General features: G+C 70.7%; 208 protein-coding genes, 3 tRNA genes and 4 pseudogenes (1 of these 215 only partly in view). 101 read left to right on the forward strand and 114 right to left on the reverse strand.

Features of this window, described 5'->3' with window-relative positions; all coding sequences use genetic code 11:
• From ACZ6SA_RS25615 to ACZ6SA_RS25625, 3 genes are all read right to left on the reverse strand, one after another.
• On the reverse strand, positions 1-987 hold the 5' portion of the coding sequence (locus ACZ6SA_RS25615; protein WP_465830888.1) for an endo-beta-N-acetylglucosaminidase. The gene continues 999 nt to the left of window position 1, outside the view; 987 of the gene's 1,986 nt are visible here — the first part of the coding sequence; its start codon is at positions 985-987; its stop codon lies beyond the left edge, outside the window.
• Between the two features lie 11 nt (positions 988-998).
• Positions 999-2,228 (reverse strand): glycoside hydrolase 5 family protein, encoded by a 1,230-nt coding sequence (locus tag ACZ6SA_RS25620; protein ID WP_465830890.1) that lies wholly within the window; start codon positions 2,226-2,228, stop codon positions 999-1,001.
• Positions 2,229-2,318: 90 nt separating this feature from the next.
• On the reverse strand, positions 2,319-3,359 hold the full coding sequence (locus tag ACZ6SA_RS25625) for a LacI family DNA-binding transcriptional regulator (RefSeq protein ID WP_465830892.1): 1,041 nt from the start codon (positions 3,357-3,359) through the stop codon (positions 2,319-2,321).
• A gap of 115 nt (positions 3,360-3,474) precedes the next feature.
• Between ACZ6SA_RS25625 and ACZ6SA_RS25630 the strand changes: the two genes are divergently transcribed.
• The 4 genes from ACZ6SA_RS25630 (at position 3,475) to ACZ6SA_RS25645 (ending at position 9,501) form a co-directional block, all read left to right on the forward strand.
• A complete protein-coding gene (locus ACZ6SA_RS25630) occupies positions 3,475-4,773 on the forward strand; it encodes an ABC transporter substrate-binding protein (RefSeq protein WP_465830894.1) in 1,299 nt (432 codons plus the stop codon).
• Positions 4,773-5,645: a carbohydrate ABC transporter permease gene (locus tag ACZ6SA_RS25635; RefSeq protein WP_347648882.1), complete on the forward strand. Its 873-nt coding sequence runs from the start codon at positions 4,773-4,775 to the stop codon at positions 5,643-5,645. The genes ACZ6SA_RS25630 and ACZ6SA_RS25635 overlap by 1 nt, the downstream gene beginning before the upstream one ends.
• Before the next feature lie 184 nt (positions 5,646-5,829).
• A complete protein-coding gene (locus ACZ6SA_RS25640) occupies positions 5,830-6,477 on the forward strand; it encodes a carbohydrate ABC transporter permease (protein WP_465830897.1) in 648 nt (215 codons plus the stop codon).
• Between the two features lie 30 nt (positions 6,478-6,507).
• A complete protein-coding gene (locus ACZ6SA_RS25645; RefSeq protein ID WP_465830899.1) occupies positions 6,508-9,501 on the forward strand; it encodes an alpha-mannosidase in 2,994 nt (997 codons plus the stop codon).
• Between the two features lie 64 nt (positions 9,502-9,565).
• Here the strand turns inward: ACZ6SA_RS25645 and ACZ6SA_RS25650 are convergent, their stop codons facing one another.
• Positions 9,566-10,738, reverse strand: coding sequence for an ROK family transcriptional regulator (locus ACZ6SA_RS25650; protein ID WP_347648885.1), 1,173 nt, complete (start codon positions 10,736-10,738; stop codon positions 9,566-9,568).
• 107 nt (positions 10,739-10,845) lie between these two features.
• Between ACZ6SA_RS25650 and ACZ6SA_RS25655 the strand changes: the two genes are divergently transcribed.
• From ACZ6SA_RS25655 to ACZ6SA_RS25675, 5 genes are all read left to right on the forward strand, one after another.
• Positions 10,846-12,201: an extracellular solute-binding protein gene (locus tag ACZ6SA_RS25655; RefSeq protein ID WP_465830901.1), complete on the forward strand. Its 1,356-nt coding sequence runs from the start codon at positions 10,846-10,848 to the stop codon at positions 12,199-12,201.
• Positions 12,198-13,112, forward strand: a complete 915-nt coding sequence (locus ACZ6SA_RS25660) for a carbohydrate ABC transporter permease (protein ID WP_347648887.1) — start codon at positions 12,198-12,200, stop codon at positions 13,110-13,112. The genes ACZ6SA_RS25655 and ACZ6SA_RS25660 overlap by 4 nt, the downstream gene beginning before the upstream one ends.
• Positions 13,109-13,930, forward strand: a complete 822-nt coding sequence (locus tag ACZ6SA_RS25665; protein ID WP_347648888.1) for a carbohydrate ABC transporter permease — start codon at positions 13,109-13,111, stop codon at positions 13,928-13,930. The genes ACZ6SA_RS25660 and ACZ6SA_RS25665 overlap by 4 nt, the downstream gene beginning before the upstream one ends.
• A 106-nt stretch (positions 13,931-14,036) precedes the next feature.
• A complete protein-coding gene (locus ACZ6SA_RS25670; protein ID WP_465830904.1) occupies positions 14,037-14,453 on the forward strand; it encodes a hypothetical protein in 417 nt (138 codons plus the stop codon).
• A 62-nt stretch (positions 14,454-14,515) separates the two neighbouring features.
• Complete coding sequence (locus tag ACZ6SA_RS25675) at positions 14,516-15,121, forward strand: VOC family protein (protein ID WP_347648890.1); 606 nt, start codon at positions 14,516-14,518, stop codon at positions 15,119-15,121.
• Between the two features lie 77 nt (positions 15,122-15,198).
• Here ACZ6SA_RS25675 and ACZ6SA_RS25680 read toward each other — a convergent pair whose 3' ends face one another.
• Positions 15,199-16,818, reverse strand: a complete 1,620-nt coding sequence (locus ACZ6SA_RS25680) for an endo-1,4-beta-xylanase (protein WP_347648891.1) — start codon at positions 16,816-16,818, stop codon at positions 15,199-15,201.
• A 382-nt stretch (positions 16,819-17,200) separates the two neighbouring features.
• On the opposite strand from ACZ6SA_RS25680, the gene ACZ6SA_RS25685 reads away from it, so the two are divergent.
• The 5 genes from ACZ6SA_RS25685 to ACZ6SA_RS25705 all read left to right on the forward strand — a co-directional run bounded on the left by ACZ6SA_RS25685 (position 17,201) and on the right by ACZ6SA_RS25705 (position 22,030).
• Positions 17,201-18,862, forward strand: coding sequence for a class I adenylate-forming enzyme family protein (locus ACZ6SA_RS25685; RefSeq protein WP_443154165.1), 1,662 nt, complete (start codon positions 17,201-17,203; stop codon positions 18,860-18,862).
• Positions 18,863-19,075: 213 nt separating this feature from the next.
• Positions 19,076-19,492, forward strand: coding sequence for a hypothetical protein (locus ACZ6SA_RS25690; RefSeq protein ID WP_347648893.1), 417 nt, complete (start codon positions 19,076-19,078; stop codon positions 19,490-19,492).
• A gap of 13 nt (positions 19,493-19,505) precedes the next feature.
• The gene (locus tag ACZ6SA_RS25695; protein WP_347648894.1) at positions 19,506-19,859 is read left to right on the forward strand and encodes a nuclear transport factor 2 family protein; all 354 of its coding nucleotides are present in this window, start codon (positions 19,506-19,508) and stop codon (positions 19,857-19,859) included.
• A gap of 132 nt (positions 19,860-19,991) precedes the next feature.
• Positions 19,992-21,293 carry an MFS transporter gene (locus ACZ6SA_RS25700; RefSeq protein WP_347648895.1) on the forward strand — a complete coding sequence of 434 codons (1,302 nt, stop codon included), beginning with the start codon at positions 19,992-19,994 and terminating at the stop codon, positions 21,291-21,293.
• Positions 21,294-21,427: 134 nt separating this feature from the next.
• The gene (locus ACZ6SA_RS25705) at positions 21,428-22,030 is read left to right on the forward strand and encodes a Uma2 family endonuclease (RefSeq protein ID WP_347648896.1); all 603 of its coding nucleotides are present in this window, start codon (positions 21,428-21,430) and stop codon (positions 22,028-22,030) included.
• Between the two features lie 3 nt (positions 22,031-22,033).
• Here the strand turns inward: ACZ6SA_RS25705 and ACZ6SA_RS25710 are convergent, their stop codons facing one another.
• The 16 genes from ACZ6SA_RS25710 to ACZ6SA_RS25785 form a co-directional block, all read right to left on the reverse strand.
• The gene (locus ACZ6SA_RS25710; RefSeq protein WP_465830908.1) at positions 22,034-22,267 is read right to left on the reverse strand and encodes a hypothetical protein; all 234 of its coding nucleotides are present in this window, start codon (positions 22,265-22,267) and stop codon (positions 22,034-22,036) included.
• Between the two features lie 130 nt (positions 22,268-22,397).
• A complete protein-coding gene (locus ACZ6SA_RS25715; RefSeq protein WP_465830910.1) occupies positions 22,398-24,950 on the reverse strand; it encodes a phenylalanine--tRNA ligase subunit beta in 2,553 nt (850 codons plus the stop codon).
• Positions 24,950-25,990: a phenylalanine--tRNA ligase subunit alpha gene (pheS, locus tag ACZ6SA_RS25720; RefSeq protein ID WP_465831180.1), complete on the reverse strand. Its 1,041-nt coding sequence runs from the start codon at positions 25,988-25,990 to the stop codon at positions 24,950-24,952. Before pheS ends, ACZ6SA_RS25715 begins: the two co-directional genes overlap by 1 nt.
• 130 nt (positions 25,991-26,120) lie before the next feature.
• A complete protein-coding gene (locus tag ACZ6SA_RS25725) occupies positions 26,121-27,212 on the reverse strand; it encodes a sensor histidine kinase (RefSeq protein WP_347648899.1) in 1,092 nt (363 codons plus the stop codon).
• A gap of 50 nt (positions 27,213-27,262) precedes the next feature.
• Entirely contained in the window at positions 27,263-28,066 is an 804-nt protein-coding gene (locus ACZ6SA_RS25730) for a TrmH family RNA methyltransferase (protein ID WP_347648900.1), read from the reverse strand.
• Between the two features lie 140 nt (positions 28,067-28,206).
• The gene (gene rplT / locus ACZ6SA_RS25735) at positions 28,207-28,590 is read right to left on the reverse strand and encodes a 50S ribosomal protein L20 (RefSeq protein WP_347648901.1); all 384 of its coding nucleotides are present in this window, start codon (positions 28,588-28,590) and stop codon (positions 28,207-28,209) included.
• 24 nt (positions 28,591-28,614) lie between these two features.
• A complete protein-coding gene (gene rpmI / locus ACZ6SA_RS25740) occupies positions 28,615-28,809 on the reverse strand; it encodes a 50S ribosomal protein L35 (protein WP_132503691.1) in 195 nt (64 codons plus the stop codon).
• 126 nt (positions 28,810-28,935) lie between these two features.
• Positions 28,936-29,544 carry a translation initiation factor IF-3 gene (gene infC, locus ACZ6SA_RS25745; protein ID WP_132628210.1) on the reverse strand — a complete coding sequence of 203 codons (609 nt, stop codon included), beginning with the start codon at positions 29,542-29,544 and terminating at the stop codon, positions 28,936-28,938.
• A 411-nt stretch (positions 29,545-29,955) separates the two neighbouring features.
• The gene (locus ACZ6SA_RS25750) at positions 29,956-30,798 is read right to left on the reverse strand and encodes a shikimate dehydrogenase (RefSeq protein ID WP_465830914.1); all 843 of its coding nucleotides are present in this window, start codon (positions 30,796-30,798) and stop codon (positions 29,956-29,958) included.
• A gap of 214 nt (positions 30,799-31,012) precedes the next feature.
• Positions 31,013-32,176 (reverse strand): endolytic transglycosylase MltG, encoded by a 1,164-nt coding sequence (mltG, locus tag ACZ6SA_RS25755; RefSeq protein WP_347648903.1) that lies wholly within the window; start codon positions 32,174-32,176, stop codon positions 31,013-31,015.
• Between the two features lie 211 nt (positions 32,177-32,387).
• On the reverse strand, positions 32,388-33,464 hold the full coding sequence (mltG, locus tag ACZ6SA_RS25760) for an endolytic transglycosylase MltG (protein ID WP_347648904.1): 1,077 nt from the start codon (positions 33,462-33,464) through the stop codon (positions 32,388-32,390).
• 454 nt (positions 33,465-33,918) lie between these two features.
• The gene (ruvX, locus tag ACZ6SA_RS25765; protein ID WP_347648905.1) at positions 33,919-34,398 is read right to left on the reverse strand and encodes a Holliday junction resolvase RuvX; all 480 of its coding nucleotides are present in this window, start codon (positions 34,396-34,398) and stop codon (positions 33,919-33,921) included.
• 10 nt (positions 34,399-34,408) lie between these two features.
• The gene (alaS, locus tag ACZ6SA_RS25770; protein WP_347648906.1) at positions 34,409-37,084 is read right to left on the reverse strand and encodes an alanine--tRNA ligase; all 2,676 of its coding nucleotides are present in this window, start codon (positions 37,082-37,084) and stop codon (positions 34,409-34,411) included.
• Positions 37,085-37,114: 30 nt separating this feature from the next.
• Entirely contained in the window at positions 37,115-37,342 is a 228-nt protein-coding gene (locus ACZ6SA_RS25775) for a hypothetical protein (RefSeq protein ID WP_347648907.1), read from the reverse strand.
• Positions 37,339-37,752 (reverse strand): DUF948 domain-containing protein, encoded by a 414-nt coding sequence (locus ACZ6SA_RS25780; RefSeq protein ID WP_347648908.1) that lies wholly within the window; start codon positions 37,750-37,752, stop codon positions 37,339-37,341. The genes ACZ6SA_RS25775 and ACZ6SA_RS25780 overlap by 4 nt, the downstream gene beginning before the upstream one ends.
• Positions 37,753-38,023: 271 nt before the next feature.
• Positions 38,024-39,325 (reverse strand): replication-associated recombination protein A, encoded by a 1,302-nt coding sequence (locus tag ACZ6SA_RS25785; RefSeq protein WP_347648909.1) that lies wholly within the window; start codon positions 39,323-39,325, stop codon positions 38,024-38,026.
• A 222-nt stretch (positions 39,326-39,547) separates the two neighbouring features.
• Here ACZ6SA_RS25785 and ACZ6SA_RS25790 point away from each other — a divergent pair, with 222 nt between their 5' ends.
• On the forward strand, positions 39,548-40,441 hold the full coding sequence (locus ACZ6SA_RS25790; protein ID WP_465830919.1) for a peptidylprolyl isomerase: 894 nt from the start codon (positions 39,548-39,550) through the stop codon (positions 40,439-40,441).
• A gap of 63 nt (positions 40,442-40,504) precedes the next feature.
• Here the strand turns inward: ACZ6SA_RS25790 and aspS are convergent, their stop codons facing one another.
• The 3 genes from aspS to ACZ6SA_RS25805 form a co-directional block, all read right to left on the reverse strand.
• Positions 40,505-42,250, reverse strand: a complete 1,746-nt coding sequence (gene aspS / locus ACZ6SA_RS25795; RefSeq protein WP_347648911.1) for an aspartate--tRNA ligase — start codon at positions 42,248-42,250, stop codon at positions 40,505-40,507.
• Positions 42,251-42,457: 207 nt separating this feature from the next.
• Positions 42,458-43,717 (reverse strand): histidine--tRNA ligase, encoded by a 1,260-nt coding sequence (gene hisS / locus ACZ6SA_RS25800; protein WP_347648912.1) that lies wholly within the window; start codon positions 43,715-43,717, stop codon positions 42,458-42,460.
• Positions 43,717-44,397, reverse strand: coding sequence for an MBL fold metallo-hydrolase (locus tag ACZ6SA_RS25805; protein ID WP_347648913.1), 681 nt, complete (start codon positions 44,395-44,397; stop codon positions 43,717-43,719). Before ACZ6SA_RS25805 ends, hisS begins: the two co-directional genes overlap by 1 nt.
• A 138-nt stretch (positions 44,398-44,535) precedes the next feature.
• On the opposite strand from ACZ6SA_RS25805, the gene ACZ6SA_RS25810 reads away from it, so the two are divergent.
• The 3 genes from ACZ6SA_RS25810 (at position 44,536) to ACZ6SA_RS25820 (ending at position 47,862) form a co-directional block, all read left to right on the forward strand.
• Entirely contained in the window at positions 44,536-45,405 is an 870-nt protein-coding gene (locus tag ACZ6SA_RS25810) for a peptidylprolyl isomerase (protein WP_347648914.1), read from the forward strand.
• A 62-nt stretch (positions 45,406-45,467) separates the two neighbouring features.
• Complete coding sequence (locus ACZ6SA_RS25815; protein WP_347648915.1) at positions 45,468-46,697, forward strand: DUF349 domain-containing protein; 1,230 nt, start codon at positions 45,468-45,470, stop codon at positions 46,695-46,697.
• 76 nt (positions 46,698-46,773) lie between these two features.
• Entirely contained in the window at positions 46,774-47,862 is a 1,089-nt protein-coding gene (locus ACZ6SA_RS25820) for a cupin domain-containing protein (protein ID WP_465830922.1), read from the forward strand.
• A 36-nt stretch (positions 47,863-47,898) separates the two neighbouring features.
• Here the strand turns inward: ACZ6SA_RS25820 and ACZ6SA_RS25825 are convergent, their stop codons facing one another.
• From ACZ6SA_RS25825 to pgsA, 18 genes are all read right to left on the reverse strand, one after another.
• A complete protein-coding gene (locus ACZ6SA_RS25825; protein ID WP_347621225.1) occupies positions 47,899-50,091 on the reverse strand; it encodes a RelA/SpoT family protein in 2,193 nt (730 codons plus the stop codon).
• Positions 50,092-50,278: 187 nt separating this feature from the next.
• Entirely contained in the window at positions 50,279-50,797 is a 519-nt protein-coding gene (locus ACZ6SA_RS25830) for an adenine phosphoribosyltransferase (protein ID WP_347648917.1), read from the reverse strand.
• A gap of 271 nt (positions 50,798-51,068) precedes the next feature.
• The gene (gene secF, locus ACZ6SA_RS25835) at positions 51,069-52,064 is read right to left on the reverse strand and encodes a protein translocase subunit SecF (protein WP_347648918.1); all 996 of its coding nucleotides are present in this window, start codon (positions 52,062-52,064) and stop codon (positions 51,069-51,071) included.
• Position 52,065: 1 nt separating this feature from the next.
• A complete protein-coding gene (gene secD, locus ACZ6SA_RS25840; RefSeq protein WP_465830925.1) occupies positions 52,066-53,871 on the reverse strand; it encodes a protein translocase subunit SecD in 1,806 nt (601 codons plus the stop codon).
• Between the two features lie 91 nt (positions 53,872-53,962).
• On the reverse strand, positions 53,963-54,337 hold the full coding sequence (yajC, locus tag ACZ6SA_RS25845; protein ID WP_347648920.1) for a preprotein translocase subunit YajC: 375 nt from the start codon (positions 54,335-54,337) through the stop codon (positions 53,963-53,965).
• Positions 54,338-54,548: 211 nt separating this feature from the next.
• Positions 54,549-55,580 carry a Holliday junction branch migration DNA helicase RuvB gene (ruvB, locus tag ACZ6SA_RS25850; protein ID WP_347648921.1) on the reverse strand — a complete coding sequence of 344 codons (1,032 nt, stop codon included), beginning with the start codon at positions 55,578-55,580 and terminating at the stop codon, positions 54,549-54,551.
• Between the two features lie 156 nt (positions 55,581-55,736).
• Complete coding sequence (gene ruvA / locus ACZ6SA_RS25855) at positions 55,737-56,357, reverse strand: Holliday junction branch migration protein RuvA (protein ID WP_347648922.1); 621 nt, start codon at positions 56,355-56,357, stop codon at positions 55,737-55,739.
• 309 nt (positions 56,358-56,666) lie between these two features.
• A complete protein-coding gene (ruvC, locus tag ACZ6SA_RS25860; RefSeq protein ID WP_347648983.1) occupies positions 56,667-57,191 on the reverse strand; it encodes a crossover junction endodeoxyribonuclease RuvC in 525 nt (174 codons plus the stop codon).
• Between the two features lie 85 nt (positions 57,192-57,276).
• Positions 57,277-58,419, reverse strand: a complete 1,143-nt coding sequence (locus ACZ6SA_RS25865; RefSeq protein ID WP_465830929.1) for a GNAT family N-acetyltransferase — start codon at positions 58,417-58,419, stop codon at positions 57,277-57,279.
• 298 nt (positions 58,420-58,717) lie between these two features.
• A complete protein-coding gene (locus tag ACZ6SA_RS25870; RefSeq protein ID WP_132503667.1) occupies positions 58,718-59,467 on the reverse strand; it encodes a YebC/PmpR family DNA-binding transcriptional regulator in 750 nt (249 codons plus the stop codon).
• A 3-nt stretch (positions 59,468-59,470) separates the two neighbouring features.
• Positions 59,471-60,049, reverse strand: coding sequence for a pyridoxal 5'-phosphate synthase glutaminase subunit PdxT (gene pdxT, locus ACZ6SA_RS25875; RefSeq protein WP_347648924.1), 579 nt, complete (start codon positions 60,047-60,049; stop codon positions 59,471-59,473).
• 149 nt (positions 60,050-60,198) lie between these two features.
• Positions 60,199-61,890 (reverse strand): alkaline phosphatase D family protein, encoded by a 1,692-nt coding sequence (locus ACZ6SA_RS25880; RefSeq protein WP_465830931.1) that lies wholly within the window; start codon positions 61,888-61,890, stop codon positions 60,199-60,201.
• 142 nt (positions 61,891-62,032) lie between these two features.
• A complete protein-coding gene (gene pdxS / locus ACZ6SA_RS25885; RefSeq protein WP_181957849.1) occupies positions 62,033-62,953 on the reverse strand; it encodes a pyridoxal 5'-phosphate synthase lyase subunit PdxS in 921 nt (306 codons plus the stop codon).
• A 109-nt stretch (positions 62,954-63,062) separates the two neighbouring features.
• A complete protein-coding gene (locus ACZ6SA_RS25890) occupies positions 63,063-64,079 on the reverse strand; it encodes a DUF3048 domain-containing protein (RefSeq protein WP_347648926.1) in 1,017 nt (338 codons plus the stop codon).
• Between the two features lie 62 nt (positions 64,080-64,141).
• Positions 64,142-64,684, reverse strand: a complete 543-nt coding sequence (locus ACZ6SA_RS25895; protein ID WP_347648927.1) for a hypothetical protein — start codon at positions 64,682-64,684, stop codon at positions 64,142-64,144.
• Positions 64,681-65,811, reverse strand: a complete 1,131-nt coding sequence (locus tag ACZ6SA_RS25900) for a glycosyltransferase family 4 protein (RefSeq protein ID WP_347648928.1) — start codon at positions 65,809-65,811, stop codon at positions 64,681-64,683. The genes ACZ6SA_RS25895 and ACZ6SA_RS25900 overlap by 4 nt, the downstream gene beginning before the upstream one ends.
• A complete protein-coding gene (locus tag ACZ6SA_RS25905; RefSeq protein ID WP_347648929.1) occupies positions 65,808-66,716 on the reverse strand; it encodes a phosphatidylinositol mannoside acyltransferase in 909 nt (302 codons plus the stop codon). The genes ACZ6SA_RS25900 and ACZ6SA_RS25905 overlap by 4 nt, the downstream gene beginning before the upstream one ends.
• Positions 66,713-67,336, reverse strand: coding sequence for a phosphatidylinositol phosphate synthase (pgsA, locus tag ACZ6SA_RS25910; RefSeq protein ID WP_443154143.1), 624 nt, complete (start codon positions 67,334-67,336; stop codon positions 66,713-66,715). Before pgsA ends, ACZ6SA_RS25905 begins: the two co-directional genes overlap by 4 nt.
• 144 nt (positions 67,337-67,480) lie before the next feature.
• Here pgsA and ACZ6SA_RS25915 point away from each other — a divergent pair, with 144 nt between their 5' ends.
• From ACZ6SA_RS25915 to ACZ6SA_RS25925, 3 genes are all read left to right on the forward strand, one after another.
• Positions 67,481-69,619, forward strand: a complete 2,139-nt coding sequence (locus ACZ6SA_RS25915) for an elongation factor G-like protein EF-G2 (RefSeq protein WP_347648931.1) — start codon at positions 67,481-67,483, stop codon at positions 69,617-69,619.
• Between the two features lie 133 nt (positions 69,620-69,752).
• Positions 69,753-71,303 carry a glycoside hydrolase family 10-like protein gene (locus ACZ6SA_RS25920; protein ID WP_443154141.1) on the forward strand — a complete coding sequence of 517 codons (1,551 nt, stop codon included), beginning with the start codon at positions 69,753-69,755 and terminating at the stop codon, positions 71,301-71,303.
• A gap of 310 nt (positions 71,304-71,613) precedes the next feature.
• The gene (locus tag ACZ6SA_RS25925; protein ID WP_465830935.1) at positions 71,614-73,683 is read left to right on the forward strand and encodes a hypothetical protein; all 2,070 of its coding nucleotides are present in this window, start codon (positions 71,614-71,616) and stop codon (positions 73,681-73,683) included.
• A 19-nt stretch (positions 73,684-73,702) separates the two neighbouring features.
• Here the strand turns inward: ACZ6SA_RS25925 and ACZ6SA_RS25930 are convergent, their stop codons facing one another.
• On the reverse strand, positions 73,703-74,233 hold the full coding sequence (locus ACZ6SA_RS25930; protein WP_347648934.1) for an HIT family protein: 531 nt from the start codon (positions 74,231-74,233) through the stop codon (positions 73,703-73,705).
• 120 nt (positions 74,234-74,353) lie between these two features.
• Between ACZ6SA_RS25930 and ACZ6SA_RS25935 the strand changes: the two genes are divergently transcribed.
• Positions 74,354-75,076, forward strand: a complete 723-nt coding sequence (locus ACZ6SA_RS25935; protein WP_465830937.1) for a PIG-L deacetylase family protein — start codon at positions 74,354-74,356, stop codon at positions 75,074-75,076.
• A 259-nt stretch (positions 75,077-75,335) separates the two neighbouring features.
• Here the strand turns inward: ACZ6SA_RS25935 and thrS are convergent, their stop codons facing one another.
• From thrS to ACZ6SA_RS25950, 3 genes are all read right to left on the reverse strand, one after another.
• Positions 75,336-77,300: a threonine--tRNA ligase gene (thrS, locus tag ACZ6SA_RS25940; RefSeq protein WP_347648936.1), complete on the reverse strand. Its 1,965-nt coding sequence runs from the start codon at positions 77,298-77,300 to the stop codon at positions 75,336-75,338.
• 139 nt (positions 77,301-77,439) lie between these two features.
• The gene (locus tag ACZ6SA_RS25945) at positions 77,440-78,054 is read right to left on the reverse strand and encodes a glycoside hydrolase family 25 protein (RefSeq protein WP_347648937.1); all 615 of its coding nucleotides are present in this window, start codon (positions 78,052-78,054) and stop codon (positions 77,440-77,442) included.
• Between the two features lie 30 nt (positions 78,055-78,084).
• A complete protein-coding gene (locus ACZ6SA_RS25950; protein WP_347648938.1) occupies positions 78,085-78,984 on the reverse strand; it encodes a TIGR03564 family F420-dependent LLM class oxidoreductase in 900 nt (299 codons plus the stop codon).
• Positions 78,985-79,081: 97 nt separating this feature from the next.
• Between ACZ6SA_RS25950 and pgm the strand changes: the two genes are divergently transcribed.
• The 8 genes from pgm (at position 79,082) to ACZ6SA_RS25990 (ending at position 88,251) form a co-directional block, all read left to right on the forward strand.
• Positions 79,082-80,710, forward strand: coding sequence for a phosphoglucomutase (alpha-D-glucose-1,6-bisphosphate-dependent) (pgm, locus tag ACZ6SA_RS25955; RefSeq protein WP_347648939.1), 1,629 nt, complete (start codon positions 79,082-79,084; stop codon positions 80,708-80,710).
• A 552-nt stretch (positions 80,711-81,262) separates the two neighbouring features.
• A complete protein-coding gene (locus tag ACZ6SA_RS25960) occupies positions 81,263-82,381 on the forward strand; it encodes a cytochrome P450 (RefSeq protein WP_347648940.1) in 1,119 nt (372 codons plus the stop codon).
• A gap of 26 nt (positions 82,382-82,407) precedes the next feature.
• Entirely contained in the window at positions 82,408-82,788 is a 381-nt protein-coding gene (locus ACZ6SA_RS25965) for a hypothetical protein (RefSeq protein WP_347648941.1), read from the forward strand.
• 2 nt (positions 82,789-82,790) lie between these two features.
• The gene (locus ACZ6SA_RS25970) at positions 82,791-83,780 is read left to right on the forward strand and encodes an MvdC/MvdD family ATP grasp protein (RefSeq protein ID WP_347648942.1); all 990 of its coding nucleotides are present in this window, start codon (positions 82,791-82,793) and stop codon (positions 83,778-83,780) included.
• Between the two features lie 43 nt (positions 83,781-83,823).
• Positions 83,824-85,773 (forward strand): ABC transporter ATP-binding protein, encoded by a 1,950-nt coding sequence (locus ACZ6SA_RS25975; RefSeq protein WP_465830942.1) that lies wholly within the window; start codon positions 83,824-83,826, stop codon positions 85,771-85,773.
• 50 nt (positions 85,774-85,823) lie between these two features.
• Positions 85,824-86,222 carry a PPOX class F420-dependent oxidoreductase gene (locus ACZ6SA_RS25980; RefSeq protein ID WP_443154134.1) on the forward strand — a complete coding sequence of 133 codons (399 nt, stop codon included), beginning with the start codon at positions 85,824-85,826 and terminating at the stop codon, positions 86,220-86,222.
• A gap of 196 nt (positions 86,223-86,418) precedes the next feature.
• Positions 86,419-87,597 (forward strand): sensor histidine kinase, encoded by a 1,179-nt coding sequence (locus tag ACZ6SA_RS25985; RefSeq protein WP_347648945.1) that lies wholly within the window; start codon positions 86,419-86,421, stop codon positions 87,595-87,597.
• A gap of 9 nt (positions 87,598-87,606) precedes the next feature.
• Positions 87,607-88,251 carry a response regulator transcription factor gene (locus ACZ6SA_RS25990; RefSeq protein WP_347648946.1) on the forward strand — a complete coding sequence of 215 codons (645 nt, stop codon included), beginning with the start codon at positions 87,607-87,609 and terminating at the stop codon, positions 88,249-88,251.
• A gap of 116 nt (positions 88,252-88,367) precedes the next feature.
• On the opposite strand, the gene ACZ6SA_RS25995 is transcribed toward ACZ6SA_RS25990, so the two are convergent.
• The 4 genes from ACZ6SA_RS25995 to ACZ6SA_RS26010 form a co-directional block, all read right to left on the reverse strand.
• Positions 88,368-89,681: an MFS transporter gene (locus ACZ6SA_RS25995; protein WP_465830945.1), complete on the reverse strand. Its 1,314-nt coding sequence runs from the start codon at positions 89,679-89,681 to the stop codon at positions 88,368-88,370.
• Positions 89,682-89,720: 39 nt separating this feature from the next.
• Entirely contained in the window at positions 89,721-90,740 is a 1,020-nt protein-coding gene (locus ACZ6SA_RS26000; protein ID WP_465830947.1) for an Ldh family oxidoreductase, read from the reverse strand.
• Between the two features lie 122 nt (positions 90,741-90,862).
• Positions 90,863-91,555: a DUF2786 domain-containing protein gene (locus ACZ6SA_RS26005; RefSeq protein ID WP_465830949.1), complete on the reverse strand. Its 693-nt coding sequence runs from the start codon at positions 91,553-91,555 to the stop codon at positions 90,863-90,865.
• 21 nt (positions 91,556-91,576) lie between these two features.
• Complete coding sequence (locus ACZ6SA_RS26010) at positions 91,577-92,815, reverse strand: hypothetical protein (protein ID WP_347648950.1); 1,239 nt, start codon at positions 92,813-92,815, stop codon at positions 91,577-91,579.
• A 422-nt stretch (positions 92,816-93,237) separates the two neighbouring features.
• Between ACZ6SA_RS26010 and ACZ6SA_RS26015 the strand changes: the two genes are divergently transcribed.
• The 3 genes from ACZ6SA_RS26015 (at position 93,238) to ACZ6SA_RS26025 (ending at position 95,533) form a co-directional block, all read left to right on the forward strand.
• Complete coding sequence (locus ACZ6SA_RS26015; RefSeq protein WP_347648951.1) at positions 93,238-94,416, forward strand: cytochrome P450; 1,179 nt, start codon at positions 93,238-93,240, stop codon at positions 94,414-94,416.
• A gap of 18 nt (positions 94,417-94,434) precedes the next feature.
• Entirely contained in the window at positions 94,435-95,205 is a 771-nt protein-coding gene (locus ACZ6SA_RS26020) for an HAD family hydrolase (RefSeq protein WP_465830952.1), read from the forward strand.
• A gap of 64 nt (positions 95,206-95,269) precedes the next feature.
• On the forward strand, positions 95,270-95,533 hold the full coding sequence (locus tag ACZ6SA_RS26025; protein WP_347648953.1) for a DUF4031 domain-containing protein: 264 nt from the start codon (positions 95,270-95,272) through the stop codon (positions 95,531-95,533).
• On the opposite strand, the gene ACZ6SA_RS26030 is transcribed toward ACZ6SA_RS26025, so the two are convergent.
• Positions 95,486-96,115, reverse strand: a complete 630-nt coding sequence (locus ACZ6SA_RS26030; RefSeq protein ID WP_347648954.1) for an HD domain-containing protein — start codon at positions 96,113-96,115, stop codon at positions 95,486-95,488. The two genes, ACZ6SA_RS26025 and ACZ6SA_RS26030, sit on opposite strands and share 48 nt — an antisense overlap.
• Between ACZ6SA_RS26030 and ACZ6SA_RS26035 the strand changes: the two genes are divergently transcribed.
• The 3 genes from ACZ6SA_RS26035 (at position 96,063) to ACZ6SA_RS26045 (ending at position 99,362) form a co-directional block, all read left to right on the forward strand.
• Positions 96,063-97,385 (forward strand): alpha-hydroxy acid oxidase, encoded by a 1,323-nt coding sequence (locus ACZ6SA_RS26035; RefSeq protein ID WP_465830955.1) that lies wholly within the window; start codon positions 96,063-96,065, stop codon positions 97,383-97,385. The two genes, ACZ6SA_RS26030 and ACZ6SA_RS26035, sit on opposite strands and share 53 nt — an antisense overlap.
• Positions 97,386-97,495: 110 nt before the next feature.
• Complete coding sequence (locus tag ACZ6SA_RS26040; protein ID WP_465830957.1) at positions 97,496-97,915, forward strand: hypothetical protein; 420 nt, start codon at positions 97,496-97,498, stop codon at positions 97,913-97,915.
• Between the two features lie 181 nt (positions 97,916-98,096).
• Complete coding sequence (locus ACZ6SA_RS26045) at positions 98,097-99,362, forward strand: hypothetical protein (protein ID WP_465830959.1); 1,266 nt, start codon at positions 98,097-98,099, stop codon at positions 99,360-99,362.
• Position 99,363: 1 nt separating this feature from the next.
• Here ACZ6SA_RS26045 and ACZ6SA_RS26050 read toward each other — a convergent pair whose 3' ends face one another.
• Entirely contained in the window at positions 99,364-99,942 is a 579-nt protein-coding gene (locus tag ACZ6SA_RS26050) for an RNA polymerase sigma factor (RefSeq protein WP_347648958.1), read from the reverse strand.
• A gap of 182 nt (positions 99,943-100,124) precedes the next feature.
• Between ACZ6SA_RS26050 and ACZ6SA_RS26055 the strand changes: the two genes are divergently transcribed.
• Genes ACZ6SA_RS26055 through ACZ6SA_RS26065 form a run of 3 tightly spaced genes read left to right on the forward strand, consistent with a single transcriptional unit; the run spans position 100,125 to position 105,356 of the window.
• Positions 100,125-100,829 carry a Crp/Fnr family transcriptional regulator gene (locus ACZ6SA_RS26055; RefSeq protein ID WP_347648959.1) on the forward strand — a complete coding sequence of 235 codons (705 nt, stop codon included), beginning with the start codon at positions 100,125-100,127 and terminating at the stop codon, positions 100,827-100,829.
• A gap of 22 nt (positions 100,830-100,851) precedes the next feature.
• Entirely contained in the window at positions 100,852-102,153 is a 1,302-nt protein-coding gene (locus ACZ6SA_RS26060) for an oxygenase MpaB family protein (protein WP_465830961.1), read from the forward strand.
• Complete coding sequence (locus ACZ6SA_RS26065) at positions 102,150-105,356, forward strand: ATP-binding protein (protein WP_465830963.1); 3,207 nt, start codon at positions 102,150-102,152, stop codon at positions 105,354-105,356. The genes ACZ6SA_RS26060 and ACZ6SA_RS26065 overlap by 4 nt, the downstream gene beginning before the upstream one ends.
• Here the strand turns inward: ACZ6SA_RS26065 and ACZ6SA_RS26070 are convergent.
• The 6 genes from ACZ6SA_RS26070 to ACZ6SA_RS26095 all read right to left on the reverse strand — a co-directional run bounded on the left by ACZ6SA_RS26070 (position 105,349) and on the right by ACZ6SA_RS26095 (position 111,251).
• On the reverse strand, positions 105,349-106,215 hold the full coding sequence (locus tag ACZ6SA_RS26070) for a hypothetical protein (protein WP_465830965.1): 867 nt from the start codon (positions 106,213-106,215) through the stop codon (positions 105,349-105,351). The genes ACZ6SA_RS26065 and ACZ6SA_RS26070 overlap by 8 nt on opposite strands.
• 90 nt (positions 106,216-106,305) lie before the next feature.
• Positions 106,306-107,049, reverse strand: coding sequence for an SDR family NAD(P)-dependent oxidoreductase (locus ACZ6SA_RS26075; RefSeq protein ID WP_347648963.1), 744 nt, complete (start codon positions 107,047-107,049; stop codon positions 106,306-106,308).
• 69 nt (positions 107,050-107,118) lie between these two features.
• Positions 107,119-108,159, reverse strand: a complete 1,041-nt coding sequence (locus ACZ6SA_RS26080) for an ABC transporter substrate-binding protein (RefSeq protein ID WP_465830968.1) — start codon at positions 108,157-108,159, stop codon at positions 107,119-107,121.
• A complete protein-coding gene (locus tag ACZ6SA_RS26085; RefSeq protein WP_465830970.1) occupies positions 108,156-109,025 on the reverse strand; it encodes an ABC transporter permease in 870 nt (289 codons plus the stop codon). The genes ACZ6SA_RS26080 and ACZ6SA_RS26085 overlap by 4 nt, the downstream gene beginning before the upstream one ends.
• On the reverse strand, positions 109,003-109,824 hold the full coding sequence (locus tag ACZ6SA_RS26090) for an ABC transporter ATP-binding protein (protein WP_347648966.1): 822 nt from the start codon (positions 109,822-109,824) through the stop codon (positions 109,003-109,005). The genes ACZ6SA_RS26085 and ACZ6SA_RS26090 overlap by 23 nt, the downstream gene beginning before the upstream one ends.
• A 395-nt stretch (positions 109,825-110,219) precedes the next feature.
• Positions 110,220-111,251: a hypothetical protein gene (locus ACZ6SA_RS26095; RefSeq protein WP_465830972.1), complete on the reverse strand. Its 1,032-nt coding sequence runs from the start codon at positions 111,249-111,251 to the stop codon at positions 110,220-110,222.
• A 444-nt stretch (positions 111,252-111,695) separates the two neighbouring features.
• Here ACZ6SA_RS26095 and ACZ6SA_RS26100 point away from each other — a divergent pair, with 444 nt between their 5' ends.
• From ACZ6SA_RS26100 to ACZ6SA_RS26125, 6 genes are all read left to right on the forward strand, one after another.
• Complete coding sequence (locus tag ACZ6SA_RS26100) at positions 111,696-113,036, forward strand: glycosyltransferase (protein WP_465830974.1); 1,341 nt, start codon at positions 111,696-111,698, stop codon at positions 113,034-113,036.
• Positions 113,033-114,208 (forward strand): pyridoxal-dependent decarboxylase, encoded by a 1,176-nt coding sequence (locus ACZ6SA_RS26105; RefSeq protein WP_465830976.1) that lies wholly within the window; start codon positions 113,033-113,035, stop codon positions 114,206-114,208. The genes ACZ6SA_RS26100 and ACZ6SA_RS26105 overlap by 4 nt, the downstream gene beginning before the upstream one ends.
• Positions 114,181-115,086 (forward strand): glycosyltransferase, encoded by a 906-nt coding sequence (locus tag ACZ6SA_RS26110; protein WP_465830978.1) that lies wholly within the window; start codon positions 114,181-114,183, stop codon positions 115,084-115,086. The genes ACZ6SA_RS26105 and ACZ6SA_RS26110 overlap by 28 nt, the downstream gene beginning before the upstream one ends.
• Positions 115,056-116,945, forward strand: coding sequence for an ABC transporter ATP-binding protein (locus tag ACZ6SA_RS26115; RefSeq protein ID WP_465830980.1), 1,890 nt, complete (start codon positions 115,056-115,058; stop codon positions 116,943-116,945). The genes ACZ6SA_RS26110 and ACZ6SA_RS26115 overlap by 31 nt, the downstream gene beginning before the upstream one ends.
• The gene (locus ACZ6SA_RS26120) at positions 116,942-118,837 is read left to right on the forward strand and encodes an ATP-binding cassette domain-containing protein (protein ID WP_465830982.1); all 1,896 of its coding nucleotides are present in this window, start codon (positions 116,942-116,944) and stop codon (positions 118,835-118,837) included. The genes ACZ6SA_RS26115 and ACZ6SA_RS26120 overlap by 4 nt, the downstream gene beginning before the upstream one ends.
• A 79-nt stretch (positions 118,838-118,916) precedes the next feature.
• Positions 118,917-119,258, forward strand: a complete 342-nt coding sequence (locus ACZ6SA_RS26125; protein ID WP_465830984.1) for a hypothetical protein — start codon at positions 118,917-118,919, stop codon at positions 119,256-119,258.
• Here the strand turns inward: ACZ6SA_RS26125 and ACZ6SA_RS26130 are convergent.
• A complete protein-coding gene (locus ACZ6SA_RS26130; RefSeq protein ID WP_465830986.1) occupies positions 119,255-119,407 on the reverse strand; it encodes a hypothetical protein in 153 nt (50 codons plus the stop codon). The genes ACZ6SA_RS26125 and ACZ6SA_RS26130 overlap by 4 nt on opposite strands.
• A 58-nt stretch (positions 119,408-119,465) precedes the next feature.
• Positions 119,466-119,630, reverse strand: coding sequence for a hypothetical protein (locus tag ACZ6SA_RS26135; RefSeq protein WP_465830988.1), 165 nt, complete (start codon positions 119,628-119,630; stop codon positions 119,466-119,468).
• Between the two features lie 275 nt (positions 119,631-119,905).
• Here ACZ6SA_RS26135 and ACZ6SA_RS26140 point away from each other — a divergent pair, with 275 nt between their 5' ends.
• Positions 119,906-120,802, forward strand: coding sequence for a DUF8094 domain-containing protein (locus tag ACZ6SA_RS26140; protein ID WP_465830990.1), 897 nt, complete (start codon positions 119,906-119,908; stop codon positions 120,800-120,802).
• A 308-nt stretch (positions 120,803-121,110) separates the two neighbouring features.
• On the opposite strand, the gene ACZ6SA_RS26145 is transcribed toward ACZ6SA_RS26140, so the two are convergent.
• Genes ACZ6SA_RS26145 through ACZ6SA_RS26160 form a run of 4 tightly spaced genes read right to left on the reverse strand, consistent with a single transcriptional unit; the run spans position 121,111 to position 125,858 of the window.
• Positions 121,111-121,989, reverse strand: a complete 879-nt coding sequence (locus ACZ6SA_RS26145) for a carbohydrate ABC transporter permease (protein ID WP_465830992.1) — start codon at positions 121,987-121,989, stop codon at positions 121,111-121,113.
• Between the two features lie 2 nt (positions 121,990-121,991).
• Entirely contained in the window at positions 121,992-122,942 is a 951-nt protein-coding gene (locus ACZ6SA_RS26150) for a carbohydrate ABC transporter permease (RefSeq protein ID WP_347648976.1), read from the reverse strand.
• Positions 122,943-122,965: 23 nt separating this feature from the next.
• A complete protein-coding gene (locus tag ACZ6SA_RS26155; RefSeq protein ID WP_465830995.1) occupies positions 122,966-124,240 on the reverse strand; it encodes an ABC transporter substrate-binding protein in 1,275 nt (424 codons plus the stop codon).
• Positions 124,241-124,268: 28 nt separating this feature from the next.
• On the reverse strand, positions 124,269-125,858 hold the full coding sequence (locus ACZ6SA_RS26160) for an alpha-amylase family glycosyl hydrolase (protein ID WP_465830997.1): 1,590 nt from the start codon (positions 125,856-125,858) through the stop codon (positions 124,269-124,271).
• Between the two features lie 99 nt (positions 125,859-125,957).
• Between ACZ6SA_RS26160 and ACZ6SA_RS26165 the strand changes: the two genes are divergently transcribed.
• The 7 genes from ACZ6SA_RS26165 to ACZ6SA_RS26195 all read left to right on the forward strand — a co-directional run bounded on the left by ACZ6SA_RS26165 (position 125,958) and on the right by ACZ6SA_RS26195 (position 133,630).
• Positions 125,958-126,644: a TetR/AcrR family transcriptional regulator C-terminal domain-containing protein gene (locus ACZ6SA_RS26165; protein WP_465830999.1), complete on the forward strand. Its 687-nt coding sequence runs from the start codon at positions 125,958-125,960 to the stop codon at positions 126,642-126,644.
• A gap of 466 nt (positions 126,645-127,110) precedes the next feature.
• Positions 127,111-127,410 carry a pentapeptide repeat-containing protein gene (locus ACZ6SA_RS26170; RefSeq protein WP_347643837.1) on the forward strand — a complete coding sequence of 100 codons (300 nt, stop codon included), beginning with the start codon at positions 127,111-127,113 and terminating at the stop codon, positions 127,408-127,410.
• Positions 127,407-127,715 (forward strand): hypothetical protein, encoded by a 309-nt coding sequence (locus ACZ6SA_RS26175; protein ID WP_347643838.1) that lies wholly within the window; start codon positions 127,407-127,409, stop codon positions 127,713-127,715. Before ACZ6SA_RS26170 ends, ACZ6SA_RS26175 begins: the two co-directional genes overlap by 4 nt.
• Positions 127,715-128,569: a hypothetical protein gene (locus ACZ6SA_RS26180; RefSeq protein ID WP_465831001.1), complete on the forward strand. Its 855-nt coding sequence runs from the start codon at positions 127,715-127,717 to the stop codon at positions 128,567-128,569. The genes ACZ6SA_RS26175 and ACZ6SA_RS26180 overlap by 1 nt, the downstream gene beginning before the upstream one ends.
• A complete protein-coding gene (locus ACZ6SA_RS26185; RefSeq protein WP_465831003.1) occupies positions 128,566-129,480 on the forward strand; it encodes an ATP-grasp domain-containing protein in 915 nt (304 codons plus the stop codon). The genes ACZ6SA_RS26180 and ACZ6SA_RS26185 overlap by 4 nt, the downstream gene beginning before the upstream one ends.
• 269 nt (positions 129,481-129,749) lie before the next feature.
• Positions 129,750-130,250: a hypothetical protein gene (locus ACZ6SA_RS26190; protein ID WP_465831005.1), complete on the forward strand. Its 501-nt coding sequence runs from the start codon at positions 129,750-129,752 to the stop codon at positions 130,248-130,250.
• Between the two features lie 158 nt (positions 130,251-130,408).
• Complete coding sequence (locus ACZ6SA_RS26195) at positions 130,409-133,630, forward strand: S8 family peptidase (RefSeq protein WP_465831007.1); 3,222 nt, start codon at positions 130,409-130,411, stop codon at positions 133,628-133,630.
• A 222-nt stretch (positions 133,631-133,852) separates the two neighbouring features.
• On the opposite strand, the gene ACZ6SA_RS26200 is transcribed toward ACZ6SA_RS26195, so the two are convergent.
• The 3 genes from ACZ6SA_RS26200 to ACZ6SA_RS26210 are packed head-to-tail and all read right to left on the reverse strand — an operon-like array spanning position 133,853 to position 135,908.
• On the reverse strand, positions 133,853-134,620 hold the full coding sequence (locus tag ACZ6SA_RS26200; protein WP_347643843.1) for an alpha/beta fold hydrolase: 768 nt from the start codon (positions 134,618-134,620) through the stop codon (positions 133,853-133,855).
• Positions 134,617-135,183 carry a dihydrofolate reductase family protein gene (locus tag ACZ6SA_RS26205; RefSeq protein ID WP_443154099.1) on the reverse strand — a complete coding sequence of 189 codons (567 nt, stop codon included), beginning with the start codon at positions 135,181-135,183 and terminating at the stop codon, positions 134,617-134,619. The genes ACZ6SA_RS26200 and ACZ6SA_RS26205 overlap by 4 nt, the downstream gene beginning before the upstream one ends.
• Positions 135,184-135,239: 56 nt before the next feature.
• Positions 135,240-135,908 carry a helix-turn-helix domain-containing protein gene (locus ACZ6SA_RS26210; RefSeq protein WP_347643845.1) on the reverse strand — a complete coding sequence of 223 codons (669 nt, stop codon included), beginning with the start codon at positions 135,906-135,908 and terminating at the stop codon, positions 135,240-135,242.
• A 569-nt stretch (positions 135,909-136,477) separates the two neighbouring features.
• Here ACZ6SA_RS26210 and ACZ6SA_RS26215 point away from each other — a divergent pair.
• The 4 genes from ACZ6SA_RS26215 to ACZ6SA_RS26230 are packed head-to-tail and all read left to right on the forward strand — an operon-like array spanning position 136,478 to position 138,976.
• Positions 136,478-136,888 carry a DUF6069 family protein gene (locus ACZ6SA_RS26215; RefSeq protein WP_347643846.1) on the forward strand — a complete coding sequence of 137 codons (411 nt, stop codon included), beginning with the start codon at positions 136,478-136,480 and terminating at the stop codon, positions 136,886-136,888.
• A gap of 22 nt (positions 136,889-136,910) precedes the next feature.
• The gene (locus tag ACZ6SA_RS26220) at positions 136,911-137,267 is read left to right on the forward strand and encodes a YciI family protein (RefSeq protein WP_347643847.1); all 357 of its coding nucleotides are present in this window, start codon (positions 136,911-136,913) and stop codon (positions 137,265-137,267) included.
• A 7-nt stretch (positions 137,268-137,274) separates the two neighbouring features.
• Positions 137,275-138,477: an RNA polymerase sigma factor gene (locus ACZ6SA_RS26225; RefSeq protein ID WP_465831011.1), complete on the forward strand. Its 1,203-nt coding sequence runs from the start codon at positions 137,275-137,277 to the stop codon at positions 138,475-138,477.
• Between the two features lies 1 nt (position 138,478).
• Positions 138,479-138,976 carry an SRPBCC domain-containing protein gene (locus ACZ6SA_RS26230; protein WP_465831013.1) on the forward strand — a complete coding sequence of 166 codons (498 nt, stop codon included), beginning with the start codon at positions 138,479-138,481 and terminating at the stop codon, positions 138,974-138,976.
• A gap of 73 nt (positions 138,977-139,049) precedes the next feature.
• Here ACZ6SA_RS26230 and ACZ6SA_RS26235 read toward each other — a convergent pair whose 3' ends face one another.
• Positions 139,050-139,952 (reverse strand): aminoglycoside phosphotransferase family protein, encoded by a 903-nt coding sequence (locus tag ACZ6SA_RS26235; protein ID WP_465831015.1) that lies wholly within the window; start codon positions 139,950-139,952, stop codon positions 139,050-139,052.
• 272 nt (positions 139,953-140,224) lie between these two features.
• On the opposite strand from ACZ6SA_RS26235, the gene ACZ6SA_RS26240 reads away from it, so the two are divergent.
• The 3 genes from ACZ6SA_RS26240 (at position 140,225) to ACZ6SA_RS26250 (ending at position 143,562) form a co-directional block, all read left to right on the forward strand.
• Positions 140,225-141,475, forward strand: a complete 1,251-nt coding sequence (locus ACZ6SA_RS26240) for a serine hydrolase domain-containing protein (protein WP_465831017.1) — start codon at positions 140,225-140,227, stop codon at positions 141,473-141,475.
• A gap of 287 nt (positions 141,476-141,762) precedes the next feature.
• Positions 141,763-142,248 carry a hypothetical protein gene (locus ACZ6SA_RS26245; RefSeq protein WP_347643852.1) on the forward strand — a complete coding sequence of 162 codons (486 nt, stop codon included), beginning with the start codon at positions 141,763-141,765 and terminating at the stop codon, positions 142,246-142,248.
• Between the two features lie 330 nt (positions 142,249-142,578).
• Positions 142,579-143,562: a hypothetical protein gene (locus tag ACZ6SA_RS26250; protein WP_347643853.1), complete on the forward strand. Its 984-nt coding sequence runs from the start codon at positions 142,579-142,581 to the stop codon at positions 143,560-143,562.
• A gap of 179 nt (positions 143,563-143,741) precedes the next feature.
• Here ACZ6SA_RS26250 and ACZ6SA_RS26255 read toward each other — a convergent pair whose 3' ends face one another.
• A complete protein-coding gene (locus ACZ6SA_RS26255) occupies positions 143,742-144,320 on the reverse strand; it encodes a TetR/AcrR family transcriptional regulator (RefSeq protein ID WP_347643854.1) in 579 nt (192 codons plus the stop codon).
• A gap of 93 nt (positions 144,321-144,413) precedes the next feature.
• Here ACZ6SA_RS26255 and ACZ6SA_RS26260 point away from each other — a divergent pair, with 93 nt between their 5' ends.
• Entirely contained in the window at positions 144,414-145,826 is a 1,413-nt protein-coding gene (locus ACZ6SA_RS26260; RefSeq protein ID WP_465831020.1) for an MFS transporter, read from the forward strand.
• Positions 145,827-145,919: 93 nt separating this feature from the next.
• Positions 145,920-146,237 carry a MerR family transcriptional regulator gene (locus tag ACZ6SA_RS26265; protein WP_465831182.1) on the forward strand — a complete coding sequence of 106 codons (318 nt, stop codon included), beginning with the start codon at positions 145,920-145,922 and terminating at the stop codon, positions 146,235-146,237.
• Here the strand turns inward: ACZ6SA_RS26265 and ACZ6SA_RS26270 are convergent.
• Positions 146,234-146,761 carry a carboxymuconolactone decarboxylase family protein gene (locus tag ACZ6SA_RS26270; RefSeq protein ID WP_465831022.1) on the reverse strand — a complete coding sequence of 176 codons (528 nt, stop codon included), beginning with the start codon at positions 146,759-146,761 and terminating at the stop codon, positions 146,234-146,236. The two genes, ACZ6SA_RS26265 and ACZ6SA_RS26270, sit on opposite strands and share 4 nt — an antisense overlap.
• A gap of 531 nt (positions 146,762-147,292) precedes the next feature.
• Here ACZ6SA_RS26270 and ACZ6SA_RS26275 point away from each other — a divergent pair.
• The gene (locus tag ACZ6SA_RS26275; RefSeq protein WP_465831024.1) at positions 147,293-147,820 is read left to right on the forward strand and encodes a DUF4396 domain-containing protein; all 528 of its coding nucleotides are present in this window, start codon (positions 147,293-147,295) and stop codon (positions 147,818-147,820) included.
• Between the two features lie 48 nt (positions 147,821-147,868).
• Here ACZ6SA_RS26275 and ACZ6SA_RS26280 read toward each other — a convergent pair whose 3' ends face one another.
• From ACZ6SA_RS26280 to ACZ6SA_RS26290, 3 genes are all read right to left on the reverse strand, one after another.
• Positions 147,869-148,051, reverse strand: coding sequence for a hypothetical protein (locus tag ACZ6SA_RS26280; RefSeq protein ID WP_465831026.1), 183 nt, complete (start codon positions 148,049-148,051; stop codon positions 147,869-147,871).
• A gap of 88 nt (positions 148,052-148,139) precedes the next feature.
• A complete protein-coding gene (locus ACZ6SA_RS26285; protein ID WP_465831028.1) occupies positions 148,140-148,541 on the reverse strand; it encodes a DUF305 domain-containing protein in 402 nt (133 codons plus the stop codon).
• Positions 148,542-148,601: 60 nt separating this feature from the next.
• Positions 148,602-148,811: a heavy-metal-associated domain-containing protein gene (locus tag ACZ6SA_RS26290; protein ID WP_347643860.1), complete on the reverse strand. Its 210-nt coding sequence runs from the start codon at positions 148,809-148,811 to the stop codon at positions 148,602-148,604.
• Between the two features lie 150 nt (positions 148,812-148,961).
• On the opposite strand from ACZ6SA_RS26290, the gene ACZ6SA_RS26295 reads away from it, so the two are divergent.
• Both ACZ6SA_RS26295 and ACZ6SA_RS26300 read left to right on the forward strand, forming a co-directional pair.
• On the forward strand, positions 148,962-150,140 hold the full coding sequence (locus ACZ6SA_RS26295; RefSeq protein ID WP_465831030.1) for an NAD(P)/FAD-dependent oxidoreductase: 1,179 nt from the start codon (positions 148,962-148,964) through the stop codon (positions 150,138-150,140).
• Positions 150,141-151,013: 873 nt separating this feature from the next.
• A complete protein-coding gene (locus ACZ6SA_RS26300) occupies positions 151,014-153,389 on the forward strand; it encodes a heavy metal translocating P-type ATPase (protein ID WP_465831032.1) in 2,376 nt (791 codons plus the stop codon).
• A 62-nt stretch (positions 153,390-153,451) separates the two neighbouring features.
• On the opposite strand, the pseudogene ACZ6SA_RS26305 reads toward ACZ6SA_RS26300, so the two are convergent.
• The 5 genes and pseudogenes from ACZ6SA_RS26305 to ACZ6SA_RS26325 form a co-directional block, all read right to left on the reverse strand.
• Positions 153,452-153,697, reverse strand: a pseudogene (locus tag ACZ6SA_RS26305) (metal-sensing transcriptional repressor); the annotation flags it as partial.
• A 30-nt stretch (positions 153,698-153,727) separates the two neighbouring features.
• Positions 153,728-155,953 carry a heavy metal translocating P-type ATPase gene (locus ACZ6SA_RS26310; protein ID WP_347643863.1) on the reverse strand — a complete coding sequence of 742 codons (2,226 nt, stop codon included), beginning with the start codon at positions 155,951-155,953 and terminating at the stop codon, positions 153,728-153,730.
• A 21-nt stretch (positions 155,954-155,974) separates the two neighbouring features.
• Positions 155,975-156,955, reverse strand: a complete 981-nt coding sequence (locus tag ACZ6SA_RS26315; protein ID WP_465831035.1) for a hypothetical protein — start codon at positions 156,953-156,955, stop codon at positions 155,975-155,977.
• Positions 156,952-157,164: a heavy-metal-associated domain-containing protein gene (locus ACZ6SA_RS26320; protein WP_465831037.1), complete on the reverse strand. Its 213-nt coding sequence runs from the start codon at positions 157,162-157,164 to the stop codon at positions 156,952-156,954. The genes ACZ6SA_RS26315 and ACZ6SA_RS26320 overlap by 4 nt, the downstream gene beginning before the upstream one ends.
• Positions 157,165-157,191: 27 nt before the next feature.
• Positions 157,192-157,473 (reverse strand): metal-sensitive transcriptional regulator, encoded by a 282-nt coding sequence (locus ACZ6SA_RS26325; protein WP_465831039.1) that lies wholly within the window; start codon positions 157,471-157,473, stop codon positions 157,192-157,194.
• Between the two features lie 678 nt (positions 157,474-158,151).
• Between ACZ6SA_RS26325 and ACZ6SA_RS26330 the strand changes: the two are divergent.
• Positions 158,152-158,367, forward strand: a pseudogene (locus tag ACZ6SA_RS26330) (tyrosine-type recombinase/integrase); the annotation flags it as partial.
• Positions 158,368-158,429: 62 nt separating this feature from the next.
• On the opposite strand, the gene ACZ6SA_RS26335 reads toward ACZ6SA_RS26330, so the two are convergent.
• Positions 158,430-158,501: transfer RNA gene (locus ACZ6SA_RS26335), tRNA-Val, on the reverse strand.
• Between the two features lie 485 nt (positions 158,502-158,986).
• On the opposite strand from ACZ6SA_RS26335, the gene ACZ6SA_RS26340 reads away from it, so the two are divergent.
• Complete coding sequence (locus ACZ6SA_RS26340) at positions 158,987-159,403, forward strand: SsgA family sporulation/cell division regulator (RefSeq protein WP_132341648.1); 417 nt, start codon at positions 158,987-158,989, stop codon at positions 159,401-159,403.
• 76 nt (positions 159,404-159,479) lie between these two features.
• Here ACZ6SA_RS26340 and ACZ6SA_RS26345 read toward each other — a convergent pair whose 3' ends face one another.
• Positions 159,480-160,037, reverse strand: a complete 558-nt coding sequence (locus ACZ6SA_RS26345) for a DUF305 domain-containing protein (protein ID WP_465831041.1) — start codon at positions 160,035-160,037, stop codon at positions 159,480-159,482.
• 135 nt (positions 160,038-160,172) lie between these two features.
• Here ACZ6SA_RS26345 and ACZ6SA_RS26350 point away from each other — a divergent pair, with 135 nt between their 5' ends.
• A complete protein-coding gene (locus ACZ6SA_RS26350; protein ID WP_465831043.1) occupies positions 160,173-161,549 on the forward strand; it encodes an LVIVD repeat-containing protein in 1,377 nt (458 codons plus the stop codon).
• Positions 161,550-161,554: 5 nt separating this feature from the next.
• Here ACZ6SA_RS26350 and ACZ6SA_RS26355 read toward each other — a convergent pair whose 3' ends face one another.
• The 5 genes from ACZ6SA_RS26355 to ACZ6SA_RS26375 are packed head-to-tail and all read right to left on the reverse strand — an operon-like array spanning position 161,555 to position 166,690.
• Entirely contained in the window at positions 161,555-162,079 is a 525-nt protein-coding gene (locus tag ACZ6SA_RS26355) for a hypothetical protein (protein ID WP_347643869.1), read from the reverse strand.
• Positions 162,080-162,136: 57 nt separating this feature from the next.
• The gene (locus ACZ6SA_RS26360; protein WP_465831045.1) at positions 162,137-163,912 is read right to left on the reverse strand and encodes a serine/threonine-protein kinase; all 1,776 of its coding nucleotides are present in this window, start codon (positions 163,910-163,912) and stop codon (positions 162,137-162,139) included.
• A gap of 39 nt (positions 163,913-163,951) precedes the next feature.
• On the reverse strand, positions 163,952-164,794 hold the full coding sequence (locus ACZ6SA_RS26365) for an aminotransferase class IV (protein WP_347643871.1): 843 nt from the start codon (positions 164,792-164,794) through the stop codon (positions 163,952-163,954).
• 1 nt (position 164,795) lies between these two features.
• The gene (locus tag ACZ6SA_RS26370) at positions 164,796-165,806 is read right to left on the reverse strand and encodes a chorismate-binding protein (RefSeq protein WP_347643872.1); all 1,011 of its coding nucleotides are present in this window, start codon (positions 165,804-165,806) and stop codon (positions 164,796-164,798) included.
• Positions 165,773-166,690 carry a LysR family transcriptional regulator gene (locus tag ACZ6SA_RS26375; protein WP_347643873.1) on the reverse strand — a complete coding sequence of 306 codons (918 nt, stop codon included), beginning with the start codon at positions 166,688-166,690 and terminating at the stop codon, positions 165,773-165,775. Before ACZ6SA_RS26375 ends, ACZ6SA_RS26370 begins: the two co-directional genes overlap by 34 nt.
• Positions 166,691-166,747: 57 nt before the next feature.
• On the opposite strand from ACZ6SA_RS26375, the gene ACZ6SA_RS26380 reads away from it, so the two are divergent.
• Positions 166,748-167,920 carry a Rid family hydrolase gene (locus ACZ6SA_RS26380; RefSeq protein WP_465831048.1) on the forward strand — a complete coding sequence of 391 codons (1,173 nt, stop codon included), beginning with the start codon at positions 166,748-166,750 and terminating at the stop codon, positions 167,918-167,920.
• Here the strand turns inward: ACZ6SA_RS26380 and hutH are convergent.
• From hutH to ACZ6SA_RS26395, 3 genes are read right to left on the reverse strand one after another with little or no spacing between them, the layout of a single operon-like run.
• Positions 167,912-169,462 (reverse strand): histidine ammonia-lyase, encoded by a 1,551-nt coding sequence (gene hutH, locus ACZ6SA_RS26385; RefSeq protein WP_465831050.1) that lies wholly within the window; start codon positions 169,460-169,462, stop codon positions 167,912-167,914. The genes ACZ6SA_RS26380 and hutH overlap by 9 nt on opposite strands.
• 16 nt (positions 169,463-169,478) lie before the next feature.
• Positions 169,479-170,186, reverse strand: coding sequence for an ArsR/SmtB family transcription factor (locus ACZ6SA_RS26390; protein WP_347643876.1), 708 nt, complete (start codon positions 170,184-170,186; stop codon positions 169,479-169,481).
• A 49-nt stretch (positions 170,187-170,235) separates the two neighbouring features.
• On the reverse strand, positions 170,236-170,787 hold the full coding sequence (locus ACZ6SA_RS26395; protein ID WP_347643877.1) for a hemerythrin domain-containing protein: 552 nt from the start codon (positions 170,785-170,787) through the stop codon (positions 170,236-170,238).
• Between the two features lie 113 nt (positions 170,788-170,900).
• On the opposite strand from ACZ6SA_RS26395, the gene ACZ6SA_RS26400 reads away from it, so the two are divergent.
• The 4 genes from ACZ6SA_RS26400 (at position 170,901) to ACZ6SA_RS26415 (ending at position 173,142) form a co-directional block, all read left to right on the forward strand.
• On the forward strand, positions 170,901-172,097 hold the full coding sequence (locus tag ACZ6SA_RS26400) for a hypothetical protein (protein ID WP_465831053.1): 1,197 nt from the start codon (positions 170,901-170,903) through the stop codon (positions 172,095-172,097).
• A 29-nt stretch (positions 172,098-172,126) separates the two neighbouring features.
• Entirely contained in the window at positions 172,127-172,849 is a 723-nt protein-coding gene (locus tag ACZ6SA_RS26405; RefSeq protein ID WP_347643879.1) for an SDR family NAD(P)-dependent oxidoreductase, read from the forward strand.
• Between the two features lie 80 nt (positions 172,850-172,929).
• A tRNA-Gly gene (locus ACZ6SA_RS26410) sits at positions 172,930-173,001 on the forward strand.
• A 66-nt stretch (positions 173,002-173,067) separates the two neighbouring features.
• Positions 173,068-173,142, forward strand: a tRNA-Val gene (locus ACZ6SA_RS26415).
• A gap of 79 nt (positions 173,143-173,221) precedes the next feature.
• Here ACZ6SA_RS26415 and ACZ6SA_RS26420 read toward each other — a convergent pair.
• Positions 173,222-174,585 (reverse strand): annotated as a pseudogene (locus tag ACZ6SA_RS26420) (serine hydrolase domain-containing protein).
• A gap of 115 nt (positions 174,586-174,700) precedes the next feature.
• Between ACZ6SA_RS26420 and ACZ6SA_RS26425 the strand changes: the two are divergent.
• The 5 genes from ACZ6SA_RS26425 (at position 174,701) to ACZ6SA_RS26445 (ending at position 180,163) form a co-directional block, all read left to right on the forward strand.
• On the forward strand, positions 174,701-177,073 hold the full coding sequence (locus ACZ6SA_RS26425) for an ATP-binding protein (protein ID WP_465831055.1): 2,373 nt from the start codon (positions 174,701-174,703) through the stop codon (positions 177,071-177,073).
• A 112-nt stretch (positions 177,074-177,185) separates the two neighbouring features.
• Positions 177,186-177,665 carry a hypothetical protein gene (locus ACZ6SA_RS26430; RefSeq protein ID WP_443154064.1) on the forward strand — a complete coding sequence of 160 codons (480 nt, stop codon included), beginning with the start codon at positions 177,186-177,188 and terminating at the stop codon, positions 177,663-177,665.
• Positions 177,666-177,707: 42 nt separating this feature from the next.
• On the forward strand, positions 177,708-178,283 hold the full coding sequence (locus ACZ6SA_RS26435; RefSeq protein WP_465831057.1) for a Rossmann-fold NAD(P)-binding domain-containing protein: 576 nt from the start codon (positions 177,708-177,710) through the stop codon (positions 178,281-178,283).
• Positions 178,284-178,399: 116 nt separating this feature from the next.
• Complete coding sequence (locus ACZ6SA_RS26440; protein ID WP_347644345.1) at positions 178,400-179,494, forward strand: LLM class flavin-dependent oxidoreductase; 1,095 nt, start codon at positions 178,400-178,402, stop codon at positions 179,492-179,494.
• Between the two features lie 39 nt (positions 179,495-179,533).
• Positions 179,534-180,163: an FMN reductase gene (locus ACZ6SA_RS26445; RefSeq protein ID WP_465831059.1), complete on the forward strand. Its 630-nt coding sequence runs from the start codon at positions 179,534-179,536 to the stop codon at positions 180,161-180,163.
• A gap of 43 nt (positions 180,164-180,206) precedes the next feature.
• Here the strand turns inward: ACZ6SA_RS26445 and ACZ6SA_RS26450 are convergent, their stop codons facing one another.
• On the reverse strand, positions 180,207-181,115 hold the full coding sequence (locus ACZ6SA_RS26450; RefSeq protein ID WP_465831061.1) for an NHL repeat-containing protein: 909 nt from the start codon (positions 181,113-181,115) through the stop codon (positions 180,207-180,209).
• A gap of 158 nt (positions 181,116-181,273) precedes the next feature.
• On the opposite strand from ACZ6SA_RS26450, the gene ACZ6SA_RS26455 reads away from it, so the two are divergent.
• The 4 genes from ACZ6SA_RS26455 to ACZ6SA_RS26470 all read left to right on the forward strand — a co-directional run bounded on the left by ACZ6SA_RS26455 (position 181,274) and on the right by ACZ6SA_RS26470 (position 184,101).
• Positions 181,274-181,840: a hypothetical protein gene (locus ACZ6SA_RS26455; protein ID WP_347643886.1), complete on the forward strand. Its 567-nt coding sequence runs from the start codon at positions 181,274-181,276 to the stop codon at positions 181,838-181,840.
• 28 nt (positions 181,841-181,868) lie between these two features.
• Positions 181,869-182,474 carry a cyclodeaminase/cyclohydrolase family protein gene (locus ACZ6SA_RS26460; protein WP_347643887.1) on the forward strand — a complete coding sequence of 202 codons (606 nt, stop codon included), beginning with the start codon at positions 181,869-181,871 and terminating at the stop codon, positions 182,472-182,474.
• Positions 182,471-183,298 (forward strand): bifunctional 5,10-methylenetetrahydrofolate dehydrogenase/5,10-methenyltetrahydrofolate cyclohydrolase, encoded by an 828-nt coding sequence (locus ACZ6SA_RS26465; RefSeq protein ID WP_465831064.1) that lies wholly within the window; start codon positions 182,471-182,473, stop codon positions 183,296-183,298. Before ACZ6SA_RS26460 ends, ACZ6SA_RS26465 begins: the two co-directional genes overlap by 4 nt.
• Before the next feature lie 74 nt (positions 183,299-183,372).
• Positions 183,373-184,101, forward strand: coding sequence for a type 1 glutamine amidotransferase (locus ACZ6SA_RS26470; protein WP_465831066.1), 729 nt, complete (start codon positions 183,373-183,375; stop codon positions 184,099-184,101).
• Here the strand turns inward: ACZ6SA_RS26470 and ACZ6SA_RS26475 are convergent.
• Both ACZ6SA_RS26475 and ACZ6SA_RS26480 read right to left on the reverse strand, forming a co-directional pair.
• A complete protein-coding gene (locus ACZ6SA_RS26475; protein ID WP_465831068.1) occupies positions 184,070-184,810 on the reverse strand; it encodes a sulfite exporter TauE/SafE family protein in 741 nt (246 codons plus the stop codon). The two genes, ACZ6SA_RS26470 and ACZ6SA_RS26475, sit on opposite strands and share 32 nt — an antisense overlap.
• A gap of 62 nt (positions 184,811-184,872) precedes the next feature.
• Complete coding sequence (locus ACZ6SA_RS26480; protein WP_465831070.1) at positions 184,873-185,961, reverse strand: alpha/beta hydrolase; 1,089 nt, start codon at positions 185,959-185,961, stop codon at positions 184,873-184,875.
• 53 nt (positions 185,962-186,014) lie between these two features.
• On the opposite strand from ACZ6SA_RS26480, the gene ACZ6SA_RS26485 reads away from it, so the two are divergent.
• Positions 186,015-186,674 carry an endonuclease V gene (locus tag ACZ6SA_RS26485; protein ID WP_347643892.1) on the forward strand — a complete coding sequence of 220 codons (660 nt, stop codon included), beginning with the start codon at positions 186,015-186,017 and terminating at the stop codon, positions 186,672-186,674.
• Between the two features lie 18 nt (positions 186,675-186,692).
• Here the strand turns inward: ACZ6SA_RS26485 and ACZ6SA_RS26490 are convergent, their stop codons facing one another.
• On the reverse strand, positions 186,693-187,064 hold the full coding sequence (locus ACZ6SA_RS26490) for a hypothetical protein (protein WP_347643893.1): 372 nt from the start codon (positions 187,062-187,064) through the stop codon (positions 186,693-186,695).
• 104 nt (positions 187,065-187,168) lie between these two features.
• A complete protein-coding gene (locus ACZ6SA_RS26495) occupies positions 187,169-187,594 on the reverse strand; it encodes an NADPH-dependent F420 reductase (RefSeq protein WP_347643894.1) in 426 nt (141 codons plus the stop codon).
• Positions 187,595-187,724: 130 nt separating this feature from the next.
• Here ACZ6SA_RS26495 and ACZ6SA_RS26500 point away from each other — a divergent pair, with 130 nt between their 5' ends.
• From ACZ6SA_RS26500 to ACZ6SA_RS26515, 4 genes are read left to right on the forward strand one after another with little or no spacing between them, the layout of a single operon-like run.
• Entirely contained in the window at positions 187,725-187,850 is a 126-nt protein-coding gene (locus ACZ6SA_RS26500) for a hypothetical protein (RefSeq protein ID WP_347643895.1), read from the forward strand.
• 12 nt (positions 187,851-187,862) lie between these two features.
• The gene (locus ACZ6SA_RS26505) at positions 187,863-188,006 is read left to right on the forward strand and encodes a hypothetical protein (protein WP_347643896.1); all 144 of its coding nucleotides are present in this window, start codon (positions 187,863-187,865) and stop codon (positions 188,004-188,006) included.
• 50 nt (positions 188,007-188,056) lie between these two features.
• A complete protein-coding gene (locus ACZ6SA_RS26510) occupies positions 188,057-188,638 on the forward strand; it encodes a TIGR00645 family protein (RefSeq protein WP_347643897.1) in 582 nt (193 codons plus the stop codon).
• A gap of 28 nt (positions 188,639-188,666) precedes the next feature.
• Positions 188,667-188,996: a hypothetical protein gene (locus ACZ6SA_RS26515; protein ID WP_465831074.1), complete on the forward strand. Its 330-nt coding sequence runs from the start codon at positions 188,667-188,669 to the stop codon at positions 188,994-188,996.
• Between the two features lie 33 nt (positions 188,997-189,029).
• Here the strand turns inward: ACZ6SA_RS26515 and ACZ6SA_RS26520 are convergent, their stop codons facing one another.
• Together ACZ6SA_RS26520 and ACZ6SA_RS26525 are read right to left on the reverse strand one after the other, a co-directional pair.
• Complete coding sequence (locus ACZ6SA_RS26520; RefSeq protein ID WP_347643899.1) at positions 189,030-189,845, reverse strand: HAD family hydrolase; 816 nt, start codon at positions 189,843-189,845, stop codon at positions 189,030-189,032.
• A 122-nt stretch (positions 189,846-189,967) separates the two neighbouring features.
• Positions 189,968-190,444: a DUF2283 domain-containing protein gene (locus tag ACZ6SA_RS26525; RefSeq protein ID WP_347643900.1), complete on the reverse strand. Its 477-nt coding sequence runs from the start codon at positions 190,442-190,444 to the stop codon at positions 189,968-189,970.
• A 199-nt stretch (positions 190,445-190,643) separates the two neighbouring features.
• Between ACZ6SA_RS26525 and pyrF the strand changes: the two genes are divergently transcribed.
• A complete protein-coding gene (pyrF, locus tag ACZ6SA_RS26530; RefSeq protein ID WP_347643901.1) occupies positions 190,644-191,468 on the forward strand; it encodes an orotidine-5'-phosphate decarboxylase in 825 nt (274 codons plus the stop codon).
• Here the strand turns inward: pyrF and ACZ6SA_RS26535 are convergent.
• Complete coding sequence (locus ACZ6SA_RS26535) at positions 191,459-191,785, reverse strand: alcohol dehydrogenase catalytic domain-containing protein (RefSeq protein WP_465831077.1); 327 nt, start codon at positions 191,783-191,785, stop codon at positions 191,459-191,461. The two genes, pyrF and ACZ6SA_RS26535, sit on opposite strands and share 10 nt — an antisense overlap.
• A 100-nt stretch (positions 191,786-191,885) precedes the next feature.
• Here ACZ6SA_RS26535 and ACZ6SA_RS26540 point away from each other — a divergent pair, with 100 nt between their 5' ends.
• Positions 191,886-192,158, forward strand: coding sequence for a hypothetical protein (locus ACZ6SA_RS26540; RefSeq protein WP_347643903.1), 273 nt, complete (start codon positions 191,886-191,888; stop codon positions 192,156-192,158).
• A gap of 112 nt (positions 192,159-192,270) precedes the next feature.
• Here ACZ6SA_RS26540 and ACZ6SA_RS26545 read toward each other — a convergent pair whose 3' ends face one another.
• Entirely contained in the window at positions 192,271-192,861 is a 591-nt protein-coding gene (locus ACZ6SA_RS26545; RefSeq protein ID WP_132596267.1) for a TetR/AcrR family transcriptional regulator, read from the reverse strand.
• Between the two features lie 115 nt (positions 192,862-192,976).
• Between ACZ6SA_RS26545 and ACZ6SA_RS26550 the strand changes: the two genes are divergently transcribed.
• The 5 genes and pseudogenes from ACZ6SA_RS26550 to ACZ6SA_RS26570 all read left to right on the forward strand — a co-directional run.
• Positions 192,977-193,642, forward strand: coding sequence for an NADPH-dependent F420 reductase (locus ACZ6SA_RS26550; protein WP_347643904.1), 666 nt, complete (start codon positions 192,977-192,979; stop codon positions 193,640-193,642).
• A 211-nt stretch (positions 193,643-193,853) separates the two neighbouring features.
• Positions 193,854-194,144 (forward strand): hypothetical protein, encoded by a 291-nt coding sequence (locus tag ACZ6SA_RS26555; protein WP_465831080.1) that lies wholly within the window; start codon positions 193,854-193,856, stop codon positions 194,142-194,144.
• 32 nt (positions 194,145-194,176) lie between these two features.
• Positions 194,177-195,010 carry an acyltransferase family protein gene (locus ACZ6SA_RS26560; RefSeq protein ID WP_465831185.1) on the forward strand — a complete coding sequence of 278 codons (834 nt, stop codon included), beginning with the start codon at positions 194,177-194,179 and terminating at the stop codon, positions 195,008-195,010.
• Between the two features lie 341 nt (positions 195,011-195,351).
• Complete coding sequence (locus ACZ6SA_RS26565) at positions 195,352-195,579, forward strand: hypothetical protein (protein ID WP_465831082.1); 228 nt, start codon at positions 195,352-195,354, stop codon at positions 195,577-195,579.
• A pseudogene (locus ACZ6SA_RS26570) lies at positions 195,489-195,917 on the forward strand (FCD domain-containing protein); the annotation flags it as partial. The gene ACZ6SA_RS26565 and the pseudogene ACZ6SA_RS26570, both read left to right, overlap by 91 nt.
• 109 nt (positions 195,918-196,026) lie before the next feature.
• Here the strand turns inward: ACZ6SA_RS26570 and ACZ6SA_RS26575 are convergent.
• The 11 genes from ACZ6SA_RS26575 to ACZ6SA_RS26625 all read right to left on the reverse strand — a co-directional run bounded on the left by ACZ6SA_RS26575 (position 196,027) and on the right by ACZ6SA_RS26625 (position 207,401).
• Positions 196,027-196,239 carry a hypothetical protein gene (locus ACZ6SA_RS26575; RefSeq protein ID WP_465831084.1) on the reverse strand — a complete coding sequence of 71 codons (213 nt, stop codon included), beginning with the start codon at positions 196,237-196,239 and terminating at the stop codon, positions 196,027-196,029.
• A gap of 25 nt (positions 196,240-196,264) precedes the next feature.
• Positions 196,265-197,149, reverse strand: a complete 885-nt coding sequence (gene rbsK, locus ACZ6SA_RS26580) for a ribokinase (protein ID WP_465831086.1) — start codon at positions 197,147-197,149, stop codon at positions 196,265-196,267.
• Positions 197,146-198,480, reverse strand: a complete 1,335-nt coding sequence (locus ACZ6SA_RS26585; RefSeq protein WP_347643907.1) for an ADP-ribosylglycohydrolase family protein — start codon at positions 198,478-198,480, stop codon at positions 197,146-197,148. Before ACZ6SA_RS26585 ends, rbsK begins: the two co-directional genes overlap by 4 nt.
• On the reverse strand, positions 198,477-199,616 hold the full coding sequence (locus ACZ6SA_RS26590; protein WP_347643908.1) for an ADP-ribosylglycohydrolase family protein: 1,140 nt from the start codon (positions 199,614-199,616) through the stop codon (positions 198,477-198,479). The genes ACZ6SA_RS26585 and ACZ6SA_RS26590 overlap by 4 nt, the downstream gene beginning before the upstream one ends.
• Entirely contained in the window at positions 199,613-200,704 is a 1,092-nt protein-coding gene (locus ACZ6SA_RS26595; protein ID WP_347643909.1) for an ADP-ribosylglycohydrolase family protein, read from the reverse strand. The genes ACZ6SA_RS26590 and ACZ6SA_RS26595 overlap by 4 nt, the downstream gene beginning before the upstream one ends.
• Positions 200,705-200,710: 6 nt before the next feature.
• On the reverse strand, positions 200,711-201,712 hold the full coding sequence (locus tag ACZ6SA_RS26600) for an ADP-ribosylglycohydrolase family protein (RefSeq protein ID WP_347643910.1): 1,002 nt from the start codon (positions 201,710-201,712) through the stop codon (positions 200,711-200,713).
• Positions 201,709-203,010: an ABC transporter substrate-binding protein gene (locus tag ACZ6SA_RS26605; RefSeq protein ID WP_347643911.1), complete on the reverse strand. Its 1,302-nt coding sequence runs from the start codon at positions 203,008-203,010 to the stop codon at positions 201,709-201,711. The genes ACZ6SA_RS26600 and ACZ6SA_RS26605 overlap by 4 nt, the downstream gene beginning before the upstream one ends.
• A 9-nt stretch (positions 203,011-203,019) precedes the next feature.
• Positions 203,020-203,838, reverse strand: coding sequence for a carbohydrate ABC transporter permease (locus ACZ6SA_RS26610; protein WP_347643912.1), 819 nt, complete (start codon positions 203,836-203,838; stop codon positions 203,020-203,022).
• Positions 203,835-204,749, reverse strand: a complete 915-nt coding sequence (locus ACZ6SA_RS26615) for a carbohydrate ABC transporter permease (RefSeq protein WP_347643913.1) — start codon at positions 204,747-204,749, stop codon at positions 203,835-203,837. Before ACZ6SA_RS26615 ends, ACZ6SA_RS26610 begins: the two co-directional genes overlap by 4 nt.
• Positions 204,746-205,801: a LacI family DNA-binding transcriptional regulator gene (locus ACZ6SA_RS26620; RefSeq protein WP_465831091.1), complete on the reverse strand. Its 1,056-nt coding sequence runs from the start codon at positions 205,799-205,801 to the stop codon at positions 204,746-204,748. Before ACZ6SA_RS26620 ends, ACZ6SA_RS26615 begins: the two co-directional genes overlap by 4 nt.
• A gap of 238 nt (positions 205,802-206,039) precedes the next feature.
• Positions 206,040-207,401: an MFS transporter gene (locus ACZ6SA_RS26625; protein WP_347643915.1), complete on the reverse strand. Its 1,362-nt coding sequence runs from the start codon at positions 207,399-207,401 to the stop codon at positions 206,040-206,042.
• Here ACZ6SA_RS26625 and ACZ6SA_RS26630 point away from each other — a divergent pair.
• Complete coding sequence (locus ACZ6SA_RS26630) at positions 207,313-208,548, forward strand: ROK family protein (RefSeq protein ID WP_347643916.1); 1,236 nt, start codon at positions 207,313-207,315, stop codon at positions 208,546-208,548. The two genes, ACZ6SA_RS26625 and ACZ6SA_RS26630, sit on opposite strands and share 89 nt — an antisense overlap.
• Positions 208,549-209,189: 641 nt before the next feature.
• Positions 209,190-209,495 carry an integration host factor, actinobacterial type gene (gene mihF, locus ACZ6SA_RS26635; protein WP_043641121.1) on the forward strand — a complete coding sequence of 102 codons (306 nt, stop codon included), beginning with the start codon at positions 209,190-209,192 and terminating at the stop codon, positions 209,493-209,495.
• Between the two features lie 147 nt (positions 209,496-209,642).
• On the opposite strand, the gene ACZ6SA_RS26640 is transcribed toward mihF, so the two are convergent.
• Positions 209,643-210,290: a response regulator transcription factor gene (locus ACZ6SA_RS26640; RefSeq protein ID WP_347621116.1), complete on the reverse strand. Its 648-nt coding sequence runs from the start codon at positions 210,288-210,290 to the stop codon at positions 209,643-209,645.
• Positions 210,281-211,528, reverse strand: coding sequence for a sensor histidine kinase (locus ACZ6SA_RS26645; protein ID WP_347643917.1), 1,248 nt, complete (start codon positions 211,526-211,528; stop codon positions 210,281-210,283). The genes ACZ6SA_RS26640 and ACZ6SA_RS26645 overlap by 10 nt, the downstream gene beginning before the upstream one ends.
• Positions 211,529-211,712: 184 nt before the next feature.
• On the opposite strand from ACZ6SA_RS26645, the gene ACZ6SA_RS26650 reads away from it, so the two are divergent.
• The 4 genes from ACZ6SA_RS26650 to ACZ6SA_RS26665 all read left to right on the forward strand — a co-directional run bounded on the left by ACZ6SA_RS26650 (position 211,713) and on the right by ACZ6SA_RS26665 (position 216,799).
• Positions 211,713-212,993, forward strand: coding sequence for an acyltransferase family protein (locus ACZ6SA_RS26650; protein ID WP_347643918.1), 1,281 nt, complete (start codon positions 211,713-211,715; stop codon positions 212,991-212,993).
• Between the two features lie 46 nt (positions 212,994-213,039).
• Positions 213,040-213,540, forward strand: a complete 501-nt coding sequence (locus tag ACZ6SA_RS26655; protein ID WP_465831096.1) for a GNAT family N-acetyltransferase — start codon at positions 213,040-213,042, stop codon at positions 213,538-213,540.
• A gap of 47 nt (positions 213,541-213,587) precedes the next feature.
• Complete coding sequence (locus ACZ6SA_RS26660) at positions 213,588-216,095, forward strand: DEAD/DEAH box helicase (RefSeq protein WP_465831187.1); 2,508 nt, start codon at positions 213,588-213,590, stop codon at positions 216,093-216,095.
• 188 nt (positions 216,096-216,283) lie between these two features.
• A complete protein-coding gene (locus ACZ6SA_RS26665; protein ID WP_347643920.1) occupies positions 216,284-216,799 on the forward strand; it encodes a DUF2087 domain-containing protein in 516 nt (171 codons plus the stop codon).
• Here the strand turns inward: ACZ6SA_RS26665 and ACZ6SA_RS26670 are convergent.
• Complete coding sequence (locus ACZ6SA_RS26670; protein WP_347643921.1) at positions 216,766-217,692, reverse strand: helix-turn-helix domain-containing protein; 927 nt, start codon at positions 217,690-217,692, stop codon at positions 216,766-216,768. The genes ACZ6SA_RS26665 and ACZ6SA_RS26670 overlap by 34 nt on opposite strands.
• 41 nt (positions 217,693-217,733) lie before the next feature.
• Between ACZ6SA_RS26670 and ACZ6SA_RS26675 the strand changes: the two genes are divergently transcribed.
• Positions 217,734-218,513 carry a phytanoyl-CoA dioxygenase family protein gene (locus ACZ6SA_RS26675; RefSeq protein ID WP_347643922.1) on the forward strand — a complete coding sequence of 260 codons (780 nt, stop codon included), beginning with the start codon at positions 217,734-217,736 and terminating at the stop codon, positions 218,511-218,513.
• Between the two features lie 5 nt (positions 218,514-218,518).
• Here the strand turns inward: ACZ6SA_RS26675 and dusB are convergent, their stop codons facing one another.
• Positions 218,519-219,628, reverse strand: a complete 1,110-nt coding sequence (gene dusB / locus ACZ6SA_RS26680; protein ID WP_347643923.1) for a tRNA dihydrouridine synthase DusB — start codon at positions 219,626-219,628, stop codon at positions 218,519-218,521.
• Between the two features lie 81 nt (positions 219,629-219,709).
• Positions 219,710-219,971: hypothetical protein (locus tag ACZ6SA_RS26685; protein ID WP_465831100.1), on the reverse strand; the 262-nt coding region annotated here is incomplete at its 5' end.

A 219,971-nucleotide genomic window follows, 5' to 3' on the forward strand; every position in this document is an offset into this window, starting at 1 on the left:
GGGGCGGTAGATGCCGAGGGAGGTGACGTGCGGCCGCCCGGCGGGGAACACCGCGTCCCACGGCACGCTCGTGTCGTAGCCGCCCGCCTCGGTGTCGATGCCGGCGTACAGCTCGTGCTCGTCCCTGCCGAGCGATCGGGCCAGCGCGCGCGACGAGCGCAGCTTGCCGGCGTCCCACCCGAAGTCGAGGAACATCGAGTCGGACACGCGCTCGGGATCGTTGAGGAAGGCGTCGTTGGCCGGGGTGAGCGCCTCCTGCCAGTCGACCGGGCCGCTCTCGGTCATGGCGTCGTACCACATGAACTCGACCGGGCCCCTGGCGCGGGCGTACGTGATGAGCGAGCGCAGCTCGGTGGCCAGCGCGGCGTCCCCGCCCTCCGTCTCCTGGTTGATGAACCAGCCGTCGAACCCGTAGTGCCGGGCCACCTGGACCAGCTTGTCGGCGACGGGATAGGAGGAGCCGCGCTTCTGGACGAAGTCGCGCACCCACTGGAGTCGCCCGCCGAAGACCTCGGGCGGGAAGAAGACGGTGCCGTACACCTTCACGCCGTTGCGGTGGGCCGCGTCGACGACGGTGGGGTTCGGCGCCAGGATCAGCCCTTCGGCGGCCGAGCCGCCCCAGAAGACGAGCCTGTCGACGTACTGCCAGTGGCCGAAGGCGTAGTAGCTCTCGTCCAGCGAGCCCTGCGACGGGTTGTCCGAGGTGGGGGCGAACGACACGAGCGAGACGACGCGGCCCTCGCCCGCGCGGGCGTTCGGGTTGGCCTTCAGCGCCGGGTCCTGGGCACGTGGCCGCAGCGGCACGCGGGAGCGGTTGAACCGGGCGTCGGGGTCGGTGGCGGGATCCCAGTCGAGGATCGTGCCGGGGTACCAGTAGGAGGCGTAGGGCTGGTCGCCCGTCGCGGCCAGGGCCGGCCTGGCGGGCGCGGTGAGCAGGGCCGCCACGACCGTGGCCGCGCAGAGCGTGGGTAACAGCCTGCGTCGCATCTGATCTCCTCTCATTGCCGGTCGAGCACGGTGTCGATCCCCCTGGCCGCGAGGTGCGCGGCGTCGCCGGCGCGGGCGGCGGTGACGATGGCCAGCGGCCCGTCCTGGCGCAGCCGCACCCACGCGGCGTGGAAGGCGCTGCCCGGCGCGATCTCCGCGCGGCGCTCGGGCTCGGCTCTGAGGTCCACGTCGCAGGCGAGCGCCCGGCGGCGGCCGGCCCTGTCGTGCCGTTCCTTGACGGCGGCGGCCAGCTCCCTGGCCGCCGGCTTGGGCTGGTGGTCCACGGTGAACAGGCCGAGGTCGTACTCGCGCTCGGGGAAGTCGGCGAGCGAGCGGTCGAGGTCGTGGGAGCACCACCAGGTGACACCCCACAGGGCGGGGTTGGGGGTGACGGCGTCCAGCAGCCCGCGCACGAACGCGGGCGCGTCGGGCCCGGGCACGTCGGGCGCGGGCGCGCCGACCTCCTGGAGCCAGACCGGCCTGGCCGGGTCGGGAGAGGTGGCCGCGGCCAGCTCCACCAGGTAGTCGGCGTGGGTGACGGTGGCGGGACCGAGCGGGCCGTCGACGGCGGACACGCCGTTGAACACCCACGAGTGCACGGTCGTCAGGTCGCCGAGGTCGACGTTGTCGGCCGGGTGGAAGGGGTGTTCCGGGTCGTACCAGGTGGCGTCGTACAGGGAGTGCAGGTGGAGCAGGCGGGGGGCGGCGGCGCGGGCCACGCCGAGCAGCTCGGCGGCCCAGCTTCTGGAGTCGCCGAACGTGGTCGGGTTGGCCGGGTAGAGGTTGTTGACCTCGTTGCCGAGGGTCACCGCGAAGACGTTGTCGCGGGTGGCGGCCTCCCGGGTGAGCGTGTCCACGTACGACACCAGCCCCGCGCGTACGTCGGGGTCGGTGAACAGGCCGCGCCGGTGCCAGGTGAGCACCCACGACGGCAGGAAGTCGAAGCTGGACAGGTGGCCCTGCAGCAGGTCCACCGCCACGGACAGCCCGAACTCGGCGGCGGCGTCGATGACGGCGAGCAGGTCGTCGAGCCCGCGCCGCCTGATGAGCGCGCGGTTGGGCTGGATCCACGGCCAGATCGGGAACACCCGGACGTGGTCGAGCCCGATCCCCGCGAGGTCCTCGAAGTCACGGCGGGCGGCGTCGGCGGGCTGGTCGAGCCAGCCGTAGAACCAGCCGGACGAGGGCACGTAGTTCGCGCCGAAGCGGAGCGGGCCGGGGCTGTGGTGCGGCTGGGGCACGCGGGTCCTCCATGGGGTGAACCGTCCCCGCGAGGACGTTCCCCCGGCGGAGGGGCGTCCCCGGCGGGGGTTGAGCCGATCACCGAGACCCTAAACCGCTTTAGCCCGCTTGCCAAGAGCGGGCGGCGCGGTGCTCTGCCGGACGACCAGCCGCGGCGTGCCGGTCTTGAGGTCGCGCCTGGCCCCCGGGTCGGCGATGACCTCGAGCAGCACCTCGGCCACCTGGCCGCCGAGCGCGAAGGTGTCGCGCGACAGCGAGGTGATGCTCGGGTGGGTGACCCGGGTCAGCACCGAGTCGTCGAAGGCGACGATCGACAGCTCGGCCGGCACGGCCACGCCCATCTCCCCCGCCACGCCCAGCCCGGCCAGCGCCATCACGTCGCTGTCGTAGACGATCGCGGACGGGCGGGAGGCGCGCGACAGCAGCGTCCTGGTCGCCGCCGCCCCTTCGGCGTCGCTGAAGTCGGTCGGCAGGGAGACCGCGTCCACCAGGCCGAGCCGCTTGACCGAGTCGCGCAGCGCGCGCATGCGGCGCTGGGTGTGGCGGAGCCCGGGCAGCCCCGCGACGTGGGCGACGCGGCGGTGCCCGAGCGCCGCCAGATAGTCGACGACCGACACCATCGCCTCGCGGTCGTCGGCCCACACGCTGGCCAGCGCCCCGTGCCTGCCGGGCCCGCCGAGCACGACGGCGGGCACGCCCAGCTCCTCCAGCGCGGCGAAACGGGGATCGCGGACCTTGGGGTCGACGAGGATGAACCCGTCCACGCGGTGCGCGGAGGTCCACTCCCTGTAGACCTCGATCTCGGCCTCGGAGTCCTCCACCACCAGCAGGTGCATCGCCACCTGCTGGCGCGACAACCTCGCCTGCAGGCCGGACAGGAGCTGGGCGAAGAACGGCTCGACGCCCAGCGTGCTCGCGGGCCTCGCGATCACCAGGCCCACCGCCTCGGCCCTGGCGCCGCCGAGGGCCCTGGCGGCGCTGTGCGGCCGCCAGTTCATCTCCCTGGCCACCTCGATGATGCGGGCCCTGGTCGCCTCGCTGACGCCGGGACGCCCGTTCAGCGCGAACGACACCGCGCCCTTGGACACCCCGACCCGCTGCGCGATGTCGGCGATCGTCGGTCGGCCCACGCGGCCGCTCCTTTCCTCACAGTCCGGCCACACCCTATTGACAGCGGAGTCTAGCCCGGTGGATAGTCCCGCGACTAGAGCGGTTTAGTACCCGCCGGCCACGAAGGAGAGCGCCATGCGAAGGCACTGGGCAGGACTGGCCGTGCTGGCCGTCACGATCGCGGGATGCGGGCTGGGTGGCGCCGAACCGGACCAGGCCGCGCCGGTCACGGGCGCCACCGGCGAGGTGAAGGGCAAGGTCAGCCTGCAGACCTGGGCGCTCAAGCCGAAGTTCACCGACTACGTGCAGGGCGTCATCGACGGCTTCGAGAAGGAGTACCCGGGCACCGAGGTCGAGTGGCTGGACCAGCCCGCCGAAGGTTACTCGGAGAAGGTGCTCACCCAGGCGGCCGGCGGCTCGCTGCCCGACGTCGTCAACCTGCCGCCCGACTTCGCCTTCCCGCTGGTCAAGCAGGGCGTGCTGCTGGACGTCGGCCCAGCCGACCAATGGGCCGATCAGCAGGCCGACCAGAAGCTGGCCGACGTCTACGTCCCCGGTGGCCTGGAGGCCTACCGCTACCCCGGCGTCCAGGGCACGTACGGCTTCCCGTGGTACCTCAACACCGACGTCAACTACTGGAACGCGGAGCTGCTCACCGAGAACGGCCTGGACCCGGAGAAGCCGCCGGCGAGCCTCGACGAGCTCATCGCCCAGGCCAGGACGGTGAAGGAGAAGTCGGGCGGCAAGGTCTATCTGATGAGCCGCAAGCCGGAGCTGGGCGACCTGGCCAACGCGGGCGTCCCCATGATGACGCCCGACGGGACCCGCTTCGCCTTCAACACCCCGCAGGCGGTCGCGCTGCTGGACCGGTATCGCGAGGCGTACAAGGAGGGGCTGCTGCCGCGCGACGTGCTCACCGACACCTACGCCGGCAACGCCAAGCTGTTCACCGAGGGCACGGTCGCCTGGACGACCGCCGGCGGCAACTTCATCACGAGCCTGGCCACCGACAATCCGACGCTCGCGCCCAAGGTGGTGCCGTCGCCCGCGATCGGCACTCCGCCGCTCTACGTGCAGGGCCTTTCGATCTCCAAGCGTACGGGGAACGCCCCGGCCGCGCTCGCCCTGGCCCGCTGGGTGACCAACGCCGAGAACCAGGCCGCCTTCGCCCATCTGGTCAACATCTTCCCCAGCACCAAGGCCTCGGCGGACGACCCGTTCTTCAGCAAGAGCGACGGCACCCGCTCGGGCGACGCCAAGGTGATCGCGTTCACCTCGCTCGCCAAGGCCAAGGTGCTCGAGCCGGTCCAGGTCACCGAGGCGATGAAGAAGTTCGTCCGGCAGCAGTTCGCGCTGGCGATCAGCGGTGAGGCCACCTCCGAGGAGGCGCTGGACGCCGCCGTGGCCAAGTGCGACGAGCTGCTCAAGAGCTGATGACCCACCACCGCTGGTTCACGCCGTGGCTGCTGGTGGCGCCCGCCGCGGTCTGGTTGTGCGTCTTCTCCGTCTTCCCGTCGATCAACACGCTGGTCCTGGCGTTCACCGACGCCAAGCCGCTCGGCGGCGGCCACTTCACCGGCCTGGCCAACTTCGGCCGCGCCCTGGACGACGACCAGCTCGCCGACGCGCTGGTCAACAGCATCGTCTACATGCTGGTGTGCCTGCCGCTGCTCACGCTGCTGCCGCTGCTGATCGCGATCCTGGTGGAGAAGAAGCTGCCCGGCATCATGTTCTTCCGCACCGCCTTCTACACCCCGGTGGTCGCCTCGGCCGTGGTGGTCGCGCTGATCTGGGGCTGGCTGCTCGACGACCGCGGGCTGGTGAACGGCTTCGCGCAGTGGCTGGGCGTGATCGCCGCGCCGGTGCCGTTCCTGACCGACCGGTGGCTGCTGCTGTTCAGCGCGATCAGCCTGACCGTCTGGAAGGGGCTGGGCTACTACATGATCATCTACCTGTCGGCGCTCGGCAACGTCCGGCGCGAGCTGCACGAGGCCGCTGCCGTGGACGGCGCGGGCCCGGTGCGACGCTTCTGGAGCGTCACGGTGCCCGGCGTGCGCAACACGATGTTGCTGATCTCCGTGCTGGTGTCGGTCTCGGCGCTGCGCGTGTTCTCCGAGCTGTACGTGCTGTCGAACGGCACCGGCGGCCCCGGCGGCAGGGACATGTCGCTCGTGATGCTCATCCAGCTCTACAGCCGCGGCTTCACCGGCCACCTCGGCTACGCCTCCGCGCTCAGCCTGGTGCTGCTCGTCATCACCATCGGGCCGATGCTCCTGCTGCTGCGGCTCAACAGGAAGGCGGCCTGACATCAACACCGTCTCCGCCCGCGAGAAGGCGCTGCGTTACGTCCTGCTCCTGCTCGCGCTCGCCCTGACCGTCTCGCCGTTCCTGTGGCAGCTGTCCACCTCGCTCAAGAGCGTCCAGGAGGACATCTACACCCGGACGCCGAGCTTCCTGCCCCAGCAGCCGACGCTCGCCAACTACGCCGAGGTGGCCGAGACCGTCCCCGTGTGGTCGTACGCGGCCAACTCGCTGGTCGTGGCCGCCATCGTGGTCGCGGGCAACGCCGTGGGCGCCACGATCGCCGGGTTCGCCCTGGCCAAGCTCCGCTTCAGGGGCGCGAAGCTGCTGCTCGGGCTGTTCCTGGCGACGCTGGTGCTGCCCGGCGAGGTGACGATCGTCTCGCAGTACGTCACCGTCCGCTCGCTCGGTCTGGCCGACACCCTGCTCGGGGTGGCGTTGCCGGGCGCGATCGGGATGCTTAACGTGCTGTTGATGCGTACAGCGTTCCAGGCGATCCCCCGGGAGATGGACGAAGCCGCGATCATCGACGGGGCGACGGCGTGGCAGCGGCTGCGCCACATCGGCCTGCCGAACGTGCGCGGCATACTCAGCGTGGTCACGATCTTCGCGTTCATCGGGGCCTGGGACGACTTCCTGTGGCCGCTCATCGTCCTGACCGACCCCGCCAACTACACTCTCACGGTCGGCCTGCAGTATTTGAACGGCACGTTCAGCGCCAACCCGCGGTTGATCGCGGCAGGCACGATGATCTCCTTCCTGCCGATCGTGATCGTCTTCGCGGCGCTCCAGCGCTTCTTCTTCAGGGGCGTGGAGGAAGGCGCCATCAAAGGCTGACAATCCCCCTTTTTGTGTAAGGAGTCCCTGATGCACGACGACCGCGACCTGGTCGAAGCCCGCCTGAAGCGTGTGCTCAACGAGCGGATCCGCCCCGCCCTTCACCCCGATTCGGTGCCGCTGGAGGTGGCCGTCTGGCATGCGCCGGACGAGCCCGTACCGGTCGCCGAAGGGCTGGCCGCGACGCCTGAGCCGATCGCGGTGGGCGACGCGTGGGGCGCGCCGTGGGGCACCAGCTGGTTCACCGTCACCGGCACGGTGCCGGAGCGGTGGGCGGGCCGGACCGTCGAAGCCCTGCTCGACCTGGGCTTCGACGAGGACATGCCCGGTTTCCAGTGCGAGGGCCTGGTCTACCTCCCCGACGGCACCCCGGTGAAGGGGCTCAACCCGCGCAACCAGTGGGTCCGCGTCGGCGCCCCCGTCAAGGGCGGCGAGCGGGTGCGCCTGCACGTCGAGGCCGCCTCCAACCCCGTCATCCTCGGCCGCCACCCGTTCCAGCCGACCCGGCTCGGCGACAAGGAGACGGCCGGGAACGACCCCCTCTACCGGCTGACCCGCATGGACCTGGCCGTCTTCGACGAGACCGTGTGGCAGCTCGTGATGGACCTGGAGGTGCTCGGCGAGCTGATGCACGAGCTGCCCGTCGACGGCGCCCGCCGCTACGAGGTGCTGCGGGCCGTCAACCGGGCGCTGGACGCCGTGGACCTCCAGGACGTCAACGGCACGGCCGCCGCCGCCAGGGCCGAGCTGACCGGCGTGCTGTCGGCCCCCGCCGTGCCGTCGGCGCACCGCGTCAGCGCCGTCGGCCACGCCCACATCGACTCGGCCTGGTTGTGGCCGCTGCGCGAGACCGTGCGCAAGGTGGCCCGCACCGCGTCCAACATGACGGCGCTCCTGGAGGACGAGCCGGACTTCGTGTTCGCCATGTCGCAGGCGCAGCAGTGGGCGTGGATCAAGGAGCACCGGCCCGAGGTCTGGGCGAAGGTGACCAAGGCGGTGGCCTCCGGCCGCTTCGTCCCGGCGGGCGGCATGTGGGTGGAGTCCGACACGAACATGCCCGGCTCTGAGGCGATGGCCCGGCAGTTCGTGCACGGCAAACGTTTCTTCATCGACGAGTTCGGCGTCGACAACGAGGAGGTGTGGCTGCCCGACACGTTCGGCTTCGCGGCCGGGCTGCCGCAGATCATCAAGGCGGCCGGGTCGAAGCGGCTGCTCACGCAGAAGATCTCGTGGAGCCAGACGAACACGTTCCCGCACCACACGTTCCTGTGGGAGGGCCTCGACGGCACCCGGATCTTCACGCACTTCCCGCCCGTCGACACCTACAACTGCTCGATGACGGGCGGCGAGCTGGCCCACGCGGCCCGCAACTTCAAGGACAAGGGCGTCGCCCGGCACTCGCTCGCGCCGACCGGCTGGGGCGACGGAGGCGGCGGCACGACGCGCGAGATGGTCGCCAAGGCCGCCCGGGTACGCGACCTGGAGGGTTCGCCCGCCGTCACGTGGGAGACGCCGGCCGCCTTCTTCGCCAAGGCGGAGGCGGAATATCCCCACCCGCCGGTCTGGGCCGGCGAGCTCTACCTGGAGCTGCACCGGGCGACCCTGACCAGCCAGGCCAAGACGAAGCAGGGCAACCGCCGCAGCGAGCACCTGCTGCGGGAGGCCGAGCTCTGGGCGGCGACCGCGGCCGTGCGCGCCGGTGCGCCCTACCCGTACGCGCAGCTCGACCGGATCTGGAAGACGGTGCTGCTGCACCAGTTCCACGACATCCTGCCCGGCTCGTCGATCGCGTGGGTGCACCGGGAGGCGCGCAGGACGTACGAACTGGTCGCGAAGGAGCTGAACGCCGTCATCGACACCGCGCAGCGCGCGCTGGCCGGCGACGCCTCCGGCGGCACGCTCGTCTTCAACGGCGCCCCGCACGCCCGCCGCGGCGTCCCCGCAGGCGGCGCGGCACGGCCGGAGGCCGGCGTGCGGACCTCCGCGGGCGAGCGCGACGGCGGCGGTTACGTGCTGGACAACGGCCTGCTGAGGGTGGAGGTCGACGCCTGCGGCCTGATCGTGTCGGTCCACGACGTGGCCGCCGACCGGGAGACGGTCGCCCCGGGCCAGGTGGCCGGGCTGCTGCAGCTGCACCCCGACTTCCCCAACAAGTGGGACGCCTGGGACGTCGACGAGTTCTACCGCAACACGGGCACCGACCTGACCGAGGCCGACGAGGTGAGCCTGGCGGACGGCTCGGTCCGTGTCCGCCGCTCCTTCGGCTCGTCGAGCGTGACGCAGGTCTTCACGCTGTCCGGCCGGCGGCTCGACATCGACACCGAGGTCGACTGGCACGAGACGGAGAAGTTCCTGAAGCTGGCCTTCCCGCTGGACGTGCACGCCGACCGGTACGCCTCCGAGAGCCAGTACGGCCACGTCTTCCGCGCCACGCACACCAACACGAGCTGGGAGGCGGCCAAGTTCGAGGCCTGCAACCACCGCTTCGTGCACGTGGAGGAGCCGGGCTGGGGCGTCGCGCTCGTCAACGACTCGACCTACGGCCACGACGTCACCCGCACCGCCGGTGACGCGGGCACGACGACGACCGTACGCGTCTCGCTGCTGCGCGCCCCCCGCTTCCCCGACCCGGAGACCGACCAGGGGGTGCACCGCTTCCGCCACGCGCTCGTGCCGGGCGCCACGATCGGCGACGCGGTCCGCGAGGGCTATGTCGTCAACCTGCCCGAGCGCCGCGTGCCCGGCGACGCCGAGGTGGCGCCGCTGGTGACGGTGGACGACGACGCGGTGGTGGTGACCGCCGTCAAGCTGGCCGACGACGAGAGCGGCGACGTGATCGTGCGCTTCCACGAGTCGAGGGGCGGCCGGGCGCGGGCCACGCTGACGCCGGGCTTCCCGGTGGCGCAGGTGGTCAAGACGGACCTGCTGGAGCGTCCCACGGCCGAGCCGCGGCGCCACGACGGCCCGGTGCCGCTGACGCTGCGCCCGTTCGAGCTGGTGACCTTGCGGCTCAAGCGCGCGTGATCAGGCCGAGTGATCAGGCCGCGTGATCACGTCAGGGCCGCCCGGCGAGGGCCGGGCGGCCCGCTCAGCCGCTGAGCAGCGCCCCCAGGCGGGGCGCGTAGGTGGCGTGGAAGACCAGCGAGGCCGCGCCGATCGCGGCGGCGTCCGCCGCGATCGGCGAGGTCTCCACCTGGACCGCGTGCAGCCTCCTGGCCAGCGACCTGCTCGACACGGCCGCCGCGACCACCTCGCGGTAGATCCCGCCCACCTCCCTGAGCGCGGGCCCGCCGAGCACGAGCAGGTCGATGTCGAGCATGTTCACGACGCTCACGGCGGCGTCGGCCAGCCGCCCGGCCACGCGTTCGATCACGGCGCGGGCCTCGGGCTCGCCGCGCGCGGCCGCCGCGCAGATGGCGGCGTGGTCGGATCCGTTGCCCAGCGCCGCCTCGATGGCGCTCGGGCAGCAGACGGCCTCGACGCATCCCCGGTTGCCGCAGTAGCACTCGGGGCCGTCCGGTTCGACCGTCATATGGCCGAACTCGGCGGCGTTGAGCGACCGCCCGCGATAGACCTGGTTGTCGAGGAAGATCCCGCCCCCGATGCCCGTTCCCAGGTAGAGGTAGGCGAAGCTGGGCGTGGACCGCGCCGTTCCGGCCCACCGCTCCCCGATCGCCGCGGCGGTCGCGTCGTTGTCGACGGTGACGGGAAAGCGGGTGTGCTCCTCCAGCAGGCTCTTGATCGGCACCTGGTCCCAGCCGGGCAGCCGCGGCGGCGACATCATCACGCCGTCGCCGTCCAGCGGCCCCGGGCAGGCCAGGCCCACCCCCAGCACCTTGCCGTCGGCGACCCCCGCCTCCCTGAGGATGCGCCGCGCGGCCCTGGCCATCTGCCGCACCACGGCGTCCGGCCGGCGTCCCGGCCGCACCGGCTGACGCAGCCGCGCGACCGGCCGCCCGGCCAGGTCGGCGAGCACGCAGGAGATCTCCCCGGGGTCGAAGTGCACGCCGATGGCGTAGCCGGCGCCCGGGTCGACCCGCAGGATCGTGCGCGGCTTGCCCCCGTTGGACGGTGTGGAGCCGTCCTCGATGACCAGCCCCTCCTCCAGCAACCGGCGGACGATCACCGACACGGTCTGCGCCGTCAACCTGGTGCGGGCCGCGATCTGGACGCGGCTGATCCCGTCGGAGGCCTGGATCGCCTCCAGCACCACGGCGCGGTTGTAGCTCCCCACCTTGGGCAGGTTCGTGCCCAGCTGCATGTCGCCAATATCACACAAACTGTTGACTTTGTAAATCAAATAGATTTAGCTTCTCGGCAACCCCAAGGAAACTTCCCTGGCAACCCAAGAACCACCGGGAGCCCGTGATGAGACGTATGCTGGCCGGTTCCCTCCTGCTGCTGACAGCCGTGGCCGCCTGTGGCGCCGACACCGAGCAGAACACCTCCGGCAGCAAGGAACTCGAGGTCCTCTACAAGGTCGAGCCGACGTGGCCGCATCTGGAGAAGATGCTCACGGACGCCAAGAAGCAGTACGAAGCCGCTCACGCCGGCGTCACCATCAAACTCACGCCCGTCCAGGGCAACAACGAGGCCTACTACACCAAGCTGGCCCTGCTCAACCGGTCTCCTGACTCGGCTCCCGACGTCTACCTGCACGACACGTTCCAGGTGAACGCCGACGTCGCGGCGGGCAAGCTGGCCCCCCTGGACGACTACCTGGCCAAGTGGCCCGACTGGAGCGAGCAGTTCCCCGACTCGGTCAAGCAGGCCGCCAAGGGTGGCGACGGCAAGATCTACGGCGTCCCGATCAGCACCGACACGCGCGGCCTCTGGTACCACAAGGACGTCTTCGCCAAGGCCGGCCTGCCCGTCCCGTGGGAGCCGAAGACCTGGAACGACGTCCTGACGGCCGCCCGCACGATCAAGCAGAAGCTGCCCGGCGTCCTGCCCTTCACCATGTACTCGACGAAGATCCACGGTGAGGCGTCGACCATGCAGGGCTTCGAGATGCTCCTGTACGGCACGCCCGGCGGCACCCTCTACGACGAGGCGCAGAAGAAGTGGGTGGCCGGCGGCAAGCAGTTCACCGACGCGCTGACGTTCGTCAACACCATCTACCGCGAGGAGCTCGGGCCCAAGCAGGCCGACGCGCACAACGCCAAGCTGGCCGACAAGGTGAACTACGAGTGGTTCCCCAACGCCAAGCTGGGCATCGCGCTCGACGGCGCGTGGACCGCCTCGGCGTGGAAGCCGACCAGCACCAAGCCGTGGGCGGAGTGGAAGGACAAGATGGGCTGGACGGCCATGCCGACGCAGAACGGCGAGGAGCCGGGCGCGGTCAGCATGTCGGGCGGCTGGGTGATGGCGATGAGCTCCTACGCCAAGAACAAGCAGGAGGCGTGGGACTTCATCGCGGTGGCCACCAACAAGGAGAACTCGCTGACGTACGCGCTGGGCTCGGGTGACCTGGCCCCCCGCAAGGACGTCGCGGCCGACCCGAAGTACACGGGCGACAACCCGAGCGTGAAGTTCTTCACCGAGCTGGCCTCGGTGACCCACTACCGGCCGGCGTTCGAGGAGTACCCGAAGGTGTCGGCGCAGATCCAGGAGGCCCTGGAGTCCGTGACCACGGGCGCGCGGACTCCTGAGGAGGCCACCGCCGCCTACGCGAAGGCGCTGCCCACCGCCGTGGGCGGCCCCGACAAGGTGCTGGCCAAATGACGGTCGCCACGGCGCCGGCCCCGCCCGTGACGAGCACGCCCCCCGGCGGCTCGTCGCGGCGCGGGGTGCTGCGCTGGCTGCTCCCCCTGGGGCCGGCCATCGTCCTGCTGGCGCTCTTCCTCGCCGGCCCCATCCTGTGGAGCGTCTACGTCGCCTTCACCAACGAGACGCTCACCGGCTCGGCCTCGGTCAACTCCGAGTTCGTCGGCGTGGCCAACTTCACCAGGCTCTTCAACGACCCGAACTTCATCAACTCGTTCGTCCTCACGTTCGTCTTCGTGATCGGGTCGGCCGTCATCGGCCAGAACACCCTGGGGCTGATCATCGCCCTGCTCCAGCGCGGGCGCGGCCGGGTGACGCGCAGCGCCGTCAACGGCGTCGTCATCGCCGCCTGGGTGGTGCCCGAGGTGGTGGCGGCGGCCTGCTGGTTCTCGTTCCTGGCCGAGGAGGGCACGCTCAACTCGGTGCTCGGCATCTCCCAGGAGTGGCTCTACACGGCCCCGATGCTGGCGGTGATCCTGGCCAACGTCTGGCGCGGCACCGCGTTCTCCATGCTGGTGTACTCGGCCGCCCTCTCCGAGGTGCCGAAGGACCTGGTGGAGGCCGCCGCCGTGGACGGAGCGGGCCCGGGCCGCCGCCTGCTGCACATCACCCTGCCCCTGATCCGCAGATCCATCATGGCCAACCTCATGCTGATCACCCTGCAGACCCTGGCGAGCTTCGGCCTCATCTACGCCCTCACCGGAGGCGGGCCGGGCACGGCCAGCCAGACCACGCCGCTCTACATGTACGAGCAGGCGTTCCGCTACTTCGAGATCGGCTACGGCTCCGCGATCGCCCTCGTCATGCTGGTGATCGGCGCCCTGTTCTCGCTGATCTACCTGCGCCTGATCAAAGTGGAGGACGCGTGACCAGGCTCGCGGCCCGCGGAGCGGCGGGGTTGTCGCTCCTCATCATCTGCCTGGCCTTCCTCGGCCCGTTCCTGTGGGTGGTGATCTCGTCGGTCCAGCCGGAGGCGACCCTCGCCGCTCAGCCGACCCTGAACTTCTCGCTGGACAATTTCACGGCGGTGCTGACGTGGGAGACGCTGATCCTCCCGCTGATCAACTCCATCGTGATCTCGGGGTCCACGGCGATCCTGACCGTGCTCGTCGCCGGCCTGGCCGCCTACCCGCTCTCCCGCTACCAGCTCCGCTACCGCCGGCACTTCATGCTGACGCTGCTGTTCACCACCGGCCTGCCGATGACGGCGGTCCTGGTGCCGGTCTACGCGATGTTCTTCCGCTTCAACCTGTACGGCTCCGTGCCGGCGATGGTGCTGTTCCTGACGGCCAGCTCGCTGCCGTTCTCGATCTGGATGATGAAGAACTTCATGGACGGGGTGCCGGTGAGCCTGGAGGAGGCGGCATGGGTGGACGGCGCCGGCTGGATGCGGTCGCTGACGACCGTGGTGGGCCCGCTCATGGCGCCGGGCATCGCGGTGGTGGCGATCTTCGTGTTCGTCGGGCAGTGGGGCAACTTCTTCGCCCCGTTCGTGCTGATGGACACGCCGGAGAAGCAGCCGGCCGCGGTGACCATCTACACCTTCTTCTCCCAGTACGGGCAGGTCGCCTACGGCCAGCTGGCCGCGTTCTCCATCCTCTACACGGCCCCGGCGGTGATCCTCTACGTGGCGGTGAACAAGTATCTGGCCGGCTCGTTCAGCTTCGCCGGCTCGGTGAAGGGCTGAGGTCCGCCGGGCGTACGATCCGGCCTGCGGAGGGCCCGACCTCTTGCCGAAAGTCTGACTGAACGTTAGACATAAATGTCACCATTCGGCTGAGAACGGAGCTTTCATGCCCTCGCAGGCCAGTTCGCGTCCGAACCCCCGCCTCCCGCGAGCCCTCGGGGTCACGGCGGTCACGGCGGCCGGGATGCTCGCCCTCGCCGCGACGTTCTCTCCCGCGGCCGCGCTGGCCGCGCCGCCCTCCCCCTCGTCGGTGCTGGTCTGCCTGCCGGACACGCCCGTCTGCCAGGAGGTCCGCGGGGCGCCCGGCGACTTCCGCCTCTGGTTCAAGATCAACAACGCGACGGCTCCCGTGGGCCTGTCCTTCACCGTCAACGGCTCCCCCGCCTCCGGCTCCGTCTCCACGCAGGACCTCGGCGAGGCGATCGAAGGAGAGTTCCGGCCCGTGACGCCGCTCGTCAGCGGCGACGAGGCATGCCTCAGCTACGCCGGCGGCAGCGGCGAACACTGCGCCACCGCCCCGTGACGAGCGCCACCGGAAGGACATTCTGCCCCAACAGGGATGGTTGAAAGGCGTACGGTTGTCGCATGGCTGCGACCCCCGCAACGGTGCACTGGCGCGGCGTGCACCACCTCGCCCTGGTGACCGCGGACATGGACGCCACCGTGCGCTTCTGGCACGGCGTGCTCGATGCCCGGCTGGTCGCCACCCTCGCCGTCCCCGCGTTCAGGCACTACTTCTTCGAAGTGGGGCCCGGCAACACCGTCGCCTTCTTCGAATACACCGACCAGCCCATCGACAGCTTCGCCAAGCCCGCCGGCGTGCCGTACGCCAGGGCGGCGCAGTTCGACCACCTGTCCCTGCACCTGCCGGACGAGGACGCGCTCAACCGGATGCGCGACCGGCTCAAGGCGCACGGCTGCGAGGTCACCGACGTCATCGACCACGGCTTCCTGCGCTCGATCTACTTCAGCGACCCCAACGGCATCGCCCTCGAGGCCTCCTGGTGGACGCTCGACCCGACCGGCCGCCCCGCGGATCACGCCGACGAGCGGCTGTTCGCCGACCCCGACCCCGTACCCGCCGTCCGCGAGCTGCGCGACGGCGGCCGCCTCCACCACACGGCCGCGACGAAGCTCGTCGACGGCATCATCGAGGACCTCCGGCGCGAAGGCGTCACTCTGGAGCCCTGACCGCCCCGGCTCCGGCACGGCGGCGGCACGGCGGCAGGCGATCCCCCGGGGGCCTCCCCGGGGGATCGCCGTGACCGTCAGGCGCAGGTGTAGCCGGACGGCGTCTGCGTGTTCCCGTTCGGACGGGTGACCTGGAAGCCGAAGCTGGTGCTGGCGTTCGGCGCCAGGGTGCCGTTGTAGCCGGCGTTCCTGGCGGTGACGGTCTGCCCGCTGACGGTCACGGCGGCGTTCCACGAGCCGGCCAGCGTGTGCCCGGACGGCAGGGTGAAGGTGACGGTCCAGCCGGAGATGCCCGACGTGCCGGTGTTGGTGACGGTCACCGGCTGCACGACGTACCCGTTGCCCCACTGGGTCTGCACGGTGCCGGCGGCGGTGCAGCCGCCCCCTCCGCTGCCGCCCTCGGCCGTGGTGAACGTGGTCGTGGACGAGTTGCCGGACAGGTTGCCGGCGCCGTCGCGCGCCCGCACGTACACCACGTACTCGGTCTCGGGGCTCAGCCCGGTCAGGGTGATGGAGTTGGTGGTGGTCGTGCCGAGTTGCGTGTCGCTGGCTCCCTGCTCGCGGTAGACGTTGTACCCGGCCAGCCCGCTGCCCCCGCTGTCGGTCGAGGCGGTCCACGTCAGCCTGGCGGAGTTGGCGGTGACGTTGCTCGACGACGGCGTGCCGGGCGTGCTCGGCGCCGTGGTGTCGTCGTTGCTCGAGCCGTCGTCGAGCGCGTCGTGCACGGCGTCGTAGGCGGGCTTCTTCTGGTAGTTCTCGTCGTAGATGAGCGCCGCGCCCTCCCCCTGGAACGTGTCCGGCACCCACGAGTGCTTGTCGGTGAAGCCCCAGATCGTCACGCCCGCGCAGGCGCTGACGGCCAGGCAGGCGTTGACGGCGTTGCGGTAGTAGGTCGCCTGGGTGGCGTCCTTGGAGGAGTTTCTGGGCATCTGCATGCGGATGTCCAGCTCGGTGATGCGCACCTGGACGCCGAGGGCGGCGAAGCGCTCCATGTTCTGCTGCAGGTCGTTCGGGAAGCCGTACTGGATGGCGAGGTGGCCCTGGAAGCCGACGCAGTCGACGGGCACGCCCTGCTGGCGCAGCGACCGGACGAGGTTGTACATCGCGGTGCTCTTGGCGTTGATGCCCTCGACGTTGTAGTCGTTGATGCACAGCCGGGCGTCGGGGTCGGCCTCGCGCGCGGCCCTGAAGGCGTCGGCGACGAAGCTCTCGCCGAGCCTGTTGTACCAGAACGACGAGCGCCAGCTGCCGTTGTCCTCGAAGATCTCGTTCACCACGTCCCACGAGACCACCGCGGGGTTGTCGGCGTAGCGCCCGACGACCTGGGCGATGTGGTTCTCCATCGCGTCACGCATGGCGCCGGCGCCGAGGCCCTGCACCCATCCGGGCGTCTGGTTGTGCCAGACGAGCGTGTGGCCGTGGACCTGCTGGTTGTTCTGCGTGGCGAAGTTGACGATGGCGTCGGCGCCGGAGAAGTTGAACTGGCCCTGGTTGGGCTCGGTGGTGTCCCACTTCATCACGTTCTCAGCGGTGATCTGGTTGAACTCGGTGGCCGCGATGGTGCGGTACGCGGTCTCGTTGGACAGCGGGCTGGTGGCGAGCGCCGCACCGATGAACTTGCCCCGGCTCTGCGCGTGCGTCCGCAGGGGGGCGGACGCTTCGGCCGAGGTGACGGGGAGGAGGAAGGTCAGAAGCATCCCCACCAGGGTGAGGGCTCTGATGAGCGAGGACGAACGCACGGACATCTACCTCCGGAGGCAGGCACTCGGTCCCGAAAGTTTTCGACCCGAACAGGATCGCACCGGAGACGGTATGGAGATGCACCCACGCGGTCAACGCCGAGCCCGAGCCCGACGTATAAGTGCAGCTGGGAGCCAGAAACTATCGGCTTGAATGTGAAACTTTCATCATCCGGAGGCGCCGCACTCCGATGCCCGGCCGCCACGGCATCAGGCAGCCTTCCCCGATCGGGCCGCCGCGGAAACCCCCGATCTGCCTATCTTTCCTGGTCTAGCGTGACGTACCTACCGGTCGGTACTGTGTTTTCCGGAATAATCGTCCACTGCGGGAGTTCTGCGCATGTCTCTTTCGCACGCCCAGGCCCAGGACCAGCTCACCGGCCCCGGCCAGCTGTTCGAGATCGAGGAGATCGGCGACACCGGGATCCGCACCTGGAAACACGCTCCAGGCCACTTCCGCGCACTCCTGCGGACGAGCAGGCTCCACGGCGAGAAGGACTTCCTCGTCTACGAGGACGAGCACATGACGTTCGAGGAGCACTTCCGCCGCGCCGCCACCCTCGCCCACCGCCTCGTCGACGATTACGGCGTGCGCAAGGGCGACCGGGTTGCGGTGGCCATGCGCAACTATCCGGAGTGGGTGGTCTCGTTCTCCGCGGCGCTGGCGGCCGGAGCCGTCGCCGTACCGCTGAACGCCTGGTGGACGGAGGCCGAGCTGGCCTACGGCGTACGCGACTCCGGCGCCAAGGTGCTGATCGCGGACGGCGAGCGCGCCGCCAGGCTGGCCTCGACCGGCGTGCCGATGATCGTCACCAGGGGCGAGGCGCCTGAAGGGGCACGCGCGTTCGCGGAGGTGCTCGGCGAGGTCGCCGCCGGCGTCGAGCTGCCCGACGTCGAGCTGTCCCCCGAGGACCCGGCCACGATCTTCTACACCTCCGGCACCACGGGCAGCCCCAAGGGCGCACTGGGCAGCCACCGCAACCTGGGCCAGTCCCCCATGACGGTCGGGTACGGGCACATGCGCGCGCTCGCCATGGCCGGCAAGGACCCCGCCGCCTCGGCGGGCGTCCGCCGGGTCACCCTGCTGACGGTTCCGCTCTTCCACGTCACCGGCTCCTTCTCGGCCCTGACCACCTCCATGTTCAGCGGCGGCGGCCTCGTGCTCATGTACAAGTGGGACCCCGGCAAGGCCCTGGCCCTGATCGAGCGGGAGAAGATCACCGGGATGATCGGGGTGCCGACGAACGCCTGGCAGCTGATGTCCCACCCCGACTTCGGCGCGTACGACCTGTCGTCCCTGACCAGCCTCGGCTACGGCGGCGCCCCCGCACCGCCCAGGCTGCTGGAGCGCATCGGCGAGAACCTGCCCGACCGCGCGCCCTCCAACGGCTACGGCATGACCGAGACGAGCGCCCTGGCCATCGGCAACGGCGGCGCCGACTACCAGGCCAGGCCCGACAGCATCGGCCGGCCGCTGCCCGTCGTCGACGTGCGGGTGGTCGACCCCGCGGGCGGCGAGCTGCCGCCCGGCGAGGTGGGCGAGCTCTGCGTCCGCGGTCCCAACGTCATCCTGGGCTACTGGAACAAGCCGGAGGCGACGGCGCAGACGTTCATCGACGGCTGGCTGCACACCGGCGACCTGGCCAGGATCGACGAGGAGGGTTTCGTCTACATCGTCGACCGGGCCAAGGACATGGTGATCAGGGGCGGCGAGAACGTCTACTGCGCCGAGGTGGAGGCGGCCATGTTCGAACATCCGGCGGTGGACGATGTGGCCGTGATCGGCGTGCCGCACGACGAGCTGGGCGAGGAGGTCGGCGCGGTCGTCCGCCTGGCGCCGGGCGCCTCGGCCACGGCGGAGGAGCTGCGGGCGTTCCTGACCGGCCGGATCGCCACGTTCAAGATCCCGGTGCACGTGTGGTTCCGTGACGGCGAGCTGCCCCGCAACCCCGGCGGCAAGATCCTCAAGACCCGCCTGCGCAGGGAGATCCTGGGAACCTGACCGGCCCGCCCGGCCGCCCTCCTCCGGGGGCGTCCGGGCGCTTTCCGATCACGTCCGGCGCCGACGTGACGGTCCTCACAGAGACGGAGTCTCCGAGGTCGTACCGCCTCCACGGAGCCCGCTCGCGTGCCCGCTTACCTCGCGCGTAATCGCGGCCCCTATCCCGTGGCTGACATCGTTCAGGTGTCGCACCGACCCACTGGAGGAGCTGAGATGACCGCTCTGACCGTCACCACCGACCGGACGAGGTTCCTGCGTCTCGTCCTGGCCGCCGACGCCGTCGTCACCGGCGGCAACGGGCTGGTCTACCTGGCCGCCGCCGAACCCGCAGGCGCTCTGCTCGGTCCTGACGCGGCCCTGCTGCGCGGCGTCGGCGCCTTCCTCCTCGTGTACGGCGCCGCGGTCGGCCTGCTGGCCGGCCGAGCGCCGCGCCGCACGATCAGCCCGGCCGCCACCAGGGCGGTCATCGCCCTGAACATCGGCTGGACCCTCGCCGGCATCGCCGTCGTCGTCACCGGCGCGCTGGACCTCACCACCGCCGGCGCCGTCTGGGTCATCGCCCAGGCGCTGCTCGTGGCCGTGTTCGCCGAGCTCCAGATCGTCGGCCTGCGCAAGACCCGCACCACCTGACCAAGGAGAAGACATGACCCTCGTGGAACGCTACATCGCCGCCTGGAACGAGACCGACCCGCAGGCCCGCGCCGAGGCCGTGGCCGAGCTGTGGACCGAGGACGCCACGTACACCGACCCGCTCGCCGACGTGGCGGGGCACGCCGGGATCGCCGCCGTGATCGAAGGCGCGCAGGGCATGTTCCCCGGCATGGTGTTCACACCCGGCGAGCTGTACGACGCGCACCGCCACCTCGCCAGGTTCACCTGGCACCTGGGCCCGGCGGACGGCGAGCCGGTGGCGGTCGGCTACGACGTGGTGGAACTGGCGGAGGACGGCCGGATCCGCAAGGTGCTCGGCTTCCTCGACCAGGCACCCGCCGCCTGACCCGGCGCCTCCGAGGCCCTCGGCTCCGCCGGGGGCCTCCCGCCGTGCCCCGGAGAAGGTGCACCCCGGCCGCGTGCGTGCCGCGGAAAACGGTTTGCCCGGCCACGACGTTCGCCCGGACAATTCACTCTCGTGCTCGCCGCAGTGAAACGCCTTCTTCGCCACCTCACCCTCGACGTGAGTCCGCTGCGCGACTCCCGCGACTACCGCCTGCTCTTCGTCTCCGGCGTCATCACGATGTTCGGGACGTTCATCACCATGGTGGCGATCCCGTTTCAGATGAAGGAACTGACCGGCTCCTACCTCGCCGTCGGGCTGGTGAGCCTGGCGGAGTTCGTGCCGATGGTGGTGTGCGGCCTGTGGGGCGGGGCGATGGCCGACGCGCACGACCGCCGCACGATCATCCTGTGGAGCGAGGTCGGCCTGCTGGTCACCTCCGCCGCGCTCATGGCCAACGCGCTGCTGCCCACGCCCCAGGTGTGGGTCCTGTACGTGGTCGGCGCCGTCTCCACCGGCCTCGCCTGCCTGCAACGGCCCAGCATGGAGGCCGTGTTCCAGCAGGTGGTCAGGCACGAGCAGCAGGGCGCGGCCGCGGTGCTGACCAGCCTGCGCTGGAACTTCGGCGCCATCGTCGCCCCGGCGCTCGGCGGCCTGCTCGTGACCACCTACGGCTCGGCGGTCGCGTACGGGCTCGACACGCTGACCTTCGTGCTGTCGCTGCCGCTGCTGTGGCGGATCCGGTCGTTGCCGCCGGCCGAGGACGCCGCGCCCGCGTCGCTGACGTCGCTGGTCGACGGGTTGCGCTACGCGGTGGGGCGCAGCGACCTGATGGGCACGTACCTGGTGGACATCGCCGCGATGGTGTTCGCGATGGCGACGGCGCTGTTCCCGTTCCTCGCCGACGAGCTGGGCGCGCCCCAGGCGCTGGGGCTGCTCTACTCCGCGGGCGCGGTGGGCGCGCTGATCGCCTCGCTCACCGGCGGGTGGGCGGCCAACGTGCGACGCCACGGCCTCGGCGTGATCATCGCCGCCGCGCTGTGGGGCGCCGCGGTGGCCCTGGCCGGCCTGGCCACGAACGTCTGGCTCATCGTCGTCTGCATCGCCCTGGCGGGCGCCGCCGACATGATCAGCGGCATCTTCCGGATGACCATGTGGAACCAGACCATCCCGCGCGAACTGCGCGGCCGCCTCGCGGGCATCGAGCTGCTCTCCTACGCCAGCGGCCCGATGCTGGGCAACGCCAGGGCCGGCCTGATGGCCAACCTCGGCGGCACCCGCTTCTCGCTCGGGGCCGGCGGCGTGTTGTGCGTCGCCGCCGTCCTGGGACTCGCCGCCGCCCTGCCGAAGTTCCGCGGGTACGACGCCCGTACGGACGAGCACGCCCTGGCGGAGAAGGCCCGCAGGGAGGCGGCCACCCCGGAACCCACCCCCTGACCGGCCGCTCCCCCACCCTCGTAGCGAGCCGGACCTCACCGCCGACCAGCTGCCCATCCGTCGGATGGGCAGCCGTACGCGGTGTGTGCGCCCATTCACCTGGCGTGAGCACATTAGATTGGTAGCGTTAAGCCATGACTGCCGAAGCGGTGATCGAGATGACGTCGTCCTCGCTGCCCGACTGGGTTTTCCCCCCTCCTGAGGGGTTCACCGCAGAAGACCTCGATCACATTCCGGATTTGCCTGCGCACACAGAGTTGATTGACGGAAGCTTGGTCTTCGTGAGCCCTCAAGCCTCCTTCCACATGCGTGTCACCTCGCTTCTCGAAAGCGAAGTGCGCCGCGCGACACCGGCAGATCTCAGGGTGCGCCGGGAGATGAGCGTCATCCTCGACAGGGACCAGCGCCCCGAGCCGGACCTCTGTGTCATCTCCGCCGGCGCCGAGGAGCACGCCGAACAGACCTTCTATCACGCGCGGGATGTCCTGCTGGTGGCGGAAGTGGTCTCACCGGAGTCCAGAACGCGCGACCGCCAGCGCAAACCGCAACTCTATGCAGGTGCTGGCATCCCCAACTTCTGGCGTATAGAGAACCATTCAGGCAAGGCGGTCGTCTACGTGTACGAGCTCGACCCCGCCACCCAGTCCTACGCCCTCACCGGGATCCACCACGACAGGCTCAAGCTCACGATCCCCTTCGACCTCGACATCGACCTCGACGACATCGACCGCATCTGAGCCTCAACCCGCCTCCCGCCACCCCTCATACCGCGCGACCAGCTCATTTACCCTGGCCAGCGAGCGGTCGTCCATGCCTTCGACGACGACCAGCCACTGAGCGTCCTCGGCGTCGTCCTCCCCGGCCAGCGTCTCCCGCACCACCCGCGGCACCCCCGACGAGGGGAACCACTCCCCCAGCGTCTCGGCGACCTCTTCGGCGTCATCCCGCTCGCCGAACACCAGAAGCACACTCATAGCCTGATGATCGCATCCCGCACCCTGCGCGCAGGCGGGGATCCCCCACTCGACCTCACCACGCTGGACGCGAGCGGAACCGGGCAGAGGGCCGGCACGGCGCCCCGCCGCACCGGCCCTCTGCCAACGATCACCCGCGGAGCTGGGCACCCACGCGGTCGGCCGCCATCGCCACCGCCGCGTCCCGCGCCGCCGTGGTCTCCTCGACCGTCAGGGTCCGGTTGGCCGCACGGAACCGCATCGAGTAGGCGAGCGACTTGTTGCCCTCGCCCACCTGCGCGCCTTCGTAGACGTCGAACAGCCGGATCGACTCCAGCAGCTCACCGGCGCCGTCGCGCAGGGCCGCCTCGACATCGGCCACCGGCGTGAAGTCGGGAACGATCAGCGCGACGTCCTGGGTGGCCACCGGATAGGCGGAGACGGGAGGCGTCTCGACGGGGCCCGGCATGGCCGCCTCCAGCCGCGACAGCTCCAGCTCCATCGCCGACGTGCGGGCCGGCAGGCCGTAGGCCTCGATGACCCGCGGGTGCAGCTCGCCCGCGTGGCCCACCAGCGTGTCGCCGAGATAGAGCGCCGCGCACCTGCCGGGGTGCCACGGCTCGTGCTGGTCGGCGCTGATGGACAGCTCCGCCCGCGCCTCGGCCGCCACCAGCCGGGCGGCCTGCACCGCGTCGGCCCAGGTGGCCGGCCGGCCGGCGCCCCACCAGCCGGACCGCTCGAACTCGCCGGTCAGCACGACCGCGACGCGCAAGGGCTGGTCGGGCAGCGCCGCCTCGATCGAGGCGAGCTCCTCGGCCGTCGGGCGGCGCTCCACCCCGAGCGCCGGCGCCGCCTCGGGAGCTCCCTCGCGCGGCCGGTAGACCGGCCCGCTCTCGAACAGAGCCACGTCGGCGAACCCGCGCCCGACGTTGCGCACCAGGGTCTTGAGCAGCCCCGGCAGCAGCGTCGTGCGCATCAGCGGCTCGTCCTCCGACAGCGGGTTGGCCAGCCGCATGGCGTTGCGGCGCGCGTCGTCGGCGGGCAGCTGCAGGTGGTCGAAGTCGGCGGCGCTGACGAACGGGTAGCTGAGCACCTCGACGTAGCCGCCCTCGGCCAGTGCCCTGCCCACCCGGCGGCGCAGCCGCTGACCCTCGGTGAGCCCGGCGCCGGCCGGGGCGGCGGGCAGCACCGAGGGCAGGCTCTCGTAGCCCTCCAGCCGGATGACCTCTTCGGCCAGGTCGTTGGGGTCGGTGAGGTCGGGCCGCCACGACGGCGGCGTCACCGTGATCATGTCGTCGCCCGTCACGGCCAGCTTGGCCGCCAGCTCGCCGCCGGTCACGACCCCGGTCGGGTCGACACCGCCCTGGCGCACGGCTGCGTCGTCACCCTCGACGACGACGCAGCCGACCTGCTGCAGCCGCGCGACCACGGTCTCCTTGGAGTAGGTGGTGCCGGCCACGGCCCCGGGGTGGCCCGCCGGGATCGCGATGCGCGCCGGCGACACCTCGACCTCGGCGTGCGTGACGCCGGGCTGCACGGTGGCGCCGCCCAGCTCGGCCAGCAACTGCACGGCCCGCCACGAGGCGACGAGCGGCAGCTCCCGGTCGACGCCGCGCTCGAACCGCTTGGACGCCTCCGACACGAGCCCGTGCCTGCGGGACTCGCGGGAGATGCCGGTCGCGGAGAAGTGAGCGGCCTCGATGACGATGTCGGTCGAGCCGTCGGAGATCTCGGTCTCCAGGCCGCCCATCGTGCCCGCCATCGAGATCGGCCCCGACTGGTCGGTGATCAGGATGTCGTCGGGGTCGAGCTCGCGCACCACGTGGTCGAGCGTCTCCAGCCGCTCACCGGGCCGGGCCCGGCGCACCACGATCTCACCGCTCAGCCTGCCCCGGTCGAACGCGTGCAGCGGCTGGCCGAGCTCCAGCATCAGGTAGTTGGTGATGTCGACGGCCAGCGACACGGGACGCATGCCGGCACGTGCCAGGCGTACCCGCATCGGGAGCGGGGTCTGCGCGGCCGGGTCGAAGCCGCGCACCTCGCGCAGCACGAACCGGTCGCACGCCGTCGGGTCGGCGATGGAGGCCGGCCACGACGGCCCCGTCGCGGCGGGCGGCTCGACGTCCCCGGGGTCGCGGAAGGCCACGCCGAACGCGGTCGCCACCTCGCGCGCCACACCCCTGATCGACAGCGCGTAGCCGATGTCGGGGGTGATCTCCAGCTCGATCACCTCGTCGCGCAGGCCGAGCAGCTCGACCACGTCGCCGCCGATCGGGGTGCCGGCGGGCAGCACCATGATGCCGTTGTGGTCGTCACCGAGCCCGAGCTCGCGCTCGGAGCAGATCATGCCCTCGGACATGCGCCCGTAGGTCTTGCGCGCCCCGACCTCGAACCCGCCCGGCAGCACCCCTCCGGGCAGCACGACGGGCACCCGGTCACCGGCGGCGAAGTTGGTGGCGCCGCAGACGATCTCGCGCGGCGTCGCCTCGCCCGTCTCGACCTTGCAGTGCCTGATCGGCTTCTTGAAACCGGTCAGCTCCTCGATGGCGAGCACCTCGCCGACCACGACGTTCTTGACGTCGTGGCCGTGCGAGGTGATCGACTCGAGCTTCAGCCCGGCGGCCGTGAGCTTGTCGGCCACCTCGTGGGCGGTGACCGCCGGGAGATCGACATACTCCCGCAGCCAGGAAAGCGGGACCTTCATCAGATCTCCATTCCGAACGGGAGCGTGAAGCGCACGTCTCCCTCGACCATGTCACGCATGTCCTCGGCGTTGTGGCGGAACATCAGCGTGCGCTCGATGCCCATGCCGAACGCGAACCCGGAGTATCGCGACGGATCGACCCCGCACGCGATGAGCACGCGCGGGTTGACCATGCCGCAGCCGCCCCACTCGATCCAGCCCTCCGACTTGCAGGTGCGGCAGGGCGGGTTGCCCGGGATCGCCGATGCGCCGCGGCAGACGAAGCACTTGAGGTCCATCTCGGCGGACGGCTCGGTGAACGGGAAGTAGTTGGGGCGGAACCGGGTCGAGATGCCCTTGCCGAACATCACCTCCGCGAACCGGTCGAGCGTGCCCTTGAGGTGGGCCATCGTCAGGCCCTCGTCGACGGCCAGCCCCTCCGTCTGGTGGAAGACGGGGGTGTGGGTGGCGTCGAGCTCGTCGGTGCGGAACGTCTTGCCCGGTGAGATCACGTAGACCGGCAGCTCGCGCTGGAGCAGCGCGCGGATCTGCACCGGCGAGGTCTGCGTGCGCAGCACCATGCCGGACTCCGTTGAGCCCACGAAGAACGTGTCGTGGTCGGAGCGCGCCGGATGGTCCTTGGCGATGTTGAGGGCGTCGAAGTTGAACCACTCGCCTTCGAGCTCGGGCCCTTCGGCCACTTCGTAGCCCATGGCGACGAACGCGTCGGCGATGCGCTCCTGCAGCGTGGTGAGCGGGTGGCGGGCGCCGCGTGGCCGGCGGTCCCACGGCAGGGTGACGTCGACGCTCTCCTCGACGAGCACGCGCGCGTCGCGCTCGGCCTCGAGCTCGGCCTGGCGTGCGGCCAGCGCCTCGTTGATCACCTTTCGGGCGGCGCCGACGCGTTTGCCGGCCTCCGCGCGCGCGGCCGGCGGCAGGGCGCCGATCTCCCGGTTGGCCAGGGCGATGGGCGAGCGGTCACCCGCGTGCGCCAGCCTGGCCTGCTTGAGTGCGTCGAGGTCGTCGGCCGCCTTGATCGCCGCGACGGCGTCGGCCTCCATGCGGGACACCTCGTCGGCATGCAACGGTGTCACCTCGACGGGGTCGTAGTCAGACAAGAGTGAGCTCCGTATCCAGGGCTTGAGCGGAAATGAGTCTAGTGGGACCCGCCCACCGGGCCCGAATCGCTCGCTACGGGGTCGCGAAGTCAGGCGTGCCGGTGGGCACGGTAAATCGGAACTCCGCCCCGCCCTCGGGGGCCCGCTGCACGGCGATCGTGCCGCCGTGCGCTTCGACCAGGCCTTTCACGATGAACAGGCCGAGCCCGGTGCCGCCGCGCCTGCGGCTGTTTCCGCCGCGCCAGAACTGCCTGAAGACGCGCGGAGCCAGCTCGGGCTCGATGCCCTCGCCCTCGTCGCGCACCGACACGGCAACTCCCCATCCAACGGACTCGATCTCTATGGTCACAGTGCCGCGCCCATGGCGCAGCGCGTTTTCCACCAGGTTACCCAGGATCTGGTCGATCTTGTCCTGGTCGAGCCACATCTCCGGCAGGTGGTCGCCGGACACCAGGCGGAACCGGTGTTCGGCCTCGCCGGCCGCCACCCGCCCGGCGATGAGCCTGCGCGCCCTGGCGGGAAGGTCGACGACCTGGCGGCGCACCTCCAGCCGCCCCGACTCGATGCGGGAGACGTCGAGCAGCTCGGTGATGAGCCGTGTGACACGGTCGGCGTCGTTGTTGACGGTCTCGAGCATCACGCGCTTCTGCTCGTCGGTGAAGCGCGTCCACTTGGCCAGCAGGGTCGCGGTGAACCCCTTGACGCTCGTCAGCGGCGAACGCAGCTCGTGGGCCACCGTGGAGACCAGGTCGGCCCGGCTGCGCTCCAGCCGGGCCCGGGCGCCGCCGTCTCTGAGGGTGATCGTGATGCGCTCGACCTCGCCGCCGCGCTCCGGCTCGCGGATGAACCGGGCCGTGACGTAGAGCTCCTGGCCGCCCGGCAGGTGCAGCGGCCGCTCCGGCACCCTGCTCCGCGTACGCAGCCCGCCCTCGAGGTCGAGGGCCTTCCACCAGTCACGCCCGTCATGGTCGCGGAACGGGAACACGTCGGTCATGTGCCGGCCGACCGCGCGCTCCATGGCGATGCCGGTGAGCCGCGCGGCGGCTCGGTTGACGGCGACCACGCAGCCATGCCGGTCGGCCACGATGAGGCCGTCGGGGAGATCGTCGATGGCTATCGTGCACGCGGCGGCCACAACGCGCCCGTCGGTGTCTGCGCCGTGCACGACCTCGCCTCCTCCGCCTACATCGCCGACAATAGCGGGTTTCCCGCCGCCTAGGACACTCGCTGAGCCCTGGCGGAAGAGTAAAGGCACACCGCCGCCGCGGTGGCCAGGTTGAGACTTTCAGCCTGTCCGTAGATGGGCACCCTGACCACGTCGTCCGCCTCGGCGAGGATCTCCTCCGGCAGACCCCAGGCCTCGTTGCCGAAGATCCACGCGGTGGGGCCGGACAGATCGACGTCGTCGAGCGTGCGCTTGCCCGTGCCGTCGGCCGCCAGCACGCGCAGCCCCCGCTCCTTGAGGTGACGCACGGCGGCGCCCACCGGAGCACCGATGACGACGGGAAGATGGAAAAGACTGCCCGCGCTGGCGCGTACGCACTTGCCGTTGTACGGGTCGACGGAGGCGTCGGTGAAGATCACCGTGTCGGCCCCGGCGGCGTCGGCGGCGCGCATGACGGTGCCGGCGTTACCCGGATCGCGCACATGCGCGAGCATCGCCACCAGGCGCGGCGTGCCCTCCAGGGCCCGCTCCAGGGGGACGTGCACGAGCCCGCAGACCGCCACCAGCCCTTGCGGGGTCACGGTCTGGGAGAGCTCGGACATGACCTCGCCGCTGGCCCGGTGCACGGGGACGCCCTTGAGAGTGGCCTCGGTGATCAGCTCGGGGTGGCGCAGCTCGGCCTCGGCCGTGCTGAACAGCTCGAGGACCACGTCGTCGAGCTTGAGCGCCTCGCGCACCGCCTGCGGCCCTTCGGCCAGGAATCTACGGTCCTGCTCCCTGAAGGCCCGCTTGGTGAGCCGCCGGGCCGCCTTGACCCTCGGCGACCGCACGTTGGTCAGCTCGGACCCCGCCATGCTCTCCCCCACGCCCTTGCCCGCGTCCTTGCCCGCGCCCGGCGGGCCACGTCCCGCGGCCCGCGCGCTGGACGCGCTTCGTGTGCGTCCACAGCAAAGGGCCCACCGTCATCGGTGGGCCCTCGTTCAAAGCAACTGCCTCAGCCCGCGGCCGGAGCGTTCACGTCGGCCGGGAGCGCCTTCTTGGCGGCCTCCACGAGCGTGGCGAAGGTCTGGCTGTCGTTGACCGCGAGGTCGGCGAGGATCTTGCGGTCGACCTCGATGTTGGCCAGGCGCAGACCCTGGATGAGGCGGTTGTAGGTCATGCCGTTCTGGCGGGCGGCGGCATTGATCCGCTGGATCCACAGACGGCGGAACGCACCCTTACGGTCCTTGCGGTCCCGGTAGGCGTACGTCATCGAGTGGAGCATCTGCTCCTTGGCCTTGCGGTAGAGACGCGACCGCTGGCCACGGTAACCGCTCGCCCTCTCGAGGACGACCTTGCGCTTCTTCTTGGCGTTGAGCGCCCGCTTCACGCGTGCCATGATTCTTCTCCCCGGGGGTTCGCGCTACTTGGCGAGCAGCTTCTTGATCTTCTTGTGGTCGGCGTCGGAAAGGACGACCTCGTTCTTGAGACGGCGCGTCAACGTGGACGACTTCCACTCGTTGTAGTGCGCGCGATTGGCACGGCGACGCTTGATCTTGCCGGTGCCGGTGAGCCGGAACCGCTTCTTCGCACCGCTGTGCGTCTTCATCTTCGGCATGTCGCCGTCTCTCCTCGTTTCGGTCGTGCCACTGGCCGGGCCGGTGCTGGCCGACCCGGTAGCGGCGTCTTCGTCTGCCGGTGGCTTGGCTGGGGCCGCGCTTGTAAGGCTAACCCCAACTGCGGGTCACGCTTCCTGTGCGGAAGGCTCCTCGCCGCCACGCTGCGCCTTGGCTGCGGCCTTTTCGGCCTTGGCCTCGGCTTTCTTCTTGTGCGGACCGATCACCATGATCATGTTACGGCCGTCCTGCTTGGCGTGGGACTCCACGAAGCCGAGCTCCTGGACGTCGTCCGCCAGCCGCTGCAGCAGCCGGAAGCCGAGCTCCGGCCGGGACTGCTCGCGACCACGGAACATGATCGTGACTTTGACCTTGTCTCCCGCCTTGAGGAACCGCACCACGTGACCCTTCTTGGTCTCGTAGTCGTGCGGGTCGATCTTCGGCCGGAGCTTGATCTCCTTGATGATCGTGTGCGCCTGATTCTTGCGCGCCTCGCGCGCCTTCATCGCGGACTCGTACTTGAACTTGCCGTAGTCCATGAGCTTGCACACGGGCGGTCGAGCCGTTGCCGCGACCTCGACGAGGTCGAGGTCGGCTTCCTGGGCGAGCTTGAGCGCGTCGTGAATGGAGACGATGCCTACCTGCTCGCCGTTCGGGCCCACGAGGCGAACCTCGGGAACTCGGATACGCTCGTTGATGCGGGGCTCAGTGCTGATGGGGCCTCCTAGGTTTGCGATCCCTACGTGCTCGTCGTGCCGAGAGCCCCTCGCGCTGCGAACGCGAAAAGCCCCGCACGTCGCGCATGCGGGGCCACTGAGCTCTGTGGCTTCGTGGCCTCGAGCTCCCCGGAGTAGTCCGGCGTGATCCTGGACCCGGCCGCCTTTCGGCGACTCAGGTGGGAGGGAGACCTCCGCTTGCGCGTCCAGCAAGGCATGCCGGACCGATCAGAGAGCTACATTACCACAACCACGACGCCTCCCCGAATCATCCCGGCCGGCCATCGCCTGCCGGTAAACATCTACCCAGAAATGGCCATACGGCCACGGCTGCCGCCGTCGTGAACCGGGCGCCCCCACCGGTGCGGGCCGTCTCCGTGCCCCGATTCCCGGACAGCGCCGCGCCTCTTCGTCAACCGGTGCCGGTGGTGGCTACGACCGCCGCAGGAGTTCGGCTTCCCCGGCCGCGCGCATCGCCTCCACCGGCACATCCGTCCGGCCGGTCATCAACTCCACCTGCCGCACCGCCTGGTGCAGCAGCATCGCGAACCCGCCGACCACGGTGCCACCCGCCTCCTTGACGGCGGTCGCGGCCCGGGTCGGCCAGGGCGAGTAGACCACGTCGAACAGCGCGGGCACCCGCGCCAGCCGATCGGCGAAGGCGTCGGCGGCACCGCCGGGCAGCGTGGACACCGCCAGGTCCACCCGCGTCGCCACCTCGAGCTTGTCGAACGTCTCCACCGCCAAGGACACGCCCAGCCGTTCGGCGACCTGCGCCGTCTCCCCCGCGCGCGCGGGGTCGCGTACCAGCAGCGTCGCCTGGAACAGCCCGAGATCGCGCAGCGCCGCCAGCGCGGAGGCCGCCGTGGCTCCTCCGCCGAGCACGGTCGCCGAACCCGGCGCGGCCACCCCGGCCTCGGCCAGCGCCTGCTTGATGCCATGGACGTCGGTGTTGTCGCCGTGCCGGAGACCGTCACGGAACACCACGGTGTTGGCGCCGCCGACCTCGACGGCCACCTCGGACACCATGTCGAGCAGCGGCAGCACGGCACGCTTGAGCGGCATGGTCAGAGACAACCCCGCCCAGGCGTCATCGCCGCCGCGCTCCCGGCCCCGCACCGGCACCAACCCGGCCAGCAGCCCGGGCAACCGCGCCTCGTCGCACTCGAACGCCTCATAACTCCACCCGTCGAGCCCCATCGCCTGGTAGGCGGCCCGGTGCAGGTAGGGCGAGAGCGAATGACCGATGGGAGACCCCAGCACCGCAGCCCGCATCCACACTCCTTCACCCACGAACACGACGACCCTATCGCCCGCGCGTGGCGGCACCGTACGGCACGGGCCAGAGCCGAAGCTCCCGTCGACGAACCTTGCCCTACGGCCGTCCGCCCCGGCTCAGGGCCCGGGCTTCGTACGGCCGCCCGCCCTCGGCGCGGTGCGGGCGGACGGCGCCGAACCCAGGTGCCGAACCCAGGTGCAGCCGCAGAGGTCAGCCGCCGCAGCCGCCGTTGCTGCGGCACTCCGCGAGCAAAGCCTGACGCTCGGCCTCCGTGGTGGCGAACTTGGTCACGTTGCTCTTGAGGTCGGTGGCCACGAAGAACAGCCATGGCCCCTTGGCCGGGTTGAGCGCCGCCTCGATGGCGTGGTCACCCGGGTTGGAGATCGGGCCCGGCGGCAGCCCTTCGTACTTGTAGGTGTTGTAGCGGGACTTGGTCTGCAGCTCGGCGTGGGTGGCGTAGGTGCGGAACTTGCCGAGGGCGTACATCACCGTGCTGTCCATCCCCAGCTTCATCGGTGGCTTGCGGTCCAGCCGGTTGTAGATGACGCGGGCGATCTTCGGCATGTCCTCCGCGCGCCCGGCCTCGGCCTGGATGATGCTGGCGATGGTGATGATTTCGTGCGGTGTGTGCCCGAGATCCCTGGCACCGCTCTCGAGGTCGACCGACTCGGCCGTCTTCTTGTAGCGGTCGACCATGGCCGCGAGGATCTGCCGGGGCGTGGTCTTCGGCTGCACCTCGAACGTGGCGGGGAAGGCGTAGCCCTCCAGCTTGCCCTTGGCATAGGACGGCAGGTCCAGGGCGTCGACGTCCTTGGCCGCGGCCTTGAACTCCTTGAGCGGCATTCCGGTCTCCTTGGCGAGCGTGGCCAGGGTTTGGGACAGCCGCAGACCTTCCTTGATCGTCACTGGCACGCGCAGCCGGTTGTCCGGGTCGAGCAGCGCCACGGCGTTCTTGGCCGACATGCGCTTGCGCAGTTTGTACGAACCCGGTTGCAGCGAGGCGCTCGTCCCGGCGTTGCCGATCGCGTTGGTGAAGGCCCTGACACTGGCCACCACGCCTTGGCGCTCCAGCTCCACCGCCACATCGGAGGCGCTCTGGCCGCTCTTGATCTCGATGACGACCTCGCCGGCGCCCTGGCCGGTGTAGTCGTCGGGCACGAGCGCGTCGTTGAGCCACATGTAGCCGTAGTAGCCGCCACCGCCGATGATGCCGGCCAGCACCACGAAGGCGAGCAGTGGTGCGATGAACCGGCCGCGGTTACGGCGCCTGCGCCGCCTGCGGCTGTTGCCGCGCCTGCCGCCACGGCTGCGGCGCCGCGCGGGACCTTCGTCGTCCTCGGCGCCGAGCAAGGAGTTGAGATCGAGATCGCTCATGGGTTCGCTGGCCAATCTCCCGGCACGCCCGGCCAGGCGTCAAGCGGAACTGCCCAACCGGCTGGGGTCACCGAGCGGAACTGGGGGGTCCGCCGGACGTGCTGCCACGGCCAGCGGAGATCACACTGGGTAGCCATGCTAAGGGACGGGAAGAGGACGCATGCCCCGTTTTGGGGCTTTTGCGCGGTGATAGCGGGGGGTCCACCGAACATCAGCTCGTCCCGAGGTTCTTGTTCAACTCTTCCCGGTATCTCACGAACTCGCTCTCTTTGTTGGTGAATTTGGTGATTCTATGGGCTGGATCAGTGGTGACAAACCAGTGCCAATCACCCTCCGCCGGGTGCAGCGCCGCCATCAGCGCCTTCTCTCCGGGGTTGGCGATGGGGCCGGGCGGCAACCCTTTGTGGCGATAGGTGTTGTAGGGCGAATCGACCTTGGTGTCGCTCTCCGTGATCCTCAGCGTCCGGCGTTTCTGGGCGTACAGAACGGTGCTGTCGATCTCCAGCGGCGTGTCCTTCGCGAGGCGGTTGTAGATCACTCTGGCGATCTTGGGGTAGTCGGCGTCGGTGCCGCCCTCGGCCTGGATCAGGCTCGCCACCGTGACGGCCTCCAGCGGCGTCAGATGCACTTTCGCGGCCTCGGCCGCCAGACCCACCTGCCGGGCGGCGGCGCGGAACCGCTCCACCATCGCCGCCAGCACGTCGACCGCCGTGTCGCCCGGCTCCACCTCGTACGTCGCGGGGAACAGGAAACCCTCGATCCCCGGCGCGTAGTCGGGCAGCCCGACCAGCGCGCTGTCGACGCCCCGCAACTCCTCGAGCGGCAGCCCGGTCTGCTGGGCCACCCGGGCCAGCACCTCGGCCGCGCGCAGGCCCTCGGGCACGGTGACCCGCTTCACGATCCTGGACGAGGGCGCGAGCAGCAGGTCGAGGGCCGCCCCTGCCGCCATGCCCTTGCGCATGCGGTAGTGGCCGGGACGCAGCCGCCCGGTCACCGCGCGGTCCTCCGACACCTTCACGAACGACCGCGCGCTGGCCACCACCCCGGCGTCGGCCAGCGTCGAGCCGATGGACTCCGCGCTCGACCCGGGCGCGATGCGCACGGTCACCGAACCGCTGCCCGGCCCTTCGAAGTCGTCAGGACTGATGTACGGCTTGAGCACCGCGATCGCTCCGGCGCCCACGGCGACCAGCGAGACGAGCAGCCCGGTCGAGAGCAGCCCTGCCCGGCGCAGAGCGCGGCGCCGCTGGGACGGCGACCCGGCGGCCCCCGCCCCGGTGCCCAGCACGGAACCCGGCTCTGAGCCCGGCTGAGAACGTGACCCAGAACCCGGCCCGGCATCCGGTCCGGAGCCCGCCTGGGAGCCAGGCGCGGAAGCCGCTTCTGAGCCCGGCCCGGACTTCGCCGCGGAAGCCGCCTCGGAGCCCGGCCGGTCTGCCGTGGAAGCCGGGTCAGGGTCCGGCCCGAACGCCTCCTCGGGCCTCGCTCCGCAAGCCGCTCGCGTCCCCGGTTCCGGAGCCTGGTGCGGCCGGGCGTCGCTCCCCCCGCCGATCACCGGGTCAGCGTCGTCGTCCGCGTCGCGGAACGGGATCACGTCGTCGTCCTCGGGCGTACCGTTCACGAGGCCACCTCGCCACGCGCGCCCGTGACGGGAGCACACCTTCGCTCCGCCGCAGCGGACCCCGCGCACGGGGCGGCCACGCATGCGCGCCGGTCACGGCAGGGGCCCGTCGATCGGCCGCTCATGAGGCAGGTCCGCCGGCCGCCGGTGGCGGTTCGGCGGGCCTGCCTGGTGGTCTTTCCGTGGCGCGTTCGGAGTCGAGGGCATCCTGGAGCAGCACGACCGCGGCCGCCTGGTCGACGACGCCGCGCTGCTTCTTCGCCCGCACGCCGCTGGCTCTGAGCCCTTGCTGGGCGGTCACCGTGGTCAGCCGCTCGTCGAACAGCCGCACCGGTGTCGGCGCCACCCGGGCAGCCAGGGCGGAGGCGAACTCGCGTGCCAGCGCGGCCGCCTGCCCCTCACGCCCCGACAGCGAGGTGGGCAGCCCGACCACGACCTCGATCGCCTCATGCTCGGCGACGATCGCGGCGATGCGGTCGAGGGTGCCCTTGCCTCGTCTGACGGTCTCGACCGGCGTGGCCAGCATGCCCGAGGGGTCGCTGCGGGCCACGCCCACGCGTACGGAGCCGACGTCCACGCCGATCCGCGCACCGAATCTCATGCCGGCCGGGCTATCGGCTGACCTGGTCAGCAACGGCCTGCTCGACCAGGCGCAGCGCGTCGCCGATCGCCTCCGGTCGCGTGCCGCCGCCTTGCGCGACATCGTCCTTGCCGCCACCGCCACCCCCAAGAGCCTTGGCGGCGACGCCGACCAGTTGCCCGGCCTTGAGCCCTCGCTCGCGCCCCGCCTCGTTGACCGCGGCAACCACCACGGGCCTGTCGGTGGGGGCGCCGGCGATCACGATGACCGCCGGTCTGTCGGCCGGGAACCTGCCACGCACATCAAGCGCGAGCTTACGCAGATCATCCGCGCCGGTGCCATCAGGCGCGCGGTGTGTCACCACGGAGACTCCGTGCAGGTCACGAGCCTGAGCGGCCAGGTCGCCCGCCACCTGGAGCACCTGGGCGGAGCGGAGCTTGTCGAGCTCCTTCTCGGCCGTGCGCAACCGGGTGACGATGCCGTCGATGCGCTCGGGGAGCTCTTCGCGGCGCGCCTTGAGCTGCTCGGTGAGCTGCGCGACCAGCACGCTCTCGCGCGCCAGGAAGCGGAAGGCGTCGATGCCGACGAGGGCCTCGACACGGCGCACCCCGGCGCCGACCGACTGCTCGCCCAGCACCTTGACCAGGCCGAGCTGTCCGGAGCTGTGCACGTGGGTGCCACCGCACAGCTCTCGGGAGTAGTCGCCGATCTCGACCACGCGGACCTCGTCGCCGTACTTCTCGCCGAACATCGCCAGCGCGCCCATCGCCCTGGCCTCCGCCTGGGAGGTGTAGAAGGCGTTGACCTGGAGGTCGTTGACGAGCACGGCGTTGACTTCGTCCTCGACGTCGCGCAGCACGCTCTGCGGCACGGCGCCCGAGGCGGTGAAGTCGAAGCGGAAGCGGCCGGGCGAGTTCTCCGAGCCGGCCTGCGCCGCCGTCTCGCCGAGCGCGTTCTTGAAGCCGCGGTGGACGAGGTGGGTGGCGCTGTGGCTGCGCGAGATCGCGCGGCGGCGCTCGACGTCGATCTCCGCCTGCGCCTCGTCGCCGACCCTGATCTCGCCCTTGCGGACCTTGCCCCGGTGCACGACGAGCCCCGTGAGCGGCGTCTGCACGTCGACGACCTCGACTTCCGCGCCGCTGGTGCGGATCACGCCCTGGTCGGCGAGCTGGCCGCCGCCCTCGGCGTAGAACGGGGTGCGCGCGAGCACGATCTCGACGCTCGAACCCGCGCCCGCCGCCGGCACGGACACCCCGTCGGCGAGGATGCCGACCACGCTGGTGTCGGCCTCGGTCTGGTCGTAGCCGAGGAAGTCGACCTTGCCCGACGCCTCGAGCAACTGCCCGAAGACGGAGATGTCGGCGTTGCCGGTCTTCTTCGCCGCCGCGTCGGCCTTGGCCGCCTGCCGCTGCTCCTTCATGAGGCGGCGGAAGCCCTCCTCGTCGACCTTGAGCCCGTGCTCGGCCGCCATCTCCAGCGTCAGGTCGATGGGGAAGCCGTAGGTGTCGTGGAGCTTGAACGCCTGCTCGCCGGGGAGCGTGGTGGCCGACCTGCGCTTGGTCTCCTCGACCGCCACGTCGAAGATGGCCGTGCCGGTGCGCAGCGTGCCGAGGAAGGACGCCTCCTCGGCGTCGATGATGCCGTGGATCTGCGGCGCGTCCGCCTTCAGCTCGGGGTATTGCTCGCCCATGACGTTGATCGCGACGTCGGTCAGCTCGTGCATGTAGCGGTCGTCGCCGGAGCCGAGCAGGCGCAGGTTGCGCACCGTGCGGCGCAGGATGCGGCGCAGGACGTAGCCGCGGCCCTCGTTGCCGGGCAGGACGCCGTCGGCGACCAGCATGGTGCCGGTGCGCACGTGGTCGGCGATCACCCGCAGGCTGACGTCGGAACGGTGGTCGCGCCCGTAGCGGGTCTTGGTGAGCTCGGCCGCGCGGTCGAGGATCTTGTAGGTGGTGTCGATCTCGTAGAGGTTGTCGACGCCCTGCAGGATCGTCGCCATGCGCTCGAGGCCCATGCCGGTGTCGATGTTCTTCGAGGGCAGCTCGCCGGCCACGTCGAAGTCGACCTTGGAACGGACCTGGCTGAGCTGGTACTGCATGAACACGAGGTTCCACACCTCGAGGTAGCGGTCCTCGTCGGCGACGGGACCGCCCTCCTTGCCGTATTCGGGGCCGCGGTCGTAGTAGATCTCCGAGCACGGGCCGCCGGGCCCGGCCACGCCCATGTGCCAGTAGTTGTCCTCCAGGCCGCGGCGCTGGATGCGCTCCTCGGGCAGGCCGACGCTGTTGCGCCAGATGTCGTACGCCTCGTCGTCGTCGAGGTAGACGGTCGCCCAGAGCCGGTCTTCGGGGAAGCCGAAACCGCCCTCGGACTCGGACCTGGTGAGCAGCTCCCACGCGAACGGGATCACTTCGGCCTTGAAGTAGTCGCCGAAGGAGAAGTTGCCCAGCATCTGGAAGAAGGTGGCGTGCCGCGTGGTCTTGCCGACCTCTTCGATGTCGGGGGTGCGCACACACTTCTGCGCGGTGGCCAGCCGGGACGCCGGAGGCTTGCGCTGCCCCAGGAAGTACGGCTTGAACGGCACCATACCGGCAGGAACCAGGAGTAGCGTGGGGTCCTCAGCGATCAGGCTGGCCGAGGGCACTATCTTGTGCCCACGCTCCTCGAAGAAGCGCAGGAAGCGGCGGGCGATCTCTGCCGACTCCATGGTGGCCATCCTTTGCGTTGGTTGTGGAAATCACTTGTCTTCAGCGTCGTCGAGCCCGAAGCGCGCCCGCAACTCTGTTTCGCGGCCGGCCGCCTCGCCGAGCGCGTCGGAAGTAAAGTCTCTCACCTGCCGGAGCATGCCCGCCGCGCCGTCGGCGGTGCGGCGGGCGACGTGGTCGGGGTGGAGCGCCTGCAGCCTGCGCATCACCCAGAAGGCGAGGAACGCGCCGAGCGAGAGGTAGAACAGCCGCCTGATCATCTCGGCCGCCTCCGCACCGTATCCCGGACCGTCCCCCGCGACCCCTGCCTCGGCCTGGCCGGCGTGCGGGCCTCGATGGCGCGCCGCACGCCGTAGCCGAGCGACGAGACCTTGATCAGCGGCCCGGTGAAGATGGTCTGCGTCACCGCGCTGAGCTTGGCCGCGTGGCCGCTGACCTGCTTGACGTCTCTGGCGATGGCCTCGACGGCGACCAGCTGCCTGTTGGTCTCGTTGACCGTGACGCTCATGTCGTCGAGCAGCGGCGTCAGCCGGTTGTTGAGATCGGAGACCGCCTTGGTGGTCTCGGTGAGCAGCCTGGCGACCTTGACGAGCACCATGGCCAGCACGCAGACCAGGACTATCCAGCCCGTGGCCGCGATCAGCCCGGCGACCTCTCCAGCGGTAAGCATCCGCGCATCTCCCTCGTACGCTGGGCCGGAACGGCAAGACCCTATCGCGTTCGAGCGACCACATTAGTGGGGAAAGCGACCTTGATCAGGCCGCCACGTCGGCCCCCGGCACTTCCGTGACCCCCCGCGTGAGACCGCGTGCCGCCACGATCCCGGCCCGATCCCGGGCACGAGCCGCCGCTCCGGCGTCAGCGGGAACGCGCCGACGCGCTCGCGGCGTGTCCCGCCGTCACTGCTGTAACCGTACATCCGCCGGGCACGCTCGCGGACCTCAGGCGCCGCGCAGGAAGGCGCGGATCCTGGCCCAGCGCTCGGCCACGGGCCCCTCGGCGCCGTGCCTGGTCGGCTCGTAGTAGCGCTTGTCGCGCACCTGCTCGGGCGCGTAGTCCTGGCGCACCAGCCCGTGGTCGAAGTCGTGGGGGTATTTGTAGCCGTCGCCGTGGCCCAGCTTGGCGGCGCCGGCGTAGTGGGCGTCGCGCAGGTGGCCGGGCACCTGGCCGATCAGGCCCTTGCGCACGTCCCCGACGGCCGCCCCGATGGCCTTGACCACGGCGTTGGACTTGGGCGCCGTCGCGCAGTGGATGACGGCCTGGGCGAGGTTGATCTGCCCCTCGGGCAGCCCGATGAGCTGCACCGCCTGCGCGGCGGCCACGGCGGTCTGCAGGCAGGTGGGGTCTGCCATGCCGACGTCCTCGGAGGCGAAGATGACGATGCGCCGGGCGATGAACCGAGGGTCCTCGCCGGCCTCGATCATGCGGGCGAGGTAGTGGAGCGCCGCGTCGGCGTCGGAGCCGCGCATCGACTTGATGAAGGCGCTGATCACGTCGTAGTGCTGGTCGCCCTGCCGGTCGTAGCGCACGGCGGCCTTGTCGACGGCCTTCTCCACCACCTCGACGGTGATGTCGTCGCCCAGCAGCGCCGCCGCTTCCAGGTAGGTCAGCGACCGGCGCGCGTCGCCGCCCGCGAGGCGTACGAGATGCTCCAGGGCCTCCGGGGCCAGCGTCGCGCGCCCGCCCAGGCCGCGCGGGTCGGACACCGCCCGCTCCAGCACCACGCGGACGTCGTCGTCGGTCAGGGACTCCAGCGTGAGGAGCAGCGAGCGCGACAGCAGCGGCGAGATGACCGAGAAGAACGGGTTTTCCGTGGTTGCGCCGATGAACGTGACCCAGCGGTTCTCCACGGCGGGCAGAAGGGCATCCTGCTGGGCCTTGTTGAAGCGGTGCACCTCGTCGACGAACAGCACTGTCTGCCGGCCGGTCATGCCCAGCTCGCGCCGGGCGTTGTCGATGGCCGCCCGCACGTCCTTGACGCCCGCCGACACGGCGGAGATCTCGACGAAGCGGCGCTTGGTGACGTTGGAGACCACGTAGGCGAGGGTCGTCTTGCCGGTGCCCGGCGGCCCCCACAAGAACAGCGACATGGGCGCCTCGCTCTCGACCAGGCGCCGCAGGGGGGTGCCGGAGCCGAGCAGGTGCCGCTGGCCGATCACCTCGTCGAGGGTGCGCGGGCGCATGCGCACCGCGAGCGGCTGCGGCGTGGCCTCCTCGGCCGCCGAGTCGAACAGGCTGTCCACAACGCGAGGCTACAGGGTCCGCCGGGTCTCGAAGCCCGCGCGGCGACGGTCTGCGCCCTCTGCGCGCGGGCCATGGGGAACGCGGGCGAGGCGGCGGCGGTGTGCAGCGATCACACCCGTAGCATCAGCGGCTTTCGCCACTTACGTCCGGCACATATCGGAGGCCGGTAGCATGCGCGGAGTTGTTTGGTCATGCGTGGGCAAAAGCGAGAGGACATAGCGGTGAGCGGCGACGACCGCCAGAACGAAGAAGACCGCCAGAGGAAGCTGGCGCGGGAGCACAAGGAACGGCAGGTCAAGCGCGCCGCCGACCAGACCTCCAAGGGGAGGCGGAACACCTTCCTCGGCGCCGGCGTGGCAGTGGTCGTGGTGGCGGGCGGGATCTTCGCCGCGACCACGATGGTCAACAAGGAGCCCGGCGAGGCCACGGCGCAGAGCACCCCCTCCGCCAGCGCGTCCATCACCCCGCCGGCGACGCCGAGCCCGACCAAGACAGGGCCGGTGACCTGCACGTACAAGCGGGACAAGTCGCTCCCGCACAAGTTCGTCGGGCTGCCGGGCAAGAAGCCCGACATGAAGCTGAAGAAGATGACGGTCGCCACCAACCGCGGCAGCTTCACCGTCGACCTCATGACCGACGCGGCGCCGTGCGCGGTCAACTCGATGCGCTTCCTCGCGAAGAAGAAGTTCTACGACGACATGAAGTGCCACCGGCTGGTCACACCCGACGTCGCCGGCGTGCACATGCTGCAGTGCGGCGACCCGCAGGCCAAGGCCGACGGCAAGAACCCGACCGACGGCCAGGGCACCGCGGGCTACGTCTACGGCGACGAGAACGCCGAGATCCCGCTGGGCAAGGGCGTGGTGTTCATGACCCAGCCCAGTGAGGCGGCCGGCCGCAACAACAGCCAGTTCGCCGTCTCGCTGTCGGACGAGAACCTTCAGGTCGGCGCGGGTTACTCGGTCATCGGCACGGTCGGCGAGGGCATGGACATGCTGCTCGGGCTGGCCACGAGCGGGCAGGACCTGCTCCTCAACAACGCCGACATCACTGGCGACGGCGGCACCACCGCGCCCAAGAAGCCGGTGATCATCAAGGAGATCACCTTCTCCTGACCGCTCGTGAACGGGTGACGGCAGGCGCCGCACGGCGCCTGCCGTCACCCGTTCTCCGGCCTGTTACGGCTTGGGCGGCGCGTCGACGCCCGCCTCCTTGCGCTGGCCGGCCGTGATCGGCGTGGGCGCGCCCGTGAGCGGGTCGAAGCCGGAGGCCGTCTTCGGGAACGCGATCACGTCACGGATCGACTCGCCGCCGGACAGCAGCATGCAGATGCGGTCCCAGCCGTAGGCGATGCCGCCGTGCGGCGGCGGGCCGTACTTGAACGCCTCCAGCAGGAAGCCGAACTTGCTCTCCGCCTCCTCCTTGGAGATGCCGAGCACGTCGAACACGCGCTGCTGCATCTCGGCCCGGTGGATACGGATCGACCCGCCGCCGATCTCCATGCCGTTGCAGACCATGTCGTACGCGTAGGCCAGTGCCTCACCCGGGTGGTCCTGGAAGTTGTCGGCCCACTCCGGCTTCGGCCCGGTGAACGGGTGGTGCACGGCCGTCCAGCCGCCCTCGCCGCCGGACTCATCGGACACAGGCTCGAACATGGGCGCGTCGACGACCCACAGGAAGGACCACTGCGACTCGTCGATGAGGTCGCAGCGGCGCCCGATCTCCAGCCGGGCCGCGCCCAGCAGGTCGCGCGCGGCGTTCCTGGCGCCCGCCGCGAAGAACACCGCGTCGCCGGGCTTGGCCCCGACCTTGCCGGCCAGCCCGGAGATCTCCGCCTCCGACAGGTTCTTCGCGACGGGGCCGCCGAGCGTGCCGTCCTCCTGGACGAGCACGTAGGCCAGGCCCTTGGCGCCACGCGAGCGGGCCCACTCCTGCCAGCCGTCGAGCTCCTTACGGGTCTGCGAGGCGCCGCCGGGCATGACGACCGCGCCGACGTAGTCGGCCTGGAAGACGCGGAAGGAGGTGCCGGAGAAGTAGGCGGTCATCTCGACGAGTTCCTGGCCGAAGCGCAGGTCCGGCTTGTCGGAGCCGTAGCGGTCCATCGCCTCCGCGTACGTCATGCGCGGCAGCGGCGTCGGCAGTTCGTAGCCGGCGATCTCCTTCCAGAGCCGGCCGATCAGCGTCTCGCCGACCTGGATCACGTCCTCCTGGTCGACGAAGGACATCTCGACGTCGATCTGGGTGAACTCCGGCTGCCGGTCGGCCCGCAGGTCCTCGTCGCGGTAGCACTTCGCCAGCTGGTAGTAGCGCTCCAGCCCGGCCACCTGCAGCAGCTGCTTGAACAGCTGGGGCGACTGCGGCAGCGCGTACCAGTTGCCGGGCTGCAGGCGCACCGGGACCAGGAAGTCACGCGCGCCCTCAGGCGTGGAACGGGTCAGCGTCGGCGTCTCGACGTAGACGAATCCGAGCTCGTGCATCACCTCGTTGGCGAGGTAGGTGGCCTTGGACCGGGTGCGCATCGCCGTGGCGACCTGCTGGCGGCGGATGTCGAGATAGCGGTATTTGAGCCGCGCCTCCTCCGACACCCCCACGCTGCCCTCGATGGGGAACGGCAGCGGCGCCGACTCGCTGAGCACCTCGACCCGGTCGGCCACCACCTCGATCGCGCCGGTCGGCAGGTCGGGGTTCTCGTTGCCTTCCGGGCGCACCCTGACCTGGCCGACGACCTGCACGCAGTATTCGGCGCGCAGGTCGTGGGCGTGGTCTTCCTCGCGGAAGACCACCTGCGCCGAGCCGGAGGCGTCACGCAGGTCGATGAAGACGACGCCGCCGTGGTCACGGCGGCGGGCCACCCATCCTGCGAGCGTCACCTGCTGCCCGGCGTGCTCCTCACGGAGCGACCCGGCGGTATGCGTGCGGATCACTGCACTTTCCCTTCGTACGGATAGGAGGGGCGAAGGGACGGCGGCGACCCGGCATGAACCGGCCGGAGGATCACCGCGCCTTCCCTTCACACGGATGGAAGAGGCGAACGGACGGAGGCGACCCGGCACGTGCCGGCCGGCGGATCACCGCGCCTTGCCTTCGCACGGGCAGGAGAGACGACGATGCGACGGCGACGACCCGGCCGGTCACTGCACCTTCCCCTTCAGAACGTCGACGACCTGGGCCAGCGGCACCTCGGTCTGCTCGGCGTCGGTCAGGTTCTTCACCTGCACGACCTCGGCCGCGAGGTCACGCTCGCCCAGGATCAGCGCGAACCCGGCACCCGAGCGGTCGGCACCCTTCATCGCGCCCTTGAGCCCCTTGCCGCCGAAGGCCATGTCGGCGCTGACGCCCGCCGCGCGCAACTCGCTGACGATCAGGAACATCCGGCGGCGGGCCTCCTCGCCCAGCGGGACACCGTACACCTGGACGCGCGACTGCGCGTGGTCGTCCAGCAGCCCTTCGGCCTCCATGGCCAGGAAGGTGCGGTCGACCCCGAGCGCCCACCCGACGCCGGGCAGCGGCGGGCCGTCGAGCATCTCGCTCAGCCCGTCGTAACGCCCGCCGCCCCCGACGGCCGACTGGGAGCCGAGCCCGCCGTGGACGAACTCGAACGTGGTGCGCGTGTAGTAGTCGAGCCCCCGCACCAGCCGCGGGTCGTCGTCGAACGCGACCCCGGACGCGGCCAGCAGGGAACGGACCTCCTCGTGGTAGGCCTTGCAGGCCGCGCACAGGTGGTCGACCACCAGGGGCGCGCCGGTGAGCTGGGCCTGGACCTCGGGGCGCTTGTCGTCGAGCACCCGCAGCGGGTTGATCTCGATGCGGGCCCTGGTGTCGGCGTCGAGGTCGAGGCCGCGCAGGAACTCCTGCAGCGCCGCCCGGTAGGCGGGCCTGCAGACCTTGTCGCCGAGCGAGTTGAGCAGCAGCGTGACGTTCTTGAGGCCGAGCGAGGCGAACCCGCGGGCGCCGAGCAGGATGAGCTCGGCGTCGAGCGCCGGGTCCTCCGACCCGAGGGCCTCGGCGCCCACCTGCCAGAAGTGGCGGTAGCGGCCCTTCTGGGCGCGCTCGTAGCGGAACTGGCTGCCGGAATACCACACCTTCACGGGGAGCTGGCCGGTGTGCAGGTTGTGCTGCAGCACCGCGCGCACGACGGAGGCCGTGCCCTCGGGGCGCAGCGTCAGGGAACGGCCCGCCTTGTCGGGGAAGGTGTACATCTCCTTGGAGACGATGTCGGTCGACTCGCCTACGCCCCTGGCGAACAGCTGGGTGTCCTCGAAGACAGGCGTCTCGATGTAGCCGTAGCCCGCCCCGCGCAGCGGCGCGGCGAGGGCCTCGCGCACGGCGAGAACCCGCTCGGAGCGGGGAGGCAGCCAGTCGAAGGTGCCTTTCGGTGCTTGGAAGCTCATTAGATCCCTCGTGTGGGACCGGCGTGCGGCGCCGCCTCTTTCAGGTACGGATTGACGGCGCGCTCGCGGCCCATCGTTGTCTGTGGTCCGTGGCCCGGCAGGACGACCGTATCGTCCGGCAGCGGCAGACACTTGGTAGCCAGGCTGCGCAGAATGGTGGCGTAGTCGCCGCCGGGAAGGTCAGAGCGGCCGACGGAGCCGGCGAACAGCAGGTCGCCCGAGAACATGACCTCGTCGCCGGGCGACCGGAAGCTCACCGACCCCCTGGTATGGCCCGGGGTGTGGTCGACCACGAGCTCGAGGCCGGCGAGCCGGAGCACGGCGCCGTCGGACAGCTCGCGCACGTCGTCGGGCTCGCTCAGCGTCAGGCCCCCGAACAGCTGGGCGCTCGTGTCGGACCAGCCGGCGGCGGGGTCGCTGAGCAGGTGGCGGTCGTCGGGGTGGATCCACGCGGGGACGTCACGCGCGCCGCAGACCGGGGCCACCGACCACACGTGGTCGAGGTGGCCGTGGGTGAGCAGGACCGCGACGGGCTTGAGCCGGTGCTCGCGCAGCAGCTCGTCGACGCCCTCGGTCGCGTCCTGGCCTGGATCGACGATCACGCACTCCTCGCCGGCGGCAGGCGCGACGACGTAACAATTGGTCTGGAAGGCCCCTGCGGGGAAGCCGGCGATGAGCATCTGCCTCAGGTGATCTCGTCGAAAAGCCAATGGGAATGTAACCGAAGGGTACCGGTGCGGGTCGCCGGGCTGCGAATCATTACCCGTTGGCCGATACGATTCGCCCACCTCAGTTGATTCACTATGGGAGGCAAAGCGGTGGCCACGGGGAAGGACCGGCAGAAGCAGCTGGCGCGTGAGCACTACGAGCGGCAGATGCAGCGCCGTCTCGAGCGCGAGCAGAAGGCCAGGCGCACGGCGATCATCGGCTCCACCGTGGGCGTGGTGGTCGTGGTCGGCGGCATCGTGGCCGCGATCGCGTTCATGGGCGGCGGTGACACGCCGACGGACGCGGCCGCGTCCCCCACGGCGGCGCCCCAGGACACCGCCTCGGCGGCGGAGTCCACGGGGCCCAAGCCCTACGACGCGGCGGCGGGCACGTGCGACTACGCCGCCGACAAGACCGGCGGTCAGGTCAAGGACGTCGGCATGCCGCCGAAGAAGGTGAAGACCAAACCGGCGACGAAGACGATGACGTTCGAGACCAACCGCGGCGACATCGTGATCGAACTCGACAACGCCAAGGCGCCGTGCACGACCAACTCGCTCGAGCACCTGGCCAAGAAGAACTACTACGACGGCAGCAAGTGCCACCGGCTGGGCAGCGACCAGTTCCCGATGCTGCAGTGCGGCGACCCGTTCGCCAAGGCCGACGGCAAGAGCCAGGACGGCTCGGGCGGCCCCGGCTACGTCATGGCCGAGGAGAACCTGGAGGGTGCCGCGTACAAGCGGGGTGTGATGGCGATGGCCAAGACCCAGGCGCCCGGCACCACGGGCAGCCAGTTCTTCCTGGTTTTCGGAGACATCAACCTCCCCCCGCAATACACGCCGGTGGGTACGATCACCAAGGGGCTGGACATCCTGGACAAGGTGAACAAAGCAGGCGTCGTCGCAGACGCGGGAGACGGGACCGGAGCGCCGAAGCAAAGCGTCGAAATCAAAGACGTGACATTCGCCGGCAAGAGCTGACGTAATACAAACTAGGGACGAAGTAGTCCCGAAGGGTCTGATGGATAGTGCGGGAGGACACGGTGAGCACCGACCCGTGGGGCCGGGTAGACGACGACGGCACCGTCTACGTGCGTACGGCTGAGGGAGAGCGAGCCGTCGGGTCCTGGCAGGCCGGTGAACCCGAAGAGGCACTGGCCTACTTCCATCGCAAGTACGACGAGCTGGCCGGCCAGGTCCAGCTGCTCGAACAGCGCGTCAGGAGCACCGACCTGGCTCCGGCACAGGCCGAGGCGAGCATCGTCAAGCTGCGCGAGGCCGTCGCCGACGCCCACGCGATCGGCGACCTCGCCGCGCTGACGGCCAGGCTCGACGGCCTGACGGAGCTGGTCGCCCAGCGCCGCGAGGAGGTCAAGGCCGCTCGCGAGCAGGCGCGGGCCGAGGCCAGGGCGGTCAAGGAACGCATCGTCGCCGAGGCCGAGCGCATCGCCGACGAGACCACCCACTGGAAGTCCGGCGGTGAGCGGCTGCGCCAGCTCATCGAGGAGTGGAAGGCCGCCGACCGCATCGACCGGGTCACGGAGGCCGCGCTGTGGAAGCGGCTGTCGGCCGCGCGCACGGCGTTCGCCAAGCGCCGCAAGCAGTACTTCGCGGGGCTCGACGAGCAGCGCGAGGAGGTGCGCGCGGCCAAGGAGCGCATCGTCGCCGAGGCCGAGGCGCTGTCCGACTCGACCGACTGGGGCGGCACCGCGGCGATCTACCGCGACCTGATGCAACAGTGGAAGAGCGCCGGCCGGGCCTCGCGCGAAGCGGAGGACGAGCTCTGGGCCCGCTTCAAGGGCGCCCAGGACCAGTTCTTCCAGGCCCGTTCCGCCGTGTTCGCCGAGCGTGACGCCTCGCTCGCGGCCAACGCCACGGTCAAGGAGCAGCTGCTCACCGAGGCGGAGAAGATCCTCCCCGTCACCGACGCACGCACGGCCAGGGCGGCGCTGCGGCACATCCTGGAGCGCTGGGAGGCCGCCGGCCCCGTGCCGCGCGACCAGCGCGACCGGCTCGAAGGCGGGCTGCGCAAGGTCGACGACGCGGTGCGCAAGGCCGAGGACGCCGAGTGGAAGCGCTCCAACCCCGAGGCGAGGGCCCGCGCCCAGAGCACGGTCGACCAGTTGCGCACCTCCATCGACCAGCTGGAGAAGCGGCTGTCCAAGGCGCAGGCCGCCGGTCGCGCCAAGGACGTCAAGGAGGCCGAGGAGGCGCTGACCGCCCGCCGGTCGTGGCTGGAGGAGGCCGAACGCACGCTGGCCGAGTTCAGCTGAGCTGAGCCGCGGCCCCCGCGGAGCAGGAGTCCGAATCGGGCGGCGCGCGCCGGCACCTGGGATCTAGGCTGACGCCATGGATCCCGTCACCGACGCGCGCGCCCTGGTCGAGGAGATGTTCCCGGGGGCGCTGTACGCCTTCGTCGGCGGCAGCGTGCTCACCGAGCGCCGCACCAGCACCTCCGATCTCGACGTCGTGGTGGTGCTCGACGGCCTGGCCGCCCCCTACCGCGAGTCGCTGCGCTGGCGCGGGTGGCCGGTGGAGATGTTCGTGCACAGCGAGACCAGCCTGCACGCCTACTTCGACAAGGACTTCGGCAGGCGCAGGCCGAGCCTGGCGCGCATGTGCGCGGAGGGCGCGGTGCTGGCCGACAGGACGGGCGGGCGGGCCAGCGACCTGCAGAGCGCGCTCGGCGAGCGCCTGGCCGCGGGCCCCGGCGGGCTGACGCCCGACCAGGCCGAGCGGGCCCGCTACGTGCTGTCCGACCTGCTCGACGACCTGGCGGGCGTCACCGACGCCGGCGAGCAGGCGTTCATCCGCTGGGAGGTGGTCCAGGAGGCCGCCAGGACCGCGCTGGGCGTGGGGCGCAGGTGGCAGGGAAGCGGCAAGTGGCTGCTGCGCGAGCTGCGCGCGCACGACCCCGAGCTGGCCGGCGAGCTGCTCGCCGCGCACGACGACCCCGTACGCCTGGCCGCCGTCGCCTCAGGCGTGCTGGAACGGGCCGGAGGGCGGCTCTGGGAGGGCTACCGGGCCGAGGGCGACCCGTTCCACCAGCCGCTGCGTCACGTGCCCGCCGGCGGGCTCTCGGGCGACACGGCGCAGAGCTCCGGCATGCGACGGCTGGCCGCCATCAGCGGCGCCACGGCCGGCTCCACGCGGTTGTGGATGGGCCAGACGCACGTCGCGCCCGCCACCCGCTCGTCCGACCACCACCACGGGGCGTCCGAGACGGCCATCTACGTGGTCAGCGGCACGCCGGCGTTCGTCTTCCTGGAGGACGCCGAGGAGGTGCGCATCGAGGCGGGGCCCGGCGACTACATCTACGTTCCGCCGTACGTGCCCCACCGGGAGGAGAATCCGGACCCGTCGCAGGAGGCGGTGGTGGTGATCGCCCGCAGCACCCAGGAGGCGATCGTGGTCAACCTGCCCGGCCTGGCGGGCTGACCGCCCCATCCGACGGTGCCGTCCGACGGTGCCGGCTCAGCCGCCCGCGCCGCTCACCCGGTAGACGTCGAAGACGCCCTGGATGCCGCGTACGGCCTTCAGCACGTGCCCCAGGTGCTTGGGGTCGCCCATCTCGAACGTGAACTTGCTGACCGCCACCCGGTCGCGCGAGGTCGTCACCGAGGCGCTGAGGATGTTGACGTGCTGGTCGGAGAGCGTCCGCGTGACGTCGGACAGCAGGCGCGGCCGGTCGAGCGCCTCGACCTGGATGGCCACCAGGAAGACGCTGTCGTCGCTCGGCGACCAGCTGACCTCCACCAGCCGGTCGGGCTGCGCCTTGAGCTGCTGCACGTTGGTGCAGTCGCCGCGGTGCACCGACACGCCGTGGCCGCGGGTGACGAAGCCGACGATCTCGTCGCCGGGCACCGGGGTGCAGCACTTCGACAGGCGTACCCACACGTCGGCGTCGCCCGCGACGACCACGCCCGCGCCGCCACCGCCCCGGGGACGGCCGCGCAGCCGGGTCGGCAGCGAGGTCTCGGCGATGTCCTCCTCCGCGCTGTCGACGCCGCCGATCGAGGCCACGAGCTTCTGCACGACGTTCTGGGCCGCGACGTGGCCCTCGCCCACGGCCGCGTAGAGGGCGGACACGTCGGGATAGCGCAGGTCGCGGGCCAGGGCCAGCAGCGCCTCACCCGACATCAGCCGCTGCAGCGGCAGGCCCTGCTTGCGCATGGCCCGCCCGATGGCCTCCTTGCCGGCCTCGATCGCGGTCTCGCGGCGCTCCTTGGAGAACCACTGCCTGATCTTGTTGCGGGCCCGGCCGGACTTGACGAACTTCAGCCAGTCACGCGAGGGGCCGGCGTCGGGCGACTTCGAGGTGAAGATCTCCACCGTGTCGCCGTTGCCGAGCCGCGACTCCAGCGGCACCAGGCGCCCGTTGACCCGCGCGCCGATGCAGCGATGACCCACCTCGGTGTGCACGGCGTAGGCGAAGTCGACCGGCGTCGCCCCCTCCGGCAGCGCGATGACCTGCCCCTTCGGGGTGAAGACGTAGACCTCCGACACCGACAGGTCGAACCGCAGCGACTCGAGGAACTCGCCCGGGTCGGAGGTCTCCTTCTGCCAGTCGAGAAGCTGGCGCAACCAGGCCATGTCGCTGCCCGGCTTGACCTTGCCGGGAGGGCCGGGGCTGCCGACCTCCTCCTTGTACTTCCAGTGGGCGGCCACGCCGTATTCGGCCCTGTGGTGCATCGCGTGGGTGCGGATCTGCAGCTCCACCGGCTTGCCCTCGGGACCGATCACCGTCGTGTGCAGCGATTGGTACATGTTGAACTTGGGCATCGCGATGTAGTCCTTGAACCGCCCCGGCACCGGGTTCCACCGGGCGTGGATCGTGCCGAGGGCGGCGTAGCAGTCGCGCACGCTGTCGACCAGCACGCGGATGCCCACCAGGTCATAGATGTCGTCGAACGCCACGTCCCTGGCGATCATCTTCTGGTAGACCGAGTAATAGTGCTTCGGCCGGCCCTTGACCACGGCGCGGATCTTCGCCTCGCGCAGGTCGCCGGAGACCTTCTCGATGACCTCCTGCAGAAAGAGGTCTCTGCGCGGCGCCCGCTCCGACACCATGCGCGCGATCTCGTCGTAGCGCTTGGGATAGAGCATGGCGAAGGCCAGGTCTTCGAGCTCCCACTTGATGGTGTTCATGCCCAGGCGGTGGGCCAGCGGGGCGAAGATCTCCAGCGTCTCGCGCGACTTCTGGTGGCGCTTGTGCTCGGGCAGGTAGCGCATGGTGCGCATGTTGTGCAGCCGGTCGGCCAGCTTGATGATCAGCACGCGGATGTCGCGCGACATGGCGACGACCATCTTGCGCACGGTCTCGGCCTGCGCCGCGTCGCCGAACTTGACCTTGTCGAGCTTGGTGACGCCGTCGACCAGGGAGGCTATCGTCTCGCCGAAGTCGCCGCGGAGCTCGTCGAGGCTGTAGGCGGTGTCCTCCACCGTGTCGTGCAGCAGCGCCGCGCACAGGGTCTCGTCGTCGGTGCCGAGCTCGGCCAGGATCGTCGCCACCGCCAGCGGGTGGGTGATGTAGGGGTCGCCCGACTTCCGCTTCTGGTCACGGTGGTGGTAGGCCGCGACGTCGTAGGCACGCTCGATCAGACGCAGGTCGGCCTTGGGGTGGGTGGCGCGGACCGTACGGAACAACGGCTCCAGCACCGGGTTCATGGCCCCACCCCCAAACCGCCTTCGGCGCACCGCCGGAACGCCGGGCGCTTCGGCGTTGCCGGATTCGGTTACGTCAGGCGCGACCACATCACGGGGCACACAGACTCCTCACGCAATGACTCCTCACGTTCGAGTCCAGATCCCCCAAGTGTATCCAGGCAGCCAACTTGAGCAGTCGCGGGGCGGTTCACACGATCACGAGCGAATGCAACGGCACCCCCGTCAGCCGCTCACGTCCGTGCAGGAACGCCAGCTCCATCAGCACCGCCACACCGGCCACCTCGGCTCCCGTCCGCCTGACCAGCTCCACGGCCGCCGCGGCGGTGCCGCCCGTGGCCAGCACGTCGTCGACGATGAGAACCCGCTCGCCGGACGCGAGGGCGTCACGGTGGACCTCGATGCTCGCGGAGCCGTACTCCAGATCGTAGGACTCCTCGAGGGTTTCGGCGGGCAGTTTCCCCTTCTTGCGCACCGGCACGAACCCGGCGCCCGCGCGGTACGCCACCGGAGCGGCGAGGATGAACCCGCGTGCCTCGATCCCCACGATCTTGTCGACCTGGTGCAACCCGGCCAGCTCGTCCACCACGGCGGCCATCGCCACGGGATCGGCCAGGAGCGGGGTGATGTCCTTGAACAGGACGCCCTGCTTCGGGTAGTCGGGAACGTCCCTGATCCGCTCCAGGATCAATGTGTCCAGCTCGCTCATGGTGTTTCCTCGCATTCCTCACCGGCCGTCTGCCGCGCTCCATGATGGTGCATAGCGGACCCTGGCCGGACCTCCTCACACCGGCCCTCCGTACGCACCCCTGCGCGCCTCAGAGCGTTCCTGGCGGCATGACGACGGCCGTGGTGCCCTTCCGCGCAACGCCCTCGCCAGGAGCGCTCTCAAGGCCGCGCCGGGTCGCTCACGAGGCCCGGGGACACGACCGCGCCCTCGCCCGATGCCGGGCGAGGGCGTCACGAAAGGCGGTGGGCAGCTATCCCTTCGCCGCCGCGGCCTTCTTGGAGTTCTTCGTTCCCCTGGCGCCGCCCGTGGAGGCCAGCCGCTTGGCGATGGCCTGGTATTTCGGCTCGCGCTCCTTCAGCGTCACCAGCAGCGGCGTGGCCACGCACAACGAGGAGTAGGTGCCGACGACCATGCCGACGAACAGCGACAGCGACAGGTCCTTCAGCGTGCCGGCGCCGAGCACCGTGGTGCCGATGAACAGGATCGCCGCCACCGGCAGGATCGCGACCAGCGAGGTGTTCAGCGATCGGATCAGCGTGTGGTTGAGCGCGTCGTTGGCGGCCATCGAGTAGGTCTGCTTGGACGTGTGCCCCAGCTTGGCCGTGACCTCCTTGATCATGTCGAACACCACGACGGCGTCGTAGAGCGAGTAACCGAGGATGGTCAGGAAGCCCAGCAGCGTCGCCGGCGTGACCTCGAAGCCCGACCAGGCGTAGATGCCGGCCGTGATGACGAGGTCGTGGATGAGCGCGACGATCGCGGCCAGCGCCATCTTCGGCTCGAACGCCATCGACAGGTAGAGGATGATCGCCAGCATGAACACGCCCAGGCCGATCCAGGCCTTCTGGGAGACCTCACCGCCCCAGGACGGACCGATGGCCTGGATGCTCACCTGGTCGAGCGGGACCCCGAAGTCCTTGGCGATCTCGCTCTGCACCTGGGCCCGGGTGTCCTCCGGCAGGCTCTCGGTGGTGGCCCGCCAGCCGTCCGTGCCCGCCTGCTGGACGATCACCTGGTGCACGCCCTGGTCGAGCACGGACTCACGCACCTGCTCGACCGTGGTCTGCGAGGACTTGAACGAGAAGATCGTGCCGCCCTTGAACTCCACGCCCAGGTTGAGCCCGTTGACGAGCAGCCCGGCCAGCGAGACGGCGAGCAGCAGGCCGGACAGGCTGTACCACAGCCGCCATTTGCCGACGAAGTCAACGTCGATCTCGCCGCGGTAGAGGCGACGCCCCAGTCCCATCTCAGGCCTCCTGCGGAGTGGTCGTGCGGCCGGTCGAGCCGACCTCGCTCATACGCTCGGCGTCGAGGCCGGACAGCGGGTGCCCCTTGGCGAAGAACTTCACCCTCGCCAGCGAAGCGATGAACGGCTTGGTGAACAGGAACACCACCACGACGTCGATCAGCGTGGTCAGGCCCATCGCGAACGCGAATCCGGCGACACCGCCAACCGCGAGGAAATACAGCACGATGGCGGCGATGAACATGACGGCGTCGGCGATCAGGATCGTCCGCCTGGCACGGACCCAGGCCACCTCGACGGCCGAGCGGAGCGTGCGCCGTCCTTCCTTCATCTCGTCACGGATGCGTTCGAAGTAGACGATGAAGGAGTCGGCGGTGATGCCGATGGAGACCACCAGGCCGATGATGTGCGGCAGGGAGAGGCGGAAGCCGGCGTTGTGCCCGAGCACCACCACGGACGTGTACGTGATGACCGTGGCCACCACGAGGCTCAGCACCGCCACGATGCCGAGGCCGCGGTAGTAGAGCAGGCAGTAGACGACGACGAGGGCCAGGCCGATCAGGCCGGCGATCAGGCCGCCCTCGAGCTGGTCCTGGCCCAGGGTCGAGGAGACGGTGTCGACGGAGCTGCGGTTGAACTTCAGCGGCAGCGCGCCGTATTTGAGCTGGTCGGCCAGCGTGGTGGCGCTGGCCTGGTCGAAGCCGCCGGTGATCTCCGCCCGGCCGCCCGGGATCGGGCTGATGATGTTGGGGGCGGTGATGACGACGCCGTCGAGCACGACGGCGACCTTGTTGCGCGGTTCCTGGGAGTTGTAGGCGGCGGTGGTGAGCTTGCTCCACTCACCGGCGCCCTTGCTCTTGAAGTCGAGTTGGACGACCCACTCGGTGGTGCCCTGGCGGACGCCCGCGGAGGCGGTGTCGATGTCGGTGCCGACGACCTTGGCGACGTCGAGGACGTACTTGAAGCTGCCGTCGCTCTCGCAGCCGGCGTACTGCTTGTTGGGGTCGTCCTGGACGCCCTGCCCGCGGTTGGCGGGGTCGGCGCAGTTGAGCTTCTTGAACTGGGCCAGCACCGCGGGGTCGATGCCCTCGGTGTTGACGCCCGTGGCGTTGGGGTCCGCCGCCGGGGGTTGGCTGGGGTCGTCGCTCGGCGCGGGCGTGGATTTCCCGTCCTTGGTGCCCCGCTTGTCCTGGCCCTTGGGGCTCTGCGTGGCCGTGGGCTCGGCCGAGGCGCCGGGCGTCGGCGCGGTCAGCGCCGACGACAGCGCCTTGCCCGTGGGCGACGTGCTCGGCTGCGGCGCTCCGGCCGGCTGAGACGCCGGCGGCCTGACCGGCTCTGAGGCCTTCGGCTTGGCCGGGTCGGAGGCCGCGGGCTCGCCCGACTTGCTCGCGGGGTCCGAGGGCTCGGCGGACTTGCCGCCCGAGGGCGAGGCGCTCGGCGTCGGCGCGTTGGTCGCCAGGTCTGCCGGGGCCTGCGTGGCCTCCATGGCGAGCACCTGGCGGAAGCGCAGCTCCGCGGTGGTCGCGACCAGCTTGATGGCCTCGTTCTGCCCGACACCCGGAATGGAGATGATGATGTTGTCGCCGGACTTGGCGACCTCCGCGTCCGAGATGCCGGTGCCGTTGACCCGGTCGCGGATGATGTTGACCGCCCGGTCAAGGATCTCCTCTGGAGGAGCCGCGTTGTTCTGGGTCACGGGCGACAGAGTCACCGTCGTGCCGCCGGCTAGGTCGAGCCCCAGCTTGGGCGTGTACGCCTGCTGCAGGAACATCGTCCCGCCCAGGGCGAGGAAGAGCGCCAGGAGCACCAGGAGCGTACGCCCCGGTCGGCTGTGGCGGCTGGTCGGTCGGGCCACTGGTCGTCAGTTCTTTCAGATAGAGGTTTGTCGCAGAGCTTAGTCAGGACTGCTTGGTGCTGGAGTCCTGGTCTCCGTTGCGATCCACGGCGGCCTCGGACTCGTTCTTGCCCTCCTCGTCGGACGCGGCCTCGTCACCTGCGGAAGCGTCTCCGGGCGTGACGACGCGGCCGATGGCGGCCTTCACCCAGCGGGTCTCGACACCGGGGGCGACCTCGAGGACGACGTCCTCATTGTCCACCGCGACGACGGTGCCGAACAGGCCCGTCGTGGTCATGACGCGCGCACCCGGGGTCAGAGAGTTCTGCATCCGGATCGCCTCTTGCTGGCGCTTGCGCTGAGGGCGGATCAGCAGGAAGTAAAACACCACCACCAAGAGAATGAGCGGCAGGATGCTTCCGAGTTGTCCCATGTCCATAAGGGGCGACCTTCCATTGTCGTACAAGGAGTTGACACCGGCCTCGCGCCGGAAATTCCGTGCGTCGCGTCGGACCGCGCCACTCGGGCCGTCAGCCTACACAGCCAGCCAAGCCACGGAGTGTAGGCGCTTGTCGCGAAACGCGGCAACGAAGCAGCGTTTCGGCGCGCGGGGAAGTTCCCATATTGAAACGGTTGCAACCGTTCTGTGATCAGTCGAAAAGCGGGGCTCCGAATGCGTCCGGTGGTGGAGTCATGCCGAGATGGGTCCACGCGGCCGCGGTCGCCACCCGGCCGCGCGGCGTCCTGGCCAGCAGACCTTGGCGTACGAGGAACGGCTCGGCCACCACTTCGACCGTCTCCGGCTCCTCGCCCACGGCGACCGCGAGGGTCGACAACCCCACGGGACCGCCCCCGAACTTCTTCAGCAGCGCGCCCAGCACCGCTCTGTCGAGCCGGTCGAGCCCTTCTGCGTCAACTTCATAAAGGTTGAGCGCCGCCGCCGCGACGGAGCGGTCGATCACCCCGTCGGCGCGCACGTCGGCGAAGTCGCGCACCCGCCGCAGCAGCCGGTTGGCGATGCGGGGCGTGCCCCTCGACCGCCTGGCGATCTCGTGGGCGCCGTCGTCGGGCAGGCCGACGCCGAGCAGCCTCGCCGACCGGTAGAGCACCTGCTCCAGCTCGCCGACCTCGTAGAAGTCCATGTGGGCGGTGAACCCGAACCTGTCGCGCAGCGGCGCGGGCAGCAGCCCGGCCCTGGTCGTGGCGCCGACCAGGGTGAACGGCGCGATGTCGAGCGGGATGGCGGTGGCCCCCGGGCCCTTGCCGACGACGATGTCGACCCGGAAGTCCTCCATCGCGAGGTAGAGCATCTCCTCGGCGGGCCTGGCCATCCGGTGGATCTCGTCGATGAACAGCACCTCGCCCTCGGCCAGCGTCGACAGGATCGCCGCGAGGTCGCCCGCGCGTTCGAGAGCCGGACCCGAGGTGATCCGGAGCGGCGCGTTCAGCTCGGCCGCGATGATCATCGCCAGGGTCGTCTTGCCGAGCCCAGGAGACCCGCTCATCAGCACGTGGTCGGGTGGCCGCTGCCGGCGCAGAGCACTTTCGAGCACGAGGGAGAGCTGCTCGCGCACCCGGCCCTGGCCGATGAACTCGCCGAGCCGCTTGGGCCTGAGCGCCGCCTCGATCTGCAGCTCCTCGCCCTCGGCGTCGGGTGAGACGAGCTCCCGATCAGAGCTCACCGTGGCACCTCCTCACGCCGTCGACGACCCTGCGCACCGCATCCAGCCCGCGGGACCCGGCATGGCACCGCCCGTCGCGACCCGGAGGGGCCAACCTATCGAAAGTGCGGCAGGCCACGTCGGCGCGTGCGGTGACGCCGGCTCCGCCGTCATGACTCATCGCACGCTCAGCGATCGCAGCGCGGCCTTCAGCAGCGTGGCCACCCGCGGCTGGCGCCCGGCGGCGAGGTCGGCGTCGGCCTCGGGCTCCACGGCGGCGATCGCCTCGTCGGCGTCCTTGCTGGAGTAGCCGAGCCCCACCAGCCCCGAGTGCACCTGCTCGCGCCAGGCCGCGGCCTTCCGCTCGCCGTTGAGCGCGGCGTCGACCGCCGTCTCCGGCGTGCCGAGCCGGTCCTTCAGCTCCAACACGATGCGCTGGGCCCCCTTCTGCCCGATGCCCGGCACCTGGGTGAGCGCCTTCAGATCGGCGCCGGCCACGGCCACCCGCAGCGCGTTGGGCGTGTGCACGGCCAGCATCGCCAGCGCCAGCTTCGGCCCGACGCCGCTGGCCGTCTGCAGCAACTCGAACACCGCCCGCTCGTCGTCGGTGGCGAAGCCGAAGAGGGTGAGGGACTCCTCGCGCACGACGAGCGACGTGGCCAGGCGCGCCTCCTCGCCGAGGCGCAGCGTGGCGAGCGTGCCGGGGGTGCAGTGGGTGAGAACCCCGACGCCGCCGACCTCGATCACGGCTCCGTCGGGCGCGATCGCCGCCACCTTCCCCGCCACCGACGCGATCACAACCCGCCTCCTGTCTTGGATCCGATCACAACCCTGCCCTCCGCCTCGGGACCCAGCCTGCCGGAGGCCGGCCCCGCACGTGGCGCGAACGCCCCCAGGAACCGCCCAGGAAGCGGCCGGAGCCGCCGCGCCAGGACCACCTGGCCCTCCGGGTGGAAACGGCCGCCCCGGCGCCCTCACGAGGCGGCGGGAGACGGCCCGGCGCCCGAGAAGCCGGCTCCCCCGCCGGACCGTCCGGCCCGGGGGCGACGCGTGGACGAGGCGCACGGCGCTCCGGGGCGCCGTGGGCCGTGCTGCTCCACTGCGCCGTCACGGCCCGGCCTTCCTGGCCTTGGCGAGGGCCGCGGCGAGGCGGTGCTGGGCGCCGCCGCGCCAGACGTGGCAGATGGCCAGTGCGAGCGCGTCGGCGGCGTCGGCGGGCCTGGGCATCTCGGCGAGCCGCAGCAGCCGCGTGACCATGGCGCCGATCTGCTTCTTGTCGGCCGTGCCGCTGCCGGTGATGGCGGCCTTCACCTCGGACGGCGTGTGCAGCGCCACGGGCAGCCCGCGCCGGGCCGCGCACAGCACCGCGATCCCGGCGGCCTGCGCCGTGCCCATGACGGTGCGTACGTTGTGCTGGCTGAAGACCCGCTCGACCGCGACCGCGTCGGGACGCACGTCGTCGAGCCACTTCTCGATGCCGGCCTCGATGCCCACGAGCCGGGCCCCGAGCTCCTCGTCGGCGCCGGTGCGCACGACTCCGACGGCCACGAGCGTCAGCGGCGCGCCCGGACGCCCTTCGACGGCGCCCAGACCGCACCGGGTCAGCCCCGGATCGACGCCCATCACCCGCACCGGCATGCCCTCCCGCGTACGCCGAACATCTGTTCGGCACGAGACTCTACTCCGCCCGCGGTGGCCGCGCACCGGGAAACGCCCGTCAGAAGTCCTCGAGCATGTACGGCCTGGCGGCGAAGGCGGCGTCGAGTGTCTCGTCGTATCGGTCATCTCCGGACATGAGCCCGCTGAGGCGGAGGGTGGCCGCCGGGATCCCGGCGTACAGGGCGGAAAGGCCGTTCACGCTGAGCCTCACCCCGGGCTGCTCGGCCGGGATGACCGCGGCGGAGCCGCCGGCGAACTCCAGCCGCCACGTGCCGCCCCCTCCGAGAGGGTCGTCCACGGTGACGACGGCGTCGCCGGCAAGGCGCGCCGGGTAGCCCCTGCGCTCGGCCGCCGCGGCGACGTCGAGCACCCTGAACATCCACCGCCGCTGCGTGACCTGCTCGACCGTCCGCTCGCGCAGCAGCCACAACACCGGGTCGTCGGGAGCCACGTGCGCGACGACCTCGTGCGCGATCGAGGACGCGCTGCCCACCAGGGACCACAGTGCCCTGAGCGTCTCCCCCGATCCGGCGACGAGGCTGTCGACCAGCATGTCCTCGCCGTGCCACCGGTAGACCACGAAACCGTCGTCGGCGACGTAGAGGAAGTCGTCCTCACTCTCGAGCCACAGGCTCCAGGTCTGCTCGTCCCAGGAGACGGGCCCGCTGGCGCGGGCGGCGCCGTGGACGCGGTGCAGGATGGAGACGACCTCTCCGGCGTCGCCAGGGCCCATCCTGCGCAGCTTGACCTGGCCGGACTGCCGGATCTGGCGCAGCAGCTCGGCGGGGAGCCTGACGCTGTGCTGGGCTCCTGCGTGCTCATAGCCGAGCGAGCGGTAGATGCCGGTGGTGGCCGGATAGAGCACGGAGACCGCGTCGCCGAGCGCCCTGCCGCGTTCGACGACGGCCCGCATGATCGTGCTGCCGCAGCCGCGGCCGCGGTCCTCCGGCGCCACGGTGACCCCGGCGATCCCGGCCATCGGCTGCGGCCTGCCGTGCCACCACTGCGTGAACTGACGCAGCCGCGCCGCGGCGGCCAGCCTGGTGCCGTCGAAGGCACCCAGATAGCGGCCCTCACCGAGGGATGGGAGCACCGCCCTGCGCCACCTGTCCCGGTCGGAGGCGGACAGCGGGCCGAAGGCGCGTCTGCGAAGGTCAAGGACGTCGTCGAGGTCTTCAGGGGTGAGGTCGCGTATTTCCACAGTCAGCCAACTTATGCGGCGGGAGTACGCGCTCGCGAACCGGTTAGCGTGAGATCGAGCCTGCCGGGACAGGGCAGCTGCGCGGCGGCCGTGGCCACGGCCGGCCGCCGGCGCCACGGCGACGACGGTCGCGGCATCCGATCACGCCCGGGATCGCCCCTGTGACGGTCGCGACGGCCGCTCGGCGCCTGCTCCGCATTCCCTGAAGGCATAGGCTCGCGAGCGTCTCTGTGGAGCGCTCAGGGCCCGCCACACCCGAGGTGCCCGGACGCACCCCGGCCTTCGCCGGGCAGGAACGCTAGTCCAGCGCCGCCAGCACGTCGTCGGAGACGTCGAAGTTGGCGTAGACGTTCTGGACGTCGTCGCTGTCCTCCAGCGCGTCGATGAGGCGGAAGACCTTCTTGGCCCCCTCCTCGTCGAGCGGCACGCTCATCGTCGGCAGGAAGCTCGACTCCGCCGAGTCGTAGTCGATGCCGGCGTCCTGGAGGGCCTTGCGCACCGGCACCAGGTCACCGGCCTCGGACACGACCTCGAACGAGTCACCGAGGTCGTTGACCTCCTCGGCGCCCGCGTCGAGCACGGCCATCAGCACGGTGTCCTCGTCGAGGCCGTTCTTCGGCACGATGACGACGCCTTTGCGGTTGAACATGTAGGAGACGGACCCGGGGTCGGCCAGCGAGCCGCCGTTGCGGGTCAGCGCCACGCGCACCTCGGAGGCGGCGCGGTTGCGGTTGTCGGTGAGGCACTCGATGAGCACCGCGACGCCGCCCGGCGCGTAGCCTTCGTAGGTGATGGTCTGCCAGTCGGCGCCACCGGCCTCGAGGCCGCCGCCGCGCTTGCGGGCCCGCTCGATGTTGTCGTTGGGCACGGAGTTCTTCTTCGCCTTGAAGATGGCGTCGAAGAGGGTGGGGTTGGCATCAGGGTCAGGGCCACCTGTCCGGGCCGCCACCTCGATGTTCTTGATGAGCTTCGCGAACAGCTTGCCGCGTTTGGCGTCGAGCGCGGCCTTCTTGTGCTTCGTCGTCGCCCATTTGGAGTGGCCGGACATTGGCTAGAGCTCCCTCAGCATGTCTACGAAGTAACGGTGCACGCGAGCGTCTCCGGTCAGCTCGGGATGGAACGACGTCGCGAGCAGCGGCCCTTGTCGGACCGCGACGATCCTATCCCCAGGCTCGCACTTGCCCAGCACGTCGACGCCCGCGCCGACGGATTCGACCCAGGGCGCGCGGATGAAGACCGCGTGCACCCGCTGCCCGGCGAAGTCGATGTCCTCCTCGAACGAGTCGACCTGGCGGCCGAACGCGTTGCGCCTGACGACCATGTCGATGCCGCCGACGGTCTGCTGGCCGGAAACGCCGTCCTCGATCCGGTCGGCCAGCATGATCATGCCGGCGCAGGAACCGTAGGCGGGCATGCCCTCCTTGATCCGCATGCGCAGGGGCTCGAACATGTCGAAGGCCTCGGCCAGCTTCCACATCGTCGTCGACTCGCCGCCGGGAATGACCAGGCCGTCGACCGCCTCCAGCTCGGCGGGCCTGCGCACGGCCGTGGCCCGCGCTCCCGCCTCCTGGAGCATGCGCACATGCTCGCGCACGTCGCCCTGCAGGGCGAGTACACCGATCGTGGGCACGGCAGATCCTTCCGTCCGGGTGCGGGTTCAGACAATTCAACACCACGACCGGCCGGGATCTTCCTGGCAGGGTCCGCGCCTCGGGGCCGGGGAGCCGCGGAGCGCGCCGGCCGGGACACGGCGGGGTGTCCCGGCCGGCGCGCGAGAGTTCACGGACGCTCGGTCTCCAGGCGGACCGTCTCCTCCACGGTCATGGGCTGGCTGCGCAGGGCCGGGTCGACCGGGCGCAGGTACGTCTGCTGCACCCCGGGCGTCCGGTCCTCGATCACGAACGTGGCCCGCGTGTACACCTCGCCTCCAGGTGTCTGCACCTGCGGCACCACCTTGAAGTCGGCCGTCATCTGATCGCGCTCGACCTTCGTCAGCACGTAGCCGCGCTGGTTGTTGTAGAACTTCAGATGCGGGTTGATCTTGAGGAACGGGTGCGTCGCCGGGTCGGAGTCGGCCCCGTTCCCGCCGGTCGAGATCGAGGTGGCCACCAGTTCCGACCCGACGGACGGACCCGTCGGGTCGTCGTAGTCGAGCTTGAGGTCGCTGGCCCAGTGGGCGTGCACGTCGCCGGTCAGCACGACCGGGTTGCGCACCTTCGCGTCGAGCCAGCCCTGCGTGATGCGCTTGCGGGAGGCGACGTAGCCGTCCCACGCGTCCTGGCTGGTGATCTTGGCCGGGCCGTCGTTGTTGTCGCGCTGGGCGAAGAACACCTGCTGGCCGAGGATGTCCCACTGCGCCCGCGAGTGCCGGAAGCCGTCCAGCAGCCACGCCTCCTGCTCGGCGCCCGTGATGGAGCGGGCCGGGTCGATCGAGGCGGGGCAGTCGCGGTAGCCGTCGCCGCAACCCTGGTCGTCGCGGTACTGGCGGGTGTCGAGCATGTGGAAGGTGGCCATCCTGCCCCACCGGACGCGGCGGTAGAGCTGCATGTCGATGCCGCGCGGGATGGAGGTGCGGCGCAACGGCATGTTCTCGTAGTAGGCGCGGAAGGCGGCCTCGCGCCTGCTCAGGAAGTTCGGCTGGGGGTTCTCGGGCTTCTCGGGCACCTCGTCGGCCCAGTTGTTGTCCACCTCGTGGTCGTCCCACACCACCAGCCACGGCGCGGCGGCGTGCGCGGCCTGCAGGTCGGGGTCGGTCTTGTACTGGGCGTGGCGCTGGCGGTAGTTGGCGAGGGTCTCGGTCTCGGAGCCCTCGTGGTCGCGGACGTTGCCGCCGGGGATGGTGTAGGTGTCCTTGGTGTACTCGTACTGGTAGTCGCCCAGGTGCAGGATCACGTCGGGGCGCTCCTCGGCCAGCCGGCGGTACGCCGTGAAGAAGCCGTGCTCGTACTGTGAGCAGGAGACGAACGCCATGGCCAGGGCGCCGCCGTACGACAGGGGGTGCGGGGCGGTGCGGGCGCGGCCGAGCGGCGAGACGTACGGGCCGACGCGGAAGCGGTACCAGTAGTCGCGGTCGGAGCCCAGGTTCGCAAGCTCCACGTGGACGCTGTGCCCCCATTCCGGCGCGGCCACCGTCACGCCGCTGCGCACGACGCGGCGGGCGCGCTCGTCGGAGTACACCTGCCACAGCACGGGGAACGGCCGCTGCGGCATGCCTGCGAGCCCGTCCTCGGCCATCGGCTGCTGGGCGAGCCTGGTCCAGATGACGAAGCCCTCGTGGTCGGGGTCGCCCGACGCGACGCCGAGGGTGAAGGGGTCGGTGCGCAGCCCGCGCGAGGCGAGGCTCCGGGCGGTTTCCTTACTGGGGTCCGCGGCGGGGTCTGGGGCGGCGTGCGCGCCGGTCGCGGGGATCGCGGCGGCGGCGCCCGCCGCTAAACCGGTGACGAGGAAGTGCCGGCGGTTCAGCTTGGACACGTGAGGCTCCCGGACGATCAAGGGTGAGGGACGTCCGTAGCTTGACTCAGGATCATGACCAGAGGGTGAACAGCAGGACAGAAAAAGGCGACATCCTTCACGGATGCCGCCTTTCTGACGATTTTCGTCGTACGGAGTGTGACTACCAGCCGCGCTCGGCCAGCCGGTGCGGCTGCGGGATGTCGTCGACGTTGATGCCGACCATGGCCTCCCCCAGGCCGCGCGAGACCTTGGCGATGACGTCGGGGTCGTCGTAGAAGGTGGTGGCCTTGACGATGGCCGCCGCGCGCTTGGCCGGATCGCCCGACTTGAAGATGCCGGAGCCCACGAAGACGCCCTCGGCGCCCAGCTGCATCATCATGGCGGCGTCGGCCGGGGTGGCGATGCCGCCAGCGGTGAACAGCACGACCGGCAGCTTGCCGAGCTTCGCGACCTCCGCGACCAGCTCGTACGGCGCCTGCAGCTCCTTGGCGGCGACGTACAGCTCGTCCTCGGGCAGCGACGTGAGCCGCTTGATCTCGGCGCGGATCGTCCGCATGTGGGTGACGGCGTTGGAGACGTCACCGGTGCCCGCCTCGCCCTTGGAGCGGATCATCGCCGCGCCCTCGGTGATGCGGCGCAGGGCCTCTCCCAGGTTGGTCGCCCCGCACACGAACGGCACGGTGAACTGCCACTTGTCGATGTGGTTGGCGTAGTCGGCCGGGGTGAGCACCTCTGACTCGTCGACGTAGTCGACGCCGAGCGCCTGCAGCACCTTCGCCTCGACGAAGTGGCCGATGCGGGCCTTGGCCATGACGGGGATCGACACGGCCTCGATGATGCCGTCGATCATGTCGGGGTCGCTCATCCTCGACACGCCGCCCTGGGCGCGGATGTCGGCGGGGACGCGCTCGAGGGCCATGACGGCGACCGCCCCGGCGTCCTCAGCGATCTTGGCCTGCTCGGGCGTGACGACGTCCATGATGACACCGCCCTTGAGCATCTCGGCCATGCCGCGCTTGACGCGGGCCGTTCCGGTGACGGGGCTGCTTTCTGGCGTGCTGCTGGACACGGTCTTCCTCACGGGCTCTCACGACGAATCGGTATGTTCTCAAGCCCATCGTAGGTCCTGACGGACCCCTCCCCCGACATGCCAATATGTCAGGGTTTATCGCCTTACTTATACAGAAGGACTAGGGGATGACGGGCTTGCGGCTGGCGAGGGCGACCCAGACCTGGCCGGGTGCGAAGTTCATCGGCTCGCCGCTCTCCGTGGTGAACGTCGTGCCGTCCTTCTCCGATTCCCGCTCCCAGTTCGCCTTGAACGCCTTGCCGTCACGCAGCACGATCGCCTTGCCCTTGCCCGTGGTGTGCACGAGCGGCGTGTAGCTGTCGTTCTTGTCGTGGAACTGCGAGCGCTCGGTCTTGGTGTACTGGATGACGACCGTCGGCGCGCCGAGCTGCCCGCCCTCCGCGGCCACGTCCTTCTTGCCGTCCTGCCAGATCATCCACTTCTTCCTCGCCTCGGACCAGGCGAAGGTGAAGCGGGCCGCGGGCCACTTGACCGTGTACGACTTGCGCTCCACGCCGCCCTCGGCCGGAGCGTCGCCGAAGGTGAAGCCGATGTCCTTGGCCTTGCTCGCCTTCGGCGCCGCGGCCAGCAGCCGCTTGGTGTTGGCGAACAGGTTGTAGGGGGCGAAGCGGCCCGGCTGGCGGAAGTACGCGTTGGGGTTGCGCGTGTCGCCGACGTCGAACAGGGACGCCTCGGCGATGAACGGCAACATCTTGCTCTGCGCCCCCGAGTAGGAGAAGGCGGGCTTGCCGAACTGCGGCGCGATGTGCAGGTCGGAGATGCGGGCGCTGCGCACCGGCCCCACCTTGGACGGCAGCTTGGACGAGAAGATCGCCATGAGCCGGGTCAGACCGGCCTCGACCTGCTCGACGTAGACGATGTCGGCGCTCTTCAGGCCCTGCTGCGGCTTGCCCGCCGCGGTGTTCTCGATCTTCACGGCGAGCACGGGCTTGAGGCTGTCGTACGGCCTGCCGGTGAAGGGGTGGGTCTTGACCTCGACGGGCTCCTCGCTCGGCGCGACGGAGGCGGCCGCCTGCGGCACCTTGCCCGGCGCCGGCTCCTCGGAGGAACAGGCCGAGACGGGCAGGAGCACGGCCGCTCCGGCCAGCCAGATCGTGATCGTCCGGGATAGCCGCACCAGTAACACTCCTCGCTTCAGCCGTGAAACGGGATGAAGCTTACTGGCTTCACCAAATTAGGTCATTCAGTTGCCATAGCCGCTGGTGGATTGTCATCGATCTCGAAGAATCGGGGGTACTCGGTGTGGCCGGCCAGGCGGAGGGTCCTGGCGAGCCAGCGGCGCTGCGCCGTACGCGTGACCGCGACCGCGTTGTTGTAGAAGCGGCGGGAGTAGACCACCTTGGCCACGGCGGCGTCGAGCTCTTCGAGCAGGTCACGCCCCCCGGGCGCCTCCGACAGCTTCTCCCTGAACCGCTCCTGGTCGACGACCGCCCGCAGCGCCCGCGACAGGTCGCTCTCGGCGTGCTCGCGCTCGTCGGGGCCCGCCGTCCTCGCCTCGTGGGCGGCGGCGGCCAGCACCAGGGACGTGGCGGGATCGAGCAGGCGTGACCCGGCCAGCTCCAGCACCACGGCCCTGCGCCGCATCAGCGCGGCGTCCAGCGACTCCTGAGCCAGCTCCAGCCGGATGTGCAGGCGGTCGAGCCGGCCCGCGCGCCAGGAGATGTAGACGGCCACGAGCACCACGACGATGCCCACGATCAACACGATCATGGTGGATGTCACAGGTCTTCCTCCACACGCCCCGCGCCGCTCGTGGTGACCGTCTCGTAGACGCGCACGACGTCGCGCGCGACCGTGGACCAGTCGTATTTCCTGACCGCGACCAGCGCCTCGGCGGCCAGCTTGGCCCGGCGTTCCGGAGCGTCGAGCAGCGCGCCCGCCTCGCGTGCCAGCGCGCCCGGGTCGCCGTTGGAGAACAGCGCGCCCGCCTGCCCGTCGCCGAGCACCCTGCGGAAGGCGGGGATGTCGCTGGCCAGCACCGTGGCCCCGGACGCCATGGCCTCGGCCAGCACGATGCCGAAGCTCTCGCCGCGCGTGTTGGGCGCGCAGAACACGTCGACCGAGTGGTAGGCGCGGATCTTGTCGGCCTCGCTCACCATGCCGAGCACGGTCACCCGGTCGTGGAAGCGTTTGGGCACCCGCTCGTAGACGTCCTTCTCGTCGCCTGGGCCGGCGATGAGCAGCTTCACCTCCGCCCGCTCGGCCGCGAGCTTCGAGAACGCGTCGAGCAGGATGGGCAGCCCCTTGCGCTCTTCGTCCATCCGGCCGAGGAAGCCGAGCGTGGCACCGTCGGGCCCCCAGCCGTCGAGCGGCTCGGCCTCGGTGTAGCGGGAGACGGTCACGCCGTTGGGGATCAGCACGGTGTCGCCGCCGAACTGCTCCACCAGGCTCTTACGGGCCGCGTCGGAGACCGCGATGCGCCCGCTGAGCTTCTCCAGCGCGCTCTGCAGCACCGGCTCGGCCACCGCGATCGCCCGCGAGCGCACCCACGAGGCGTGGAACGTCGCCACGATCGGGCCCTTGGCGGCCCAGCAGGCCAGGATGCCCAGGCTCGGGATCAGCGGCTCGTGGATGTGCAGCACGTCGAACTCGCCCGTGCGCACCCATCGCCGCACCCGCGCGGCCGACAGGAAACCGAACGACATCCTCGCCACCGACCCGTTGTACGGCACGGGGACGGCCCGGCCCGCGCCCGTCACGTAGGGGGGCAGCTCGTCGTCGTCGGCCGCCGGCGCGATCACCGACACCTCGTGGTCCTGCGCCATGAGCGCCTGGGCCAGGTCGTCGATGTGCTGCTTGACCCCGCCCGGCATGTCCCACGAGTAGGGGCAGACGATGCCGACCTTCATGACCGCAGGTCCTCCAGCCAGAGCCGCTGCAGCATGTGCCAGTCCTCCGGGTGCTCGGTGATCCCTTTCTCGAACACCTCGGCCATGCGCTGCGCCACCGCGGCGACCTTCTCCTGCCGGGTGCCCTCCTCAGGGACCGGGACCTCCTCGTGGATGTGGATGCCCCAGTCGTCGCCCACGAAGTAGACGGTCGCGGGCAGCAGCGCGGCCCCGGTCTGCACGGCCAGCAGCGGCGGTCCCGCGGGCACCTTGGTGGTCGCGCCGAAGAAGCGCACCTCGACGCCGCTCCTGGTCAGGTCGCGCTCGGCGGGCAGGCACACGACCCCGCCCCTGCGCACCCGCGTGGCCAGGGTGCCGAAGTTGTGCCCGTCGCCTCCGGTGAGCGGCAGCACCTCCATGCCGAGCCCTTCGCGGAAGGCGACGTAGCGGCGGAACAGCGACTCCGGCCTCAGCCGCTCGGCCACGGTGGTGAACGGATGCCCCACGCCCACCAGCCACGCGCCCGCCTGGTCCCAGTTGCCCATGTGGGGCAGGGCCAGCACCACGCCCCGCCCGGCCGCCACGGTGTCGTGCACGTGCTCGGCGCCGATGACGTGGGTGCGGCGCACGATCTCCTCGGTGCGCATCGACGGCAGCCGGAAGATCTCGTGGAAGTAGCGGAAGTAGGAGCGCATGCCGGCCCTGGTGAGCTCGCTCAGCTCGAGGCTGCCCGCCTCGAGGCCGGTCACCCTGGCCAGGTTGGACTCCAGCCGGCGGACGGACCTGCCTCCCCTGCGCCAGACGCGGTCGGCCATGAAGCGGAAGACCGCCGCCGTCGGGCCCTGGGGCAACAGTGGGACGAGCTTCCAGCCGGCCGCGAAGCCCGCGGCCACGATGCGATCGCTGACGGACGCCTTCTCGCTCATGTCTCCCTCGTCTGATGGTAGACCGCCACCACACGCTGCCCCACGGTGATCAGGCTGGCCACCGCGAGCAGCCACATGCCCGCCGGCAGGACGTACGGTACGCCGAGGCCCGAGAAGAAGGCCGCGACCAGCGCCACGACCAGCCGCTCAGGACGCTCGGCCAGCCCCACGTCGGCCGTGAGCCCGAGCCCCTCCGCCCTCGCCTTGGCGTAGGAGACCACGGCGCCCGCGACCAGGCACACCAACGTCACCGCGGCCATCAGCGTGTCGCCTCCGGCGACGAAATACAAGATCAGGCCGGCGAAGATGGCGGCGTCGGCGACCCGGTCGAGCGTCGAGTCGAGGAACGCCCCCCAGGCGCTGCCGCCCTTGCCGCCGAGCCTGGCCACCACGCCGTCGAGGAGGTCGAACAGCACGAAGACGGTGATGACGAGGGCGCCCACGGTCAGCAGCCCCAGCGGGAAGAAGAGCAGGGCGGACACGACGGTGCCGAGGGTGCCGATCGCCGTGACGGCGTCGGGGCCGATCCCGCGGCCGGCGAGAGCCCTGCCCAGCGGGGTGAGTATCCGGGTCATGGCCGGGCGCAGGAGTTTGAGCATCGCCGTCCGATCGTAGGCCATCACGGACCTGACAACTTTCTTTGCCCTGCCCCTCTTGTGATATCCGCCACAGGGGTATTTGGTGAACACACCGCGTCCATGCGGTTTCTGTCACCTTCCGCGCGGGCGCGGCGTTGGGAAACATCCGACGACGCGGGAGGCGATGTGGCGGAAAGACACTCAGGCGGCGCCGTGGGAGCCGCGGGCAGGGCACCCGCGGCCGACCGGGCGGACGCGATACGCAATGTCGTGCTGGTCGGCCACTCGGGAGCGGGCAAGACGACCCTCGTCGAGCAGCTGCTGGCCGCCACGGGCACCATCCAGCGCCCGGGCCGCGTGGAGGACGGCAACACGGTCAGCGACTTCGACGAGGTCGAGGTCCGGCAGCAGCGCTCCGTCAACCTCGCGTCGGCACCGCTCATGTTCAACGGAATCAAGATCAACCTTCTCGACACGCCCGGTTACGCCGATTTCGTGGGGGATCTGCGCGCGGGGCTGCGCGCGGCCGACGCCGCGCTCTTCGTGGTGTCGGCCTCCGAGGGGATCGACGGCCTCACCCGCATCCTCTGGGAGGAGTGCTCCCAGGTCGGCATGCCGCGCGCGGTCGTGATCACGAAGATCGACCACCAGCGGGCCGATTTCGACGAGGTGCTCACCACCTGCCAGGACGTGTTCGGCGACGGCGTCGCGCCTCTCTATCTCCCGGTGATCACCAACGGCCACGTCAACGGCCTCATCGGGCTCCTGTCGCAGAAGTTCTTCAACTACGCCACCGGCACGCGCACGGAGAAGGACCCTGGAGCCGAGTACGCGTCCCAGATCGAGGACCACCGCGGCGTCCTGATCGAGGGGATCATCCAGGAGAGCGAGGACGAGTCGCTCATGGAGCGCTACCTCGAGGGTGAGCCCATCGAGACCAAGGTCCTCATCGACGACCTGGAGAAGGCGGTCGCGCGCGGCAGTTTCTACCCGGTGCTCTGCAGCGGGCTCGGCGTCGGTGCGACGGAGGTGCTCGAGCTCATCACGCAGGGCTTCCCGTCCCCCCTCGAACATCCCATGCCGGAGATCACCGATCTGTCCGGCAAACCGGTCAAGGACATCACCTGCGACCCGGACGGCCCGCTCGTGGCCGAGGTCGTCAAGACCACCAGCGACCCGTACGTGGGCCGCATCAGCCTCGTACGCGTCTTCTCCGGCACGCTGCGCCCCGACATGACCGTGCACGTGTCCGGGCACGGCCTGGCCGAGCGCGGCCACGAGGACCACGACGTCGACGAGCGCATCGGCACCCTGACCTGCCCGCTGGGCAAGCAGCAGCGCGGCGCGGCCAAGGGCCTCGCCGGCGACATCGTGGCCGTGGCCAAGCTGTCGCGCGCCGAGACCGGCGACACGCTCTCGGACGTCGAGCGGCCGCTGCTGATGACGGCCTGGCAGATGCCCGACCCGCTGCTCCCCGTGGCCATCAGGGCCAAGTCGAAGGCCGACGAGGACAAGCTGTCACAGGCCCTCGGCAGGCTGGTGGCCGAGGACCCGACGCTGCGCCTGGAGAACAACGCCGAGACCAGGCAGCTCGTCCTGTGGTGCATGGGCGAGGCGCACACCGACGTGCTGCTCGACCGCCTGTCCAAACGGCACGGCGTCGAGGTCGAGCGGGTGGACCTGCGGGTGCCGCTGCGCGAGACGTTCGGCGGCAGGTGCCAGGCGATGGGCCGCAACGTCAAGCAGACCGGCGGCCACGGCCAGTACGCCATCTGCCACCTGGAGGTCGAGCCGCTGCCGTCGGGAGGCGGCTTCGAGTTCGTCGACAAGATCGTGGGCGGCGTGGTGCCGCGCCAGTTCATCCCGTCGGTCGAGAAGGGCGTGCGGGCCCAGATGGAGCGGGGCGTCGTCGCCGGCTACCCGATGGTGGACGTCCGTGTCACCCTGTACGACGGCAAGGCCCACTCCGTCGACTCCTCCGACATGGCCTTCCAGATCGCGGGCCAGCTCGCGCTGAAGGAGGCCGCGTCCAAGGTGCCGACCCTGCTGCTGGAGCCGGTGGACGAGATCTCCGTGCTGGTGGCCGACGACTATGTGGGCTCGGTGATGTCCGACCTGTCGTCGCGGCGCGGGCGGGTGCTCGGCACCGAGCCCGTGGGCACGGGCCGCACTCTGGTGAAGGCGGAGGTGCCGGAGCTGGAGATAACGCGGTACGCCATCGACCTGAGATCCATGTCACACGGTACCGGCAGCTTCCAGCGCACGTTCCTGCGCTACGAGCCGCTGCCGTCCAACCTCGCGAGCAAGGTGGCGGCAACCGGCTGAGGAACAGGCGGGCCGGCCGGAAGGGCTTTGTCCCTTCCGGACCGGCCCTACCCTTTAATCACAGAAGCATCACGAGTACATTTCTTTTTTTGGTCCCGAGCATGTCAGGGCAACTGCCACACTGGGTGGCACTATGCGAACTGGACGCCCACTCCTAGCCGCTGCCACGCTCGCCGTCGCCACCACGGCCGCCGCCTACGTGTTCGGCCCCGGAGCCGGAGAGAGCCCCGCAGCGAGCCAGAAGAAGACGGCCATGGCCGCCCCCGCCGCGGCATGCAAGGCCGACGCCCGCTTTCCCAAGCGCGAGCTGCGCGGGGTGTGGATCGCCACGACCCAGAACATCGACTGGCCGTCCAAGGCCGGGCTGAGCCCCGCCAAACAGCGGGCCGAATACGTGAAGATTCTGGACAGCGCCGCCCAGCGCCACCTCAACGCCGTCTTCGTCCAGGTCAGGCCCGCCTCCGACGCGCTCTACAAGTCGTCGCTCGAGCCGTGGTCGCAATATCTCACGGGCACGGCGGGCAAGGACCCCGGCTGGGACCCGCTGCCGTTCCTCATCGACGAGGCGCACAAACGCGGCATGGAGTTCCACGCCTGGTTCAACCCCTACCGCGCCTCCTACGGCGACAGCACCGCCAAGCTGCCCGCCGGTCACCCCGCGCGCAAGCACCCGGGCTGGACCGTGAAATACGGCGGCCGCCTCTACTACAACCCCGGCCTGCCCGCCGTGCGCCACCACGTGACCAAGGTCATCACCGACGTGGTCAGCCGCTACGACCTGGACGGCGTGCACTTCGACGACTACTTCTACCCCTATCCCGTGGCGGGCGCGACGTTCGACGACAGCGCGGCCTTCAAGAAGCACGGCAAGGGCAAGAAGCTCGCCGACTGGCGGCGCGACAACGTCAACACCCTGGTCGCCGAGGTCGACAAGGCCGTCCACGACGCGAAGAACCACGTGAAGTTCGGCATCAGCCCGTTCGGCATCTGGCGCAACACCTCCAACGACCCGAGCGGCTCCAAGACGTCGGGCATGTCGGCGTACGACTCGATCTACGCCGACGCGCGCGCCTGGATCAAGTCCGGCACGGTCGACTACGTGCTTCCGCAGCTCTACTGGCCCCGCGGGCACCGGCTGGCCGACTACAACACGCTCGCGCGCTGGTGGGCCCGCGAGGTCAAGGGCACCGACGTGCAGCTCTACATCGGTCACGGCCTCTACCGCGTCGGCGCCAACGACGACAAGGCCTGGAGGAAGCCGGGCGAGCTGGCCGCGCAGGTCGGCGTCAACCGCAAGCTCAAGCAGGTCGACGGCTCGGTCTACTTCAGCGCCAAGCAGGTGCTGAGCGACCCGCTGGGCTCGGTCGACCGCCTGGCCAGGTCCCGCTACGCCCGCCCGGCGCTGCCGCCCCTGATGAAGGAGCGCGGCGGCGAGGCTCCCGCGCCGCCCGCCGGCGCCCAGTCCTCCGACGGCACGCTGACGTGGACTCCTTCCGAGGGCGCCCGCGCGTACGCCGTCTACCGGGTGCCGAAGTCGGGCAAGGACTGCCGCACCACCGACGCCCGCGACCTCGTCGCCGTCGTCTCGCAACCGTCGTACGCGGCGAAGGAGGGCACCTACCTGGTCACCTCGCTCGACCGGCTCTACCACGAGAGCGAGGCCGTCAAGGTGAAGGCCGGCTGACGCCCGCTCCCGTACGCGTCGCAGGAGGACCCGCCGCAGGGCATCGCGGCGGGTCCTCCCGCATGACGTGGGAGCACGCGCCCGAACGGGGAAGGAGAAGAGGTGCATCACACCCGGTGGAGGGAGGGCCGGGCGCGGGACGAGACAGCGGCACGAGACAGCGGCGCGAGACAGGGGCGCGACGCCCGCGCCGGGCGGCCCGGAATCGCACCGAGCACATCCGCCGCGTGAGAGGGTAGTCGGGTCCGGTGGCGCCGGGACGTGAGCTGATGCGTCGTGCCACGGAACATCGACCGCGGGAGGTTCTCGGGTGAGGCGCGCGCTAGTGGTGCTGGCCGTGCTGGCCGTTCAGATGCTGGCGGGGCCGGGGTTGTTCACCGGGGCGGCGCGGGCCGACGACAGCGCAGGCCGGGTGGCCCTCATCGGCGTGTCGGGCCTCCACTGGAACGACCTCACCCAGGCCGACACCCCCAACCTGTGGGAGCTGGCCAGGGCGAGCGCGATCGGCTCCATGTCGATCCGCACGGTCGGCACCGTGACCTGCCCCTACGACGCGTGGCTGACCGTGTCGGCGGGCACCAGATCGGCCGTCGGCTACCGCTGCGGCGCGCCTCCCACGCCCGAGCCGCAGGGCGCGGGCGCCGTCATCCCCCACTACCGCTACCTCATCGACGTGGCCGGCCAGCGCAACGCGGGCGTCCTGGGCGAGTCGCTGAAGGCCGCAGGCCAGTGCTCGATCGCCATCGGCCCGGGCGCCGCCCTGGGGCTGGCCGACCGGCAGGGCGCGGTGCGCCACTACCACTCCTCCCCGCTCCAGGTGAAGACCGCCGACCTGGAGAAGTGCCGGGTGATCGCCATGGACGTGGACGACCTCGTTCTCCCCTACCTCACGAGCGGCCAGCTGCCCAGGGTGCCCGACCAGCTCAGCGCCACCGAGCGCCGCGACGCGCTGCGCCTGGCCGACGCCAAGGCGGGCGCGCTGCTGTCGGTCCTGCCCGTGGACACCACTGTGGTGCTCGCGGGCCTGTCCGACCACGGCTCCGTGCCGCACCTGCGGGTGACCGCGCTGCGCGAGCCCGGGGCGGCGGGCCACCTGCTCGGCGCGACCTCCACGCGCCGCGAAGACCTCTCGATCACGCCCGACCTGACCGCCACCGTGCTGACCAAGCTGGGCGTGCCGGTGCCCGCCACGGTCGTGGGCGGTCCGCTGCAGGTCGGCGGCCAGGGTGCGACGGTCGACCGGCTGCGTGACGCCGACGCCGACGCGCAGGCCGTGCGCTCGGTGAAGGGCGTCTACTTCACGGTCATGGCGGTGCTGCAGGTGCTGTTCTACCTGGTCGCGTTCCTGCTGCTGCGCCGCCGCAAGGGCCTCGTGCCCGTACGCGTCGCGGGCGCCGCCCTGGCCGCCGTGCCCGCCGCCAGCTTCCTGGTGAACCTGCTGCCGTGGTCGAGTGTGCCGCAGATGGTCGCCGGGGTGCTCGCATGGACGGCGGCCATCACCGCTCTGGCGTTCGCGGGGCCGTGGCGGCGCGCGCCGCTCGGCCCGCTCGCCGTTGTGGCCGGCGCCACGGCCCTGACGCTCGTCGGCGACCTGCTGACCGGCACGACCCTGCAGGTCAACAGCGTCATGGGCTACAGCGCCGACGTCGGCGCCCGCTACTACGGGCTCGGCAACATCCCGTTCGCGCTGCTGGCGACCGGCACGCTGCTGACCGCCACGGTCATCGCGCACCGCTGGCCCGGCAGGGCGGGCGTGGCCGCGATCGTGCTGCTCGGCACGTTCGCGATGGTGCTCGGCGGGTCGGGCATGGGCAGCGACTTCGGCGGCGTGATCGCGTTCGTGCCCGGCATCGCGGTGACCACCCTCGTCCTGGCGGGCAAGCGCGTCTCGCTGGTGAAGCTGGGCATGTTCTGCGTGGCGGGCGGGGTGATCGTGATGACGTTCGCCTGGCTCAACTACCTGCGGCCGCCGGATCAGCAGACGCATCTGGGCAGGTTCGTGGGCCAGGTGCTGACCGGAGAGGCGTTCGACGTCATCTTCCGCAAGCTGCAGGCCATGCTCGGCACCCTGCTCAGCCCCAACCTCATGCCGATCGTGCTCGCGGCCGTCGCCTTCCTCGTCTACGCGATCCTGCGGCCCGAGCAGGCCTCGGCCGGCGTGGTGCCGGCCGCGTTCGAGCACTCCCCCGCCCTGCGCGCCGGGCTGATCGGCACGCTCGTCAGCGGCGTGCTCGGCATGCTCGTCAACGACTCCGGCGCGGCCGTGTTGTCCATGGCGCTGGCGCTGGCCGTGCCGCTGCTGCTGGCCACCGGCATCGGCGTGCTACGCGCGTCCGCGTCCGCCGGCGCTCTGGGAGACCTGGCGAGCGCGCGAAGGTGAGCCGTGGGCAGCGATCGGGTCAGTCCCAGGCGTCGGCGAGCAACCGCCGCGTGTCGCGCAACAACTGCGGCAGGACCTTGGTCCGGCCGACGACCGGCATGAAGTTCGTGTCGCCGCCCCACCGGGGCACCACGTGCTGGTGCAGGTGCGCGGCGATGCCCGCGCCGGCGACCTGGCCGAGGTTCATGCCGACGTTGAAGCCCTGAGCGCCGCTGGCCTTGCGCAGCGCCCCCAGCGACTTCTGGGTGAACTGCCCCAGCTCCACCAGCTCGGCGGGCCGCAGCTCCGCGTAGTCGGCCACGTGGCGGTAGGGCACCACCATCAGGTGCCCCGAGTTGTACGGATAGAGGTTGAGCACCGCGTAGACGGTGTCGCCCCTGGCGACGATCAGGCCTTCCTCGTCGCTCATCTTGGGGATCGCGTCGAACGGGCACCCGTCGCCGGGGCCGGTGCCCGTGGGTTTGTTCTCGCCCTTGATGTAGGCCATGCGATGCGGGGTCCACAGACGTTCGAAATTGTCCGGATCCCCTGCCCCTGCCTGATCGTGCATACCTAGCAGCATAGGACCAGGAACAATCGGGGTGCTCCCCCCGGTACGAACCCCGGGCGCCGCCCGGCGGCGGGCCTGGAGCCCGCGCGGCCCGCCGTCTGGTTTGCCAGGATGTCACCCATGACCTCTCAGCTCGAACCCATGCCCGAAGACTGGCAGCGGGCCCTGGCGATCGTGGCCCATCCCGACGACCTGGAGTACGGCTGCGCGTCGGCCGTGGCGACCTGGACCGACGCCGGCCGCGAAGTCTCCTACCTGCTCGCCACGAAGGGAGAGGCGGGCATCGACACGCTCGAACCCGTCAAGTCCGCCGCCGTGCGCGAGCGCGAGCAGCGGGCCAGCGCGGCCGTCGTCGGCGTGACGAACGTGGAGTTCCTCGGCCACGCCGACGGGGTGATCGAGTACGGCACCGCGCTCAGGAAGGATCTGGCCGCCGCCATCCGCAGGCACCGTCCGGAGCTCGTGATCACGCTGAATCCGGACGACACCTGGAGCGGCACGTACTGGAACACGCCCGATCATCGTGCGGTGGGCCGGGCCGTGCTCGACGCGGCCGGTGACGCCGGAAATCGGTGGATTTTTCCTGACACGGAGGCGGAGCCGTGGGACGGCGTCCGCTGGGTCGCCGTGGCCGGATCCGACTCCCCCACCCACGCCGTGGACGTCACCTCCGGCCTGGAACGCGGCGTGCGCTCGCTCGTCGAGCACCGCGCCTACATCGAGGCCCTCACCACCGAAGACCCGCAAACCTACGCCCGCAACCTCATCGAGGGCTTCGCCACGGAGACGGCCGAACGCTTCGGCGGCCGCCCCGCCGTCTCCTTCCGCCTCTTCCCCCGCTGACCCCGCTGGCCCTCGCCGTCTCCGTGCCCCCGTCACCGCGGTGGCCCGCCGGCTCCGTACGCCTGGCCCCTGCCGGCTCGGTGACCGCGCCGGTCACTGACCTGGCCGGCAGCGTCCGTCCGGCAGGGCCCGTCCGGCAGCGCCCGTCCGGCAGGGCGCGGTCAGTACGGGCTGGCCACGGCGCGGCAGCGAGCCGGTGCGGGGAAGAGCGGTGAGGCGGCGGCCCGATGCGGGGGTCGCCTCACCGCGGCGTACGGGGTCAGACCTGGACCCGGCGCTCCACGGCGTTGACGATCTCGGCGATCGCCTCGTCGATGGGGACGCCGTTCTTCTGCTCGCCGCTGCGGTAGCGGAACGACACCGCGCCGCCCGAGATGTCGTCGTCGCCGGCCAGCAGCATGAAGGGCACCTTGGCCTTCTGCGCGTTGCGGATCTTCTTCTGCATGCGGTCGTCGGAGGCGTCGACCTCGACCCTGATGCCGCGCTCCTTCAGCCGCTTGGCGACGTCCTGGAGGTAGGGCACGTGGGCGTCGGCGATGGGGATGCCGGCCACCTGCACCGGGGCCAGCCAGGGCGGGAACGCGCCGGCGTAGTGCTCGGTGAGGACGCCGAGGAACCGTTCGATCGAGCCGAACAGCGCCCGGTGGATCATGACGGGCGTCTGGCGGCTGCCGTCGGCGGCCTGGTATTCGAGCTCGAAGCGCTTGGGCTGGTTGAGGTCGAGCTGGATGGTGGACAGCTGCCAGGTGCGGCCGATCGCGTCCTTGGCCTGCACCGAGATCTTCGGGCCGTAGAAGGCCGCGCCGCCCGGGTCGTCGACCAGCTCGAGGCCCGACTCCTCGGCCGTCTGGCGCAGCGCCTCGGTCGCTTCGTCCCAGTCGGCGGGGTCGCCGATGAACTTGTCGGAGTCGTCGCGGGTGGACAGCTCCAGGTAGAACTCCGACAGGCCGAAGTCGCGCAGCACGCTGAGCACGAAGGTGAGCAGGCTCTTGATCTCGCCGGCCATCTGCTCGCGGGTGCAGTAGATGTGGGAGTCGTCCTGCGTCATGCCGCGCACCCGGGTCAGGCCGTGGACCACGCCCGACTTCTCGTAGCGGTAGACCGAGCCGAACTCGCACAGCCGCAGCGGCAGCTCGCGGTAGGAGCGCCCGCGCGCCCGGAAGATCAGGTTGTGCATCGGGCAGTTCATCGGCTTGACGCGGTATTCGATGCCCTCCAGCTCGAAGGGCGGGAACATGTCCTCGGCATACCACGGCAGGTGGCCGGAGGTCTCGAACAGCGTCGACTTGGTGATGTGCGGGGTGTTGACGAACTCGTAGCCCGCCTCGCCCTGCCGCCGGCGCATGTAGTCTTCCATCTCCTTGCGGATGATCCCGCCCTTGGGATGGAAGACCGGCAGGCCGCTGCCCAGCTCGGGCGGGAAGCTGAACAGGTCGAGCTCGGCGCCGAGCTTGCGGTGGTCGCGCTTCTCGGCCTCCTCCAGCAGCTTGAGGTAGTCGTCCTGCTTGTCGCGCGACTCCCACGCGGTGCCGTAGATGCGCTGGAGCTGCGGGTTCTTCTCGCTGCCCCGCCAGTAGGCGCCACCGGAGCGCATGAGCTTGAACGCGGGGATCGACCGGGTGGACGGCACGTGGGGGCCGCGGCACAGGTCTTTCCACGCCCGCTCGCCGGTCTTGGGGTCGAGGTTGTCGTAGATGGTGAGCTGACCCGCTCCCACCTCGACCGACTCTTCGTCCCCGGCCCCGCCTTTGAGCCCGATAAGCTCCAGTTTGTACGGCTCGCCCGCGAGCTCTTCGCGCGCCTCGTCGTCGGAGACGGCCCGGCGGGAGAACAGCTGCCCCTGCTTGACGATCTCGCGCATGCGCTTCTCGATGCGCTTGAGGTCGTCGGGGTGGAACGCCTGCTCGACGTCGAAGTCGTAGTAGAAGCCGTTGTCGACGGGCGGGCCGATGCCCAGCTTGGCCTCGGGGAAGAGCTCCTGCACGGCCTGGGCCATGACGTGGGCGGTGGAGTGGCGGACGATCGCCCGGCCCTCCTCGCTGGAGATCTCGATCGGCTCGACCGAGTCGCCCTGCTCCAGGGGGTGGGCCAGGTCGCGCGCCTCCCCGTTGACCCTGGCCGCGACGACCGTGCGGCCGTCGGCCTCGAGGGCCTGCCCCGCCGTCGTGCCGGCCGCGACCACACGCTCGGCTCCGGCGAGGGTGATGCGTAGCTCGGCTGACACGGTGACTCCTCAGGGATCGCGCTCGATGCCCGGCACCGAGGCTGCTTCGATGGTGTTCACCGATGCTATCGCGGGCGATGGGCGTCCCCGGCCACCGTGCCCGCGCCCCGCACGGTCCTCGGGGCGGAGCGGCTGCGGGTCAGCGCCGCCGGCGCGGGCGATACCCCAGCTTCGTCAGCTCCTTGCGGGTGCCGTGGAAGATGTTGCGGTCGATCGGGCTGTTGGAGTACTGGTGGATGGTCCAGTCGGCCCAGGGACGCGGCACGTCGGGCCGGCCGCGCGGCTTCGCCGGGCTCGCGATCCACAGCGGATATTCGGCCAGGCCCGCGCAGTGTCCTCCGTTGGCGAAGGCGTGGAAGGTGTAGATGAACGGCCGCACGCCGCCGTGCCGCTCGACGTGGTGGCACCAGCGGCGCGCGAAGCGGGCGACCCGCTCGGGGCGCGCGCCGTCGTTGGTCTCCAGGTCGAGCGCGACCAGGTCGCCGCGGCGCAGCCCGCCCGCCTGACCGATGGTGCGCAGGAAGTGCCGCGCCTGCTCGATGGGGTCGCCCTTGGGCCGGGCGAAGTGGTACGCGCCGCAGACGATCCAGCTCTCCCGCATGCCGTTCCAGTTGCGCGCGAACCACTTGTCGACGTAGTCGCCACCCTCGGTGGCCTTGGCGAAGGCGAAGGACACGCCGGTTTCCGCGTGGTCGGCCCAGTCGACGGTGCCCTGCCAGTTCGACACATCTATGCCCAGGAGCAAGCGCTTCACCTTGTCGGAGTTTATTGAGATGTCTCCTGATCAGCCCTTCGCCGCGCCGATCAGCAGGTTCAGGGTACGTTCCCTGCCGGAGTACGCGGAGCCCACGAAATCGGTCACTCCGGCCTGCCTGAGCTCGTCGAGCTTGGCCAGCACCGTGTCCTCGTCGCCGACGACCGCCACCTCGCCAGGGGTGGCCGCGCCCTCCCTGTCGAGCATCGCACGGTAGGACGGGAGCCGCCCGTACGTCTCGAAGATCTCGTTGGCGCGCGCGACCGCGGCCGCGGGGTCGTCGGTCACGCAGACGGGCAGCGCGCACACGATCCTGGGCGGCTCGCGGCCCGCCTCGGCGGCGGCCGCCTTGATGGTGGGCGCGATGTGCTCGGCGATCGTCCTGGGGCCGGTCATCCAGAGCACGGTGCCGTCGGCCACGGTGCCGGCGAGCCTGAGCATCCGGGGGCCGAGCGCGGCGACCAGCACGGGGAATCCGGCGCCGGGGGTGCTGAGCCGGATGTCGGCCTTGAGCGTCTCGCCCTCGTACCTGACCTGCTCTCCCCTGCTCGCCGGGATGAGGATGTCGAGGTATTCCTTCATGTGGCGGCCTGGCCGGTCGAAGCTGTAGCCGTACATGTCCTCGATGACGACCTTGTGCGACAGGCCGATGCCGAGGGCGAGGCGCCCGCCGAGCGCGGCGTTGACGGTCATGGCCTGCTGGGCGAGCGCGGCCGGGTGGCGCGGGTAGGTCGGCACGACGGCGGTGCCGAGCTCGATGCCGGGCACCTGGCCGCCGGCCGCCGCCAGGGCGGTGAGGGCGTCGAGGCCGAAGATGTTGGACAACCAGGCCGAGGTGAAGCCGTCCCGGGCCGCCCCGGCGATCTGGTCGCGCAGGTCGCCGATGGGGTCGTCCGCGTTCCGCTCGGACAGGAAGAAGCCGTATCGCATAAGAACAGAACTCCGTTCTGGTGACTGACGCGAATCTATCTCCCGACCCCGGCGGGGGGCATCAGCCGTGCCGGACAAGATTTGTAAAGTGGCGAACATGACGCACGAACGCGCGGGAAAGCCCGCCCGACCAGCCGACCTCGTCGACGTCGCCCGGCTGGTGACGTCCTACTACGCGCTCCGCCCCGACCCTGACGAGGTGGAGCAGCGGGTGGCGTTCGGCACCTCGGGGCACCGGGGGTCGGCGTTCGACGCTGCGTTCAACGAGGGCCACATCCTCGCCACGAGCCAGGCCATCTGCGAATATCGGCGCGCGCAGGGCACGGACGGGCCGTTGTTCCTCGGCATCGACACGCACGCGCTGTCGGAGCCCGCGCGGGTGTCGGCGCTGGAGGTGCTGGCGGCCAACGACGTCACGGTCATGATCGACACGCGCGACGGCTACACGCCGACCCCCGCCGTGTCGCACGCCGTCCTGCGGCACAACCGGGGGCGCACGTCGGGGTTCGCCGACGGCGTGGTGGTCACGCCGTCGCACAACCCGCCCGGCGACGGCGGCTTCAAGTACAACCCGCCGCACGGCGGCCCCGCCGGCACCGACGCCACCAAGTGGATCCAGGACCGCGCCAACCGGCTGCTGGCCTCGGGGATGGAGGGCGTGGCGCGGATCCCCTACTCCAGGGCGCTGGACATGGCGGAGCGTTACGACTTCCTCGGGACGTACGTCGATGACCTGCCGTCCGTGCTCGACCTCGACGCGATCAGGGCGGCCGGGGTGCGGGTCGGGGCCGACCCGCTGGGCGGGGCGAGCGTGGCCTACTGGGGGGAGATCGCCGAGCGGCACCGCCTCGACCTGACGGTGGTCAACCCGGTGGTCGATCCGACGTGGCGGTTCATGACGCTCGACTGGGACGGCAGGATCCGCATGGACTGCTCGTCGCCGTACGCGATGGCGTCGCTGATCGCCAATCGCGAGAAGTACGACATCTCCACCGGCAACGACGCCGACGCGGACCGCCACGGCATCGTCACCTCCGACGGCCTCATGAACCCCAACCACTACCTCGCCGTCGCCATCTCCTACCTCTACACGCACCGCGACGGCTGGCCGGCCGGCGCCGGGGTCGGCAAGACCATGGTCAGCAGCGGCGTCATCGACCGCGTCGCGCAGTCGCTCGGCCGGCGGCTCTACGAGGTCCCGGTGGGTTTCAAGTGGTTCGTGCCCGGGCTGCTCGACGGGTCGCTGGGGTTCGGCGGCGAGGAGAGCGCGGGGGCGTCCTTCCTGCGGCGCGACGGATCCGTCTGGTCCACCGACAAGGACGGCCTCATCCTGGCGCTGCTGGCCTCCGAGATCCTCGCCGTCACCGGCCGGTCGCCGAGCGACCACTACAGGGAGCTGGTGGAGCGGTTCGGCGAGCCCGCGTACGCCCGCGTGGACGCTCCCGCGACGCGCGAGGAGAAGGCCGTGCTCGGAAGGCTCTCCGCCGAGCAGGTGACGGCCTCGTCGCTGGCGGGCGAGCCGATCACGGCGGTGCAGACGTCGGCGCCCGGCAACGGCGCGGCGCTCGGCGGGGTGAAGGTGGCGACCGAGAGCGCCTGGTTCGCGGCCCGCCCTTCCGGGACCGAGGACGTCTACAAGATCTACGCCGAGTCCTTCCGCGGGGCCGACCATCTGGCCAAGGTCCAGGAGGAGGCCCGCTCCCTGGTCTCGTCGGCCCTCGCCTGAACAGCGGAGCGTGGTGTCGCAGGCGCCGTGACTCCCGGGGCAGGAGCTCCCGGCCCGGCCCACGAGCGGCGGCCGGCGCGTCACGAATTCATCGGCGCACCGGGACTGCTGCCGTCAGCGAACGCATCACAGTTGCCCGGCGACTGACACCGTCTATACCGCCGGTCGGAGACGGCTCAGTGACTGCTGCAAAAGTTTACCGCCGAATTCAGCCCTCCGATTGACTACGGCATCAGGCCACCGTGGTTTCATCGTCACGAACGTAGCAGTTCGCAAGCAAGCCAACGTGAATGAGCTGGGCCGGTCTGATCCGACGGCCGATGGCGACGAACCCGTTCGGTGCCGGCGACCGCGAGGAGCCGGATTCGCGTCGAGGCTTGCCGGCACCATGCCTGGTCGCGCTTGCCTGCCGTATCGCCCGCAGAGCCGTCCAGCCGAGCGAGGAGACGAGCTCACATGAGTCGAACCAGGAATTTTCCCTTCGAGCCTGGCCCTTTCGGCGCTCCTCCGCCAGAGCACAGGAGACGTCAGGCGGACGACCCCCTGGGGCGCGTGATCTTTCCCACGACGGACGAGGTGGTCCTGGCCGTCCGCTATGACGATGTCCGCGCCATGCTGGGCAGTGCCTCCTTCAGCGTCGAGGCGTTGCAGCTCGGGCATGCGGACGCGCCATTGGCGCTCGCCCGCAGCGCACCTCTGCGCATGGTGGGTTCCTTGATGAATACGGATCCCCCGGACCATACGCGCTTGCGGCGCATCGTCATCGGATTGTTCACGCCCGCCCGAATAGAAGAGCTTCGTCCTCGCGCCCTCCGGCTCGCGAACGACCTCATCGACGATATGGCAGCGCCTCCGGCCGACTTCATCGAGGAATTCGCGGCACCGTTCTCCGCCCACCTTCTTCTGGACATCCTCGGTACGCCCGACCACGGCCGCGAAGAGGTCATCAGGCACTTCGGCAGCTTCATGTTCACCAGTTCACTCACTCTGGCCGAACGCATGAAGCAGGCCGGCGAGTTCAACAAACATGTGATCGCGTTGCTCATGAAGGCACGGTCGGCCAGATCCGGGCGAGGCCTTGTCGGCGTCCTGGCGAACGCGCGCGAGGAGGAAGGCAGGCTCACCGAAGAGGAACTGCACGGCCTGATCTACGCGATCGTCACAGTGGGGCACGGGACCGCGGTCGCCATGATGGCCAGAGCGGCATGCACGCTCCTGCGCCACCCGGACCAGTTCAGCCTGCTCAGCGACCCCTCCCGGGTGCCGTCCGCCGTGGAAGAACTACTCCGGCTGGATATTCCAGGTGAGGGCGGACAGCCTCGTGTCGCCACCGAGGACGTCGCGCTGCCTTCGGGCACCATCCCCAAGGGGGCGACGGTCGTCCCGTCCATCGCCTCCGCCAATCGCGACGAGAGCCGCTTTCTCGATCCGGACGCATTCGACATTCACCGCTCACCCAACCCACACATGGCCTTCGGCTACGGCCACCACCATTGCCTGGGCGCGAGTCTGGCCAGAATGCAACTGCAGGTCATGGTCCAGCAGTTCGCCGGGCGCGTACCGACATTGCGCCTGGCCGTTCCCGCCGAGGAACTCGTCTACGCGAACAACGGCGCCACCAGAGGGCTGACCTCGCTCCCTGTCACCTTCGACGCTCCCCGCCCACAGTGAGCGGGGCAACAGAGAGGAAATACACCATGTCAGCGACCACGACCATCGGCGACTTCTTCGACCGCGAGCTGATCAAGGAGAATTTCGGGGCGTCCCGCTCATTCCTCGATCTGGAGGAGGAGCTCAAGGACACCCGAGAGGCCGACGAGCTGAAAGCCGGAGTGTCCGACGACTCGAAGCCCTTCGGCTACGCCTTCGAACTCGACGGAACCCTCGACGTGAACATGATCACGCAGTTCCACTCGATGGAGGACGAGATCGCGGGGCACAGCTACGACCCCGAGGCCCAGATCTGGACGAGCTCGCACGACTCCACGCAGATCCGTTCCGCCTTGACGTTCTGCTTCAGGGGAACGTGTGGCTACTTCTGGGGATTCGACAACAACGTCGACGATGGGTGGCAATAGTAATGCCCGACCCGATCGTGCTTGTGCTGACCCAAGAATTCGATGTCACCGCCGACAGTGTGGTCAAAATTCTCAGCGAGCGCGACGTGGCGGTTTTCCGCTACGACACCAGCTACTTCCCGCAGAATTCGACGCTGACCTACCAGTCCACCGACGCCGGCTGGCACTCGACGCTTGTGGACACGACGCATGGTCATCGATCGCTCCGCCTCGAAGAGGTCACCTCTGTCTGGTATCGCCGTCCGACGCCCTTCACCGCCGACCCTTCCTTGGGGAAGGCGCACCAGGAATTCGCGGTAAAAGAAAGCGCCCATGCCATGGGCGGGGTGTTCACCGCGCTTCCCGCACGATGGATGAATCTTCCGGCCTTCGAGCTGCGGGCGCACTACAAGCCGCTCCAGCTGAAGGTCGCGCGCGAGGCAGGGCTGCGAATCCCGAGGACACTCATCACCAACGACCCGGAAGAGGTCCCTCCTTTTCACCGCGAATGTGGCGGGGCCATCGTCTACAAGGCGCTCAACAGCGGTCTTCTCCATCAGCCCGGCGGCTGGCCACGAGGGCTGCTCACCACTGCCCTGCCCGACATTCCGCCGGACATCCTGCCACGGGTGCGCTATTCTCCGTGCATTTTCCAGGAGCTGATCGACAAGGCGTACGAACTGCGGATCACCGTCATAGGCAAGAAGATCTTCGCCGTCCGCGTCGACAACAGGAACGACGACGGCGAGCCGCACGTCGACTCCCGGAACTTCCGGGGCACCAGCCGATACACGCAGGTCACGCTCCCCGACGAGATCGAGGAGCGGATCAGACGGCTGATGGACACCTTCGAGCTCGTCTACGGTGCGATCGACGTCGCGGTCGACCGCGCCGGCGAGCACTACTTCCTGGAGGTGAACCCCGCCGGCCAGTTCGCCTGGCTCGACGACGAGACACCCGGCCTGAACCTGGCCTCGGCCATGGCCGACTACCTGTCCGGCGTGTCGGACTAGCACTGCGGGCGGCTTGTGCGGAGGAGAGAGGAAGGCAGCGAACGTGCCACATGAACCCTCGCAGGCTGCGACCACGCCACAGCAAGAAGACGTCGACGGCGCGCCGGGGCAGGAAGCACCGAAGGACGTCGGCGCCGTCGAACTCGCACCCCACTCTCTCTGGTACCACGAGGAGGCCCTGCCCCGGACAAGGCTCAGCACGATCGTCAGGCGACTGCCCGCCCTCGTGGGGACGGCCCTCAAGCTGGCGTGGAAGGCCTCCCCGGCCGACACCGCCGCGACCATCGGGCTCAATGTGATCGTGGGCCTCCTCGGCGCGGTTGGGCTGCTCGCCACCACAGGTGCCCTTGACGCCCTTCTCACCGGCGGCCCCGCACCGGACAGGCTCCGCGCGGCCATGCCCGCATTGATCGGAGTGGCCGCGGCACTGACCGCGCGTTCGCTCCTGCAATCGGCTGCCGCGTGGACGCAGTCCAGGCTCAAGCCGAGAGTGGACCGGCTGGCCGAGCGCCGCCTGTTCGAACTCACCACGGCCGTCGCCCTCCGAGCGATGGACGACGCCGACTTCTACGACGCCATGCAACGAGCCCGCAGCCGCGGCGCACGGGGAGCTGCGTTGGTGGTGGACGCAGGCGTCGGGCTGATCACGTCAGCCGCAGGCATCGCCGCGGCAGCGGGCACGCTGGCCGTCCTTCACCCGGTTCTCCTCCCTCTGCTCCTGGTCAGCGTGCTGCCGGCCGGCTGGGCGACAGCCCACTCAGCTCGCATGCAGTACCAGGTCATCTACAAGCTGTCGACCAGCATGCGACGGCAATGGATCCTCTCGGATCTCATGGCCGACCGCCGTCCGGCTCCGGAGATCCGCGCTTTCGGCATGCGGGACTTCCTGCTCAAGCAGTACGACGACGTCGCCCGTCTGTCCGAGAACGCGCATGTCGATCTGGCCCGTCGCCAGGCACTCGCCCGGTTCGCTGGAGAGGCGGCGAACGGCGTCGTGGCCGTGCTCGTCTATGCCGCCCTGGGTGTGCTGCTCATGGCAGGAGCCGTTCCCCTGGCGATCGCAGGGGGGACGATCCTGGCCATCCGCATGGGCAGGTCGTCGTTGTCCGCGCTGGTCGGCGCGGCGAACGACGTCTACGACGAGGGCCTCTACTTCTCCGACTACCTGGATTTCTGCAAGGAAGCCGAACACCGTACGTCGCAACACCGCCTCGACCTGCCGGCACCGGAATTCGCCGGTGTCGAACTGCACGAGGTCTCCTTCACCTACCCCGGTGCGGAGAGGGCCGCGCTGAGGGACATCTCGCTCAAGATCGGAAAGGGCGAGGTCATAGCCTTGGTCGGCGAGAACGGCTCGGGCAAGACCACGCTGGCGAAGATCATCGCTGGTCTGTACGAACCCGGCTCCGGCACCGTCCTATGGGATGGGGCCCCGATGACCCTGCTCGACCGCGATGCCGTACGGGAGAAGATCGCGATGATCCCTCAAGATCACACCCCGTGGCCGCTCACCGCCCGGCAGAACATCACCGCCGGGGTGGACATTGACGACGACGCAGTCATCGGCGCAGCCGAACTCGCCGGGATCCACCGCACCATCGAGGAACTGCCTGAAGGGTACGACACCCTGCTCGATCCACGGTTCAAGACGGGCCACGAGCTCAGCGGGGGGCAGTGGCAACGAGTGGCCGCAGCCCGCGGGTTCTGTCGCCGCGCTCCCCTCCTCCTCTGCGACGAGCCCACCGCCGCCCTCGACCCGCGAGCCGAGCACGCGTTCTTCGAGTCCATCCGCCACTTCGCCGAGACGGATCCCGCCGCCCCACAGACCACCGTCCTGATCACTCACCGGCTCACCAGCGTCCTCATGGCGGACAGGATCTACGTCTTGGCCGGCGGACGCCTCGCCGAGAGCGGGACGCACCCGGAGCTCATGGATCTCGGCGGCCTCTACGCGTCGCTGTTCAAGCTCCAGGCCGAGGCGTACACACCGTGACGTGGACGCCCTTCGCCCGCGCCGACACCAGTGAAAGGTCTTCCTCGCTCATGCCTCGCACGGATCTGCCCGAGCACCTCGTCTCAGCCCTGACACGGCCGAACCCCTGCGTGATCAGCACGATCCGCCCGGACGGCGCGCCCGTCTCCGTGGCCACCTGGTACCTGTGGGAGAGCGGTAACCTCCTGGTCAGTATGGATGCCCAGCGCAAGCGGCTGGACTATCTGCGTGCCGACCCCCGGGTCTCACTGACCGTCCTGGACGCCGACAGCTGGTACCGGCACATCAGTCTTCGAGGGCGCATGGTGTCCCTGACGGATGATCAAGGGCTGGAGGACATCGACCGTATCTCACGTCATTACATGGGCGTGCCGTACGGCGACCGCGAGCGACCGCGGGTGAGCGCCCGGGTCGAGATCGACGCCTGGCACGTGTGGAACCTGTCCTGACCCCCCGTGGCGCGGCGAACGACCAGGCCGATCTCCCGTCGGCCACGCCCCTGCGCGCCCCGGGGCCACGAGCGGAACCCCCTGTGTACGCGACTGTTGCAACGGTTGCCCCAACAGTGCATCGTGGCGTCACGAGGATCTCTTCGCCGGAGACCAGACCCATGACCCTTGCTCGCTCGCGGCACCGGTGTGAGCCTTGCGCATAAGCCTCGTGCTCCTCGCCCGGCAGTTGTCCGCGCTGGACTCCCGGCTGCTCGACGGCACGCTCGCGACCGCGCTCGTCGTCGGCAGCTGGGCATGGGAAACCCTCGAGCAGGGCAAGGGACACCCGCCCACGCCCCTGTCCATGACACTGACCGTGCTGGTGAACGCCCCGCTGACATGGCGCAGGCGAGCCCCGTTCACGGTCCTGATCGTCTCGGTGGGAGCGTCGCTGACGTATCACTTCCTGGGCTACCACCTGGGGCTCAACAGCATCGGCCCGCTGGTGGCGCTTTACTCCGTGGCCGCGCATGCCTCCCGGAAGGCCACCGGGGTGGGGGCGGTGCTGGTGATCGCCGAGTGGACGCACAGCTCGGCCGGCCAGCCCGGTGTGGCGCTGTGGTCGGCGCTGGGCCAGTCGATCATCGTGGCAGTCTGGGCGGTCAGCACAGGAATCGTCGTGCACCTGCTGGTCGAGCGCGGCAGGCAACTTGCCGAGGAACGCGACGCCGCCGCTCGACGAGCAGTCGTCTACGAGCGCGTACGCATAGCCCGCGAGTTACACGACGTCGTCGCCCACCACATGTCAGTCATCTCCGTGCAGGCCGGGCTCGGCCGTTACGTCGCCCTGTCGGACCCGGCCACCGCGCACACCACGCTGGGCGTCATCGCCGACGCCAGCCACGAAGCGCTGGCCGAAGTACGGCGTCTGCTCTCGATCCTGCGCCCGGAGGCCCCCGACCATGATGACGAAACGCCGTACACGACGATGCCCGGGCTGCGCAGCCTGGACGCTCTGGTCGAGCGTATGCGCGCAGCCGGGCTCACCATACGCTTGACCGTCGACGGGGAGCCGAGGGCGCTCCCTCCTGGACTGGACCTGTGCGCCTACCGCATCGTCCAGGAGTCACTGACCAATGTCCTCAAACACGCCGGGCCCGCGCACGTGGACATCCGCCTGACGTACGAGACCGACGCGCTGAACCTGCGTGTCACCGACGACGGCCCGGGGGCGATGCCCGGCGCTCGACCTGATGGACATGGGTTGATCGGTATGACAGAACGTGTCACCCTCTACGGGGGAGTGATCCACGCGGGATCGCCTCCGGGGGGAGGGTTCGATGTGCTTGCGACTTTCCCGCTCTTCCCTTCTGAGGAGGGCCCACTGACCTGAGGCGGGGCGATGGTCGACGTCATGGTGGTGGACGATCAGGTGCTGATCCGAGCCGGCCTCGCCTCACTGCTGCGGGCCGCAGGGCTGAACGTGGTGGGCGAGGCAGCCGACGGTGAACAAGCCGTACGCATGGCCGCCGAGCTCAGGCCCGAGGTGATCCTCATGGACATCCGTATGCCCGGCATGGACGGCATCACCGCCCTGGAACACATCCTGGCGGGTGAAGGACCGCCGCCCAAGGTACTCATCCTGACCACGTTCAACCTGGACGAGTACATCTACAACGCGTTGCGCCTGGGCGCCAGCGGCTTCCTCCTGAAGGACACCGCTCCAGAGCGGATCATCTCCGCCATCCACGTCGTCGCCGCGGGCGACGTGCTCCTGGCTCCCAACGTCACCAGACGTCTGATCGAGGCGTTCATCGTCCCGTCCGCACCCGCCGCGCCGCTCCACGCCCTGACCGCCCGCGAGACAGAGGTGCTGCGCCTGGTGGGGCACGCCCTGTCCAACAAGGAGATCGCCGAACGGCTGTCGGTGAGCGAGGGCACGATCAAGACCCATCTCAACCGCGTGATGGCCAAACTGGGCCTGACCAGCCGGGCCCAGGCGGTCGTGCTGACCTACGACAGCGGCCTGGTCAGACCCACCCGCTGAAGCGGCCGAGGGCAGGTCACCTCTGACGCCATACGCGCGGCGAGCATGCCATGAACCGCCGCCGTCGGCAGGCCCGCACGGCCGGCGACACCGCCGTCGGTGTCCGTGCCGGTCCCTCACTCCCCGACCGGTCGCCGGCGCAGGGGGTCGAAGGCGGTGATGTCCATGTCCTTGCTCTCGACCGAGGCGTGGAAGGCCGCGAACGAGATCGCCGCGGTTCCGACGAGAAACGCCGCGACCAGCCACGGCGCCCCGCCCAGCTGAGCCGCGAGCGCCGCGCCGATCAGCGGCGAGAACCCGGCCACCGCCGCGCCCAGCTCGCGCGAGGCCGCGAACCCGGTGTAGCGCACCCGCGCCCCGAACAGCTCGGCGTAGAACACCGGCTGCACCGCGACCTGCGGGGCGAACCCGAACGCCCCCATGATCATCATCGCCAGCCACACGAGCCAGGGCACGCCGGTGTCGACCATGAGAAAGTACGGGAAGGCGAACACCGCGACGAACACCACGCTGAACAGGTTGAGCGGGCGCCGCCCCACCCGGTCCGACAGATGGCCGTAGATCGGCTGCAGCACGATGACGGTCAGCCCGAAGAAGATCACCCCCAGCAGCGCCGTGTGGCTGTCCAGGCCGAGCCGGCCGGTGGCGTACGCGACGCTGAACGTGGCCAGCGTGTAGACCACGGCCGTGTCGCAGATGTGCGCCCCGACGCCGACGAGGAAGTTGCGCGGGTGGCGGGCCACGGCGTCCTTGATCGGCAGCCTGACGATCTCGCGGTTCCGTTCCATCTCGCGGAACACCGGCGACTCGGCCACCCGCAGCCGCACGTACAGCGCCACCCCGATCAGCGCGAAGCTCACGAGGAACGGCACCCGCCAGCCCCACGAGAGGATGTCCTGCTGCGGCAGGAGCTGCACGAGCAGGAACGCCGAGGTGCCGAGCACCAGCCCGATCTGCACGCCGGTCTGCGCGTAGGAGGCGTAGTAGCCGCGCCTGCCCTGCGGGGCGTGCTCGGCGAGCAGCGTCGCCGCGCCGCCGAACTCGGCGCCCGCGCCCAGCCCTTGGCAGACCCGCAGCAGGGTGAGCAGGATGGGCGCCCACACGCCGATCGACGGGTAGGTGGGCAGCAGGCCGATGAGCCCGGTCGACACGCCCATGATCAGGGTGGTGATGATCAGGGTCGAGCGGCGGCCGATCTTGTCGCCGAGGTGGCCGAACAGGATGCCGCCGAAGGGCCTGACCACGAATCCCACGCCGAACGTGGCGAACGCGGCGATCGTGCCCGCCGCTGGATCGGCCTCGGTGAAGAACAGCTGGTTGAAGACGAGCGCGGCGGCGGTGCCGTAGATGAAGAAGTCGTACCACTCCAGTGCGGTGCCCACGAGGGCGCCCGCGACGACGCGCTTCAGCTCGGGTGTGGGGGCGGACATCTGACCTCCAGGGGCTCAGGGTGTGGCGGGCCGCGGAGCTCACGGCTGCGGAACGCCGAGCCGTGCGGCGAGGGCGCCCAGCTCGGCCCAGACGGGCGCGGGCACGGGGATCCCCTCCTTCAGCCGCGTCGCGCGCGCCTCGGCCTCCGGCTCCCCCGGAACGACCACGCCGGGGCCCGATGCGCGCAGGGCTTCGCAGAAGGATTCGACCTGGGCGACGTAGTCGTCCAGGGGGACGAACGCGGACAGGTCCACCGCGGTGATCACCGTGCCGAACGTGCCGTCGTACCCGGGTGAGCAGGCGGTGCCGGTGCCGGTGAGCAGGCCGCCGACCAGCTCGATGAGGACGCTCAGGCCGTACCCCTTGTGGCCGCCGAACGGCAGCAGCGCCCCGCCCCGGTAGAAGTCGGCCGGGTCGGTGGAAGGGCGGCCCTCGGGATCGACGACCACCCCCTCGGGTGCCTTCGAGCCGCCGGCGAGCAGCAGGCCCAGCTTCCCTTCGGCCATGGCGGCCGTCGCCCAGTCCATGACCACGGCCGCGCCCCCTGCCCGGGGCACGGCCCAGGCCATGGGGTTGGTGCCGAGCATCCTGCGGCGCCCGCCGTACGGGGCGACGGTCGGGTCGGCGTTGCCGACCACCTGGGCGACGAGTCCCCGGGCGGCCAGCGTCCCGGCGTACTCGCCGAGCCTGCCGACGTGGTTGCACTCCCTGATGGCGACCACGCCGGCGCCGTGCTCGGCGGCGAGCCGCGCGGCCTCGGCGGTGGCCAGCCGGGCGGCGGCCTGCCCGAAGCCGCGCCGCCCCGACACGACGGCGGTCGCGCCACGGCGCGAGACGACGCCGGGGCGGGCGTCCGGCACGATCACACCGGCCTCGATGCTGTCGACGTACGGCACGAGCCGGCGCACGCCATGCGAGCCGTGCCCGGCGAGGTCGGCCTCGACCAGGGAGGCGGAGACCGTCGCCGCCGTGTCGGCGGGGACCCGTGCGGCGGTCAGGAGGTCGCGGGCGAGATCGCGTAGCTGGTCGGCGGTGATGAGACGGGAGGATGCGTTCACGGTGACCTGTCTCGCTTCCGCGGATCCTGCGTTCCGTGCGCGCTTATGCCCGCGGTGAGCCCGCCCAAACGGATCTGCGGAAAGGGCTTACCCCAAGCGCTTGCTCCGAGTGGTGGGTGGGGTCAGCGGACGAGCTCGGGGGCGGTGGCGGTGCTCATGCCGGTGCGGCCGATGTCCGCGTGGCGGCCCGCGGCGACCCCGTCGCGGTAGCCGGTGCCGCTCGTCCTGGGCACGCTCATCCGGATGTCCGGGTAGCGGGCCGCCACCACCCGCTCCACCTCGGCCCTCCGGTCGGCCAGCACCACCGCCGTCCCGGTGCCGGCGGACTCGGCCTCGGCGCGGGACTCGGCCTCGCACAGCAGCCGGTACACCTCGTCGGTGAACCCGAGCAACCACGACCGCCGGTAGGCCCGCACGGCCGTGACCCCCTCGGGAAGCCGTACGCGTGCGAGCCCCGAGGCCATCTGGAGCAGCAGCGAGGTGGCCAGCAGGTCGGCGCGTTCGAGGTCGGCGGCGAACCCGAACACGTGCACCCGCTGCCCGCCCTCACCCCGCCCGATGAGCAGGGGCCGGCACCGCACCGCCTGGGCGACCAGGCTCACGAGGCGGGCCTTCTCCCTGGCCCACGGGTGGGGCAGGGAGACGATGCGGTCGCCGGGCGTCTGGCGGGTGCCCGCGGGAGGAAGCGCGTCGATGCCGTGCCTGGCCATGAGCGCCGACGCGGCCGCCATGAACGTCGCCCGCTCGTGCTCGTTGTCGGTGCGTTCGGCCTTGGCCAGGAGTTTCCTGACGCGCTCCAGCGTGCGCTCCCGCAACGGTGCTCCTCCAACGACGCCTCAGGACTTCGTCAGCACCCTCCCGTCGGCCCCCAGGGCGGGGAAGGCGCCTGTGTCGACGATGCCGTGCTGGTGGTACAGAGCCTCGATGAGGGCGTGCGCCTGCGGCTCCAGCTTCCAGAGAGCACGATACTCGCGCGCCGTGGCCAGCGAGATGCCGATCTCCTGGGCGATGTCGACGGTGCGCGGCACGATGCCCTTGGCGATCTGCCGGTCCCAGTAGTCGCGCGCGGCCCGCATCAGGGCGGCCCGCTCGGCCGTGCTGACCACCTGCGGGGTGGCGTCGAGCACCTCGACGTCCTCGTCCTCGTCCTCGACGAGCTCGGCCAGCGCGGGCGGCAGGGCGGGGCGGGCGGGCACCGGCCGGTGGTCGGCCTCCGGCTCCCAGGGGACGCGGGGGTCGGCGTCGATGAGGGCGGAGGTGTTGTACAGGGCGGCGATCTGCGCCAGCAGGGCCTCCTGGCGGCCCTGGTCCACGGCCAGCCCGGTGTGCTCGACGGCCTGGTCCATGGCCTTGTCGAGCTTGCTCAGCGCGCCGCGCATCTTCCGCTCGGACGCCCCTCCCTCGCGCAGCGCCTTGGCCCGCTTGGCGGCCAGCGCGACGCGGGTCAGCCTGCGGTGGGCGTCGACCTCGCTGGCCGTACGGTCGCTGACCTCGGCCAGGCCCATCCTGACCATCAGCCGCTCGGGCGTCAGCCGCCAGTTGATGCGGCCGGTGCCGCGGATGCGGTGGCGTTCGATGGCCATGCCGCGCTCCCACAGCCAGGCGGCCACCAGCGGGGCGGCCAGCCTGAACAGCGCCTCGGGCACGCTGCGCGCGTCCATGCTGGACAGGACGGCGGTGAGGCAGGTCAGCGCCCACACGGCGATGCCGTCGATCCCGGCGGAGAAGTTCTCGCGCATGTTGCGGCGGGCGCGCACGGCGGAGGTGATGATCGCGACTTCGATGAACGCGAACAGCAGCAGCCGCAGCGGCCCGTCGAGCCCCAGCACGTCGCCGGAGAAGCGCCACATGCCCTGCGCCGACACGCCTGTGGCGATGGACGCGGCCACGATGGTCAGCACGTCCTCGACGGGACGCTGGGCCACGTATCGGGCGAACAACCAGGCGGCCGCGCGCCAGACGACCCTGATGACCAGGAACGCCAGCGCGAGCCCGGCAAGGCTGAGCAGCGCGATGACAGCGGTGGCGAGCGGCTTCTCTGTGACGAAGGCTGCTATTTCCTCGAATGTCGGCATCAGTCACTATCCGTGGGGGCTCTGGCTCCGGCTCTATGCGACGAGATCATCGCAGAATGTCGCCATCTTGTACGCCAAACGGCATCTGCGGCCCCATTTTGCCCAGCTTTCCCCCCAGTTCCGACGCTTGATCGACTCCGGAAAACCGGTTCGAGGCGATCGGTGACACTCCCGGCAGCCCTCTCCCCGCCACCGTCCGTACGGTCCGTCCAGCCCACGATCGGGTGACCCGGCGGTCACAAAAGGTGAGCGCCGGGAGCAGCGGTCCCGCCCGCGAGCGGGACCGTAGGGTGAGGACGACCTCCACCGGGTCGAGGACAAATTCCTCCTTTGGGAGGGCAACAGTCCCCTTTGCGGGTGAGACCATCTATGGAGGGGTTTATCCCGACATGGTGTGATGCATCCCAGCAGGACGGATATCGATGGCAGACAACGAGTTCCCTCTCGTCCAGTTCATGCGTGACGGGTTCGATCCCGTGGGTGAGCTCGGCCGCATCCGGGCCGAGCACCCCGTCTTCCCGATGGAGATCCCCGGCGGTCAGACCGTTTACCTGGTCACCCGCTGGGAGGACGTGCGCGGCGTCCTCGGCGACCACGAACGCTTCAGCAACGACTTCGCCGGAGTCGTCGGGCTCGGGTCCAACCAGGAGGACCCGGGCGGCCTCGGCTTCCGTGACCCGCCCGAGCACACCCGGCTGCGCAAGTTCCTGACGCCCGAGTTCACCATGCGGCGGCTGCGCAGGCTGGAGCCGCGGATCGAGGCCATGGTCGAGGAGGCCCTCGACCGCATCGAGGCCAAGGGCGCCGAGAGCATGCCGGTCGACCTGGTCGAGGAGTTCGCGCTGCCGATCCCGTCCCTCGTCGTGTGCGAGCTGCTCGGCGTCCCGTACGACGAGCGCGCCGACTTCGTGAAGCTCAGCAAGGACCGCTTCGACTTCACCGCCGGACCCGAGGCGTCCCTGCAGGCGATCAACGACGCGATGGCGTACCTCACCGACCTCGTGGCCAGGGAGCGCCGGCAGCCGGGCGAAGGGCTGCTCGGGCAGTTGCTGCGCGACCACGGAGACGAGCTCGACGACCGCACTCTCGCCAGCATGGCCGACGGCCTGCTGACCGGCGGCCACGACACCAGTACGAGCATGCTCGCGCTCGGCACCCTCTGGCTGCTGCGCAACCCCGAGCAGGCCGCCAAGGTGCGCGAGGTCGACGGCTACGTCAACGACGTCGTCGAGGAACTGCTGCGCTACATGACGGTCGTGCAGGTCGCCTTCCCGCGGTTCGCCCGCGACGACATGGAGCTGCACGGCGTGCCGATCAAGAAGGGCGAGATGGTGCTCTGCTCGCTGACCGGCGCCAACCGCGACCCCAGCCTGGGCGACGACATCGACGTCGTCCGGCCCGGGCGCGACGTCGCGGGCTCGCACATGGCGTTCGGCCACGGCATCCACCGCTGCATCGGCGCGCCGCTGGCGCAGATGGAGATGCGCATCGCCTTCCCCGCGCTGCTGCGCCGCTTCCCCGGCCTGCGCGTGGCGGGCGAGGTGCCGTTCAGGGAACTCGCCATCGTCTACGGCGTGAAGGAGCTACCCGTCGCCTGGTAGAGCGGTTACGTTCGCACTGTGAACGAACGCAGCGCGAACGAGCCCGTCATCGACCTGGGCGTGATCAGCGCCGTCGTGTTCGACACCGACGGCGTGGTGACCGACACCGCCCGGGGGCACGCGGCCGCCTGGAAGCACGTCTTCGACGCCTTCCTGCGCGGCCGCTCGGCGCCCTTCGACATCCGCGACGACTACCTCCGCCACGTCGACGGGCGTCCCCGGCTCGACGGCATCCGCACCTTCCTGGCCGCGCGCGGCATCACGCTGCCCGAGGGCGCGCCCGACGACGAGCCAGACGCGCCGACCGTGCACGGGCTCGGCCTGGCCAAGGACCAGATCTTCATGGCCCAGGTGGACAAGTACGGCGTGGCCGCCTTCCCCTCCACGGTCGCGCTGCTGCACGAGCTGCGCCGGCGAGGAGCGCGTACGGCGGCCGTGTCGGCCAGCCTGCACGGCCGCAGGCTGGTGACCGCGGCGGGCGTCACGCACCTGTTCGACCTGCTGGTCGACGGCAACGACGCGGCCCTGATGAACCTGCCGGGCAAGCCCGATCCCGCCCTGTTCCTCGAGGCCGTACGCCGCCTCGACCTGCCCGCCGCCAGGGCCGCGGTGGTCGAGTCCGCGCTGCCCGGCGTCGAGGCGGGCAGGAAAGGCGGCTTCGGGCTGGTGATCGCGGTCACCAGGGACGGCGGCGGCGCGGCCGAGCTGCACGTGCACGGCGCCGAGATCGTGCTGCCCGACCTGGGCGAGCTGGCCGTGCGCGGCCGGGTCCTGCCCGTCCGGCGCTGAGGCGGCGGGCCCGGCCCGGCCGCCCATGGTGGCCCGGCCGCGGCGCCCTTCTATTCTTGGGGTCGTGACCGTCCTCATCGACCCGCCCAACTGGCCGGGGCCGCGCGGCCTCATGTGGTCGCACCTGGTCAGCGACAGCTCGCTGCGGGAGCTGCACGACTTCGCGCTGCGGCTCGGGGTGCCGGAGCGGGCGTTCGACCGTGATCACTACGACGTGCCGGAGACCGTGCACGCCCGCGCGGTGTCGCTGGGCGCCCAGGCGGTCAGCTCCCGCGAGCTGCTACAGCGGCTCGTCGCCGCCGGCCTGCGCCGCCGCAAGCGCCGCTAGCTCGGCGGCCAGGTTGGCGCGGGCGGCCTCCTCCCACCACTCGCGCGCCCGCGCCGTCCGGTAGAGGGACGGCCCGGCCAGCAGCCGGCGCAGCACCTCGGAGCGCCCCTTGGCGAACAAATCGTCGGGCACGTGGGCGTACTCCTCGCGGACGGCCGCGGCGTAGCCGGCGTAGTCCGGGCCGCCGAGGACGGCGAGGTCGGCGTCGCACAGGACGGCGCCGTCGCGGTCCCCGTCGGCCGGCGCGTGGGCGGCCGTCAGGCGTACCAGCCTGGCCACCTCGGCGACGCGGCCGGCGGGCACGCCGCACCTGGGCAGCCTCGACTGCGCGAGCTGGGCGCTGCGCTCCTCGTCCCAGCCCGGCCTGCCGTCGTAGACGGCGTCGTGGAACCAGGCAGCCAGCAGCACCGCCGCGGGATCGTCCGCGTCTCCTGCCAGCCGGCCGGCGGCCGCGAGCACGGCGGCCAGGTGGCCGAGGGTGTGGTAGCGGCGGTGCGGCTCCGACCAGCGGGCGACCAGTTCCGCCCCGGTGGCGAGGCTCGCGGGCGAGCCGCCCGCGAGCGCGGTCCAGTCGTCGATCACCATCCCACCGTACGCGGTTCGTCCAGGATCGTTTGGTAACGTCCTGGTCATCGACGCCACACCGAAGCAGCCGCGGCGCCTGCCCCGCTGGCGGGAGCTGCGGGCCGTGATGCCCGGCCGGCCCCGCTGGTCCGCGGCCCAGCGCATCGCGGGCGCCGCCGACGTGGCCGGCCTGCGGCTGCTGGCCAGGCGGCGGGCTCCGCGGATGGTGTTCGACTACGTCGACGGCGCGGCCGAGGGCGAGCGGTCGATGGCCAGGGCGCTGGAGGCGTTCGAGCGGGTGGAGTTCAGTCCCCGCGTGCTGCGGGACGTCGCCGAGGCCCCGACCGCGGTCGAGATCCTGGGGCGGCGGATCGCGATGCCGGTCGTGCTCGGCCCCACCGGCTTCACCCGCATGATGCACCGCGAGGGCGAACCGGCGGTGGCGCGGGCCGCCGCACGCGCGGGCGTCCCGTACACGCTGTCCACCATGGGCACCACCAGCGCCGGCGACGTGACCGCCGCGGCCCCCGGCGGGTGGAACTGGTTCCAGCTGTACGTCGTCCGTGACCGCGCCCGCAACCTGGACGTCCTGTCCCTGGCGCGGGAGGCGGGCATGGACGTGCTGGTGGTGACCGTGGACGTGCCCGTGGCGGGGGCCCGGCTGCGCGACGTGCGGCACGGCCTGACCGTCCCGCCGTCCCTGCGCTGGCGCAGCGCGCTCCAGGCGGTGCGGCACCCGGCGTGGTGGTTCGACTTCCTGACCAGCGAGCCGCTCAGGTTCGCCACCGTGGACGGCGCGCCCGACGACCTGGCGGGGATCACGAACCTGATGTTCGACCCCTCGGTGACGATCAGGGACCTCGGCTGGATCCGGTCGGCGTGGCGGGGCAAGCTGCTGGTCAAGGGTGTGCAGCGGGTCGACGACGCCAAGGAGCTGGCCGCGGTGGGAGTGGACGGCATCGTCGTGTCCAACCACGGCGGGCGGCAGCTCGACCGCGCCCCCACGCCGCTGGAACTGCTGCCCGCGGTGGTGGCCGCCGTCGGCGACCGCACCGAGGTCTTCCTCGACGGGGGCGTCCGCACGGGCGCCGACGTGGCCGCCGCGGTCGGGCTGGGCGCGAAGGCCTGCTTCATCGGCCGCGCCTACCTCTACGGGCTGATGGCGGGCGGCGAACCGGGCGTGCGCCGGGTGCTCGACCTGCTGCACGCCGAGCTCGTACGCACCCTGCAGCTGCTGGGCGTCGGCGACGTCACCGAGCTGGGCCCCGACGCGGTCCGCCTGCGCTAGACGGACGGCCAGAAGTCCGTCATCCATCACCAGAAGGGTGCGTATTTCCCCGCCATCGGCGGCGCTCTGCACCTTCGCACGGGGCACCGCCCCGCGGAGAGGAGAGCGACATGGCGACCGGGGAATTCCACGTGATGAAGGTGCCGGCCGAGCAGCTGACCGGGACTCTGCACGGTCAGGTGGTCGATCCCGGTGCTCAGCCCACGAAGGTCGTGCGGCGGGGCGAGGGCTGGACCGTGGACGTGAGCTGGGAGGTCACCGGTGAGCTGGTCGACTGGCTGGCGGGCTGCTGGAAGCTGGAGATCATCACCGACCGGCCGGGAGGCGGTGAGTCACGGCATCCCTCTCCGCCCATGGAGTTGACCTTCACCCCTGGCTCGGGCCGGTACACCGCTTCGGTCCCGATGCGCGGCCGGCTCAGCGCCGGCACCTATGACCTCGTGGTCAACCTCACCACGGCGACCGCCGCCGGCAGCGCGGGGGCGCTCGGCGGGTACGTCGTGCTCAGCAGGATCGTGGTGCTGGACTGAGGGCGCCGCCCCGGGAATGCCGCCCGGGGCGGCGGATCGACGATTCGTCTGCAAGCCCGTCGCAAGCGGCGGCTCCTACGCTCCTGGCTGGCGGCCACGGGGCAGAGCCGGCCGCCGACCGTATCCGACGCCGCCGGAGCACGCTCTTCGAGGCGACGGGACCAGCAACACGGGAGACCCCATGTCCGACACTCCGATGACCGCGGACGACGTGCTGCGCATCGCGGCCTACAAGGACCGGAGCCCGGCGCTCGAAGCGATGGTCATCGCCCACAGCTACCACCGCGTCGCCGGTGACCTGGCCGCGCACCTCGGCAGGGACGCGACCAACTGGTACTGCTACGCCACCTGGACGTCCAAGGCGGTCGGGGAGAGCCTGGACCTCAGCCCCGGCTCGCCGTTCATCGAGGACGTCGGGCGCCGGCTCGGAGTGCCGCAGCGGTTCATGCGGGTGTTCAGGGCCGCGCTGCTCACCCTGCTCGGCCCCAGCTACCGGCTCGGGCTGGCGCTGGCCAACCGGGCCATCTTCCTGGAGACAGCCAGCCTCGCGGTCAACCTGTGGAACGACACGCCCGACCGCTACCTCAGGGTGAGCCCCGAGTCGGGCCTGACGCCGACGCCGCCGCGGTTCCTGACCGACCTGCTGGCCGACGCCGACGAGCGTTACCTGAAGGACGCCGCGCAGCTGCTGGTGGAGGCCCGGGAGGCCACCGACCCGGCGGACCGGGCCGAGCTGATGCTGGGCGCCAACATCGCGCTGTCCGCCTACGAGCAGGCACGCGCGCAGAAGGCCCTGGAACTCGTGCTCTACCGGCCCGTCAGGTGGCTGACGCGGGTGTCGTGGCGGTCGTTGCGCTCGCTGGTGACCCGGCGGCCCTTTCCCAGGTTCCGGCTCTACAGCGCGCGGCACGAGGACCAGCCGTGGCTGACGCGCCTGCTGGAGTCGGCGTGGTCCTCACTCTACACGCGCCACATGTTCGCGGTGCGCACGCCGCTCAGCGACGTCAGGGTCGGCAGGCCGCTCACCGCGCCCGCCGGCGTCGACCTGGCCGAGGTGTGGGCGCCGATCAGGAACGAGAAGGTGCGCAAGCTGGCCGAGGAGTTCATCACCGAGGACCAGGAGGCGTCCATGGCGGGCGTCACCGACTGGGTGTCCTACCGCGACCGGATGCGCTTCATCGTCAGCTATTTCCGCGTCTACCAGACCGTCTCCGCGCTCTACGACGCCCCGTTCGCGAAGGAGATCTCCGAGGGCCTGGCGGAGGAGATGAAGCGCGGCCTGGTCCCCCAGGCGGTCGGCGACATGTTCGCCGGCAACCCGGGGCTCGGCCGTCCGCGCGGGGTCTACCGCTATCCGTCGGAGACCGATCCCGACGCGTACGAGATGGAGCACTTCGACTTCGAGCCGTTCCTGGAGGCGATCCCGCTCGGCCCGGACACGAAGTGAGTCAGTCAAGGAAGTCGCGGGTGATCTCCCGAGCCTGGAGCAGCCCGCGCAGCTTCGCGAAACAGCGGGCTCGGGTGGGCCCGATGCTCCCGACCGGCCTGCCCAGCCTGCGTGCCACGTCCACGTAGTGGGGCTCGGAGGTTTCCGTGAGCGCTCTGAACAGGACCCGCTGCGCCGCCGGCAGCTCCTCGACCAGCTCGGCCAGCGTGCCCGCCAGCCAGATCCTGGCCAGTTCCCTGTCGACGTCGTCCGTGCTGCCCAATGAATCGAGGTCGGGCGTGCAGATCTCCTTCGTCCGCCTGGTGAGCTTGAGACACTCGCGGAAGGCGATGGTCGCCAGCCAGCCCGCCATCCGCTGGCCGTCGCTCACGCTCTTCAGGTTCTGCCAGGCCAGCAGCCAGGTGGTCTGGAGCACGTCCTGGGCGTCCTCGTGGCTGAGCCTGAACCTGCGGATGCGCGCCCTGAGCATGGGGCTGAACTCCTCGACCAGCCGCTCCCACGCCGCCGCGTCGCCGTCCTGCGCGGCCGACACCAGCGCGGCCGTGGCCGTGCCGGGACGCTCGATGGTCTCCACGTGCATGTCTGTCTTCTCCCTGCCGGTCCGGGTACTCGGGGGGCCAATCCCGTCCGGCAGGTCCACCGTGCGTCGAGTGATCTGTCCGGTCTGTTCCGGACGACACAGTACGGCTGTGTTCCTCGTCACATTCCAGGCATCGGCGGCGGCTCCCTGTCCAGGCGCGGAATGCGGCCTAAAGTTCTTGCATGAAAGGGCATCTCCCTCACGACGCCGAGGCGATCGCCACCGTGCTGGCGGAGATCCCCTTGTTCCGCGTGCTCGGAGAGAGCGGCATCCGGAGCACGGCTCAGGCGGGGCTGGCGCGGAGATACCGCTCGGGGCAGATCATCTTCCACCAGGGCGACCCGGGAGAGTCCCTCTACGTCCTGCTGGACGGCCTGGTGAAGGTGGTGTTCACCACCGAGCACGGCGACGAGATCGTGCTCAACATGCTGGGCAGGGGCGACACCTTCGGCGAGATGGCGCTGCTGGACGGCTCGCCGCGCTCGGCGTCGATCGTGACGGCGCGGGCGGCGTGGGTGTTCGCGCTGCCCAGGGCGCGGCTGCTGGAGCTCATGCGGGAGCACCCGGGGCTGGCCGACGAGTTCCTGCGCATGCTCGGCCACATGGTGCGCAGGCTCACCGACCAGGCGGCCGACCTGGCCTTCCTCGACCTCGGCGGGCGGCTGGCGAAGCTGCTGCTGCAACTGGCCGACAAGCACGGCCACGCCGACGGCGTGGTGGAGATGCCGGGGCTGACGCAGTCCGACCTGGCGGCGCTGATCGGCGCGTCGCGACCGGCGGTCAACCGGGCGCTGCAGTCGCTCGTGTCGCGCAATCTCATCGCCGTCAAAGGCCGGACCATCACGCTGCTGGATGTCGCCGCTCTGCGCAAACGGGGCGGCCTCTGACCGAATCTGGAGTACGGGGCACATGACGGAACAGGACGAGCGCTGGCCGGAAGAACGGTTCCGGCAGCTGAGGCAGCAGGCGGATCCCGACATCGACAAGGTGGTCGCCGACTATCTCGAGGCCCAGCCCGAGGGGAGCGGCCCGCTGGAGCTGCTCAAGGCCGTGGTCGCCGAGCTGGGGCAGGCCAAGCGGGAGGCGAGGGCGCCCTCGGGCGAGCCGCCCGCCTCCGAGATCTTCGACGCCATCGACTTCGCCAGGGACCTGCCCGGCTGGGGCGACGACGAGGAGTTGCTGGCCAGGGGGCAGGCCGTGTTCGCCGACTACGGGCTCTACCAGTCGGCCGCGCTGTTCTGCAAGTGCCTGCCGATGGCGTACGTGGAGGTGTCCAGCGCCAAGGTGCTGGCCGGCGTCTCCAACCTGGCCACGCACAGCCTCACCCGGAGGGTGGCCGAGACGGGGCAGATGCTGATCGACGTGATGGGGCTGCGGGCGACCGGCAGCCTGCGGCCCGGTGGCCCCGGGCACACCACGGCGATCGGGCTGCGCATCCTGCACTCGTTCGTGCGCGCCGTGGTCGACGAGCGCTACGCCGACCGCTGGGACACCGCGAGATACGGGCCCCCGGTCAACCAGGAACTGCTGCTGGCCACCATCTTCGACTTCTCGGTGGTGACGTGGGAGGCTCTGGAGCGCATGGGCGTCGTGCTGACCGAGGAGGAGCGCGCCGCCCACCTCTACACGTGGAGCGTCTTCGGCCATCTGATGGGCGTCGACGCCTGCCGTGACAGGCCTCTCACGCTCGCCGACGTCGAGCCGGTCAGCGAGCGTCTCGGCCGCCTCTACGAATCCAGCGAGGAGGGCCGCCGGCTGATGGCCACGCTGCTGGCGGAGATGGAGGAGTTCATGCCCCTCGGGTGGCGCAAGCTGCCGCGCAGCCTGGTGCACTGGGTCTTCCGCGACGCCGCCCACCGTGCCGACCAGGTGCCCGAGCTGCTCCAGGTGCCGAAGCCCGCATGGTGGTTCACCGCCCTGTTCGCGGCGGCACGTTCGGCGCACCGGCACTCCTGGCTGGCGGGCCCCGTCGACGGCGTGGCCCGCCGGCTGACGCGCAAAGCCGGCAGGCACATCGTCATCGCGCTGATCGACCGCCACTCCGACGGCACCGCGGCGTTCCGGATCCCCGAAGAGCTGGCCCGCGCCTGGCGGATCAGGCAGTCGCGCCCCGCGGTGGCGACCCGGGCGGTCCGCCGGGAGGTCCGCGGCAGATTGCGGGCGCCCGTGCGGGCCATGAAAGGGCGGACGCCGCAAGGGCCGGGCACGTGACTCCCCCGCACGCGCCCGGCGCGCTCACCACGGCGACTATCCTGTTCACCGACGTGGTGAGCTCCACCGCCCTGCGCGTCAGGCTGGGCGAGGAGCGGGCCAACGTCGTCTTCCGCCGGCTCTACCAGCTGCTGCAGTCCGTCGTGACCGCCAACGGCTCGACGTTCACCAAGAGCCTGGGCGACGGGCTGATGGCGGTGTTCGACTCGGCCACGGCCGGGCTCGACGCGATCATCGCGGTCGAGCAGGCGGTCGCCGACGAGAACGAGCGCGCCCCGGAGAAGATCTCCATCCGGGCTGCGCTCGCCGCCGGCGACGTGTGCTGGGGGCGCGACGACGTCAGCGGACTGCCCACGGTGGAGGCGGCACGCCTGGTCGCGCTGGCCGAGGGCGGCCAGGTGCTCTGCACCGACCTGGTGCGCCGGCTGGCGCAGGGGCGGGGCAGGCACGAGTTCAAGGACCTGGGGCGGCTGCCCGGCAAAGGGCTGCGGGAGCCGCTGCACACGTACGAGCTGCACTGGCAGAGCGCCGAGCACCACCAGAGCGGCGGGCCGGCGCCGTGGCTGGACGAGAACCACGTGCTGCCCTTCGTCGGCAGGGAGGAGGAGCTGCGGGCGCTGGACGGCGAGCTGGCGGCGGCCGAGTTCGGCAGCGGGCTGGTGATCCTGCAGGGCGAGCCGGGCGTGGGCAAGACCCGGCTGGCCTCCGAGGTCGCCAGGCGGGCGCTCAAGCGGCAGTTCACGGTGCTCGCGGGGCGGTGCACGGATCCGGCGCGGCAGGCGTACGAGCCGATCGCGGGCGCGGTCGAACGGCTGGCCCGCACCTCACCCGCGCTGCTGCTGCGGGCCGGGGTCGACCAGCAGTGCGGCCAGCTCGTCCGGCTCGCTCCGTCGCTGGCCGCGCCGCCGCTGTCGCTGGAGGTGCCGCCCGCCACCGAGCCCGTCTCGGAGCGCTACCACCTGATGGCCGCGGCCCGCACGCTGATCGAACGCCTGGCCACCGTACGACCGGTGCTGCTGGTGATCGACGACCTGCAGTGGGCGACGCTGGAGTCGCTGCAGATGCTCAACGCCCTCATGTGGGACGCCGACGCCCTGCCCATGCTCGTCCTCGCCATGTCGCGGCCGTTGCCGGTCGAGTCGGCGATGCCGGAGCTGCACAAGGTGACCGCGGAAAGCCGGGTCATCCCGGTCCCCGCCTTCGGCCTCGACGAGGTCGGTCACGCGCTGGCGCAGCTGCGCACCGGCGGCGACGCCGAGCGGCTGCACCGGATCACGGGCGGCAACGCGTTCCTGGTCAGCGAGGTGGTGAGGGAGCTGGCCGCGGGCAAGGACCTCGACGCGCTGGCCGTGCCCGACTCGGTGTCCAGGATGGCCGTGGCCCGCATGGCGCAGCTCCCTCCGGACGCGCGTGACCTGGTCAACCTGCTGGCCGTCGGCGAGCGCATGGAGCCGGCCGAGTTGCGGGCCGGGCTCGACCTCGACGAGGCGCGGTTCGTGGCCGCCGTCGAGGAGGCGATGGGCGCGGGCCTGGTGAGCATGTCCGACGGCGGCTCCTGCCACTTCACGCACGAGCTGACCAGGAACGCCCTCTACGCCAACCTGTCCGTGCCGCGCGCCGGGCTGCTGCACGGCCGGGTGGCCGACGCGCTGTCGCGGACCGACCCGGGCGCCATGGAGGCCCGGCCGTACGTCGTGGCCGCTCACCTGCTGGCCGCCGCCGAACACGGCCGCGACCCCGCCCGGGTGCGCGCGGCGGCGGAGGCGGCGGTGCGCGCGGCGCAACACGCGCTGGCCGGGCTGGCCCACCGCGAGGCCGTCACGTGGTACCAGCGGGTGCTCGACCTGCTCGGCGACTTCCCCGGCACGACGCGGGAGCGGCGCGCGGAGCTGCTCATGGAGTGCGGCAGGGCGATGTGGCTGGCGGGCGACCCGGAGGCCAGGCAGACCCTGGTGCGGGCGGCCGACCTGGCCAGGGAGTGCGAGCGCCACGACCTGATCGTCATGGCCGCGCTCGGCGGCGACCGCGGCTTCTCCACCATCTCGGCGGCGCCCGACACGCAGCGCATCGCCCTGCTGACCGAGGCGCGCCGGCTGGTCGACTCCACCGACGTCAGCACCAGGGCGCTGCTGGCGGCCCAGCTCGCCTCGGAGCTGATCTGGGCGCCCGACGGCGAGCGGCGCTTCGCGCTGAGCGACGAGGCGGTGGCGCTGGCCCGCAAGTCCGGCGACCCGCGCACGCTGGCCGGCGTGCTGGGGTTGCGCAGCCTGACGATCATCCCCGCCGACCCGCTGCACCAGCGGCACCGCGACGGCGACGAGATGCTGGAGGCCGCCCGCATGACGGGCGACGACCTCGCGCTGTTCCACGCGTACGTGCAGCGCACGCCCCCGGTGCTCGACAGCGGCGACGCGGCCAGGGCGGCGACGCTGCTCGACCAGGCCGACGAGCTGGCGCGCCGGCTGGCGCAACCCCAGCTCAACTGGGTGATCGGCTATTCCAGAGCCGGGCTGACCCTCATGCAGGGCGACCTGGCGCAGGCGGAGGCCGAGGCGGAGGCCGCCATGCGGCTCGGTTCGGAGATCGGCCGCCGCCTGGAGGCCGTGGCCATCTACGCCGAGCAGATCGGCGAGATCCGGCGGTTGCAGGGGCGGCTGTGGGAGCTGGGCGACCGGCTGCGGCGGGCCGCCCAGGCGCCGCGCGTCGACCCGGTGCACGCGGTGCTGCGCTTCCTGTGCGAGCTGGGCGACGAGGGGGCCGCTCCCCTGCTCGACCGCATCCTGGCCGACCAGGGCGCCGAGCCGCCACGGAACATGGCCTACCGGCCCGCTCTCGACAACCTGGCCGTGGCCGCGTCCAGGCTGGGGCGGCCCGAGCTGGCCGGGCAGCTGTACGACGCGCTGGCCGCCGACGGCGAGACGTTCGGGCACGGCACGGTGGCGCACCACTGCGGGCACCACTATCTGGCGCACCTGCGCGTCGCCATGGGGGATCCGCGGCGGGCCGCCGAACATTTCGAGGCGGCGGCCGAGGTGCACGAGCGGCGTGGGGTGCCGCTCATGCTGGCCGAGTCCCTGCTCGACTGGGCCGGCCTGCTGGCCGGGGGCGAGGCGCGCGGGCCCGACCCGGCGGATCTGCGCGAGTGGTGCGGCTCGCTGCTGGCGGGCCGGGGAGCGCACCTGCTGGAACGCCGGCTCACGTGATCTCGAGGGTCTGGCCCGCTTCGATGGCGTCGCGGACGCTCCTGGTCAGGGTCTCCTGCAGCGTGTCTCCCTGGGCTTCGAGCTCGCGCAGCCCTTCGGTGTCGTCGGTGTGGGCCAGCAGGGCCCGGTACTTGTGGTTGTTGCCCAGGGCGTCCATGGCCCGCAGGGCGGCGTCGGCCTCCTGGACCCGACCGGCGTACCGCTCCAGGCTCTCCACTCTGGCCGTCACCGACGCGACGGAGCGGCGCAGGGCCTCCTGCTGGGGTTCGAGCACGGCCAGCAGTTCGGGGGTGACGCGTCCCTGGCGGGCCTCGTCCTGCTCCTCCTGCAGGTGCGTCTGCACCCGCAGGAGCATGGCGATCTCCCAGAGCTGCCTCGGTAACAGGGTCTCGTTGGCCAGGTCGTCCAGCAGCCGCCGCCGCATGACCTGGGAGGTGTAGACGGACATGACGGCCGCTCTGGCCCGTTCCAGCAGGGCGCGTGACGGCGTGGACAGCTCGTCCACCGCCACGAACCTGTCACGGTACGGCGACCGCGCCGGGTTCCGTCCCAGCCTCGGAACGAAGCAGTCGATCACGGCCAGGCGCTCGACGTCGGTGAGGGAGGGGTCGGTGACGAGGTCGACGGTACGCCGGACCCGGTCACGCTCGCGGGCGAGCCGCTGCCGCTCGCCGGCGTTGACGGCCCGGTGGTTCATGACGTCGTGCGCGACGACCAGTCCGCACAGGCCGATGGGCGCCATCAGCAGGGCGAGGAGCAGGACGCCTGATCCGAGGTGGACGTAGGCGACGAAGCCGATCACGACGAGCGCCGCGCATCCCGCGCCGGATGCCAGCGCGTACAAGCACCCCTTGGCCACGCCGTCCCCCTCGAAACGAGTTTCCGAAGTGTCCCTAGAAATTCACAATAACCGCCTGATTAACGGAGATTATGAGATTTGGGTGGCTTGTCAGCGAAGGTATGAGGCGCCGTTCAGATCGAGCACCGTGCCGCTGGCCCACTCGGCGGACGGCGACGCGAGGTACAGCACGGCCGTCGCGATCTCCTCCGGCCGCGCCACCCGCCCGAACGGGCTCTGCGACCTGATCGCGTCGCCGCGCGGCGCCTTGAGGTGCTCGTTCGTCATGTCCGTCTCGACGAATCCGGGCGCCACCGAGGCCACCGCGATGCCCCGCGGGGCGAGCGCGATGGCCAGTGACTGGCCGAAGGCGTTCAGCCCCGCCTTGCTCGCGCCGTAGGCCGGGCTGTCGGGCTCGCCGCGGAAGGCGCCGCGCGAGGAGACGTTGACGATCCTGCCGCCGGCGGGCATGTGCTGGACCGCGCACCAGGTGGCGTTGGCCGCGCCCGTCAGGTTGACGTCGAGCGTCCGCCGCCAGGCGTCCTGCCACTGCTCGTAGGACATCTCGGTGACGGGGTGGTGGAGGAAGACCCCGGCGTTGTTGACCAGGACGTCGATGCCGCCGAAGGCGCGCGCCGCCTCGTCGGTCATGCGCCGCACGCCGTCGGGGTCGGCCAGGTCGGCCTGGACGACCACATGGCCCCGGCCCGGCAGCTCGCCGAGCAGGCTCCGGGCCTCCTTCGCGGAGTCGCGGTGGTGGATCGCGACCCGATCTCCCTGGGCGGCGAAGGCCGCCGCGATCGCGCGTCCGATGCCTCGCGACGCTCCGGTGACAAGAACTCCACGTCCGCTCATCCGCCGCACCCTAGCAGCACGCCACCGGTACGCCCCGCCTGCGGTCCTGTCCGCGGCGCCTGGTGACGTTCAGGAGCCGTCCTCCTGCCTGACCGTGTCGAAGACCACGTCACGCCAGTCGGCGGGCGTCTTCTTGACGACGCCGACCTCCTTCATGAAGGCGCCGAGCTTCAGCAGGGCGTGCGGCGTCGTGGTGAACTCGATGCCGTCGAACGTCAGGTACTCCTCGTACCGGGCCGGGGAGACCTTCCCCCCTTCGGCCTCGGAGAGGATCTGCGCGGCCTCGCCGGGAGAGTTCCTGATGAGGTCGCTGGCCCGGGCGATGTTCCTGTGCACCGCCTCGATCACGTCGCCGTTCTGCTCCGCGTACTCCTGGGTGGCGACCATCATGTTGAACCCGTGCGGGCCGAACAGCTCGTAGCTGTCGACCAGCTTGCGCGCGCCCTGCTCCACCGCCTGGAACTGGAACGGCGGCGAGGTGTAGGCGGCCGCGATCTGCCCGCCGACCAGGGCCTGCAACGCGTCGGGGTGGGCCATCGCGACGATGTTCCCGTCGAGCGCGTGGGCGTCGCCGAGCTGCTGCCGCGCGGCCTTCTGCAACATGACGGACTGGATGGAGCCCGGCGAGACGGCGGCGATCTTGTCGGTGGGCTCGAAGTCCCGCAGCCCGCGCAGGCGCGGGTCCTTGGCCACCAGCCACAGGGGCATGTCGTTGAGGGAGCTGACGATCTTCCAGGGGATGCCGGCGTCCCAGCCGATGAGGTAGGGGCCGACGCCGCTGGAGCCGACGTGCAGCTGGCCGGCCAGCAGCCCGTCGCGGGTGGCCGCGCCGCCGCTGACGAGCTTCCAGTTGATCGTACGTCCCGGGAGATCCTTCTCCAGCCAGCCGTTGGCCTGCATGATGGTGAGCGCGGCGTAGCTGATCCCGGAGCCCTGCGAGATGTTGATCTCCTCGCCGGAGCCACCCGAGCCGCCCCCTTCGCCGCACGCGGCGGCCAGCGCCGCCAGCCCGGCGCCGGCCGCGCCGACGCGCAGGGCGTCGCGGCGGCTGTAGCGTCGCGGTGCGAGCCGGTTCGCCGGCGTACGCGAGCCTTGCGGAGTCCAGATCACGCCGTGCCCTCCCTCATGCCCCAGCGGGTCACCGTGTACCGCTCGACCAGGTTGAACACCAGGTCGAGCGCGATGCCGATCAACGCGATCGTCACCAGCCCGGCGAACACGTCCGGGATCCGGGCGTAGTACCGGGAGTTGTTGATGAAGAAGCCGAGCCCGCCGTCGGCGCCGGCGGCCCCGAACACCAGCTCCGCCGCGATGATCGTGCGCCAGCCGAACGCCCAGCCGGTCTTCAGGCCGGCGATGGCGTGCGGCAGCGCGGCCGGCATCATCACGTCGCGGGCCAGCCGCCAGCCGCTCAGGCCCAGGTTGCGGCCGACCATGACGAGCGTGGCGGGCGTGGTCCGCAGGCCCATGCTGACGTTGACGGTCATCGGCCACAGCACGGCGTTGGCCGTGACGAAGATCAACGCAGTGTCGGTCAGCCCGAACCAGAGCATCGCGAGGGGCAGGATCGCCACCGACGGCAGCGGGTTGACCATGGACGACACCAGCGTCAGGACGTCGTTCCCGATCGTCGTGGTGACGGCGAGCACGGTGAGGACGACGGTCAGCACGACCCCGATGCCCACGCCGGCGCCGAGCAGCCTCATGGTGGTCAGGGTGGAACCGGTGATCTCCCCGCCGGCCCAGCCGTCGGCGAACGCCGTGGCCACGTCCCAGGGGCCGGAGAACACGAACGGGCTCACCCCGGACAGCGAGGTGTAGAGCTGCCAGGCTCCGACCAGCGCGACGAACACGATCGTCCGGCGGGCCCAGCTCGGCAGGCGTGACCAGAGGCGCGGCGACCGGCGATGGGCGACCGGCTCCGGCCGCTCCCTCCTGGCGGGCTCCAGCACGTCACTCGAAGACGGCGCCGTCAAGGTCCTCCCCTTCCTCCGCGAGCAGGGCACGCAGCCGGCGCCGGGCCTCGGCGAACCCCGGCGAGTCCGGCTGCAGGCCGGAGACGTCGACGATGTCCTCGACGCGCGAGGGACGGCCGCCGAGCACGACCACGCGGTCGCCGAGCAGCACGGCCTCGTCGATGCTGTGGGTGACGAACAGCAGGGTCACGTCGGTGCGCGCGGCGATCCCGGCGAGCTCGCGCTGCAGCCGTCCCCTGGTCTGCGCGTCGAGCGCGCCGAAGGGTTCGTCCATGAGCAGCATCAGGGGGTCCATGGCCAGCGCCCGCGCGATCGCGACGCGCTGTTTCATGCCGCCCGACAGCTGGTGGGGATGGCTGTCGAGGGCGTCCCCCAGCCCCATGAGCTCCAGGTGCTCGACGGCCCGCCGCCGGGCCTGCCGCCGGTCGGCGCCTGTCACCCGCAGCGCGTGGACGACATTGCCGAGCACCGTGCGCCACGGGAAGAGCTGGTCGAACTCCTGGAAGACGAAGGCGCGGTCCGGGCCTGGCTCCGGGGTGTCGCGCCCGTCGACGAGGATGCGGCCGGCCGTCGGGCGGAGATATCCCCCGACGGCCTTGAGCAGGGTGGACTTGCCCGAGCCCGAAGGGCCGAGCAACATGATCTTCTCGCCGCGCCGCACCTCGAAGCCGGCCTCCGCCACCGCCGGCACGTGGCGGCCCTGCCGCTGGTAGCCGATCGCGACCCGGTCGACGAGCAGCAGCGGCGGCTCACCCCTCGTTCCGTCGCGTGGGGTGGCGTCCGTCGTCGCGGATGTCACGGAAGTCTCCTTCGGTCCTTCTGCCCTAAGGAGATTAAAGCTACCAATAAAGAGGGGAATATGTCAGACCAGGTGCGCGTCCACCGCCAGGGCCGCGAGCTCCCTTGGCTCGGCCAGCAGCTCGGCGTCGGCGACCGTGACCGCGGTGCCCGTCGCCGGAGGGCTTGGGCACGCTGATGCCGGACGCCACCGCGACCAGCTCGCCGGCCATCCGCCCCGCGTCGCTGATCAGACCATCCACCAGGTGCAGGTCCGTGCCCGACGCCACGCACTCGCGCCGGGTGATCTCCAGCCGCAGCCCGGGAGACGCCGACCGCGGTCCCTGACCGGCGACAGCTCGTGGTAGCGCCACAGGTCGGGCCCGCGCCCCGGGAGCTCAGCGAGGTGCGGACCGGTCAGCGGAAGTCGGAGACGCGCAGCACCGCCAGCATGTCCGTGGCCCGGGAGCCGGTCGAGAAGGAGGCCTCCGCGCCGACCCAGCCGCGAAAGGCTCCCCTGTCGTCGATGATCTGCATGAGCGGTTTGACGTGGGAGTTGCCGGTGTAGCAGAACTCACGGCGCTCCATCGCCAGGCAGGTGCACCAGTGCCACAGGGTGTCACGGCGGTCGGACTTGGAGATCATCGTCAGGTAGTACTGGATGGAGCTGATGTTGGAGCGCGTCCCGCCTCCGTACTTGGGGCAGCCGCCGGACTTCTGGCACGCGCCGCGCGAGGACGGCTGCAGGTAGGTCAGGCACGAGGTGGTGCCGGTGCAGGCGCGGAAGGCGGAGTAGCCGAACGGCTGATCGGCGGAGTTCACGAGCTTGCCGCTCGCCCAGCTCGTCAGGTCCTGCCTGAGCGAGCCGCGGAACGCCTTGACCGAGCTCATCGCGCGACGGGTCCCGAGCGCGGCGTTGCTGCCGTAGGCGTACCCGTGGGTGGCCAGCGTGCTCCGCTTGAGGTCCAGGCGGGCCAGCCTGCCGTCGGGCGAGCGCCGCACGTACCACTGCTCCGTCCACGTCTGGGCGATCTTCCACCGGATCGTGAGCACGTCGCCCGCCACGGTGTACGTCCCCGTGCGCTTCTCGCTCGGGCCGCCGGTGAAGCCCCCGGCGGTGAGCACCTCGCAGGCGCGGGGCCGCGACGCGGCACCGCCCGCCTTGGTGGTGCAGCTGGGGTCGGGGACGGTGCCGGTGCGCTGCCTGGCCTTGGGATGACGTTGCCACCACAGGTACAGGGCGGCGCTCACCGTGCCGTTGGCGGCGAAGCGGTAGCTGCCCAGGCGGACCCAGTTCTGCCGGGAGGCGGCCTTCAGATGACCTTGTGAGACGACATAGGAGGTCTTGCCGCCCGGCAGCGGCGAGGCGGAAACCGCGGCGGTGGCGGGCCGGACGGGCAGGATGGTGATGGCGAGCACGAAGGAGAGGACTGCGGCTGCGGTGCGCATGAAGTGACCCCCGAAGGCTTACGGGCTTGGCCGAATGTCAACGAGTCACCGTATTCGGACCGGACCGGATGTGTCCCGCGAAACCGCGGTCTCGACGCACCTGGCGCACCGGGCGCCTGTCGGCGCATCTCGGATCCGTCCGCGGCGAACCGGCATCCGCCGCCAACTCATCACCCCCGGCTCTCTATTCCGCCTGACGGAATCCGGTCTTGCGGGAGCGCTCCCACGACATTATATTGCGCTCGAAACGCGACTAACAATCATTGTTATGCATCTCAACCAGCTTGAGTCGGGGCGCAATGGCGTGCGTCCGGCCCGCATGGCCGGCGCCCCTTCTCGGGCACCGGGCCGGGGCTCGCGGCGCGAACGCCCCTGGCCGACGGAGAGAACCGCTGCCCCGATGCACCGACCAGTGCCGCAAGTCCCCGCACTCCTGGAGCCCCGATGGCGAAAGTCCTGTTCGCGGCGACACCCTTCCACGGTCACGTAACCCCCTTGCTCACGGTCGCGAAAAACCTCCAAACCCGCGGCCACGACGTGCTCTTCGTCACGGGTTCACGTTTCGAGGAGGCCGTGATGTCCGGCGGGACGCGTTTTGAAGCGCTCCCCGAGGAAGCGGACTTCGACGACCGGCACATGTCCGCCGCATTTCCAGAATTCGCCGACGCGGGCACGGGATACGAGCACCACACCTTCTTCTGGAAGCGGGTGTTCGCGGACGCGGCGGCCGCGCAATACCGTCAGATCCAGGCCCTGCTCGAACATTTCCCCGCCAGCGTGCTCGTGCACGACACCGTCTTCCTCGGCGCCCTGCCGGTGTCCCTGCGACCGCCGAGCGCCATCCGGCCGACGACGATCTGCCTCGGCGTCCTTCCCCCCATGCTGCTGAGCGACGACGTTCCCCCGTTCGGGCCCGGGATTCCGTATCTCGGCGGCCCCGAGGGACGTGCGCGGAACCGCCGGCTCAACGCCGAGACGCTCGACGCGTACGCGGGCCTGCAGAAGGACGTCGCGAGCGTCTTCGGGGCCATCGGCTGTGACCTGCCCGGGTTCATCTTCGACTGTGCGGTCACCGGGCCCGATCACTATCTCCAGCTGACCGTGCCCGGCTTCGAGTACCCGCGTTCGGACGCGCCCGATTCGTTCCGGTGCGTCGGGGCGCTGCCGCAACCGTCGAGCGACTCCTACGTGACGCCGGAGTGGTGGCCCGAGTCCGCCGCGGCGGGCCGCCCGGTCGTGGCGGTGACCCAGGGCACGCTGGCCAACGAGGACCTTTCGGAGTTGATCCTGCCGACGGTGCGAGGGCTCGCCGCCACCGACGTCACGGTCGTCGCGGCGACGGCCCGCCCTGACGGCCCGGAGGACTTCGCTCGCCTGCTCCCCGAGATCCCCGGCAACGCCGTCATCGCCGGCTACGTGCCGTTCGACCGGCTGCTGCCGCCGGCGAGCGTCCTGGTCACCAACGGCGGCTACGGCGGCGTGCATGCCGCGTTGCGGAACGGGGTGCCGCTGGTCGTCGCCGGCGACACGGAGGACAAGCCCGAGGTGGCGGCCCGGGTGCAGTGGAGCGGCGCGGGACTCGACCTGCGTACCGGGCGCCCCCGGCCGGAGCAGGTCCGTCGGGCGGTCACCACCGTGCTCGGCGACGCCCGCTACCGCGCGGCGGCCGGGCGGCTGCGCGCGGAGATCGCCGAGTTCGACCCGTTCGGTGCGGTGGCCGGCCTCGTGGCCGCGTCGAGCCCCGTGCGCGAGCAGGCCGCGCTCCGCCCGAAGGGCCCCCGGTGACCACCCTGAGCAGCAGCGACCCGCTCGCGGACACGGTCGCCGACCGGTTGCGCCGGCTCGCCGCCGCCGAACGCCACAAGGTCGGCTTCCCGGGCTGGTCGGCCGCCTTTCCCCAGTCGCTCGTGCCCTTCCTGTCGCATGAGCTCAACAACTACGGCGACCCCGAGGTCGACCCGGTCTTTCCCTGGCACACCAAGGACCTCGAACGCGAGCTCGTCGAGGACCTGGCCGACCTGTTCGGCGCCGGCCCGGCCCGGCGGTGGGGCCACGTGACCTCTGGGGGCAGCGAAGGCGTCCTGCACGGCCTGTGGCTCGCGCGGGCGGCGCATCCAGGGGCGAAGGTCTACCACTCCAGGGCGGCGCACCCCTGCGTGGCCCGCAGCGCCGGCATGCTGCGCATGGAGAACGTCGCCGTGCCGACCGACATCCAGGGCGAGATGAACTACACCGCCCTCATGCGGCGGCTCGTGGCCGACCCGCACCCGTCGGCGATCGTGGTGGTCACGATCGGCACCACGCTGACCGAGGCCGTGGACGACGTGCGAAGCATCCGGGTCACGCTGTCGGCCGCCGGCAAGCAGTCCCATCTCCACGCCGACGCCGCCATGTCGGGCATCCCGCTGGCGCTGCACGCCGAGGGCCGTCCCGTGTTCGGGCTGCACGCCCAGGGGGCCGACAGCCTGTCGATCAGCGGCCACAAGTTCCTCGGCGCGCCGTTCCCCTGCGGAGTCGTCCTGACCAGGATCGACCCCGGGCGGAGCCCGAGCGCCTCGGACCTGCTGTGCGGCGCCTCCGACTCGCTGACCAGCTCCCGCAACGGGCATGCCGCCCTGATCCTCTGGTACCTCCTCAAGGAACGTGGGATCAGCGGCCTGCGGGAGCTGGCACAGGCCGGGCAGGCCACCGCCGAGTACGCCCAGCGCCGGCTCGCCGCCGCCGGGTGGCCGGCGTGGCGCGCGCACCGCCGTGCCCGCACGGTGGTGTTCCCGACGCCCCATCACACCGTCCTCGAGACGTGGGCGCTTCCGGTGGTCCGCGGGATCAGCCACATCGTCTGCACCCCGGGCGTGACCCGTACCCGCGTCGACCGCTTCGTCACGGCGATCAGCGCCGCGATCCCCGAACCGATCAAGGACGGACAGCCATGGACCACTCCCTCACGTGTTCTGTGATCATCCCCACGTACAACCGCGCCCGCCTGCTCGACTGGACCCTGCACGCGCTGACCCGCCAGGACCTGCCGGCCGACCGGTTCGAGGTGGTGGTCGTGGACGACGGATCCAGCGACGGCACGGCCGCGGTCGTCGAGCGGTACCGCGACCGGCTCGCGGTGACCTACCACTACCAGGAGGACCAGGGCTACCGGCTCGCCGCCGCCCGCAACGTAGGGATAGCACACGCGACCGCCGACATCTGCGTCTTCATCGACTCAGGGGTACTGGCCCACTCCCGCTGTCTCAGCGCCCATCTCGACAGCCACGCCTCCGCTCCAGGCCCGACGGCCGTCGTGGGGTACGTCTACGGCTTCAACCTGGACAACGAGGACGCCGAGCGCATCGAGCGGAGGGTCGACGTCACCGACCCCGACGCCAGCATCGTCCGGCTCGCCGAGGACGGGCGGCTGGATCTCCGGGAGGAGTTCTACGTCCGGCACGACGACAGGATCGGCGACCTGCCCGCGCCCTGGACGGTGTACTGGAACTGCAACGCCTCGGCCCGGACGGCCCAGTTGCGCTCGGTCGGGGCGTTCGACGAGGCCTTCCGCACCTGGGGCGGGGAGGACATCGACCTCGCCTACCGGCTGCACCGCGACGGAGCCCGGTTCGTCCTGAACCGGCAGGCGAGCTCCATCCACTACCCGCACGAGAAGAAGGCGGACGACAACATCGCGAGCTGCGCCCTCAACTACCGCTACATCGCCGACAAGTACGGCACGCCACTCACCCGGCTCCTCCTGCCGCTGCCGACCATCAACCCGTTCAACCTCAACGACGTCGCCCGCTTCCTCGACGTGCCGTCATGCGCGGACTACCTGGCCGGGAAGGCGTGAGCGGGGCGCCGCACCCGGGTTCGCAGTGGCGGGTCGTCCGGCTGGTGCCGCGCGTGGGGCCGGCGCTGCTGTCGGTGATGGTGCCGGTGAACCTGGCGCTCGGCGCGCTGCCCGTCGTCTTCGTCGTCGCCGCCGGCCACCTGCTGGCGGAGGTGCCCGCAGCAGTGTCCGGCCCTATGTCCGGCGGCACCGGGTCACCCGCGTTCGACCGGTTGCCGGCCGCGTTCGCGGTCGCCACGGCTGCGTTCCTGCTGCGCGAGGTCCTCTCTCCGCTGCAGGAATCGCTGGGTGAGCTCGCGGCGCGCCGGGTGGACGGCCTCATGTACGACCGGCTGATGGCGGCCGCCCTTCGCCCCCGGGGCATCGCGGCCCTGGAGGATCAGCGGGTTCTCGACGCGCTGCGGCTGGCGTCGCGGGAACTGGAGTACGGGGTCCAGAGCCCGGGGCAGGCCTGCGCCGGAGCGCTCGCCCTGCTCGCTCGCGCAACCGAGTTGTGCTGCTGCCTCGTGGCCATCGGCACGGTGTTCTCCTGGTGGGCCGCGCTCGGGCTGGCCGGGGTGGTGCTTCTGTTCCGCCACGGGCAGCGGGGCGGGCTGCGCCGCTACGCGCAGGCGCGGGTCGCGCTGGCGGACGAGGAACGGCGGATCGACTACCTTCGCCGGCTCGTGATCGAGCCCGCCGCCGGCAAGGAGATCCGGGTGTTCGGGCTCATCGGGTGGTTGTCCGGCCTGCTGGAGGACGCCTACCGCGCGTGGCTGCGGCCCCTGTGGGCGGCCCGGCGGCGCGCGTACGTGTGGCCCTTCGTCTGGTTCACGGCCGCGGGCGTCGCCGTCACCGTCGCCGTGTTCTGGGCGGTCGGGACGACGGCGGCGGACCGGCTCACCCTGGTCGGTTTCCTGATCGTCGTGCAGGCGGCCCTGGGCGCGGTGCGGCTCGGCGAGCACTACTCCGAGGCGGACCTGCAGACCGAGGTCGGCCTGCGGGCGCACGACGCCGTCGAGCGCCTCGTCGCCCGGCTCGACGCGTACCCGGCCGGCCCGGGGACGGTGACCGCGGCCGGGGCGGTGCCGGATCCGGTGCAGGCCATCCGGTTCGACCAGGTCCGCTTCGGCTATCCGGGAGGGCCGGGGCTCGTGTTCGACGGCCTGGACCTGACGATCCCGGCCGGCCGGTGCACCGCCATCGTCGGCATGAACGGCGCGGGGAAGTCCACGCTGGTGAAGTTGTTGTGCCGGCTGTACGACCCCGACAGCGGCACGATCCGCGCCGACGGCACCGACATCGCGTCCTATCCGGTGGCGGCCTGGCGCCGGAAACTGAGCGTGGTCTTCCAGGACTTCGCCCGGTACGAGGTGTCCGCGGCGGAGAACATCGGCTTCGGCGCGGTCGACGCGCTGGGCGACCGGGCCGGGATCGAGGCCGCCGCGCGAACCGCAGGCGTGTCCGCCATGCTGGACGCGGTGCCCGGCGGCCTGGACGTGCCGCTGGCCCGGCACCTGTCGGGCGGCGGGGACCTGTCGGGCGGGCAGTGGCAGCGGATCGCCCTGGCCCGCACGCTGTTCGCGCTGCGGCACGGCTCACCGGTCATCGTCCTGGACGAGCCCACCGCGAGCCTGGACGTCCGCGCCGAGGCCCGGTTCTTCGACGAGTTCGCCGAGCTCACCCAGGGTGCGACCACTGTGCTGATCTCGCACCGGTTCGCCACCGTACGCCGGGCCGACCTCATCGTCGTTCTCGCCGACGGCCGCCGCGTCGAGCAGGGCAGCCATGACGAGCTGATGGCGCTCGACGGCCGGTACGCGTACCTGTTCCGCCTGCAGGCCCACCGCTTCGCCGAGTGCACCGGGGACCCGACGTGAGAGAGGTCTTCCGGACGGTGCGGCACCTGGTCTGCGGCGCCTGGCGGGCGGACCGCGGCAAGACCGCGACCGCGTTCGCCCTGGTGCTCGCCGGCGCGGCGGCCGCTCCGCTCCTGGCCGCCTGCCTGGGCCGGATGACCGACGACGTGCTCGCCGGCCGGTCCGGTGCCGCGGCGCTCGCCGGAGCCGGCGTCGCCGTTCTCGCCATCGTGTCGCTGACCTTCGGCCACTTCGCGCACATCGCGTACTTCGAGCTGTCCGAACTCGCCGAGATCGACTTCGACCTGCGGCTGGCGGCGCTGTCCAACGGGACGCCCGGGACCGCCCACCACGACCGGCCCGAACACGCGGACACGTTCACCGTGCTGCAGCGGGAGAGCCGCCGCTTCCACACCGGTCTCGGCGCGATCGTCAACGCCGCCGGCCTCGCGATCGCCATGGCCTGCACCGGGATCCTGCTGGCCCGGGTGAGCGCGCTGCTCCTGCTGCTCCCGCTCGCCGTGGTGCCGCCGCTGGTCGCCGGACGCGTCGCCGACCGGGCCCTGGACCGCGCCCGGCAGGATTCGGCCGAGCCGACCCGCATCGCGCTCAATCTGTTCCGCCTGACGGCCACGGCCCGCCACGGTGGCGAGCTGCGGGTCTCGGCGCTGGGAGAGGAGTTGCGCGACCGCCACGCCCGGCTGTGGGCGACCGCCACCCGGCGCCTGTGGCGAGGGCAGCTCACCGCCACGGTGGTCCGTGCCGCCGGACTGGTGACGTTCGCGGCGGGGTACACGGGCGCGGTGCTCGTCGCCGTCAGGAGCGCGGTTTCCGGGGGCGCCTCGGCGGGTGGCGTCGTCCTGGTCGTGGTGCTGGCCGTACAGGTCAACCAGCAGGTCACCACCGCCGTCCGGCTGATGCAGGACCTGCACAGGATGGCCACCGCGCACCGGCGGCTGGCCGACCTGGCAGCCGCCCTCGCAGAGCAGGCAACGGTCGGAGGACAGCCGGCGGCGGCCGGCGGTCACGGCCCACCGGACCGGCTCGATCGGGGGATCACCCTGGAGGACGTGAGCTTCGCCTATCCCGGCACGACCAGGCCGGTGCTGACGGACGTCCGGCTGGTCCTCCCGGCCGGCGCCACCGTGGCCGTGGTGGGCGAGAACGGCGCCGGCAAGTCCACCCTGGTCAAGCTCCTGTGCGGGCTCTACCAGCCCACCCGCGGCCGGATCCTGCTCGACGGCGTCGACCAGCGGCAGGTGGCGCCCGATCCGTGGCGGCTGCGCGTCTCGGCCGGCTTCCAGGACTTCGTCCGGTACGAGCTGACGGCCCGGCAGGCGGTCGGCCTGGGCGACCTGCCGAGGATCGCCGATGATGCCGTGGTGGCCGCGGCTCTGGAACGCGCCGCCGCGTCCGACGTCGTCGCCCTCCTCCCGCACGGCCTGAGCAGCCAGATGGGAAGGTCGTACGCCGACGGCGTCGAACTCTCCGGCGGTCAATGGCAGAAGCTCGCCCTGGGCCGCGCGTTCATGCGGGAGACCCCCCTGCTGCTCGTCCTGGACGAGCCCGGCTCGGCCCTCGACCCGGAGGCCGAGGACGCCGTGTTCGAACGGTACGCCGCGCAGGCCAGGCGCGTCGGCCGGTCGGTGGGCGCGATCACCGTGTTCGTCTCGCACCGCCTGTCCACCGTCCGCATGGCCGACCTCATCGTGGTCCTCGACGAGGGCCGGGTGGCCGAGGTCGGCGATCACGCCACCTTGATGGCGGCCGGCCGGACCTACGCCGGCCTGTTCACGATGCAGTCCTCCGCGTACGCTCCCGGCCGGCATCCGGTGCACAAGGCGGGGCCGGAGAGCTCACCTCAGCCGGCCGCCGGCACCTGCCCGCGACGGGACAGGCCGGGCACGGGATAGCGAGCTCATAGGTTTTTCATAGAGCTCTGGGATTCGATGGTGTCTGTCCCGATCCGGTCCATCACCGTCTGGAGATCAGATGACCCGCCTTCGCGCCCTTGGACTCCTCGCCGTATCCGTCGCCCTGGCCGCCGGCGTGACCGCCGCGCCGGCCGGCGCCACCGCACGGAGCGGCAGCGCCGCGTCCTGCTCTGCCACCAGCAACAAGACCGGCAAGTACGGCCTGGTCACTCTCAAGTGCACGACGACCTGGAAGTTCCAGGTCAGTACCTGGTGCTACAAGAAGAACAACACCGACTCCGACCGCACACGCATCTATGGAGGTCTGGCGCAGGGCCCGCGCCAGCTGTCCTCGGCCGTCTGCCGCGGCTCCTACCCCTACCGCCTCAGCACCGGATACACGTACGACGTCGTGGGCTAGCTACCGTGGCCGAAGGCCGGATGCCCGGCGGCTGAGCGGCGCAGATCGAGCACGTGGGGGTCGGAGAACCTGGCCGGATCCCTGTTGGCGGCGTTGATCGCGATGACGACCGTGTCGCCCGCCTTGAGTTGCCTGCCGCCGAGCTCCACGTCCTCAGCACGCCGCGCATACCGGTGGCGGCGACCACCCCGCCGAGCTCCTCGTCGGTCAGGTCGCCGCTGCTGACCAGGTCGCTGCGCAGGTCGCGGTCGGCTTGGCCCGCTTCGCGAGCGCGAGCTCCCGCAGGTACGGCACGCCGGGCAGCTCACAGATCGTCAGCGCTGGAACCGGCTGGGCGAAGACCTCGACGAGGTCGGCGGGCGGCCCCGTCATGGCGGAGCCGGCGTTCGGCCCGCGTGAGTGCCCCGGGGCCGGCCGCCACCCAGGTCAGCACCCTGATAGTGTGTTCCGCTGGCCAGGACGGAGGCGCGGTGACGGCATGGTGGCGACATCGCCGGACACGACGTGGGAACACTAGGTGATCTCTGATCAGCGCCTCGGCCGGGTCGATTCCCCCCTTCGAGGTCGCCGGCGCCCCCGCGTCGCCCTCCGCCGATCCCGGTCAAAGCTGACCCGCGGCATCGCTCTACCCGAAAGCATCAGCAACCGTGCGCACAACGTCCCTCATCGCCCTTGCCCTCCTGGCGGTGACCACTGCGGGCTGCGGGCTGCCGCCTCTCACGCCGCCCACCGAGCAGGCTCGGCCGACCGCCTTCGCCCGCGGGTCGTCCCCGGTCACGCCATCGACGTCACCGGTCGCCACCGGCCTCACGATCGCAGACGCCAAGCGGGGCGCCGCGAACTGGCTGGCTGACCACAACCGGACGGTCAAGGACCGCGACTGGTGGGACGATTCATCCGCGATCGACAGACTGTTCTGGGACGGCACCAGGCATGAAGCGGTGATCGACCGGTGGGCCGTGAAGGACGGCGACAGGAGGAAGAAGCGCGAAGCGATCCGCCTGACCGGGCATGTCTACTACGTCCCCCGCGAGCAGACGATTCCTGACGGACAGTGGTTCCTCCTCCAGGCCACGTACGCGGGCCAGGACCGCCCGCACATTCTGGCGTTCTGGCGCCCCGAGGGCGGAGCGTTCAAGCTCGCGGCCAAGAGCCCGTTGCACCAGGGTCAGCGGGTGCCCGAGCCGCGGCGGGACGCCGAGGGCTACGTCACCGCCATGCCGGCCCGCATCGGCAAGCAGGTCGCCCAGGAGTACATGGTGTTCTGGGATTACGACAGGCACGACCAGGAGGGCCGGAACGGCTACCGGCTGGCCGAGGACAACTACAGCAGGCGCGCCTACCGCACGGTCTCCGAGGGCGCGTACATGGGTTACCAGTCCTACAGCCGCCCGTACGGGTTCCGCACCGCGGACGGCGGTTCATTCCACGTCTTCTGCCTGCTCAACGACCCGCAGAGCATCTCGGCCGTCCTCACCTTGGGCGTGTCCACCCGCGGGAAGGGCAACGCACTCCACGAGATCGCCGCGGACTGGTACGCCTGAGGCCCCTCCCCCGGGCTCCAGCCAGGAGAGCAGGAGCTTGATCAGGGGCACCGGCGTGAACCAGACGACGGTCCGCGGGACGGTGACGAGCGCGAGGCTGGGCACGGCGATCGCGGACGGCCGACGGGCGACGCACGTTCGGTGGCACGACCTGATGGAGTCGTTCTGGTCACGCCTGCAGGCCGCGCTCCTGAGCCGCCGACGCTTGTCCATCGAACCGGGGCACCTTCACGATCTCGCCTGCGGGCGGACCCGGCCAAGCCCTTCCGGGCTGTTCGCCCTCCGCTCGCCTGACCGGCTCGTGTGTCCTACTTGAAGGCGCCCGCGGTGAGGCCGGTGACGATGCGCCGCTGGAACACGAGGACGGCGGCGATGAGGGGGAGCGTCACGATGGCCCCGGCCGCCATGATCGCCGTATAGGGGATCTGGTGCGGCTGGGAACCGGCGAAGTTGGCGATCGCCACGGTCACCGGCGCGACGTCGGGGTTCCCGTTCGACAGCAGGCTGGACAGCAGATACTCATCCCAGGCGGAGAAGAACACGATGATCGCAGTGGTGAACAGACCGGCCGCCGCGAGCGGGAGCAGGACCTTGCGGAACGCCTGGGCCGGGGTCGCGCCGTCCGCGAGCGCCGCCTTCTCCAACTCCCAGGGCATCGCGGCGAAGAAGCTGGTGAGAATCCAGAGGGCCAGGGGCAGGGCGAAGGAGATGTTGGGGACGATGAGCGCCTGGTACGTCCCCAGCCATCGGATGTCGGTGAACAGCTGGAACATCGGGGTCAGGATGGCGACGCCGGGGAACATCGACGCGCACAGCACGGCCGCCAAGATCTTCGGTTTGCCGCGCATCGGCAGCCGTACCAGCGCGTACGCCGCCGGGCCCCCGATGAGCAGAGCCAGCGCGGTCGACGCGCACGCGACAACCATGCTATTGAGCAGCGCCCGTCCGAAGTGGTCGCCTCCGCTCGTGTCGAACGCCGCCCGGAAGTTGTCCAGCGTCGGGTGCGCCGGCCACGGGGTGGCGTCGAAGGTGTGGCCGACGTCCCGGAACGCGGTGACCACCATCCAGTAGAAGGGGCCCAGGCACCAGAGCACGATGACGGCCGCGCCGGCGTACAGCCACAGTGGCCGCCGCGTCCGCCGAAGGCGCGTCTTCCACGTGTGTTTCGAGAATTCGGCTGTCGTCATCACTAGGACATCCCATGCTGTTCGGACTGGACGAGGTTGACCCGGAACACCCGGACAAGCGCCAGAGCGACACCGAAGATGAGCACGAAAGTCAGCGTGGAGAGGGCTGACGCGCCGCCGTAGCCTTGCTGGATCTGCCGGACCGTGAGAATCGACAGCGTCGTGGTCGCGTGCCCATCACCGCCACCGCCTTGAGTGAGGATCGCCGGCAGGTCGTAGATGCGCAGGACGTCCAGCACGCGGAACACGATGGCGACCAGCAGCGCCGGCCGTATCAGCGGCAGGGTGATCCGCAGGAAGCGCTGGAACGTGGAGGCGCCGTCGATGCGGGCGGCCTCGTAGAGCGCACCGGGAATGCCCGACATACCGGCGAGCAACAGCAGCGCGACGAACGGCGTCGTCTTCCACACGTCGCTGATGATGACAGCCACCCGTGCTGACCAGGCACCGTCCGTCCACAGGATATGGGTGCCGAGGGCTCGGTTGACGATGCCGTCGTAGGCGAACATGAAGAACCAGAGCTTCGCGGTGACGGCCGTCGGGATCGCCCAGGGCACCAGGACGACGGCGCGGAGGAAACCGCGTCCGGCGAACGCCTGGTTCATGACGACGGCCATCAGGAGACCGAGGACGACCTCAAGAGACACCGTGACCACCGTGAAGAACAGCGTGACCAGGACCGAGGTCCAGAACTGGTCACCGAGCGTCCCCGGCGGACAGGACGTGTCGCCGCACTGCTGCCCCAGCCAGTGCAGGTAGTTGGAGAATCCCGCGAACTCCCCGCCGGTGGTGAAGAACCCGTCCCGCAGGGTCGGATCGGTGCGGAACGAGGTGACCAGCGCGGCGACGATCGGGTAACCGATGACGGCGGCGAGCAAGACGAGTGCCGGTGAGACCAGTAGCGCGCCGAGCCTGCTGCGGCTCTGCGCTGTCGTTTCGGACGGTTTGGACATGGAACGTTCCCGTCTGGCGTGCGTCACTGCTCGCTGGTCGCGGCGAGGATCGCCGCCTGGATGTCTTCGACGGCCTTGTCGACCGGCTTCTCGCCCTTGATGGCCGCGTAGGCGTTCTCGCTGATGGCCTGGGTCACAGCCGGATAGAACGGCGTGACAGGCCGCTCGGCCGCGGTGGCGATGCTCCGTTCGAGCGCGCCCAGGTAGCCGAGCGCGGGATCGTCGAGCAGCGACCTGTCGCGGTAGAGGCTCTTGACGACGGGAGGCTGGCCCTGCTCGATGAGCAGTTTCCGCTGCACGTCCGGAGACTGCAGGTAAATGAGGAAGTCTCGGGCGGTCGCCTTGCGCTTGGAGTAGACGTTCACCGCGTTGTCCTGACCGCCGAGCACCGCCCGCCCGGGCCCGTCGACCCCCGGAAGCATGGCCACCCCGAACTTGCCCTTCACCACGGAGCCGCCGTCGCTCTCGGCCAGCGGATACACGTAGGACCAGTTGCGCAGGAACAGTAGTTTGCCGGCTTCGAACGCCTGGCGGCTGTCTTCCTCCTGGTAGGTGATCGCTTCTTGCGGGATGTCGCCGGCGCGATAGGCGTCGACGAGTAGGGACAGGCCCTTGCGGACGGCCGGGGTGTCGGCCGACGGGGTCGTGCCGTCGGCTTTGACGAAGCTGCCGCCCGCGGCGGCGACGGCCTCCGCTACGTTGACGGTGAGGCCCTCGTACTTGGCGAACTGCCCGGCGTAGCAGCCCATGCGCCGTTCCCGGGCGATCTCGCAGTACTTCAGCAGCTCCTTCCACGTCCGAGGCGGACGCGGTACCAGGTCCTTGCGGTAGTAGAGCAGGCCGGCGTCCGTCATGAACGGCGCGGCGTAGAGAGTGCCCTGATACCGCGCGGTCGTGACCGTCTGCTCCAGCAGCGGCGACGTGTCGAAGGTGTAGTCGCCCTCGAAGGGCTGCAGCCAGCGGTGCGCCGCGTACTCCGCGATCGTCACGATATCGGCGCCGAGGACGTCGTAGTTCGCGTCCTCGGCCTTGAAGTGACGCACAAGATTGTCGTGCAGTTCGTCGACGTCACTGAACTGCCTGAGCGTGACCCGCTGGTCCGGATGACGCAGGTTCCACGTCTCGATGACCTGTTTGGTCGCGGCCCCGGCCACGTCCGACGCCTGGACGTACGTGATCGGCCCGCGGCCCGACAAGTGCTGCCGCGCCGCATCGAGCCTGCTGTCCGGCGTCGCACAGCCGGTGACCGCAAGGATAAGCGCGCCCGCTGCGGCGGACAGCCCACGCCGCGCCCTCACGTCCATCTCCTCCTCGTTCCTCGCCGGGTCATCCCGCGGTCCGCAGGACGACCGCTTCCCAGGGGCGCAGCGTCGGGTTCGTGCCGGTCTCGGGCAGGCTCTCGCGCACCGTGGCACTCGACAGCAGCGGCTCACCGGTCAGCGTCAGCCGCTGCGGCTCGGCGGAGAAGTTGGCCGCCACCGTCAGCGGGCCGCAGGTGTAGATCCATCGCGAAGCGCTCACCTCTACCTCGCGGTAGCCGGCGATGCCGCCGGCGAAGGCTTCCCGGCGGAGCAGCACGAGCGCGCGGACGAGAGCGAGAGTCGATGCAGAGTCGGCCCGCTGCTCAGCCACGTTGACGCTCTCGTCGTCGGGCAGCGGAAGCCAAGGTGTGCCGGTCGTGAACCCCGCGCCGACAGTGCGGTCCCAGCGCATGGGGGCACGCGCGTTGTCCCGCGGCCACTGCCCGTTCCGGCCGCCGGCCGTGAGCGGATCACGGTGCAACCGGGCCGGAATGTCGCTGTCCACCATTCCCAGCTCGTCGCCGTAGTAGAGCGCGTAGGTCCCGGGAAGGGTCGCCATGAGGGTGTGCGCCAGGCGGGTCTTGCGGTTGTCTCCGGCCGCCCATCGCGTCGCCATGCGCGGCAGGTCATGGTTCGAGCCGGCCCAGATCGGACACGTCCCCTCGGGGAAGGAGGCCAGAGACTCCGCCACCACCCGCGAAAGGGCCGGCGCCTCGAACGGCGCGAAGATGAACGGAAAGTTGAACCCCAGATGCAGCTCGTCGTCGTCCCCGAAATACGGCACGAGCTCGTCGACCCGCGCCACCCACGTCTCACCGAGGAGCAACGGCGTCTCCACCCGGCTCTCCGCACGCCGGCGCCATTCCCGGTAGACGTCGTGCACTTCCGGCTGGTTGAAGTTGTACAGGTGCTGTATCCCGTATCGTCCCTGGACCTCGGTGCCGTAGATGTGGGCGCCGTCGTGCGTGGGGTTGTCCCGGAGCAGCGCGTCCTTGTACAGCCCATTCGCCACGTCGATCCGGAATCCGGCGATCCCGCGGTCGAACCAGAAGTCCATGATGGCGGCGAATTCGGCATGCACCGCCGGATTCCACCAATTGAGGTCCGGCTGTTCGGGGAGGAAATTGTGGAAGTAGTATTCGCCGCTCTTCTCGTCCCATGTCCACGCCGGTTCGCCGGTGTCGTCGACCCAGTTGTTCGGCAGCGACCCGTCGCTCTTGGGCGGCGCCCACACGTAGTAGTCGCGGTACGGCGAGCCCGGGTCGGAACGGGCTTCGACGAACCACGGATGCTCGCTGCTGGTGTGGTTCGGGATGAGGTCGAGTATGACGCGCATCCCGCGCTCCCACGCCTGGGCGATGAGAACGTCCAAGTCGTCCAGCGTACCCAGCTCTGGATGGACGCCACGGTAGTCGGAGACGTCATAGCCCCAGTCGTGGTTGGGAGACGGCATCGTGGGAGAGAGCCAGAGGGCGTCGACTCCGAGCCACTGGAGGTAGTCGAGACGTCCGATGAGACCTTGGAGATCTCCATAGCCGTCCCCTTCGCCGTCCTGGAACGAGCGGACGTAGACGTGGTAAAGCGTGGCACCGTGCCACCAAGGGGAATGGTCCACCGGAGTCCTCTCGTGGAAGCCGAACACGGCAAACGAATCCGGATTCGTTTCTCCGGTATGGTGTCTACCAGGATTTACAGCTGTCAAGGCGCCAACCGAATGACGTTCGTTTATCGCGTCGGCCGCCACCATGGAAAGCAATCCGGAAGGGACCACGGGATGCCGCGCCCGCGCAAGGCACTTCTTTCACGGGAGATCATTGCGACCGCCGCATTGGAGATGACCAGCGAGACCGGCGGCTTCACCGTGCCCGATCTGGCGAGGCGGCTCAATGTCCGCCAGTCCTCGCTCTACAACCACGTGAGCGGGCGGGCCGAGATCATCGAGCTGATCCGGCAGCGGCTGCACGAGGCACTGGCGGTCCGCGTCGACGTCACCGCCGACTGGGCGGATGTGATCCGGCACGTCGCCTCCGCCCAGCGGGCCTCGATGGCCAAGCACCCGTGGGTCATCCCCCTGCTGGCAACGTCCCCCGCCGACCTTGACGCCACGATCACCACGCTGGAGAACGTGGCCATCGTCCTGTCCCGCGCGGGCTTCACCGATCGCGACGTCATGCTCGCGATAGCCATGCTTGACATAGTGACGATCGGCGCAAGCCTGGACCTGGTCTCCCCGGAAGACCTCTACCCAGCCGAAGCGCTCGCCCAGGCAGCGACACTTGCCCGCGTAGTCCGTACTGCGCCGCCAGGCGTCCCCCGCGCCGACGTCGCCTTCAACTTCACCCTCGACCTGATCATCGAGGCCCTGCGCATCCGCCTCTCCCACAACACGAATCCCCTATAGACCCTTCCCCAGGACCGACTGCGGCGGCGTCGTACGACATCGCCTCCGAGCTCCGGCAGGGCGCACACCTTCGACACCGCCGGACCGTTGGACGGCGGAAGAGCGCCTCACTCCGGGCCCATTCCTGAGGGCCTCAACGGCTAGGATCACCCGGTGGATGCCTGCGGAGTCCGCCATTGTTTGACCTGCGGTCAGAATATCTTGTAGCAAAAACATCCAGTCGCGCGAACAAGGCACTGAAGGTGCCGCTGATGAGCATCATTGTGCAAGCACAATCCATGGCGGACGCCTCCTCCCTGCCGGCCTTAAGACGCGCGAGATCCAGATCCGTTCGGCTGTAGATCTTTACTCGCATCCTCTCCGATCTTCCCAATCGTGCGCGGATGCAGTTCATGAAAGCGCCTCTTGTGGAGGCCCGGCATCCGGGTTATCGTCCTGTGTAGCGTCGACTGCCGGGAGGGGAATTATGGCAGAGGCTGACTCGCCAAGATCAAACGTGCTCTATCAAGGCGCCAATTCGCAGCAGACGGCGTGGGTGGGTTCAATTCTGGACGGCAGTCGCTTCGTACGGTCGAGTTTCAGCGACTGCGAGTTCATCGACACCTCCCTCCGAAGCGACACGTTCGCACAGGTTTCGTTCGATGACAGTCGGATGTTGAAGTGCAGCTTCAACAATGTCGTGATAGAGGCGAGTGACGTTTCCGGCCTCGTCATCAATGGCGTCAACATCGGCGATCTGCTGGCCGAGCGCAAGGCGGAGGGGTGATTCGTGTGGCGAGGGAAAAGTTCTTCATCGTTGAGAATGCCCGCCCGGACGTCCTTGGCGACTTCAGGTTGTCAGCGCTCACGATCGATGACGCCATCGCCAACGCCCTGTCCCTTGCCGCGGACGGCTGTCATTCCGATGGAAAGGAAGGCGGCTCCGACGGGAACGAGACGGGTAAGGAATCGAGCGAGAAGGACAGCGAGGGCAAGGAGGCCAGCGACCCTGAGATTCTCAGCCCGATCGACGCAGTCGTGCTTCCGGGTGAGATAAGCGCCGTGGAGCAATTCATGCGCCCAATGATGTGATGCGGTCGATCCTGGTTTTTGCTCCTCCGCATGACGACGGCGCCCAGGCCTTCAAGGAGCATTGTTCGAAAAGCAATGTCTCTTGCGCGCTCGTGAGCGATCTTCGAGACATGTCCTTGGCTCTTGCGTACGAGCACGCCCGTGATCCCCGATGGGTCTGCTTCGTGGATGGCCAGCGTTTGACGTCCACCGACACCTGTGTGTGGGTGAGGCACGCCGGAGCCCTTCGACCGATCATCGATGTCGAAGAAGAGCGATTCGCATCCCAGGAGTACTTCGCCGCCCTGTGGTCCTTGGCAGGCATGGCGTCCCACACGGTGAACCGTCCGGGTCGTTGGGCTTGGGACTACGTCCAGGGCCTACGATCGCTGATCGGGGATTCGTTCGTCGCCACCTACACGGGTTCCCGCACCGCTGAGCTCCAGGAAGTGGTGCATCTTGCCCACGAGAAGTCGGCCGGCGAGATTCATTGGCAGAACGCGATTTCCTTGGTCACCTGGTGTGGTGACACGGATCCGACGGAGCGGGAGATGCCACCGTTCGTGCGGGCACAGGTGTGTGACACTGCGTCCTATGATCTGTATCTGATGGTGGGCGATCACGTGTTCCCCTTGAGGTCGGGGAGCGGCCTCGATCGCTCGTCGGAAGGGTACAAGACCTGGTTGACTCGTTTCAGGAACCAGGCCGCGAGAGAGGGCCTGTGCTTCTATACGGTTGCGGTGGTCGGCCGTCGAGGCCATCCTCTGGTCTCCGCAATCAGGACGGATCCGCCACTCGCCTGGTACCGGCAGTGGGCCGGTAAGGTACACGATGCTTTGCTTGACGTCTGCTGCGGGAGCGGTAAGGACTCGTGATCGTCCTCTTGGGTGCCACGCGTGACAAGACCATGGCTCATACTGCGGCGATGGCGAGGGGCCACGATGTTCCGTTTCTGTTCTTCGATGTGCAGCGTTATCTCGGCGATGGAGGGTGGATCTGGGACGGCGAAGCTCGTGAAGGACGACTGTGGTACGGCGAGATCGTCCTTGAGCTCTCGAAATCATCGGTCAGCGGCATATATTCCCGTCTGATCGATACCACCGAGCTGCTGCCCGCGGAAGCGAGAGGCGCGGCCCGTGCGCGGTTACGCGCCCTGGTCGAAATGCTCGGCGCATGCGAGATCACTGTGGTGAATCGTCCGCGCTCCGAGCCCAGCAACGGCTCCAAGCTCTATCATCTGTGGGTGCTCGCAGGTTTCCGGTTCACGACCCCTCCATCTCTGCTGACGAACTTCGGGGAGCCGCTCAGCGACTTCCTCGAACAGAACGGCCGCGTGCTGTACAAGGGTGCGAGCTCGGAGAAGACCATCGTTTCCCCATTCACCGATGCGGAAGCGGCGAGGGTGAATTCACTGCGAAACAGCCCGGTCCTGTTCCAGGCGTATGTGCCGGGCGTGGATGTTCGATTGCACCTGGTGCGCGGTGAACCCATCGCTGTCAGTGTGACCCCCGAGCGGTCGGAGGACTCTCTCGTCGTCGATTACCGCTTTGATCCTTCGCCGAAGCGTTACGCGGTTGTTCCGGTGCCGGACGACGTGCTGGCGTCGTGTCACGCATACCAGGCATGGTCGGGGCTCGACTTCATCGGTTTCGACTTCCGGGTGAGCCAGAAGGGGTGGACCGTCCTGGAAGCGAACCCGATGCCTGGATACGAGAGTTACGACCGCAGAGCCGACAACCGGATATCCGAAGCGCTGCTGAGCGTGTTGGGCGTCCGCATGACCTAGTACTCCGGTGACACTTGGCGATCTTGAGGAATCGGGGTCACATGGCGACGGCCAGCACCACAGACGACGGCATCCCCCTGACCCTGCCCGAGATCCCCCGGCTGCTCGCCGCCCTGGTCGCGACATGTCACTGGAGTACTAGGCGCCTCAGGGGCACCTTCGGACTTCCTGGAAGTTTCGTGATGAAAATGACCTTTTGTGATGTCGAACCTCCGTACGGCCTACGATGATCACCGTTAAGGATCATGGTGTACCAGAGGGAGTGTTCGGTGGTCGTAGCCAGACGAATCGCCAGGGCCGTCACGGCGGTCGTGATCTCAGGAGTGGTGTCCGTCGCATCTGCGGTCACGGTCAGCCAGCCCGCCCTCGCCGCGGACGGCTGTTCGGGAAAGCTGCTCCAGACCCGGAACATGAAGGACAACGGGGGAAGGGTCATCGCCAAGCTTCACCTCTACTGGGACGGCACCCGCAACTGCGCCGTCCTACGGGCCACGTCGGCGTCCGTCGCGACGAAGAAGACCATGTCGGTCACCCTCCTCACGTGCGCGCGCTCCGCCAAGGGCAAGCGGACGTGCGACCCGCGCATCGGACGCGCCTACGACGGCGGCCAGTTCACGTACTACGCGGGTCCGGTCAGGCTCAACGGCGTCAACAAGTGCGTCGCGGCCTCCGGCACGTTCAGGAAGGTCCGCAACCCCGCCATCCGGCCGCCGGAGGCGCACCCGCAGTACACCGTCGCCACGAGTCCGTACGTGGGGCACTGCGGGTGACTCCCTCGCGCCGCGGCGCCCGACCGCCCGGTCACCCGGCTGCGGACGCTCGGGCGCCGTGTCGTACATGCGTCATGACCGATGGCGCCACCCAGGTTGCTTGATCGTGCGAATCCTCCCCTGCTTGACTCCTCATGCCCTATGAGGAGGAAACGACGATGTTAGCCAGAACGCTCGTCGCGGTGGTCGCGCTCGCGATCCCCTTGGCCGCCGTCCCCCCTGCCGTCGCGGACACCCCACCGCCCGACTCGGCCGCCGCCAGGAGCGTGACGCTGATCACCGGAGACCGCGTGACCGTGGACGGTGATCGTGTCGCCTTCGAGGCGGGTCCCGGCAGGAAGAACGTCCGGTACGTCACGGAGGGCACCAAGGACGACTGGGCGCTCATCCCGCTGGACGTCGCCGGCGACGTGGCCAGAGGCGTGCTGGATCGCTGCCTGTTCCAGGTTCCCCGGCTGATCGCGGCCGGGCTGGATGACGCCTCGGTCAAGGGGCTGCCGCTGATCGTGCAGTATCGGGACGGGGCCGCGCCCAAGGCCTCCTTGGCCGGGGCCCGTACGCTGGCCTCGATCAACGCCGTGGCGGCCACCGCTCCGCGCGAGCGGGCCGTGTGGACGCAGCTCGACCAGGACAGCTCGGTGGCGAAGGTGTGGCTCGACGCGCCCGTCAAGGCCTCGCTCGACCGCAGCGTTCCGCAGATCGGCGCGCCCGAGGCCTGGCAGGCCGGGTTCAGCGGCGAGGGTGTCAAGGTGGCCGTTCTGGACACCGGCGTCGACGACGAACACCCCGACCTCGCCGGCCGGGTGGAGGCCGCCCAGAACTTCACCGACAGCCAGGACGCCGTGGACCGGCACGGCCACGGCACCCATGTCGCCGCCACGATCGCCGGTCAGGGCGCCGCGGGGACGCCCGCGCGCAAGGGCGTCGCGCCCGGAGCCCGGCTGCTCAGCGGCAAGGTGCTGAACGACAGCGGCAGCGGCTACGCCTCCGGCATCATCGCCGGCATGGAGTGGGCCGCCCAGCAGGGCGCCAAGATCGTCAACCTGAGCCTCGGCCACCGAGACGAGCCCGGTCTCGACCCGCTGGAGCAGGCCGTCGAGCACATCTCCGCCGACAGCGGCGTGCTCTTCGTGATCGCCGCGGGCAACGACGGGCCGGGCGCGAGCACGCTCGGCAGCCCGGGCAGCGCCGACTCGGCGCTCACGGTGGGCGCGGTGGACTCCGAGGACGAGCTCGCGAGCTTCTCCAGCCGAGGCCCCCGCGTGGCGGACTTCGCGATCAAACCCGACCTGACCGCCCCAGGCGTGGACATCACCGCCGCCCGGGCCGGCACGACCGGCCACATCGCGTACTCCGGCACGTCGATGGCCGCCCCGCACGTCGCCGGCGCCGCCGCAATCCTGGCCCAGCAGCACCCCGACTGGACGTGGCAGCAGCTCAAGGCGAGCCTGGTCGGCTCGGTCAAGCCAGGTGGGCCGCTCACCGACAACGGCGCCGGCCGGGTGGACGTCGCCAAGGCCGTCAAGCAGAGCGTCGCCGCCGACGCGGGCACGCTGTCCTTCGGGCACCTGCGCTGGCCGTACGAGGACGACCCCATCGAGCGGACCCTCACCTACCGCAACTCCGGCACCGCGCCGGTCACGCTCGACCTCGCCCTTGACGCGCCCGAGGACGTGTACACGCTGGGCGCCACGCAGGTGACCGTCCCCGCGAACGACACCGCGGCGGTCACCGTCACCGCGCAGGTGAAGTCGTCCCGCCCCGGCGCCTTCCCCGGTCGCATCACCGCGACGGGCGGCGGCGTCACCATCTCCACCCTGGTCAACCTCTCCACCGAGGCGGAGAGCTACGACCTGCACGTGAAGATGATCGACCAGCTCGGTACGGTCCCCGACCGCCCGGACGACTACATGCCGATGACGCTCATGCCGGAGAGCGGCGGCGACCCCATCAGCATCGGCGTCAACCACGGCGACAGCGAGGGGCCCGTCCGCGTGCCCGCGGGCCGCTACCTGGCCTATGCCGTGCTGCGGACCGCGTTCCCCGACGGTCACGACGAGCTGAGCGTGGTGCCGGTCCCCGGTCTGGAGGTCAAGGAGGACCGGGAGCTCGTCTTCGACGCCCGCGACGCGCGGCTGCTGAACGTGGCGACCGACCACGCCGACGCCAGGACGGCGGGAGAGACCTTCACCTTCATCCAGGACCGCCAGGACGGCCGGCAGTGGGGGGCGCGGTTCTCCCTCGACCGCTTCTCGCTGCCGCGGAACGTCTCGCCCGATCCGCTGCGTTTCCGCGTGTCGCCCACCGAGGGGAAGGCGCGCGGGTTCCGCTTCGAGACGTTCACCCAGCTGGCGGCCCTGCGCGCGGACGGCACGTTCACCGACACGCCCTACCAGTACAACCTGCTGCTGCGCAGGGAGGGATCCGTGCCGAGCACGTTGCGGGTGCGTGACCGCGAGCTGGGCACCGTACGAGCGCACCTGGCCACCCTCCGGGCCGACGCCACGGGCGCGTTCGGCGCGGGACCCGTCACCGACGGCCCCGCCGGGTCCTACACCTCGTGGAGCCAGGCGGTCGTGTCGTTGCCGGCCACGCCGACCTGGTACTTCACGCCGGGCGTGCCGTGGGCGCGCTCCATCGAGACCATGCCGACCGGGCGTCTCCACCAGACCGACGAGCACGCCGAGGCCGACTCCTACCGGGCCGGCCGTACCGAGAAGGAGTGGTGGAACACGGGCGTCGTGGGCCCTGCCCTGCCGGGCAACGCCGCCGTGACCAGGAACGACAAGGCCTTCACGATCACGCGCATACCGCTGTGGCACCCGCCCCGTCCCGGCCGCTCCGCCGTGAGCAGCGACTACGGCGGCGGCACCACGACGCTCCTGCGTGACGGCCAGGTCGTGGGAACGGCCGACAAACTGCCCGGTACGGTGACCTTCCCCGTCGAGTCCGGTCCCGGGCGTTTCCAGCTCGTCCTGGACGGCACGGTCAACCCCAAGGCCAGCGAGCTGTCCACCAAGGTCAGGACGGAGTGGTCGTTCACCTCGTCGGGTGCCGGTCCCGTGCCGCTGTTCGTGCTGCGTGCCTATCCCCAGCTCGACCTGGACAACGCGACCAGGCCGGGGGCCCTCGTGCTGCCCCTGCGGCTGGAGCGCATGACCGGGGCGACCCGGCCGCTGTCCCGCGTCGGTGTCGAGGTGTCGCGCGACGGCTCCTCGTGGATCAAGGCCGTGGTCGTGCCTGCCGGCAAGGACACCTGGAAGGCGATCGTCCCGGTCCTTCCGCGACAGGGAGGGTTCGCGTCGCTCCGCCTCACGGCGCGCGACACGGCGGGTAACACGGTCCAGCAGACCGTGGAGCGCGCCTTCCGCGTGCGCTGACGCCCCGTGGCGACGAACGTGGTCTCTCCGGCCGCTTCGTCCTGGCCGAACCGGTGCGCCTCGGCTGCCTGACCAGGCGTTGGGGACGACGTCGTCACACGGGCATGCTCGCGGGCGTCACCGGGATCCCGTACAGGGCGGTCAGCCGAGTCGCCCGTACCGGTACGAGTCGCCTGTACCGGTACGGGCGGGACCTGGCCGCGCCGCACCCGCCGGCTCTGATCACTGGCGCAGGAACTCCGTGACCATCGGCAGCACCAGGTCGGGCCGGATGACCTGCAGGTGCTTCGTGCCCGGCAGGATCGCGAGTCGCGCGTCCGGCAGCAGCTGCTTCATCTCGACGGCGTGCTCGAGCCGGACGAAGTCGGTGTCGCCGATGATGATCAGGACCGGCATCGTCAGCCGGGCCAGCTGTTCATCCGTCCACCCTTCGAAATCGTGCACCGCCGGCTGGAGCTTCACCACGAACGGGAAGAAGTCCTCCGGCTTCGGCGCCACCTCGTCGTAGGCACGCTTCATCGCCGCGGAGTCCTCCTCGGTCGGCATCCGAGGCGAGTCCAGCTTCAGCTCCGTGATCTCGGGGTAATACGCCTCGGATCGTGTCGACCGGACATGCGAGGCCGCCAGCACGACCCGGCCGACCCTGTGCGGAGCCGAGACAGCGACCTCGGTGGAGACCAGCCCGCCCAGGCTGTAGCCGAACAGGTCGGCCCGCTCGACGCCGAGATGATCGAGCAGCGCGATCACGTCCTCGGCGCACTGCCGGATGGAGAACGGCCGGTCACTGTCGGCGGTGTGCCCGTGCCCCTGCAGCTCGACACCGATCACCTTCCGCTCAGCGGTCAACGCCGGCAGCAACGAGTCGAAGCTCAGACGGAACGTGTACGCGCCGCCGTGCAGCATGATCAGCGGCGGACCGGGCCGATCGGCGCCCAGAACCTCGTAGTAGAGGTCGATGCCGTTCACCGAGGCGTACGCACCCTGAGTCATGTCGATTCCCCCGTCCCTGTCCACCGACTCGGCACATAGGTCAGCACCACTGTGCCGTTACCGAGCTCGGTCACCTTCGTCAGATCCATTGCGGTGGCACGCATGCCGGACAGCAGCGACTCACCGGATCCAGCGACGAACGGGGAGATGCTCAGATGCAGCTCGTCGAGCAGACCCGCCTCGACCAGCGCCCGGCTGAACGGGCCGTTGCCATACTTGATCAATGTGCCGTCGCCGGCCTCCTTGAGCCGGGCGACTGCCTCGACCGCATCGCCGGCCAGCACCTCCGCGTTCCACGTGGTGCCGGTCAGCGTGGTGGAGGCGACGTACTTGGGCAAGGAGTTGATCTTGTCTGCGACATCGCCGGTCATGGTCGGCCAGGTTTGGGCGAAGCCCTCATAGGTCGCCCGGCCGAGCACGAGACCGGCCGCCGAGGACAGCAGCCCGAGCTGATAGGCGAAGTGGTCGTCGTTGGGGACGATCTTCGCCTGCCCGGCCCACCAGGCGTCGCCGGACATCCTCCCATCGATCGAGAGGTGGTCGTATTCGATCAGTTTTCGCACGGCCGGGAGTCAACCATCCGGCTTGTCGGTCTGTCTTGTATCGAACCGAACCCGTGTCACAACGCCAGGAACGGCGTACCGGACCTCAACTCGCCCGGAGTCTGACCGGTCGCCCACCGCATCGCCCGCGCGAGCTGTGACTGATCGTAATAGCCGCCGGCGGTGACCACGTCGGCGATCGAGCTCCCCGCCATGAGGAGCTGCGCGGCGTGCCGTGCCTGCTCGATGCTGGCGAGCTTGCGGTGCGAGATCCCGACGGCCCGGCGGAACCGGATCTGCGCGCTCCGTTCGGACATGCCGCGTGGCCGTTCGCCGTGCCGGATCTCGTCGATGAGCGGGTCGAAGGACAGCAGACCTGCGCGCACCAGCCGGTCGACGAAGACGTCGATGTTCTGCACGGTCGGCATCTCCCAGTCCCGGTTGCCCAGCAGGATCCGGCCGCCCGGGAGGGTCGGCACCAACGCATCCCTGAGGTCGGTCAGACCGGAGGGCGGGTGAAGCGGCAGACAGGCACCGAGCCGCAATTCCACACCGAAAAACTCCCAGCCGGCCGGGAAAGTCAGCGATGAGCCCTTCGTCTCCGGTCCGCGCACGTGCACCGTCATTCCACGGTCACCTCGCGCAAACGCGATCATGGATGAGGCTTTGACCACCGAGCTGAAGACAGTCGTGGTGTCACAGCTCGCCGACCACACTCGTTGCACCAGCGGGAGTTCGCCGATCACAGCGTCGAAAATTATCCCCACCCGGCGTGATTCTAGACCTCACACGACACCCGGCCACAACCGGGACCTGGCAGGGCCGGAGCCCGCGTCTACACTCAGTCCAAGGACGTGACCAGCCAGAAGACGATCGGCAGCGCCCGGCCGGCGCTGGCAATCGGATGAAAGTGTCCGGCAGAAGTCCGGATATCGCCCTGTCAGATGTCCGACCGACATCACATGATGCGAGTGGAAATCCGGAGCTGCGCTCTTGAAGGCGCTCATTTGGATATCGCAACGAACACGTAGGCTCGCCTCCCGCAAAAAGATCGTCGCACTACGGGAGCACGACGGTGAATGTGGAAACGAACATCAGCCCGCAGGTGCGAAAGCTCGGATCGGCCAGGCCCTCCCTGTCCACCGTGGATCCGGCCACCCGCGAGCATGGAAGGGGCAGGTCCTGTCGCCTCGGAGGCGGTCGGGTGAAGACTTCTTCCGAATTTCTCTGCGGACGTGTCGAGTGGCGTCGAGCCCGTTCGTAGCCAGGGTGAGAGGCCGGCGACGGGCCGGTCACCACTCACCGGAGGTCCGCAATGTCCATCATCACCGCTACCGCCGCCACCACCGCTACCGCCAAGCGGCTGATCATCGGCGGTCTGACCGCCTCCCTCGTGGCCGGCGCGGCGACCGCGGCCGTCGCCGCGGCGGGCGAGGCCGCCGGGATCAGCCTCGTCGTCAACGGCGCGCCGATCCCCGCATCCGGCTTCGCGGTGCTGACCGTCGTCTTCTCCCTGGCAGGCCTGGTGCTGGCCGTGGCGCTGGCCCGCTGGGCCCGGCGGGCGCGTACGGCGTTCGTCCGTGCCACGCTGGTGCTGACCGCGCTGTCCCTGGTACCGGATGTGCTCGTCGGCGCGTCGGTGGCCACGAAGGTGCTGCTGATGGTGACGCACGTGGTCGCCGCCGCGATCGTGATCCCCGCCATCGCCCGCCGCATGTCCGCCTGATCCTGGTTCAAGGAGTTCGACCGTGAAGAAGTACCTGCTGGCCGTCCAGTTCGACGAGAGCACGTCATGGCCGTCCGATGCGGAGCTGCAGGAGCAGCAGGCCCGGACGGCCAAGGTCACCGCTGACATGCAGGCGGCTGGTTGCTGGGTGTTCGCGGGTGGCCTGGTGGGCTCGCACGCCACCACCGTCGTACGCCCTGGCAACGGCACGACCACCATGACCGACGGCCCGTTCGCCGAGACCAAGGAACAGCTCGGCGGGTTCTGGGTGATCCAGTGCGACGACCTGGACCAGGCGCTGGCCTGGGGCGAGAGGTGCGCGCTGGCTTGCGGGGCCCCGATCGAGGTGCGCCCGTTCGAAGACGCGCAGTGGAAGTGAGCAGGCGATGGACGCGGTGGATCTGGACGGCGTCTACCGGGCCGAGTACGGCCGGTGCGTGGCCACGCTGACGCGCCAACTGGGGGACATCGGCCTGGCCGAGGAGTTCGTGCAGGACGCCTTCGCGGTGGCCGTCCAGAAGTGGGGCGAGGCGCCGCCGCCCAATCCCGGCGCATGGATCGTGACCACCGCCCGCAACCGGGCGATCGACCGCCTGCGCCGTGAATCCACCCGCGAAGCGCGCCACGCCCAGGCACTGCTGCTGCACCAGCCCGGCGAACCCCAGGAGGTGGGACCGGTGCGCGACGACCAGCTCCGCATGATCTTCACCTGCTGCCACCCGGCGCTGTCGCCGCTCGCGCAGACCACGCTCACCCTGCGCCTGCTCGGCGGCCTGGAGGTGGCCGAGATCGCGCGCGCCTACCTTGTTCCGGAGGCGACCGTCTTCCAGCGGATCGTCCGGGCCAAGAAGAAGATCCGCGACGCCGGCATCCCCTACCGGGTGCCCGGCGCCGCCGAGCTCCCCGACCGGCTGGCGCCGGTTCTCACCGTGCTCTACCTGGTCTTCAACGAGGGATACACCGCCACGGCGGGGGAGCTCCTGCGCACCGACCTGAGCCTGGAGGCGATCCGCCTGGCCAGGGAACTGGCCGAGCTGATGCCCGACGAGCCGGAGGTGATCGGCCTGCTGGCGCTGCTGCTGCTCACCGAAGCCCGCCGGCCCGCCCGGCTGGGGCCGGCCGGTGAGCTGGTGGTGCTGGCCGAGCAGGACCGCTCGCTGTGGAACCGGGAGCTGATCGCCGAAGGACACGAGCTGGTACGCCGCTGCCTGCGCCGCGACCAGCCGGGACCGTACCAGCTGCAGGCCGCGATCAACGCCGTGCACACCGACGGGCCGGCCACCGACTGGGCGCAGGTGCTGGCCCTGTACGACCAGCTGCTGCGGCAGTCCCCGACCCCGATCGTGGCACTCAACCGAGCGGTCGCCGTCGCCGAGGTGCACGGACCGGCGCAGGCGCTGGCCGCCATCGACGAGCTGGACCTGCCGGGCTACCACCTGCTGCCCGCCACCCGCGCCGACCTGCTGGCCCGCCTGGGCCGCACCGCCGAGGCCGTCGCCGCCTACGACCAGGCGATCACCTGGGCTGCCAACGACACCGAACGAACCTTCCTGCGGACCCGGCGGGCACGCATGGAGCAGGAGGCCTGAGATGACACGGAGCGTGCACACCATGAACGAGGAGAACGTGAACGCCACCCTGACCGTCGCCGTGCCCGCCGCGAGGGTGTTCGCGGTGCTGGCGGACCCGGCGAGCCACGCCGCGATCGACGGCACCGGCTGGGTGCAGGAAGCCGTCAACCAGGCGCCGCTGACCGAGGTGGGGCAGATCTTCCGGATGGACATGCATCACGCCGACCATCCGGACGGTGACTACCAGGTGGTCAACAAGGTCCAGGTGCTCGACCCGCCGCGCGCCATCGGCTGGCTGACGGGCTATGACAAGGGCGACGGTCAGCTGGAGTTCGGCGGCTGGATCTGGCGGTACGACCTCACGCCGCTCGGTCCGTCCAAGACCGAGGTCACGCTCAGCTACGACTGGTCGGCGGTGCCCGACTCCGTCCGGGCATACCTCCGGTTCCCGCCGTTCGGCCCCGACCATCTCATCAACTCGCTGCGCCACCTGGCCGAGCTCGTCCCGGGCAGGTGACGTCGTCCGTCTCTTCGCAGCACATCAACTGGATTCGAGGCGAACATCATGACCGCCACCCTGGCAGACGGCCTCAAACGCCCGCCAGAACACGATCAAGTGCCGCCCGGCCCGCAGGCCCCCAGTGCGGCTTGCCGCCGGGAAGGCCCCGATCCCCGTTCTGTCCCATGAGCATCAGGAAGAGGCTCTTCATAGCGGCCAGCCCGCGGGCGCGCCGGATCGTCGCCTCGTCCGCGTGCCCGTACGCGTCGAAGAACCGGGCAGCCGCGCCCGCGGGGAGCAGCACCCACGCGGCGCCGAGGTCCCACGCGGGATCGCCGGCGAACAAGGCACCGAAATCGATCACACCCGAGAGCGTTCCGTCCGAGACGACGACATTCGCGGGATGGAGGTCGCCGTGCACCCACACCGGCGGGCCCTCCCACTCGGCGGCCGCGACGGCATCGGCCCAGACGGCCCGGACGGCGCGGACATCGCCGACGGCGTCGGGGTCAAGGGCCTGCAAGAACTGCTCGAAGCCGCCCGTACACCTCTTGGGGTGAGCGCCGAAGTCCGAACTGGCCGGGGCCTCGGCGGGCGCCTCCACATGGAGCGCTCCGAGGAAGCCCGCCAGCGTGTCGGCCGCGTGGGCGCCGCGGCTGATCAAGCCGTGGTCCAGCGGCTCGCCGGGAACCCATGTCATCACGGTCCAGTGCTTGGGGAAGCGCCCGGACGGTTCGCCGAACCGCACCGGGGTCGGCACCGGGAGCGGCAGGCGCGGGGCCAGCACGGGCAGCCACCGCCGCTCCTTGAGCTGGAGCTCCGGGGTGGGGTCCATGCGCTGCATGCGCACGGCCAACTCGTCCCCGAGGCGCCATATCTGGTTGCCCCAGCCACCCTCCACCTCACGGATGGCCAGCCCTGCGAGATCTGGATGTTGCTCCCGAAGCAGGTCGCGGACCAGGTCTGCGGTGATCTCGATCTCGGTGTCGGTCATGCGAAGTCACAGTACTGCGCTGCTCTGCCCGAACCGGCAGTGCAAGGTGGTCCAGCCCGCAGCACCGCCTGGACCGCGAGCGACCCACCCCCTGATGGCCGAGGCCGGGTCCGTCAAGCCTTCTTCCTGATCAGGCCCAGGAGGCGCCGGCCCAGCGCCCGGCCTGACCGCCGACGGCCACACCGACTTGGTGTGAGAACTGACTTCTGTCATGCGGGACCAGTGATACAGAACACTGACCTTTGCCGAGCGGAAGGCTCATGCTGAGCGCCATGACCACTCGTCGATTCGGCACACTCGCCTCGCGGCTGGGAGCCGCGACCCTGGCCGCCGCGTTGCTCGCGGCGGCACCCGCGGCCGTCGCCGAGGACGGCGGCCTCGACCGGCAGCGGCTGCGCCAGACGCTGGACGCCGTGCACGAGGCCGGCATGTACGGCACCTCTTCGAACGTCGTGGACGGCCGGCGGAGCTGGAAGGGCGCCGCGGGCGTCGCCGACGTCGAGACCCGCCGCCCGATGCGTCCCGAGATGGTGCACCGGGCCGGGAGCATCACCAAGTCGTTCGTCACCGTGGCGGTGCTACAGCAGGTCAGCAAGGGCACGATCGAGCTCGACGCCCCCATCGGCCGCTATCTGCCGGATCTGCTCCCGGGTGAGCGCGGGCAGCAGATCACCGTACGCATGCTGCTCAACCACACCAGCCACATCGCCAACCACACCGAGGTGCTCTTCCCGACGATCGAGAGCCTGGACGCCAACCGCTTCCGCGCCTTCCCGCCGGAGGAGCTGGCGCGGGCGGGGCTCGGCGCCCCAGCGACCGGGCAGCCGGGGGTGACACCCGGGTCGTACTCGAACACGAACTTCGTCATCGCCGGCCTGCTGCTGGAGAAGGTGACGGGCACGAGTGCCGAGCGGTACATCACCGACCAGGTCTTCCGGAAGGCCGGGCTGCGGCACACGTCGTTCCCGCGTACGCCGTACCTGCCTGGGCCGAGCTCCAAGGCGTACGAGGCGCTGTTCGGCTACTTCGACCCGCCCAAGGACTACAGCGTCTACAACATGTCCTGGGCCTGGACGTCGGGTGCGGTCGCCTCGACGATGGAGGACCTCAACCGCTTCTTCCGGCTGCTGCTGCGCGGAGAGCTGCTCGACGCGACTCTGCTCGCCGAGATGCAGAAGACCGTGCCCATCCGGTCGTTGTCGGGCGCCGCGGTCGACTACGGTCTCGGGATCTTCCCTCTCGACCTGCCGTGCGGCAGGTTCTGGGGGCACGACGGGAGCGTCCCCGGCATGCAGACCTTCGCGTTCTCCGACGCCGACGGCGGCCACCAGTTCGCCTTCGGCATCAACCTGAGGAACTACCAGCAGCTCGACGAGAACGGTAGTCCTGTCACGCACGCCATCGACTTCGCGATCGGGAACCACTTGCTGGAGGCGGCGTGCGGGCCTGACGCGCGGGCGGCGACCAGGGCGGCACGGCCGCTCCCGGCGATCGGCGTGGACGGGGGCACGGCCACACCGTGACCGGCGGCGCGGGCGGGTCACCGATCGGCGGCCCGCCACAGCACCGCCGCCCTACCCCGGACGTTGAGCTCTCTCGCCGGCGAGGTAGGCGACACCCGGCTGGCCATCGGCGAGCCGGCACAGCGGTTCGGCCCGGCCACGCACGTTCTGCGGCACCGGGGTGGCATCAAGGTAGCTTTACCGGCCGCCTGTGCGTACTTATGCATGGCTACGGACGCGTGGACGCTCTTACAGTCCGGTCACGACTTGCCGACAGGCAAGCTGCCATCCAGGACCGGGAGATCATCATGGCACGTTCCAAGTGCGCAGTTGTCATCGGGCTCAGCTCGGCCCTCCTCATCCCCCTGTTCCTCACAACCGCGCTGGCGACGCCGGCGCAGGCAGCCGTCTGTGACGGCAGCCGGAGGATGTCCGAGCGGATCGCCGCCAGCGGGAACTTCTTCGAGGCCGACACTGCCTTCGGCATCCCTGGCGGGAAGGTCGTCCTCCGAGTCGGCGGGCCTTGCGCATGGGGGCTCATCGAAAGCCCCTTGCCGTGGATGCGTACGGGCTGGGTATGGCTGGAGCGCAAACAGCCCGGATCGTCGACCGTCGACAGGCTCGGCGAGCGCAAGCTGGGAGGTACGAAGTCTCGCACGCACACCGGCGCCTACACCCGGGCCGGCTACTACGTTCGTGCCTGCGGCGCGGTGCTGGACAACCGCCCGTCCAAGAACCTCGGCTACGTACCGGAACGCTTCGCCGACTGCACCAAGTGGTCGTTGTACATCTAGAGGCGCCCCGCCACGGGCAGCGAGGCGTCCAGACCACACATCTGCAGCACGCCAGGGCCCATCTCGTACGGACGGTCCAGCGGGCCGAAGGCACGCAGTACGGCGCTCAGCCCGAGGGGTTTCCCAGAAAGATCTTCTCCCCACCGCCGCACCAGGCGTGCCACGGCGACGCACCGGCTCGCCCAGTGATCATGTAGCGGCGACGGTCGTGAGCGGGCAGCCGAAGACCGCCATCGAGACGAACCGGAACCTGATCCGGCTGTCGCCGTATCACAACCACCCGCACCGAACTCTTGTCTCTACTGAGTCCCGACGACAGTGGGAGAGGGCATGTTCTCGGCGTCCAACTACGCGGCACAGCGGTACGAGAGCGAAGCGGGTCAGGAGCACCTCGAGACACTTCAGGTGCTGGTCCACCTCGCCGGACTGGAGGAGGAGGACGAGTTCGTCACCGCCGTGCTGAACGGCGTCACCTACAACGGGCCGGAGGGAAACCTCGCCTCCGACATGGAGAGCATTCGCACGGCGCTGGCGGAGGCCTCGGCCATCTACAGGCTGGGTGACCCGTGGCGGGCCCAGCTCAAGGAGTTCGCCGTGCACCTGGGCGAGGACGACTACTTCAGCGCGCAGAAGTTCTACGAAGCCCGCTCGTTCTCCCCCGACCACACGGAGGTCGTCGGCGGGCGCTCTCTGCAATTCGCCACTCCGATGGTGCTTGCCCATCCGCCGATCGTCGAGGTGAATCAGCACCTCAGGGGCGCTCTCGCCGGATACGCCTTCCAGCCCCCGACGATCTGGATACGTTTCGGTCTGTTCAAGGTTCTCACGGCGCTCAAGGCCGACGGGGACAATACGGACGCGACGAAGGCCGGCGTCCTGCAGTTCGTCACAAGCAGCCGGGTCGCCGAGTATGACGGGCTAAAAGTCGACTACTCGTTCGAGCGGTCCTTGGACACCAGCCAGCCGCCCTGGTACAAGGGCCAGACCGACGATATCCCGCCCGGTGAGCCGGTGGTCCTCATCCGCGACGACTCCCCGACATGGGCAGTGCCGACCAAGTGGCAGAAGGGCCAGGATCTTCGTAGCGTCACGATCACCGACACCTTCGAGACGTACTTAGCCGTACAAGTAGGTCCCCAGGCCTTCACAACGCTTTTCACCTGCGAATGGACGTTCCACGCCAAGTACGACATGCAAAAGCCCGGTGAGGGCAGCGCGGAGTACAGCATCACGGCTCAGAAGATCGAGACCCGCGACATCAAGGTGACCGGGCTGCCGCTGGCGCACAACGTCGAGGCGAAGGTCGTGAGCTGAGGCGACCCGCACCTCACTGTTAAGCGGGGGGTGAACGGGCGCGGTCCGGGATGACGGACCGCGCCCGAGCCTCAGGAGTCCACTGCGGCGTGGAAATCCTGGACTCGGTCACGACGACGGCGAAGCCGCAGCCGCGGGCCAGCCCCAAGAAGGCGGCTCTGCATTTCCGGACAGTGCTTCTAGCCGGTCAGCACCGATTGAACGGACTTCGTCACCATGTCACCGGCGTCGTGTGAGGGCAGGCGTCCCACGCGTACCTCGCTCGCCGCCCCGTGCAGGATGTAGTGGACGAGGCTCACCAGCCAGGTGGTGGGAAGATCGGCGCGGAAGACGCCTTGTTCCTGGCCGCGGCGGATGAGCTCGGCCATGCGTCGAGCGGGTTCGGCGTGCAGTTCGCGGACCCGGCCTGCGGGGAGGACTGTCTCGGCGGCGGTAAGCAGCGCCGCGGACTCGGCCACGATCTCCCAGCTCGACGCCAGTAGGCGGGTCATGGCTTCGTGGGCGTCCCCCGTCAGGTCGAGGGACGACAGGGTTTCGTCGCCGGCTCGCAGGGCGTCCATGAGTGCGGCTTCGACCAGGTCTGCCCGAGTGCGAAAGTGCCCGTACAGGGTCATCCGCCCGACACCTGCGGCCTGCGCGATGTCGTCCGTGGTCGTGTTCGGATCCGAACTCAGCAATGCGCGCGCTGTGGACACGATGCGGGCGATGTTGCGCTCGGCATCGGCGCGGCGCCTGGAGCGCGCGGAGGGTGCAGCCATTCCACCAGTTTAACTCGTATGTGCATATACAGGTTATAGTGTCGACTAGATCTCGTACACGAGAGTACGAGTTATGTGCATGGAGGAGAACTGATGGCCCAACCAGAAGTACGGCAGGTCTCACCCCAGGAGCCGCATCCGGCCCGGTGGCACATCCTTGGTTTCCTCGGGGTGGCCCAGCTCATGCTGATCCTCGACGTCACCGTCGTGGCCATAGCACTGCCCCACATCGGGACGGACCTCGAACTCGGCCGCGAGGCGCTGACCTGGACGGTCAGCGCCTACACGCTCACCTTCGGCGGACTGATGCTGCTCGGCGGACGGATCACGGACCTCGTAGGAGCCAAGCCGGTCGTGCTCGCCGGACTGCTTCTGTTCGCCGTCGCATCGCTGGTCACCGGGCTGGCCGGGTCCGCGGGCATGCTGGTGGGCGGTCGCGTGGCGCAGGGCGTCGGGGCGGCGCTCCTGTCGCCCTCCGCCTTGTCGCTGGTGGTGGCGCTGTTCGACGGAGAGGAGCGGAACAAGGCTCTGGGCGTCTGGTCCGCGCTGGGCGGTGGTGGCGCCGCCCTCGGTGTCCTCCTCGGCGGCCTGCTCACCGCAGGCCCAGGATGGTCATGGGTCTTCTATGTCAACGTGCCCATCGGGCTCGTGATCGCCGCAGTGCTCGCCGCTCTGCTGCCGGCCCGGCCGGCCACGTCCGCCGACCGGCCAAGGCTCGACGCCCTCGGCGCGATTCTGGTGACGTCCTCCTCCGCGTCGTTGATCTACGCCCTCATCGCCGCAGGCGAGCGGGGCTGGCTCAGCGCGCTCACCGGATGGCTCGTCCTGGCGGCCGCCGTGGGCTATGTGCTGTTCGTGCTCTGGCAGCGGCGGGCCCGGTCACCCCTGATGGACGTCCGGATGCTGGCCAGGCGGCCTGTGGCGACCGGCGCTTTCCTCATCCTGATGGCAACGGCGCTGATGATCGCCGTGTTCTTCCTGGGCACCTTCTACTTCCAGCACGCTGTCGGATACGGCGCCTTGCAGGCAGGGCTGCTGTTCCTGCCGGTGGCGCTGGCGACGATGCTCGGCGCCCATCTGACCGGACGCATGCTCGGCCGATGGGGTGGACGCCGGCTGGCCGTCGCGGGCCTGACGGTCGCGGCGATCGGCCTGGCCGTACCGGCGGTGTCGATGAACACGGTCAGCGTCGTGCTCGGCGTGGCCGTCGCGGCGGCGGGCACCGGCGCGATGTTCGTCATCGCCTCAGCGACCGCGCTCGGGCAGGTGGCGCCCCATGAAGCCGGGATCGCCTCCGGCATCGTGAGCACCTTCCACGAGTTCGGCGCCTCCATCGGAGCCGCGGTCGTGTCGAGCGTCGCAGCCGCGAGCCTGGTCGGGACCACGCTGAGCGGCTTCACCAACGGGTTCATCGTGGCGGCCGTCGCAGCGGCGGTCGGCGCCGTCGCCGCCGCGCTATTGACACCCGGCCGCACGAACCGGCAGAACCAACCTCATCCGTCCTGAGCCATCCGTGGTGCGGGGGATGACGAAGGGCATTGCACGCATCACGGCACCACCACAGAGCCCGGTCAAGACTGGTGATCCCATCCGGGATCGCTGCGCGCCCCCGCCCGCGCCGAGGGTGGCCGGCGCCGCTACAGCCGCATCGATCTGTACCGAATCGCGGTGGTCCTCCGCGCCAGGGAAGCGGGCATCGCTTGGGAGGACCTCCGCGAGATGTTCACCGCCCCGGAGCCCACCGCCCGCCGCGAGATCCTCCATCGCCACCGCCGGAGCCTGGTTCGGGCGCGTCGCCCGGGCCCAAGCGTCGCCAGAACGCATCGACTGCGCGTTGACCTGCGACCACGAGGACTTCGCCACTTACGCGGACTTCCAGGCGATGCTGACCGCCCGCGTCGCGCAGGCCGCCCCTAGGCTTCCGGCGCCGCGGGTTCGAGCCCGGCGAGGAGGTTGAACGTGCCGGTGAGCTGGTTCAGGGCGACCACTCCCGGGATCTCGGCGATGATCCTGTCACTCCAGCCATGTGCGCGCAGCTCCGCCACATCGTCGTCGCCGACGGAGGACGGCTCGGCCAGAATACGGACCGCCATCGCGATGAGGGCCGCCTCGCGCGTGTCCGTGGCCGATCCCTGACGAGCGAGTGCGATGTCGCTCTCGCTCAGCCCTGCCGCACGTGCCGCCTCCGTGTGTGCTTCCAGGCAGTAGGCGCAGCCGATCCACTCCTGCACGGCGAGCGAGATCTTCTCGCCGAGAGCACGAGGCAGCTTGACGCGCTTCATGGCACGGGACAGCTCCAGGTAGCCCTGCAACAGGGCCGGCGAATGAGCCATGGTGGCGACCATGGCTCCCACACCGCCCCTCCTGGCGACGATGTCCTCCAGGAGCTCACGGGATTTCCCGGGTGCTTCGGCGGGCTCCAGCGCGGTAAGGCGTCGCATACGATCTCCTTAGCTCCATTTATACCCCCTAAGGGTATATGGGCGGGAGGCATTCCCGCCACCTCACCGGGCCCTCCCCCGTCCTGCCCCTGTTCCGCGACGCCTCGAAGCCCGCCCGACCTCCCCGCACGCTTCCACACTCACTACCGCGGCCAGGCACACGGTCCACTCCCGCGCCGCCCGCTTCTGTGCGCAGCGTCGAGATGACGGAGACCGTGCGGCGCCACTGCGCCCACCATGGTGCAGGCCACCGGCATCAGCCGAGCCACCTGCCCCGGCCAGCGTTTCGCCTGCTCCACATACTCCTATGCGGTAGCCCCTCGGACCCGCACCACTTCACGACACCCTGCCGCCTCGCCGCAGCCAGTCACACGCCGGCCCAGCCGCAACTCTCCCAGTCCAGGTTTCGCCGCGGAGATGCCGTGCCACGCCAGCATGCAGCCCTCGCCGCCAGCCTCACTTGCCACATACCCAAGGGGGGTATAGCTTCGGGATGAATGACCTCTAACCCATACCGTTGAGGAGGGGCCGATGGCTGAGCACAACCCGCCCACGCAGGACCAGCGCGCCGTGCATGCCCAACACCACCCCACCCAGGGAACGCACCAGGGGCACACGGGCAAGGCGTCATGGTCGATGGCCGCCTCAGCCACGTTGCACTGCCTGACCGGGTGCGCCATCGGCGAGGTGCTGGGGCTGGTCATCGCAACCTGGCTAGGCTGGAGCACCGCTCCCTCCATCGCCCTGGCCGTGGTGCTGGCCTTCTTCTTCGGCTACCTGCTCACCTTGCTGCCGCTGCGCCGGGCCGGCGTGAGCTGGCGCGCTGCGATCAAGCTAGCGCTGGCCGCCGACACCGCGTCGATCCTCGTGATGGAGATCGTGGACAACGGCGTGATGCTCGCCGTCCCCGGCGCCATGGACGCCACGTTGACCTCCGGCCTGTTCTGGGGAGCCCTCGCCTTCGCGTTGCTGGTGGCCTTCCTGGTCACCACCCCGATCAACAAGTGGATCATCGGCCGGGGCAAGGGCCACGCAGTCGTACACGCCTATCACCACTGATCTCGGTCCGCGGCGGGCCGCGCAGGCCACTGCGGCCGGAGCGCCCCGTCAGGTGGGCGGCCGGTCTGCTGAGCGCTCGCGCTGCGCACGCCAGTCGCCCGTGCCGCCCCGTTCGAGCAGGCGATGGCCTTTGAAGGCGCGCACGTCCCTCATGCGAGAGGCGCTCGCGGCCAGCGGCAACCAGGCGGTCACGCTGGTCCGCTTCCCGGACGTCCCAATGCGGACGGACATCACGCCATCAGGCGCTGCCATCGGCGTCACCCGACCTCGCGGGACATGACCCGTCCGGGCGTCCATCGCGCTCGGACGGGTCATGAAATCAGAGCCGGTCGAGGATCTTCTGCAGTTCCTCCACCTCGGCCTGCTGCGTGGTCTCTATGGTTGCGGCCAACTCTTTGGCCTGCGGGTTCGACCCACCGGCCTGCTGGGTGCGGGCCATCTCGATCGCGCCCTTGTGGTGGGCGATCATCCGCTGCGCGAACAGCTTGTCGAACTCCGTGCCCTTGGCCGCCTTGAGCTTGGTCATCTCCTTCTCGGACATGACGCCGGGCATGTCGTGTCCCATGCCGCCCTCCGGCGCGGCCTTGCCCCACCCCGTCAGCCAGCCCTTCATGGTGCGAATCTCCCGGGAACGAAGGCATGTCACGGCACCTGCCGGTGTACTAGTGCGGCTCGTAGCACCTGCCAGGAGCCGGCCGGGTGCCGGCACACACAGATGCACGGCACCCGGCCGTCAACCGTTCACCGCGGCTCTCCCGCCAGGGCCCTCTTCGAGGCCCGGTCAGGCGGAGACCAGCTCGTAGCCCGCTTCTTCTACGGCATCGCGCACAAGAGCTTCCTCGATCGGCTCGTTCCCCGTCACGGTTACCTGGCCGGTGGCCAGGTCGACATCGACCGCCGTGACACCGGCGATCTTGCCGACTTCGGCCTTCACGGTGCCCACGCAGTGGCCACAGGTCATCCCACTTACGGTGTAGGTCGCATTGCTCATCATGACTCCCCTCGACAAATACCCCTATCAGGTATACGGGCGAGTTGACCATACGGCAGCGCAGCATCTCTGACAACCGTAACCCCCTATGGGTATATGAGATCTAAATCACGTTCACACATATACCCCTTAGGGGTATGGTCGTCCCTCATGAGAGAACTCAACTCCATCGCCATCGTCGGAGCTTCGCTGGCTGGCTTTCGTGCGTTTCAGGCTCTGCGACGTGAGGGCTTCGACGGCACGATCACCCTGGTAGGGGCTGAGAAGCACCTTCCCTACAATCGCCCCCCGCTGTCCAAGAGCATGCTCAGGGGCGATGACGAGGTCACTCTCCCAGGCGCCGAGGAGCTCGGCAACCGCTGGCTACAGGGCCGCCATGCCGTACGGCTGGCCCCGTCTCAGCGCCGGCTCATCCTGGACGATGCCTCGGAAATTCGCTACGACGGCCTGGTCATCGCCACCGGCGCCCGCCCACGCCACCTGCCGGACACCCCCGACGGCGTGTACACCCTGCGCACCGTCGAGGATTCCCTGGCGCTGCGCGCCGAACTGGCCGCAGGACCCGGCGACGTCGTCGTGATCGGCGGTGGCTTCATCGGAGGAGAGGTCGCCTCGACCGCTCGAGCCCTCGGGCTCGGCGTCACCCTCGTGGACACGTCGCCGCACCCGATGGAGAAGGTCGTCGGCGCCGAGACCGCACGCTGGCTGGCCGCCCATCACCGGGACAACGGCGTCGAACTCGTCACCGGGACCCGCGTGACCGGCTTCGATCAGAACGGCAGGGTAACGGGCGTGCGATTGAGCGACGGCCGGACGCTGCCCGCCGACCTGGTCATCGCGGGCATGGGCGTCGTCCCGAACACCGACTGGCTGGAAGGCAGCGGGCTGACGCTGAGCGACGGGGTGGTCTGCGACGAGCGCCTGTTCGCGTCGGGAGCGGAGGACGTGGTCGCCGCGGGTGACGTGGCACGCTGGCCGCACAGCCTGTACGGCGGCGCCATGGTACGCGTCGAACACTGGTCGAACGCCAACGACCAGGGCGCCGCCGCGGCGCTCAACCTGCTGGCCGGTCCGGACAACGCCAAGCCCTTCGCCGACCTGCCGTCCTTCGCCACCCACGTGCACGGCGCCCGCATCCAGACGGCCGGCCTGCCGCACCTGGCGGACGAGACCCGCGTCGTGACCGGCGACCCGCGCGAGGGGCGGTTCGCCGTCGCCTTCGCCAAGCACGGCGCTCTGGTAGGCGCCGTCGCGGTGAACGCGCCCAAGGACCTGATCCGCGTCAAACGCGCCATCCTGGCGGGCGATCGCCTGGCTTCCCTGGTGTGACGAGAAGACACGCTGAGGCCACGCTTCTACGATCGCCGGTAGCATGTGAACAGACCCGGGTGGAGGGACTGTCACATGGTGCGTGGCCCAGGAGAGCTCGAGTCCACGACCAAGACCACATGGGCTTTGCCATCACCGGCCCGAAGACGTTCCTGGCCAGCGGACACCCCTCGCCCGAGGACGTCTCGCCGGAACACCCGCCCCACCTCGGCCTTGTCAAGTCGACGGACTCCGGACGCACCTGGAAGACGCCGTCGGAGGACGGCTCCGCCGACTTCCACTCCATCCAGCCCGCCGGCGCCGAGCAGCCGTCACGCGTCTACGCCACCACACCCGACGGGCTGAAGGTCAGCACCAACGGCAGGCTGCACCACAGCAAGGTCACGAAAGCCCCCCTCCTCAGCCACATCGACGTCCTCGCAGGCGACGTGCTCGTAGAGCGGGAGCCGAGGGCCGAATCCACATCAGCCAGGACTCCGGGAAGACCTGGTCCGCCTCCGGCAAGCTGCCTGGTCAGGCAGCCGCGTTCACAGCCGTGGACCGCCGGCGTCTGCTCGCTGCCACGGGTGCTCTCCCTCTCGCACTGTCACGTTCAGCCGAGAGCGGCGGTCAGCTCGCGCTGCTTCTCCTGGTCGACGTGGCCGAGGTCCTGTGGATACGCGGAAAGCATCTCCGCAACCTGTGAAGTCATGTTCCCTCCCGTCGCGAGTGACGGCCCTACCCAGCAATCGAGGCGCCCCAAGCACATCTACGATCAGCCGCAGTAGTACAGCCCAATGCCGTATGCAGCACCTCCGGACTGACCAAAGCCTTAGCGGGTACCGGTTCTACGATGAGCCATCGTGAAGTAGAGCTCTGTGGGAGGTGACAACCATGAGCGACTACGTCCCTGATCGACCTGGCGAAGACAAGGAACCCAGCACTGCGATCCTTGACGTCAGCGGGCTGCACTGGGCTTCCGAACAGAACGTCGTCGTGGCCACCCTGGGCCGGCGCCCAGGCGTGCTGCAGGTCGAGGCCAACGCTGCCGCCCAGACGGCGACGGTGCGTTTCGATCCGCGCGTCACGTCCCTCGCCGAGCTGCGTACGTGGATCACCGAATGTGGCTATCACTGCGCCGGGCAGTCGGTGCCCTCTCACATCTGCGATCCCATGGCTGAGCCTGACCCGCCAGGCGCGAGCGCCGTGGCTGCGCCCGCTGGTCACGCAACGCATGCCGAAGAAACGGCGTCACCTCACGACATGATGGGACACGGCGGCCATGCCGGGATGTCGATGGCCTCGATGGTCACCGACATGCGCAACCGCTTCCTGGTGGCCGCGATCTTCTCCATCCCGATCGTGTTGTGGTCTCCGATCGGCACGGAGGTGTTCGGGCTGGACCTGCCTGTCCCGTTCGGATGGCGTCAAGACGTCTGGGCGCTGCTGCTCAGCCTGCCGGTGATCTTCTACTCGTGCTGGATCTTCTTCGACGGAGCCGTCCGCGCACTTCGCGCCCGCACCCTCGACATGATGGTTCTCGTCGCGGTCGCGGTCGGCGCCGGCTGGTTGTACTCCCTGGTCGTCACGCTCACCGGCGGCGGCGAGGTGTTCTACGAGGCCGCCACCGTCCTGGCCGCCTTCGTACTGCTCGGCCACTGGTTCGAAATGCGGGCGAGGGGCGGCGCCAACGACGCCATCCGTGCCCTGCTCGACCTGGCCCCGCCCAAGGCGACGGTTGTTCGTGATGGTCAGCCGGTCGAGGTCCCGACCGCCGAGGTGATGGTCGGCGACCTCCTGCTGGTCCGTCCTGGCTCCAAGATTCCGGTCGACGGCACCGTCGAAGAGGGTCAGAGCGAGGTCGACGAGTCGATGGTCACCGGCGAGAGCCTGCCGGTGCACAAGGAGCCGCGTTCTGCCGTCATCGGTGCCACCGTCAACCGCAACGGCACGCTCAGGGTGCGCGCGACCAAGGTGGGAGCCGACACCGCCCTGGCACAGATCGTCCACCTCGTCCAGCAGGCGCAGAACTCCAAGGCGCCGGGGCAGCGGCTGGCCGACCGGGCGGCGTTCTGGCTCGTCCTCGTGGCATTGATCGGAGGGGTCCTCACCTTCGCGGTCTGGCTGCTGGCCGCAGGGCAGCCGTTCAGCGTCGCGATCCTGTTCGCCATCACGGTCGTCGTCATCACCTGTCCCGACGCGCTCGGCCTGGCGACCCCCACCGCCATCATGGTGGGCACCGGGCTGGGGGCCAAGCGTGGGGTGTTGTTCAAGAATGCGATGGCGCTCGAGTCCTCGGCCCGCATTCAGGTCGTGGTGATGGACAAGACCGGCACCTTGACCAAGGGCGAGCCGGAGGTCACCGATGTGGTGGCAGGTGACACGCTGCCGGACGACGAGTTCCTGCGCCTGGTCGCTGCCGTCGAGCGGGAGTCAGAGCATCCGCTGGCCGAGGCGATCGTCCGGCACGCGGATGGCCTGGGCTTGGCGCCGATGAGGGCCGAGCACTTCGAGAACGTCCCCGGACACGGCGCTGTCGCGCAGGTCAACCGGCGCAAGGTCGTGGTCGGCAACCGGCGGCTGCTGGAGCGGGAAGGGGTGGAGCTCGGGAAACTGGCGGGCAGGCGGCGGGAACTGGCCGAGGGCGGCCGCACCGCCGTCGTGGTCGCCGTGGACAACACGGTGGCCGGCATCATCGGCATCGCGGACGCGGCGCGGGACACGTCCTCTGCTGCCGTTGCCACGCTGCATGAGCTCGGCGTCGAGGTGGTGATGCTCACGGGAGACAATGCCGCGACCGCGGAGCGGATCGCGCGGCAGCTCGGCATCGACACCGTGATCGCCGAAGTGCTCCCGCGAGACAAGGCGGCCAAGATCGCTGAGCTCCGGGCAGGCAGCCGCAAGGTGGCCATGGTCGGGGACGGCGTCAACGACGCCCCGGCACTCGCCCAGGCCGACCTGGGCATCGCCATCGGCGCCGGCACGGACGTGGCCATCGAAACCGCCGATGTGGTGCTGATGCGCTCCGACCCGCTGGACGTGCCCACGGCCCTGCGCATCGGCCGGGGTACGTTGCGCAAGATGCGGCAGAACCTGGGCTGGGCCATCGGCTACAACGCGCTCGCCCTGCCTGTCGCCGCCGGGGTGTTCGAGCCGGCGTTCGGGCTCGTGCTTCGGCCTGAGATCGCCGCGCTGTCGATGTCGGGATCGAGCGTGATCGTGGCCGTCAACGCCCTCGCGCTCAAACGGCTGCGCCTGCCCTCTACGTGAGGAAAGGCGGGTCGAGAACGCACCAGCCTGGCGACGGCGTCGCCGGGCTCCTTGACTTCCGCCTCGGCATCCGGGCCGCCCTGGCGGGTGGCTTCGGAGACGCAGTGGGCAAGGTGCTCCTCAGGCAGGGCCAGGGAGAATGACTTCAGTGCGCTGGTGGCCGCGGAGACCTGGGTCAGGATGTCGATGCGTGCTGCGTCTGGCAGCACAGCCGGCCGTAGAAGCCGCGCGGTCGGACCGGTACGGGTCGAGGTCGCTCCCGATCGCACCCGATCCGCGGCACCTGAGCAAGAGGAGGATGGCTCCACGCCGTACGGCGTGGAGCCATCCCGGCACTGCTACTTGAAGCGCCGCAGGCGCAGGCTGTTGCTGACCACGAAGACGCTGGAGAACGCCATCGCCGCTCCTGCGATCATCGGGTTGAGCAAGCCGAGCGCCGCCAGCGGCAGGGCGGCCACGTTGTAGGCGAAGGCCCAGAACAGATTGCCCTTGATCGTGCTGAGCGTCTTACGGGACAGCCGGATGGCGTCGGCGGCTACCCGCAGGTCGCCCCGTACCAGTGTGAGGTCGCTCGCCTCTATGGCGGCGTCGGTGCCGGTGCCCATGGCCAGCCCCAGGTCGGCCTGGGCCAGCGCGGCAGCGTCGTTGACCCCGTCACCGACCATGGCCACGACCTTGCCCTCGGACTGCAGGCGCTTGACCACGTCGACCTTGTCTGCGGGCAGCACCTCGGCGATCACCTCGTCGATGCCCACCTCGGCCGCGACGGTCTTGGCCACGGCCTCGTTGTCGCCGGTCAGCAGCACCGGTGTGAGACCGAGGGCACGGAGCTGGGCGATGGCCTCCTTGCTGGTCGGCTTGACCGCGTCGGCCACCACGAGCACCGCCCGTGCCTGGCCGTCCCAGCCGACCGCGACCGCGGTGCGGCCGCCGGCTTGGGCCTCGTGAAAGTCCCGTTCCAGGTCGGCCGGAAGGTGCTGGGACCACTCCTCCAGCAGCCGGGGGCGGCCGACCAGGACCGCGTGGCCGTCGACGATGCCTTGAACGCCGAGCCCTTCGACGTTGGCGAAATCCTCCGGCGCGGGCAGTTCGCCGACGCGGGCAGCGGCACCCTTGGCTATGGCCTGGGCGATCGGGTGCTCGGAGGCGTATTCCAGCGCACCTGCCAGGCGCAGCACCTCGTCCTCGCTCGTCCCCTCGGCCACGTGGACGGCCGTGAGGGTCATCCTGCCCTCGGTGACCGTGCCGGTCTTGTCCAGCACCACAGTATTGATCTTGCGGGTGGACTCCAGCACCTCCGGCCCCTTGATCAGGATGCCGAGCTGCGCGCCTCGGCCGGTCCCGACCAGCAGCGCAGTCGGCGTGGCCAGACCGAGTGCGCACGGGCAGGCGATGATCAGCACCGCGACCGCCGCCGTGAAGGCCGCCCCGACACCGTCGCCGGTGCCGAGCCAGAAGCCCAGCGTACCGAGGGCGAGTGCGATCACGATCGGCACGAAGACGCCGGAGATGCGGTCGGCCAGCCGCTGCACCTGCGCCTTGCCGGTCTGCGCCTCCTCGACCAGCTTGGCCATCTGGGCCAGCTGGGTGTCGGCGCCGACCCGGGTTGCCCGGACGATGAGCCTGCCGCCCGCGTTCACGGTGGCGCCGGTGACCGCATCGCCCACGCCGACCTCGACCGGGACGGATTCGCCGGTGAGCATCGAGGCGTCCACGGCCGAGGAACCTTCCTCGACCACGCCGTCAGTAGCGATCTTCTCGCCCGGCCGGACCACGAACCGGTCGCCCGCCGTGAGCTGCTCGACCGGCACGCGCCGGCCGTCGGCCAGCTCCACGTCCTTGGCGCCCAGCTCCAGCAAGGCCCTCAGCGCAGAGCCGGCGCGCCGCTTGGAGCGGGCCTCGAAGTAGCGCCCGGCCAGGATGAACGCCGTCACCGCGGCGGCCGTCTCCAGATAGATGTTGCCGGAGCCGTCGGTGCGCTCGATGGTGAACGTGAACGGGTGCGTCATGCCGGGCGTGCCGGCGGTGCCGACGAACAGCGCCCACAGCGACCAGCCCAGCGCGGCCAGGGTGCCGACCGAGATCAGCGTGTCCATGGTGGCCGCGCCGTGGCGCAGGTTGGTCCAGGCTGCCTTGTGGAAGGGCCAGCCCGCATACGCCACCACGGGAGCGGCCAGTACCAGCGACAACCACTGCCAGTTCGTGAACTGCAGGGGCGGGATCATCGCCATGGCCACCACCGGGACCGACAGCACCACGGAAGTGATGAGGCGGTGGCGCAGCGGCTGGAGCTCGTCCTCCGGCTCCTGCTCGGCCGCCTCCGTTGTGGGCGGGGCGGGCAGCGCGGCCGTGTATCCGGCCTTCTCCACCTCCGCGATGAGCTGCTGCGGGTTGACGTCCTCGGGGAAGGTGACCTTCGCCTTTTCCGTCGCGTAATTGACCGTCGCGGTCACGCCGTCCATCTTGTTCAGCTTGCGCTCGATGCGGTTGGCGCACGAGGCGCAGGTCATGCCGCCGATCGAGAGCTCGACCGCGTTCTGCCGGTCATCGGTGACCTGGGTCATCACCGTTCTCCTTTCTCTCGCTCAGTGGCTGTGGCCGTCGTCGGCGTGCCCGGTGGATGTGGGCGTCGGCGTGGAGGTCGGGATCGCCGGCCGCTCCCCAGCGCCGAGGGTGAAGTCCGCGGTGCGGACCTCGCCCTTGTGCTGGAAGTCGAGGAACAGCCGGTAGTCGCCGGTGCTGGGCGCTTCGGCATAGAAGACGATCTCCGGCCCGGGCTCGGTCTCACCGTCGCCGGGCTCTCCGTCGGGATGGACGTGCAAGTAGGCAAGGTCCCTGGCGCGCAGCGCCACGACGTGGCCGTAGGCGCCGAGGTAGGGCTGCAGGTCAGTGACCGGCTTGCCGTCCTTGCTGACCTTGAGGGTGAGCTTGCTCGACTGGCCGGGCGTCAGCTCGCCGTCGAGGGTGACCTCGTATCCGTCGACGCTCGCCGTACGGCTGGCCTGCGGCAGCGCCTTCGGCTCGAAATCGCCGGCGACGAGCAGGTCTGTGCCCAACGTCAAAGCCTTGCCACCCGTGGGGACGAAGTCGGCGAAGGCCCGGTACGCTCCCGCGCCGGGCAGGGTCAGCTTGACCGACCAGACGCCGTCACCTGCTTCGGTGGGGTGGAGATGCAGGAAGGTGCTCAGGTCGCGGGACACGACGATGAAGTGAAGCTTCTTGTCGTGCTCAACCTGGTAGTCGGTGACCGGCTCACCGTCAGGCCCGGTCACCGAGAAGCGGAAGTCGGTCGGCTCATCCGGCTTGATCGTCGCGGTGAGCGGGTGAAGGGTGTAACCGCTCTCGGACACTTGGAGCCCTCCGGGGGTATCGTCCTCCACCTGCTCGGTGGCGTGCTCCCCGTGGCCCGCACTCGCGCTCGCGCTCGCGGTGGGCGCTGTCATGGCGGCGTGGTCCTCGGCCGGGGGCGTCCCCACCGGTCCCACCACCTTGCCCGCGCCCAGAGCACCGCCGAAAACGACGGCCAGTCCCAGGACGTATGAGCCGAGCTTGACTGGGGTGTTCACCGGTTCGCCACCTCGTAACCGGCCTCTTCAACGGCAGCGATGATCTTGGCTGAGTCAATAAGGCCGTCGCTGTCCACGGTCAGCAGCCCGGTCGCCAAGTCCACCTCGACGTTGGCGACCCCGGTCACTTCGCTGACCTCCTCCCTGACCGAACTGACGCAGTGGCCGCAGGTCATGCCCTTGACGGTGTAGGTGGATGTGGTGCTCATATCGGTCTCTCCTTCAGGTCGGCAGGGTCAGGAACGCACGAGTCTGGCGATCGCCTCGGAGGCCTCCTTGACCTTGGCGTCAGCCTCCGGCCCGCCCTTCAGCGTGGCCTCAGTGACGCAGTGGGCCAGGTGCTCTTCGAGCATCGACAGGGAGAACGACTTCAGCGCGCTGGTCGCCGCCGACACCTGAGTCAGGATGTCGATGCAGTATTTGTCGTTTTCGACCATCCGCTGCAGCCCGCGGACCTGCCCCTCGATACGGCGCAACCGCATGGCGTGGTCCTGCTTGCTACCGCTGTATCCGGCCATGTCCACCCCTCCCCTTGTCGATCGCCCAGAACAACACCATACCCCCCTACCGTATTCCTGGCAAAGCAGGGCGGCGCCGCCGTTCACTTCGCCAACGACTCCTTGGATGACTCCAGGAACTGGCTCGACATCGGAATGACTGTCGGCGCCGCTCTGGCCGGCACCGTCGCGACGGCATCACTACCTACCCTACCGGGGTACCGCTCCGTTCCTGATTCTGCGCGAGGTGGCTCGGGTTGAGCGGCTCGCCAGTCGGTCGGTGCCCCGCCGGCGCAAGGCGTGGCGCGAAGGCGGGACGCAAGCGCTGCTGTCCAGAGCCGTCCTCTTCGGCTACCACCGCGTGGCGCCCTCCGAGCGGCTGTGGATCTGGGCCATCGACCTGGATCAAGCCCGGAAGGACCCGCCACTCTCTTGACCTGCGTCAGGCGAGCCTTCCCGTCAGCGTTCGCAGCGCAGGCTCATACCTACTTCTCTACGATGTAGATCCATAAGACCCTTGCGCGACTTCACCTTGCGGATGGCAACGTCGCGTGGAGTGGACCCGGCACACCAGTTGGACATCCCAGACCACCTGGACCGCAGCGAGCGCGCCGAGACCTGCCGCGCCGTACGCTCCAGTTCCCTCATCGGTGTGTCCGTGCCCAGGTCGTACTCTGGGAGCACCTGGACGCCCGTGGAATGCCCCCGGGCGAGGACGATCAGGCACGTCTGGTGTTCGCCACCCGAAACGGCACCGCGATGAGTGCGGGCAACGTCCGTCGCGAGTTCCGGCGGGTCATCACCAGGGCCGGCCTGGTCGGTTCCGAGTGGACCCCTCGGGAGATGAGGCACAGCTTCGTGTCGCTGTTGTCGGCGGACGGCGTCCCCATCGAGAACATCCCCCGGATGATCGGACATGCCGCCCTAGAAGATCAAAAAGGCCACGTCCCGCGTTGGGAGGTGGCCTTTGACCTCGGTGGGCGATACTGGGATCGAACCAGTGACCTCTTCGGTGTGAACGAAGCGCTCTCCCGCTGAGCTAATCGCCCGCCCTGCCGGCTCCGCTTGGTGCCGACGGGGAAAACCATACCGCACTCTGGCGCCTGCTGGCGAAGCGATGTGATCAGAAGGGGGTGGGCCGGGCGGCGGGAGGGGGTCGGCGAGGGTCGGATCGGCGCAGCCGTAGGGATTCGGGTGAAACGCGGCGGTTGCCCATCGGCATGGCGGGTCGGTGGCATACCATCAGTCGTGTTCCGGAAGACGCCGGTCGCGATCATTTCGCAAGAAACGTTCATGACCGACGCCTCCGGAACACGGTCCACCGCACGCAAAACCCTTGCAAATACGACCCGATTGATGCCGTTTAGCCTGGTAGATGCCCAAATGTCCAGCTGTGATGTGCGTTACAGAAGGCCCTAGGAGCGGAATCTTTCCTACGGGTTTCTTCGTTCCCTGCGTCATGGCTCAGGACGAAGTCCATCAGAGCAGTGAAAGCCCCGTAGAGGGGACCTACGACGAAAAGGTTTGGCTGACGATGAACAGCACCACCGTCTCCGCCGAGCTTGGCCTTCGGCTTGTGGTCCCCGACCGTACAACCGTCCCCCTGCTCGCCGGGTTGAGTTACACAGCTGACGACCCATACGCCATCCGCATGGCCTTCCACGTAGGGAACGACGAGCCGGTCGAGTGGATCTTTGCTCGCGAACTGTTGACCGTGGGCATCGTGCGACGTGTCGGCGACGGCGACGTGCAGGTGTGGCCCGCCCGTGCCGACGGCGAGCGCACGCTGCACATCAGTCTCACGTCACCGTTCGGGCAGGCGCTCTTCGAAGTGCCGCTGGCCCCGCTCACGGAGTTCCTCCACCGCACGTACGAGAAGGTGCCCGCGGGCCGCGAGACCGACTTCATGGATCTCGACAGCGAGCTGACCAACATGCTCTGGCCCTCGTGACCGGAAGCGACCTCGTGACCGGAAGCGACCCCGTGCCCCCGGTGTCCCCCGGCCGGAGCACCCTCCGGCCCCGGCGCTAGGCCGGCAGCGATTCCAGCACCCGCTTCATGCGGGTGATCTCAATGCTCTGACCCGAGTACACATCCTTGGCGAGCAGCCGCATGCGTCGGTCCCGGCCGGTCGCGAGCTGCTCTCCCGCCATCTTCACCGCACCCTGGTGATGTCTGATCATCAGCTGGAGGAACAACCGGTCGAAGGCGGTCCCCTTGGCCGCGCCCAGCGCGTTCAGCTGCTGCTCGGTCGCCATCCCGTAGCCCTCGGCCTCCCCGTGGTCGTGTCCCGACGGGGCGGAGCGGCCCAGCTCGGCGAGCCAGTTGGTCATGCCCTTGATCTCCGGCAGCTGGGCGGCGTCGATCGCGCGGGCGATCGAACGGATGGTGGACGTGGTCGTGCGGTCTTCCACGAGCGCCGTCATTTCCAGAGCCTGGCGATGATGCGGGATCATGGCCTCGGCGAAACGTACGTCGGAGGCCACGGTCGGGGCGGGCGTCTGCCCGAGCCGCTCCCCCGGTGTCGCCGTGCGCCCCTGGCCTCCTGGGCTGCCGGGCACGATGACCGGCGCCTCCGTACCCACGGCAGAGGGTTGGGCAGACGGCTGCGAGCAGGCGCTTAGGCCCAATATGGTCAGAACCGTGATAAAGACCGTGCGCGGCGTCGAACCTGCTGACATAGCTTCCATACTGAGCCACAACATGAAGGGGAATGCGCGTTGATCTCTGCCAAGCTGCGCGGAGCGTTGCTGTGTACGGTCATGCTGCTGGCCTCCGCGTGCGCCGGAGTCCCGCTGGGGGGCATGCCCGAAACGCCCGCAGGGTCGTCGCAGGAGACCGGCGCTCCAGCAAGAACCACCGCGGACGGCGTGATGAAGAGCGACAATGTGGAACACGTCGCCAACATTCCGAGAACTGCCCCGTTAAACGGTTCGGAAGACCTCAATACGGACCTCGCCTTCCAGGGCGACTACGCGTACATGGGCAACTTCGGCGGGTTCACGATCTACGACATCAGCGACCCGACGAAGCCGCAGATCGTCAGCCAGGTGTCCTGCCCGGCGCAGCAGAACGACGTCACCGTCTACGGCGACCTGCTCATCCTGTCGATCGACGAGCCGCGCAGCGGCCCGGAGTGCGACTCCCGCGATGACCGCCGCAGCTGGGAAGGTCTGCGCATCTTCGACATCAGCGACAAGAAGAGCCCCAGATACGTCAGCGCGGTCCAGACCGACTGCGGCTCCCACACGCACACGATGGTCCCCGCCGGGGAGACCTTGTACGTGTACGTCTCCTCGCCGGGCCCGGAGCCCGAGTCGGAGACCTGCCAGCCGCCCCACGAGCTCATCCAGATCGTGGAGATCCCGGTGCAGGACCCGCGGTCGGCGAAGATGGCGGCGAAGCCGGACCTCTTCCCTGAGCGCTCCAACAGCGAGGGCGGCTCCGGCTGCCACGACATCACCGCCTACCCGGAGAAGAACGTGGCCGCGGCCGCCTGCTTCGGCGACGGTGTGATCATGGACATCACCGACCCGGTCGAGCCGAAGGTCGTCCAGCGGCTGAACGACCCTGAGAACTTCCAGATCTGGCACTCGGCGACGTTCAACAACGACGGCACCAAGATCGTGTTCGGTGACGAGCTCGGCGGCGGCGCCATGGCCACCTGCGACAGGAACACCCCTCCCACGAAGGGCGCGGACGCCGTCTACGACCTGATCAACGGCCAGTTGGAGCGGCGCAGCTACTTCAAGATCCCGAGGGAGCAGCAGCCGGACGAGAACTGCGTCGCCCACAACGGCTCCCTGATCCCGGTGCCGGGCAAGGACGTCATGGTCCAGTCGTGGTACCAGGGCGGGGTGTCGATCTGGGACTTCACCGACTCCGCCAACCCGAAGGAGATCGGCTTCTTCGAGCGCGGGCCCGACGAGACCGGCGGCACCGTGGGCTCCTGGTCCGCGTACTACTACAACGGCTACATCTACTCCAGCGACATGCGCCAGGGCCTCGACGTGCTGCGGATCGACCATCCGCTCACCGACCCGGCCAAGCAGGTCAGGATGGACGACTTCAACGTACAGACGCAGAAGTCTTACTGAAGGGTTCAGTGCGCCTCGGTGGCCCCCCAGGACGGCCAGCAGTGCTTCGACCGCGCCGCCGCGCCCGCGATGGCGGCGCCGTCGAGCCGCACGATCTCGAGGCCGATGCCGGCCCACGGCCACTCCATGGTGAGGACGAAGTCCTCCGGCGGCGGCAGCGGATGCAGCCACAGGGGCGTCTGGTAGAGGGTGAACGTCGCGTCGCCGCGCACGCCGCCGGGAAACCAGGAAAGGCTCGGCGGCGCGCAGTGGTGGTCGGCGTCGGAGGCGACTTCGGCGCCGTCCGGATAGCGCAGCGTGATGTGCAGCGACGTGCTCTCCTCGCCGGAGAACGCGGAGTCGAGCTGCAGCGCCAGGCCGCGCGGCGCCGCGGCGTTGCGGGCCACGACGTCGATGTTCAGCAGGCAGCCGGTGTCGAAGGCCTGGATCATCGGCAGCAGGACGGCTAGGGCGGGGGTTCGGGCGAGCACACGCTCCACCGTGACAATGGCACCCATGGTGGAGATCGGCGGCACCGGGGCTGTCTCCATGTCCCTCATCATCGCCGCAGGACGCGCCTGAGGCGATCCCGTGGCGCGTCCGGATCGCTAGCCGGGTGCGGCGATCTCCCCCTGCCGCCAGCCCCCGAACGTCGTGGAGTAGGTGGAGGCGAGCTCGGTGCCGCGCACCTCGGTCACCCAGGAGAGCACGAAGAGCCGGGGACGGTTCTGCCGGTCCAGTTCCAGCTGCCAGTTGATCCTGGTGCCTTTGAGCTCGCTCGTCTTCCAGGCGGCCATGCCCGCGAGCCGCTCCTGGATCGCGCCGGGCGCCTTCTCCGCGGGCAGGCTGCCGGAGTAGCGCAGGCCGGCCGCGTCCACCCGCTCCGTGCGCCCCACCAGGTCGAGGATGACGCCGATTCCCGACATGGTGACGACCATGTCGAGGTAGTCCTGGCCACGCGGCTCGCGCTCCCCTTGCGGTTTCCCGTCGACGAACAGCTCGGTGGAGCCCTCGGACAGCACCATGGTCACGTCCATCGCGGGCTCGCCGGCGGGGGTGACGGTCATGGCGTAGGCGCAGTTCTGCGGGCTGAAGCTCACCTCGGGATGGAACCGGATCCGGCCGTGCGCCTTCGCGGCGAACTCGCTCTGCGTCAGGGCGCCGTCGAAGGTCAGGTCCGCCATCGGCTTCACCGTGATCGCGCTCTGCATCGCGATCACGATGTCCTGCCCTTCCGGCCGCGGCGGGACGACCGTGCGCTCGGGTGGCGCGGTGGCGCTCGGCGAGCGGTCCTGCGCGGCCGGGGTCGCCGAGCCCGCGGGGGTGGTGGACGTCACGGAGCCGCTCGCGTCCGGGCTCCCCGCGGCATCGGGGCCGGCGACCCGCCCGCCGGATGCCGGGCCCCGGGCCGAGCGCCACCACAGCACGCCTCCCGACACGGCCCCCGCACCCGCGACCGCGCCCGCCCCGAGCAGCAGCGCCCGCCGCGACACCCGGCCTCGCCCTCCGCCCGCAGCCGCCCGCGCTCCCCTGCTGAGCTCCGCCTCGGCGGCCCGGTCGTCCGGGGTGCGGCTCTCCGGCGCGGGTGCGGCGCTCGCGCCGGGCGGGTCCGAGGGCTCGCCGAGAAGTTCCAGCAGGACCGTACGGGCGCCGGGCCGGGCGGAAGGGTCCTTGGCCAGGCAGCGCGCCACGATCCCGCGCAGCGGCTCGGGCAGCCCGCCGAGGGCGGGCTCGCCGTGCAGGATCCGGTACGCCACCGCCGCGAACGTGTCGCGCCCGAACGGCGGCTCACCCGTCGCCGCGAACGTCATGGTAGAGCCCCACGCGAACAGGTCGGCCGCGGGCCCGACGGTGTCACCGGACAGTTGCTCGGGCGACATGTACGGGGGCGTCCCCGAGGGCGAACCCGCCGTCGTGGTGGCGTCCACCAGCCGGGCGATGCCGAAGTCGATCACCCGTGGCCCGTCGGGGCCCAGCAGCACGTTGCCGGGTTTGAAGTCCCTGTGCACCACGCCGGCCCGGTGGATGGCGGCCAGGGCGGTGACGGTGCCGATGGCCAGCCGGGTCAGCGCGGCGCCACGCACCGGCCCGGCCGTCGCGAGGGCGGGGCCGTCGATGTACTCGGCGGCGACGTAGGGAGGATCGTGGTCGAGGTCGGCCACGATCACGCGCGCGGTGCAGAACTCGTCGACCATCCGCGCGGCGGCGAGCTCGCGGGCGAAGGCCCGGTCGATCCCGCCGGTCATCACCTTGACGGCCGCCTGGCCGGAGCCGGGCGACTCGCCCAGGTAGACGATGCCCTGCCCGCCCTGGCCGAGACGGCCCACGATGCGGAACTCTCCCACCGCCTCGGGATCTCCCGGGCGGAGCGGATCGACTGCCACGTATGCCTCACACGATCAGTTGTGAGGCATGACCTTAGCTCATGGGTCGAGGTCGGCGGCAGAGCGTTCTGCGAAGATCCGCATGGCCTTGGTGGTGATCGGACCGGGCGCGACGGGCAGCTCGGTGTCGTCGACCCGCCTGATCGGCTGCACGTCGCGGGTGGTGGAGGTGAGGAAGGCCTCCTCGGCTTCGTAGAGGGCCGTCAGCGGGATGTCGGCCTCTTCCGCTCCGCACCATTCGAGGACCAGCGCCCTGGTGACGCCCGCCAGGCAGCCGGACCCCAGGGTGGGGGTGAGCAGGCGGCCGTCGCGCACGACGAAGACGTTGGAGCCGGTGCCCTCGCACAGGTGGCCCGCGAGGTTGCCGAAGACGGCCTCGCCGCCGCCGCGCTGCTTGGCGTACAGCAGGGCCTTGGCGTTGTCGCCGTAGGACGTGCTCTTGACGCCGGCCAGGGCGCCGCGCTCGTTGCGCGGCCACGGGACGACGGTGACGTCGGCGGCGGCCGGGAACGGCTTCTGCTCGCCGACGATGACGACGGACGTGGTGCCCTGGTCGCCGCGGTCGGAGCCGAGCGGGCCGGGGCCGCTGGTGTAGGTGACGCGGATGCGGCCGAGCGGCCAGGCGGGCCCGTTGGCCGTCGCGGCGGCCAGGAGCTTGCCGATGCCGTCGGCGATGGCCTCGACGTCGGGCTCGGGCAGGTCCATGCGCTGTGCTGAGAGCCTGAGCCGGTCGAGGTGCCGGGTGAGCGCGAACGACTCGCCCTTGACGATCTTGATGGTCTCGAAGACGCCGTCGCCCACCATCAGCCCGTGGTCGAACACCGACACGGTGGCCTGAGCGGGGTCGATCAGCTCCCCGTTGACCCAGACAGGGATGTTCACTTCAGTCTCCTCCTGTGGATGCCAGTGCGATGAGCCTGGCTGCCTTGAGCTCGGTCTCGTGCCATTCGCGCCCGGGGTCGCTGCCCCAGGTGATGCCCGCGCCCGTGCCGAACCGGATCTCGCCGCCCGCGAGCCAGAACGTCCTGATGCCCACGGCCAGCGCCGCCGTGCGCCGGTCGGCGTCGACCCAGCCCACGGCCCCACAGTACGGGCCCCGGGGGGCTGGTTCGAGCTCATTGATGATGCGGACCGCCGACGACTTCGGCGCGCCCGTGACGGACCCCGGCGGGAACGTCGCGGCGAACAGCTCGGGCCATCCCGCACCCGGGGCCAGCCTGGCCCTGACGGTGGAGACGAGGTGGACGAGGCCGGGGTGCTCCTCGACCGCGCACAGCGCGGGCACCTCGACGGATCCGACGTCGGCGACCCTGCCGAGGTCGTTGCGGACGAGGTCGACGATCATGACGTTCTCGGCGTAGTCCTTCTCCAGCAGGTCGGCCGCGGTGACGCCGGTGCCCTTGATGGGCCGGGACTCCACGACGTCGCCGTCGCGCGACAGGTAGAGCTCGGGCGAGGCCGACACCACGCTCAGCCCGGGCACCTGGATCACCGCGGAGTGCGGCGCGGGGTTGCCGGACGCCAGGCGGGCGGCCAGCGCGAGCGGGTCGGCGTCGGGCGGGGCGGGCGCCGACAGGATCCGGCAGAGATTGGCCTGGTAGACCTCGCCCTGCTCGATGAAGGCGCGGATCGCCCGCACGCCGCTCTCGTAGGCGGCGCGGTCGAGCGAGCTGCGCCACTCGCCTCGGCGGGGCCCGTGCCAGGGGCGGGCCGGCGCGGGCAGGGGCGCCCGGCGCACCCGGTCGAACCGGGCGCACGTCACCTTGCCCTCGTAGTCGACGACGACGGCCCACCAGCCCTGGCCGTCGAGGGCGGCGAGGTCGGTGGTCACGTCGCGCAACTCCGTCGCGAGCACGCCGCCTAAGCAGGCGTATCCGTCGTGCACATCTGCCATTCTCCCAGCATCCCGGCCAGCTCGAGCGCGGCGGGCAGCGGGGTGCCGGGCAGGGCCGCGTACACCTTGCGTGCGGGCGCCGTGCCCCGCAGCGGCCGCAGCACCAGGTCGCGCGGCACGGCCCTGGCCGCCAGCTCGGGCACCAGCGTCACGCCCAGCCCGGCGGCGACGAAGCCGAACTTGCCCGACCATTCGGCCACCCGCAGCCCGGTGCGCGGCGTGAACCCGGCCGCCGCGCACGCCGTCACGAGGAGGGTGGGCTGCCCGCGCGGGGCCGCCTCGATCCAGCTCTCCCCGGCCAGGTCGCGCAGGTCGACGTCATGCTCGGCGGCCAGCCGGTGGTCTCCGGGCAGCGCGACGAGCAGCCGGTCGTCCAGCAGCGGCACCGTGCCGGCGACGCCGGCGGGCAGCCCGGAGGGGTAGTCGCTGATCACGGCCACGTCCAGCGTCCCGGCGTTCAGCCCGTCGACCAGCCGCGCGCTGAGCCCTTCTGTCAGCCGCAGGTCGACGCCCGGGTGCCGGTCGGCGAACCGCCTGAGCGTGGCGGGCACGAGGCCGACGTTGGCCGTGGCGAACGCGCCCACCCGCAGGACGCCGCCTCGCCCGGCGTGGATGGCGGTCAGTTCCTCGCCCGCCCGCTGGAGCCGGTCGAGCACGGCGACGGCGTGGCGGTGCAGCGCCTCGCCGGCGGGCGTCAGGCGTACGCCCCTGGCCAGGCGCTCGAAGAGCGGCCCTCCTGCGGCGCGTTCCAGCGCGGCGACGCGGCGGGAGACCGCGGACTGGGTGTAGCCGAACAGCTCGGCGGCGGCGGTGAACGAGCCGCTCCTCGCGACCTCGTCGAAGAGCCGCAGCGTGGCGGCGTCAAAGGCATTCGTGTCAAGCATGGCTGATATGCAATCTAGTCGGTGGTGGAATGCCTCGCTCCCCGCTTCACTGAGCGCATGATTGCTTTTCTCGGACAGGGGCGCATGGGAGCGCCGATGGCCCGGCGGCTCGTGGAGGCCGGGCACGAGGTACGGACGTGGCGGCGCGGCAACGGTGTCACGGCCGCCGCGGCGGTGGACGGCGCCGGCCTGGTCATCACGATGCTGAGCGACCCGGCCGCGGTGCGCGAGGTGGTGACCGCGGCCCTGCCGGGGCTGCGGCCCGGCACGACCCTGGTGGAGATGTCGACGATCGGCCCGGAGGCGGTGCGCGAGCTGCGCGCGCTGCTGCCGGCGGAGGTGGGACTGGTGGACGCGCCCGTGCTGGGCAGCGTGGGCCCCGCCGCGTCCGGGACCCTCACGGTGCTGGCCGGCGGCGACGTGGCAGGGTGCCGAGAGGTGCTGTCGGCGTTCGGGCGGGTCAGGGAGCTCGGCCCGCTGGGGACGGGCGCGGCCATGAAGATCGCCGTCATGAGCGCGCTCGTGCCCGTCCAGGTGCTGCTGGCCGAGACGTTCGCGTACGGCGGCGCGCACGGCGTGGACCGCGACGCGCTCGTCGACGTGCTGGCGGACACCCCGCTGGGCGTGGCGGCCGAGCGGCTGAGGGCTCCTTCCTGGGAGACCCGTTACTCCCTGGCCCACGCCGCCAAGGACCTGGAGCTGGCCGCGTGGCACGGGGCCTGGATGAGCGCCGCCGCCAGGACGCGGCTGCAGGATGCTCGGGCGGCCGGGCTCGGCGAGCGGGACGTCACCGCCATCGCGGAGCACGTCGCGGGCCCCGCGGCCGGATCCGGCGCGCGGCGGGCGGTGCCGCTCAACCTGGCGACCGTCCCGGCCACGAACGGCATGTACTCGCACGCCGTCCGCGCCGGCGACACGCTCTACGTCTCCGGCCAGGCCGCGTTCGACGAGCGGGGGAACATCGTCGGCGCGGGCTCCATGACGGCCCAGGCCGAGCACGTGTTCCAGGTCGTGGCCCGCATCCTCGCCGATCAGGGCGCGACGTTCGACGACGTCGTGTTCATCAGGACGTACCTGACGGACATGGACGACCGCGTGGCGTACGGGCGGGTGCGCAGGAAGTACATCACCGGTACGCCCCCGGCCAGCACGACCGTCGAGGTGTCGAAGCTGTTCATGCCGGGGTTGCTGCTGGAGGTGGACCTGATCGTCGCCCTGCCGTCACGCTAGGGGGCCGGTCACCGACTCGGCGGCGGCCACCACTCCCCCGTCGGCGACCAGGCGCACGGCGGAATCGATCTCCGGCGCGAGGAACCGGTCGGGGCCGGGGGCGGGGACGGTCTCGCGCAGCGCGCCGAGCACGGCCGCCGTCGCGGGCGCGGGCTCCAGCGGGGCGCGCAGGTCGATCGCGCGGGCGGCGGTGAGCACCTCGACGGCCAGCACGCGGGTCAGCCCGTCCACGGACCTGCGCAGCTTGCGCGCGGCCGACCAGCCCATGGAGACGTGATCCTCCTGCATGGCCGAGCTGGGGATGGAGTCGACGCTGGCCGGCACGGCCAGCCGCTTGAGCTCGGAGACGATGGCGGCCTGGGTGTACTGGGCGATCATGTGACCGGAGTCGACGCCGGGGTCGTCGGCCAGGAACGCGGGCAGCCCGTGGTTGCGGGCCACGTCGAGGAACCGGTCGGTACGCCGTTCGGACATGGAGGCCAGGTCGGCGGCCGCGACGGCCAGGAAGTCCAGCACGTAGGCGATCGGGGCGCCGTGGAAGTTGCCGTTGGACTCGACGCGGCCGTCGGCCAGGACGGCGGGGTTGTCGACGGCGCTGGCCAGCTCGCGCCCCGCCACGGTGGCGGCGTGCGCGATGGTGTCGCGGGCGGCGCCGGCGACCTGGGGTGCGCAGCGCAGGGAGTAGGCGTCCTGGACGCGGGTGCAGGCCTCCGGGTCGCGATGGCTCGCCATGATGCCGGAGTCATGCAAAATTTTCGTCATGTTGGCTGCGGACAGGGCCTGGCCCGGGTGCGGTCGCAACGCCTGCAACTCGGGCGCGAACACCCGGTCGGTGCCCAGCAGCGCCTCCACGCTCATCGCGGCGCTCACGTCGGCGGTCCTGACCAGCCTGGTGAGGTCGTCGATGGCCAGGATCAGCATGCCCAGCATGCCGTCGGTGCCGTTGATGAGCGCCAGGCCCTCCTTGGCGGCCAGCTCGACGGGGTCGATCCTGGCCTGCTTGAGCGCCTCGGCGGCCGGCAGCAGCGCGCCGGAGGCGTCACGCACGACGCCCTCGCCCGTCAGCGTGAGCGCGACGTGCGCCAGCGGCGCCAGGTCACCGGAGCAGCCGAGGCTGCCGTATTCGTGCACGACCGGCGTGATGCCCGCGCTGATGAGCGCGGCCAGGGTCTTCGCCGTGACCGGCCTGATGCCGGTGTGGCCGGTGGCCAGCGTGTGCAGGCGCAGCAGCATGAGCGCGCGCACGACCTCGGTCTCGACCTCGGGCCCGCTGCCGGCCGCGTGCGAGCGCACCAGGGAGCGCTGGAGCTGGGCACGCAGCGCCGGGTCGATGTGCCGCGTGGCCAGCGCCCCGAACCCCGTCGAGATGCCGTACGCGGGGGTCGGGCTCTCGGCGAGCTCGTCGACCCGCTGGCGGGCGGCGGCCATGGCGGCGACCGCGTCGTCGGTGAGGCGCACCGGGGCGCCGTGGCGGGCCACCTGGATGACGTCGCGGAAGGTCAGGGGCTCAGGGCCGACGTTCACGACTCCGTTGTCGCGCATGGTGTCTCTCTCGCTGCTAGGTAACCGGCGTACCCGATGTTAGCTCCTTACCAGCGAACAACGCCGACAGCCCCTCCCTGCCCTCCTCGGTGAGGACGACGGCCCTGGGCACGGCGCCCCGGCGGAACCAGCCACGCTCCAGCAGCACTCCCGTGATCGCCGCCCCGAGCGCACCGCCCAGATGCGCCCTGCGCTCGGTCCAGTCGAGACATTCAGGGGCGAAACGCCTCCTGGACCCGCGGGCGCCGGCCACGTCCACGCCGATCCCCGACAGCAGCCGCTCCCCCGCGTCCGTGAGGTCGTACGCGGCGTAGTAGCCGCCTTCCCGCAGCCGGTCCAGCAGGGCCACGCCCGCCCGCCCCGCCAGGTGGTCGTAGCAGGTGCGGGCCTCCTCCAGCAGGCGGGCCTGCCGGGACTGGCGCAGCGAGCGCACGGGCGGGCGCCCGCTGATCCTGGCCAGCGTCTCCAGCACCTCGGCCACCTCGTGCCCGGCCAGCCGGTAGTAGCGGTGGCGGCCCTGGCGCACGACGTCCACCAGCCCGCCGTCGAGCAGCCTGGCCAGGTGGGCGCTCGCGGTGGCGGCGCTCACCCCGGAGGTCCTGGCCAGTTCCCCCGCCGCAAGCGCGCGCCCGCCGAGCAGCGCCGTGAGCATGGCGGCCCTCGTCGGATCGGCGATGAGCGAGGCGACGGGCGCGACGTCGGCGTCACGTGCGACGAACTCCATGCCTGCGACGTTAGTACGACGACATTTCGCCCGTCGTCGAAAGGTGCCGTCAACGCCTGCCGAGAGCCTTGCCGATCATGTCCCGGGCCCGGTCCATCAACGCCAGGGGCGTCCCCACCAGCATGTTCCTGGCGACGGTCTCCGTGCCGGGGTGCGGGCGCACGGGCGCCAGGGCCTCCGCCGCCCGTACCGCCGCCGCCATGGCCCGCCGCTCGACCATGGAGGTGTGCGCCCGCAGCTTGACGAACTCGTACCGCTCCTCGCTGCGCGCGTGCGCGGTCACGGCCGTGCGCAGCTCGGCCAGCCGGTCCCAGAACTCCGGATGATCCACCCCGTCCTTGTGCAGCTCGACGAGGAGCCGCTTGGCGCGGTTCTCCTCCTGCAGCCGGTCGGCCACCACGCCCTGGCCGTTGTCGAGCTTCCTGCGCGCGTACGGGTGCACGATCTCCTCCTCGGCGGTCTCGTGCACGCACAACATGCGCGTCAGCCGGTCGAACGCCTCCTCGACCTTGTCCGGAGGCGCCTTCTCCACCTCGTCGAACAGGTCTCTGATGCGGCCGTGCTGGGCCGTCAGGAGATCGATGACATCGTGTTCACCCACGGGTGCGCCCCTACCCCCGCTCCCGTGCGGCCACGCGCCCCCTTACCGAACACGGGCGGTTCGGGGACCGAACGCGGAGGTTGCCAGGTCAGGCCACGGGTACGCGCTGCGGCATGGCCTTCGACCCACTGCAGGAGCGGGGCGTCCCGCTGGACGAGCAGGTGCGTGACTGGCGCGAGCTGGACGTCACGCCCATCGACGCCGACCGCTGCGATCCGTACACGCGGTGCCGGATCATCACGATGAACGGCATCGAGGTGGAGGCGATGATGTTCAGCCACCACCTCGCCCGCCACTGTCCCGACGTGGAGCTGAAACAGCAGCTGGCCCGCGTGCGTTACATCGAGGCGCAGCAGCAGAAGGCGGTCAACTGGCTGCTGCCCGGATCGGCCTCGGTGCTGGAGACGACGATCGCGTACGAGCAGGTGGCCGTCGACCTGACCGCGTGGGTGGCCCGGATGGAGCCGGACGCGTATCTGAGGCAGGCCTACGAGTTCGGCGTGCTGGAGGACTTCGACCACCTCTACCGCTACGCCAACCTCTACGAGATGATCGAGCACCGCAAGGCCGAGAAGATCGTCGACCAGCTCACCGAGGTGATGCCCGGGCGGCCGACCTACCTGCACCACCGCGACCCCGTCGACAACGTACGCGAGCCCTACGACCGGCGCAGGACCGAGCCGCTGTCGCGGCTGCACGCGCTGACCGTCATGTCGGCCGAGCAGCAGACCATGAACTTCTACATGAACGTCGGCCCGATGTACATGGAGCCCATCGCCCGGCAGCTCTACCAGGAGATCGGCCTCGTCGAGGAGGAACACGTCACCCACTACGAGTCGCTGGTCGACCCCGGCGAGAGCTGGTGGGAGATGCTGCTCAACCACGAGTACAACGAGTGCTACCTCTACTACTCCTTCATGGAGACCGAGTCCGACCCCAAGGTGAAGAACATCTGGGAGCTCCACCTCAACATGGAGCTGGAGCACCTGCGGCTGGCGGCCGAGCTGTTCAAGCGGCACGACGGCCGCGACCCCGACCAGGTGCTCGCGCCCGCGCTGCCGCCGCCGGTGACGTTCGAGCCGAACAAGCAGTACGTCCGCGATCTCCTCGCCACCCGGATCGACCACACCACCCTGGGCACCGGCTACGTGCGGGAGGCCCACGAACGCTTCCAGAAGATGCAGGAGGCGATCATGGGCGGCGAGAAGGCGCCTTCCGAGCGGGTCGTCGACGACAACCGTGCCATCACCGGCATGGAGTACCGCCTGGAGACCGAAGGGCCGCATCCCGCGGGCCTCCGGCTCAGGTGACGACGAGCCCGGCCACTAGAGTCGGGCCCATGTCAGTCGCCCTCGTCACCGGCGCGTCGCGCGGCCTCGGAGCCGTCATCGCGCGCAGGCTCGCCGCCGACGGCCTGGCCGTCGCCGTCAACTACCGCTCCAACGGCGCAGGCGCCCAGGAGGTCGTCTCCGCCGTACGGGAGGCGGGCGGCACCGCGGCGGCGTTCGCCGCCGACGTCACCGACGAGGCCGGGGTCACGGACCTGGTGGCCGCCGTCGCCGAACGGCTGGGCCCGGTGGACGTGCTGGTGGCCAACGCGACCGGCCCGCAGCCCTCCGTCGCCGTCGAGGACCTCACCTGGCAGTCGCAGCTCGACCAGCTGACGTTCTTCGTCAAGAGCCCCACCTTGCTCGTACGGGCGGTGCTGCCCGGGATGAAGGAACGCGGCGGCGGCCGCGTCATCCAGATCGGCTCCGACATCGTCGACCGCAAGCTGCCCGGCATGTCCGCCTACATCGCCGCCAAGAGCGCCCAGCACGCGATGACCCTGGCGTGGGCCCGCGAGCTCGGCCCGTACGGCGTCACGGTCAACATCGTCGCCCCCGGCTGGATCCCGGTCGAGCGGCACGCGGGCCTCGACGAGAGCGGCTACCGCGCCGAGGTGCCGCTGGGCCGGATGGGCACGCCCGGCGACGTGGCGGCGGCGGTGTCCTACCTCGCTTCCGACGGCGCCGCCTTCGTCACCGGGCAGTGCCTCACCGTCAACGGCGGCCACACCTGACCTGGGCGGATCTCCTCAGTTTGGGGACCAGGCCGGGATTCGCTAGAGTTCTCTCGTCGCCCGGCGCGAGCGGGGCACACGCGGAAGTGGCTCAGTGGTAGAGCATCACCTTGCCAAGGTGAGGGTCGCGGGTTCGAATCCCGTCTTCCGCTCGGAGCTTGTAGCTCGGTGGCGTGCTCGAGAGGTGGGGCGGTGACCTGCGTCTCCTCGCCACGCAAGGACGATTAGCTCAGCGGGAGAGCGCTTCCCTGACACGGAAGAGGTCACTGGTTCAATCCCAGTATCGTCCACCAGACATCATGGGGCGGCGTTGCGCCGTCCGCGCGTTACCGAGGCCTCGCCTGGGCAGGGCGTGCCGCCGCCAGGACGTTCTCACGCCTGCCGTCCGCAGAGGGCGGCGGTCGCGGCCTGCTGCAGGGCGGCGATCACCCGTTGGTAGTCCACACCGAAGAAGTCGCGGTGCGTGACCGACAGGGACACATGCCTCCGCCCGTCCTCGGAGTGCAGCGACTGGGTGGAGAAGCCCTGGATGCCGCCGTCCTTGCCCCACACCGTCATCCCGCACCGCAGGGTCAGCCGCATCAGGCCCAGACCGTCCCTGCCGCCGTCGGGGCTCCCGGTCGCGACGGTGGTCTTCATGGCCGCCAGTTGCTGAGGCGGGAGCAGCTCTCCACCGAGCAGGGCGGCGAAGAAGCGGTTGAGGTCACCGGTGGTCGAGATGATCTCACCGGCGGCTCCGGCCCAGGACGGGTTGAGGCGCGTGACGTCGGCGGATCGTACGCCCCCGCCGGGTTCGGCGACCTTGAGGTAGCCATGGGCGTGGGGTCCGGGGATCGCCGTCCGCGTGCCGGGGACGGACGTGTGCCTGAGCCGCAGCGGCCGGAGGACGCGCCGCTCGACCTCCTCCGCGTAGGTGTGCCCGGTGACCTTCTCGATGATGAGGCCGGCCAGGACATAGTTGGTGTTGGAGTAGTGCCAGCCGGTCCGGGCGGGAAATACGGCGGGCGGCCGGTGGCCATGCGTACGAGGCGCTCCGGCGTGTACGTGGCGAAGCGCACCTTGGTGAGAAATCGCTCGCCCTTCATGGGCAGCGCCTCGGTGTCCTCCAGGTATTCGCGCAGCCCGGAGGTGTGGTTGAGCAGCTGGCGGACGGTGATGTCGCGGCCGCCGGGCACCAGGCGGGGCAGGTGCCGTTCGATCGGGTCGTCCAGGCCGACGCGCCGCTCCGCCACGAGCTGGAGCAGGACGGTGGCGGTGAACGTCTTGGTGGTGCTGCCGATGCGGAAGCGGCCGCGCGCGGGCACGGGCCGCCGCCCGCCCAGCTCGGCGGTGCCGCTGACGCCGCGCCACCGCCCCCGCGCGTCGACCACCTCCGCCTGCGCGCCGACCGCCCCCGCCTCGACGATGGCGTCAAGTGAGCGCTGCAGATCAGCGCGCGTGCCCGTCGCGGCGCCGCTCTGCGCCGCCGGCACGAGTGCCAGGGCCAGCGCGGCCACGGGGACGAGGCGCCACACACGGCGCGTCCTGTACGTGCTCGATCTCATGGAAGACCCCCTGAACGTGTCACGTGTGGTGTCGTGGGTGAGCCGCATCGGGTGCGTCACGGACGCGGTGGCCCGGTCCGGAGAGCTCTCATCACGCCGCACCACGCTAGGAAAGGCGCCGCCGCGCCGCCTCCCCCGGCTGGGGGAGGGAGCGCCGCGCCCCTGGACGAGCCGGCGGGCGGCAACGGCCATCTCACCGTGCCGGACACAGCCTTTGAATCGGCCGGCACATAACGTGGTTATGTCTGGTCCTTATGGGGCAGCCTGATCCGCTGGCGCAACCCGTTTCGAGGCAATGGTGACTGTGGTGACGACCCTCAACAAGCGGCGCCCGGTGTCACGGCTGCCGGTCGAGGTGACGAGTTTCGTGGGGCGCCGGCACGAAGTGGCCGAGGTCCGGCGAGTCCTCGGCGCGGCCAGGGTGGTGACGCTGACGGGCGTCGGGGGCGTCGGCAAGTCCCGGCTGGCCCTGCGGGTCGCCGCGGAGGTCCGGCCGGCCTTCCGCGACGGTGTCTTCCTGGTCGAGCTGGCCGGGCTGGAGAGCCCGGCGCTCCTGCCCAGGGCGCTGATCAGCGCCCTGGAGATCCGGGACCAGTCCTCGCGCCCGCCGATGGACACGCTCATCGACCGGCTGCAGGACCATCAGATTCTCGTGGTCCTCGACAACTGCGAGCACCTCCTGGACGAATGCGCCCTGATCGCCCAGACGATGGTTCGCTCCATCGCCGGCCTGCGGATCCTCGCCACCAGCCGGCAGGCGCTGGGCATCGAGGGAGAGCAGGTGCTGGCCGTGCCGACGTTGTCGCTGCCCGAGCCGGACCTCCCGGGACCGCGCGGGGGCTCCTTCACCACCCACCCGGACGCGGTGCGGCTGTTCGCCGACCGCGCCACGGCCGTGCTGCCCGGCTTCGCCGTCACCGAGTCCAACCGTGAGGTCATCGAGCGGATCTGCCGCCACCTGGACGGCATCCCGCTCGGGATCGAGCTGGCGGCCGCGCGCCTGCGGTCGCTCTCCATCGAGCAGCTGATGGCCCGCCTGGACAACCGGTTCCAGCTGCTCACCGCGGGAAGGCGGGCGGTGCTGCCGCGGCAGCAGACGCTGCGGGCGCTGATCGACTGGAGCCACGGCCTGTGCACCGAGAAGGAACAGCTGCTGTGGGCCCGCGCCTCCGTGTTCGCCGGCGGTCTCGACCTGGAGGCGGCCGAGACGGTGTGCTCCGGCGACGGCATCGACCGCGACGAGGTCATCGATCTCGTGACGGGGCTGATCGACAAGTCGGTGCTGGTCCGCGACGACCGCTCCCCCGCGGCGCCGGCCGTCCGCTACCGGCTGCTGGAGACGATCAGGCAGTACGGCCGCGAGCGGCTCGTCGCCCTGGGCCAGGAGGCGGCGCTGCGTCGGCGGCACCGCGACTACTTCCGCGGCCTCGCGGCCGGATACCGCGCCAACGTCTTCGGGCCCTCGCTGGTGACCTGGTCCGCCAGGCTGCGAGCCCACCACGCCAACCTGCGCCGGGCTCTCGAGTACTGCTTCGCCGACCCCCAGGAGGCCCCGGCCGGCCTGGCCATGGCCGCCGACCTGTTCCACCAGTGGGCGGCCGGAGCCTACCTGGGCGAGGGTTGCGACTGGCTGGACCGAGGGCTGGCCGCGGCCGGCGAACAGGACGAGGTGTACGCCAGGGCCCTGTGGTCCCGCGCGTGGCTGTCCATCATCCAGGCCGACGTCGACTCCGCCGAGACGATGTTGCGCGAGGCCGGGGCGATCGGCGCGAGGCTCGGCGACGAGTCGGCGCAGGCGTACGCGACGCTCTGCTCCGGAATGATCAAGATGTACCGGGGCGACCCCGGGTCAGCCGTCACCTGCTACGAAAGGGCCGGGGCCCTGCACCGGGCGGTGGGCGACCTCATGGGGCTAGCGCTCTCCCTCGTCTGGACCTGCCTGGCCCGCTCCTTGCGGGGCGACTCGGCAGGCGCCCTCTCCGCGGGCGAGCAGTGCGTCGTCCTCTGCGACACCCACGGCGAACGCTGGGTCAGGTCCTACGCGCACTTGGCGCTCGGCGTGGAGACCTGCCGGCACGGCGACACCCGGCGGGCGGCGGCGTACGCGAAGGAGAGCCTGCGGTTCCAGCGGACCATCGACGACCTGCTGGGCGTCAGGTTCAACATGGAGGTGCTGGCGTGGATCGCCGCCACCGAGGGGCGGCACGAGCGGGCGGCCGTGCTGCTGGGCACGCTCAGGACCGTCCGCCGGATGATCGACGTCATGCCGCTCGAATACGTCTACGTCCTGCGCCACTACGACGACTCCGAGGCGCGCACCCGCGAGGCGCTCGACGAGGCGGACTTCGAGGAGGCCGTCAGGCGGGGGTCCCGGCTCTCCTACGACGAGGCGCTCGCGTACGTCCTGGAAGAACATCCGCCCCGGGAAGGCGCGCCCCGCGCCGGTGCGTCCCGGCCCGGCGCGTCCCAACCACACAGGGCCGCGTCGGCGCAGCCGCTGACGCGTCGCGAGATGGAGATCGCCCGCCTCGTGGCCCAGGGCATGAGCAACAAGGAGATCGCCGCCACCCTGGTGATCGCGCAGCGCACCGCCGAGGGGCACGTCGAGCACATCCTGACCAAGCTCGGGTTCACCTCCCGCACCCAGATCGCCATCTGGGTCACCGACCAGGAACGGTGATCCTCGGGCGCGCCTTCGCCCCGTAACGGGCCCTTTGTCACATATGCGCGGCGTAGTGCGTCTTATGGATAGACCCGTTCTCAGCCGACCTTCCTGTACGAGGTGATTCCCCTTGCCGCCCACTCCGGACGCCTCCTACGCCGACCCGGAATCCCTGCGGATCGACGTCGGCGCCAGCGAAGGGCTGATCTCGACGGGCCCGCGACTCCTGCGCACGCTCCCGTCGTTCCACGGCTCGATCTACCTGCGGCCGGCCGGTTCGCTGGCCGGCTTCGCGCTGAGATTCCCGCTGCCGCTGCCCGACCGCGAAGAGCTGGTGTGGGAGGCGGTGGAACTCGGTGCGGGCCGGCTGCCGCAGGAGGTCAGCGGGCAGGGCACCCTGCGGCTGGGGCGGCGGCAGGCCTTCGGGCGCGTGTCGGGCGTGTGCGCGGAGGTGCCCGGAGGGCGCTCCGGCCGCCCGTACCTGAAGATCGTGCTGGAAACGCGGCTGCCGTCACTGGCGCTGCGCTGGCCGCCCGAAGCCCGGCACCGGCTGCGGCAGGCCAGGCTCAGGCTCTTCACCGAGATCCGCCCGGACCCGATGAGAAACTAGGGAGCCACCGGGGTCGAGGCCGGAGCGGGGGGCGAACCAGGCGTGAAGGTGATCCTGTTCGGGGCGGCCGGGACGGTCGGGCGCGGGGTGCTCCGCCAGTGCCTGCTCGACGACCGGGTGACCGCGGTGCTCGCGGTCGGCCCCGCCCCGACGGGGGTCGTCCATGACAGGCTGCGCGAGATCGTGCGCGCCGACCTGCTCGACCTGGCGCCGGTCGAGGCCGGGCTCCGCGGCCACGACGCGTGCTTCTTCTGCCCGGGCGGCCCGGGACGCCCGCGCGCCGCGGGCGAGACGCTCGCGCGGCTCAACCCCGGTTCGGCCTTCGTGTACGTGTCGGGGGCCAGGGTCGACCGCGCGGCCGAGGAGGCGCTGCTCGCGCTGCCGTTGCGGTCCTACGTGTTCCGGCCGGGCCCGGTCCGGCAGGAAGGCGGCGGCACGGCGAGGACCGGGCTCCACCGGCTGGCGTACATCGTCGTCCGGCCGCTCTATCCCGTCCTGCGGAGGGTCCTCCCCGCGACGGCGACCACGCCCGGGCAGATCGGCCGGGCGATGATCACGGTCGCCGAGCGCGGCGCGCCCCGGCGGGTGCTCGGGCCCGCCGACATCAACGCGCTCTGACCCGGCCTCCCGTGCCCACGGCTCGTCCGCGGCCGATGGCGGATGATGGAATATCGGGACGGGCTTCGGCGCTACCCTTATCGTCAAATGTTCAACAGTCATGGACGGTGACTAAAGTGCAGTTCGGGATCTTCAGCGTGGGCGACGTGACCACCGACCCCACCACGGGCCGGACGCCGACCGAGCGCGAGCGCATCAAGGCGATGGTGACGATCGCGCTCAAGGCCGAGGAGGCCGGCCTCGACGTGTTCGCGACGGGTGAGCACCACAACCCGCCCTTCGTGCCGTCCTCGCCGACCACCATGCTCGGCTACATCGCCGCCAGGACGGAACGGCTGATCCTGTCCACGGCCACGACGCTGATCACCACCAACGACCCGGTGAAGATCGCCGAGGACTACGCCATGCTGCAGCACCTGGCCGACGGCCGGGTGGACCTCATGATGGGCCGGGGCAACACCGGCCCGGTCTACCCGTGGTTCGGCCAGGACATCCGGCAGGGCATCCCGCTGGCCATCGAGAACTACGCGCTGCTGCACCGGCTGTGGCGCGAGGACGTCGTCGACTGGGAGGGCCGCTTCCGCACTCCGCTGCAGGGCTTCACCTCGACGCCGCGCCCGCTCGACGGGGTGCCGCCGTTCGTGTGGCACGGCTCGATCCGCACCCCCGAGATCGCCGAGCAGGCCGCCTACTACGGCGACGGCTTCTTCGCCAACAACATCTTCTGGCCGAAGGAGCACTTCATCCGCCTGATCAACCTCTACCGGCAGCGCTACGCCCACTACGGCCACGGCACGCCCGAGCAGGCCATCGTCGGGCTGGGCGGCCAGGTGTTCATGCGCAGGAACTCGCAGGACGCGGTGCGGGAGTTCCGCCCGTACTTCGACAACGCCCCCGTGTACGGCCACGGGCCGTCGCTGGAGGAGTTCACCGCGGAGACGCCGCTCACGGTGGGCAGCCCGCAGCAGGTCATCGACAGGACGCTCGAGTTCAGGGAGCACTTCGGCGACTACCAGCGGCAGCTGTTCCTCATGGACCACGCGGGTCTGCCGCTGAAGACGGTGCTGGAGCAGATCGACCTCCTCGGCGAGGAGGTCGTGCCGGTGCTGCGCGAGGAGTTCGCCAAGGGCCGCCCCGCCGAGGTGCCCGGCGCCCCGACCCACGCCTCCCTGCTCGCGGCGAAGGACTCCGGCGCCCCCGTCACCGCCTGACCCCGATTCCCCGAAGGACTTCTGGAAGGACCGACGTACATGAAGCTCGCCATCGTCACGGCCGGACTGACCCAGCCCTCCTCCACCCGCCTGCTCGCCGACCGCCTCGCCGAGGCGGCGCGCCGGCGGCTGGAGGAGCGGGCGGAGCCGGTGGACGTACGCGTGATCGAGCTGCGCGAGCTGGCCGTGGACGTCGCCGGCGCGTTCGTGGCCGGCTTCCCCAACGCCCGGCTCCGGGGGGCGATCGAGGAGGTGACGGAGGCCGACGGGCTCATCGCGGTCACGCCGATCTTCAGCGGCTCGTACAGCGGCCTGTTCAAGAGCTTCTTCGACGTGATCGACAACACCGCGCTGGAGGGCAAGCCCGTGCTCATCGCCGCCACCGGCGGCACCGCCCGCCACTCGCTGGCGCTGGAGCACGCGCTGCGGCCGCTGTTCGCCTACCTGCGCGCGATCGTCGTCCCGACGGCCGTCTACGCGGCGTCGGAGGACTGGGGCGGCGGTGGCGACGCCTTCACCGACGGCCTCGGCGAGCGCGTCGCCCGCGCGGCGGACGAGCTGGCCGGGCTCATGGAGAGCCGCGCGCCCCGGCGGGACGACGCCGAGGAGGTCGTCCCGTTCGAGCAGCAGCTCGCGGCCCTGCGCCCGGCGAACGGCCAGGTCCGCTGACCACCTCGGGAGCGCGGACCGGCCGCGTCCCCCGAGGTCCTTCTCAGCGCTTGACGGCGACCACCGTGTACGGCGTCTCCGGCGTCGGCGTCGTGGTGAAGCGGGCGTTGGGCAGGTAGAGCCGGTGGCCGTGGGCGGCGACCGTCGTGGGCACGTCGAAGCGGGGGTCGGTCAGCCGCTTGACGATCTTGCCGGACGAGCCGTCGCGCGCCAGTTCCACGGCGGCGACCGTGTTGAGCCGGTTGAGCACGGCGTACAGGGTGCGGCCTGACAGGAGCAGGCCGTCGCCGTTGGCGAGCGCCTCGCCGCCCAGGTCCACCTCCGTGGTGGCGCCGGAGGACGGGTCGGCCTCGAACAGCTTGCCGGTGTTCGACTGGACGATCAGCAGTGACCTGCGGTCGGGGCTGGGGGCGATGCCGTTCGCGTTGATGCCGGTGCCGTACTCGATGTCGCCCTTGAGCGGGATCTTGACGGCCTTGGCGGGGAGCGCGCCGCCGCGCCCGAGCTCCAGCTTGTAGAGCACCGGGTTGGTGGAGTCGGTGAAGTAGGCGGCGCCGCGGGTGAGGATGACGTCGTTGACGAACGACTCGCCGGTGGCCAGCGTGTACGACCTGATCACTTTGCCCGTGCGCAGGTCGACCACCCGGGCGTCGCCGCCCGTCCCTCCGGCCACGAACAGCCGCCGCCCGTCCGTCTCGAGACCGAGCGACGGCGTGCCCGGCCCCTTGCTGACGACGGACCCCTTCCCGGTGCGCAGGTCGGCCCGGTAGATGTCACCGGTCGCGCGGGAGCCGAAGTAGGCGTACGGTCCCGGCCCGATCGCGATGCCCTCGGGCTGGAACCCGTCGGGCAGGTCGAACGTGCCGGGCTTGCCCGTGGCCTGCGCGGGGACACCGCCCGCGAGGAGGACGGCCAGGGCGCTGAGTGCGGTCTTCAGGATCGCGGATCTCATGCGGCCCACGATGCCCGCGCATGCCGAGGCGGGCAACGGCCGCCGGCGGGCTTCACAGCGATTTCGCAGGAACGTCCACGGGAGAAGCCGAGGGGCCCCTCACGCGGACGGATGCCGCACGGTAGCTTGGGACAGAGCCGAACAAACGGGGTTTTAACATGTCAAACGGTGCCCGTCATGCTCTCGGAGTGGTCGCCGGGCTGCTCCTGCCTCCGCTGATCGCCGTCGGACTGTCATTCGGAGTAGGCGATTTCGCGACGCGTCTGAGGGTCGCGTACGAGCTCTCCTGGCTCGGGCTGGCCGTCATCGCCGTGTCCGCGATCGCGCTCGCCTTCCTGGTCGGCTCCCGCCTGTCGCCGGTGGCGTCGCTGCTCGGGGGCCTCATGTTCACCGCGCTGGGTGTCCTGCCCCTCCTGGAGATGTTCACCCGCCAGCGGCTCCTGCCGAGCCAGTGGCTGCCCGACACCGTCGGGATCGGCTACCAGACCCTGGCCTACTCCTGCCTGCTGCTCTTCCTCGGCATCACGACGCTGGTGGTCTCCATGTTCCCGTCGAGGTGGCGGGCCGCCCACCGGCCACCACCTCCCGACCACCACCTCGAGCACGGCCTCGATTACGGTCACGCGTACGGCCCCGCCCACGACCCGTACCCGCCGCAGAGCGGCCCCGCCTACCCGCCGCAGAGCGGCCCCGGCGACACCACGCGGCCGATGTTCCGCGAATGAGCCGGGCACGGCCTGGCAGAATGCCGCCATGCGCGACTCTAGGATCGTCGACTTCCTGGCCGAGCTGGCCGACAGGGTGCCCGCACCCGGCGGCGGCGCGACCGCGGCCCTGCACGCGGCGCAGGCCGCCGCGCTGCTCGGCATGGTGGCCCGCTACACCACCGGCGAGAAGTACGCCGATCACGCCGGCACCGTCGCCGGCGTGATCGCCGAGACCGACGCCCTGCGGGGGCAGGCGCTGAAGCTGGCCGAGGAGGACGCCGCGGCCTTCACCGCGGTCACCGACGCCTACCGCCTGCCCAAGGGAGAGGAGCGCAGCGCGGCCATCGCCAGGGCGCTGGCCGCCGCCGCCGAGCCGCCCGCCCGCGTGGCCGAGACGGCCACGCGCGTCGTCGAGCTGTGCGAGGTGCTGCTGCCCGTCGCCAACCGCAACCTCGTCACCGACGTGGCCGCCGCCGCGGACGCCGCGCGCGCCGCGCTCTCCACCGCCAGGGTGAACGTCGAGGTCAACCTGGGCGGCATCGAGGACGAGCGGGCACGCCATGAGCTGACCGGCCGCCTGTCCGGCGTCGACGCGACCATCGCCAGAGCCGGCGCCGTGACCGCCTCCGTACGCGAGGAGATCAACCCGTGAAGGCGCTGCCGGGCAAGGACCTGGCCGCCGCCATCCGCGCCCGGACGCAGGCCGAGGCGGCCGCCGGCCCGCAGCCGCGCCTGGCCGTGGTGGTGGCCACGGCCGACGAGGCGAGCCTGTGGTACGTCCGCTCGATCGCCAAGGCGGCGGTCGGCGTGGGCATCGCCTGCGACCTGGTCGACCTGGGCCCCGGCGCGACCCCCGACCAGATCGGCCAGACGCTGACCCGGCTCAGCACGGACGCCGGCGTACACGCCGTGATGATGCAGACACCCCTGCCGGAGGGCGCTTCGGCGCAGGAGCTGGCCGGCGCGATCGACCCGCGCAAGGACGTCGACGGCGCCAACCCGCTCTCGCTCGGCCGGCTGGCGGCGGGACTGCCCGCGTTCCCGCCCGCCACGGCGGCCGCCGTGATGGCGCTGCTCGACCACCACGAGGTGGAACTGGAGGGGCGGCACGCCGTGGTGGTGGGCCGTTCCACCGTGGTGGGCAAGCCGCTGGCGCACCTGCTGCTCGACCGGAACGCCACCGTCACCGTCTGCCACTCGCGCACCCGCGACCTGGCCTCCGTCACCTCCACGGCCGAGGTGCTGGTCGCCGCGGCAGGCCGGGCCGGGTTGATCGGCGCCGCGCACGTCGCCCCCGGCGCGGTGGTGATCGACGTCGGCACCAACCCCACCGAGGACGGCGGGCTGACCGGCGACGTCGCCTCCGACGAGGTCGCCGCCGTGGCCGGCGCGCTCACCCCGGTGCCCGGCGGCGTGGGGCCGGTGACGACCGCCCTCCTGCTCCGCCACACCGCCAGGGCCGCTAACCTGCCGTGACCCCGGTCCCTTCCACGCCGTGCTTCCACGCCGTGCTTCCACGCCATGTTCGCGAACCCCAGCGGAGGCCCACGATGGGTGATGTCCTGATCGTCCAGAACAGCCGCAGCGGCGGCCCCGGCCGCGTGGGCGGATGGCTTGAGGACGCCGGACTGAAGCTGGACGTCGTGCACGCCCACGACGGCGCTCCCCTGCCCGGCCGCCTGGAGCACGACGCCATGATCGTGCTGGGCGGGGGCTACCTGCCCAGCGAGGACGACAGGGCGCCGTGGCTGGCCGGCACCCGGCGGCTGGCGGCCCAGGCGCTGGCGGACGGCGTGCCGTTCTTCGGGATCTGCCTGGGCGGCCAGCTCATCGCCGAGGTGGCGGGAGGCGTGGTGACGGGCGACACCGGAGCGCCCGAGAACGGCAGCGTCCCGGTCACGATCCGGCCCGAGGCCGCCACCGACCCGCTCTTCCACGACCTGCCCCCGGTGGTTCCCGCCGTCGAGCACCACAAGGACGCCGTCACCGGGCTGCCCGAGGGGGCCGTGCACCTGGCCGAGACGGCGGCGTGCCCGTACCAGGCGTTCCGGGTGGGCGAGCGGGCGTGGGGCGTGCAGTTCCACCCGGAGGTGACGCCCGCGCGCATCCGTGAGTGGCGAGCCGAGGGGTTCGACCCCGGAGAGGTCTACGAGCGGGCGGTGGCGGACGAGCCGGTGTCCACGCCCGTCTGGCGCCGGGTCACCGGCAGGTTCGCCGCGCTCGCGAAGGAACGGGCGGGCGTCCCGATCAGGTCACGTACGAATCCCAGCCCAGCTTGATCGCCACGGCCAGCCCGCAGGCCGCCGCCAGGTACCGCAGCCCCGAGCCCGGCATCCTGCGGGCGATCTTGGGGCCGGTCCATCCGCCGAGCAGGAACCCGGCCGCCAGCGGCGCCGCCGCACCCCAGTCCACCGGGCCGAACAGCGCGAACCCGAGCGCCGCCACCGCGTTCGCCAGCCCGGACAGCACGTTCTTCATCGCGTTGAGCTTGGCCGCGGGCTGGGCGAACGTGGCGGCCAGCACGGCGAACACCATCAGGCCTCCGGCCGCGCCGAAATAGCCGACGTAGATCGTCACGGCGAACAGCCCCACCCGCGCCGCCAGCCCGTGCTCGCCGTCCGCCCGGCCGGACGGCGGGCGGGCCAGCAGCAGCGAGGCCATCGCGATCAGCCACGGCGCGATCAGCTCGAACGTCTCGGCAGGGGTCATCAGCAGCAGGAACGCGCCCGTCGCGCCGCCGATCGCGGCCACCGGGCCGAGGCGGAGCATCCGGCCGCCCTCACCGGCCAGTTCGGGCCGCGAGCCCGCCGCGGCGCCGATGCCGGTGAAGACCAGGGCGACGGTGTTGGTGACGTTCGCGGTCAGCGGGGGCAGGCCGAACGCCAGCAGCGCCGGGTAGGAGACGACCGACGCGAGGCTCGCGACCGTGCTCACCACGCCGGCCACCACACCGACGCCGAGCAGTCCGAGCACCTCTCCGACGATCACCTGGACATGGTAGGCGGTGACCGGTTCGTCCCCTTCGGCGGGTGGCGGGCTTCTTGCCACGCTCAGGTGAGCGCCGCGGTGATGGCCTCCGCCGCTGCCCGCCAGATCGAGGTGGTGGGGGTGATGACGTCGAAGTGGTCGCCGGGCTGTTCCAGGTACGTCACGTCGTCGCCGGCCCGTCCGGCGGCCTCGGCGTAGCGGCGGCCGAAGTCGATCAGGTCCAGGTCGTCGGCGGCGCCCTGGACGACGAGCTGCGGCACGCCGATCGGCACTCTGAGCAGTGGCGACCCGGCCCCGTGGACGTCTGCTCCCCCGGACGACCGTTCCTCGCGACCGCCCATGGCGGCGGCGACGGCGCCGGAACCGAGCCACCGCCGCTCGGCCTCGACCAGGTCGAGCACGCCCGCGAGCGACACCGCCAGCGCGGCCCGCGCCCCGTCGGCCACCGCCCGCAACGCCAGCTGGGCGCCGGCAGAGTGTCCTCCTACCGCGATCCGATCGAGGTCCAGCGGGGTGCGGGGACGAAGGGCGTGGAGGGTGGCCAGGCCGGTGGCGACGTCGGCGGTGGTGGCGTGCCAGCCGTGCGTGTCGGGACGGCGGTATTCGAGGTTCCACACCGCGAACCCGCGCCCCGCCAGGTCGGCGCAGAGTGCCTCCATGAGGTCCGCGGCCCAGATCGAGCGCCAGTATCCGCCGTGGACCAGCGCCACGACCGGCGGCCTGGGAACGCCCTCCGGCACGTACAGATCACCCCATTGATCGCGGGACGGTCCGTAAGGGATCCTCAGGGGACTGTGGCGTACCCGGTGGAGGGCGTGCCGGATGCCCCAGCTCAGGCCGCTGAGCCCGCGCCCGTGCAGGTGGGAGGCGCCCTCCCCCGGCTCGACGCCGTCGGCCCGGTGCGTGTCCACCCAGACCACGGCTCCGAGCGGCCGTCCGATGAGGGCGCGCACCTCGGCCTCGGGCCCGGGGATCACGACCGCCCCGTCCCGCACGAGCGACAGCAGGTGAGAGGCGTCGCGGGCGTGGACGAGGGTGCCTCGCACGCCCAGGGCGGCGAATTCGCGGCCGGCGACCCGCGCCAGCAGCGCCGGGTCGGCGACGACCCCCGGACCGACGATCACCGGTACGTCCACCGGAACTTCGTTCATGACGACCGACCCTACGCAACGATCTCCGGCCGCGACCGCGTACCTTGATCGGGGTGCGGGTACGACGACTTCATCCATGGCCCTCCAGCGTCGCGGAGGCGGAGTCCATCCAGGACCGGCTGCGCGGGCACGTCGAGCTGACAGGACCCACCGGGTTCGCGCTGGTGGCGGGCCTGGACGTGCACTACCACGGCGACGACGCGGTGACGGCGGCCGTGGTCGTCCTCGACGGGAGCACGCTCACGCCGGTGGAGCAGGTGGTCGCCGAGGCGCGGGCGTCGTTCCCGTACGTGCCGGGACTGTTCGCCTTCCGCGAGCTGCCCGCGTTGATCGACGCCCTCGAACAGCTCACCGTGACCCCTGACCTGCTGGTCTGCGACGGGTACGGGCTGGCCCATCCGCGCGGGTTCGGGCTGGCCTGCCACCTGGGGGTGCTCACCGGTTTGCCGGCGCTGGGGGTGGGCAAGACGCCGTTCATCGGCACGCACGAGCCTCCCGGGCCGGAGCGCGGGGCGTGGACGCCGATCGTGTACGAGGGCGCCACGGTCGGGCGGGCGCTGCGCACGCGACGAGGGGTCAGACCGGTGTACGTCTCCCAGGGCCATCGCATCTCCCTGGACACGGCCACCGACGAGGTCCTCCGGCTCGCTGCCCGCTTCCGCCTCCCCGAGCCCGTCCGCCACGCCGACCACCTGGCCCGCCACCCCTCCTGACCCGCGCCCGCCGCAGGCTCAGCGGCGCCAGGACCAGACCACGAGCCACACGCTGAGCCCGAAGAGCCCCACCCCGAGCGGCACGTGCGCCGTCACCGCCCCGGAGCCGCCCAGCATCGACTGGACGAACCCGAGCAGCAGGATCGCCAGGCTGACCAGCGCGGGCCAGCCGGCCGCGCGGCCCGGACGCCACATCAGCACGGCCACGATGAGCTGCACCAGCCCCAGCACGTGCACGGCTAACGACCCCTGACCGTGCAGGGCGGCGCCGGCGCCGCTCATCAGCTGCCCGGCCGTCACGGCCTGAGCGAGCACGGATGCCGTGTTGAGGATGGCGACGACCTTGAACGCGGTCATGTACCCGCTGCCCTTGGCGACCTCGGTTACCACTGGACTTCTCCTTAGGCCTCGTAGGAAGGCCTCCAGGATTCTCCCTGGCGGTGCGCGCGGCATCCGCCGACCGTCGTCATCCCCGCTACGCCTCTCGTCGTACGTCAGCCCTGTCCGTGTGCGCCCGACGAGTCCAGCGGCGGCAGGATGGCCTGGGCGTCGGCGCCCCCGAACCACAGTCCGATCACGAACGCGGCGGTCGCCTCCAGTTGCGTCGCCCGGTCGAGCCCTCCTCCGTTCAGCGGCTCGCAGCCGAGGTCGGCGACCAGCGCGCGGGCGGAGTCCATGGCGGCCGGGTCGTCGCCGCACAGCGGCACGGCCAGTGGCCTCGCGCCGAACACCGGCGGCGTCATCCGCCACACGTCCACGTGGCACAGGTTGAACGCTTTCACGACGTGGCCTCCAGTGAGGTCGCTGATCAGGCGTGCGATCGGTCGCGTGGGGTCATAGCGGTCAGGGGCGGCAGCGTTGGTCACGTCGATGACGGGTTTGCCGCGCATCGACGCACCGGCGGCCTGAAGCACGTCCACGAGGCCCGCTTCCCTCCAGGACCGCCGATCCGCCGATCACTTCCCGCAGGAAAATCTTTAACTCAGAGTAATCATTCCATTACCCTGGGTAGTGTCATGGGTCGTTCGACACCCCTACCCAGGAGGTTCGATGTTGTCCATCTCCCGGCGGATCACGCCCGCCGTGCTCGCCGCGGGCGGCCTGGCCCTGTCCGCCGCCGTCCCGGTCCATGACCCGTCGTCCGGCAGCGCCGTGCGCGCGGGCGAAGAGCAGTGACAAGGAGTTCCGTTGAAGTTCGGTGTCCTGACCGCCGTCGCCGCCGCCGCGCTGGTGGCCGGCGCGTCCCCGATCCCGCTGGAACTGCTCGGCAACGGCTCCCCGCTCATTGACGTGGAGACCGTGGTCCAGCACGTCAACGTCCTGACGTCCTAGTGCGACTCGCTCAGGTGCCCGTGACCGCGTCGCGTACGAGGTCGCAGAAGATGCCGGAACGGGTCGGCTACGTCATGTTCCTGAGCCGGTGGATCCAGGCCCCGCTCTACGTGGGGTTGATCGCGGCCCAGGTCGTCTACGTGTGGCGGTTCATGGCGGAGCTGATCCATCTGATCCACCTCGGGTTCGGCGGCACGCCGCCCGAGACCACGGTCATGCTGATCGTCCTCGGTCTCGTGGACGTCGTCATGATCTCCAACCTGCTGATCATGGTCATCATCGGCGGCTACGAGACGTTCGTCTCGCGGTTGCGCATCGAGGGCCATCCTGACCAGCCCCAGTGGCTCTCGCACGTCAACGCCAACGTGCTCAAGGTCAAGCTGGCCATGGCCATCATCGGCATCTCGTCCATCCACCTCCTCCAGATCTTCATCAACGCGGCCAGACCGGCCATCACCGACAGGGAGTTGCTATGGAAAACCCTGATCCACCTGACCTTCGTGGTCTCGGCGCTGGCACTGGCGCTGATCGACCGGATGATGGAGGGCGGGCACCCTCAGCACGACACCGGCGACGGCGTCAGCCCCGCCGGCATGAAGGCCGCCTGGGCAGGCCGGCACACCTCGCCGTGACGCGGTGGTGCCGGGGATGGGGGTTCTGATGGGAACGAGGCGCTTCGTCGCCGCGGGGCTCGGGGCCGCGGTGGCGAGCGTGCTGTTCCCGTACGCCGCGCACGCCGTGGTCACGCCCCCGCCCACCGCGGCGGGCGCCCAGCCCGCGACGGCCGCCGAACCCGCCGAACCGGCCGAACCCGCCGAACCGGCCGCGGCCTCAAGCCGGCCGCTCATCGGTGACGTGATCGTCTTCAATGACGAGATCGTCGAACCCGTGTCGGCTCCGGTGAGCACGTGCGGCGGGCTGATGCCCGTGCTCAGCACCTCACCCGGCTCCTGCGACGGTGCCTCACGCGTGTCCGACGACGACGCCTGAGGCCGTACGTGCCCGCCCGCGTGGGCGGGCACGTCACCCGCGGGACCGTCCGTAGAGACCCTCCAGCACCGCGGCCACGCCGTCCTCGTCGTTGGAGAGCGTGCGCCGCTCGACCGCCGCCAGCACCAGATGGTGCGCGTTCGCCATGGCGTAGCCGGCGCCCGCGTACGCGAGCACCGCCAGATCGTTGGGCATGTCGCCGAACGCCACCACCTCACCGGCCTCGACGCCTCGCTCCCCGCAGAGCCGGTCGAGCGCGCCCGCCTTCGTCACGCCCGGCGCGCTGATCTCCAGCAGCCCCTCGTCGCTGGAGTACGTCACCTCGGCCTGGCCCTCGACGGCCGCCACCACGGCGGTGAACATCTCGTCGGCGGTGTGCGCGGCGGACATGGCGAGCAGCTTGACGATGGGCTCGTTCCCGTCGAAGACCGACGTCACCTCGCGGTAGTGCGCGAGGTCGTGGCTGACCCGCCGCGTGTAGGCCACTTCGGTCAGCACGTTCCTGCCGGTCTCGACGGCGAGGCCGACGCCGGGGATGGCCTCGGCCAGGGTGGCGGCGACCTTTCTGGCCGCCTCGGGCTGGAGCGGACGGCTGTCGATGATCTCGTCGGCGGCCACGTCGTAGGTGACGGCTCCGTTGCTGCAGATCGCGATGCCGGTGACGCCGGTCTGCTCGGCGATCTCGCGGACGCCGCGCGGCGCCCTGGCGGTGACGAAGACGATCTCGGCTCCGGCCGCCCGTGCGGACCGCAGGGCCTTCTTGGTGCGCGGGGTGATGGTGCCGGTGGAGGTGAGGAGGGTTCCGTCGAGGTCGGTGGCCACGATGCGCGGCGAGATCACGGTGCTCACCCGGGCGATTATCCCCGGCCGTGCCCGCCCGCAGGGTAGGCGGGTGTGCTCCCTCCCCCGCCCTGGTGACCGGCGGTGGTTGCCGGCCCGCCGGCGAGCGCTCGTGGAGGACGCCTCTCCGATCAGAGCCGCAGCTCGGGCGGGAGCGCCGCCGCCGCGTTCATGATCTCCAGGCCGAGGATCTGCCCGGATTCGCCGTAGTCGACGATGACGTCGTCAGCCTCGACCTGACGTATCGCCTCACCTGGTGCCATTTCGTGCTTCATGGAGACGTAGGCGATGTCGTGTTCCTGGTCCACGCTCACGTACACCGTCCGCGCCCGCCGGCCCTGCGGCGCGTCGTCCCAGCTCAGCAGGCCCCCCTTGGCCTCGTGGGACCCGGCGAGCGCCGCCCGCACCGTGACCATCGCCAGCCCGATCGCCTCCAGCGAGTCGAACGCGGTGACCTTCCGCTCGTGCTCCCACCCGGCGAGCCCGTCGATGCGGTACGGGCACGACCACTCGCCCGCCGGCTCCTCGTATGGCAGGCCGAGCGTGACGACGACGTCACGGGGCGGATCGGTACGCAGCACCAGCACACGATGGGCGATCTCGTACATGTCTGCTGATCTACCCCTCAGGCCAAGCGAGGAAGACTCGGATCGCACACCCTGTTCAGCATCGGGAGTCCTGTCCCGTATCGTCGCCGGAGAACCGTTCCGCCGGGGCCGGCGCCGAGGGTCGTGGCGGTGGTCGTGAGAGAGGCCGGGCGAGCACCATGTCGGGGGCAGCCAGGGGTCTCCGGCGAAGGAGGAGCCGATGAATGACACGTTCGGGGCGCGCCTGCGAGCCAGGCTCGACGCGTGCGGACCGCTCTGCGTGGGCCTCGACCCGAGCCCGGCGCTGCTGCACGCCTGGGGGCTCGACGACTCCCCCGCCGGTCTGGAGCGTTTCAGCCGTACGGTGGTCGACGAGGTGGGCGACGTGGCCGCGGTGGTCAAGCCGCAGTCGGCCTTCTTCGAGCGCTGGGGCAGCCGCGGCATCGCCGTGCTCGAACGCACCATGGCCGACCTGCGCGAGGCCGGCACGCTGGTGCTGCTCGACGTCAAGCGGGGCGACATCGGCAGCACGATGGCCGCCTACGCGGAGGCGTACCTCGACCGGGGCGGCCCGCTGGCCGCCGACGCGGTGACGCTCAGCCCCTACCTGGGGTTCGGGTCGCTCGAGGGCGCGATCACGTCGGCCATGCTCAACGACGCGGGCGTGTTCGTGCTGGCCCGCACCTCCAACCCCGAGGCGGCCGCGTTGCAGCGGCACGTGGCCGGCCAGGTGATCGCCGCCGCGGCGGCGGCGAACGCGGGGCACACGCCGTTCGGGCCGGTCGGGCTGGTCATGGGGGCCACGCTGCCCGCACTCGACGACGCGCTGGACGACCTCAACGGCCCCATTCTCGCGCCGGGGCTGGGCGCCCAGGGCGCCACCCCCGCCGACGTGGCCCGGGTGTTCGCGTCCGTCCGCCATGCCGTCGTGCCCTCGGTCTCCAGGGCCGTGCTCGCCGACCCCAAGCAGCTGCGCTCGCGCACGCTCGACTACCGGGACGAGTGCGCCGCCCGCCTGGGGACGAAGGTCGCCGCTCAGAAGTGAGCGTCAACGTACCGGCCAGACCTAGCGCGCCCGCCTGCGGCGGCCAGCCCTTCGGGGAGGGGAGCGATGCCGTAGGTGGCGGGCACGGTCAGGTACTCGGCCATCGCGCCGGGCCCCAGGAACGGCTTCATCACCACGCCGAACACCGGCTGCCCGACCGCGAAGCCCCCGACGCCCTCGCCGAGCGCCTCGACGGTGCCGGCGAAGTCCTTGCCCACCACCAGCGGGAAGCGGTGCTCCATCATCTGCTGCACGTAGCCGGCGGCGACCGACAGGTCGAAGCCGTCGACCGAGGAGCCGGCGACCTTCACCAGCACCTCCCCCGGTTCGGGCTGCGGGGTGGGGAGGTCGGCCAGAGCCGGGGTCTCCCATCGACCAAACCTCAGCGGCGTTGGCCAGCTTGCGGACGGTTGCGGGGTGCAGGCCGGGTTCCCGGCCGATAGCCGCCTTGCTGAGACCCTGTTTCAGCAGGTCATGCACGGCGGCGTGGTGTCGACGCAGCCGGGTGACGACTTTGAACTCGCGGTGATGCACCACGGGTGGTGGTTCGGCGGTGTGGGTGGCTGCGGCCTCGGCGGCCAGCGTTGCCGCGAGGTCTTGGCGGGCGGCGTACTGGGCCAGCACGGCGACGGCCCGATCGGCGAGCGGGCCTCGGACGCCTCGGCGAGATCGGCCATGGTGGACAGGTGAGCGGGGATGAGCGGCAGTAAGGGCCGGCTGCCGATGGTGTCTTCGACGCGGCTGTGAAGATCGCCGGGCTGAGACTACTCGTCTGATCGTCAGCGGCTCGCGCTCGCTGCGCTCACTTCTGGGCTTTGATGCCGTCCAAGGCCATGGCGAGCACCCGGTCGCGCTGCGCCTCCTGGACGAAGTTCGCTCCGCTGACACCGTTGACCAGGAATAGAATGTCGTCGAAGCTCACGTCGTCCCGGGCTTTGCCCGCGCCCTGGGCGCGCTCGAGAAGCGGCCGACCGGCCGCATGGATCATGTCGCGGCCGGTTACAAACATCTCCTCGCGGTGCGCGACGGCGTCGTAGATCGCCTTCTTGGTGGTCGCATAGCTGACGAACTGACGCAGCCAGCCCTCCAGGGCATCCCACGGTTCGAGGCCGCTCAACTCGGCTGCCATGCGGGCCAGGGCCTCCACCTCGTCCAGGTAGACGGCTTCGAACAGGTGCTGGCGGGTGGGGAAGTTGCGGTAGAGCGTCGCGATGTTGACCCCTGCCCGCCGGGCGATCCCCTCGAGCGAGGCGCCGGCGCCCTCGGCGCCGAACGCCTCACGGGCGGCGTCGAGCAGGGCGTCGAAGTTGCGGCGTGCGTCGGCGCGCGCAGGCCGACGCACGGTGAAACGGGGTTCGGCTCGCGTGCCGGGCTCGGTGGCACCCAATGACATACCTCTTTCTGCGACACCGACCTTGCTAAGTGAAGGGCTGCCTGCGTTAAAGTCAAGGCATGCCTTCGCTTATGCGGAAAACCCCTCTTACATTATCCCGGCCCGGCAGGAGACCATGACCACCATCGGCTTCATCGGCAGCGGAAACATCGGCAGCACTCTCGCCCGCCTCGGGGTCGACGCCGGCCACGACGTCGTCCTCAGCAACAGCCGCGGCCCGGAGACCTTGCAGAACCTGGTCGCACGGCTCGGCCCGCGCGCCCGCGCGACGACCCCTTCCGAGGCCGCGACCGCCGGCGACATCGTCGTGGTGACCATCCCGATCAAGGCCTACCGGCAGGTCCCCGCGGAACCCCTCCGGGGCCGGGTCGTCATCGACACACTCAACTACGACCCCGCCCGACAGGGCAGCGTCCCCGAGATCGACGCCGGCGACACCCCGGCCCACGTCCTGCTCCAGACCCACCTGACCGGCTCAAGCGTCGTCAAGGCGTTCAGCAACATCTTCTTCAAGCACCTGGCCACCCTGGGACGCCCGGCCGGCGCCCCGGACCGCAGCACCCTGCCCATCGCCGGCGACGACGCCGCCGCCAAGAAAGCGGTCGCCATCCTGATCGATTCGCTCGGCTATGACACGTACGACGTGGGCCCGCTCGCCGAGAGCCGCCGATTCGCGCCGGGCACACCCGCCCAGCACGCCTATCTCGACCCGGCCGGAATGTTCGCCGCCCCCGGCCGTCCCGCATCCGCGGACGATCTCGCCAAACTCCTCAACACGTGAGGAACGTCGTGACCGACCGACGCATCGTGATTCTATCTGCTATACAACAAGTAACACACATCGCTTCAGAGGGACATCTCATGCTGCCGGCAGAGATCCACCAGAAAACACCGACCCTCCCCATCGTCGCGTGGACTCGGTTATCCACGCGGGAGGTCGGCCCGCTCGAGCACAGCACACGGGCCGCACGGCCCGAAGGGACGGCGAACCGATGACGCAGCCCGCCAACCAGCAGGCCGCGTCGTCCACCACCGCCCCGCGGCTTCTTCATGTCGACAACCTACGCACCGCCCTGATGGCACTCGTGGTGATCCACCACTCCGTGATCGCTTACAGCAACATCCCGGACTGGTACTACACGGAACCACCGGCCGACTCCTCAGGAATGCTGCTGGACCTCCTGCTCCTGTTCAACCAGGCGTTTTTCATGGGCGCCTTCTTCCTCGTCTCAGGACTTTTCGTGCCACGGTCCTACGACCGCAAGGGGGCCGGCAGTTCCTGAGGGAGCGGCTGCTGCGTCTGGGAGTCCCGCTGCTGCTGTGGCTGCTGCTGATCCGTCCCCTGGTGACCATCGGCAGGTACGCCACAGCCAGCGAAGCCGCCGCCCGGCAGGGAACCGACCTGCCCTACTGGAAGTTCTACCTGCTCCACTACACACCGGGTCCGTTGTGGTTCGTCGAGGTGCTGCTCGTGTTCAGCGCGCTCTACGTCGTGTGGCGGCGCCTGGCCGGCCAGGGCCGGAGCGCGCCCGGGACGACCCCGGCCACCGGCCGGGCGCCCGGTACCGCCGCGATCGTCGGGTTCGTCATGGGGCTGTCACTGGTGACGTACGTGTGGCGCATGGTGGTGCCGATGGGCGTTACGGTGCTGGGGCTGCCGTCCCCCGGCTACCTGCCGCAGTACGCGGCGCTGTTCGTCGTCGGGCTGATCGCGGCCCGGCGCGGCTGGCTGGAGAGCCTGCCCAGAACAGCCGGCCGGGCCGGGTTCGCCACCGCAGCCGTCGCCACGGTGGTGCTCGTCCTCGTCGTGAGCTCCTACAGAGAGGTGAGCTTTGGCCACGGAACCCTGCCGTCCCTGCTGACGGCCATGTCGGAGTCGGCACTCGCCGTCGGTATCATCCTCGGCCTTCTGGTGCTGTTCAGGGAACGCCTCGGCCGCCAGGGCCGCCTCCGCCGGTTCCTGTCGGCGCACGCCTTCACCGTCTACGTCATCCACCCGGCCGTCCTGGTCGCCCTGGGCTACGCCCTGAGCGGCGTACAGGCGCCCGCGATCGCGAAGGCCGCGCTGCTCACCGCCATCGGGCTGCCGCTGTGCTGGGCGACGGCGTACCTGGTGCGCGCCCTGCCGGGCGCCCGGAAGGTGCTGTAGATCCGTAGGGAGGGGGCGACGGCACGTGGCCAAGACGGCCAGTGACAGGCCATCGCCCCCACCACATCAATCCCCCGGCCACGTCGCCCGGCCGCAACGGCGAGGGACCCGTCACGGCCGGTTCCGGTTCGCTACCGGTTACCGGTCCACTCCACTGCGGAACCGGTAACCTTTGCATATTTCTTCCCCGCCATGCTTTCTTCCTCCAGACCAGTAGAACTCGGCGCGGTCGTACGCACTGGATGCTGTTGGTGATCTTCACGAGGGTGGCAGGTCGTGGATGAGGCGTTCGAACGGTCGAAGAGAGCAAGTCGGCCGTCGGGGGAGACACCCGCTGTGTCGTGATCGGCAAGCCGGAGAAGGCTCGTGTCCGCGGCGACGAGGACGTGCTGGCCGCGGCCTCCTCGCCGAGGACGAGCCCGGGGGCGTGGCCGGCCGCGATCAGCAGGCGGTTGCGTTCCCGCAACGGGACGCTCAGATGCTCGGCCAGACGCGACACCATCGCGTTGCTGGGAATGGTCCGGCCCGTCTCCACGAAGCTGACGTGCCGGGCGGACACCTCTGCCTAAATCGCCAAATCAAGCTGGCTTCGCGTACGGGTGGCGCTCAGGGACGGGCAGGCGATTGCAGTGCTCGACGACCCGCCGGATCTCGTCGATGTCGGACAGGTACCGACGAGGACCTCGCGGCGCTGGAGGCGCGGGAGCGTGCGGCGGAGGGCGACGACGCCGCGTTCGTGGACGCCGACATCGCCCTGCACGCGGCGCTGGTGGCGGCGGCGGGCAACCCGGTGCTGGCTGACCTGTTCGCGGAGTTCGCGCCGGCGCTGCACGAAGGGCTGATCGGCCCGGTGGAGATGCTGGGACTGCGGGCGCGTCACCGCGCCCCTGGGCAGGAGACACACGCGGCGCTGGTGGCCGCTGTCCGGCGCGGGGACGCCGGCGCGGCCGACGGCATCCTGCGGGCGGAGCTTGGAGGAGACGCTCGCCCACCTGCACGGGGGACGCGCCTGACGGTCAGCCGGTGGGGCCGGCGTCCGGGCGGACGACGTCGTTCCCGTTCTCCTCCTCTCCGGCTTCCTCCTCCCGCGTGTCCTCGTCGTCAGGAGGGTCAGCGGAGACGGGGCGGCGACTCCTCGCCGTGCCGGCACCCGACCGTTCGGCGACGACGTCGCTCTCGCCCTCCACCCCGCCGACCGCGTCCGGCTTTTCCTCTGATGTGTCGCTCATGGTCACCACCTGCCCAGGCAGAACGTCATGAGACCTCGCGTTCGATCTCCTGGCGGGCCGGCATCGACGTGCTGGCCCCCTCGCGCTGCACCGACAGCGCCGCCGCCGCCGAGGCGAACCGCAGGGCGCCGGCCATGGCACGCCCCTCCGAGCGGGCCACCGCCAGCGCGCCCACGAACGTGTCGCCGGCCGCCGTCGTGTCCACCGCCTTCACCGGCGCCGCGGGCACGCGCAGCCGCTCCCCCGACCGGGACCCGAAGAGCGCGCCCTCAGAGCCCAGCGTGATCACGGCCTCCTCGACCAGCTCGAGCAGCGCGTCGAGCGCCGCGTCCGCGCCGGAGACGCCGGTGATGGCAGCCGCCTCGTGCTCGTTCGGGACGATGGTCGTGACCGCGTCGAGCAGCTCAGCCGGCAGGGGCTGCGCGGGCGCCGGCGTGAGGAACACGGGCACGCCCGCCGCCCTCGCCCCCCGCGCCGCCTCGACGACCGCGCCCATGGGCAGCTCCAGCTGGAGCAGCAGCGCTTGAGAGGCCGCGATCACGGCCAGGTCGTCGGGGGACGGTCCGGTCACCGTGCCGTTCGCCCCTGGCACGACGACGATCGAGTTGCCGCCGTCGTCGTCGACCACGATGTGCGCGATGCCGCTGGGCCCCGGCACCTGGCGCAGGCCGCTTACGTCGACGCCGGCCTCCGCCAGCGTGGCCCGCATCTCCGCGCCGAAACCGTCGTCGCCGACCGCCCCGAGGAACGCCACCCGCGCGCCCGCGCGGGCCGCGGCGATCGCCTGGTTGGCGCCCTTGCCGCCAGGAACGGTACGGAAGTGGCGCCCGGTGACCGTCTCGCCGCGTTTAGGGGCTTTTGAGACGTACGCGACGAGGTCCATGTTGGCGCTGCCGAAAACCGAGATCATATGGTCATCATCTCCTGGGTACGGGCGGCCAGCTCTTCCAGACCCACCCCGTCGAACCCGCTGAGGCTGCTGGCCAGGCGGTCGCGCATGCGCCAACGACCGGGCACGCCGCCGTTCAGCGCCCCCGCGAGGGATCCGGCCGTGGCCCCCGCCGAGTCGGTGTCCCAGCCGCCGGCGACCGCTCCCGCGATCGTGGCGGTGAAGTCGCCCCGGCCATGGATCAGCGTGGCGGCGACGAGGGCGGCGTTGTTGACCGTGTGCACCCAGTGCAGGGCGCCGTGGCGTTCGTGGAGGCGGTCGACGACCCGCTCGAAGTCGTCCTCGCGGGCGGCGTCCGCGACGGCCAGGCGGACGGCCTCGTGCAGCCGCGACCCCTCGGGCACCACGGACAGGCCCGCCCGCACCACCTCCTCCGCCGACGTGGCCACCAGCGAGGCGGCGCACATCGCGGCCACGAACATCGCCCCGTAGATCCCGTTCGCGGTGTGGGTGAGCCGGGCGTCGCGCCAGGCGTACTCGGCGGCCGTGGCCGGATCGCCCGGGTTGACCCAGCCGTACACGTCCGCCCTGATCAGCGCTCCGATCCACTCGCGGAACGGGTTGCGACGGGTGGCCGTGCGGGGCGGCTCGACGCCGTCCAGCAGGTTGCGGTACGCGACCCGCTCGGCGGTGAACGTACGGCCCGCGGGCAACTCGTCCAGCCACAGCCTGGCCACGTCGTCGGTGGTGAAGCCGCGGCCGTGACGTTCCAGGACGGTCAGGGCCAGCAGCGGGTAGTTGAGGTCGTCGTCCTCGGGGATGCCGTCGATGTTCTCGGCCAGGGAGTTGACGGCGCTGCGGCGGTTCCACGGCCAGCGGCGCGCGACGTCATCGGGCAGGCCCTTCGCGGTGAACCAGCCCCTGATGGGCCAGTTGCCGGTGGTCTCGGCGATCCGCCTGATGCCCTCGCGCGGGATCTTCTCGACGGGTTTGCCCAGGACGCACCCGGCCGCCCGCCCGAGCCAGGCGCCCAGCACCCGGGCGGGATCGGCCGCGCCGGGGCGGGGGGCGGGCCAGCCGGGGCAGGCGGCGATGATCGCGGCCAGGTCGGACGGCTCGTCGAGCGGCGACGGGATGGCCGCCAGCTCGTCCAGCAGCTCCTCTGCCAGCCCTCGCAGTCGCGCGGCGCCGGGGCCGGAGGCGCCCGCGCGTGGCGGGGCGTCGTGCCCTCCTGCCGCGTGCCACCGGGCCGCGATCTCCCGGACCCGGTCGCCGGCGCGGCCGTCCTCGGCCGCCTGGCGGAGCTCGTGGCCGAGCAGGTCCTCCGGCTGGACCCAGGTGAGCCGGATCACCGGCGGTCCAGGGCGGCGAAGGCGGCCTCGTGGTCGCGCCGCCGCGCGAGGTCGCCGGCGTGCACCCGGCGGGCGACCCCGGCGATGGCGAGCCCGGGAGCCACCAGGTCCGTACGGCTGGCGGCGCCGACCTGCTCCACCCACTCCGCCGGCACGGAGGACAGCCCTCCGAGCGCCCCCGCGATGGCCCCGCCCATGGAGGCGATCGAGTCGGCGTCGCGCCCGTAGTTGACGCCGCCGAGCACGGTGTCGCGGTAGCCGCCCTTGGCGATCACCAGGAACCCGAGCGCGAGCGGCAGCTCCTCGATGCTGTGCGTACGGCTCGGCCGCCGCGCCCCCAGCCCCTGGTCGCGGTAGGTGTCGGCGACGGTGTCGTACGGCCGCATGGCGGCGCGCAGCGCCTCGAACGATCCGTCCCAGTGCCCGAGCCCGGCGGCGGCCTCGCAGACGGCCTCGATGGCGGCCCTGGTGCCGTCCTTGGCCAGGCGCAGGCAGGTGGCGACCACGGAGTCGGCCGTGGCGCCCGGCCGCATGGCCTCGGCGACGGCGGCGGCCATCACCCCGGCGGCCTCGCGGCCGTAGCTGGACTGGTGGGCTCCGGCCAGGTCGATGGCCTCGGCGTAGGCGCCGTCGGGGTCGGCGGCGTTGACGATGCCGACGGGGGCGACGTACATGGCGGCGCCGCAGTTCACGATATTTCCGACACCGGCCTCACGCGGGTCCACGTGCCCGTAGTGCAGCCTGGCCACGATCCACTTCTCGGCCAGGAAGATCCGCTGCAGCGGCAGCGCCTCGGCCTCCAGCTCGGGGATCCACCGCCGCTCGCCCATCAGCTCCGGCACCATGTGCTCGGCCATCGCATACGCACCGAGGTGCCCGCCGGCCTTCTCGTAGACCCGGATCAGGGCGTGCGTCATCAACGTGTCGTCGGTGATGTGGCCGTCACCCTTGTGGTACGGCGCGATCGGCCGGGCGTTGCGCCAGTCCTCGTTGAACGGCGGCACGATGCCCTCGACCCGGCCCGCGTACCGGTCGACGATCTGTTCGGGGGTCCAGCCCTCGGTGGCGCCGCCCAGCGCGTCACCGACCGCCGCCCCCACCACGCAGCCGGTCGCCCTGTCCTCAAGCGGCGTCATGCGATTCCCTCCGTGACATCGTTGGCTAGTTCGATCAGATCCAGGCCCGCCAGGTCAGGCAGGCAGCAGCCGGCCAGCGTGCGCACCGGCGTGATCCACCCCTCCGGGACCGCGCCGAGCCCGCCGCAGGCTCCCGTGAGCGCTCCGGTCAGCGCGGGCGCCGAGTCGGCGAGCGCGGCCAGGCACGCCGCCGCGGGCACCGCCCGGCCCAGTTCCCCGCCCGACACCGCGGCCAGCGCCAGGGCGACGGGCACCGTCTGCGCCGCGCCGACACCGTAGCTGTAGACGTGGTCGAGCAGCGCACCGTCCAGCGCGGGGACGGCGGCGAACGGGTCACCCGCCGCCCGCGCGGCCTTGACCGCCAGCCGGGCGTTGTGGCCGATGGCGGTGCCGTCGGGCAGTGCGGCGAGCGCGGCCTCCACGGCGTTGACCGCCGAGCCCGACGCCACGGCCTCGGCCACGGCGGCGGCCATGGCTCTGGCGCCCAGGACGCCGTCGCCGGCGTTCGTCACCTCGGCGTCCCGCGTGGGGTCCCTCCCGAGGGCCCCGAACGCGACGGCCCTGACCGCGGCGGCGTCGTCGAAGAAGTGCGGGTTGTCGTGCCCGGACGCGGGCGGCTCCACCCCCTTGGCGAGGTTGTCGAGCGCGGTCGCCACCGAGATCCGCGCCCTGACCGCCCCGCCGCCGGCCCGCGCCCCGGACGATCCGGACGCCGCGTCACCGACCGCCCGCACCCCGGACGGCCCGGACGCCGGGTCACTGGCGGCGCGCGTCCCGGGGGTTCCCGGGGCCGGGTCGATGAGGTCCCTGAAGGCCTCGGCCCGCGGCCGGTCGATGGTGAGCGCCGTCCACGCCAGCCATTCGGCGTCGTCGGACGGGCCGACGCGCAGCGGCGCCACCGGCTGGTTCAGCGCGAACGGCACCGGCAGGGTGGTCACGCGATGTTCTTCCGCGAACGCGTCCAGCTCCCTGTACAGGCGCCGGCTCCAGGGCGCGTGCAGCGCCGCGCGGTGCCTGGCGGCGGGCCATCCGGCCGCGTCGCCCACGGCGAGCCCGGCGAAGGCGCCCCTGATCCTGTCCCCCGACATCGTGATCTACAGCCTTTCCGCCAGTTCGTCGGCGACGTCCAGCACGTGTCTCCCCGCCACGACGGGCAGGCATTTGCCCGTCACCGGCCCGATTCTTCCGGCCCACCGCCGGGGCACGCCGCTCTCTCCGCGACCGGCTCCCGCCACGGCCCCGGCGATGGCGCCGATCGTGTCGGCGTCCCTGCCCAGGCTCACCCCGAACGTCACCGACGTCTCCACGTCACCGCCTCCCGCGAGGAAGGCCGCGAACGCCAGCGCCACGGCTTCCGGCGCCACGTCGGTCCAGGGGTAATGCCGCACGACCACGGCCTCGTGCAACGCCTCGCCGACGGCCGCCCCGCCGGCGCCCGCATCCGGGCCGGCCGCGCCGGCGCCCGCGGCCGAGAGCCGGCCGAGCACGTCGCGTACCCGGACGATGTTCCTGGCGGTCCAGGAGTCGGGCGGGATGACCGCCAGCGCCGCCGCCACGACCTCGTCGGGGGCGGCGCCGCCCATCGCGGCGGCCACCGCGCCGGCGACCGCGCGGCCGCCGAGGATGCCCTCGCCGGCCGCGCTGACCAGACCGTCCTGCTCCACCAGCCGGGCCGCCTCCGCCGGATCGCCCGGGCAGAAGATCCCGTACGGCGCGGCCCGCATGGCCAGCCCGTCCGACCACCCGTGGGCGTGCACGAGCCCGGTCAGCGGCGGCTCCAGGCCGCGGCGCAGCGCCTCGACGGTGCCCAGTTCGGAGAACCCGGCCCCGCGCATCGGCCCGGCGATCCGGGGCAGGATCAGCTCCCGGTACGCGGCGGCGACGTCCGCGCTGGTCAGCGCATGACCGTGACGGACGAGGAGCGACGCGGCGAAGATCGCGTACTCGGTGTCGTCGGTGCCCCCGCCCTCGATCTCGGTGAGCCGTCCCCACCGGCGCCGGATCTCCGACGGCGTCAGGTTCTCGGCGGGAGCGCCGAGGGCGTCGCCGGCCGCCAGGCCGAGCAGGCACCCCCGGGCCCTGTCGCGGGGAGTCACCGCTGGTACCGCTCCAGCACCTGGTTGCCGTCCTCGACGAGCCTCTTGGCCACCTCGTCGATGGTGATCTTGTTGGCGAAGTACTCCTGGAGGGCCGGCGTGGCAACCTTGCTCTTCCACTCGTCGAACCCGTTCACCTTGAGGAACGGCGCCACGACGAGGTCCTTGGCGGAGGCGGTGGCCACGTCCCAGCCGTTCTCCTCGCTGGTCATCGCCGGGTCGGCGGCGGCCTTCACGGACGTCGGCAGCAGCCAGTCGCCCTTGGCGAGCTTGGCCTGGTTGGGGCCGTTCAGGAAGAACGAGATGAACTTCATGGCCTCGTCGGGGTGCTCGCTCTCCTGCGCGATCGACAACGTCTGCGAGACCGCGCCCTGCTGGGTGGAGGTGCCCTTCGGGCCCGGCAGGGTGACCCACTCGAAGCCGTCCGGCGCCTGCTCGGCGACCTGCTGGCGCAGGTAGACCCCCGCGGGCAGCAGCGCGAACTTGCCCTTGTAGAAGGCCGGCAGCGGGTCGGCCGTGCCCTGGCCGAGCGCGGCGGGATCGGCCGACTTGTCCTTGTAGAGCTGGTCGTGGATGCGCTGCAGCACCTCGCGCTCCTCGGGCCCGACCTTGACCGTGGTCTTGCCGCCGGCGGTCTGGAAGAACGTGCCGCCGAAGTTGAGCGCCAGGTTGAGCGTCTTGTTGACCGGCGACTTCATCGGCCAGGCCACGCCGTACGTGTCGCCCTTGGTCATCTTCTTGGCGGCCGCGGAGAACTCGTCCCACGTCCACGGGGCGTCCGCCGTCGGGATGCGCACCTTGGCCGCCTCGAGCAGCTTCTTGTTGGCGATGATGACCTGCGACTCCTGCAGGAACGGCACGCCGTAGACGCCCTGCTCGCCCTTGCCGCCGTCGAAGGTGACGGTGTCCCAGGCGGCCTGGGGGATGTCGTTCTTGAGCTCGGCGGGCAGCTTGCCGCTGAGGTCGAGCAGGTAGCCGTCGGTGGCGAAGCCGGACAGCGCGGGCGAGTCGTTGTGGATGACGTCGGGGGCCGTGCCACCGGCGAACTGGGTGACGAGCTGGTCGTTGACGTTGTCCCAGCTGCCCTGGACGTAGGTGACCTGGATGTTCGGGTTGGCCTTGTTCCACTCCTCCACGAGCTGCTTGTTGGCGGCCACGGACTCCTTCTGCCACGCCAGGCTGAGGAAATTGATCTTCACCGGCTCGTTCGGGGAGGAGGACTCGCCGCCTCCTCCCCCGCCGCACGCCGTGGTGAGCGTGGCGATCGCCACCACCGCCAGAGCGGACTTGATACGCATATGAGCCTCCTAGCCCTTGACGGCGCCGGCCATCAGGCCGGACTTCAGGCGCCGCTGGATGATTGCGAAGAAGATCAGGCTCGGGATCGTCGCCATGAGCGACGCCGCGGCCAGCGGGCCGAGCCTGGCCACCCCCTCCGGGCCGGTGAACCTCACCAGCGTCAGCGGGAGCGTCATGACATCGGGGTTCTGCAGGATCACGAGCGCGAACATGAACTCGTTCCACGACGAGATGAACGCGAACAGCAGCGTGGCCACCACGCCCGGCGCGAGGAGCGGCGCCACGACGGTGGCGATCGAGCGCAGCCGGGTGGCGCCGTCCACGGCCGCCGCCTCCTCCAGTTCGGGCGGCACCGCGCGCACGTACCCCTGCAACATCCACAACGCGAACGGCAGCGTGAACGTCACGTGCACGGCCACCAGCCCCGGCAGCGTGTTCACCAGGTCCATCTCGCGCAGGATCATGAAGAGCGGGATGATGATCAGGATGAACGGGAACACCTGGCTGACCAGCACCCACCCGAGTGCGACCCGGTTGAGCAGGCTGCGGTAGCGGGCCATGGCGTAGGAGGCGGGCAGCGAGATCAGCACCGTGATCACGCTGCTGAACAGCGCCACGATCAGGCTGCGCACCGCCGCGCCCACCAGGTCCTGCTCGCCGAACGCGTCGGTGAAGTTGGCCAGCGTCGGCTCGCGCGGCAACCACGTCGGCTCGGTCAGCGCCATCTCCTGCGGCGTCTTCAGCGCCGTCGACAGCAGCCAGAGCAGGGGAAAGGCCAGGAAGACGATGTACGCGACCAGCGCGGCGTACTGCGGTAGGCGTCTCATCGGCTCTCCCTCATCTGCCGCCACAGGTACAACCCGAGCACCGCGAGCACGACGATCGCCATGGCGAGGCCGAGCATCGAGGCGTAGCCCGCGAACCGGTAGCGGAACGCCTCCTCGTAGGCGAACAACATCGGCAGCCGCGTCTGCCCGCCGGGCCCGCCCTGCGTGAGCACGTAGACCAGGCCGAACTGGTTGATGTTCCACACGAAGTCGAGCGAGGTGATCGCCACGATCACGGGCCGCAACTGCGGCAGCGTGATGCTCCAGAAGCGCCGCCAGCGGCCCGCGCCGTCCATCTCGCCGGCCTCGTAGAGCTCCTTGGGCACGTTCTGCAGGCCCGCCAGGAGCACGACCGTGGTCTGCGGCATGCCGGTCCACACGCCGACCACGATGATCGCGGGCAGCGCGAGCGAGAAGTCGGCCAGCCAGTTGACGTCCGTGCCGAGCAGGTCGTTCAGTATGCCCGCGTCGGGGTGGTAGACGAGCTTCCACATCAGGCCGATGACCACGGGCGGCATCGCCCACGGCACCACCGCGAGCACCCGGGCCACGCCCCTGAAGCGCAGGTTCTGGTTGAGCAGCACGGCCAGGCCGAGCGCGGCCAGGAACTGCAGCACGGTCACGGAGACCGCCCAGACGGCGCCGATCCTGAACGACGCCCAGAAGTCGTCGTCGGCCAGCAGATCGGTGAAGTTCGCCAGGCCGACGAAGCTCGTCTCGTGGACCCGCGTGTTGCGGGCGTCGGTGAAGGCCAGGCCGATGCCGTACAGCAGCGGGCCGACGCTGAACAGCAGCACCGGCACCAGCGCGGGCAACATCAGCAGCCACATCTCGCGCGCCTGGCGCGACATGCGGCGGCGCTTGGCGCGCGGCCTCCGCGGCGGCGCCGGTCTCGTCACGGTCGCCGTCACGCGCCGCCCTCCTTCCTCTCGGTACGTCCCGCGTCGTCGTGCGCGGCTCCCTCGCCCGCCGTGCTGGCGCGGATGACGAGCCGGGGTGGCACGGTGACCACCCGCGGCTCGCGGTCGCCGCCCTGCAGCCGGTCGAGCAGCAGCTCGGCGGCGGCCTTGCCGCGCTCGGCCGACCCGAGCGAGACGCTGGTCAGCGCCGGCCACGAGGCCGCCGCCAGGTCGGTGTCGTCCATGCCGACCACCGCCACGTCGGCGGGCACCCGCTTGCCCGCCGCGCGCAGCACGTCGAGCGCGCCGAGCGCGATCAGGTCGTTGGCGCACATCAGCGCGTCCACGTCGGGAACCCTGTCGAGCAGCTCCGCCACCGCGCGGCCCCCTTCCGCGCGGTAGAAGTCGCCGATCCGCACGAGCTCCTCGTCGTAGGGCAGGCCGAGGTCGGCGAGCGCCTCCCGGTAGGCGGCGCCGCGGGCGGCTCCCGGAACGGTGTCGAGCGGGCCGTTGATCATGCCGATCCTGCGGCGGCCGAGCGCGTAGAGGTGGTCGATCGCCAGCCGCACGCCGGTGCGGGAGTCGGCGCGCACGTTGTCGGCCCGCGTTCCCTCGGGCACCGAACCGATGATCACGACGGGCGCCCTGGCCGCGGCCAGCATCTCGAGGTGCTGATCGGTGACCCGCAGCGGGCTCATGATCAGGCCGTCCACGTAACGTTCGCCGAGGCTGTGCAGCACGTCGATCTCGTCGGCCACGACGGCGTCGGTGGAGTGCAGCACGAGCCGGTAGCCCGCCGCCTTCAGCACCGGCTGGATCTCGCGGAGCATGGCCAGGTAGGCGGGGTTGCCGACGTCGGCCATGGCGAAGGCCACCTGGTGGGTGCGGCGCGACTTGAGCGACCTGGCCACGGCGTTGCGCACGTAGCCGAGCTCGTCGGCGGCGGCCATCACCTTGCGCACGGTCTCCTGCCTGGTCGGCAGGCCGTTGAGAACCCGCGAGACCGAGGCGATCGAGACGCCGGCGCGCTCGGCGATCGTGGTGACCGTGGGTCCGTCGGCCACGGTTGTCCTTCCCTGTGGTGTAAACGTTTACGATCTGATTGCTGTAAACGTTTACCGCGTGAGCCACATGAAACCGGCACGCAACCTGCAGGTCAAGTCACGATCGCATAACACCAGGTCAGCCGCCATGCCGGCAAATCCGCGACCACCGGCGCGGCAAGCCGGGCGCGCCCGGAGCATGCCGGACGCGCGACGGATGAGGCCCGCGAAGACGGACAGGACGCGGCGCCGCGCGGGGTCAGTCCCGGGCGGGTTCGGGCGCCGGCCCGGGCGCGACGACCCCTTCCCCGCGGGACTCCGCGCCGGAGACCCTGAGCAGCGAACGGATCGCGGGCGCTCCGGCGAGCGCCACCACGGCGGCCAGGACCGTCGGGATGACGAGCGCGACCGGCAGCGAGGAGGCCTCGGCCACGTAGCCGAGCACGGCGGGCCCCAGCAGCAGCCCGCTGTAGCCGAACGCCGTCACCATGGCCAGCGCCCGTCCCACCCGGTCGCCGACCGCTCCGACCGCGCTGAACAACACCGGCACCACCGTGGCCAGCCCCACCCCGGCCAGCGCCCAGCCGGTCCACGCGCAGACCACCTGGAGCGGCTCGCCGACGGCGGGCGAGAGGAGGATCAGCACGTAGCCGACGGTGGCGAAGAGCCCGGCCAACTGGATGGTGCGCACGGAGCCGAGCCTGGCCCTGATCGGGTCGCCCAGCAGCCGGACGGTCGTCATGGCCACGGAGAAGACCGTGTACGCCAGCGGCGCCATGGCGGGGTCGGTCTCCAGCACCGTACGCGCGTGCAACGCGGCCCAGTCGATGGCCGCGCCCTCGCTCAGGTGCCCGGCGAAGGCGGCCAGCCCGAGCACCGCGATGAGTCCCCACTTCAGCCCGGCGCCCTTCTGGGCCCCCGGCTCCGGCGAGGCGTGCTCGGGCTGGTCGGGCAGCAGCAACCGGGCCGCGGGAACGTACAGGAACGGCACGACCAGGGCCGCCGCGATCAGCAGCCACTGGGCGTCGAGCCCGGCCTGCAGGACGAGCGCGGTGAGCCCGCCCCCGGCGGCGCCGCCCAGGCTCCACGTGCCGTGGAAGGCCGAGATGATCGGCCGGCCGTAGCGGCGTTCGACTTCGACGGAGTGGGCGTTCATGGAGACCTCGGTCACCCCGAGCCCGATCCCGAACACGATCGCCAGCACCACGAGGGCCTCGTACGAGGGCGCCAGCGCCGGGCCGAGCAGGACCAGCGCCGAGAACGGGCCGGCGAACCAGCACACCCGCCTGCTGGACCACCGGTCCACCAGGGATCCCGCCACCAGCATCGACACCAGCGCACCGCCGGAGATCAGCAGCAGGATGCTGCCCAGCCGGGCGAAACCGAGGTCGAGCCGGTCGTTCAGGGACGGCAGCCCGGCCGCCCAGAGACCCATCACAAAACCGCAGAGGATGAAAAATCCGAAAACTCCGGCACGAGCACGCCTGGCTTCAATGACGCTTTTGTTCACGGCTAGAGCATAAACTGTGTTCGTGAACGGAGCCACGACGAGCGGCGAGCTTCGCGCGCACAACCGGGTGCGGCTGCTGCGCGCCGTCCACGACTGCGGGGCCACCAGCACCCGATCGCGGCTGACCCGCGACCTGCGGCTGGCGAGGGGGACGGCGTCGGTGCTCGTCGCCGGGCTGGCCGAGGACGGGCTGCTGCACGAGGAGCCGGCCCAGGAGCACGCGCGGGGACGCCCGACCCAGGTGCCGGGCCCTCATCCGCGCGGGCCGCTGGCGCTGGCGGCGGACGTGCGCGAGGACGCGTGGGAGCTGGCGGCGTGCGAGCTGGGTGGCCGGGTCGCCGTCCTGGACGTGCGCCCGCACGACGGCACGCCCGAGGGCGCTCTCGTTCCGCTGGGCGAGGCCGTCGCCGCCCACACGTCCCGGCTCGGCCACCGGGTCGTCGGCGTCGGCGTCGCCCTGGCGGGGCCGGTGCGGTTCGGCGGCCTGGTGGACATCGCCCACCTCGGCTGGCGCTCGGTGGACGTACCCGCCCTCCTCGGCCTGTCCCCCGCCCCCGGCGACGCCCCGCGGGAGGACGCCGCACCGGGCGCGAGCGAGGTGGTGGTCGGGAACGACACCGCGTTCGCGGCGCTGGCGGAGGCGCGGCGCGGGCGGTTGCGAGGGGTGCGGGTGGGACTGCACCTGCATGTGGACTTCGACCTGGGCGGCGTGCTGGTCGTCGAGGGGCGCCCGCTGGGCGGGGCGAGCGGCACCGGCGCCGAGTTCGGGCACATGCCGCTGGGGGGCGGCGACCGGCCCTGCATGTGCGGGGCGATCGGCTGCTGGGGCATGGACGTCGGCGCGAACGCGCTGCTGCGCCACGTCGGCCTGGAGCACGGCGGCGGCCGGGGACGCGAGCAGGCCGAACGGGTGCTGGCCACGAGCGAGGAGGCGGTGGCGGCCGGCGCCGCCGCGCTCGGCCGGGGGATCGCCGCCCTGGTGAACGCCCACGATCCGGAGGTGGTGACCCTGTCGGGCCACGGCGTGGAGCTGGCGGAGCGCGCGGGCGGGACGCTGCTGCGGGCCTGCGAGCCCCGCCTCATGGCGATCCGCCGCGACCCCCCGCCCAGGATCGCGGGGTCGGCTCTGGGCTGGCGCGGGGCGCTGCTGGGCGCCATGGAGTCGGTCTTCGACGCCTTCCTGACCCCCGAAGGGCTCGAAAGGTGGCGGAAAACCACCCTGACCAGGGTCGCGACACGCCCGAAAGGCGAAATGTGACGCATTCCACCCCGCGTAGGGATAAGCCGCAATAGCGCCCTCCGTATCCGAACACGTTTGCGATCTTGTACGGCCCCCCGCCGGCGAGCCGTACGGCTGCGAGGATCCGCCGGGCCGGACCCCCATGACCCGGGCGGCGAACGCGCGAACCCGGAGCTCGCGCCCCCATGACGGAGGCGGGCGCGACGCGGGGCGTGCCGGGCGTGCGCGGCCATCCCCGTGGCGCTCGCGGGCACGGGCGATGTCCGGTGTTTCCCCAGCGTATGAAGGGTACGGAGGCGTGCTCGCGCCGGGCGGGGCGCGCACCTCGGCCGCCCCGCGAGGGACGACCGCGGACCCGGCGAGGCCGGCGGCTCGCGGCGCCACGCTCGCAGGGCCGGCCGGGGCCCGGTCCGGCCGCCGCTGAGGTCGCACCCGCTCCGTGGGGGCTACGGTGTGGGAGAACGCGTGGTCGGCGGCATGAGGGCCGGCGAAGGCCCGGTCACGCGGCACGTGGCGTGCGCGTGAGCGGCCACGACGGGGTGGCCGGCACGTTGAGCCGGGCGCTTTCCGCAACACGAACCGCTGGTATCCGCCATGATTAGCCACTGCACCACGGGTAACAGAACCCGAACGTAAAACTCCCCGAGGAGAGAACAGAGATGGCACTTCCCACCCTCACCCCCGAGCAGCGTCAAGCGGCTCTGGCCAAGGCGGCCGAGGCGCGTGCCGCACGCACCGCCCTGCTGGCCAAGGTCAAGGCCGGCGAGCTGACGTTCGCCCAGCTGCTCGAGCGCGACGACGACATCGCGAAGAAGATCAAGGTCTCCCAGGCGCTGCGCGCCGTCAAGGGCGTGGGTCCGGCCAAGGCCACCGCGCTGATGGAGGAGGCGGGCGTCGACGAGAAGCGCCGTCTCGGCGGCCTGGGCGCCCAGCAGCGTAAGAAGCTGGTCGACGCGCTCGGCTGACCCCGAGCGGCCAGGTCCGCGCGCAGCGCCGCGCGGACCGGCCAGCCACCCCTCAGCGCGGCCGAGGAGGGACCGGAGAGCGGAGCCGCCCCCGCTCGCCGGCGGGCCGGGGCCGGGGGTGCGGGCGAACCGACAACGACATAAGGGTCAGGACCGCAGGTAGGTCAGCACAGCGAGCACCCGGCGATGCTGGTCGCTGTCCTCCGCGTAGAGGCCGAGCTTGCTGAAGATGCTCCTGATGTGCTTCTCCACGGCCCCGTCACTGATCACGAGCTGCCGCCCGATGGCCGGATTCGACTTCCCCTCGGCCATCAGCCCGAGCACCTCACGCTCACGCGGCGTGAGCTGCGCCAGCGGGTCGTCCTTGCGCCTGCGCACCATCAGCTGGGACACCACCTGCGGATCGAACACGGTGCCGCCGGCGGCCACCCGCCGCAGGCCCTCGAGAAACTCGTCGACGTCGACGACGCGGTCCTTCAGCAGGTAGCCCACCGCGCCCCGGGCGTCGGCCAGCAGGTCGTCGGCGTAGGAGACCTCGACATACTGCGACAGGATGAGCACGGGCGCGCCCGGCACCCTGCGCCGCGCCTCGACGGCCGCCCTGAGCCCCTCGTCGGTGAACGACGGCGGCATGCGCACATCGACCACCGACACGTCGGGCTTGTGCCCGGCGACGGCCTCGACGAGGCCGGGGCCGTCACCGACGGCCGCCACCACCTCGCAGCCGAACTCTTCGAGCAGCCTGACCAGGCCCTCCCTGATCAGGACCGCGTCATCGGCCACGACTACCCGCACGGCACCTCCGCCACGATCGTTGTCGGCCCGCCGTCGGGTGACTGGATCGTCAGCTCCCCGTCGACGGCGCGGAGCCGGTCGGCCAGCCCGGCGAGACCGTGTCCCTTGGCGACGCTCGCGCCGCCGACACCATCATCCCCGATCGTGAGCATCAGGCCGTCACCGATGCGGACCAGCTGGACCGTGCAGATGGTGGCGCGGCTGTGCTTGGCCACGTTCGTGAGAGCCTCGGCGCACACGAAGTAGACGGCGTTCTCGACCGACGCCTGATAACGATCGACCGTCTGCACGTCCAGGTCCACCGGGATCGTGCAGCGCCCGGCCAGGGCGGCGAGGGCGGGCGCGAGACCGCGGTCCGACAGGACGGGCGGCGCGATGCCGCGCGAGAGCGCGCGCAGCTCGTCGAGCGTCTCGCGGGTGGCGCCGATCGCCGACTTGAGCGTGACCTGCGCCGCCTCGGGGTCCTTGGCCATCTGCCGCTGCGCCCTGGACAGCTCCATGGCCAGCGAGACCAGCCGCTGCTGCGGGCCGTCGTGGATGTCGCGCTCCAGCTTGCGCAGCGCGTTGGCCTCGGCGGAGACGGCCGCGGCGCGCCCTTCGGCCAGGTCGTCGATGCGCTCGTGCAGCTCGGCCACGCCGGTCAGCAGCGCCCTGCCGAGCCCGGCCCGCAGCAGCGCGGCCCCGCGCACCATGAAGGGCATGAGCACCGCGAAGACCAGGCCGATGCCCACGTGGAAGACCACGTTGACGAGATAGCCGTCGCCGAGGCCGAGCAGCTCGGGCAGCTCCGTGTTGCCGGGGATCCGCATGGTGATGATGCCGTACAGCGGCCAGGTCAGCCCCGCCAGGGGGATCGCCCAGAAGACGACCGTCAGCACGAACGCCACGATGGCGAACGGCAGGCTGACGATGCCGTGCAGCAGATCGAGCCAGGACTGCCCGCTGGTCAGCGGGTTGACCAGCCGGCGGAACCAGCCCGCGCCGTCCGGGGCCGGCTTGTAGCGGGGCCGCACCGGAGGGCGCTTGAGCACGTCGGACAGCCAGCCGCGCTCCGCGTCGGCGAATCCCCGCGCCATCATCAGCGTGCCGGCCAGGAGTGGCACGCCGAGCCACACGACCAGGGTGCCCGTGCCGGCGGAGAAGCCGGCGACCATGAGCACGAAACCTATGACGGTCGTGGGGAAGCCCACCAGCGTGTAACGGGTGTCGAGAAGGACACGCCTCATCAGGGAGCGCATGGCCTCAACCGTATTTCGTCCCGTCGTCCCGGACGAGCGGGTGCGCCGGTGTGCGGGGGTAGGGCCAGCCCTACCGGAGCCGGTGGTGCGATCTTGACCTCGACAGGGTGGGCGGCGGCAATGTGCGCGGGCGCCCGCGACGGAAGCCTTGAGTCATCCGTCCCCTGCGAATCGAGGCGCCCCCATGACCGTTCTGCTGGACCGCCCCACCGCCGCGGCCACCACGACCACGGGGCCGCGCCGCACGGCAGGCGTGCGCGCGGCGCGGGATCCGTTCATCGACCTGCTGCGCGTGTTCGGCATGGCGCTGATCGTCCTGCAGCACTGGACCATCCCCGTGCTGTCGTACGACGGGGTCCGGCTGAGCACGGGCAACGCGCTGTCCACGCCCGGCGTGTGGGTGGTGACCTGGATCAGCCAGGTGATGCCGCTGGTGTTCTTCGCGGGCGGCGCCGCGAACGCGATCAGCTTCGGGCGCACCGGCAAGAGCGCGCCGCGGTGGCTGGCGGAGCGGCTGCGCCGCCTGGCCTGGCCGCTCCTGCCGCTCGCCGCGGTGTGGATCCCGCTGCCGCACATCCTGCTCACGCTGGGCGTGCCCGAGCAGCCGCTCGACGTGGGCGCGAAGCTGACCGGGCAGCTGCTGTGGTTCCTGGCCGTCTACCTGATCGCCGTCACGGCCACCCCGTACGCGCTGCGCCTGCACCAGAGGTACGGCCTGTGGATCCCCGCCGGGCTGGCGGCCGGGGCGGTGCTGACCGACGTGGCACGCTTCTCCACCGGGGTCGAGGCCGTGGGCTACCTGAACATCGTGTTCGTCTGGCTGGCCGTGCACCAGCTCGGCTTCCTCTACGCCGAGGGCCGGCTGCGCCACGCGTGGGCGCTGGCGGCGGGGGGCTTCGGGGCGGCGGCTTCGCTGGTGGCGTACGGCCCCTACCCGGGCAGCATGATCGGGCTGCCCGGCGCCGAGATGTCGAACATGGCCCCGCCCACCCTCGCCATGCTGGCCGTCTCCGCCGGGCAGATCGGGCTGGCCGTGCTGCTGCGGCCGTGGTTGCTGCGGCTGCCCACGGGCCGGCTGCTGGACTGGGCGGGGCCGCGGATCATGACGGTGTACCTGTGGCACATGCCGGCCCTGTTCGCCGTCACCGGCGTCGTGGTGGTCCTGCTGGGCATCGAGACGCCGGCGCCGGGCAGCGCGCTCTGGTTCGCCGGATGGCCGCTCTGGTTCGGGCTGCTGTGCCTGGTGTTGTGGCCGCTGCTGAAGGGGTTCGCCCGGTTCGAGACGCCGCCCGCGCTGCCGTACGGCAAGGAGGGCTGGGGCACGGTGCTGGGGGCGACCGCGCTGGTCGGCGCGGGGGTGCTGATCCTCACCGTGGGCGGCTTCGCCCCCGGCGGCGGGCCGTTCCTCGCGGTGATCGCGCTGCTCGGCGGGCTGCTGGTGACGGCGCCGCGCGCCGGGGCGTGAGGTCGGGGAAACACCGGCGTAACGCGCCGGTGCGCAGAATGGGGGCATGACGAAGGTCCGAGCCCTCGCCGGGGCCGATCTGCCCGCCGTCGCCGCCATCTACGCGCACTACGTGACGGGCAGCGTGGCCACGTTCGACGAGACGCCGCCGTCGCTGGACGACTGGCGGGCGAAGGCGGCCGGCGTCACGCGGGCCGGGCTGCCGTTCCTGGTGGCCGACGTGGACGGCGTGATCGCCGGCTATGCCTACCTCGCTCCATACCGTCCCAAGCCCGCCTACCGGCACACCGTCGAGGACACCATCTACATCGCGCCCGGCATGACCGGGCGCGGGCTCGGCCGGCTGCTGCTCGGCGAGCTGATCGACGCGGCGCGCCGGACGCACGCCCGCCGGGTGGTGGCGGTGATCGCCGACTCGGGCGACCCGTCGTCGGCGCGGCTGCACGAGGTGTACGGCTTCGCCGAGGCCGGCCGGCTGAGGGCCGTGGGATTCAAGCACGGGCGCTGGGTCGACACGGTCCTGCTCCAGCTCGACCTGGAGGTTTGACCTGATCGGGGCGGAGCCGGTTCGACCATCGGGCAAACTTCGGCAGGATAGAGGGCGTGAGCCTACTCGTTGACCGCCTGCCAGATGACATCGACGCCGATCCCGACGCCATCTTCGACGCTTTCGTCGCCTGGAACTCCGAGCGGGGGCTCACCCTCTATCCCGCCCAGGAGGAGGCGCTCATCGAGGTCGTCTCCGGCAGCAACCTGATCCTGGCCACGCCGACGGGGTCGGGCAAGTCGCTGGTGGCCGCCGGCGCCCACTTCGCCGCGCTGACGCGTGACGTGCGCACGTTCTACACCGCGCCGATCAAGGCGCTGGTCTCGGAGAAGTTCTTCGACCTGTGCGCCGTCTTCGGCACCGAGAACGTCGGCATGATGACCGGCGACGCGAGCGTCAACGCGGGCGCGCCCATCATCTGCTGCACGGCCGAGATCCTGGCCAACGTGGCGCTGCGCGACGGGGCCGCGGCCGACATCGGCCAGGTCGTCATGGACGAGTTCCACTTCTACGCCGAGCCCGACCGCGGGTGGGCCTGGCAGGTGCCGCTGCTGGAGCTGCCCAACGTGCAGTTCGTGCTGATGTCGGCGACGCTCGGCGACGTGTCGATGTTCGAGCGCGACCTGACCAGGCGCACCGGGCGGCCCACGTCCGTGGTCAAGCACTCGGAGCGGCCGGTGCCGCTCGTCTACTCCTACCGGATGACCCCGCTGCACGAGACGCTGGAGGAGATGCTCAGCACCGGCCAGGCGCCGGTCTACGTCGTGCACTTCACGCAGGCCGCGGCCATGGAGCGGGCCCAGGCCCTGATGTCGATCAACATGGCGACGAAGGCCGAGAAGGAGGCCATCGCCTCGATGATCGGCGGGTTCCGGTTCACCACCCGGTTCGGGCGCGCCCTGTCGCGGCTGGTCCGCCACGGCATCGGCGTGCACCACGCCGGCATGTTGCCGAAATACCGGCGGCTGGTGGAGCGGCTCGCGCAGGCGGGGCTGCTGAAGGTCATCTGCGGCACCGACACGCTCGGCGTCGGCGTCAACGTGCCGATCAGGACGGTGCTGTTCACGGCGCTGTCGAAGTACGACGGCAACAAGGTGCGCCGGCTGCGCGCCCGCGAGTTCCACCAGATCGCCGGGCGGGCCGGCCGGGCGGGCTTCGACACGATCGGCTACGTCGCCTGCCAGGCTCCCGAGCACGACATCGAGAACGCCAAGGCGCTGGCCAAGATCGGCGACGACCCCAAGAGGCGGCGCGGCTATGCCCGCAAGAAGCCGCCGGAGGGCTTCGTGGGCTGGAGCGTGGACACGTTCGTCAAGCTCCAGGAGGCCGAGCCCGAGCCGCTCAACTCGCGTTTCAAGGTCAGCAACGCCATGCTGCTCGCGGTGATCAACCGGCCGGGCGACTGCTTCCAGGCGATGAAGCACCTGCTGACCGACAACCACGAAGACCGCAAGTGGCAGCGGCGGCACATCAGCCAGGCCATCGCGATCTACCGGTCGCTGCTGGCCGGCGGCATCGTGGAGCAGTTCGCCGAGCCCGACGAGCAGGGCAGGCGGGCCCGGCTGACGATCGAGCTGCAGGAGGACTTCGCGCTCAACCAGGCGCTCTCGACGTTCGCGCTGGCCGCGTTCGACCTGCTCGACCGCGAGTCGCCGGTCTACGCGCTCGACGTGGTCTCGATCGTGGAGTCGATCCTCGACGACCCGCGCCAGATCCTGTCCGCCCAGCTCAAGAAGGCCAGGGGCGAGGCCGTCGCGCAGATGAAGGCCGACGGCGTCGAATACGAGGAGCGGATGGAGCAGCTGGCCGAGGTCATGTATCCGATGCCGCTGGACGACCTGCTGCTCGGGGCGTACGAAACCTACCGGCGCGGGCATCCGTGGGTCGGCGACTACACCGTCAGCCCGAAGTCCGTGGTGCGCGACATGTTCGAGCGGGCCATGACGTTCGCCGAGTACATCCAGTTCTACGAGCTGGCCCGGTCCGAGGGCACGGTGCTGCGCTACCTGGCCGACGCCTACCGCACGTTGTCGCGCACGGTGCCGGAGCATCTCAAGACCGACGACCTGGTCGACCTGATCGAGTGGCTCGGCGAGCTCGTCCGCCAGGTCGACTCGTCGCTGATCGACGAGTGGGAGAAGCTGACCAACCCGGCCGAGGTGCTGGAGCAGAAGGACCAGCTGGAGGCCAAGGTGCGCCCGGTCACCGCCAACCCTAGGGCGTTCCGGGTTCTGGTGCGCAACGCCATGTTCCGGCTGGTCGAGCTCTGCGCCGTCGAGAAGGAGGACGAGCTGGAGGAGCTCGCCCCCGACGTCGACTGGGGCGCGGCGCTGGACGCGTACTACGACGACCACGAGGAGATCCTCACCGACGCCGACGCCCGTGGGCCCGCGCTGCTGCGGATCGAGGAGGAGAGCGGGTTGTGGAAGGTCCGCCAGACGATCAGGGATCCGGCCGGCGACGGTGACTGGGGCATCGACGCCCAGGTCGACCTGGCCGCCTCCGACGAGGAGGGGCGGGCCGTGCTCCACGTGATCGGGCTCAACCGGCTCTGAGATCCCCGGAGAAGCGACAAGCCCTGTGCCGGAACGGACTGGCAAGGGCGCCCCGGCACAGGCCTGTCGATTAAGTGTCCGGCTCTGAGTGTTGAGGTCGTGTCATAGCCATGTCTCAAGATCGAGACATTTCGTGACATATGCGATTACAAAGAGTCAGGAAAACCTCGCGTCGATCATAGGACAAAATGGGTGAGGTGAACGACCACGACCTCCGGCGCGTCCTCGGGCTGCTCTCCCAGGACGACACGCTGCGCGCCTTCTCCGCCCTGGTGCTCGGCCTCCCCGGCGACCCGTCCCCCAAGGCGCTGCACAGGCTGGCCGCGGGCGGCCTGGCCGCCCGCGGCGACGACGGCACGTGGCGGGCCACGCCCGAGCGGTTCCGCGAGCTGCTGCGCGCCCACGCGGAATCGGCCGACGAGCCGGCCGGGGAACTCGGCGCGGAGGAGCGGGTGTTGCGGACGTTCCTGGTCGGCGGGCGGCTGACGACCACGACGATGCGCCGCGACAAGCGGCTCGTCGTGCTCCGGTACATCGTGCGGGTGTTCGAGCCGGGAGTGCGCTATGCGGAGAAGGACGTGAACGTGGCGCTGCGGGCCTTCCACGACGACCACGCGGCGCTGCGCCGCTACCTGGTCGACGAAGGGCTGCTGTCCCGGGAGGACAACGTCTACTGGCGCAGCGGCGGCCCCGTCGACGTCTGAGCGGGCCGCCGGTCCCGCAGGCGGGCACGATAGTCGCGGGGCGGCATCCCGTACTCCTTGCTGAAGGCCCGGCTGAAGTGGAAAGGGCTGACGAAACCGCACGCCAGCGCCACCTGGCCGACGTCCATGTCGGTCACCTCCAGCAGGCTCGCGGCGTGGCCGGCCCGCGCCCGGCGCACCACCCGCATGGGGGTCTGACCGGTCTGCTCGGCGAACAGGTGGGCGAAGCGGGAGGGCGAGAGCGCCACGGCACGGGCCAGCGAGGCCACCGAATGCGGGGCGCCGGGCTCGGCCGCGATGATCGCCAGGGCCCGGCGGACACGTTCGTCGCCCTCCTCGCCCGTCCGCGTGGCCTCAGGGCGCGCGGACGCGGTGGCCAGCACCAGCACCTCCTCGACCGCGCCGAGCACCAGCTCCCGCGCGGGCCCGCCCACGGCGAGCGCCGGAACCCGCGCCTCGACCGGCGCCACCGGCGCGAACCCCGGCGTCCAGCGCGCGTCCTGGAGCGCCCGCTGGAACGCCAGATCGACGCGCTCGTGCACGGACGGCGGCACCCCGGCGACCAGGTGACAGCCGTCGCCCTCGGCGTACGGCGCCAGCCACGCCGCCCAGCCCGGCCGCGGCTGGAAGTGCACCCACCAGAACCGCCACCGCTCCGCGCCCGCCCGCACCCGGTAGTGCTGCGCCGCCCCCGAGCCCAGCACCGCCAGATCCCCCGCCAACACCGCGAACGACGTGCCGCCCTGCTCGACCAGCCCCTCCCCCGCCTCCGTCCACAGCAGCAGCCAGCTGGGCGACCCCGCCGGGCGGCGTGTCGCGTAGCCGGGCGCCTTGTCGTAGTGGCCCACGATCAACAGCTCGGCAGCAGGAACAGACAGGTCCTCAGCGGTCACAGGCATACCGTCGCACGAACGTGCTCTCTAGCGTGAGGCCCATGAGGCTCAACGACTTCCACGACCAGGGATTCATGCTGGCGCCAGCCCTCCTGTCGCAGGAGGAGGTGGCCGAGCTGCGCGAGGAGTTCATGGCGCTGCACGCCAGGGGGCCGATCCCCGGGCACTTCGCCCCGCAGCCGCAGGAGCCCGGCCGGCCGTACGACATCCTGCGCGACTATCCGCGCATCATGCACCCGCACCAGGTGAACGACGTGGCCCTGCGCTTCCTGCTCGACGCGCGCATCGCCGCGATCCTGCGCGACCTCCTCGGCGAGGAGCCGATAGCAGCTCAGAGCATGTTCTACTTCAAGCCGCCGGGCGCCAGGGGCCAGGCCCTGCACCAGGACAACTTCTACCTCCGCGTCGAGCCGGGCACCTGCGTGGCCGCCTGGGTGGCGCTCGACCGGGTGGACCGGGCGAACGGCGGCCTGGAAGTGGTGCCGGGGACGCACCTGATGGATCTGTTCTGCCCCGAGGAGGCCGACCAGGGCACGTCGTTCACCAGGGAGTACGTGCCGCCGCCACCCGGCCTCGAACGGGTGCCCGTCGACATGGACCCCGGCGACGTGTTGTTCTTCAACGGCAGCCTGGTGCACGGCTCGGAGCCCAACACCACGAGCGACCGGTTCAGGCGCAGCTTCATCTGCCACTACACGGGCCGCTCGGCCGAGCGCATAGCGGAGTATTACCCGACGCTCACGATGTCGGGCGAGCGGATCCGGCTGGAGCCGGCCGTGGGCGGCGGCCCCTGCGGCACCGAGATCACCGGCCCGCACTGAGCGCGTCAGCCGCCGGAGACGTCCGACTCGGCCGCCTCCGGCACCACGCAGTCCCACGGATCGTCCAGCCACCCGTCCGGCAGCAGCACCTTGGACCGCTCACCCGACTTGCCGCGCGGTGTGTCGGTGTTGGGCGGCCACGGCTGGTCGTGATCGAGCTTGGCCAGCCCTTCGCGCAGCCCGTCGAGCGATTCGGCCGTGGCCAGCTCACGCCGCAGCTCGCTCCCGACCGGGAACCCCTTCAGATACCACCCGACGTGCTTGCGGAAGTCGGCCACCGCGTAGCGCTCGATGTCGAAGCACCCGGTCAGCCCTTCGGCGTGCCTGGCCATCGTCTCGGCCACCTCGCCGAGCACCGGCCTGGCCCGCTCGGGGCTGCCGTTGAACGCGTTCTCCAGATCTCTGAACAACCACGGCCGGCCGAGGCACCCGCGCCCGACCACCACGCCGTCGCAGCCCGTGCGCGCCACCATCCGCAGCGCGTCGTCGGCCGACCAGATGTCGCCGTTGCCCAGCACGGGGATCTCCGGCACGGCCTCCTTGAGCCGGGCGATGGCCGCCCAGTCGGCCACGCCTCCGTAGTGCTGGCGGGCCGTGCGGGCGTGCAGGGCGATCGCCGCGACCCCCTCCTCGACCGCGATGCGCCCGGCGTCAAGATAGGTGAGGTGATCGTCGTCGATGCCCTTGCGCATCTTCATCGTCACGGGCAGCGGCCCGGCGTTCGCGACCGCCTCGCGCAGGATCCGCCGCAGCAGATGCCGTTTGTACGGCAACGCCGACCCGCCCCCGCGCCTGGTCACCTTGGGCACGGGGCAGCCGAAGTTGAGATCGACGTGGTCGGCGAGGTCCTCCTCGACGATCATCCGGACCGCCCTGCCCACGATGGCGGGGTCGACGCCGTACAGCTGGATGCTCCTGGGCCGCTCGGACTCCGCGAACCGGATCATCCTGAACGTCTTGGGATTGCGCTCGACCAGCGCCCGCGTCGTGATCATCTCTGACACGAACAATCCGGCGCCCTGCTCGCGGCACAACACCCGGAACGGCGCGTTGGTGATGCCCGCCATGGGCGCGAGCACCACCGGCGGCCACACCTCGATCGGCCCAATCTTCACCCGCTCAGTTGTAGCGCAGGTCTGGCCGCGAGCGGTATTCGCCCATGGGTCCGGCCCCGGGTGGGACGAGTGTCCGCGACCTCAGTTCGTCCGGGGCCTGATCAGCGCTTCTTCGGGGACGTCACCTTGACGTTCGACGTCCTTGCTCTCCACCTCAGGAGTGACCACCGCTTCGTCGGTGACCGCCGTGCCGTCAGGGGTGGCCGCCGCGGCGCCCAGCGTGAGCACGGCCCCAGTGATGACGCCGGTGATGACGCCGGTGATGACGCCGGTGATGACGCCGGTGATGACGCCGGTGATGACGCCGGTGATGACGCCGGTGATGACGCCGGTGATGACGCCG

Source organism: Nonomuraea sp. NPDC049378 (genome assembly GCF_055586745.1).

What these genes read in the sequence shown, in the direction of transcription:
- ACZ6SA_RS25630 (WP_465830894.1), top strand. Translation starts at nt 3,475, where the DNA reads ATGCGAAGGCACTGGGCAGGACTGGCCGTGCTGGCCGTCACGATCGCG.
- ACZ6SA_RS25635 (WP_347648882.1), top strand. Translation starts at nt 4,773, where the DNA reads ATGACCCACCACCGCTGGTTCACGCCGTGGCTGCTGGTGGCGCCCGCC.
- ACZ6SA_RS25645 (WP_465830899.1), top strand. Translation starts at nt 6,508, where the DNA reads ATGCACGACGACCGCGACCTGGTCGAAGCCCGCCTGAAGCGTGTGCTC.
- ACZ6SA_RS25650 (WP_347648885.1), bottom strand. Translation starts at nt 10,738, where the DNA reads ATGCAGCTGGGCACGAACCTGCCCAAGGTGGGGAGCTACAACCGCGCC.
- ACZ6SA_RS25655 (WP_465830901.1), top strand. Translation starts at nt 10,846, where the DNA reads ATGAGACGTATGCTGGCCGGTTCCCTCCTGCTGCTGACAGCCGTGGCC.
- ACZ6SA_RS25660 (WP_347648887.1), top strand. Translation starts at nt 12,198, where the DNA reads ATGACGGTCGCCACGGCGCCGGCCCCGCCCGTGACGAGCACGCCCCCC.
- ACZ6SA_RS25670 (WP_465830904.1), top strand. Translation starts at nt 14,037, where the DNA reads ATGCCCTCGCAGGCCAGTTCGCGTCCGAACCCCCGCCTCCCGCGAGCC.
- ACZ6SA_RS25675 (WP_347648890.1), top strand. Translation starts at nt 14,516, where the DNA reads ATGGCTGCGACCCCCGCAACGGTGCACTGGCGCGGCGTGCACCACCTC.
- ACZ6SA_RS25680 (WP_347648891.1), bottom strand. Translation starts at nt 16,818, where the DNA reads ATGCTTCTGACCTTCCTCCTCCCCGTCACCTCGGCCGAAGCGTCCGCC.
- ACZ6SA_RS25685 (WP_443154165.1), top strand. Translation starts at nt 17,201, where the DNA reads ATGTCTCTTTCGCACGCCCAGGCCCAGGACCAGCTCACCGGCCCCGGC.
- ACZ6SA_RS25690 (WP_347648893.1), top strand. Translation starts at nt 19,076, where the DNA reads ATGACCGCTCTGACCGTCACCACCGACCGGACGAGGTTCCTGCGTCTC.
- ACZ6SA_RS25695 (WP_347648894.1), top strand. Translation starts at nt 19,506, where the DNA reads ATGACCCTCGTGGAACGCTACATCGCCGCCTGGAACGAGACCGACCCG.
- ACZ6SA_RS25705 (WP_347648896.1), top strand. Translation starts at nt 21,428, where the DNA reads ATGACTGCCGAAGCGGTGATCGAGATGACGTCGTCCTCGCTGCCCGAC.
- ACZ6SA_RS25710 (WP_465830908.1), bottom strand. Translation starts at nt 22,267, where the DNA reads ATGAGTGTGCTTCTGGTGTTCGGCGAGCGGGATGACGCCGAAGAGGTC.
- ACZ6SA_RS25715 (WP_465830910.1), bottom strand. Translation starts at nt 24,950, where the DNA reads ATGAAGGTCCCGCTTTCCTGGCTGCGGGAGTATGTCGATCTCCCGGCG.
- pheS (WP_465831180.1), bottom strand. Translation starts at nt 25,990, where the DNA reads ATGGAGGCCGACGCCGTCGCGGCGATCAAGGCGGCCGACGACCTCGAC.
- ACZ6SA_RS25730 (WP_347648900.1), bottom strand. Translation starts at nt 28,066, where the DNA reads ATGGCGGGGTCCGAGCTGACCAACGTGCGGTCGCCGAGGGTCAAGGCG.
- rplT (WP_347648901.1), bottom strand. Translation starts at nt 28,590, where the DNA reads ATGGCACGCGTGAAGCGGGCGCTCAACGCCAAGAAGAAGCGCAAGGTC.
- rpmI (WP_132503691.1), bottom strand. Translation starts at nt 28,809, where the DNA reads ATGCCGAAGATGAAGACGCACAGCGGTGCGAAGAAGCGGTTCCGGCTC.
- ACZ6SA_RS25750 (WP_465830914.1), bottom strand. Translation starts at nt 30,798, where the DNA reads ATGCGGGCTGCGGTGCTGGGGTCTCCCATCGGTCATTCGCTCTCGCCC.
- mltG (WP_347648903.1), bottom strand. Translation starts at nt 32,176, where the DNA reads ATGAGCGATCTCGATCTCAACTCCTTGCTCGGCGCCGAGGACGACGAA.
- ruvX (WP_347648905.1), bottom strand. Translation starts at nt 34,398, where the DNA reads ATGAGATTCGGTGCGCGGATCGGCGTGGACGTCGGCTCCGTACGCGTG.
- alaS (WP_347648906.1), bottom strand. Translation starts at nt 37,084, where the DNA reads ATGGAGTCGGCAGAGATCGCCCGCCGCTTCCTGCGCTTCTTCGAGGAG.
- ACZ6SA_RS25775 (WP_347648907.1), bottom strand. Translation starts at nt 37,342, where the DNA reads ATGATCAGGCGGCTGTTCTACCTCTCGCTCGGCGCGTTCCTCGCCTTC.
- ACZ6SA_RS25780 (WP_347648908.1), bottom strand. Translation starts at nt 37,752, where the DNA reads ATGCTTACCGCTGGAGAGGTCGCCGGGCTGATCGCGGCCACGGGCTGG.
- hisS (WP_347648912.1), bottom strand. Translation starts at nt 43,717, where the DNA reads ATGAGCTTCCAAGCACCGAAAGGCACCTTCGACTGGCTGCCTCCCCGC.
- ACZ6SA_RS25805 (WP_347648913.1), bottom strand. Translation starts at nt 44,397, where the DNA reads ATGCTCATCGCCGGCTTCCCCGCAGGGGCCTTCCAGACCAATTGTTAC.
- ACZ6SA_RS25820 (WP_465830922.1), top strand. Translation starts at nt 46,774, where the DNA reads ATGGATCCCGTCACCGACGCGCGCGCCCTGGTCGAGGAGATGTTCCCG.
- ACZ6SA_RS25825 (WP_347621225.1), bottom strand. Translation starts at nt 50,091, where the DNA reads ATGAACCCGGTGCTGGAGCCGTTGTTCCGTACGGTCCGCGCCACCCAC.
- ACZ6SA_RS25830 (WP_347648917.1), bottom strand. Translation starts at nt 50,797, where the DNA reads ATGAGCGAGCTGGACACATTGATCCTGGAGCGGATCAGGGACGTTCCC.
- secF (WP_347648918.1), bottom strand. Translation starts at nt 52,064, where the DNA reads ATGGGACTGGGGCGTCGCCTCTACCGCGGCGAGATCGACGTTGACTTC.
- yajC (WP_347648920.1), bottom strand. Translation starts at nt 54,337, where the DNA reads ATGGACATGGGACAACTCGGAAGCATCCTGCCGCTCATTCTCTTGGTG.
- ACZ6SA_RS25870 (WP_132503667.1), bottom strand. Translation starts at nt 59,467, where the DNA reads ATGTCCGGCCACTCCAAATGGGCGACGACGAAGCACAAGAAGGCCGCG.
- ACZ6SA_RS25900 (WP_347648928.1), bottom strand. Translation starts at nt 65,811, where the DNA reads ATGAAGGTCGGCATCGTCTGCCCCTACTCGTGGGACATGCCGGGCGGG.
- ACZ6SA_RS25905 (WP_347648929.1), bottom strand. Translation starts at nt 66,716, where the DNA reads ATGAGCGAGAAGGCGTCCGTCAGCGATCGCATCGTGGCCGCGGGCTTC.
- pgsA (WP_443154143.1), bottom strand. Translation starts at nt 67,336, where the DNA reads ATGGCCTACGATCGGACGGCGATGCTCAAACTCCTGCGCCCGGCCATG.
- ACZ6SA_RS25920 (WP_443154141.1), top strand. Translation starts at nt 69,753, where the DNA reads ATGCGAACTGGACGCCCACTCCTAGCCGCTGCCACGCTCGCCGTCGCC.
- ACZ6SA_RS25930 (WP_347648934.1), bottom strand. Translation starts at nt 74,233, where the DNA reads ATGCACGATCAGGCAGGGGCAGGGGATCCGGACAATTTCGAACGTCTG.
- ACZ6SA_RS25935 (WP_465830937.1), top strand. Translation starts at nt 74,354, where the DNA reads ATGACCTCTCAGCTCGAACCCATGCCCGAAGACTGGCAGCGGGCCCTG.
- ACZ6SA_RS25950 (WP_347648938.1), bottom strand. Translation starts at nt 78,984, where the DNA reads ATGCGATACGGCTTCTTCCTGTCCGAGCGGAACGCGGACGACCCCATC.
- pgm (WP_347648939.1), top strand. Translation starts at nt 79,082, where the DNA reads ATGACGCACGAACGCGCGGGAAAGCCCGCCCGACCAGCCGACCTCGTC.
- ACZ6SA_RS25965 (WP_347648941.1), top strand. Translation starts at nt 82,408, where the DNA reads ATGTCAGCGACCACGACCATCGGCGACTTCTTCGACCGCGAGCTGATC.
- ACZ6SA_RS25970 (WP_347648942.1), top strand. Translation starts at nt 82,791, where the DNA reads ATGCCCGACCCGATCGTGCTTGTGCTGACCCAAGAATTCGATGTCACC.
- ACZ6SA_RS25980 (WP_443154134.1), top strand. Translation starts at nt 85,824, where the DNA reads ATGCCTCGCACGGATCTGCCCGAGCACCTCGTCTCAGCCCTGACACGG.
- ACZ6SA_RS25990 (WP_347648946.1), top strand. Translation starts at nt 87,607, where the DNA reads ATGGTCGACGTCATGGTGGTGGACGATCAGGTGCTGATCCGAGCCGGC.
- ACZ6SA_RS25995 (WP_465830945.1), bottom strand. Translation starts at nt 89,681, where the DNA reads ATGTCCGCCCCCACACCCGAGCTGAAGCGCGTCGTCGCGGGCGCCCTC.
- ACZ6SA_RS26010 (WP_347648950.1), bottom strand. Translation starts at nt 92,815, where the DNA reads ATGCCGACATTCGAGGAAATAGCAGCCTTCGTCACAGAGAAGCCGCTC.
- ACZ6SA_RS26015 (WP_347648951.1), top strand. Translation starts at nt 93,238, where the DNA reads ATGGCAGACAACGAGTTCCCTCTCGTCCAGTTCATGCGTGACGGGTTC.
- ACZ6SA_RS26040 (WP_465830957.1), top strand. Translation starts at nt 97,496, where the DNA reads ATGGCGACCGGGGAATTCCACGTGATGAAGGTGCCGGCCGAGCAGCTG.
- ACZ6SA_RS26045 (WP_465830959.1), top strand. Translation starts at nt 98,097, where the DNA reads ATGTCCGACACTCCGATGACCGCGGACGACGTGCTGCGCATCGCGGCC.
- ACZ6SA_RS26050 (WP_347648958.1), bottom strand. Translation starts at nt 99,942, where the DNA reads ATGCACGTGGAGACCATCGAGCGTCCCGGCACGGCCACGGCCGCGCTG.
- ACZ6SA_RS26055 (WP_347648959.1), top strand. Translation starts at nt 100,125, where the DNA reads ATGAAAGGGCATCTCCCTCACGACGCCGAGGCGATCGCCACCGTGCTG.
- ACZ6SA_RS26060 (WP_465830961.1), top strand. Translation starts at nt 100,852, where the DNA reads ATGACGGAACAGGACGAGCGCTGGCCGGAAGAACGGTTCCGGCAGCTG.
- ACZ6SA_RS26075 (WP_347648963.1), bottom strand. Translation starts at nt 107,049, where the DNA reads ATGAGCGGACGTGGAGTTCTTGTCACCGGAGCGTCGCGAGGCATCGGA.
- ACZ6SA_RS26095 (WP_465830972.1), bottom strand. Translation starts at nt 111,251, where the DNA reads ATGCGCACCGCAGCCGCAGTCCTCTCCTTCGTGCTCGCCATCACCATC.
- ACZ6SA_RS26100 (WP_465830974.1), top strand. Translation starts at nt 111,696, where the DNA reads ATGGCGAAAGTCCTGTTCGCGGCGACACCCTTCCACGGTCACGTAACC.
- ACZ6SA_RS26110 (WP_465830978.1), top strand. Translation starts at nt 114,181, where the DNA reads ATGGACCACTCCCTCACGTGTTCTGTGATCATCCCCACGTACAACCGC.
- ACZ6SA_RS26115 (WP_465830980.1), top strand. Translation starts at nt 115,056, where the DNA reads ATGCGCGGACTACCTGGCCGGGAAGGCGTGAGCGGGGCGCCGCACCCG.
- ACZ6SA_RS26125 (WP_465830984.1), top strand. Translation starts at nt 118,917, where the DNA reads ATGACCCGCCTTCGCGCCCTTGGACTCCTCGCCGTATCCGTCGCCCTG.
- ACZ6SA_RS26135 (WP_465830988.1), bottom strand. Translation starts at nt 119,630, where the DNA reads ATGACGGGGCCGCCCGCCGACCTCGTCGAGGTCTTCGCCCAGCCGGTT.
- ACZ6SA_RS26145 (WP_465830992.1), bottom strand. Translation starts at nt 121,989, where the DNA reads ATGACGACAGCCGAATTCTCGAAACACACGTGGAAGACGCGCCTTCGG.
- ACZ6SA_RS26150 (WP_347648976.1), bottom strand. Translation starts at nt 122,942, where the DNA reads ATGTCCAAACCGTCCGAAACGACAGCGCAGAGCCGCAGCAGGCTCGGC.
- ACZ6SA_RS26165 (WP_465830999.1), top strand. Translation starts at nt 125,958, where the DNA reads ATGACGTTCGTTTATCGCGTCGGCCGCCACCATGGAAAGCAATCCGGA.
- ACZ6SA_RS26170 (WP_347643837.1), top strand. Translation starts at nt 127,111, where the DNA reads ATGGCAGAGGCTGACTCGCCAAGATCAAACGTGCTCTATCAAGGCGCC.
- ACZ6SA_RS26180 (WP_465831001.1), top strand. Translation starts at nt 127,715, where the DNA reads ATGCGGTCGATCCTGGTTTTTGCTCCTCCGCATGACGACGGCGCCCAG.
- ACZ6SA_RS26195 (WP_465831007.1), top strand. Translation starts at nt 130,409, where the DNA reads ATGTTAGCCAGAACGCTCGTCGCGGTGGTCGCGCTCGCGATCCCCTTG.
- ACZ6SA_RS26200 (WP_347643843.1), bottom strand. Translation starts at nt 134,620, where the DNA reads ATGACTCAGGGTGCGTACGCCTCGGTGAACGGCATCGACCTCTACTAC.
- ACZ6SA_RS26215 (WP_347643846.1), top strand. Translation starts at nt 136,478, where the DNA reads ATGTCCATCATCACCGCTACCGCCGCCACCACCGCTACCGCCAAGCGG.
- ACZ6SA_RS26225 (WP_465831011.1), top strand. Translation starts at nt 137,275, where the DNA reads ATGGACGCGGTGGATCTGGACGGCGTCTACCGGGCCGAGTACGGCCGG.
- ACZ6SA_RS26230 (WP_465831013.1), top strand. Translation starts at nt 138,479, where the DNA reads ATGACACGGAGCGTGCACACCATGAACGAGGAGAACGTGAACGCCACC.
- ACZ6SA_RS26235 (WP_465831015.1), bottom strand. Translation starts at nt 139,952, where the DNA reads ATGACCGACACCGAGATCGAGATCACCGCAGACCTGGTCCGCGACCTG.
- ACZ6SA_RS26240 (WP_465831017.1), top strand. Translation starts at nt 140,225, where the DNA reads ATGACCACTCGTCGATTCGGCACACTCGCCTCGCGGCTGGGAGCCGCG.
- ACZ6SA_RS26245 (WP_347643852.1), top strand. Translation starts at nt 141,763, where the DNA reads ATGGCACGTTCCAAGTGCGCAGTTGTCATCGGGCTCAGCTCGGCCCTC.
- ACZ6SA_RS26250 (WP_347643853.1), top strand. Translation starts at nt 142,579, where the DNA reads ATGTTCTCGGCGTCCAACTACGCGGCACAGCGGTACGAGAGCGAAGCG.
- ACZ6SA_RS26255 (WP_347643854.1), bottom strand. Translation starts at nt 144,320, where the DNA reads ATGGCTGCACCCTCCGCGCGCTCCAGGCGCCGCGCCGATGCCGAGCGC.
- ACZ6SA_RS26260 (WP_465831020.1), top strand. Translation starts at nt 144,414, where the DNA reads ATGGCCCAACCAGAAGTACGGCAGGTCTCACCCCAGGAGCCGCATCCG.
- ACZ6SA_RS26270 (WP_465831022.1), bottom strand. Translation starts at nt 146,761, where the DNA reads ATGCGACGCCTTACCGCGCTGGAGCCCGCCGAAGCACCCGGGAAATCC.
- ACZ6SA_RS26275 (WP_465831024.1), top strand. Translation starts at nt 147,293, where the DNA reads ATGGCTGAGCACAACCCGCCCACGCAGGACCAGCGCGCCGTGCATGCC.
- ACZ6SA_RS26280 (WP_465831026.1), bottom strand. Translation starts at nt 148,051, where the DNA reads ATGTCCGTCCGCATTGGGACGTCCGGGAAGCGGACCAGCGTGACCGCC.
- ACZ6SA_RS26290 (WP_347643860.1), bottom strand. Translation starts at nt 148,811, where the DNA reads ATGAGCAATGCGACCTACACCGTAAGTGGGATGACCTGTGGCCACTGC.
- ACZ6SA_RS26295 (WP_465831030.1), top strand. Translation starts at nt 148,962, where the DNA reads ATGAGAGAACTCAACTCCATCGCCATCGTCGGAGCTTCGCTGGCTGGC.
- ACZ6SA_RS26300 (WP_465831032.1), top strand. Translation starts at nt 151,014, where the DNA reads ATGAGCGACTACGTCCCTGATCGACCTGGCGAAGACAAGGAACCCAGC.
- ACZ6SA_RS26310 (WP_347643863.1), bottom strand. Translation starts at nt 155,953, where the DNA reads ATGACCCAGGTCACCGATGACCGGCAGAACGCGGTCGAGCTCTCGATC.
- ACZ6SA_RS26320 (WP_465831037.1), bottom strand. Translation starts at nt 157,164, where the DNA reads ATGAGCACCACATCCACCTACACCGTCAAGGGCATGACCTGCGGCCAC.
- ACZ6SA_RS26325 (WP_465831039.1), bottom strand. Translation starts at nt 157,473, where the DNA reads ATGGCCGGATACAGCGGTAGCAAGCAGGACCACGCCATGCGGTTGCGC.
- ACZ6SA_RS26340 (WP_132341648.1), top strand. Translation starts at nt 158,987, where the DNA reads ATGAACAGCACCACCGTCTCCGCCGAGCTTGGCCTTCGGCTTGTGGTC.
- ACZ6SA_RS26355 (WP_347643869.1), bottom strand. Translation starts at nt 162,079, where the DNA reads ATGGAGACAGCCCCGGTGCCGCCGATCTCCACCATGGGTGCCATTGTC.
- ACZ6SA_RS26370 (WP_347643872.1), bottom strand. Translation starts at nt 165,806, where the DNA reads ATGGCAGATGTGCACGACGGATACGCCTGCTTAGGCGGCGTGCTCGCG.
- ACZ6SA_RS26375 (WP_347643873.1), bottom strand. Translation starts at nt 166,690, where the DNA reads ATGCTTGACACGAATGCCTTTGACGCCGCCACGCTGCGGCTCTTCGAC.
- ACZ6SA_RS26380 (WP_465831048.1), top strand. Translation starts at nt 166,748, where the DNA reads ATGATTGCTTTTCTCGGACAGGGGCGCATGGGAGCGCCGATGGCCCGG.
- hutH (WP_465831050.1), bottom strand. Translation starts at nt 169,462, where the DNA reads ATGCGCGACAACGGAGTCGTGAACGTCGGCCCTGAGCCCCTGACCTTC.
- ACZ6SA_RS26390 (WP_347643876.1), bottom strand. Translation starts at nt 170,186, where the DNA reads ATGGAGTTCGTCGCACGTGACGCCGACGTCGCGCCCGTCGCCTCGCTC.
- ACZ6SA_RS26400 (WP_465831053.1), top strand. Translation starts at nt 170,901, where the DNA reads ATGGCCTTCGACCCACTGCAGGAGCGGGGCGTCCCGCTGGACGAGCAG.
- ACZ6SA_RS26405 (WP_347643879.1), top strand. Translation starts at nt 172,127, where the DNA reads ATGTCAGTCGCCCTCGTCACCGGCGCGTCGCGCGGCCTCGGAGCCGTC.
- ACZ6SA_RS26445 (WP_465831059.1), top strand. Translation starts at nt 179,534, where the DNA reads ATGAAGCTCGCCATCGTCACGGCCGGACTGACCCAGCCCTCCTCCACC.
- ACZ6SA_RS26450 (WP_465831061.1), bottom strand. Translation starts at nt 181,115, where the DNA reads ATGAGATCCGCGATCCTGAAGACCGCACTCAGCGCCCTGGCCGTCCTC.
- ACZ6SA_RS26455 (WP_347643886.1), top strand. Translation starts at nt 181,274, where the DNA reads ATGTCAAACGGTGCCCGTCATGCTCTCGGAGTGGTCGCCGGGCTGCTC.
- ACZ6SA_RS26460 (WP_347643887.1), top strand. Translation starts at nt 181,869, where the DNA reads ATGCGCGACTCTAGGATCGTCGACTTCCTGGCCGAGCTGGCCGACAGG.
- ACZ6SA_RS26470 (WP_465831066.1), top strand. Translation starts at nt 183,373, where the DNA reads ATGGGTGATGTCCTGATCGTCCAGAACAGCCGCAGCGGCGGCCCCGGC.
- ACZ6SA_RS26480 (WP_465831070.1), bottom strand. Translation starts at nt 185,961, where the DNA reads ATGAACGAAGTTCCGGTGGACGTACCGGTGATCGTCGGTCCGGGGGTC.
- ACZ6SA_RS26500 (WP_347643895.1), top strand. Translation starts at nt 187,725, where the DNA reads ATGTTGTCCATCTCCCGGCGGATCACGCCCGCCGTGCTCGCCGCGGGC.
- ACZ6SA_RS26510 (WP_347643897.1), top strand. Translation starts at nt 188,057, where the DNA reads ATGCCGGAACGGGTCGGCTACGTCATGTTCCTGAGCCGGTGGATCCAG.
- ACZ6SA_RS26515 (WP_465831074.1), top strand. Translation starts at nt 188,667, where the DNA reads ATGGGAACGAGGCGCTTCGTCGCCGCGGGGCTCGGGGCCGCGGTGGCG.
- ACZ6SA_RS26525 (WP_347643900.1), bottom strand. Translation starts at nt 190,444, where the DNA reads ATGTACGAGATCGCCCATCGTGTGCTGGTGCTGCGTACCGATCCGCCC.
- pyrF (WP_347643901.1), top strand. Translation starts at nt 190,644, where the DNA reads ATGAATGACACGTTCGGGGCGCGCCTGCGAGCCAGGCTCGACGCGTGC.
- ACZ6SA_RS26545 (WP_132596267.1), bottom strand. Translation starts at nt 192,861, where the DNA reads ATGTCATTGGGTGCCACCGAGCCCGGCACGCGAGCCGAACCCCGTTTC.
- ACZ6SA_RS26550 (WP_347643904.1), top strand. Translation starts at nt 192,977, where the DNA reads ATGACCACCATCGGCTTCATCGGCAGCGGAAACATCGGCAGCACTCTC.
- ACZ6SA_RS26555 (WP_465831080.1), top strand. Translation starts at nt 193,854, where the DNA reads ATGACGCAGCCCGCCAACCAGCAGGCCGCGTCGTCCACCACCGCCCCG.
- ACZ6SA_RS26575 (WP_465831084.1), bottom strand. Translation starts at nt 196,239, where the DNA reads ATGAGCGACACATCAGAGGAAAAGCCGGACGCGGTCGGCGGGGTGGAG.
- rbsK (WP_465831086.1), bottom strand. Translation starts at nt 197,149, where the DNA reads ATGATCTCGGTTTTCGGCAGCGCCAACATGGACCTCGTCGCGTACGTC.
- ACZ6SA_RS26590 (WP_347643908.1), bottom strand. Translation starts at nt 199,616, where the DNA reads ATGACGCCGCTTGAGGACAGGGCGACCGGCTGCGTGGTGGGGGCGGCG.
- ACZ6SA_RS26595 (WP_347643909.1), bottom strand. Translation starts at nt 200,704, where the DNA reads ATGTCGGGGGACAGGATCAGGGGCGCCTTCGCCGGGCTCGCCGTGGGC.
- ACZ6SA_RS26605 (WP_347643911.1), bottom strand. Translation starts at nt 203,010, where the DNA reads ATGCGTATCAAGTCCGCTCTGGCGGTGGTGGCGATCGCCACGCTCACC.
- ACZ6SA_RS26610 (WP_347643912.1), bottom strand. Translation starts at nt 203,838, where the DNA reads ATGAGACGCCTACCGCAGTACGCCGCGCTGGTCGCGTACATCGTCTTC.
- mihF (WP_043641121.1), top strand. Translation starts at nt 209,190, where the DNA reads ATGGCACTTCCCACCCTCACCCCCGAGCAGCGTCAAGCGGCTCTGGCC.
- ACZ6SA_RS26645 (WP_347643917.1), bottom strand. Translation starts at nt 211,528, where the DNA reads ATGCGCTCCCTGATGAGGCGTGTCCTTCTCGACACCCGTTACACGCTG.
- ACZ6SA_RS26650 (WP_347643918.1), top strand. Translation starts at nt 211,713, where the DNA reads ATGACCGTTCTGCTGGACCGCCCCACCGCCGCGGCCACCACGACCACG.
- ACZ6SA_RS26655 (WP_465831096.1), top strand. Translation starts at nt 213,040, where the DNA reads ATGACGAAGGTCCGAGCCCTCGCCGGGGCCGATCTGCCCGCCGTCGCC.
- ACZ6SA_RS26665 (WP_347643920.1), top strand. Translation starts at nt 216,284, where the DNA reads ATGGGTGAGGTGAACGACCACGACCTCCGGCGCGTCCTCGGGCTGCTC.
- ACZ6SA_RS26675 (WP_347643922.1), top strand. Translation starts at nt 217,734, where the DNA reads ATGAGGCTCAACGACTTCCACGACCAGGGATTCATGCTGGCGCCAGCC.